The organism is Paenibacillus sp. GXUN7292, from assembly GCF_050864975.1.
GTDB lineage: Bacteria > Bacillota > Bacilli > Paenibacillales > Paenibacillaceae > Pristimantibacillus.
The window spans coordinates 1-169,883 of record NZ_JBOZWO010000011.1 but is presented as its reverse complement, the minus strand read 5'-3'; the positions used below and the strand labels follow the sequence as shown (position 1 = coordinate 169,883).

At 44.1% G+C, this 169,883-nt stretch carries 131 protein-coding genes, 1 pseudogene, 1 riboswitch and 1 other annotated feature; of the genes and pseudogenes, 42 read left to right on the top strand and 90 right to left on the bottom strand.

Annotated elements, in window-relative coordinates; all coding sequences use genetic code 11:
* Window positions 1-168: 168 nt before the first annotated feature.
* Window positions 169-3,624: a methionine synthase gene (gene metH / locus ACRRU2_RS11960; RefSeq protein WP_432501835.1), complete on the bottom strand. Its 3,456-nt coding sequence runs from the start codon at window positions 3,622-3,624 to the stop codon at window positions 169-171.
* 248 nt (window positions 3,625-3,872) lie between these two features.
* A complete protein-coding gene (locus tag ACRRU2_RS11955; RefSeq protein ID WP_432501833.1) occupies window positions 3,873-8,864 on the bottom strand; it encodes a polysaccharide lyase family 8 super-sandwich domain-containing protein in 4,992 nt (1,663 codons plus the stop codon).
* Between the two features lie 234 nt (window positions 8,865-9,098).
* Here ACRRU2_RS11955 and ACRRU2_RS11950 point away from each other — a divergent pair, with 234 nt between their 5' ends.
* Both ACRRU2_RS11950 and ACRRU2_RS11945 read left to right on the top strand, forming a co-directional pair.
* Entirely contained in the window at window positions 9,099-9,587 is a 489-nt protein-coding gene (locus ACRRU2_RS11950) for an RrF2 family transcriptional regulator (protein ID WP_432501831.1), read from the top strand.
* 61 nt (window positions 9,588-9,648) lie between these two features.
* The gene (locus tag ACRRU2_RS11945; protein ID WP_432501848.1) at window positions 9,649-10,092 is read left to right on the top strand and encodes a carboxymuconolactone decarboxylase family protein; all 444 of its coding nucleotides are present in this window, start codon (window positions 9,649-9,651) and stop codon (window positions 10,090-10,092) included.
* A gap of 342 nt (window positions 10,093-10,434) precedes the next feature.
* On the opposite strand, the gene ACRRU2_RS11940 is transcribed toward ACRRU2_RS11945, so the two are convergent.
* Window positions 10,435-11,280 carry a hypothetical protein gene (locus ACRRU2_RS11940; protein ID WP_432501829.1) on the bottom strand — a complete coding sequence of 282 codons (846 nt, stop codon included), beginning with the start codon at window positions 11,278-11,280 and terminating at the stop codon, window positions 10,435-10,437.
* Complete coding sequence (locus ACRRU2_RS11935) at window positions 11,225-11,833, bottom strand: RNA polymerase sigma factor (RefSeq protein ID WP_432501826.1); 609 nt, start codon at window positions 11,831-11,833, stop codon at window positions 11,225-11,227. The genes ACRRU2_RS11940 and ACRRU2_RS11935 overlap by 56 nt, the downstream gene beginning before the upstream one ends.
* A 154-nt stretch (window positions 11,834-11,987) precedes the next feature.
* Here ACRRU2_RS11935 and ACRRU2_RS11930 point away from each other — a divergent pair, with 154 nt between their 5' ends.
* A complete protein-coding gene (locus tag ACRRU2_RS11930; protein ID WP_432501824.1) occupies window positions 11,988-15,149 on the top strand; it encodes an ATP-binding protein in 3,162 nt (1,053 codons plus the stop codon).
* 991 nt (window positions 15,150-16,140) lie between these two features.
* Here the strand turns inward: ACRRU2_RS11930 and ACRRU2_RS11925 are convergent.
* The 6 genes from ACRRU2_RS11925 to ACRRU2_RS11900 all read right to left on the bottom strand — a co-directional run bounded on the left by ACRRU2_RS11925 (window position 16,141) and on the right by ACRRU2_RS11900 (window position 22,422).
* Window positions 16,141-17,553 (bottom strand): hypothetical protein, encoded by a 1,413-nt coding sequence (locus ACRRU2_RS11925; RefSeq protein ID WP_432501822.1) that lies wholly within the window; start codon window positions 17,551-17,553, stop codon window positions 16,141-16,143.
* Window positions 17,554-18,081 carry an RNA polymerase sigma factor gene (locus ACRRU2_RS11920; protein WP_432501820.1) on the bottom strand — a complete coding sequence of 176 codons (528 nt, stop codon included), beginning with the start codon at window positions 18,079-18,081 and terminating at the stop codon, window positions 17,554-17,556.
* A gap of 133 nt (window positions 18,082-18,214) precedes the next feature.
* Window positions 18,215-20,044: a TolB family protein gene (locus ACRRU2_RS11915; protein WP_432501818.1), complete on the bottom strand. Its 1,830-nt coding sequence runs from the start codon at window positions 20,042-20,044 to the stop codon at window positions 18,215-18,217.
* Window positions 20,041-20,544 carry an RNA polymerase sigma factor gene (locus ACRRU2_RS11910; protein WP_432501816.1) on the bottom strand — a complete coding sequence of 168 codons (504 nt, stop codon included), beginning with the start codon at window positions 20,542-20,544 and terminating at the stop codon, window positions 20,041-20,043. The genes ACRRU2_RS11915 and ACRRU2_RS11910 overlap by 4 nt, the downstream gene beginning before the upstream one ends.
* Before the next feature lie 805 nt (window positions 20,545-21,349).
* The gene (locus ACRRU2_RS11905; protein ID WP_432501814.1) at window positions 21,350-21,820 is read right to left on the bottom strand and encodes a DinB family protein; all 471 of its coding nucleotides are present in this window, start codon (window positions 21,818-21,820) and stop codon (window positions 21,350-21,352) included.
* A gap of 74 nt (window positions 21,821-21,894) precedes the next feature.
* Window positions 21,895-22,422 carry a hypothetical protein gene (locus ACRRU2_RS11900; protein WP_432501812.1) on the bottom strand — a complete coding sequence of 176 codons (528 nt, stop codon included), beginning with the start codon at window positions 22,420-22,422 and terminating at the stop codon, window positions 21,895-21,897.
* 245 nt (window positions 22,423-22,667) lie between these two features.
* A riboswitch (cyclic di-AMP (ydaO/yuaA leader) is annotated at window positions 22,668-22,859 on the top strand.
* Window positions 22,860-22,937: 78 nt separating this feature from the next.
* On the opposite strand from ACRRU2_RS11900, the gene ACRRU2_RS11895 reads away from it, so the two are divergent.
* The 5 genes from ACRRU2_RS11895 (at window position 22,938) to ACRRU2_RS11875 (ending at window position 28,056) form a co-directional block, all read left to right on the top strand.
* A complete protein-coding gene (locus tag ACRRU2_RS11895; RefSeq protein WP_432501810.1) occupies window positions 22,938-23,237 on the top strand; it encodes a hypothetical protein in 300 nt (99 codons plus the stop codon).
* A gap of 209 nt (window positions 23,238-23,446) precedes the next feature.
* Entirely contained in the window at window positions 23,447-24,178 is a 732-nt protein-coding gene (locus ACRRU2_RS11890; protein ID WP_432501808.1) for an ankyrin repeat domain-containing protein, read from the top strand.
* Window positions 24,179-24,226: 48 nt separating this feature from the next.
* A complete protein-coding gene (locus tag ACRRU2_RS11885; protein ID WP_432501806.1) occupies window positions 24,227-25,702 on the top strand; it encodes a sensor histidine kinase in 1,476 nt (491 codons plus the stop codon).
* 6 nt (window positions 25,703-25,708) lie between these two features.
* Window positions 25,709-26,401 carry a response regulator transcription factor gene (locus ACRRU2_RS11880; protein ID WP_432501804.1) on the top strand — a complete coding sequence of 231 codons (693 nt, stop codon included), beginning with the start codon at window positions 25,709-25,711 and terminating at the stop codon, window positions 26,399-26,401.
* 155 nt (window positions 26,402-26,556) lie between these two features.
* The gene (locus ACRRU2_RS11875; protein WP_432501802.1) at window positions 26,557-28,056 is read left to right on the top strand and encodes an S-layer homology domain-containing protein; all 1,500 of its coding nucleotides are present in this window, start codon (window positions 26,557-26,559) and stop codon (window positions 28,054-28,056) included.
* Between the two features lie 423 nt (window positions 28,057-28,479).
* Here the strand turns inward: ACRRU2_RS11875 and ACRRU2_RS11870 are convergent, their stop codons facing one another.
* Window positions 28,480-29,442 (bottom strand): proline dehydrogenase family protein, encoded by a 963-nt coding sequence (locus ACRRU2_RS11870; RefSeq protein ID WP_331702501.1) that lies wholly within the window; start codon window positions 29,440-29,442, stop codon window positions 28,480-28,482.
* 122 nt (window positions 29,443-29,564) lie between these two features.
* Between ACRRU2_RS11870 and ACRRU2_RS11865 the strand changes: the two genes are divergently transcribed.
* The gene (locus tag ACRRU2_RS11865) at window positions 29,565-31,004 is read left to right on the top strand and encodes a PLP-dependent aminotransferase family protein (protein ID WP_432501799.1); all 1,440 of its coding nucleotides are present in this window, start codon (window positions 29,565-29,567) and stop codon (window positions 31,002-31,004) included.
* A gap of 1,009 nt (window positions 31,005-32,013) precedes the next feature.
* Here ACRRU2_RS11865 and ACRRU2_RS11860 read toward each other — a convergent pair.
* From ACRRU2_RS11860 to ACRRU2_RS11850, 3 genes are all read right to left on the bottom strand, one after another.
* Window positions 32,014-37,134, bottom strand: a complete 5,121-nt coding sequence (locus ACRRU2_RS11860) for a DUF4132 domain-containing protein (RefSeq protein WP_432501797.1) — start codon at window positions 37,132-37,134, stop codon at window positions 32,014-32,016.
* 14 nt (window positions 37,135-37,148) lie between these two features.
* The gene (locus ACRRU2_RS11855; protein ID WP_432501795.1) at window positions 37,149-37,568 is read right to left on the bottom strand and encodes a hypothetical protein; all 420 of its coding nucleotides are present in this window, start codon (window positions 37,566-37,568) and stop codon (window positions 37,149-37,151) included.
* Between the two features lie 218 nt (window positions 37,569-37,786).
* Window positions 37,787-40,006, bottom strand: a complete 2,220-nt coding sequence (locus tag ACRRU2_RS11850; RefSeq protein ID WP_432501793.1) for an MMPL family transporter — start codon at window positions 40,004-40,006, stop codon at window positions 37,787-37,789.
* Window positions 40,007-40,182: 176 nt separating this feature from the next.
* On the opposite strand from ACRRU2_RS11850, the gene ACRRU2_RS11845 reads away from it, so the two are divergent.
* A complete protein-coding gene (locus tag ACRRU2_RS11845; RefSeq protein ID WP_432501791.1) occupies window positions 40,183-40,797 on the top strand; it encodes a TetR/AcrR family transcriptional regulator in 615 nt (204 codons plus the stop codon).
* A 66-nt stretch (window positions 40,798-40,863) separates the two neighbouring features.
* Here ACRRU2_RS11845 and ACRRU2_RS11840 read toward each other — a convergent pair whose 3' ends face one another.
* From ACRRU2_RS11840 to ACRRU2_RS11750, 19 genes are all read right to left on the bottom strand, one after another.
* Window positions 40,864-41,592 (bottom strand): hypothetical protein, encoded by a 729-nt coding sequence (locus ACRRU2_RS11840; RefSeq protein ID WP_432501789.1) that lies wholly within the window; start codon window positions 41,590-41,592, stop codon window positions 40,864-40,866.
* Between the two features lie 326 nt (window positions 41,593-41,918).
* A complete protein-coding gene (locus tag ACRRU2_RS11835) occupies window positions 41,919-42,377 on the bottom strand; it encodes a VanZ family protein (protein WP_331700605.1) in 459 nt (152 codons plus the stop codon).
* 242 nt (window positions 42,378-42,619) lie between these two features.
* On the bottom strand, window positions 42,620-43,624 hold the full coding sequence (gene galE, locus ACRRU2_RS11830; protein WP_432501787.1) for a UDP-glucose 4-epimerase GalE: 1,005 nt from the start codon (window positions 43,622-43,624) through the stop codon (window positions 42,620-42,622).
* 55 nt (window positions 43,625-43,679) lie between these two features.
* Window positions 43,680-44,129, bottom strand: a complete 450-nt coding sequence (locus tag ACRRU2_RS11825) for an adenylyltransferase/cytidyltransferase family protein (RefSeq protein WP_432501785.1) — start codon at window positions 44,127-44,129, stop codon at window positions 43,680-43,682.
* Window positions 44,130-44,406: 277 nt separating this feature from the next.
* On the bottom strand, window positions 44,407-45,597 hold the full coding sequence (locus ACRRU2_RS11820) for a CDP-glycerol glycerophosphotransferase family protein (RefSeq protein ID WP_432501782.1): 1,191 nt from the start codon (window positions 45,595-45,597) through the stop codon (window positions 44,407-44,409).
* Between the two features lie 708 nt (window positions 45,598-46,305).
* Window positions 46,306-47,592: an oligosaccharide flippase family protein gene (locus ACRRU2_RS11815; RefSeq protein WP_432501780.1), complete on the bottom strand. Its 1,287-nt coding sequence runs from the start codon at window positions 47,590-47,592 to the stop codon at window positions 46,306-46,308.
* A gap of 113 nt (window positions 47,593-47,705) precedes the next feature.
* On the bottom strand, window positions 47,706-48,698 hold the full coding sequence (locus ACRRU2_RS11810; RefSeq protein ID WP_432501778.1) for a glycosyltransferase family 2 protein: 993 nt from the start codon (window positions 48,696-48,698) through the stop codon (window positions 47,706-47,708).
* Window positions 48,695-50,014: a hypothetical protein gene (locus ACRRU2_RS11805; RefSeq protein ID WP_432501776.1), complete on the bottom strand. Its 1,320-nt coding sequence runs from the start codon at window positions 50,012-50,014 to the stop codon at window positions 48,695-48,697. The genes ACRRU2_RS11810 and ACRRU2_RS11805 overlap by 4 nt, the downstream gene beginning before the upstream one ends.
* A complete protein-coding gene (locus ACRRU2_RS11800; protein ID WP_432501774.1) occupies window positions 50,011-51,051 on the bottom strand; it encodes a glycosyltransferase family 2 protein in 1,041 nt (346 codons plus the stop codon). Before ACRRU2_RS11800 ends, ACRRU2_RS11805 begins: the two co-directional genes overlap by 4 nt.
* Window positions 51,052-51,073: 22 nt before the next feature.
* Window positions 51,074-51,892 (bottom strand): glycosyltransferase, encoded by an 819-nt coding sequence (locus ACRRU2_RS11795; protein ID WP_432501772.1) that lies wholly within the window; start codon window positions 51,890-51,892, stop codon window positions 51,074-51,076.
* Between the two features lie 867 nt (window positions 51,893-52,759).
* Complete coding sequence (locus tag ACRRU2_RS11790) at window positions 52,760-53,374, bottom strand: sugar transferase (RefSeq protein WP_432501770.1); 615 nt, start codon at window positions 53,372-53,374, stop codon at window positions 52,760-52,762.
* Window positions 53,375-53,667: 293 nt separating this feature from the next.
* Entirely contained in the window at window positions 53,668-53,841 is a 174-nt protein-coding gene (locus ACRRU2_RS11785) for a hypothetical protein (protein ID WP_432501768.1), read from the bottom strand.
* Window positions 53,842-53,852: 11 nt separating this feature from the next.
* Window positions 53,853-54,716, bottom strand: a complete 864-nt coding sequence (galU, locus tag ACRRU2_RS11780; protein WP_432501766.1) for a UTP--glucose-1-phosphate uridylyltransferase GalU — start codon at window positions 54,714-54,716, stop codon at window positions 53,853-53,855.
* Window positions 54,717-54,801: 85 nt separating this feature from the next.
* Complete coding sequence (locus ACRRU2_RS11775; RefSeq protein ID WP_432501764.1) at window positions 54,802-55,389, bottom strand: hypothetical protein; 588 nt, start codon at window positions 55,387-55,389, stop codon at window positions 54,802-54,804.
* A 58-nt stretch (window positions 55,390-55,447) separates the two neighbouring features.
* The gene (locus ACRRU2_RS11770; protein ID WP_432501761.1) at window positions 55,448-57,271 is read right to left on the bottom strand and encodes a polysaccharide biosynthesis protein; all 1,824 of its coding nucleotides are present in this window, start codon (window positions 57,269-57,271) and stop codon (window positions 55,448-55,450) included.
* Between the two features lie 30 nt (window positions 57,272-57,301).
* A complete protein-coding gene (locus ACRRU2_RS11765; protein ID WP_331700591.1) occupies window positions 57,302-58,000 on the bottom strand; it encodes a CpsD/CapB family tyrosine-protein kinase in 699 nt (232 codons plus the stop codon).
* Window positions 57,981-58,748, bottom strand: a complete 768-nt coding sequence (locus ACRRU2_RS11760) for a YveK family protein (RefSeq protein ID WP_432501757.1) — start codon at window positions 58,746-58,748, stop codon at window positions 57,981-57,983. The genes ACRRU2_RS11765 and ACRRU2_RS11760 overlap by 20 nt, the downstream gene beginning before the upstream one ends.
* Window positions 58,749-58,821: 73 nt before the next feature.
* Window positions 58,822-60,900, bottom strand: coding sequence for an S-layer homology domain-containing protein (locus ACRRU2_RS11755; RefSeq protein ID WP_432501755.1), 2,079 nt, complete (start codon window positions 60,898-60,900; stop codon window positions 58,822-58,824).
* Window positions 60,901-60,972: 72 nt separating this feature from the next.
* The gene (locus tag ACRRU2_RS11750) at window positions 60,973-61,758 is read right to left on the bottom strand and encodes a tyrosine-protein phosphatase (RefSeq protein ID WP_331700588.1); all 786 of its coding nucleotides are present in this window, start codon (window positions 61,756-61,758) and stop codon (window positions 60,973-60,975) included.
* A gap of 556 nt (window positions 61,759-62,314) precedes the next feature.
* Between ACRRU2_RS11750 and ACRRU2_RS11745 the strand changes: the two genes are divergently transcribed.
* A complete protein-coding gene (locus ACRRU2_RS11745; RefSeq protein ID WP_432501753.1) occupies window positions 62,315-62,944 on the top strand; it encodes a hypothetical protein in 630 nt (209 codons plus the stop codon).
* A gap of 659 nt (window positions 62,945-63,603) precedes the next feature.
* Here the strand turns inward: ACRRU2_RS11745 and ACRRU2_RS11740 are convergent.
* The 4 genes from ACRRU2_RS11740 to ACRRU2_RS11725 all read right to left on the bottom strand — a co-directional run bounded on the left by ACRRU2_RS11740 (window position 63,604) and on the right by ACRRU2_RS11725 (window position 70,356).
* Entirely contained in the window at window positions 63,604-65,262 is a 1,659-nt protein-coding gene (locus ACRRU2_RS11740) for a thiamine pyrophosphate-binding protein (RefSeq protein WP_432501751.1), read from the bottom strand.
* A 25-nt stretch (window positions 65,263-65,287) separates the two neighbouring features.
* Window positions 65,288-68,047, bottom strand: coding sequence for an EAL domain-containing protein (locus ACRRU2_RS11735; protein ID WP_331700585.1), 2,760 nt, complete (start codon window positions 68,045-68,047; stop codon window positions 65,288-65,290).
* Window positions 68,048-68,339: 292 nt separating this feature from the next.
* Window positions 68,340-69,566 carry an RtcB family protein gene (locus tag ACRRU2_RS11730; RefSeq protein ID WP_432501748.1) on the bottom strand — a complete coding sequence of 409 codons (1,227 nt, stop codon included), beginning with the start codon at window positions 69,564-69,566 and terminating at the stop codon, window positions 68,340-68,342.
* Window positions 69,567-69,573: 7 nt separating this feature from the next.
* Window positions 69,574-70,356 (bottom strand): nucleotidyltransferase domain-containing protein, encoded by a 783-nt coding sequence (locus tag ACRRU2_RS11725; RefSeq protein ID WP_432501746.1) that lies wholly within the window; start codon window positions 70,354-70,356, stop codon window positions 69,574-69,576.
* Window positions 70,357-70,560: 204 nt separating this feature from the next.
* Here ACRRU2_RS11725 and ACRRU2_RS11720 point away from each other — a divergent pair, with 204 nt between their 5' ends.
* The 4 genes from ACRRU2_RS11720 (at window position 70,561) to ACRRU2_RS11705 (ending at window position 74,536) form a co-directional block, all read left to right on the top strand.
* The gene (locus tag ACRRU2_RS11720) at window positions 70,561-71,028 is read left to right on the top strand and encodes a GNAT family N-acetyltransferase (RefSeq protein ID WP_432501744.1); all 468 of its coding nucleotides are present in this window, start codon (window positions 70,561-70,563) and stop codon (window positions 71,026-71,028) included.
* Window positions 71,009-72,331, top strand: coding sequence for a helix-turn-helix transcriptional regulator (locus tag ACRRU2_RS11715; RefSeq protein ID WP_432501742.1), 1,323 nt, complete (start codon window positions 71,009-71,011; stop codon window positions 72,329-72,331). The genes ACRRU2_RS11720 and ACRRU2_RS11715 overlap by 20 nt, the downstream gene beginning before the upstream one ends.
* Window positions 72,306-73,148, top strand: a complete 843-nt coding sequence (locus ACRRU2_RS11710; protein ID WP_432501740.1) for a WYL domain-containing protein — start codon at window positions 72,306-72,308, stop codon at window positions 73,146-73,148. Before ACRRU2_RS11715 ends, ACRRU2_RS11710 begins: the two co-directional genes overlap by 26 nt.
* Window positions 73,149-73,375: 227 nt before the next feature.
* Window positions 73,376-74,536, top strand: a complete 1,161-nt coding sequence (locus ACRRU2_RS11705) for a benzoate/H(+) symporter BenE family transporter (RefSeq protein ID WP_432501738.1) — start codon at window positions 73,376-73,378, stop codon at window positions 74,534-74,536.
* 127 nt (window positions 74,537-74,663) lie between these two features.
* On the opposite strand, the gene ACRRU2_RS11700 is transcribed toward ACRRU2_RS11705, so the two are convergent.
* Window positions 74,664-75,389, bottom strand: a complete 726-nt coding sequence (locus ACRRU2_RS11700) for a cysteine hydrolase (protein WP_331700579.1) — start codon at window positions 75,387-75,389, stop codon at window positions 74,664-74,666.
* A 175-nt stretch (window positions 75,390-75,564) separates the two neighbouring features.
* On the opposite strand from ACRRU2_RS11700, the gene ACRRU2_RS11695 reads away from it, so the two are divergent.
* Window positions 75,565-76,044 carry a GAF domain-containing protein gene (locus ACRRU2_RS11695; RefSeq protein ID WP_331700578.1) on the top strand — a complete coding sequence of 160 codons (480 nt, stop codon included), beginning with the start codon at window positions 75,565-75,567 and terminating at the stop codon, window positions 76,042-76,044.
* Between the two features lie 100 nt (window positions 76,045-76,144).
* On the opposite strand, the gene ACRRU2_RS11690 is transcribed toward ACRRU2_RS11695, so the two are convergent.
* The gene (locus tag ACRRU2_RS11690) at window positions 76,145-76,768 is read right to left on the bottom strand and encodes an NUDIX hydrolase (RefSeq protein ID WP_432501735.1); all 624 of its coding nucleotides are present in this window, start codon (window positions 76,766-76,768) and stop codon (window positions 76,145-76,147) included.
* A gap of 166 nt (window positions 76,769-76,934) precedes the next feature.
* On the opposite strand from ACRRU2_RS11690, the gene ACRRU2_RS11685 reads away from it, so the two are divergent.
* The 9 genes and pseudogenes from ACRRU2_RS11685 to ACRRU2_RS11645 all read left to right on the top strand — a co-directional run bounded on the left by ACRRU2_RS11685 (window position 76,935) and on the right by ACRRU2_RS11645 (window position 89,138).
* Window positions 76,935-77,693 (top strand): GNAT family N-acetyltransferase, encoded by a 759-nt coding sequence (locus ACRRU2_RS11685; protein ID WP_331700576.1) that lies wholly within the window; start codon window positions 76,935-76,937, stop codon window positions 77,691-77,693.
* A gap of 642 nt (window positions 77,694-78,335) precedes the next feature.
* Complete coding sequence (locus ACRRU2_RS11680) at window positions 78,336-79,241, top strand: carbohydrate ABC transporter permease (RefSeq protein ID WP_331700619.1); 906 nt, start codon at window positions 78,336-78,338, stop codon at window positions 79,239-79,241.
* 22 nt (window positions 79,242-79,263) lie between these two features.
* Window positions 79,264-80,100 (top strand): carbohydrate ABC transporter permease, encoded by an 837-nt coding sequence (locus ACRRU2_RS11675; protein ID WP_331700575.1) that lies wholly within the window; start codon window positions 79,264-79,266, stop codon window positions 80,098-80,100.
* Window positions 80,101-80,238: 138 nt separating this feature from the next.
* Window positions 80,239-81,633 carry an ABC transporter substrate-binding protein gene (locus tag ACRRU2_RS11670; RefSeq protein WP_432501732.1) on the top strand — a complete coding sequence of 465 codons (1,395 nt, stop codon included), beginning with the start codon at window positions 80,239-80,241 and terminating at the stop codon, window positions 81,631-81,633.
* Window positions 81,634-81,718: 85 nt separating this feature from the next.
* The gene (locus ACRRU2_RS11665) at window positions 81,719-82,963 is read left to right on the top strand and encodes an alpha-L-fucosidase (protein ID WP_432501730.1); all 1,245 of its coding nucleotides are present in this window, start codon (window positions 81,719-81,721) and stop codon (window positions 82,961-82,963) included.
* A 401-nt stretch (window positions 82,964-83,364) separates the two neighbouring features.
* Window positions 83,365-85,344: pseudogene (locus ACRRU2_RS11660) on the top strand (glycoside hydrolase family 95 protein); the annotation flags it as partial.
* 6 nt (window positions 85,345-85,350) lie between these two features.
* Window positions 85,351-85,659 (top strand): glycoside hydrolase family 95-like protein, encoded by a 309-nt coding sequence (locus ACRRU2_RS11655; RefSeq protein WP_432501846.1) that lies wholly within the window; start codon window positions 85,351-85,353, stop codon window positions 85,657-85,659.
* 150 nt (window positions 85,660-85,809) lie between these two features.
* Window positions 85,810-87,537, top strand: coding sequence for a sensor histidine kinase (locus tag ACRRU2_RS11650; protein WP_432501727.1), 1,728 nt, complete (start codon window positions 85,810-85,812; stop codon window positions 87,535-87,537).
* A complete protein-coding gene (locus ACRRU2_RS11645) occupies window positions 87,534-89,138 on the top strand; it encodes a response regulator transcription factor (RefSeq protein WP_432501724.1) in 1,605 nt (534 codons plus the stop codon). The genes ACRRU2_RS11650 and ACRRU2_RS11645 overlap by 4 nt, the downstream gene beginning before the upstream one ends.
* A gap of 373 nt (window positions 89,139-89,511) precedes the next feature.
* Here ACRRU2_RS11645 and ACRRU2_RS11640 read toward each other — a convergent pair whose 3' ends face one another.
* Window positions 89,512-92,163, bottom strand: a complete 2,652-nt coding sequence (locus ACRRU2_RS11640) for a family 78 glycoside hydrolase catalytic domain (RefSeq protein ID WP_432501722.1) — start codon at window positions 92,161-92,163, stop codon at window positions 89,512-89,514.
* 136 nt (window positions 92,164-92,299) lie between these two features.
* Between ACRRU2_RS11640 and ACRRU2_RS11635 the strand changes: the two genes are divergently transcribed.
* On the top strand, window positions 92,300-93,169 hold the full coding sequence (locus tag ACRRU2_RS11635; protein ID WP_432501719.1) for a helix-turn-helix domain-containing protein: 870 nt from the start codon (window positions 92,300-92,302) through the stop codon (window positions 93,167-93,169).
* A gap of 13 nt (window positions 93,170-93,182) precedes the next feature.
* Here ACRRU2_RS11635 and ACRRU2_RS11630 read toward each other — a convergent pair whose 3' ends face one another.
* Both ACRRU2_RS11630 and ACRRU2_RS11625 read right to left on the bottom strand, forming a co-directional pair.
* Complete coding sequence (locus ACRRU2_RS11630) at window positions 93,183-94,499, bottom strand: FtsW/RodA/SpoVE family cell cycle protein (protein ID WP_331700567.1); 1,317 nt, start codon at window positions 94,497-94,499, stop codon at window positions 93,183-93,185.
* A complete protein-coding gene (locus tag ACRRU2_RS11625; RefSeq protein WP_331700566.1) occupies window positions 94,486-94,830 on the bottom strand; it encodes a PadR family transcriptional regulator in 345 nt (114 codons plus the stop codon). Before ACRRU2_RS11625 ends, ACRRU2_RS11630 begins: the two co-directional genes overlap by 14 nt.
* 426 nt (window positions 94,831-95,256) lie before the next feature.
* On the opposite strand from ACRRU2_RS11625, the gene ACRRU2_RS11620 reads away from it, so the two are divergent.
* Complete coding sequence (locus ACRRU2_RS11620; protein WP_432501715.1) at window positions 95,257-96,006, top strand: class I SAM-dependent methyltransferase; 750 nt, start codon at window positions 95,257-95,259, stop codon at window positions 96,004-96,006.
* Window positions 96,007-96,392: 386 nt separating this feature from the next.
* Here ACRRU2_RS11620 and ACRRU2_RS11615 read toward each other — a convergent pair whose 3' ends face one another.
* From ACRRU2_RS11615 to ACRRU2_RS11565, 11 genes are all read right to left on the bottom strand, one after another.
* Entirely contained in the window at window positions 96,393-97,244 is an 852-nt protein-coding gene (locus tag ACRRU2_RS11615; protein WP_432501712.1) for an alpha/beta fold hydrolase, read from the bottom strand.
* 257 nt (window positions 97,245-97,501) lie between these two features.
* Entirely contained in the window at window positions 97,502-99,952 is a 2,451-nt protein-coding gene (locus ACRRU2_RS11610) for a lamin tail domain-containing protein (protein WP_331700563.1), read from the bottom strand.
* Between the two features lie 119 nt (window positions 99,953-100,071).
* Window positions 100,072-101,217 (bottom strand): hypothetical protein, encoded by a 1,146-nt coding sequence (locus tag ACRRU2_RS11605; RefSeq protein WP_331700562.1) that lies wholly within the window; start codon window positions 101,215-101,217, stop codon window positions 100,072-100,074.
* Window positions 101,218-101,230: 13 nt separating this feature from the next.
* Entirely contained in the window at window positions 101,231-101,977 is a 747-nt protein-coding gene (locus ACRRU2_RS11600; RefSeq protein WP_331700561.1) for a glycerophosphodiester phosphodiesterase, read from the bottom strand.
* 57 nt (window positions 101,978-102,034) lie between these two features.
* Complete coding sequence (locus ACRRU2_RS11595; protein ID WP_331700618.1) at window positions 102,035-102,805, bottom strand: carbohydrate ABC transporter permease; 771 nt, start codon at window positions 102,803-102,805, stop codon at window positions 102,035-102,037.
* 72 nt (window positions 102,806-102,877) lie between these two features.
* Complete coding sequence (locus tag ACRRU2_RS11590) at window positions 102,878-103,813, bottom strand: carbohydrate ABC transporter permease (protein WP_331700560.1); 936 nt, start codon at window positions 103,811-103,813, stop codon at window positions 102,878-102,880.
* A 130-nt stretch (window positions 103,814-103,943) separates the two neighbouring features.
* Window positions 103,944-105,278 (bottom strand): ABC transporter substrate-binding protein, encoded by a 1,335-nt coding sequence (locus ACRRU2_RS11585; RefSeq protein ID WP_331700559.1) that lies wholly within the window; start codon window positions 105,276-105,278, stop codon window positions 103,944-103,946.
* A gap of 289 nt (window positions 105,279-105,567) precedes the next feature.
* A complete protein-coding gene (locus ACRRU2_RS11580; protein WP_432501707.1) occupies window positions 105,568-106,335 on the bottom strand; it encodes an MgtC/SapB family protein in 768 nt (255 codons plus the stop codon).
* Between the two features lie 15 nt (window positions 106,336-106,350).
* Window positions 106,351-106,920: a glycerol-3-phosphate responsive antiterminator gene (locus tag ACRRU2_RS11575; RefSeq protein ID WP_331700558.1), complete on the bottom strand. Its 570-nt coding sequence runs from the start codon at window positions 106,918-106,920 to the stop codon at window positions 106,351-106,353.
* Window positions 106,921-106,992: 72 nt separating this feature from the next.
* Complete coding sequence (locus ACRRU2_RS11570) at window positions 106,993-107,766, bottom strand: HAD-IIA family hydrolase (RefSeq protein ID WP_432501704.1); 774 nt, start codon at window positions 107,764-107,766, stop codon at window positions 106,993-106,995.
* Between the two features lie 181 nt (window positions 107,767-107,947).
* Window positions 107,948-110,035 carry a HelD family protein gene (locus ACRRU2_RS11565; RefSeq protein WP_432501702.1) on the bottom strand — a complete coding sequence of 696 codons (2,088 nt, stop codon included), beginning with the start codon at window positions 110,033-110,035 and terminating at the stop codon, window positions 107,948-107,950.
* A gap of 171 nt (window positions 110,036-110,206) precedes the next feature.
* Between ACRRU2_RS11565 and ACRRU2_RS11560 the strand changes: the two genes are divergently transcribed.
* From ACRRU2_RS11560 to ACRRU2_RS11535, 6 genes are all read left to right on the top strand, one after another.
* Window positions 110,207-110,371: a DUF1328 domain-containing protein gene (locus tag ACRRU2_RS11560; RefSeq protein WP_331700616.1), complete on the top strand. Its 165-nt coding sequence runs from the start codon at window positions 110,207-110,209 to the stop codon at window positions 110,369-110,371.
* 54 nt (window positions 110,372-110,425) lie between these two features.
* Window positions 110,426-110,824: a general stress protein gene (locus tag ACRRU2_RS11555; RefSeq protein ID WP_331700555.1), complete on the top strand. Its 399-nt coding sequence runs from the start codon at window positions 110,426-110,428 to the stop codon at window positions 110,822-110,824.
* A gap of 109 nt (window positions 110,825-110,933) precedes the next feature.
* Complete coding sequence (locus ACRRU2_RS11550; protein ID WP_432501699.1) at window positions 110,934-112,070, top strand: SpoIIE family protein phosphatase; 1,137 nt, start codon at window positions 110,934-110,936, stop codon at window positions 112,068-112,070.
* A 91-nt stretch (window positions 112,071-112,161) separates the two neighbouring features.
* Entirely contained in the window at window positions 112,162-112,695 is a 534-nt protein-coding gene (locus ACRRU2_RS11545; RefSeq protein ID WP_432501697.1) for a hypothetical protein, read from the top strand.
* A 24-nt stretch (window positions 112,696-112,719) separates the two neighbouring features.
* Complete coding sequence (locus ACRRU2_RS11540; RefSeq protein ID WP_331700552.1) at window positions 112,720-113,046, top strand: STAS domain-containing protein; 327 nt, start codon at window positions 112,720-112,722, stop codon at window positions 113,044-113,046.
* A 2-nt stretch (window positions 113,047-113,048) separates the two neighbouring features.
* Window positions 113,049-113,480, top strand: a complete 432-nt coding sequence (locus ACRRU2_RS11535; protein ID WP_432501695.1) for an ATP-binding protein — start codon at window positions 113,049-113,051, stop codon at window positions 113,478-113,480.
* Window positions 113,481-113,603: 123 nt separating this feature from the next.
* Here the strand turns inward: ACRRU2_RS11535 and ACRRU2_RS11530 are convergent, their stop codons facing one another.
* Complete coding sequence (locus tag ACRRU2_RS11530; protein ID WP_432501693.1) at window positions 113,604-114,419, bottom strand: CheR family methyltransferase; 816 nt, start codon at window positions 114,417-114,419, stop codon at window positions 113,604-113,606.
* A gap of 8 nt (window positions 114,420-114,427) precedes the next feature.
* Window positions 114,428-117,172, bottom strand: coding sequence for a response regulator (locus ACRRU2_RS11525; RefSeq protein ID WP_432501691.1), 2,745 nt, complete (start codon window positions 117,170-117,172; stop codon window positions 114,428-114,430).
* Between the two features lie 127 nt (window positions 117,173-117,299).
* Here ACRRU2_RS11525 and ACRRU2_RS11520 point away from each other — a divergent pair, with 127 nt between their 5' ends.
* From ACRRU2_RS11520 to ACRRU2_RS11510, 3 genes are read left to right on the top strand one after another with little or no spacing between them, the layout of a single operon-like run.
* Window positions 117,300-117,752, top strand: a complete 453-nt coding sequence (locus ACRRU2_RS11520; RefSeq protein WP_432501689.1) for a DUF948 domain-containing protein — start codon at window positions 117,300-117,302, stop codon at window positions 117,750-117,752.
* A gap of 35 nt (window positions 117,753-117,787) precedes the next feature.
* Complete coding sequence (gene rsbW, locus ACRRU2_RS11515; protein WP_432501686.1) at window positions 117,788-118,231, top strand: anti-sigma B factor RsbW; 444 nt, start codon at window positions 117,788-117,790, stop codon at window positions 118,229-118,231.
* Complete coding sequence (locus ACRRU2_RS11510) at window positions 118,228-119,007, top strand: sigma-70 family RNA polymerase sigma factor (RefSeq protein WP_432501684.1); 780 nt, start codon at window positions 118,228-118,230, stop codon at window positions 119,005-119,007. Before rsbW ends, ACRRU2_RS11510 begins: the two co-directional genes overlap by 4 nt.
* A 1,322-nt stretch (window positions 119,008-120,329) precedes the next feature.
* On the opposite strand, the gene ACRRU2_RS11505 is transcribed toward ACRRU2_RS11510, so the two are convergent.
* Window positions 120,330-120,650 carry a YtxH domain-containing protein gene (locus tag ACRRU2_RS11505; protein ID WP_331700545.1) on the bottom strand — a complete coding sequence of 107 codons (321 nt, stop codon included), beginning with the start codon at window positions 120,648-120,650 and terminating at the stop codon, window positions 120,330-120,332.
* A gap of 241 nt (window positions 120,651-120,891) precedes the next feature.
* Between ACRRU2_RS11505 and ACRRU2_RS11500 the strand changes: the two genes are divergently transcribed.
* Window positions 120,892-121,191: a hypothetical protein gene (locus ACRRU2_RS11500; RefSeq protein ID WP_432501681.1), complete on the top strand. Its 300-nt coding sequence runs from the start codon at window positions 120,892-120,894 to the stop codon at window positions 121,189-121,191.
* Between the two features lie 229 nt (window positions 121,192-121,420).
* On the opposite strand, the gene ACRRU2_RS11495 is transcribed toward ACRRU2_RS11500, so the two are convergent.
* The 6 genes from ACRRU2_RS11495 to ACRRU2_RS11470 form a co-directional block, all read right to left on the bottom strand.
* Window positions 121,421-121,768 (bottom strand): hypothetical protein, encoded by a 348-nt coding sequence (locus tag ACRRU2_RS11495; protein ID WP_331700543.1) that lies wholly within the window; start codon window positions 121,766-121,768, stop codon window positions 121,421-121,423.
* Between the two features lie 99 nt (window positions 121,769-121,867).
* Window positions 121,868-123,091 (bottom strand): leucine-rich repeat domain-containing protein, encoded by a 1,224-nt coding sequence (locus tag ACRRU2_RS11490; protein ID WP_432501679.1) that lies wholly within the window; start codon window positions 123,089-123,091, stop codon window positions 121,868-121,870.
* Window positions 123,092-123,228: 137 nt separating this feature from the next.
* Complete coding sequence (locus tag ACRRU2_RS11485) at window positions 123,229-123,861, bottom strand: DNA-3-methyladenine glycosylase family protein (RefSeq protein ID WP_432501677.1); 633 nt, start codon at window positions 123,859-123,861, stop codon at window positions 123,229-123,231.
* Window positions 123,862-124,338: 477 nt separating this feature from the next.
* A complete protein-coding gene (locus ACRRU2_RS11480) occupies window positions 124,339-125,049 on the bottom strand; it encodes an AAA family ATPase (RefSeq protein WP_432501675.1) in 711 nt (236 codons plus the stop codon).
* 79 nt (window positions 125,050-125,128) lie between these two features.
* Entirely contained in the window at window positions 125,129-126,346 is a 1,218-nt protein-coding gene (locus ACRRU2_RS11475) for a CynX/NimT family MFS transporter (protein WP_432501674.1), read from the bottom strand.
* Window positions 126,347-127,036 (bottom strand): FadR/GntR family transcriptional regulator, encoded by a 690-nt coding sequence (locus tag ACRRU2_RS11470; RefSeq protein WP_432501843.1) that lies wholly within the window; start codon window positions 127,034-127,036, stop codon window positions 126,347-126,349.
* Window positions 127,037-127,203: 167 nt separating this feature from the next.
* Here ACRRU2_RS11470 and ACRRU2_RS11465 point away from each other — a divergent pair, with 167 nt between their 5' ends.
* Together ACRRU2_RS11465 and tet are read left to right on the top strand one after the other, a co-directional pair.
* Window positions 127,204-127,266, top strand: coding sequence for a tetracycline resistance efflux system leader peptide (locus ACRRU2_RS11465; RefSeq protein WP_432501841.1), 63 nt, complete (start codon window positions 127,204-127,206; stop codon window positions 127,264-127,266).
* A gap of 32 nt (window positions 127,267-127,298) precedes the next feature.
* Window positions 127,299-128,675 (top strand): Tet(L)/Tet(K)/Tet(45) family tetracycline efflux MFS transporter, encoded by a 1,377-nt coding sequence (gene tet / locus ACRRU2_RS11460; protein WP_432501672.1) that lies wholly within the window; start codon window positions 127,299-127,301, stop codon window positions 128,673-128,675.
* A gap of 255 nt (window positions 128,676-128,930) precedes the next feature.
* On the opposite strand, the gene ACRRU2_RS11455 is transcribed toward tet, so the two are convergent.
* On the bottom strand, window positions 128,931-129,686 hold the full coding sequence (locus tag ACRRU2_RS11455) for a (S)-benzoin forming benzil reductase (protein ID WP_432501670.1): 756 nt from the start codon (window positions 129,684-129,686) through the stop codon (window positions 128,931-128,933).
* Window positions 129,687-129,805: 119 nt separating this feature from the next.
* Between ACRRU2_RS11455 and ACRRU2_RS11450 the strand changes: the two genes are divergently transcribed.
* On the top strand, window positions 129,806-130,438 hold the full coding sequence (locus tag ACRRU2_RS11450; protein WP_432501667.1) for a cupin domain-containing protein: 633 nt from the start codon (window positions 129,806-129,808) through the stop codon (window positions 130,436-130,438).
* Between the two features lie 171 nt (window positions 130,439-130,609).
* Here ACRRU2_RS11450 and ACRRU2_RS11445 read toward each other — a convergent pair whose 3' ends face one another.
* From ACRRU2_RS11445 to ACRRU2_RS11345, 21 genes are all read right to left on the bottom strand, one after another.
* Entirely contained in the window at window positions 130,610-131,689 is a 1,080-nt protein-coding gene (locus ACRRU2_RS11445; RefSeq protein ID WP_331700533.1) for an AI-2E family transporter, read from the bottom strand.
* A 147-nt stretch (window positions 131,690-131,836) separates the two neighbouring features.
* Window positions 131,837-132,022, bottom strand: coding sequence for a DUF3934 family protein (locus ACRRU2_RS11440; RefSeq protein ID WP_432501665.1), 186 nt, complete (start codon window positions 132,020-132,022; stop codon window positions 131,837-131,839).
* Window positions 132,023-132,052: 30 nt separating this feature from the next.
* Entirely contained in the window at window positions 132,053-132,859 is an 807-nt protein-coding gene (locus tag ACRRU2_RS11435; protein WP_432501663.1) for a class I SAM-dependent methyltransferase, read from the bottom strand.
* A gap of 85 nt (window positions 132,860-132,944) precedes the next feature.
* Window positions 132,945-133,172, bottom strand: a binding site (T-box leader).
* Window positions 133,173-133,184: 12 nt separating this feature from the next.
* A complete protein-coding gene (locus tag ACRRU2_RS11430; protein ID WP_432501661.1) occupies window positions 133,185-133,646 on the bottom strand; it encodes a hypothetical protein in 462 nt (153 codons plus the stop codon).
* 126 nt (window positions 133,647-133,772) lie between these two features.
* Window positions 133,773-134,801 carry a hypothetical protein gene (locus ACRRU2_RS11425; protein WP_432501659.1) on the bottom strand — a complete coding sequence of 343 codons (1,029 nt, stop codon included), beginning with the start codon at window positions 134,799-134,801 and terminating at the stop codon, window positions 133,773-133,775.
* A complete protein-coding gene (locus ACRRU2_RS11420) occupies window positions 134,791-135,297 on the bottom strand; it encodes an RNA polymerase sigma factor (protein ID WP_432501657.1) in 507 nt (168 codons plus the stop codon). Before ACRRU2_RS11420 ends, ACRRU2_RS11425 begins: the two co-directional genes overlap by 11 nt.
* A gap of 362 nt (window positions 135,298-135,659) precedes the next feature.
* On the bottom strand, window positions 135,660-137,519 hold the full coding sequence (locus tag ACRRU2_RS11415; protein WP_432501839.1) for a WD40 repeat domain-containing protein: 1,860 nt from the start codon (window positions 137,517-137,519) through the stop codon (window positions 135,660-135,662).
* A 6-nt stretch (window positions 137,520-137,525) separates the two neighbouring features.
* On the bottom strand, window positions 137,526-138,557 hold the full coding sequence (locus ACRRU2_RS11410) for a zinc-dependent alcohol dehydrogenase (RefSeq protein ID WP_432501837.1): 1,032 nt from the start codon (window positions 138,555-138,557) through the stop codon (window positions 137,526-137,528).
* 38 nt (window positions 138,558-138,595) lie between these two features.
* On the bottom strand, window positions 138,596-139,477 hold the full coding sequence (locus ACRRU2_RS11405; RefSeq protein ID WP_331700612.1) for a carbohydrate ABC transporter permease: 882 nt from the start codon (window positions 139,475-139,477) through the stop codon (window positions 138,596-138,598).
* 12 nt (window positions 139,478-139,489) lie between these two features.
* A complete protein-coding gene (locus ACRRU2_RS11400; protein ID WP_432501655.1) occupies window positions 139,490-140,455 on the bottom strand; it encodes an ABC transporter permease in 966 nt (321 codons plus the stop codon).
* A gap of 72 nt (window positions 140,456-140,527) precedes the next feature.
* On the bottom strand, window positions 140,528-142,195 hold the full coding sequence (locus tag ACRRU2_RS11395; protein WP_432501653.1) for an extracellular solute-binding protein: 1,668 nt from the start codon (window positions 142,193-142,195) through the stop codon (window positions 140,528-140,530).
* 311 nt (window positions 142,196-142,506) lie between these two features.
* Window positions 142,507-143,940 carry an extracellular solute-binding protein gene (locus ACRRU2_RS11390; RefSeq protein WP_432501651.1) on the bottom strand — a complete coding sequence of 478 codons (1,434 nt, stop codon included), beginning with the start codon at window positions 143,938-143,940 and terminating at the stop codon, window positions 142,507-142,509.
* Between the two features lie 209 nt (window positions 143,941-144,149).
* The gene (locus ACRRU2_RS11385; protein ID WP_432501649.1) at window positions 144,150-145,877 is read right to left on the bottom strand and encodes an S-layer homology domain-containing protein; all 1,728 of its coding nucleotides are present in this window, start codon (window positions 145,875-145,877) and stop codon (window positions 144,150-144,152) included.
* Between the two features lie 6 nt (window positions 145,878-145,883).
* A complete protein-coding gene (locus ACRRU2_RS11380; RefSeq protein WP_432501647.1) occupies window positions 145,884-146,639 on the bottom strand; it encodes a hypothetical protein in 756 nt (251 codons plus the stop codon).
* A 70-nt stretch (window positions 146,640-146,709) separates the two neighbouring features.
* Entirely contained in the window at window positions 146,710-148,758 is a 2,049-nt protein-coding gene (locus ACRRU2_RS11375; RefSeq protein ID WP_432501645.1) for a LuxR C-terminal-related transcriptional regulator, read from the bottom strand.
* Window positions 148,759-148,949: 191 nt separating this feature from the next.
* A complete protein-coding gene (gene hisD / locus ACRRU2_RS11370) occupies window positions 148,950-150,266 on the bottom strand; it encodes a histidinol dehydrogenase (RefSeq protein ID WP_432501643.1) in 1,317 nt (438 codons plus the stop codon).
* 700 nt (window positions 150,267-150,966) lie between these two features.
* On the bottom strand, window positions 150,967-152,538 hold the full coding sequence (locus ACRRU2_RS11365; protein ID WP_432501641.1) for a response regulator transcription factor: 1,572 nt from the start codon (window positions 152,536-152,538) through the stop codon (window positions 150,967-150,969).
* A 3-nt stretch (window positions 152,539-152,541) separates the two neighbouring features.
* Window positions 152,542-154,380 (bottom strand): sensor histidine kinase, encoded by a 1,839-nt coding sequence (locus ACRRU2_RS11360; RefSeq protein ID WP_331700516.1) that lies wholly within the window; start codon window positions 154,378-154,380, stop codon window positions 152,542-152,544.
* 149 nt (window positions 154,381-154,529) lie between these two features.
* Window positions 154,530-156,200, bottom strand: coding sequence for an extracellular solute-binding protein (locus tag ACRRU2_RS11355; protein ID WP_432501637.1), 1,671 nt, complete (start codon window positions 156,198-156,200; stop codon window positions 154,530-154,532).
* A gap of 79 nt (window positions 156,201-156,279) precedes the next feature.
* Window positions 156,280-157,164 (bottom strand): carbohydrate ABC transporter permease, encoded by an 885-nt coding sequence (locus ACRRU2_RS11350; protein WP_432501635.1) that lies wholly within the window; start codon window positions 157,162-157,164, stop codon window positions 156,280-156,282.
* A 22-nt stretch (window positions 157,165-157,186) separates the two neighbouring features.
* Window positions 157,187-158,107: an ABC transporter permease gene (locus ACRRU2_RS11345; protein ID WP_432501631.1), complete on the bottom strand. Its 921-nt coding sequence runs from the start codon at window positions 158,105-158,107 to the stop codon at window positions 157,187-157,189.
* A gap of 155 nt (window positions 158,108-158,262) precedes the next feature.
* Between ACRRU2_RS11345 and ACRRU2_RS11340 the strand changes: the two genes are divergently transcribed.
* Window positions 158,263-159,006 (top strand): glycoside hydrolase family 16 protein, encoded by a 744-nt coding sequence (locus tag ACRRU2_RS11340; protein WP_432501629.1) that lies wholly within the window; start codon window positions 158,263-158,265, stop codon window positions 159,004-159,006.
* Window positions 159,007-160,277: 1,271 nt separating this feature from the next.
* On the opposite strand, the gene ACRRU2_RS11335 is transcribed toward ACRRU2_RS11340, so the two are convergent.
* The 6 genes from ACRRU2_RS11335 to ACRRU2_RS11310 form a co-directional block, all read right to left on the bottom strand.
* Window positions 160,278-162,059, bottom strand: a complete 1,782-nt coding sequence (locus tag ACRRU2_RS11335) for a hydantoinase B/oxoprolinase family protein (protein WP_432501627.1) — start codon at window positions 162,057-162,059, stop codon at window positions 160,278-160,280.
* Complete coding sequence (locus tag ACRRU2_RS11330; RefSeq protein ID WP_432501625.1) at window positions 162,049-163,659, bottom strand: hydantoinase B/oxoprolinase family protein; 1,611 nt, start codon at window positions 163,657-163,659, stop codon at window positions 162,049-162,051. Before ACRRU2_RS11330 ends, ACRRU2_RS11335 begins: the two co-directional genes overlap by 11 nt.
* Window positions 163,656-165,773, bottom strand: coding sequence for a hydantoinase/oxoprolinase family protein (locus ACRRU2_RS11325; RefSeq protein ID WP_432501622.1), 2,118 nt, complete (start codon window positions 165,771-165,773; stop codon window positions 163,656-163,658). Before ACRRU2_RS11325 ends, ACRRU2_RS11330 begins: the two co-directional genes overlap by 4 nt.
* Before the next feature lie 61 nt (window positions 165,774-165,834).
* Window positions 165,835-167,196, bottom strand: a complete 1,362-nt coding sequence (locus ACRRU2_RS11320; protein ID WP_432501620.1) for a purine-cytosine permease family protein — start codon at window positions 167,194-167,196, stop codon at window positions 165,835-165,837.
* A gap of 23 nt (window positions 167,197-167,219) precedes the next feature.
* A complete protein-coding gene (locus tag ACRRU2_RS11315) occupies window positions 167,220-167,591 on the bottom strand; it encodes an OsmC family protein (protein ID WP_432501618.1) in 372 nt (123 codons plus the stop codon).
* Window positions 167,592-167,634: 43 nt separating this feature from the next.
* Entirely contained in the window at window positions 167,635-168,270 is a 636-nt protein-coding gene (locus tag ACRRU2_RS11310; protein ID WP_432501615.1) for a TetR/AcrR family transcriptional regulator, read from the bottom strand.
* Window positions 168,271-168,479: 209 nt separating this feature from the next.
* Here ACRRU2_RS11310 and ACRRU2_RS11305 point away from each other — a divergent pair, with 209 nt between their 5' ends.
* Window positions 168,480-169,757 carry an IS110 family transposase gene (locus tag ACRRU2_RS11305; RefSeq protein WP_432501613.1) on the top strand — a complete coding sequence of 426 codons (1,278 nt, stop codon included), beginning with the start codon at window positions 168,480-168,482 and terminating at the stop codon, window positions 169,755-169,757.
* Window positions 169,758-169,883: the final 126 nt, after the last annotated feature.

Sequence of the window (169,883 nt, the reverse complement as noted above, 5' to 3'; positions counted from 1 at the left end):
GTGCTTTTGGGGAAATTAAGCGCCATTACAACCGTTAGAAATTTCAAGCAGCCATTTTTGCACGAATAGCGTTTGTGGCAACCATTAGAAATTCATCATTGCTCGGTATACTCCGCGACGAAGGAAATCGAAATTGACTCGAATGGGCGATGCTGCGAAATGGAGTAATTAAGCTTTATCCACATTAAAATATTTCGCCTGCGGATGGGCAAATACCATGGCCGATACGGATGCTTCCGGCTCCATCATAAAGCCTTCAGTCAGCTGAACGCCGATCTGCTCCGGCTTCATCAGGTCAAACAAAATTTCCTGATCCTCTAGATCAGGACAAGCTGGATATCCGAAGGATACCCGGATACCTTGATAACGAGCGCCAAGTCTTTGCTTCATCGTCATTTCGACCGGATCAGGGAAGCCCCACACATCGCGCATCATATGGTGCATGCGCTCTGCAAACGCCTCTGCCATCTCAAGCGCAGCAGATTGCAGCACATGAGAGCGAAGATAATCGCCTTGATCCTTCCATTCATTGGCCAGCTCGCGAATGCCGTTGCCCGCTGTAACGACAAGGAATCCAACATAGTCCATCTCGCCGCTTTCGACTGAGCGAAGGAAATCGGCAAGACACAAGAAAGGTTCAACCTGTTGCCGCGGGAAAGTAAAGGTTTTTAGCACCTTCGTATGATCCTTCGGATCATAGATTAAAATCGAATCGCCGGATGACTGAGCCGGGAAGAAACGGTACATGCCGTTTGCTTGAATAATTTGCCGATCGATCGCTTCTTCTATAACCTCATTAACGGTATCATGCAGTTGAACCGCCTTAGCGTCACCTGCTTCAAGCAATTTCTCTACAGAACCGCGCAAGCCCAGATGATGTCCCATCAGCATCTGCATATTAATATACGGTACAAGATGAGCGATCGAGTAGTTGCGCAAAATATGCGGCTCCAAGTCTGGCGGCGTATAGACAGCCACGTCCTGTGAAATATCTGAACGTGCAGGAACAGCCAGCGTTGGCAGCGCGTCTTTTTTCTTCTCCATTGATTCGGCATCAGCTGTGTTGCGCTCTTGCAGATCCTCAAGCAGCTTCACTCTTTGCTCGGGATCAGACAAACGGTTGGCAATATCCAGTCCGTCCATAGCATCCTTCGCATATAGAACAGGACCATCATATTCGGCTGCGATCCGCGTTCTAGTAAACTTGCGTGTAAGCGCAGCTCCCCCTACAAGAATCGGAACATCAATGCCAGCCGCCTTCAAATCCTGCGCTGTAATAACCATCTGCTGCGCAGATTTTACGAGCAAGCCGGACAAGCCGATTGCATCAGGCTTCTCCGCATGGTAAGCCTCAATCAGCTTCTCAGGCGGAACCTTAATTCCCAGATTCACAATGTGATAACCATTGTTGGACAAAATAATCTCAACTAGATTTTTGCCGATATCATGCACGTCGCCTTTAACAGTCGCCAGCAGCATTTTGCCGCGAACAGCGGATTCGGATTTCTCCATAAACGGCTCCAAATGAGCAACAGCAGCCTTCATCGCTTCAGCACTTTGCAATACCTCGGCAACGATCAATTCGTTGTTGTTGAACAGTCTGCCTACCTCATCCATACCTTTCATTAGAGGTCCGTTAATGATTTCCAACGGCTTATATTTCGTAAGCGCCTCATCCAAATCCGGCACGAGTCCTTCCTTCGTACCTTCTACAATATAGCTGGCTAGGCGCTCCTCCAAAGACAGCAATACTTTGCTAACCTTCTCAACCTGCTTCTTATCACGGAAATAAGCCACAAATTCTGCAAGCGTCTGATCATTCGTATCAAAAATCAAATTCTCAGCCACTCTGCGGTCTTCCTCAGGAATAGAGGCAAAACGCTCCAGCTTCTCCGTATTCACGATCGCAAAATCCAGACCAGCCTTCGTGCAGTGATACAAGTAAACTGCATTAAGCACCTCGCGGCCAGCAGGCGGCAAACCAAAGGATACGTTGCTCAGTCCAAGAACCGTCTGGCAGGCAGGCATCGCTTCTTTAATTTTTTGAATACCGTCAATCGTTTCCTTGGCGGAACCGATATATTGCGTATCACCTGTTCCGACAGGGAAAACAAGCGGGTCAAAAATAATATTTTCAGGTGGAATGCCGTACTTATTTACTAACAAATCATACGAACGCTGCGCAACGGCCAGCTTGTCATCACTTGTAATCGCCTGGCCTTTTTCGTCGATCGTACCTACAACTAGGGATGCGCCATAGCGGTGAACGATTGGAGCGATTTGCTCGAATTTAACTTCGCCGTCCTCAAGATTGACGGAGTTAATTATTGCTTTACCTTGCGAATATTTGAGTGAAAGCTCTATAACTTTAATATCAGTTGTATCAATAACTAAAGGGACTTTTACTTTTTTCGTTACAAATTGCAAGAATTTCTCCATATCGGCAGCTTCATCACGGTCTGGGTCCTGCAAGCACACGTCAATAACGTGAGCTCCGCCCTTCACCTGTGCTCTTGCAACCTCTGATGCTTCTTCATATTTGCCTTCCGCAATAAGCCGCTTGAACTTGCGTGAGCCGAGCACGTTTGTCCGCTCCCCTATAAGATAAGGGCGATTGTCGCTCTCGATATACAGCGTCTCTATGCCTGACAGTGCCGGAGGATGCTCACCTTGCTCAGTCCGCGGCTTGTACTCGCCTAACGTTTTTGCAAGTACTCGAATATGCTCCGGTGTCGTACCGCAGCAGCCGCCTGCAATATTAAGCCAGCCTTGTTCAGCAAAGCCCGCCAGCTTTTTAGCCAAAGATTCCGGCGACTCGTGATAATGGCCGTTCTCATCCGGCAAGCCGGCATTCGGATAGCAGCTGATAGCCGACTGAGCGATATCAGACAGTGAACGGATATGATCGCGCATAAATTCCGGTCCCGTCGCACAGTTAAGACCAACGGAAATCGGCTTAAGATGCTCCAGGGAAATATAAAAAGCATCAATCGCTTGTCCAGCCAGCGTTGTACCCATCGGCTCGATCGTGCCCGAGATCATAATCGGCAATACTTTGCCGGTCGTCTCGAAAGCATTGCGAATCGCAATGCTGCCCGCCTTAACATTAAGCGTATCCTGCGACGTTTCGAGCAAAATAACATCTACTCCGCCTTCAATCAGCGCAACCGTCTGCTCATAATAGCTGTCCAGCAGCTCGTCAAAAGTTACGCCGCCTGTTACAGACAGCGTTTTGGTCGTAGGGCCAAGCGCACCGGCAGCATAACGCGGCCAATCAGAGGTGGAATATTTACGTACTGCATCTACTGCCAGCTTCGCTGCTGCCAGGTTTATCTCTCTTGCATGATCCTGCAGATCATATTCCGCCAATACAATGCTGGCTCCGCCAAACGTATTGGTCGATATAATATCGGCGCCTGCTTCCAAATACGCCTCGTGAATATTAGAAATCACATCCGGACGCGTGATCACAAGATTTTCATTACAGCCATCAAGCTCTTCACCGCCAAAATCAGCCGCAGTCAAATCTGCCTGTTGAATCATCGTGCCCATCGCGCCATCAAGAATTAAAATCTTCTGAGCCATTTGGGATTGAATCGATCTTTTCTGCTCACTAACCGTCATGTTACTGCCTCCCGTTACGAATGAAGCTTAATCACAAGGATGTAGCTGTCAGTTCTATGTGATTTATAGTTTAGCAAACTTATCGATTTAATAATAGTATGAAGAATAAACGGCTGAATAATCAATTTTGGGCACATGATAGTCCAGACAATCCGGCGTCACAAAATAATGCACCTCGGAAGCTAGTTTTCGTACACTAACCTCCAAGATGCATTCACTAAGTGCTCACAATTTGTTTCGTAACAGCATTAAATATTCATTGCTTGAAACAGTTTATAAAATGCTTGTGCAGCTTGTGCTCTAGTAACCCGATCATTCGGACGGTAACTGCCGTCTTCAAATCCATTGATTACACCAAGATCTGTCAATTGTGCAACAGATTGCTTTGCCCATTGCGGAATGGTCGACTCATCTGTAAAGCTCATTTGCTCATCGCGTCCATTCATACCATCTTTATCAAAATTCGCTGCCACTCTAGCCAATATAACGGCCAACTCAGCCCGGGTAATCGTATTTGTCGGTTTAAATGCTACACCTTGCCCCGTTTCATAGCCATAAATAATTCCTGCTGCAGCTGCCGTTTCAATATATGGCTTTGCCCAGCTCGGAAATTGCTCATGATCAGCAAATGAAACTTCTCCATTTACCTTTTGTATACCTAGCCCCGCCACAGCCATTTTCACAAATTCAGCTCTTGTGACGGTCTTTTCCGGCCGCAACGTTTGATCAGTGAACCCGTTTAGTATATTCATGCCAACAAGTCTGTCTATTGCGTCCTGTGCCCAATGATCTGTTGCATCAGCAAAGTGTAGCGGCTCGTATGCAAAAACAGCATATGCTGTCAGATGACTTGCAGCAAATTTGACAACATCGGTGGAGCCATCTGCCATTCCGATATATACCCAACGCTGTAATTGCTTGTTGTAATAATAAATAGCAGGAGCTTCATTCATCGAAAGCTTGCTCTTATCATAATGAAGAGTCATGTCAAGTGCTTGCATAATTTGCACAGGCTGTTCACTGCGCAGCTCAACAATATCGCTTACAGGCTGCATTTCGTCATAGACCGGAGACTCTTCTCTCTTCATAACAGACAGATGGATTGTAGTGTCTTCAGAAAAAGCATTTTTTGGTACGTTTACAGCTGCTTTTTCTGGCAAGACCAGCTCCCCGCCCTCAGCTTTACTAATTGTTCCGGATACACTTTGCTGCGCATTGCCAGTATCTGTGCCATTTTCGCCATTACTGCCGTTGTTGCCGTTGTTCCCGTTGCCATTGCTGCCGCCGTTGCCATTACCATTGCCATTCGATTCAGCAATACGAAGCTCGACGTTGTTGATCTTTTCTTTATTTCCTGCTTTATCTACTGAACGATATTCGATGGTGTACAATCCAGCATTTGTCAGTGTCACGCTTGCCGTATCGTCCGCCTCTGTCCAAAGTCCTCCGTTAATGCGATACTCTGTTTTATTTACTCCCCAGCCAATAGAGCCATTGTCCGCACTATCCGCTGCTTCGAATCGAAGCTTGACAGCACCTGTATAGGATTGGTTTATATTTTCAGAGTCATTTACATACATTTTAGTAACAGGCGCAACTGTATCCTTAGGCCACAGCTCTAGTGTCGCTGCATATAGGCCGCCTTCATTTTTTCTGCTTCTAATATCAGAATAAAGATTGTAATTGACTTGTTTAAGTGCGACGCTCACGATTTGATTATCTGCCAGCTTTTGATTTACAAATGGCGTAACATCGAACTGTCTCCATGCTTCGGGACCTGAAAACGTAATTAAATCGATTTGTTTGCCAATAGCAGGAGCATTGTTATAGTTAAGCTCAAGCTCACTCCAGCTATCATCAGCTACTTCAAATACAGCAATATCAGACACCGTTTGGCCGCCAGAATTTGTTTTGCCGTACACATGCAAGGTGGCTTTTGCTATTTCCCCTTCAAAATCGGATAGATCGAATTTTAAAAATGCTTTTCTGTCCGCTTCTGCACTGCCATTTGTAATACCGAGGTAGTTTTTATCTACTCCGTTTACATTGCCGGCATTTTTTCCGCCTTCAATAAAGCTATCCTCACTAACGATCACTGTTGTAATTGCCTCTGGATCAGGCTTATGCTCACTCATATCTGTATCCACTGCACTAGGGTCGATTTCGAAACTGGCGAAATGACTAGCCCCTTTTGATCCATTCGTATTGACTTCAATCAAGATAAATGGAGACATTTGCACAATCTTCACGCTATCATCCAGCTGCAAGTTTTCCAAACCTTCATAGCCAATGGCAACTCTCAGCTTGGACTGAGTTTGAGTCGGGTCCGATACTGCAATTTGCAATTGATCTCCCACTTGCTTCATCATAATCGAGGCGGGCTGCTGTACCTCAACAGAGTCAAGCTTGCCTGGATTCCAGAAATTAAAGCCTGTCATGTTCAGTCCCGCATGTTTTACAGCTTGCACGTCAGCGGTATTGCTAATCACTTCAACAGCCGGGTTTTCTGCATATGTTTCTGTAGCTGCTGCATCTTGATTAGGCAATAGCACATAGGCATAGGATGAATCTTGCGGCTTTTTGCCATGATTAAAAGCAATACTCAAATAATTTCTTTGCAGCACATCGCTAGAGCCATTGTTATCTATATCTTTCCAAGAGCCGGTACGCGATTCGCGTAACAGATCCAGGCTTGCTCCTCCAGGGAAATAATAACCTATATCAGAGCCAGGAACATTTCCTTCCAAATGAGCCCATTGAACCTGCTCGGCTTGCTGATTCCAGCCTGCAGCTTCTGGCATCGTTTCGCCATTTACAATAAAACGGTTTGTGCCGTCTTCATTAAGCTTACGGTTTTCAGCAATTGTTTCAATCATGCGATCATCCTTGCTTGAAATCCCTGCTCCGAGTGCCACAAGCTCATCATTAAACATAAACCATGATTTTTTACCTGTGAGCGTGCTATTGTCCGGGCTTAAATCCATTCCTGCCGCACCATACAAATTGTCTATAACCGATCCGCCAACCCATGTTTTCCCTGTTGTTTTGGCAGCATTTCGGATGGCGCCATCAGATGTCACTCCCGGCAAGCGATAAGCATTCACTGTTGCCCAGAAAGCATCGTGGAATTGATTCAAGTCATTATTGTACAAATAAGTCATTCCATCGCCTGTATACCAGCCTTTATGATTTTCTGTTCCTTTCTCGTAGTTGGCAATACGTGCTGAAGACATGCTAATTCCATATGCATATCCAGGACGATGATGGACGATTCGATCCATTGCTGATAACTGCTTATGCAAGGTCAAATCATCCTTGCCAGCTATGCTATTGTCCTCCATAAGCTTTTTCAATAAAATGACATCTGCAACTCGCAAACCATTGTAATAGTTAGGTACTTCTGAATCTGCCTCAAACCAATGCTTTACCATTGCTTTAAAATTGTCTGACTGTTCTTTGGAAGGTGCAAATTCAGCCAGTCGCAAAATATGACTCCACGGCACTAACTGACGATTGCCTCTGGCAATAGAACGTCCAAAAACCATATCCATCATCAATTTTCTAAACGTTACCGGTTCAAAAGAATTTGTAACCCAGTCAAACACATGGTTTTGATTTGCGTCTTCTATAGGCCACGGAGAATGATCCAAAAGTGTCATCACTTTCATCATATCGCCCAGCAATACAGCTCCGTAGCTTCCTGTATATGCGATATTGTTATGCTGGATAAAGGAACCATCCAGATAGAAGCCGTCCCCCCTAGTCACATAAGGAAACACTTGGCTAATTGCACTTCTGCCCTCTTTAATTTTGTCCTCATTATGATCATGAATGCCTCGCAATATTGTAATCAGTGCTTTATCCATCCGGTTAGCGCCTGTTTCAGTTACAGAAGGCTGGACAGTTCGCTTAGTGGGATCGGGAACAAATCGATCAATGGCTTTCACATATTTTTTTATTTGCTGTTCACTCAAATCATTGTACATAAGCGCCATTGTATCTCCAAGCGCCAATGGAACGCCTATTTCCCATTCAAACCAGTTGCCCACGATCGGCTTGGATTCGTTGTACCATTTACTGTTAAGCCAGTCTAGCCCCTCTATAATATCTTTTTTCAGCACATCATCTTGGTACAAGGCAGAGCCTTTGGTCGAGTATGCCGTTGCCATATCTCTTAGACGCTTATAAGAGTCGGCTACAGCGTAACCATTTGCAGATGATGCAGGCTTATCACTCCACAATTCCGTCCGCTCACTGTTCTTATTCATAGTCGTCCAAAAGTCCGTTGCTGCGGCAGTAATAGCCGTTATCGACTTGGCGATATCCGGATCAGCCGGATCATAGCTTGTCCCGCCAATCAAATAATCTGTCCATTTTAGACGCATACTCTCAAAAGCCACCAGCTTCTCCGGATCAATAGGCTGCTCTGGATTTTCCGGCTGCTGCGGTCCGTCCCCTACCAAATCCAAAATGTCCTCTTCTGTAAGGACAGCGCGATAAATATGAAGCTCATCCATAAATATATGTAATACATCAGCTGTTTTATTAGCTAACGTGCCATCGCCCATTACTCCGATTTTAGGAGAATAGCTGGTATCTACCGTTCCTGTTACAGCAGAAGTATCCTGGGATTTATCCGCAATTAATTGTCCGTCTACATAAAAAGCGGTTTGACTGTTGCGCTCATTTACAATCGTAATATGATGCCACTGATCATCAGTGAATGGATAAAACTTAATTTCTTCCAATTCATTATTACCGACTGTCATTTGCCAGCGAAGCATTTTATCCTTATCGGATGTCAATTGCCAACCCGTCTCTTTTTTTCCTTTTTTATTACCGATAATGACAGGCCAGCCTTCCACATTGTAATCGGGCATTTGCAGCCAAAAGGCGATCGTAAAATCAGTGTCACTGCCAAACTTCAAATCAGTGCTGTTCCCCAAATCAATATATCCGGCAGACTGGCTTCTGCTTTTATGATTATCGATTTCGATTGCTTGTCCCTTTGCACCGTACACATACCCCTTAAAATGAGTATTAGCAAACGGCTCAATGGTGCCTGTTCCCTCGTTATTCAAGTTTCCATCCAGCGGCAAATACAAAGCAGGCGCTTTGTTTTCCTCCAGTAAATCCGCTTCTGCAGCAGCTTCTTCCTCCGCTGCATATGCCGGAATTGCAAGCGCATTCAAAAAGAGTAGAAACACTAGCAGCCCACTTACATAACTTGACTTTCTCATAAATTCAAACTCCTTCCTCTATCGTTAATCAAAAGTTTTATCCAGCTCACAGTACATATTAATCTTGCTGCCATTAAAAAACGTGTACGATTTCGACCATTCAAGAGGAATATTTTCACCCAAAATTTCTGAAGTCATTTCCTATTGATCGTTGGTAAATGAAAACACTTGTGTTTAATCATTAACTCATCGTATATTATAGATAAGGTTTGTCTATAATTAGAGGTGAGAAAAATGCAATATGGTGTTGGCGTAGAGTATGCTCTTCATTGTCTTATTTACTTTATCGGTAGTAATTCTGCAGAGCCGATAAGGATTAAAGATCTGGCAAAATTTCAGGGGGTTTCAGAAAGCTACCTTTCGAAAATTTTTACCAAACTTGTCAAAGCCAAAATTCTAAATTCGATTCCTGGGGTCAAAGGCGGCTATGAATTAACGAAGTCTCCTCAAAGCATATCTTTTTGGGACGTTATTCAGGCTGTGGAAGGACAAAAGCCTGTATTTGAATGCCGCAATATAATCGGCAATTGCATTATTAACAATGAAGCAGGTTGCGCAACTTCCCTGCCATGCCGGATTAACGTTACCATGCTAGAAGGCGAAAAAATGATGCAGGATTACTTTAAGGGGAAGACTTTGTTGTGGCTTAGAGAAACTTTAGATCATGAGTTGCCAAAAGAAAGATTGGAAAAAACAATCGAATGGTTTAATCAAAGGCAATAATTTTTTGTCTTGATTATAGACAAGGTATATCTACAATTATCTTTTTAAGGAGAGAGTAATGATGAAAACACGATTTTTGATGGGAAAGGTTTATCCGAAAGCATATCAAGCTGTGGTTAATTTGAATGATGTTGTGTCCAATTCCTCTATCGATAAATCTTTACAGGAGTTAATTAAAATAAGGGTTTCCCAAATCAACGGATGTGCGTATTGCATCGATTTACACACCAAAGATGCCAGAAAAAAAGGTGAAACAGAACAACGGATTTACGCACTAAGCGCTTGGAAAGAATCGAACTTTTTTACCGAAAAAGAAAAATCAGTTTTAGCTTTAACCGAAGCTATAACACTTATTAATAAAGAGCAAGTTCCTGATGATATTTACAATGAAGTAGAGAAACATTTTAACAAAGAAGAAATTGCACAGCTTATCATGTCCATCATTACAATAAATGCGTTCAACAGAATTGCTATTTCAACAAGAGTATTACCACGTATCGATTGAACTAACGGATACGTTCGTTAAATAAACCGCCTTATTTACAAGGCGGTTTTCATTTTGTCATATATCAACATTAGGATTTAACATAGCCTCAAGGTGAAACGGTTGTCGACGTCCTTTGGCGATCGCGCGTTTCATTCCGGAGAAGTATAGAGAAAGTATGGCAGAATGATATACTTTACTATATTTCAAGAAGAAACGCTGTGCGTCCCTGCCTAAGAATGTGCCGTTTCTCGGTGAAATATAGGATTAAGTAAAAGATGAAAACATATACTTTCCTATATTAAAAAAAGGCTCTTTCTTCGTTTGAGGAAAGAGCCGCTGCAAATCCGTGTCAAAAGTTACTTATATACCCTCTGCCAATTGTATCAATTGCTCCTTTGTCGCAACATCTGATTGCAAACGATAATAAACGAGTCGGCCATTTGCTTCAGACATCCACACTATGCGCTGTTTGCCTGCAGCATCTTCTATATAAAGTGCTTCTGTTCCATCGGCAAACTGAAGTTTTTCCTTAATGTGATCCATATTATCCGTAAAAATTGTTTTCCAGCGCTCTCCCTCCAAGCTGTCGAGCGTAACGGTCAGTCCTTCAGCATTTTGGTAGGTTGCAAAATAGCCGATCGTACCGCTATGAGCTAATAAATCAAATACGAACTCCTCATTGGATTGGCTCGCTTTTTGCACCAGTTCCTCCATCATTTGCGGCGAAGGCTCTATATTATGAATCAGCTTCCCATTCAAAAATGTATACCCTTGACTCAAGTCGGCACGCGGTTCAGGCACCACACCCGCTGTTACAAGCTCATCAGCCCGGGTGACAACTTTTTCATTAACCTGTGAAATAAAGCTGCCATTATCCTTGAAATAGAATAATGCTGCTTCTCCTTCCGGAATATATTGCAGCAAATCGATCGTTACATCAACTGGCTGATCGTCGGGAGAGAAAGATTGATATTCCAGCACAACAGATCCGTCGCCGCCAAACAGCTTCCAAGAGGAAGCCGCATACCCAAAGCCGCTAGCAAGTATAACAGTCGCGGCCATACTTATTGCCAGCCAGCTCTTATATTTTCTAACCGTTGTCCCCGATATAGCCTGCATCACTTTATCTGTTACATCAATTTGCGGTAAATTACAATCTTGCATGTTTGCATTCAGCTCCTTGATGAAGTTTTTGTTCGTACTCATGATCATTTCCCTCCAGCTCTAGCCATATAGTTCTCAGCTTTTTTTTAGCTCTTTCTACTTTCTTTCGGAGCAATGCCGTTGATATCGGAATTACCTCTTGAATTTCCTCATACGATTTTTCCTGAACGACTCGAAGCACGATTAAAGCGCGATCTTGAGGCGGCAGCCTCAGCAGCGCCTGTTCGCTTAACGTTCGAAGCTCGCTCTGTTTTACTTTTGCATAGCCGTCCTCCACATGCTGCTGATCCTTTAGTGGTGCTGTTAAAATACTGATCCATTTCATGCGCGACTGCCGCTTCAGCATATTCATGCAATGATTGTAAGCTATTCTGTACAACCACGCTGAAAATGATTGCCCGCTAGTGTATTGATGCAGCTTTTCATAGGCTTTAATAAATACGTCTTGAACGGCATCCTCGGCTTCCTCGCGCTGCAGCAGCAGCTGATAGCAATAAACATACAATTGCTGCTGATATTGCTGAATTAGCCTGGCATATAGCGCCCTATTGCCGTCCTGTACACTTTTCACCAGCTGCTCTGTGCTGTATTCCACCGCGCTCTCCTCCTCCCTTCCTATTTCTTACCTATATAACAATCAAAAATCTTTATTGTGACATGTTCACTGCCATTATTTTGGTTATTTCTCTTGAATCTATCATTTATTACTATACAATGAAAATCATCAGGGAAAACTGGAGGACAGTATCATGCCGAGCAACAAGCCACTTTTGCACAAATGGAAAATTCCTATTATTAGCCTTGCATTTATTGCTATGTTAACCGGCTTGCGCATTATATGGATCGATACGTTTAATGGCTCAGACTATCCCGACGCAATAAACGGTGTCTTAGATTTGCGGAATTACAGTGCTGATTCCAAAAGCTCCATCACACTCGATGGACAGTGGGAATTTTATCCGCACAGGTGGCTGGCAGAAGAACAGCTGACGAATGACGTTAAGAGTCCTAGCTCGTCTGGCTACATAAAGGTGCCCAGCGGCTGGAATTCCTCTTTATCCGAGCAGCAACCGACACCGTTCGGCTATGGCTCTTACCGCCTGCAGTTATTAGTTGACCCTGCTAAGGAACAAAATTACAGCATTCGCATACCAAGTGTGCGAAGCTCCTCCGAGCTTTATGTAAACGGCCGATTACTGGGCAGCTCGGGAAAGCCGGCGGAGCATAGCAGTGAATATATTGCCCATAACATACCTTACACGGTTACCTTCAATACGGAAGGCAAGGAAAGTGTAGAAATTATTATACAAGCTGCCAATTATACCGATCCGCGTGACAGCGGCATTATACGTTCTATTCGCCTTGGCAGTGAACTCACGATATATAAAGAGACGCAAATTTCAATAGCCATGCAAGTGCTTGTGGCAGCAGCCTTTCTCATTCATATGATTTATCCTATTATTCTTTATTTTCTTGGCTACAGGGATGTTAAGCTGCTTTATTTTTCCCTGCTTATTTTCGTGATCACCATTGCTATACTAATGAGCAGCGAAGATAAAATATTGCTGCTTGCAGTGCCAATTAAGCTCAATACAGGCTTTGCCATTAATATGCTGGTAACGATATTTGGAACCTATGCACTCTTCCGATGCCTGGACGATTTTATACCCCCGAAAATATTTACTCGCATTCATCCATGGCTGCTATTATTAACCGGCATCAGCACCTGTCTTGTGTTTATTTTGCCAGCTTCAGAATTCAAATTGCTTCAGCCTATATATGTTCCGATTGTATTAACGATTCTATTATCCGTATCCTTTAAACTGATAAAGAGCGCCTTTTCCGGCGTTCAAATTAATATTTGGCTTTTGCTCGCTATCATCTCCGTTACCAATTACATGATATGGTATATGATTATCGTTGCGGAAAAAATAAAAATTTTATATTATCCGCTTGAGTTAATTGCAGCCACGATTTGCTTCGCTACGATATGGCTCAGACGATACTACTTGAAGCTGATCGAAGCAGGCCAATTATCCGAAAAGCTGCGAAAATCAGACAAGCAAAAGGATGAATTTTTAGCCCAAACCTCACATGAGCTTAGAAATCCTTTACACAGCATTCTTAATATTTCGCAGACTGTGCTGGAACGGGAACGGCGCGCATTAAGCCATAAGAGCACGCTTGATATTGAGCTCGTATTGACAATAGGACGCAGAATGTCGCTGCTTTTGGATGATTTGATCGATATGTCCAGGCTGAAGGATTCACATATCAATCTGCAAATGCAAGCCTTCAAAATTCAGTCAGTTGCCAATGGGGTCATTGATATGCTGCAATTTATGGTAGAATCCAGGCCTATTCGACTGGTCAATCAGATTGAGGATAGCTTGCCGCCCGTATTCGGAGACGAGAAAAGGGTTGTGCAAATTTTATTTAATTTACTGCATAATGCCATCAAATTCACGCCTCAAGGAGAAATTTCAATAGGCGCTTTTGTTCAAAATAATCGGGCATATATTACCGTTTTAGACTCTGGGATCGGCATTCATAAAGAAGCAATGGATCGCGTGTTCGAGCCATACGAGCAAGAAGGCAGCACGGCTGCGGCTGACGTCAGCGGCTTTGGCTTAGGCCTTCATATAAGCAAACAGCTGGCCGAGCTGCACGGAGGCAGCCTGCATATCGAAACGGAGCCGGGACAAGGCTCCTGCTTCACTTTTGATTTGCAGCTTGCTGACGAATCGTCTGGCTCCGCCTTTCAGCAACAGGCAGCTGCAGCCTATGACGGCCCGAAAGCGCAACACTATGAGCTGCTAAAGGTTAAAGAAAGCATTCAGCTAAAACAGCAGCATGAGGAACATGAAGAATATGAGGACTATGAGTGGGAATCGAACAGCACGCCAATCTCGGCAGATCGGGGCCGTATTTTAATTATTGATGATGATCCGGTTAACCTCAAAGTGTTGGCCAATATTATTGACGATGAGCATTATGAGCTTACTACTACGACCAGCGCGGCAGAAGCTTTGGACCTGCTTCATATTCAAGAATGGGATTTAATTATTTCTGATGTAATGATGCCGCAAATGTCCGGATATGAGCTGACACGAAAAGTTAGAAAACGCTATTCCGTTTCAGACCTACCGATATTGCTGCTTACAGCCCGGAATCGGTCCGAGGACATCAAAAACGGCTTTCGGGCAGGCGCTAACGATTATGTTACGAAGCCAGTGGACGCTACCGAGCTGCGTTCAAGAGTGCAGGCCTTGACGCAGGTTAGAAAGACGGCGCGCGACCGGTTGCGAGTAGAAGCGGCCTGGCTGCAAGCACAAATTCAGCCGCATTTTTTATTCAATACTTTAAATGCAATCGCTGCGCTTAGCACGATTGATATGGAGCGCATGCGCAAATTAATCGATGCTTTCAGTCAGTTTTTGCGCGACAAATTTTCGTTTCAAAATATGGATGAATGGATTCCTATCGACGATGAGCTGAATATTGTACGTTCTTACCTGTATATTGAGCAGGAGCGCTTTCTTAACAGGCTGCAGGTTGTTTGGGAGGTGGATGTGCATGGTTTGTTTATGGTCCCGCCACTTACTATACAGCCGCTCGTCGAAAATGCAGTCAAGCACGGCATTATGAAGCAGGCGGGTGAAGGCAAAATTTATATTCGCATTAAAAATCGCAACGACGATGTGGAAATCTCGATAAGCGATAACGGTGTCGGCATGAGCGAGGAATTTTTGAACACGCTTTTCCATCCGTCAACAGAGCGCAATAGCGGCATCGGTCTTATAAATACACACTTGCGCCTCAAACGCCACTTTGGCAGCGGACTGCAAATCAGCAGCAAGCTCGGGTATGGCACAACCGTTTCCTTCGTCGTGCGAAAGCAGCGGGCTTAGTGGCGGCAGCTCGCGGAGAGCTTAGTCGCGGCAGCTCGCAGGTGTTGCTTAATCGTGCCAGCTCGCAGGTGAGCTTAGTCGCGGCAGCTCGCAGGTGAGCTTAATCGTGGCAGCTCGCAGGTGAGCTTAGTCGCGGCAGCTCGCAGCAGCTAAGTGTATTTTATGCATCTAGATTCTCTTTTTTTGCCGAATAAAAGATTCTAAATGGATTTCATGCATCTAGTTTCATCGAAATACCCTATATACTGCGAAATGTGCCAAACTAGCTGTAGTTTTTCCCTTTAGATTCGCAAAAAGGGCAAATTCCTTAAAACTAAGTACAGGAAATGCATTTAGCTTAAGCGCGGAGTGCCCGTTCCACTAAACGGAGTTTACCATAGTTGCAAATTACTTGTTGCGGTTTTCCAACAGCCTGATTTCATGCATCTACTTCCATTGAATACCGTATATATTGCGAAATCGCCAAGCTAAAGGTAGTTTTGAGGTGGCGCGGACCGATTCTGTATGATATTTCATATACAATTGTGCTTCTCCGGACATTTCAGCGTATTGTGTATGAAATTTCATATACATTGTGACGTTTTGAGGTAGCACCGACCGATTCTGTATGATATTTCATATACAATTGTGCTTTTCCGGACATTTCAGCGTATTGTGTATGAAATTTCATATACATTGAGACGTTTTGAGGTAGCACCGACCGATTCTGTATGATATTTCATATACAATTGTGCTTTTCCGGACATTTCAGCGTATTGTGTATGAAATTTCATATACATTGAGACGTTTTGAGGTAGCGCCGACCGATTCTGTATGATATTTCATATACAATTGTGCTTTTCCGGACATTTCAGCGTATTGTGTATGAAATTTCATATACATTGTGACGTTTTGAGGTGGCGCGGACCGATTCCGACAACAACTACTTAATCAGCCAAAAGGGGCTCTCCGGCAAATCAGCGCAAACTGATCTCTGGACGCCCCTTTTAGTTTAATCCATTAAATATTCAAAGTAGAGCTCAGCCACTTTATTATTTTTCATTTCGATCAGCAAGCCTCGCGGCAAGCCCTCAGAAATCGAATACGCATAATTCCCTGGCGGTGTTCTCCCATCCAAAGCAACTTCAATAAACGGGTAGGCCGCTTCTACTTGCTCGGCTGTATCGCCGACTTTAATGCCTAATGAAGTTGCATACTTACTGCTGCTTATACGCATGCCAATTATTCTATACTCTTCACCACCTCCGGATGCCAGCTTCAACTCTAATCCATCATAAGTCAGATCCTTTACATAAGTGCCTGCAAAAGGACCCGCATCCTCCCCGTCTTCTCCGAGCCGCTTGACCGCTTCATTGATCGGATCTCCAAGCAGCTTTACAAGGTCCGCCTCATGCTCTTTTACCCAAAGAGGAATTAGCGTATCATCAACACTCATCGCATAGAAGGGGATGGCTCCGGCAGCATCCTCAGTTAGAACAAATGTATTAATAAACTCCATATCCATCTGCTCTCCATTATATTGAAGCATGATATTGAAGTTACCGAAGCTTACCAGGTTAGTCCCATCTCCTATATAAGCATCTGCGCTGACTACCAATTTATCTGGGTCTTTATTCAACACGTAGCGAAGAGCATATTGAATGCTTGAAAGACTAAGCTCATCCTGTACAAATGTTTTGTCCAGCGCCTTATCATATCTTGAGCCGTTTACATCAAGCGACACCCATACATAATCATCGAGCGGAATAAATTGATAATCCACATTATGGTGCAGCAGCATCTGAATCGGTGTCATCGGTATTTCGGACCAATCTGTCGTATTCAGCACATGCGCATCCTGCGTCCATATGCCGTTTGCGAGCGGATAGCCCCAAAGGACAACGAGCTCATCCGAACCATCGCCATTCAAGTCTGCAAGCTGCAAGCTTGGTGCAAAATCTGAATTGCCTGTATACAATGTCCCATCGAATTTATAAACCTGTTCATCACCGCGGGCAATGGCAATTTCAGTGTAGTGACCGTCAGTTTCAGCGCGAGGATCTACATAAAGCCGATATTGTCCATTGTCAGTTTGCGCTAAAGTTTGCTCATTGTCCTGTTCATTCACTGTTGGGGTTGGAGTAACTTCCGGGCTTGTGCTTGGCGGAGCTGTAATCGTTCCCGGCTGCTGCGGGCCTTTGCCGAGATTTAGCGGCGAAGCTAACAGGCCTATACCCGCTACACATATTAAAGCGAGCATGACGGGTGCAAGCCAACCACGAGTCCGCTTTGTTCGCCGCTTTGGCTCTGATATCGCCTGAAGCACCTGCTGCTGCAGCTTTTGATCAAATTGCCGTTTGCGGAAAGGTCTTTCTTTTAGCATTCTATTGATGCGATCCTGCTCTTTGTCTATAATAGTCATCATTTACTCTCCTTTCATCCTTATTCGCAGCTCTTTGCGCGCTCTATGCAGCCTGCTCTTTACGGTATTTACCGAAATTTGCAGCATATCGGCTATTTCCTCCGTTGACATCTCATAATGAGCGCTTAGTACGATAGCTTCGCGGTATTTGCTCGACAGCTTCATTACCTGTGCCCAAACGCTATTCGTAAAATCCTTCTCCATTACGCTTGCTTCCGCCGAAGGGTGCTCGCCAGCAGGCTTAATGAAATGAGTAAGCACATGATATTTGAAATACGCCCGCTTCATAAGTGAAATCGATGTATTTTTCGTTATTTTAAGCAGCCATGTTTTCAGAGAAGATTCGCCACGAAATGCATGAATGGACTGATAAACTTTTATAAATACCTCTTGCGCAATATCATCAGCCATATCCGGCTTTTTAGTAAGAAAATAAGCATACTGCCATACATCATCCCCATATTGCTCCATAATTGCTCTCATATCTTCCGGACTAAGCTGAGATACATATTGATAATGCAAATCGTGCATCTAAATGTCACCTCCTACTCATATAGACTTCGCTCAACCGCTCCCGGTTCCCTACTTTTCAAAATTTATGCAGAAGACCGAAATTCAAAAAAGCGATGCAGAAACTATCCCTGCACCGCTTGAACCTCTTGCCTTACTTCGACATTGGCTTGTATCGGAAAAATACATCTCTGTTGTCCATTGCCGCATAGTAAGTCAATTCGCCTTCCTTCCAGAAACGCGTATGCAGCTCTAGCGGCTGCTCGCCTAATACATGCTCGGACATCGTTGTAAGGCTTCGCTTTTCTGCATCATACACAACGACATCATTGCGTCCATTAACTTCCATCTCAACTGCAATATAGGTTTGACCAGGATCGGCAATCATTAAGCTGGAATGCTGCTCCGCACCCAGTTCAATTAACTCTTCGAACTTGCCGCTGTCCCGCTCATACTTAAACAACATCAACTTATAGCGATCCCCTTGCTTCCGGTCCATGGTAAAATACAGCGTTCTAGTTTCAGTCATATACACCAAACTATGGACTTCGCCATTATTCCACCCCTCCTCAGATGGGATAGAAGGCAAAGCAAACAGATTCTCTCCTGCACCATCATCAGTAATTAGCTCGACTCCTTCTGCTGAAAGCTGAACAACCTGACTGCTTATTTCCACCATCTCATCAATCAAGTAGCCTCTATCCGTTTCAGACAGCAAGTAACGAGTCGTATCAATTTGATAATACGGATCTTGATAAGACAGATAAGTTTCTGCATCCACATAACGTTTGCCGTTTTCCATCCCGCTTCCCAAAATACGATAGCCTACCTGGCGCGGGCTCGTACCCTTCAAATAACCTGGATCATAGCTAAAAAAGCTATGGGCGAAATCCTCATCCCGATAAATCAAAGCTTCGATTGATCCGGCTACAACCTCCTCTGGAGAGGCTGGTTTTTCCGAAACTGAAAATTGCGTAAGCTTCTTCCATACCACATTCGTATGGAACACTTTATAGAGCATCAGCCTGTCGCTGTCGCTGCTCCATACAGGCTCTTCGAACGTATATTTAGGCTGCTGCTTTCCTTCTATCATTTCCCCTGTCTTTCTATCCCAGGCATCCGACATCTGGTTGCGGCTTACCTGCTTTCTCGTCTGCCAATCTGAATCGGCAATCCATACATCCTCCATCTGCGCAGCTTCATCCGTTTGAATAAAAGCAATATACGAGCCGTCAGGCGATACAGCTGGATACTTGCCGCTAGTACGTACCTGCTCGTTGCCGCTGCTTAATACTCTTTCAATGATTTGTCCATCGCGCTCAAAAATAACCTTCTTTCTGCCATCCAAATAAGCAGGATATGCCCCTTCTGCAATCGGGTTAACCGTTTTGGCTTTTAAGCTGATTTCGGCAACTTCTCCAGCACGGGCAAATAGGATATGCGTGCCTGCTTCAGACCATGCCGGAGCACTCAGCGGCTCGTCGGCGCTAGCCTTCTCCAGCAGCAGCTCGCTGCTGTTATTTTTAATATAAAATAAATACAGGCTGCCGTCCTGCACATAAACTAGCTTAGTGCCATCAGGAGAAACACGAGTAAACGTAATATTGCCGTCTATTAGCTTTGAATAGCTTTTATGATCATATTTGTATAATCCCTTCTCCTGCATAGGCACATAAATGACACCTTTATACTCCGCAATGCCTGAGCTTATTTCTTCCCCAAGCTGCTCCAATGAAGAGAAGGATTGATTAAAATGAAGCGAGCTCGCCTCGATTTTTTGTACGGAAGGGCTGCCAAGCCACACCATACTGAATATTACGACGGCAAGCAAAGCTGATACCAGGCTAACAGGCTTCCAATATCGAAAGCCCCGTCTGCCCCGCTGCTTTATAAGCGATTGCCTGAGCTCATCCTTCAGCTGCTGATTTACAGGAAGCTTTGACTTTACTTCCTCCATATACTCCTCCCACTGCTTATCATTCATTGCTGCACCTCCATACATTCCGTGATGAACTTGGCCAGCTTTTGCTTCATCCGATGCATCTTCATTTTGAGCCAGGCCTCCGCCTTTCCCACTATTTCGCCAATCTCCGCATACTTTAAGCCTGTCATATACTTTAAATTAATAATTTCCTGCTCCTCGACAGTAAGCGACTGAAGAGACAGCTTCAGGCAATCCTGCCGCAAATCAATCGAATCCAGCAGCTCCGCCGTTTGCACATATCCGAAAACCTCAGGGTCGTGCCCGTATACAACTTCCTTGCGCCTGCGGTAGTAATCAATAACCGTATTGCGGGCTATCGCAACAAGCCAGCGCTTCTGCTGCTCCTCCTTCAGCCTTACCGTATCAAAGCTTTGCAGAGCTTTTCTGAATATATCTGCGACGAGATCATCCGTATCCCATTTGTTTCCCGTCTTATACCAGACAAAGCGATAAATATCGTCAAAATAACGATCATACATCACTATAAAAGGATCGTTCATCCTCGCTCCTCCTCCCTGCAAATAGTAACGATAAAGTACCGAAAAAGTAACACACCGCTCATTAAAAACAATACTATTCATCATACTAATTTAAATTTTGGCAAAAGCAAAATTATAATTGGACAGTGCAGTAACCATTCACTGAGGATAAACGGCTTAGCCGTCCTTTGCTTAGATGAAGGAGGCGGTTTACCGATGAAATATAGGAAACAGGTTGAAATCAATTTCTTAATAGACAGAGCCAATTGAAAAATTGATTTATAGTTGAAAACTTATACTTTCCTATATTTGAAAAAAGCCAAGCATCTTCATTCTGCAAGGAATCGACAACTTCGCTAGATGGTCAGTCGTTCCGTTATTACGCCTAAAATCGTAGTTTTGAGAAGGTAAGGTGACAGACGTTCCGTTATTGATCCATAAATCGCAAAAAGTGCCCCATCTGGAGCCGTATAGCGGAATGAGTGACCGCGAAATTGAGAAAATAGCGTTTTTTGAGCAAATAACGGAACGTGTGACCATCTGTGAGCAAGATTGGGACTGGCGTACAACAGCGGTCGGAATCCCAATCTTGATCGCAGTGCCCCCTTTCTATTGCTTGTTGCAACTTTCCACAATGAATCGACAGTCTCAATTCTGTCCGCTAGAACGTGGAAGTTGGCAAATAATGAGCGCTCATGGTCATCAGTGTCCGCATCATCAGGATCCATTCAAAAAAAGCAGCCTGTGCGCAGCAATCATCTCGATTGCGGCAAACAGACTGCTTATTATCATTAAACATTGAGCAGATTAAAGATTATTGTAAAGATTATTGCATTTCTTTAGTCGGTCCCATGACACCTGGAACAGGCAAGCCTGCCTGACGCAGCAGCACCGTCATTTGACCTCTGTGGTGTGTCTGGTGATCAACCATAATACGCAAAAACTTGCCGCGCGGAAGAGGGTTGCCAAAGCCATTGATTTCCTCAAGCAATTGCTCATCCGTCAAGCTCTTCACAGCCTCACTGTATGCCGCAATTACTTCATTATACTTGGCGATAACCTCAGTCATCGAAGCCGGTACTGGAGTTCCTTTGCCTAGACCCGGCACATCCAACCCAGATAGTTGGCCAAACACGCCTGCGGAGCCTACCAAATGCCAAGCCAGCCAGCCAAGGGAATTATGTCCTTCCGCTATTGCAACATCCATTTTATCGTCGGAAATTGCTTGAAACACAGAAAGCGTGCCTGCAGCCGAAGCTGACCATTCTTCTATAAAATCTGCCACTGTACGATACATAATTTAAACCTCCATCTTCTATGTTCTATTTCTATATTAACGAACTTATAGGCGAATATCAAATCTATAGCAGCTTATAAATTAATAGTATTAGCATCAAGCTTTTCTAACGATTCAAGCATATATTGCACCAGCTCTGAAATATCGCCCATCTGCTCTTCATTAATCTGTCTAATAAAGTTCAATTCGACAACATTGCTCCAGCCTGCGGTTTGTGTACCGTATGTATAACTTAGCGTTTGCCGCAAAGTTACAGCCGGATCCCAAATTTCCCGCAAAATCTTTTCTATTTGGCTGCACGCTGTCTGTTCATCCATAATCGTCAAATAAAAATAAATCGACAAGGAACAACCAGGATTGGCACCCTCCTGCTCCAATATTTCCGCAGCCAAATTATTCAGAGAAGCATGCAGCCTAACCTCTGCACTAATATTAGGCTGCTTGACCAGATGAAATTTGAGCTTGAACTCGCGTCCCATCACCGACAGCTCGACCGTATCCTTTCGATCGGAAACTAAAATGTACTGATTCAAATTATCCAAATCATACAGTTCGTTTTCGAAAGCTATTTTTAAATTATCAAATACAGTTGGATCAAACATGTTACATCTCCCTTGCAGTTTATCTAAGGTAATTTATCCATCATTTTATAGGCGAAAAAATGAAAATGAAAGCATACGGGACTATTCTTTTAAAAAATTAAGAAAATAGCTTGTCTTTACGGTTACATTACAAGCAAATGCTGCTCCATGCAAAGCTATGACTTTTTTTGTTATTTTACAACTTTTACAAGCAAGCGTATCATACAATTTATCTTCAAAAGCGATTCAAACCATGTTCACAATTTTACTCCTAACCGCTGAATCCTGTACAGGAACGGAGGAACCATCCGATAACAGCTTGCACCATCCGGTGTCCGCCATTATCTACCGGGGTGAATCCTGCATGCTTGCCAGAATCAAGGAAGGCAAGTTATGGGAGGGGCAATCTCACTGCCCTAATCCGTCAGCTAACTCCGTAAGCGTTGCAGAGAGAGGATGATTGTTATGATGAAAACATAGACCTGACTGTTCCTTCAGCTAAAGCTAAAAATCGAGTTGAAAGGCGCGTGATGTCCATGATGCATAACCGAATCGAGCATTTGCAAAGTGAAATTCCTTATAAAAACAAAGATATTGCTCTATATGCCAAGCATGTATATGAATCATTGGAGCAATTCGAGGATCAGCACCGCAAGCTGGTTGCCGTTCAAGCTATTTATGGCAGCAAGCCTGTCGGCGAGCAGGAGATTCTTTTTTACGAAACCATCCGGCATATGAAAGAACAGCTTATTACTACCCTGGAAAATACGATTGATGATTTGAAGCATATTGGCGATAAGAATTACGTCAAGCATTTTCGGGATGGTGTCGAATAACAGCTTTTGAAAAAGAAAAATTTATAAGCATTTATGTTTGCATATCATTTTAAGCAGCAAGGAGCAGGTTGTCCACAGCGGGCAGCATGCTCCTTTTTGTTTATACTTTTTTAATATCATGTTTGCGGACTATTTATTTTTTTTTGCTATGATGAAATAATAACAAAATTTTACCTGCTATAATACGAGGACAGGAGGACGGATAAGCGATGCTGCGAACAACAATAATACTTATTATAGGACTGGTGCTGCTTACGCAATCAGGCTGTCAAACCAACTTCAATCAAAATAATAATAAAAAGAATTCACAAAAAACAGAACAGGCATTGGAGGAGAATATGGATAAATTAAACATTGAATTTTTGCAGGCCGCAGAGCATAACAAAAAAGAAGAAATGGCGGCGCTGCTTGAGCAAGGCGCAAATATCAACGCTGTTGACAACCGCGGCAGAACGGCTGCCATGATCGCTGTCCATACGAACGAGCTAGATTTGTTCCAATGGCTTATCGATAAAGGCGCTGATATTAATATTCGCGATAATCGCTCCGATAATCCGCTTCTTTATGCCGGCGCTGAGGGCTTGCTTGATTTCGTGCGCGCAGCTATTGCCGTAGGAGCAGATACAAAGCTGACAAACCGCTTTGGCGGTACAGCTTTAATCCCTGCCGCTGATCGCGGTCATGTCGATATCGTCAAGGAGCTGCTAAAAACGTCTGATGTCAATATTGATCATATTAACAATCTGGGCTGGACAGCGCTGCTGGAAGCTGTTCTGCTCGGCAATGGCGGAACCAGACATCAGCAAATTGTGAATTTGCTGATCGAGTATGGTGCTGATGTCAATATAGCCGACTCTGAAGGTGTTACTCCGCTGCAGCATGCCAAGCGGTTAGGCTATAGCGAAATGGTGCAGGCATTGGAAGCAGCCGGCGGCGAATAGCATAATGAGGCAACAAGAGCCTATATTAATGAAAGTGGTGGTGACAACTTGTCCATACGCTTTAGACTGCTGCTCTCTTTTACTTCCGTCGTAATCGTATCCGTCATTTTATTCATACTGTCCGCCTATCTGCTCTCTGTTGCCGTAACTGGTGATTTCCGCAGCATTCGCAGCTTTTATACGATTCATTATTCGCTGCATCCTTTGTCGGAGGAAGAAGAGAGCTTATTTCTTGATCTTAAATATTTAGCAAAGCATGACCCCCTTCAATTGAAAAATCAAGTGCTGCTGGAGGAATACAATTTTCAGTTGAAAATGGTGCAGGCCTCGCTCGTAATTCGTGAAAACGACCAGCTTCTTTTTGTCGCTCCAGCGCTTGAAGGGGTTGATCTTTTATCTATTTTGCCAAAGTATGATATGGGCAACAATACGATTCGCAACACGATGAATATCGGCAGCCGCTTTTTCTCCTATTCAAAATTTGATTTTCACTTTTCTCCTGAAACAGGCGATAAAGGCAGCATTTTTGTCATTCGTGAAAGAAGTCCTTTTGCTGAAATGGTGCGTACTCTGCTTCCTTTGCTGATTGGCATATTTATTATTATATTATTGCTTACAGGCTTCCTGCTTTATCGGTATGTTACACGCAAAATTGTTAAGCCGCTCGACGAGCTAAGACAATCGGCTGAGCATATTAAAAGCGGCGATTTGACCTTCCAGCTAAAATCCGGCTCCAAGGATGAGGTTGGGCAATTAGTGCAAACCTTTGATCAAATGCGGCAGAAGCTTTACGACTCGATCCAGCTGCAGCTTCGCTACGAAGAAAACCGCAAGCAGCTGCTCTCCAACATTTCTCATGATTTGCGTACGCCTATAACAACAATCAAAGGCTATTCTGAAGGCATTCGCGATGGCGTGACGAATACGGAGGAAAAGCTGCAGCAATATGTTCGCGCGATTCATACTCGCGCTACCGATATGGAACGGCTAGTCGACGAGCTTCTGTTCTATTCCAAGCTGGACCTCAAGAAAGAGCCTTTTTCTTTTGAGCAGCTGGAGCTTAGCCCTTTCCTGCATCATATCGCGGATGAAATGGCTATTGAATTTGATAACCATCAGGTAGAGCTGCGGTGGGATGAAGCCTTACAAGGGCCGCTATTCGTACTCGCTGACCGTGAGAAGCTGAAGCGCGTTGTTATTAATTTGCTCGATAATAGCATCAAATATATGGTGCAGCCTCCGAAAAAAATTACAATTGGACTAGGACGCCAAGAAGAGCAGGCTATTATATATGTAGAAGACAACGGACCTGGCATTGATCAGCATTCCCTGCCTCATATTTTCGAGCGTTTTTATCGGGCTGAGCCTTCCCGCAATCAAAGCACAGCCAGCGGAAGTGGTCTTGGGCTTGCCATTGCAGAGCAAATTATTGAAGGCCACGGCGGGACGATTTGGGCAAGCAGCCAGCTTGGACGAGGAACACGCATTACCTTTACTTTAAAAATATCAATAGATCGTCGGTGATAGCAGATGAAGCAGATTTTGATAATAGAGGACGACCCTTATATTGCTGAGCTGCAAAAAGACTATTTTGCATTGCATGGCTACGAGGCGGAAATTAGTCTTGACGGCAACACGGGGCTTGAAAGAGCGTTAAGCGGTCAATTCGATTTGATTATTCTCGATCTCCAGCTGCCGGGGATGGATGGTTTTGAAATATGCAAGACGATTAGAGGAAAGCTTGATGTGCCAATTCTTATCGTATCTGCCAAAAAAGAAGAGCTGGACAAAATCCGCGGCTTCGGTCTGGGCGCAGACGATTTTGTAACCAAGCCGTTCAGTCCTAATGAGCTGGTGGCCAGAGCAAAAGCACATCTGGCTCGTTATGAACGATTTATGATTGGCAAGCAGCCCAAAGAATCAGACAGTATACAAATTCGCGAGCTGAACATTCAGCCGTCCTCCCATCGCGTATTCGTGCATGACAAGGAGGTTATGCTTACAGCCAAGGAATTTGAAGTGCTTGTATTTATGGCTACACATCCAAACCGTGTATTCAGCAAGGACCAGCTGTTTGAAAGGCTTTGGGGACTGGAATCCAATGGCGATATCGCTACCGTAACGGTTCATATTTCGCGGATTCGCGAAAAAATTGAAGCCGATCCCTCCAATCCGCAATTTATCGAAACAGTCTGGGGAGCCGGCTACCGCTTTACAGTCTGAATGCGATGGATTGCCGCAAGCTGCAGCGCTCCGCTTTGTACAAAGTTATGCCGCCATTTATAAAATGTTTATACTTTCTTTTCGGCCCGTTTAGAGCTGTCGTTTAAGATTGATTTATGAACGAAACACACTCTAAAAGAAAAGGAAGATGAGCAATGAAGATGATGAATCAAAAAGCAGCTATCGTAGCTCTGTCAGTACTTATAAGCGGAGGCGCATTGCTGCCCATCCAGAACGTCAAGGCGGCATCGCTGTCGACAACCAGCATCACACAGCCGGCGGCTTCATATTTCAACCAGCAGGTTGACCAAGCAATCCAGCAGCTGGTAAGCCAACAAGTGCTTAAAGGCTATGATGACGGAACAATGCGTGCAGAGAAGCACGTTACCAATGCCGAACTGGTTAAAATGATTGTGCTTGCGCTTGAGCTCGACAAGGATGGCGCTGCGAAACAAAATGAAGGCAAGAAGGAAAAATGGTATACCTCTTATGTAGAAACAGCGGCAGCCGCTGGACTGATAGAAAATACGAAGGATTTTCAGCCTAACAAGCCTGCTGAAATTGCAGATGCCGCATCCTTCGTCGCCAAAGCGCTGCAGCGAGATGTAAAATCGGTCCAATATTGGATGGATGGTCTTCAAATAAACGACAAAAAGCTTACGCGCGGCCAAACAGCGCAGCTTCTCGTATTGTCGCAAAAAGCGATCCGATCAGCTGATGCTGAGATCGTATCGATCAAGGCGCTTAATAAAGTAGCTTTTGAGGTCGTATTCACTGCGCCGCTAACGATAGCGGATGAAACGACAGATGCTGCAAATGCGAACTTTTCATTTGATCATAATTTGAAGCTTGTCAATCAGCCACGTCTAAAAACGGGTGCAATCTCTACTTATATTGTACCGGTTCAGACTATGACACCAGGCACGACTTATACAACCAACTATAAAGGGAACGGCGAGCATTCCGCTAAAGCAAGTGATGAGCTGATTCAGCTTAGCGGCGTTCGTCAGGTTACTGCGGACACTTTCGAGGTTGACTCCTTCCGCGCAGACGGCGTTATCGATTATGGTTATTTGATTTCAGCCTATGCAGGCGGACGGGGCGCTAATGCAGTTGTACTCGATGAGAACAATAAATGGAATGGGCAGGAAATGCAAATTATCCCTTCCCTTGCTACAAGACAAGCGACTCTGACACCTGAAGGCGGCGAGCCGATCACCGTCAGCTATGTTGGGTTCACACAATCGACAGATGGCAAGCAGGAGCCAAAATTCCGCCTGCCTGCAGGTACAACTTTGCAACCGGGTGTGAAATATACCGTAACGTCCGATTGGTTCGAGCTGGAGAACAATACGTTCACCGCACAAACGATAGCTCCACTTGAAATTGCTTCCGTAACGAAAGTTGATGCCGCTACCCTGAACGTGGCGTTGACTGCCGATCCTGGAGACGAGCTATTCGCTTATCGTTCCATTCAGTTGAAGGGCTCTGACGGCACCACATTAACTGCGCAATACAAAGTACAAACCCGCAAAGGCGCCGTTGGCGTATTCGAACTTCAAAACGATGGCAAGCTTGCCGATGGCGTCAACTATGAGATTACGCCTGTAGGCAGCTGGGCAACTGCTAATGAAGTAGTGCTAAGCGTGAAATAATAGGCTAAAGGAGCAGTCTTTTATGAGGCTGCTCCTTTTTAATAGCCAGTTAACAGGCTTAGGCGGAGAGATCGGTAAACCGTTCCTTCTGTAACGAAGCCTGGGGGCGCTATTTCGCATAAAATGCTCCTTTTGTAATTGTAACGCATCGTATGAGACTGTCGATTAATTGTGGATAGAGCAACAAGCAATAGAAAGGGGGCCACTGCGATCAAGGTTGGGATTCCGACCGCTGTTGTAGTCCAATTTTTGCAATTAAATAACCCCTGTAGAGGATAAAATTGGCCTACAAAGGCGGACGCTGCCGCTTCTCCATTCCCAATCTTGCTCTTGTTGCTCACAATTAATCGACAGTCTCTGTTTATTAGCATTCGTTAGAGTTTCAAACGTCTAATACGAAGCTGCTCCTTTTCTCGCCTTAACTTAATAATCAGACTCCTTCGCCTTTTGCAGCTCAGCCATATCAGCTATTGCCTTATAAATATTCGGCGGGTATTCCGCTAATCGATGACAAAAATATAAGTGCCACTCCCGTCCATACGGAACATACACCTGCGTCTTGTATCCGACTTTTTTAAGCTGTTTTAGCTTCTCTGGCCGAATGCCATACAGCATTTCCATTTGCACATTTGACCTGTCCAAGTAACCGCGCTTCTGGACTTCCTCAATAATGGATTCGTCATGCGTTGCGATGGACAAGGAACGCCCGGCAGAAAGAATCGTTTCCGTCAAATGAAGATACCTGTTATTCAGTTCCTCTGATCTGGGCAATGCCATTTGTTCCGGTTCTTTAAACGCCCCTTTCACGATTCTGACAGGTCCAGTGCATTCTGCTATTTCATTGAAATCTTGCAAGGTACGATGCAAATGCGCCTGCAAGGTAATGCCAATGTTGGAGCAGGCTTCGCTGCTTCGTCTATATAATTGAAGAATTCTATCCGTTTTCGCCGACTCCTCTGCGCTTATCATAATGTTCATTCGATACTGCGCCGCCTCTTTTGCCAGTTCAATAAGCTGCCCGTAAGCAAATTCTGAATCTACCTCCAAACCGATATGCGACAGATCCAAAGAGATCGTTGTTTGTATACCAGCAGCACCAGCTGATCGAATTAAGTGTATAAACTCCGCTTTGGCAAGCTCGCACTCTTGCATGGTACGCGTATTTTCCCCAATATACTCCAAAGACACCGCATATCCCTTCGAGATCAGCTCCTCAGCTTCCGCTACCGCAGTTTCCTTGCTTTCTCCTGCTATAAACCTCTGAGCTGCTCGAAATAAAATCGGATAAAGCTCCTTCGATTGCTCCACATATGCTCTGATGTCTTCCCTTCTAGCTATCCTCTTAAGCATATTGGAAGCCAAAGCGGCCCACTCAAGCTCTTTCATCCAGCATCCCTCCACGACTACGTAAACTTACAGTTTCTAATGTATCGTGTTAATATGGTTTATAATAGGACCACTAATTGATAAATTTAGGGGTACCACTTTTATAAGGGACGGAATAAAGGATGACATGGGTACAAATCAATCGGGCATCAGGCGTGCCGCTTTATAGGCAAATTTATGAGCATTTTCGGAGTAAAATACTGCAGGGCGAGCTGCGCAGCGGCGAACAAATTCCGAGCACTCGAGAACTGGCGGCCAGCTTGTCTGTATCGCGTAATATCGTTGTCGAAGCTTATGAACAGCTGTTTGCGGAAGGATTTATTGAAGGCAGGCAAGGTTCGGGAACCTTTATCGCAGAGGGAACCTATTTGGAAGGTTTAGTGGATTTAGAAGTGTTGAACAGCATCAGGCAGACTGAATTTGACGTTTCTGCTTTAATGGAATCGCCTCCTTCAGAATGGATTGATTTTCGCCCCGGCATTCCAGCCCTGGACCTTTTCCCGCGAAAAATATGGAGCAAGCTTGCTGAGCAAGTATATTTGCATGGACCCGATTCGGCTGTCGGGTATGGCAGGCCTGAAGGCCGGGCAGAGCTTAGAGCCGTTCTGGCACGGTATTTGCGCCGAACTAGAGGGGTGATATGCCATCCCGAACAGTTATTGATTACGACCGGAGCTACACAAGCGCTATCGCTTATTGCAAAGCTATTTTTGTCAGAGGACACGAAAGCCATAATTGAAGATCCCATTACTCATGAAATCCAAACGATGTTTTCCGTACCAGGCACAACGCTGCTTCCTATTCCTGTCGACGAGCACGGCATGATGACCAGCCTGCTTCCCTATGATAAACAGCCAAGCTATGTCTATGTGACTCCTTCTCATCAGTATCCGCTGGGAGGCATTCTGCCCATTCAACGCCGCGTTCAATTAATTCAGTATGCAAGAACGACAGGCTGCTATATTGTTGAGGATGACTACGACAGTGAATTCCGTTATGAAAGTCCGCCTGTAAGCTCAATGCAAGGCTTGGAACCGGATAAGGTCATCTATATCGGAACATTTAGCAAAATTTTATCACCGTCATTACGGATGGGTTATTTAATACTGCCGCAAAGCTTGATCTCAAAAGCTCGCAAACTGAAGTGGCTAACCGACCTGCACACCCCTTCCTTCGAACAATTAATACTTGCCCGCTTCATAGATGAAGGCCATTTGGACCGCCATGTTGCAAAAATGAAAAAGCTCTATCGCAGAAGAAGAGATTGCTTGATGAAGTCGCTCGTGAGCCACTTCAGTCCATCTGTTCATCTATCGGGCTATTCGACGGGGCTTCATTTCATTGCTGAATTTCCTGACATTGCATTCAACAGCGGCTTATGTGAAACCTTAGAGAAGAACGGCGTCAAAGTATATCCCGTTGAACTCCACGCCATTAACAAGGACGCACAGCGTAATCGGATTGTATTGGGCTTTGGTAACTTGTCGGAGGATAAGATTGAAGAAGGCGTTCAAAGGCTGGCTTCAGCTTTATTGCCCCTATTGGAGAAAGAGAAGGGCTGATCTAGCAGGGGGAGACTCATACTAATTGCTAAATGCATTAAGCGGGACTACTGCTAATCGCATCGAGCAAGACTCGCTGCTAATTGCTAAATGCTAAGCGCACCTGGCACGACTCGTACATAATCGCACCAAACAGGACTCGAACATTTGCTAATCGCACCGATTGCACCACGACTCCATTTGTATGCTAAGCGCACCTACACGACTCACACTACTTGCTAATCGTACCAGGCACGACTCGTACCAACTGCTGAATCAAGCTAAACTCATATAAATGATGCTGAAGTACATCATTTTTTTCAGTTCCGGAGTGTCTATTGAAAAATGATGCGGTTGTACAGGATATTTGTGCACTAAGTTACTTTTTAACCGAAATTAGTGGAAAATGCTGCAGAATCGCAGGACTTTCACTAAAATAGCCCTCTATCCCGAAAAAATCCTGCACTTTCGCAGGCTGTTGAAAAACTCGTTTGGAAACCCTAACGAATCCTGGGAGGGTGTCGATTAACAAGATTTGGGGTTCCGACCGCTGTTGTAGTCTAATTTTCATGAATAAATAATGCCTGTAAAGGAAAAAATTAGCCTACAAATGCGGACGCTACCGCTTCTCCATTCCCATTCTTGCTCTCCGTTTCCCCTTTCTCATTGCTTATCAATAGTTGCTCACAATGAATCGACAGTCTCCCTGGTAACGTTATTACACCAAAAAAGCTTGTTTTAAAAATGTAACGAATCGTAGCATGCTTATTGGCTGTAAAACGCTGCCTAAATGAGCATTTGTTCACAGATAGCGCCTCTACGATTCGTAAGAATTTCAAAAGGCACATTTTATGTGAAATAGCGTCTTGAAGATTCGTTACATAATGGACAGCTTCTCGAGCGCTCCGCTTTAGGTCTATTGGTGCAATAACTAACTATAAAAAAGAACCTGCAGCATTCGCTGCAAGTTCTTTTTATATACGTGCACATCGGCTCTGCCATGCGTTCTCCAGGATTCATACAACTCGACTTAAAGCTTCGCCAGTATACTCGGATCTTTAATCTTGTTATCCTCAGCCAAGAGCAGCAGCTTGGACATAATTTCCGCGGTGCGCGGATCGCTGTCCACGAACGGCAGGAACAGTCTGCCCCGGCTTTGCGAATGAACAGGCACAATATTCAGCGCTCCTGTTCCTTTCTTATGAACAACACCCGATCCCATATGCACGGAGTACTCGCCAAGCGTGCCTGTAATATGCGCATGCGAGCCTTCAATCCGCACATTGCCTACATCCAGCAGCATAAGCAGCTCACGAGCTATGGCGGCTCGCATCTCAACAGTAGAATGGCTAGCCTCCGGATCAACGCCGCCTGCATGCGCAACACTGACGACAAGATCGATATCCCGCATCACTTCGGAAAAGATAATCGCAGGAACTTGATCCAGCTTCACCGGCTTAAAGGTAGCCCGATCAAAAAACTGCACCGTCTCCAGTGTCGGCGGCTCAATGTCTGACGGAGAGAACCAATCAGCCATCGCATACATGCGGGCAATCAGGTTTTCTTTGTAATAAACCTTTTGCAGCCCTTCCTCATAATCTACGGTCCACGTCCGTCCGCGCAGCAGCGCCACGGTTCGCTGCGGCTGCACCTGATGACCCGCGTAACGGCGGGATACCGTACCCGCTGCCGCTTCATCCGCATCCATGCGATAGTATTCACGGAATACCTGCTTAAACGGCTGCTTGATTTGCCGCTCGAACAAGTCCTTTTGGAAGTCGCTCCACAAACCGGATTCATATAGGTCCACTGGGTGAGCGAGGTACAGAACAGCTTCTGCGGCAAGCTCTTTCAACGTGCCATCCGGCTGACGAAGCGAGAATTCGCCACTGGCTTGACGCAAATTTCCGCCACTGGCTTGACGCATATATCCGCCATTGGCTTGATGCAAATTTCCACCACTGGATTGATGCAAATATTCCCCATCGGCTTGATACAAGTATCCAAGCTGACGCTCAGCTGGCAGCACCCACACTAATGACTGGACCAGCGGCGCTACAATTGGATTTCGGGTAATGTTGATCAATTCTTCAAGCGTGAAAGCCGTTTGGTGCTCCATCGCCTGCTCCAGGCTTTTCCGCGCCCTGGCGTATTGATCTTTAAGCGACTTTTGCAGCTCTTTGAGCTGAAGCACCTGCTCATGCTTAGTTATCGCAGACGGTATACTCTTCAAAGCTTTTCCTGCTTTTTCTACATGTATAGTTACTTCGCTTTCCTCTTCAATGGCAAGCCAAAGCTCTACACCGTTAATAGTTTGCGGGCTAAAATACTTTTTAATCTCCTCAAATTTATCTGCTTCAAGCGTCCACATCATTCGATTGACATCGCTGTAGCCCAAATTACGCGCCAGGTTTTCTAAAGCGATTGCGCTGGCAACCCCTTCACTCTCACGCCGCTGAGCGCCGAACTGCTTGCTTTCCTTCAGAAACCGCTGAATAAACTCGTAACGCCCCAGTGCATCCTGCTTATCGTTTTCTTTAATCGGAATAAGCGTAAAGCTGAGCAGCTTGTCTTTGTTGCGCGACTTGGCGATTTCCTCCGCCAGCTGCCCCTTATCCAGCCTGCCAAGCGTCGCATCGGCGAACAGCTGGGCGCGGCGATGGCTGCTGCCGCCGTCCGAAATATACTTGGCACAGCTGTAAAGCATTTGGAATCGCTCATCTCCTAGCTCTGCATATGCGCTTTTAAACCACGCACTGTCAAATGCGCCGTCGTTAAAGCTTTGCGGAGAAATTGGCGAGAAGATCGCTACCTCCGTTTCCTTCTGGGCCGAGAAGGTCGCATTGATATGAGCATGAAAGTACCAGGCTGCACTCTTTAAGCCCGGCCAGCCCAAATATTGCTGTACAATATTTACCCACTGCGGTGCATACATTGCCGCTTCAAGCAAACGCTGCTCCGAAATATCCGTATCCGTGAGCAGCTTGCCAAGCAAAGCAGCATCTTCCCCTTCAGCCGGATAACAGCTTTGCAGCAAGGAGCTGAGTATCTCCTTCTTCGTCTCTCTGCTGCCATAGCTGTAGCCGCGTTGAAACGTCTCTTTGCCCAAGCCGGTCAGAAGGCTCGTAAAATGCCTCATCCCTTCAAACCTGTAAATAAATCTGACCAATGATGAAACCTCAGTCGGCATATCACCGCGCAGCGCTTCGATTTCTACCATCCGGTCCACCGCTTGCTTCGTCAGATCAGCCAAACGGGGACTATAGGTTAATGCGGTCTTGCTCCATTTCGGGTGTGTAAGCAAACGGATCAAATCGTCTGCAAACAAGCCCGTCATCATTTCCTTTAGCATTTGCTGCTCTGTCAACAAACCGAGCTGCAAAGCGCGGGCAAATAAATCAAGCTGAAGCAGCGAGCCGTACTTTTTCTCTGTTAATTGATAGCTGGAATAAGCGGTATAAAACCATTCCGTAAACTGCTCGTCGTTTACAATCACGGAGTTAGCTTCATTCAGCCAGAAGGTTACGAGCCAGGATTCGAGCGGCGGTTCGTGTCTGTCCCTATAATAGTAATCCTCGTTATACGCATAACTGTTCAGGCTGCACTGCTCCACGGTCATCCTGGAACGCAAATGCTTATACGTATCCATGCATAGGCGGAATACCTCCTGCTGATTTTGCTCAGCAAGCAGCAAACGAATCAATTGAACGATAAACTTAAAATAAGGCAGATCCCAGACTCCATCATACATATGCTCGATGACATCACTGTAAATCTCTTTAAACCAAGTTTCTCTATGATTAAATTCTTCCCTGGTTCCGATTGTCGCCGATAATAGCTGCAGCATATCTGATGCTGTCAGCTTCAAATCCCGGGCTGCTTGTCTCCACAGCTCAGGAAGCGGATAATGATCAAGCTTATCTTTGGCGTCATTCCCTTTTTCTTGCCCATTGTACATTTTGCTGAGGCTATAGTATTGATTGCCAAGCAATACTTTTTCAATTCTGCCGTCATAATATTCCGTTTCATATTCGTAATCCTTGTTCGCTTCAAATATGGCTGCAAAATGCGCGGCAATTTGCTTCAAACGCTCGCTATTGATGTACAATACCCCTTCAATCTGCGGCGTAAGCGGAAGCGGCATGGAATCAGCTTTTTGCAGTGCAGGATGATGATATTCATCCGGAATATGGATAGCAGCGTCAGGATCATACAAGCCAAAGCCATTGCTTGCACTGTACTGCGGCTGCACAGTATTCAGCAGCTTATCAATGAGCACCTGCTCCTGCGCCGTGGCGCGGCCAGCGGCATGAAGCTGCTCGACCTTTTGCAGCATTGCAGAATACAAAGCCTGCCGCTCATCGCTTTGCTGCAATTGGTTTACAAGCTCCAGCCCTGCAAGCCGCTGCTGCACGCTGGATGCTGCCAGCAGCTCAGTCAACGCTGCGCTTAGCGGTTCATCATTTTGCTTGATTAACAATTCAATCGCGCCCTGTCTGACCGCACCCGATTTTTGCTTTAACAGCGCAGTAACTCTGTCCTGTTCGGGGGCAGTAAGCTCCAGCTCACCCATTATTTTTAATATAGCCTCACGGTTGCTTGAGCTCTTATCGCCCAATGCTGTCAATAAAAATGCCCGCTGCTTCTCGCTTTGCAGCCTGCGTATATAATAAACAATGAAAGCAAGTCTATTTTGGGTACCCATATGGTCATAGGACTCTATTAAACGATCAATCATACTGGAATTAAAATCATAGGATACAATCGTCAGCAGCCTGCCCGTCACTTCATCAGGGTCAAGCTGAATGGCGCCCCATGAAAATACACTTTCATTGAAAACCTTTGTCGAGCCTTTCAGCTGCTGGAACAGCTGCAGCAAAACATCAAACTGCTCCTTCCGCTTATCGAAATCAGGATCAAGAGGCGAAGTCGGCCCGTTCGGCTCCATCTTGCGGCGTTCCCAACTATAGGTGCTTATGCTGCTATATTCATAATGATAATTTCTAAGCAGCCATGCCAGCAATTCCATATCATCTGCCGCTGCAGCGAGATGCCTTGCCGCTACCTCATGCTGCACCTTGCCCAGATCAGAGTGCGACAGAAAATACAAGGCAGCCAGCTTCTTATATCTGGCGCCGCTTTGCAAAGTACGATCTATAAGCTCCTTCGTATCCTCTATTTCTCTGTAAGCCGCCCCCCACAGCATAAAATAATAAACTAAAGCATCACTGCTTTGCTCCGCTTCAGCCGCATAAGAAGAATCCGTTAAAGAGCGCAGCGCAAGCTCCAGACATTTGCGGATGACTGCAGGCTTTTGATCCGAAAACCCAAGGCCCGTCCACGTATCAAGTGCTCGTATTACAGCGCTGAATCTTTCTAATTTATTATCTATAATAAATTTAACCAGATAAATAACTGCCTCTATCGTCCCTTCATCCAGGCTTTCAACGATATGCTGGCGCAAGCCCTCCTGCAATCTGGCAGCAAGAAGAAGCTTACCGAGCATCTCGTAGCATTCTACATTATGGCTTCGGACAATTCCGCGAATCATATTACGGGATAGAAGCGCCGTCTGATTTTCACCAAATAAAACATCGCTTAATGCTTCAACAACTGCCTTATTGCCGTTATCAATTTCCCTTGCAATCAGATAAGACATAATATAGTCATCTGACAACTGTTTATCTGGCGAGGTCAAATATTCAAGCACCGTGAAATCATAAGCTTGGTAAAAATAATAACAAGACACAAGCTCTAATATTCCATCTAAATAATAACTGCAATTTTGCGATCGGTAGCCTTTTCGATAAGAATATTGACCCGAATACGTATACTCCAGCCGTCTGCGCAGCAAATCAAACAAATCCTCCGTACGCGCTGCACCAAATAGAAGGCTGCAAGCCTCGCGCAATGCCCCATCCAATAACGTCTCTGCATCTTTTATTTTCTTTACAGAACAGCCATAAGCCTCATCCAACTGATCAAACAGCTGTTTTGTACGTTCTTCTCGATTATTATAGTCTTTGTTTATGTACAAAAATAAACCGTTAGCCAAATCATAATACTGATGATGACTGGACTTGTGCAGCTGCTTTTCTATCTCATCCAAGCGCTCTTGTTTTATGTCGATCTCCACTCTTTGACCCATCATAATTCCTCCCAGCGTTAATACATCGTTCCTGACAGCAAAGTAAGACGTATAAAAGTAAACACGGCACCTTCTTTCAGCTCAAGCGGTTGATCCAAACGCTCTATTACTTTTTCATCTACAAGCACTTTATATATGCCATCTTCAAAAGCTTGCCATGCATGGGCAACAGCCAGCTCTTCATCAGCCTGCCGTTCATCATAAGCAGCACCGAAGCCGACTTTTCCGGATTGTGCCTGATTCTCCAGCTGCTCATGAGTTAAATAAGGAAAGATCGCTTGTTCAATACTACGATCATTATAGCGGCGCACCTGCTCTGTCACAATTTCTTGAATGACCTCCCTTAAGCTGGAGGCATATTCCGATATTGAAGCTTCAACCAGCTCCAAAACAGGCCTGCGCTTGCCGGCAGCCTTCACTCTAAAATAAATTTGCATCACGAATCCTCCTGCCCTAACCGGATTACTCTCTTTTCGGATAAATAATGAAACCTATCTTCCAACATCTAGTATATTATTTAATATTAAAATGTTGAAGTCACTCTATCGATTAAATGGCTGCCGCCTGTGACATCTGCATATTTGCACAAGTTATATATACGAAAAAATCCCCAGAGATAAACGATACACTCCAGGGATTTTTATTTATTTATTTATTAATGTCCGCGCACACGAGCCTTTTTAGCCGGCCAAAACACACGCTCACCGACCAGCTTCGTAATGGCAGGGACTAAGAACGGTCTTACAATAAACGTATCCAGCAGGACGCCTATCGCAGTAATTAATCCAAACTGCATCAGAACCTGCAGCGGCAAGGAGGCTAATACTGCAAACGTTGCTGCCAATATTAATCCCGCAGAAGTAATAACACTGCCTGTTTGGCTGACACCTTCTTTAATCGCTTGGGAAAGCGGCATTTCCCTGCTCTTTTTCCATATGCTCGATACCATAAATATATTATAATCTTCACCTAGCGCGATCAGGAATACGAATGCGTATAGCGGAATCGCCCCTTGAATCGCTTCAACCCCAAGGCCGTAATGCAGAATGATCCACCCAAGTCCTAAAGCCGCCAGGAAAGACAGTAACACCGTAGCAATCAAATAAAGCGTCGCCCACACCGAGCGTAAATAGACAAACAGCAATATCATAATTAGCAAAATAACTAGCGGCATAATGATGGAGCTGTCTCTTTGATTCGTTTTCATATTGTCATATTGCTCGGCGGTCTGCCCGCCAATCCATATTTGATCAGCAGCATTCTCAACTCCATGAGCCAGCAGCACTTCTTCTACCGTCTTCCTTAACTGAGGAACAGCCTCCATCGCTTCCAGCTCGTAAGGATTCGTATGCAGCACAATCGTATAGGCAGCATAATCGGCAGAAGCCTTGCTTTCCTGCGGCTCACTCACAGAGCCCGTCTGCGGGAATTTTTCAATCGCCTGCGCAACATCGCTTCTTAGCTTCTCACGGTCGGCCACATTGTTATCTCCAATAACAAGCGTCAAAGGCGCAAGCTCGCCGGGCTCGAATGCTTCCGCTATTTGGCTAAAGCCTTCCCTGGACGGCATATCATCCGGGAAAGAGGATAACAAATCATATTTATACGGAATACCGTACGAGAAAATCGCCAACACACCCAACAGCAAGGTGCTGACAATAACAACCGTCCAAGGCTTCGTAATAACAAGCTTGCCGATCCGGTTGCCAAACTGCTTCTCAGGATCTTTCTTTTTATGCTTTTTACCTGTTTTCGCCTCATGCTTGCGCTCCATTTGCTCCGTTCTTGGAATAAACGGTACAAAAGCTTTACGGCCTATAATCGCAAGAATTGCCGGAACAAGCGTCAAGCTCGCTATACACATAATGAGAATCGACAAGCTGAATGGAATTGCAAAACGCTGGTACGCGCCGTAATGCGCGGCCAATAAAGCAAGAAGCGCAAGCACAACCGTAAAACCACTCATCGCAATAGCGCCAGATGCACCCGAGAAAGTCTTTTTAATCGCCGTTTTATGCTCCTCCGTATGCAGCAATTCATGTCTGAATCTTGTAATAAAAAATAGGCAGTAATCTGTTCCTGCACCAAACAGCAGCACCGTCATAATAGCTATCGCTTGCGAATCAACGACAATCCAGCCCTTGGAAGCCATCCAGCCAAGTATCGGGCTCGTCACAACATAGGCAAAGCCGACACCAACAAGCGGAATAATTGCAAGAATAGGCGAGCGGTAAATTAATAATAATAGTACGAGTACTAAAATAACTGTAGCCATCAGCAATACAAAATCGGCATTTTTGAATAAATCTGTAGCGTCCACCAAAATGCCAGCAGGTCCGCTTATTCTAGCCGTTAACGTATTGTTTTCATTCACGCCGGCTTCAAAAGGATTGCTCTCTGTCCATTGCTTCGTTTTATCCTGAATCGCAAGCAAATTTTCCTTCAGCGTTTCAGTTTGCGTATCCTCTTCAAATAATAAAGGCTGAATAAATACCGTGCCGTCCTCTGACGTCATTTGCTGCAGCGCCTGCACCGGCATCATATGGAGCGGAATGCCATCATGGAGTGCTGTTAGCGGTTGTGCCGCCAACTCTCCTGCCAGCTTCTGAATGACAGTATAATCCGCTTCCGTAAGCCCGCTGTCCCTTTGCCATACAATAAGCGCAGGTATGCCGGCTTCGCCAGGAAATTGCTCAGCAATCAGCTTGCTCGCTTCGACAGAAGGAGCATTATCCTTAAGATTAGGTGCGTTGTTGCGCTCATACTCCTTCACATTCGGCAGTGCTATCGTTAATACAACGGCAACGATCAACCACACTGCAACAGTCACCCATTTGCTGCGTGGCCCAGCTGTAGCAGCCGTTAATTTACCCATCTTCTCTTCCTCCGTTTCCCTAACTCCCGATATGGATTACAATATAAACTAACAGATGCATTTAATTATATATACTGTTCGGTTAATTAATCAACTACTTTCTTGACCGATGCTTATTTTTCATATTTGGTTTATTATATGACTAGAGCAAAGAACTATGCTGGAGGATAAATACGATGGCTAATCAACCAAAGAAAAGAAAACCTGGAAGACCAAAACTAGACGACTCCAAACACACGATGCAGCTTATATTGCAAACTGCTGCACAGCTATTTATGACCCAGGGCTATGAAAAAGTCTCTTTGGATTCCGTAGCTAGCGCATGCCAGCTTACAAAAGCTAGTTTATATTATTACTTTCAAAATAAATCTGAGTTATTTACACAATGCGTCGTAAACGTATTAGCATTTGCCAATGCGCAAACTCAAAAAATATTGAACGGCGAAGGAACCATTCAGCAGAAGCTGAAACTAGCGGCTATCGGGAGAATGCGCAATGCTGAAGTCGAATTTGAAACGATGATGCGGGAAGTAGCCCCCCATTTGTCCGAGGAACAAATCAAGCGTATACGCAGCACCGAAGAAACGATCTACGAATCGATTGCCGATGCGCTGAGCAAAGCGATCGAGAATGGCGAGATCCGCCCTTGTAACCCCGTCCTCGTCACTCATCTGTACACAAGCATGCTTATGATCCGCAATCGCAAGCATTTTATGGACATTGTACAAACAGTCGAAGAAGCTGCAAATGAATTAGTAGAACTGATATTTGAGGGGTTAAAGCCAGAGTAATTGGGAAAAACGTATAAGAAAAAGCGAGCCCTTGTCGATAACGACAAGGGCTTTTGTTCAACCTTATTATTCCGAACCAGTGATCGCTTGAAGCGCTTTTTCCCTAGCCTTCTCTTTTGCCGAGTCAAATTGCTGCTTCCAATTAGGCATAGAATCTGTGACAAGCTGAGCATCTTCATATTCAGCAGTTGCTTGGTTCAGTAACTGCTGAAAGCTGCTGTCGCATTGACTTTCGGCTTCTACAATTGCACCTAAATATTTTTCCCCGATAGTAGCAAGGGAAGCATCTTTATCAGCCTGTATCTCTTTTGAAATCTTGGCGGCTAAATTCATACTTGCCGATTGACAGGAGGCTTTCAATTTCTCCATTTCAGCAGTTATTTTCGTATCAATCTCTTTTTTCAACTTTTCTTTTTCATCATCCACTGGTGCTGAAGCCTGTTCCTTGGATGACTGATCTGGCGACGTCGTTGGAGACACTGTAGCAGAAGGAACAGCAGTCCCATTACTCTGACCTTCAGTTTGCTTATTTCCACCCTGCCCTGTTCCAGCGCTTTCTACAGGTAATGCCGAGCTGGGAGGTGTCGCAGAGGGGCTGGGCTTTATTTCATGATCAGTGTTAAAACCCGGTTGCTCGCTCTCTTCTACTTCCGTAGACGTATGTTCTGCTATCTGACCCTTCAAATCAGAAGCCTTTGACAACTTATTGTATAAATTCACACTTCCATAAACAATCAGAGCGACAACGATTAACGAGCCTGCTCCAATCATTATCTTCAAAAACAACTTATTCATTTCTGCTGCAACTCTCCTCATTTGCTGCTAATAATACGAAAGAAGCTGCCGCATTTACGATCTTGCGTCAGCTTTTTCAAGCAATCTTTTATAGTGGTAATCGATTCTACAATATAATTCAGATCGTTTCCTATAACAAATGCAGCCATCTAATAATAATTCATGGTAAGCCAAGCTTATTCGATGCCAGGAACGTATAGTCAAAAGGCTAATCCACAAGTTAATCCCCTCACATGGCAGATTGAATTAATCGTAGATTACCATATTAAGTACCAATTACACAGAGACTTAAAGACTATTTATACAGCATTCCGAGGCATTCCAGTTCATTTCCGCCTAATCCGCAGCATCTTGTACAGTCCTGCAAATAGCAATATGCCCAAAGCTGCTCCTGCAGAATCAATCAGCACATCTCGCACCTGTCCGCCACGCCCATCTACAAACAGCTGATGCACTTCATCTGATATGGCATAAAGAACAGATATTCCAAACGCGTACAGACTCGCCCGGCGCAATCTGACCCGAAATGCAGTTAACCCGGACATTAAAAAAATCCCTAATATAAAGTACAGAAAGAAATGAGCATTCTTTCTAATCCAGTGGTTCCACTGATTCAAGTCCAGCTGTTGATTAGTTACCTTCTCAATAGCTCTGACAACCTTCTCCGTTATTCCTTGACTCAAGTCGTTAGAATGCGAAGCAGGCTGACTTGATAATAAAAATATAACGATGAGCCAAAATAAAACGATACAAACGAGCAGTAGCCTTTTCAGTCTTTTACTCATTACTCACTTCATAACCACGTACATCCATAATTTTTCCTCCACTTACTAAGACAGCTTATAGTAATTGACGTACCAATTGGCAAAATGTTGCAAACCCTCTTCGATAGAGGTTTGAGGTTTAAAGCCAATCGCTGCTTGCAACGAAAATAACCTAGAAAGACAACAGCTGCTTTTAAGGTTTTGTAGGATTGCCAAAAATGCTACCTACCAAGCTGCCAATTAGAACAGCCTAACGGGTACTGCTATACTAACTGTTTATTATAATTTTTCTCAAACCGCCAAGCATCCCTGCACATAGCAATAAGATCTCGCTTTGCTGTCCAACCTAGTTCTTTCTTTGCTTTTGAAGCATCTGCATAGCATAAAGCAATGTCCCCAGGTCTACGATTCACGATTTCATAAGGGACCTCAATATCATTAGCTTCTTCAAAAGCTTTCACTAATTCAAGTACACTAGTGCCTTTTCCAGTTCCCAAGTTATAAATATGAACACCTTCAGTTAGATTTTCCAATGCAGCAACATGGCCCTCAGCAAGATCCATTACATGAATGTAATCGCGAACCCCGGTACCATCCACTGTAGGATAGTCATTTCCAAAAACTCTTAATTTCTTAAGTTTGCCTTTTGCTACCTGAGTGCAATATGGCATTAGGTTATTTGGAATTCCAGTAGGGGCTTCACCAATTAATCCGCTCTCATGAGCTCCTACTGGGTTAAAATATCGAAGGATCGATATCGAGAGAGCAGGATTCGCTTTTGCTATATCAGTTAAAATTCGTTCACTCATAGCTTTTGTTTCACCGTAAGGGTTAGTTGTAGGAAGGAGACCCATCGTCTCTACAAAAGGCACTTTATTATCTCCATACACTGTTGCTGATGAGCTAAATACAAACCTATTTACACTATACTTCTGACAAGCTTTTGCAAGTACTATAGTGCTCACTATGTTAGTGTAATAATATTCAAGTGGTTTTTCTACTGATTCGCCAACTGCCTTAAGGCCGGCGAAATGAACAACCCCTTCAAATTTATGATTCCTAAAAATAATATCAACTGCTTCTACATCCGTTACATCTATTTCGTAAAAAGTAACTTCCTTATTTGTAATATCCATAATCTTTTCAACAGTTTCTCTCTTACTATTTGAAAGGTTATCAGCAATAATTACTGACTGCCCTGCTTCTAATAAAGCAACAACAGTGTGGGATCCTATATATCCAGCACCGCCAGTTACTAGTATATTCATTACGGGCCCCCTATCTTACGATTAACTACAAAAATAAATGATTCATGAAAAGATACTATTCTTTAGTAGCTGCTACTTCATTATTCATTATCTTCTGTAATACTTCTCTTAACTGTGTTGATGAAGTACCTTCTGTGTATGGAAAATACTCAATCCCAACCCCTACATCTTTAAATTGCCTTTCATACTCAATCCAGTTTGCGGTACCCTTCCAATCACTTCCTACAAACATAACATCGAACTTATATTTTTCCCAAGCTTGCATTTTGTTCATATTTTCTTGGGGTACCACTTTGTCCACATATTTAATACCTTCGACTATCGCCATTCTTTCACTGTGTGGTATAATAGCTTTTTTATTTTTATACGATACTAATTTATCGGTTGTAACACCAACTATTAAAAAGTCACAGTGCTCTTTTGCTCTTTTCAAGATATTTAAATGACCAATATGAAACATATCAAAAACACCTGTTGTATAACCAATTTTATATTTTTCCAACATAATTTCCCCCTCTTATGAGTTATAAGCATTGGACATCTGACAAGTTACTAGTTTAGAAAGACTTTTTATTCAGTAAGAGACAATTAATTCCCCACTTATTAGGGTGTAATGTAGCTACAGCCGACTGAAACCTATTTCTGTTGTAATGGTGGTCTTCAATATACTGAAACAGCTGTAATTTCGCCTCATCAATATCGCCCGATAACCAGCATTTTCTTTGAATAATGTAAACTTTCAATTGGAGTGTTATCATAGGGCAACCCTTAACTGAAAAAACTCACAACTCTAATACAACAGTTCTTTTAATCTTTTCAACTATTTCTTTTGATGCTGTGCCATTTTCGTAGAGGCGTATTTTCTTAAAAAAATGCTGTAGACTATCGCTATATTGCTCTTCGTTAAACTCTAATATATTATTTATAAGTTCTTCAATTGTTTTCGAAAAATAAAAAGGCAATTCATAGAGGTTGAAATATAATTGCCTCTCTTTAGCTAAATATTCATCCAAATCGTGTGCATGTAAAAAACATATTTTATTTGCAATAGCCATATCAAACATACACGAAGAGTAATCTGTTATAAGTATATCAGCGGCGCATAATAACTCTTGCATATCATCATAATCAGTGGCATCAATTATTATATCATCATAGTTAATTAATGAAGATAATTCAGATACATTGGGATGTAGCCTGATTAGCAGCCTCCAATCTCCACCAAATCTTTCTTGCGAAGATTTCAGTATTTGATTAAACTCTAAAATGTACGCGTCTATATTGGAATTACTTCTAAACGTTGGAGCAAATATAATTAAATTAACCCCTAAAGATATTTTAAAATGTTCATACACTTTATTTTTCACTTTTAAACTATCATTAAAAAAAACATCACATCTAGGTGTACCACATTTTAAAATTTCTTTATCATACCAAAAAGAATTTCGATATACATCCCAACTAAAATCACATCCTGCGATCATTAAATCACAATTTTCCGAGTCCTTTTTTGCCATTCTTATGTATGATTCAGGTAAATACTCCTCTACATCCTTTTCTATTTTCTTAAGTCTTAATGGACTATGCCAAGTCTGGATATAAAATTGATTTTTTCTTTTAGGTGGATAGAACGTTTTTCTACTATTATCTATCCAAACCTTTGCCGTTGCCAGTTCATATAATGCTCTCATAGATCCATATTCTACGATCTTAACTGTATTCGGAAACCGTGCTGCTACCATTAATTCTTTTTTTACTAACCAAATTATCTCAACTTTTATTTTCTCTTCAATTATCTTATTAATAATATATTTCCCATTGTCTCCGTAGCCTTTACCATAATAATTACAAATCACAATTTTATTTTTTTTTACCGGAAATAGCCAAAAATAGTAATTATAATTTCCATTTTTGACTTGGCTAAGAAAACCTATAACTTTTTTTGGTAGTATCTTTTTTAATATACTTTTCAAGATCCTTCCCCCTGTTTGAACTTTCATTAAGTGGTCTTCTTAAAATGTAACCCTCCCTTTTCCATAAGACATTACTTAATCAACTCCAGTAGATTAGGTAAGAATCCGAGAACTAAGAGTGAATACTTCCTCCGGCCTACTTGAATAGGCGGGGAGCGATGGTGATGTGTGTTACGTCCGAACAAATTTACTTTAGTGAAGAACAAAAATTAGTCTTAGACCCAAGAATTAATTGACTTTCTGTGCGTGATCAAAGGGTGCAAAGAAGAACATCTAGAGGCAGGTTACACGACGAATGAATTCACAAGAGTGCGCGATATTAAAAGGCTGGCATCGGACACTGATGAGGGCTGTACTGTCGGAGGACCCGTCGCCCCCATATGCAACAAACGAGAACGAACTAAAAGACAAAAGCGCGAAACTTACAGTGACTCTTGGATGTGAAGCATGATACGGTGCTTCCCGTTCTTCCGGGTGCTATTTACCAATAATGAAGCTTAAACTAATCCATCCAGGTGATCAAGGTCCAGCAGAAGATAACCCGTTCATTCTGTGGCCTTTAGGTTGCGCACTTTTTCTAGCCGTATTCTAGGTTTCGTTCCTACATTAAGGTAGGAGCATTCTAATTTACCACACTATTACAAATTGATTCCCACAATTCCATATGGGTTGTCTTTTTAAGGGCTGAATAGTTACCTTAAAATAACATCAGCGAGAATTCCCACTAGATATTTGGCCACTACGGTTTATAAAGGAACTCTTATTAGCCCAAACTACTATTACTCTATAAAGAAGAACGATAAATTGGGTTGCAACTGTAATTAAACATAAAGTAAAAACGCTAAAGTTACCTGATATCAAGAGTATACCTAGTGCCGCTATATGAAAAACTGAAGCTACAATAACAGATAAATTAGCATGCTTTGACTGACCCATTGGGGTCAAAACAGGAAATCCTAATATATAAACAAGTGGAGCCATAACAACAATCGGCATCAGTAATCGCAATATTCTACCCGCTTCCCTAAATTCTCCTCCTAAGAGAAGAGCGCAAAAATCATCAGCGTATATTCCTACTAGAATAGAACCAATTATCACAGGTGGCATTAATACCAAAAGTAATTTTTTAACTAGTTTAAAATCTCTATTCTTGACCATGTATGGATACAAACTATCCGCTATTGGGGAGAATCCGCTTTTGGCCGTATTTATCAACTTGTCTGCTGAAGTGTATAAACCTACTACATTACTACCTAACGAACTCATTAAACCTAGGGCAAACGTATTCGTTGCAGTATATGCTGTTGAGGCCATGCGAGAATAAAAAAAGTAACTCGACTTCTTGAAAGTTTGCCATAGATAATTAAAGTTAACTTGAACAAGTTTGATTTTCACGGTTTTGATTGCATGTAAATAAACACCTACTATTGCACCTATATTCCCTAACATCGTAAATAAGGGTATTAGGTGATAGTCACCTTTATCTTTTAAAAAGATAAATATCATTAAAACAAAGAATAATCTAATTAAAATAGTCCGGACCGTTATTATTTTCATGCTCTCCAAACCCCTATAAAGAAAGTCTGGAAGTAGTGAGGCAGTTGCAACTGACAGAAAGGTGAGTATATATAAAGAACTTTCTTCTTGGAATCTAGGTATAGTGGCGCACAATATAATTATTATAAAGAGTGAAAGCACAGACAATAATATCTTAATAATGTTAACCGAAGTTACTATTTTTGATAGTTCCTTCTTGTTATCACGATTTTTTGCTACATCCTCAGTCGCGGACAAAAGAAAACCAAAATCGATTATTAATTGAAAATAGGTCATAAATGCTAAAGCAAAACCAACCCTACCATAATAATCAGGTCCTAGTATCCTTGTTTGATATGGGACAGTAATAAAACTTAAAAAATATGAAGAAAAAACAAGAATATATAACATTAGAGTATTTTGTAGTAATACCTTTTTTTTTGACTGCCCTTTAGACATGGATTTATACTTCCTTCCACAACAACTGATTCACTAAAGAATTTTTTGATATAAAGAATCAATTGACCATCCAAAACTCAATATATATTAATAAATTCGATCAGGGGAATTGGTTATTCTTTCAACATTACAATCTTATTAAGAATAAAACTAGTAATCTTAATGCCAAATATTCTTAAAACTACATTACATAGAACATACTTTTTATTATTACTCAACTTAAAAATATTCCTTTTAGAATTCAATTCATCTAATAGTTTGTTATATTCAGTAAGATTTCTTGCATACTGTTTTGATCGAACTAAAACCCCCCAATATAAATCTGATGATCTTTCCAATAAAGCGATACTACTATTTGGAGTATATTCAGTACTTTTGCTTTCTTTATATAAGCTTTGAACAGTCCATAGCTTATCCATTTCACGTTTTACATTTTTTATTTGTGTTATCGACCCATTACGTCCTTGCCTATATAAATACAAGCAATTATTGTTAAAGGCTAAGGAACTAGCTTTTAGAATCGTCCTAGGGGTCCATTGCTCATCTTCATGAAGTAGGCCTTTCACAAAGTACAAATCATTATCAATTATATGGCTTCTCTTTGTGACGAGTGTCCATGCACCCGGGACATAATCATCTAGTTTAATAAGATGTTGGAAGGTTTCAGCTATAGACAATTCCTTTAAGTCTTCAGAAAACATATACTTGCATTCTTCACTACTTTTAGGATCATCCGAAAAAAACTTTATTCGATTTACAACAACGTCAGGATTTTTGTTAGAAACAATTAATTCATATAAAGTTTCTAGAGCCTTTGAGTTTAGCAGATCGTCAGAATCTAACAAAATAATATACTCACCACGGGCCGCAGTTATGCCAACATTACGTGCATCTGATAACCCACCATTGGTTTTATGTAAAGTAATGGCATTCCCAACTTTTCTACATACATTATCACATAATTCTCCAGAAGAATCAGTTGAACCATCGTTAATAAATAAAATTTCGTAATCATCGAATCTTTGATCTATAATACTTTGAAAACAATCTTCTAAATACTTTTCTACATTGTACACAGGAACAACTATACTAAAAAAAGGTTTCATATTCTCCCCTCTTTATACGAATTATTTAACTTCTTTTCACTAAAATAAACAGCCGAAAAAGCGACCAATAATGTGACTGCCATCCCAACATTATAATTAATCATATAGGCCTTCACATTTGTAGCAAGGAAAGCAAAGAATAAGAAACATAACAAATACTTTATTTCTCTTTGTTCCTGTTTTAAAGCGGTTTTCAATAAAAGAATAAATAAGGGTGAATATAAAAGGATCATGCCTAAAATTCCGCCTAACCACAAGTCATTAATATATCCTACATCTGAGTGATTAAAACCATTTGCCTCATATACATTATGTCCGGTGCCAAATAGAAGGCCAATAGGACCTGGTACATACCATTTTCTATCTGAAAACAGATTAGTAGTTGATTCAGTATAACCTATGTTCCCAATTTCACTACTTATGTTTAGTAGAGTAAGAAAACTTGTAATCCCATTTTCAACCCAAGACGTAGTCATTGGATTAACATTTTGCATTATCTTATAGCCGAAACTTAAACAAATTAATATCATTAGCACACTAATACTCGTTTTCAATAGCTTTTTTATATTAGCCTTTATTAAATACAATGGAATAACACTGATAATACCTAATAGAAAAACAATTAATCCCGTTCTAGAATTTAAAAAGGGAACAACTAATAATACTGGAATATACAATAAATACTTTGTCTTTCTTTTTTTCGCTAAAAATAGTGGTAAGGCAGCAATAATACCCGTTCCATAACCGAAAGAATCCAATACACTATTGGAAAAGGCATACAACCGCCTCTGATAAACCCATAAATTCTGTGTTAAACTATCGCCCGTATTAGCAAACATTATATTAACTAACAGTTGTTTTATACTTGGGTCCAAAAACATTAATATTGCTATTATAGCTTGGATTGTCCCTGCCTTGATAATTGCATGTAATATGTCATAAAAGTTATAATTCATTTCTTTAGATCTAACAATAATATATAAGACGCAAGTTACGGTAATTGGAATTAGAAGACCAAACCGATAAAAGGTTTTGATATAGTTTGATGCACCAACATCTTGAAAAAGTATTCCAACTAACATTACAAGTCCAATATATACATATGCCAAAAACATTAAATAGCAAAACTGTTTAATCCCACTTTGGGTAAATACGCTATTTACTAATCTATTCTTACGTCTAAACAATTGTAAAACTGAGAAGGCAAAAACCAAAAAAATAAAATTTATTTTTGGAACAAGTGGCGGTGCAAATATGAAACAGAAAAGGTAAAGTACAAAGCCAGTCTCGTCTATAGTAGATTTTCTGATTTTCAAAATTTTAAACCCTTTCGCGAAAAAGTTTTATAAGCAAATCTAATTTTTGTAAAAAGGGAAACTATAAAATAGGACCTAGTCTTTAAAACCAAAGCATAAATCAAGCTTTCAAAACTTTTATACACATTAGTTTGGATAGCATCTAATGTCTCCTTACAACAAACAATACTTTTTACACATTCTTTCTTTTCCTTGGAAGTCAATCTATTTTCAATAAATAAGGTTTGCTCGAAAGTCCTGAAACAGCTACGCATATAAATCTGAGCAACACTGTGGTTACATAAACTTAGCATATTCATCTTTTTTAAATAATCTAATGTAATATTGTATAAGAATCTATCATTAATTTTTTTCTCAGCATCAAATTTCGTAGTTAATGATTCTTTTTCAGTGCACTCGTAAATATAGAGTGGCTCATTGACTACCGCAATCTTATATATATGACTAAACACCTCTAAATTAAATAGCAAGTCTTCTCCACAATGTATGCTTTCGTTAAAAAAAATACTATTTTCCTTTATATAATCCATCTTGTATAATTTTCCCCATGGTGCATTGAATAAAGATTTTTTAAATAATTCAACCCAGTTCTTTTTATATTGTTCAATGGATTTAATTGCTTGCAATTCTGGTAGTATTAGAACCGATTTTGTAGTATAACCGTTGAAAACAAAACTTCTTTCATAACCGCACATTACAACTTCGTAATTTGTGTGTTCTATTGCATTAAATAAAACTTCACACATATTATCTTTAATATAATCGTCACTATCCACAAATAAAATGTAATCTGAAGTTGCCCTTTCAATTCCTGTGTTTCTTGCTTTTGAAACCCCTTCATTTATTTTATGGATAACAAAAATACGGCTATCTTTCTTTGCATACGTATCACATATTTCCCCACTGTTATCCTTCGAACCATCATCTATCAAAATTATTTCAATATCATTAAAGGTTTGACTTAGTAAACTATCTATACAACGCCCTAGTGTCTCTTCAGCATTATAAACAGGAACAACTATACTGATTCGACTCATTAAATACCACCTCGTAATCCTACTATTTCCTTAACAACCTTTTATATGCTAATTCTTTAATTCCTGCGGGCATATAAATAAAACCTATAATTGTAGCCATGTTATATACAACATTTATACTATTCACATTTCCCATTTCTTTCATCTTCTTCTGCAATGTGTACCATCCACGAATATACTCCTTATTCCCCCTACGTTTATACATCGCTGCTCCTGTTCGAACATATACCAAAGTATCATCTATATTAGCCATCAAACAATTTGACTCTACCATTCGGATCCATAAATAGTAATCCTCTAAATAGGGCAAGTGCTGATACCCCCCTGCATTAATTACCGCACTTTTTTTAAACATTACCGAGACATGGTTCATCGGATTCCTTCGCTTCATCATTTTAATTATATCCTGCATTTTCAGTGGTACTTTTCTCTCAGATATAGGACTCAACGGTGTATCATAAAATTCAATAATGTTTCCACCGACAATATCCAAACTTTTATTCTGTTCAAACAATTTAATCTGAGTTTCAAACCTATGCTCTGCGCTAATATCATCTGAGTCCATTCTTGCAACCAGTTCACAATTACAATAAGCAAGTCCAATATTAAGTGCTTTTCCCAAACCCTGATTTTCTGCCAATCCAATAACATTGAGACGATCCGGAAATTGAAGTTTATATTTAGCTATAACCGATTCTAGCCCATCTGTTAAGGGACCGTCTTTTACCAAAACTATATCTGTAGGTAGTAAAGTCTGATTAATTAATAGACTTTCAAGCGACTGTTCAAGAAACTTTGGTGATTCTTTTATATATACTGACATCAAAACGGAGAAATCCATAAATAAACCCCTCTACTTATTTATCTAATATCCTCAGAAACAAAAAATTCTCATAGTATCCCTAACCCGATGGTCAGGGTCCTTTATTGTTTCCCCAAATACAGGGTAGGAACTTTCCCTTTTGATAATTCTCGTAGTTCGTTAGCACAATGCGTCCCATCGGTTTGTTGAGAAGCAATTGAACCTAAACTTTCTTATCGTCCCTTGTGTAAGAGTTCTGTGCCAAACAAATTTTCAGATCATCTTTCATCAAACTCTCGCTGACATCCTCATTAATTAAACCTCGATATTCCCCTAAGAAGCTGAGAAGTGACCTTGATCCCACTGATCTCCTCCGTAGTCTTTTACCCATGGTCGAGTAGCACATCACTAGTATTAACTATTGGGCAAAGCAACTTCGTACAATCCTATTTACGCCATAAATTAGCTTCTTCGCTTCAAAAGCAAATCAGAAGCAGGTACATTCTATGACTTCTTCAAAAAATTTTGGTTAGTTTTTTTCTAGCTATTTGACTGAACGTAACAAATGAAAGCTCAATAAACTACGGTGTCCCCATCCATAGCCCGAAAGATGCTCAATTGGGGGAAGAACCTACTTGCCTCCTCTTATGGGCGAAGCTTCTAAACCCCAATGTCCGACAATTACGGATATTTTCACGTATTCGTCGTCGTAACAACAAGGGTGAGGATACAGATACGAGCTTCACACCGTGAGCCAATTGCTCAACCTTGTTTTCGATTACTTTTTTGAGAAAAACTGTTTTAGGTTAATTGCTGTAACCATTTTCGAAGAAAGCTTTCTAAAATGTTCCTGGTACTTAAAGAAACCACATTTGTCATAAAGCTAGCTCGAAAAACGTCACTTAATTACGAGCCATTATTTATCTTGTTTAACTCTCCAGTCCCACCTTCAACAACCCCGTCACTCTTTACAACACTAATGATGGTTCCAAAAAAGCACTTTACATCCATCCAGAGACTAATCTTCTCAACATACTCCCCATCCAGCTTAGCCTTAACCTTAATGGGGAGTTCATCTCTACCATTGATTTGAGCCCAACCTGTTAGTCCAGGTGGTATGTCATTAGCACCATACTTATCCCGTTCCGCAATCAAATCATACTGATTCCAAAGTGCTGGTCTTGGTCCAATTATACTCATCTGTCCCACAAAAATATTCCAAATCTGTGGTAGCTCGTCAAGTGAAGTTTTTCTTAAGAATTTACCCATCTTTGTGATATACTGTTCTGGGTTACCTAATAAATGAGTAGGGGTTTCTTTCGGCGTATTTATTCTCATGGTACGAAACTTTAAGATATTAAAATGTGTCTTGTTGATACCGATACGTTTTTGTTTAAACAGTACCGGACCTTTTGAATCAAGTTTAATAGCAAAAATTATAATTAAAAAAATAGGTGATAAGACAATAAGTCCTATTAAAGAGAAAATAATATCTATCAATCTTTTAACCAACGTATACATCCAGCTACACTCCTTGAATTTTTTTCTTTAGTAGATTAGGACTTAATTGAAACTTTTCAGCTTTTCCAACTAACTACTAAACCACTAAAATCGTTATCTGGATAAAGTTATCTTATTTCAATTGCATTATTCAATCTTTCAATGACTCCCCCTTAAGCCTATGTTTTTTTGATTTCGTTTTGTTTGGGGGAAATAATCGATATTTCCCCACCTAATATACTTCTAATTTAAGAAAATGCATCTACTATTCCCCAACTATTCCAGCCATGATTATATGTTTTATGTTTGCAGGATTAAGGAGCATTTGAATCGGTATTTCGATAGATGATCTCAATGCTCCTATATACCACTGTGAATCGATAACAAATACGGACAAACCCTTCAACCACATACATGCCGACTTGTGCAAATGAATAACCAGATGGGGCAATAGCAATATAATGAATAAAAGCTGAAACCTTATCCAACCACAAAACTCCTACCCAACCAAATCCCTAAGATATTCCAACAAATCCTCTCTTAACTCATCACGCTGTAATGCAAACTCCAAGGTTGTTTTTATAAATCCTAACTTCTCCCCAACGTCATATCTAGTTCCCTCGAAATCATATGCATAGATTGCTTCACTTCGATTCAGCTCCGCTATAGCATCCGTTAATTGAATCTCGCCGCCTGCACCAGGCTTTTGATTCCCTAGAATGTCAAATATCTTCTGGCTTAGAATATATCGTCCCATAATGGCTATATTGGTAGGAGCTTCTTCTTTCTTTGGTTTTTCCACCAAGTTACTTACGCTATACAAGCGCTCATGAATTTCTTTGCCAGCTACAATACCGTATCTGGAAACTTCATCATACGGTACACTTTGAACACCAATAATTGACGATCGATATCGATCGTATTGATCGATCATTTGTTTTAAACAAGGTTTCTCTGCCTGGACAATATCATCACCTAGCAAGACCGCAAATGGTTCATTTCCAATAAATTTCCGAGCACACCAAACCGCATGCCCTAATCCCTTGGCTTCCTTTTGACGAATATAATGGATATCTACCATTTTGGAAGATTTCTGTACTTCATTTAATAGTTCTAATTTTCCTTTTTCCAACAGGTTTTGTTCTAGTTCGAAGGAATTGTCAAAGTGATCTTCAATTGCCCGCTTTCCCTTTCCTGTTACGATAATAATATCTTCTATTCCAGATTCAATCGCTTCTTCAACTATATATTGAATTGTTGGCTTATCTACGATTGGCAGCATTTCCTTCGGCATAGCTTTCGTTGCAGGTAAAAATCTAGTCCCTAAACCTGCTGCTGGAATTATCGCTTTGCGTACTTTCAATCTTTACATCCCCTTAATCAACACTAAGCACTACTTATTCAGTAGTGCCTAGTATTACTAGTATTTTTCTAAATTTCATTACAATTTACTTTTCCTTATTAACTTCTTCATATGACTTCCCTTGACTCATTCCGTACTTCTTGGCTATTTCAATTAATTCATCATATTGCTCTGGTGTTAATTTTTCCAAAATAAGCGATCTAGCTTTCTTTTTTTCTTCAACGGATAATCCCCCGCTAGCGAGCTTTTGCAGTTCCTTCATATCCTCGATACTAAGCTGTTTCAAAAAAACAGAGGTTAGTTTAGCTTTTTCACCTAATGTAATGTTTTCTTGTACTTCTTTTGCTTTTTCTACAGATACTTCTGCCTTGTAATCGGTATTAGGAGTATTATTGTCTGACTTTTGTGAACCTTCACTTGATTTTTCGCCGGTTGGTGTTTGATTTGTTTCGGTTGAGGATGCTGGTGACGACGGTTCATGTGTTCCTGATACTTCTGGAGTGCTGCTTCCACTGTTATCATTTAAATCATCCAATATCAACTCTGCCTCTAGACTAGCCGCGAGTGAAGCAATAAGCCGGTCAGCAGCATAATTAGCTGCAAATAATCCGCCAATGCCAAGTAACACTATAATAGAAGCTACCCATATCACAATTTTTTTCCAACGCTTCATATTCCCATCTCCTAATTGGCAGTGTATAGCAGTTTAGTCTATCTTATGTAACACTTATCTAAGAAACATTCGAATATAGCGGAACTAAGCTTTCAATAATTTCTCTTATATCGCCTTGACCTTCATCCATTACCCGCTCGAATCGCTCGATATGGCTCGCTAGCTCTGCACGATCCATATCCATTGGCTTGCCAATAAAGATTCGTTTATGGTGAGTAGCGGTGACAGATTCTTCATCCGTCAGCAATTCCTCGAACAATTTTTCCCCTTCACGTAATCCAGTAAAGGCGATTTTAATATCAACGCCCGGTTCATATCCAGATAAGCGAATAAGATCGGTTGCCAAATCTACTATTCGTACTGGCTCTCCCATATCCAGAATAAATATCTCTCCGCCATTTGCAAAAGCACCTGCTTGAATAACTAAAGAGACTGCTTCAGGTATCGTCATAAAATAACGAACCATATCTGGATGAGTCACCGTTACAGGACCGCCAGCCTCGATTTGTTCTTTGAATCTTGGAATTACACTTCCTCGACTGCCAAGCACATTCCCAAATCGTACAGCAACAAATTGAGTTTTACTGCTCTGATCCAAGCTCTGTATATACATTTCAGCAATGCGTTTGGTAGCGCCCATGATGCTTGAAGGATTCACTGCTTTATCCGATGAAATCATCACGAAGCGTTCTGCACCATAACGGTCTGCACAATTTGCGACATTCATTGTTCCAAATACATTATTTTTCACTGCTTCTGAAGGATTTCTTTCCATTAAAGGCACATGCTTGTGAGCAGCAGCATGAAAAATAACTTGTGGATAAAACGTACTAAAAATATTTTCCAAACGGTTCATATCCTGTATATCTGCAATAATGGTTTCTAATTTTAAATTGGGATACTTATTGCGCAGCTCCATTTCAATCGTATAAATACTGTTTTCACCGTGTCCCAACAACATTAAACACTCTGGATTAAACATTGCAATCTGACGGCAAAGCTCTGAACCAATTGACCCTCCAGCGCCAGTCACAAGAACGGTTTTTCCTGAAACATATCCAGCAATCCCTGCCAAATCAGTCGCAACCGGATCGCGGCCAAGCAAATCCTCTACTTCTACATTACGCATCGATTGTACTGCTATAGAGCCATGGATAAGATCATTAATGGAAGGTATAATCTTTACACTTGCTCCAGTTTCTTTACATATATTAATGATTTCCTGTTGTATAGATCTGCCGACGGAAGGCATCGCGATAATAATGTCTTGCACTTGATTATCTTCAACGGCTTTTAAGATCATCTGACGGCTGCCCAATACAGGAATATCGAAAATTTTCATTTTGTGTTTGTTCGCATCATCATCAATAAAACCAACGATTCTTGAATTATCAAATAGTGTACTCGTCATCATATCTTTGGCAACTAATACACCGCAATCACCAGCACCTACAATAAGTACATTATGATGCTTTTTCTTAAACTTGGATCGGCTTATGCGGATCATTCTCCATGTAAATCTTGCTCCAACCATTAATAAAATCATAAGCTCAACAGTACGTAGAGCAACAGAGAAAGGAATTCGACTTCCTGAAACAAAATAAGTTAAAGCATAGGATATTACTATTCCAACCGTAATGGCCTTTAATAATTCAATAACTTCCCCAATACTTGCGTATTGCCAAATATGGCGATATAAACGAAAAAAAGTAAATGTAACTGCACAAACTACAATTAAAATAATTGCAAACTGTATCATTTGTTTTCCATATATACTGCTTAGTTCCCCATCAAAACGAAGAAGATAAGATGCGAGCACAGCTACCCAAATGATACACATATCCACAATAGTTACTATGAATGTTTTACTAGTCCGACTCACATCTTATCTCCCTTATTCCATCGTTTTAAACTACTTGCCTGCTTCGCCATTGCCATAATAATAATAGTAGGATTGCTCCTTTGCATTCCGTTTCACATTATTAAGAACAACGCCAAGTATGCGTGCTTTTACGAGCTCCAAGTTTTTTACAGCTCTTGCTGCAGCGTCTTTTTTTACTTTCCCTTGATCCACAACCAAAATGACCCCATCGCTTTTTGTAGCGGCAATCTGAGCATCCGTTACGGCTAACAATGGAGGCGTATCGACCAAAATAATATCGTACATCTGTCTTAACTCATCCAGCATGGCCGTCATGCGATTTGAAGCAATCATTTCTGCAGGGTTAGGCGGTATTGTACCGGATGTAATAATATCTAAATTAGGAATCGAGGTAGATTGTATAACATCCTCCAAATTAAGCTGCGAAGAAAGAACAGATGATGCTCCCCTACGATTAGAAAGAGTAAAAGTATGATGGGTAGTAGGCTTGCGCATATCACAATCAATGAGAACAACCTTCCGGTCGGACTGCGCAAAGGTTACGGCAAGATTCGTTATAGTTGTAGACTTCCCTTCGCCTGGTCCTGCGGAAGTCACCATCAATACTTGCAGCTTTTCATCGATGGATGAAAAATCCAAATTAGTGCGCAAAGTTCGATAGGACTCAGAGACTGGTGAACGCGGGTCAATCACTGTAATCAGCTTACGTTTATTTATCAATCGTGACACGCTCTAATTCCCCCACTTTGTAACTGGATTTTTTGGCTGGTTGTTTTTTCCCCATTCCTTCCGTATCTACTTTTATAATGGAGGCTAATGTAGGCAGACCAAGATGCTCCATGACATCCTCTTCTGTTTTAATCGTGTCATCCAACATCTCAAGTAAAAAGGCGAGACCTACCATAAGCATTAACGATACTACAAATGCTATCGCAGTGTTTAGTTTAACATTAGGTGAAACTGGTGATGCTGAGCTTTCATTTTCATCCGCATAATTGAGGATAGATACGTTTTCTACTTGGAAGATATGGATAATTTCAGTACTAAACACATCAGAAACCGCATTAACAATCTGTGCGGCTTTCTTATAACTCGTATCTTGTACATTTAGAGTCATTACTTGCGTGTTATTTACTGAACTTACCTTCACCTTTTTCACCAGCTGCTGCAAAGTTAAATCCAGATGAGGATACTGCTCTACAACCTTGCCCATAATAGCAGGAGTTCTAATAATCTCCTTATATGTATCTATCATTCTAATGCTAGAATTAATCTGGTTAAGATCGATTTGTCCTGTTGCAACTTGATTGGCTGTTTGATTTACAATGATTTTAGTAGATGCCTCATACTTGGGCTGAATATAAAACTTGCTAAAAAGTGCAACTGCAACTGTTGCAACTGCTACCGTTAACACAATCAACATAAATCTTTTCTTGATGATATGAAAAAGTTGCTTTAAATCCAGTTCGTTCGACACTCTAATATCCTCCAATAGCTGATAAAAATCTTCCTCCCATCAATGAGAGGAAGATTTTTCTTGATGCTTCTAATTAATTCACATTCAAAGTTCTATGAATCATAACGGCTGCTTGAGCACGAGTGGACTTATCGTTAGGCGCAAATTTACCATCAAATCCAACTACAATACCATGCTCAACCGCAAAAGAAACACCGGCTTTCAAGGAAGACTGGATCGCAGCAGCATCTTTAAATACGGACAATACAGCATCTTGATCTTTTACATCTTCCATCTTCTCCGTTACTTTAAGTGCACGAGCGATCATTGTTGCCATTTCAGCACGAGTGATTGTCGCCTTAGGATCAAAGCGATCTGCAGAACGACCGTTGATAATGCCTAGCTTAACGGCAGAAGCTACATACGGCTTAAACCAGTCTGAATCATTCACGTCATTAAAGCTTTCAGTCGCTGATTGGTCAAGCAAGTTCATAGCATGTACAAGCATTTTTGCAAATTCAGCACGAGTTACACTATCTCTTGGTGCAAATACTCCTTCTTGCTTGCCAACAATAGCACCTTTAGCTGCTACAACTTCAATTGCTCGTCCAGCCCATTCTTGTACTGAAGCAATATCGTTAAAGCTTACTTTATTCTCTAGTACTACATACTTGGAGAAAGAATCGCGAGCTGCTACAATAATGTCACCTTTTACACGACCACCAAAGAACTCCAGACGATCGCCATTTAATTTAGCCAAGGAAAGCAATTCTTTATCAAGTCCAGTAATATCACCTAGCGGGATTGATACAATCAATGGATGTGAGAAAGTTTCTACTTTCTTCTCACCAACGTAAAGATTCAGTTCATATAGCTGGGAAGCTGCTTTCAAGTCACTAACACTTTCAGCATCTACATCTAGTTTATTAACTTCAAGACGAATTCCAGCAGTAAATGTACCTTGAAGTGGAATTTCAACTGCAAACTTGCCGCTTTCTAATACGAGATTAGGAAGGTTTGCTGCAGCTGCAGCCTTAATAACCGCATCTTGAATGTTGTAAACAATTGAATCTTCAGCAATTTCGCCTGTTTGAATTGTAAGTGTAGGCAAAATTGTAGCATCAGCATCCAGTTCATTTACTTTTTCTTCAAGGGCTTTAATACCCGCAATAGCTTTCAACAGCTCTTTTTCATCCAAAGAAATGGAAGCTTGGCCGTCTTCTGTTTTAATAGCGTTCTTTGCATCAATTGCAGCTAGCTTAGCTGCTTCTTTGGCTGCATCTGCAATAAAGGAATCAACCAATTTTTGTTTCTCTTCATCTGTTGCTTTTTCCAATGCTTTTTCTAGATTATCTAGCAGATTTTGTACTGGCGCTGGCAACTCACTTGGAAGAACTGGGAAGCCACCACCTGTTCCAGGATTCCCTGTTTCTGGATTTTTGATTTTATTGTAGGCCTTATTAAGGGCAGCAGCTGCATCTTTAACAGTGCTTAAACCTGCTTCCATAGTAAAAGTAAATAGTGCATCTACAATTTCTTGATTAGAAACATTGTATCCTTCTGGAGCAAACATCTTTTCAAATTTCGGATTATTATTGAAATAATTATCAAGTACACCATTTAACTCACTGAAAGATAGTGTATCTAATTTACTAAACACGTCACTTTGGAAGGTTTGGAATAGCTTCACAAAATCGTCAAGCTCCAATGTACCTACACTATTATTTGCGCGATCAGCTATATCTTGAAGCAAATCTTTGTTAGGCAGACGAAGCTCTTCCAGTTTAGTGATTCCGTAATCAGATGATGGGTTGTAATCAATCGTAATTAGATCTAGAAGAAAGCTTTCAAATTGTGTCTTTTCAGAAGCGCTTAACGAGAATTTCGAAGTAATTGGATCTAAAATATCACTCCATTTACTATCTGCCTCTAGCGACTTCGTTTTGTTTTGAAGTGCTTTAACTTTGTTAACACCATCTGTTCCCAAAGCATCATACAATTCCTTTAAATCTGCTTTAAATTGGGCATGTGGAAAATCACCCGCAGCAGAAGCCACCTGGCTCGAAACAAACTTGGCCATTAATCCTTCTGTGCTTAGTGGAATGCCTGCAAAAGCAGACATTGTCAAACTGACTGCAATAGTTGTTGCTGCAACTTTTCTTTTAAACGTCATAATCTTTCACCTCAAAAATATATTTTTTAATTTCTACTCATTCAACAGAATGTCTGTCACTAGCATTGGTGACTATCTTTTGAAAAAGTATGAAGTAAAACTACGAAATAAATTAGAAGACTTTGCGGTAATAACTGGCTGCACAGCAAATTCTTTATCTTCAAGAATACAAAGTGCGTTATTCTCAAAGTAGCTTCTCCACTCTTCCCCAAGCTTTTCTTGAACAAGGTGGTAAGTTTTATCTAAGCAAAATCCGCGTCTTTCACAATTGTGAGCATCATTTGCAATAAGATGAATAAGTCCTTTTTGACATAGTGACCAGGCATGTTGTTCCACTTTGCTTCCAAAGTTGCCTAACAAAGAGTGAGAGGTCATTTGCGCATACGCCCCAAGGTCAATTAACTCTTCGAGCCGCTTGTAATCGTCTACTACTCCCTTATTACGCTCTGGATGTGCAATAATTGGTTTAATTCCCAGCACCTTCAGCTCATGGATTAATTCCTCCATGAAAGAAGGGATATGAGAGCTTGGCATCTCAATTAATATGTAAGATGATCCGGCAAGGGTTAAAATTTCTCCCTTATGGTAATCATCGATTAGAGATTCATACGCCCGTATTTCTTGCCCGGGAAAAACAATAACTGGGATTTGTCTGGATGTCAAAACTTCATTAATATGTATCGTTTGCTCGATTACTTTTGACGCTTTATTAGTATGTACGCCATTGGCGTGGTGGGGAGTTGCTACAATAAAAGATGTTCCTGTTGCTTCTGCTTGCAAAGCCATCTGGACGGCTTCTTCAATAGAGGACGCACCATCATCCATTCCCGCTAAAATATGAGAGTGTAAGTCTAGCAAGGCAGATCCTCCCTACTAATTCGATTCATTTTTACCATTTCCAAGGATAAACGGCTCCGCCGTCCTTTGGACAGGCACGTTTACCGGCGAATTATAAGAACAAGTTTATAGTGAAAACTTATAAAGTCTTATAATTTTAAAGATGCTATAAAACAAAAAAAGACCCTCGTCGCATCAAAAAAATAATTCTTAAGGTCTACTATTTAAACTTTTAAATGTCTATAAAAGTCAAATCTTAGCCCCTAGTAACTATTAAATTTCGACACTTATAGCTATCTTTTGTTTTCCACCTTTACAATTTTACCTAAAGTTTCTAATCTAAATATAATTGTACTACAGTATTTACGTTATAGCTATAGCTTTTCTTGTAAGAGTTTGTCGTCATTTGTCGAAAATTATCATACCGTGAAATCGACATCTATACTTTATCTTTACTGGAAAATTAGACCATGAATATAATTAGTTACAGGCAGCTAATATCGATTCATACTATAAATAAAGTATAATTATTTCATGAACTATTGCGAATATTATTTATAATGGGGGTTTTATACATATGTCAAATGATGTAAATGAATTGGCTGAAACAAAAATAGAGGCTATGGACAAGCTCATCGCTTCCTGTGCGGCGCTTAATAGTCATGACATTATGAATATAGTTAATGGTGTGTTCTCTATTAATTTGGAAGAAATGGCTATGCTGCCTGACGATCAAATAGCATCGAAAAGTTTACACTCCCTAACACCACAAGCTGCTATCGAAGCCTCACTAGCGCATTCCAGCAACGGTATGACTGGCACTCAGGTTCGCCAGCTTATTAATCAGCTTTTTGGGATTAATCTGGATGCCCTTTCCGCCTTGGAGAAAGCGGGAATCTCTTTGTATTCTAAAGGACAATGGATGCTTCAGCATCACGAGGATCTTTTTGTTGTTTATACGGGGGTAGGAGATGTGGATGTGAAAATTTATCATACTGACTACTTTACTGAGCAAACAGGCTTGCATGAGCTTCCGAAAAGTTTAATAGACCAATTACTCCCGCTGGGATATCGCGAAGATCCGGCAGGCAAGGGCTATTATTTTTTCAGCCCTTCTGGAGAAGCTGTACCCGACGCATTTAAAGGACAAACTATTCAAGCTATTTTGACTGTCATTAGTCAGGCTTATTCACATATACAAGGATAAACGGCTTCGCCGTCCTTTAACAGGCGCGTTTACCGATGAAGGACAAGGGGCATGCAGATTGTTGCGGTCATAAATGACCGTTAAAGCCCTATTTTCTGCTTTTTGAATTTGTAACGGTCAAAAATGTCCTTTATAGTATAATTTCTCGCTTATATTGCCATTTTGGCCGTGTAACGGACACTAGTGTCCGTTACTAATTTTTTCTCCCCATTTTCACCGGCTAAGGGACATTTATGTCCGGATTCATTGCGGGCAACTACTGATAAGCAATAAGAAAGGGGAACGAAGAGCAAGATTGGGAATGGAGAAGCGGCAGCGTCCACCTTAGTAGGCCCATTTTATCCTTTACAGGGGTTATTTCATCAAAAAAATTGGACTACCACAGGAATCCCAATCTTGATCGCAGTGCCCCCCCTTTCGATTGCTTATTGCCCTATTCACATTTAATCGACACCCTGCCAGCCAGCGCTATCTGTGAACAATACACTGATTTAGGTACCTTTAGACACAGATAACCACGTATAGATTCATTAGATTTTCAAAAGTGGCTTTTTCGGCTAAATAAGGCTTCCTGGATGCGTTACAATCCGCGCAGCTCCATCGCTCCATGACATGGCTAAACGGCGGCACCCGCCGTTCCATCCTCAGGACATGCGCGTTTACTTCCCGAAGGAAGACAAAAACTTGACCCGGTCTCCCATTGGCGGCGTGTTATTATCGACCAAAGCGATTTCCAGAACTGCCGGGCCATCTGCAGCCAGCAGCTCACTTAATGCAGCCTCACTCAAGTCCTCCAGCTTATTCACTCTATAGCTCGGGATGCCCATCGCTTCCGCCATTTCGGCAATATGGACCGGCTCCTGCTCGAATGAAGGATGGGTGCGCTTGAACTGCAGCGAATGGCCGTGATAAACCATCCCTAGCCGCGCGTTATTCATGACAACGAATAATATGGGCAGTCCGTATTCCTTGGCTGTAAGGATTTCCATACCGTGCATAAAGAAGCAGCCATCCCCCGTAATGCTGACAACTGGACGGCCAGGCTCGGCCAGCTTGGAGCCGATCGCTGAGCCTATACCGCTGCCCATGGCGCCAAAGTGAACATTGATGCTGTAGGAATCGTGGCTTTTCACTTTCATATATTGAATGACATAGGACATAAACTCTCCTATATCAACTGTATATCTCGTCTCGGCCGGCAGCATTTGCTGAAGGCGCAGCAGTACGTTTTGTGTATTGTATTCGCCTGCTTCCACACCGGTCTCGGCCACAGCACTGGCCGCTGCTGTTTCCTGGCAGGCTTCCAAGGAGCTGCGCGACAACCCCAGTGCCGCCAATTGCTCAATGAGCAAGGACAGGCTTATATGAATATCGCCTAAAACCGGAATATCGATTTCATATTTGCGATGAAATACGGTAGGGTCAAAGTCCAGCTGGATCGTTACACGATTCTTCGTAAGGCTGACGTTATAATTGTTCGTTGCAGTCTCTCCGAGGCTTGAGCCAACGATAAGAAGTGTTCCCCTTTGTTCGTCAGCGATAATATCCGCCGCCGACTTATGGCCCGCAAAGCCGAATACGCCGGCCAGCAGCGGATGCTGGTCAGGGATATAGCCTTTGGCCTGCGGTGTCGTCACAATCGGCCAGTTGAGCATTTCTGCCAGCTGCAGCAGCAAATCGACCGAGCCGCGCACGCCTTGGCCAACAAGTATACAGCCGTTTCCTTGTGCGCCAAGTCTCTTAGCCGCTGCCGCAATCGTATCCGCATCAGGTGTAACAGGCTGACTTCCCGATAGAACAGGAATAGCCAGCTCGCCAACCTCGGCATGCTGAACATCGATCGGCACCGCCACATGGACGGGGCCAGGCACTCCCGACAGCGCAATTTCGCAAGCCTTTGCAACCTCTTCCAGCAAATTCTTGGCATCCTTGACGATAACGCTGTATTTCGTCACCGGCTTGAAGATTGGAGCCGCATCAAGCTCCTGGGAAGCATTCAGCCCCATCGTTTGAACGGGCACAGCTCCCGTCAAAAACAAGATAGGCAAATGCTCGCGCATCGCATTGGCCGCACCCGTTACCAAATTCGTGCCGCCCGGACCGCTGCAGCCGATGCTTACACTAAGCCCGCCGGAATATTTGGCATAGGCGGCAGACATATATGTAGCTGCCCCTTCATGCTTCGTAACAACCGGCTCAATGTCCGGCATATCATACAGCTCATCGAAAAATGCATTTACAGACCCTGCTGGAATGCCAAAAATATACTTTACCCCATTAGTTTTGAGGAACTCCAATACCGTACGTGCTGCTTTCACACTCAACACTCCCATCTTTTGACCATTATTTTTGAAAGTACTTCTCAGCTATTTCTTCCGCCTTCATTGGACGGCTAAAGTAATAGCCCTGCATCAAATAACAGTTTCTTGAAGATAGGAATTCTGCATGTTGTTTCGTTTCAACACCTTCGGCAATTACACTAAGATTCAAATTTTGAGCCAATGTAATAATAATATTTGCAATTGCTGCATTATCGTCATCTGTTGTTATATCCTGCAAAAATGATTTATCGATCTTCAAAGTATCGATTGGCATATTTCTTAGATAGCCCAGTGATGAATAACCCGTTCCAAAGTCGTCAATTGCAATTTGAATTCCTAAATTCTTCAGTTCCTTCATCGTCTTCAGAGTCGCTTCGGTATTTTTAATAATTAAATTTTCCGTCAGCTCCAAATGAAGGTATTCCGGTGACAAATCGACAGCTTCCAGCGCGCTTTTGATCATGGCAAACAAGTTGTTCTGCTCAAATTGGCGCACCGACAAATTAACGGACATGCTGATCTGGTCATAGCCTTTATTCTGCCATTCCTTGAGCTGCCTGCATGCTTCCTGCAGCACCCACTCGCCTATAGGAACGATCAGCGCAGTCTCTTCTGCAATTGAAATAAACTGGTCTGGCGCGATCATGCCCCTTTGCGGATGGTTCCAGCGCAGCAGCGCCTCTACGCCAACGATCTGATTGTTGGCATAATCGATTTGCGGCTGATAGTGCAGCACGAGCTCGTTTCTGTCCAAGGCTTTGTACAGCGCATTCTCAAGCTTGACCGTCTCGAACGTTCTCGTGTCCATTCCTTCGCTAAAGAAATGATAGCTGTTGCCCGTGATTTCCTTGGATTTATACATCGCTGTATCCGCATTTTTAATAAGCATTTCGCTCGTATCGCCATTTTCCGGGTATATGCTGATGCCGATACTCGTCTTCACATAAATCTCATTGTCCAGCAGCTGAAAAGGCTCTGAGAAGGAATCAATGACTAGCTGGACTACCTTCAAAACTTCAATTTCATTTCTAATATTAGGCAAAACAATTGTAAACTCATCTCCGCCCTGACGCGATACGGTTGCTCCCTTCGGCACACAAAGGCTTAGGCGCGCCGCTACATCCCGAAGCAGTTTATCGCCGACGCTATGTCCTAGCGAGTCATTGATGAGCTTAAAGCGATCCAAATCTAAATACAGTACGGCAAGCTTCTCCTCGTTAATTTGCGCCTGGGTCAAGCTTTGGTTCAATCTGTCCTTCAATAATACCCGGTTTGGCAGATCGGTTAAGCTGTCATAATATGCGTGATACTTAATTTCCTCCTCCATCTGTTTTCTTTGTGTAATATCTTTGAATGTAACTACCTCACCTACTATCTCTTGTCCTTCATTTATTAAAGAAATAACGAATTCTACTGGGAAGCTAGTCTTATCCTTGCGATAAAATCTCTCTTCCTTATAATAGTTTTCCTGTCTTTCCACTTCCATCGCATTAAAAATAATGCTGGACGATTGCCCGATCAGCTCGCTCTTGGTCTCATAGCCCAGCATGGCGGCACCCGCCGGATTGCAAAATGTAATATTGCGATTCAAATCCAGGCCAAAAATCCCTTCGCCCGCCGAGTTAAGAATAAGCTCCTTCTCGCGGCTTAGCTGCTGCAATTCTGTAATGACCCATTCCAGCTCATTATTTTTAACCATAATTTCCGATGTTCTTTCTTGAATGATGCTTTCCTGCTTTTCCAAATAGAGCAAATTCGATAATGTGGATGCCGTAGCGTCTACAATAGACTGTGCAAGCTGGATAACGGCCGGCGAATATACGAAATCTCCTTCTTCAAAATTGGCGACTGCAATTACGCCAAGCGGATCCCCCATTGAAAGCAGCGGCAGCATTAAAATCCCTTTAATGCCAAAGTTGCGGCAAAGCTCATGATTCGGCCTGTTATCCTTAAACACATCCGGAATAAGCACCGCCTTCTTTGTTCTAACGACCTCCCGCAAGACGTGATCATTGCTTTCATCAATAGTGTTCATGCTATGCGTCTTGATCCAGTCTTCCTCTGTCCAGTCGCTGTCTTTGCTCAATTTTGCAGGTTTAATCTTCTTTTCGGCAATAGGATCAAGCAGATGAATGCCGATATTGCTGTTATTCAGCACCTTCCCCAAATAAAAGAAGCACTTGTCTATCCCCTCCTGCATCGTAGAGCATCTTGCCAAATCACCGATGACGTCTAGAAGAAGCTGCTTTTCTGCTAGCAAATTTTCTTTATGCGTCAAAATATTAGCGTTATGAATCGCCACCGCCGCCATGTTGACATAAGCCTCAACAGTCTGGATTTCAGACTCTGTCAGATTCATAGGGATGCCGTAATCAAATAAAAATACAAGGCCAAAAAATTCCTGATCAATGGAAATGGGAAGAGCAAGCAGCGATTTGATTTTGAAGCCTTCGATGGCGCGCGGGTCAGGTCGACTATCTCTGGAGGTGTCTGGTATGTAGATCGTTTTTTTTGTCTCGATCACTTCTTTTGCCAGCAAATCTACATCTGTATCTACAATATGCATGTCCAGCGTCCAGCCATTAATGGTTTCCGGCTTACCAACATAGCCTCTTAACGTGCCATCCTCCTGGGGCAAGTAAATACCGACCGAATCGCACTGCACAATCTCTTCTGAAATGGCAGCAGTAACATGCTCCAACACTTCTCTCAGCTCCAGCCTCGAGTTTATTAACTTTGTCAAATTCGCAAGCCGAGAATATCTCATCTGTTCTTTTAACATTATCACCCCTCCAATTTTAAACCGACAGGGATATCGGCTTCCGCTGCCCTTCAAGAATAATTACAAGAGTAAGCGCTTAAAAGCTTGTCCGCCCTTGTAATCTGCAAACATCCTGCTGTCAATGTGATAACGATATTCTACAAATTTCTACGCCTTGATTAAATTTCCTCTTACTCTGGCAAGTTTTTTATTCCCTACTATTATTCTGTGAAAAGAATGACAAAAAAACAAGCCTAAAATAGGCTTGTGAGCAGTTTTTAATAAAAAAAATGCTAGAAATGGCTGAAACCGCCTAATCTTTATAAGGATCGAACTCATCAGCGCCTGCCATGCATACGCCGATCGGCCTCAGCACATGCAATACCTCGATCGTTTCGGCATGCGCATCCAGCACCTGCTGCAGCTTGCGATAGACAAAAGGGCTTTCATCGGTTCCCGCTCCGCGCAGCTCTACGCCAAAATTCCGCACAGCCTCCAGCATTTGCGCTGTAGAAATTTGTCCGCCGCTGCGTGTCCGCTTTTTCCAATTCATTTTGCCCGCTGCCTGGGTCCGGCTCATAATGCGTCCAGCCCCGTGAACGGTACTGTAATAGGCTTCACGATTTTCCGCTGTGTCCTTCCCTTTTACAATGACAGAAATATCCCCCATGCTGCCCCCAATAAACCCAAGCTGGCCTGGTGCTGATGGAGTTGCTCCTTTGCGGACGACTACCGTTTCTATTCCGTTATGCGTCTCCTTCCAGGCATAGTTGTGATGATTATGCACCTCCATGTCTGCTTCAGCGCCAAGAATAGCTAACACTTCTTCGATGACATAGTCGCGTCCTGCATAAGCGTACCGTCCTGCCAGCTTCATGGCGCGATAATACATATCGCCAAGCTCACTGTCTATATTCAGCAAAACAGGCGGCTGATCCATTTTCTCTCCAGGCGCGTTTGCAAGAAACGCCCTGCCAGCAGCCAAATTAATAAATCCGCTTGCCGTTTTATGACCGAAGCCGCGGCTGCCAAAATGATTGCCGATCCAAATCCGTCCCGTAGCAGCCTCCTCAAATATATCAACGTAATGATTACCGCTGCCGACTGTGCCCAGCTGGTCCCGTGCCAGGCTTTTCAGTTTGTCATGCTCCTGCGTGCCGATAGCCGCGTAAACGGACCAGTCCGGATCATCGAACAACGCATGATCTACCTTTTTACTATTGACACGTCCTACGCCAAAGGAAATATTTCGTGCAATTTTATCCATAATTTTAGACAGGCCTGGCTTTACATCCTTGGCATACAAATTCGTTCGCACCGCTTTATTGCCGCAGGCAATATCATAGCCGACCCCGGAAGGCGATATTTGCCCCTCATATACAACTACGCCGCCAATCGGTTGACTGTACCCTTTATGGTGATCTGCCATAAGCAGCGTCTGCATAACCTTGCCTGTGTTTGAACACGTAATCGCTTGGGAAAGCGCTCCTTCATCCGGATTCCCCCATACGCGAACACCATTTATCGTTTGATAAGCCATTACTCCTTCAACTCCCTAATTCCCTTTTATCATATAAAGCATACTGAAACAATTCATCCAGTTGTTTGTCCACTACGCCCTCTGAGCTCTCCATGCTAGAAGCCAGCTGTTCATAATAATCAATTTGTTTATCCAAATAAGTATTAATGACGTTAATCCTTGGCGCAACATCCAATTCCTCGCCTGCCCGCTTGCGGGCCAGCAAATCAATAATAACCGCTTTAAGCTCGCTGCTCTGCGGTACGATGGAATCAACCAGCTCCTCAAATGCTATAGGAGGCATCGAATGATAGCGTTCAATCCATGCGCAAGCCAATATAGGACGCAGCACGTAAAAATACTTTTTGATTTTAACCTGCTCACCCTGCAAATACTCGCGGTAATTCCCTTTTGCCATATGCAAATAATGATACATGCAAGCTTTTGGCGAAAATGCTTTTGCTGTCAGCTCGCGAATTTTCTCCGTGACCGGCGTATGCTCCATGTAGCAGATAGGAGACTGCAGCCATTCCAACAGCGGCGGATTCGACTTGCGGAACAAGCGCAGCGCTTTTTTTAAATCCCAGCCGTTGATATCCAGCCTATCACTGATCGGTCTTTCGATGACATCCCGCTTGTCAAAAACAGATAAATACCACTCTGCTGGACGCACGTATATGAATCTTACATCGTAATCGCTATCCTGAGACGGGAAACCCCACGCCCTGCTGCCAGATTCGCATGCATAGACGATCTGAACCTGCTCCTGCCGTTCAATCCTTTTCAGCTCTTCTACTATAGTCTGTTTCATCTTGATGCCCCCTTCCCAACTAAACCTATCTTCGCTTATTATTCCCCATAAGAACATGGTAAAAGTATGGCGACGAATAATTTACAGCTGTCCTATTAGCCGCATTGCAGAAGATCATACCAATTGGTTGCCATAGCGCGATTATGTTACAATTTCAGAAATAGATAGAATAGAAGGTTATCGGCATTAAGGAGTGGTTGACCTATGCATATACAAGAAATTATAGTAACGTCCGATGAGCAGCTTAAGCAGTGCCTTGCAGTTAGAATGGAAGTATTCGTCAAAGAGCAGCAGGTTCCTGTGGAGCTTGAGGTCGATGAATTTGATTCAACCTGGGATGCCTGCAGGCATTTTCTATTGCTCGACGGCAGCAAGCCAGTCGCAGCAGGGCGCTATCGCATGTACGATGAGCATACGGCCAAGCTGCAAAGAATTGCCGTGCTGTCCTCTTATCGCGGACATGGCTTAGGGCGGCAGCTGATTGAGCTGATGGAAAAGGATATTAGCGAGCAGAACTTTAGTGCTATCATCCTGGATGCGCAGCTATCGGCCGAGTCATTTTACCGTAAGCTGGGTTATGCCGCCGTGTCGGAGGAAACCTTCCTCGACGCCGGCATTTTGCATGTCAGGATGAAGAAAATGAGGGATGCAAGTGGCGAAGGAAGGTTTTGATAAAGAAATTCAATTTCTGCGCATGCTCGTTCTGACAAGCGGCGCATTCAACAGGCAGCAGTTTGCCGAGCGTCTTGGCATATCTGTTCATACCTTCGATAAGACGCAGCGCCGGCTAAAAGAAATTTTGAATGGCGTGTATCAGCATCTGCCTGAGGAGCAGCGCAAGCAGCTGTCTGACGCTATCCAATTCAGCTACTATGAGTCCAGCGATCCGATTCTGTTGTTTTTATTTCGCGCCAAATCTGTCAAGGAAACGGAGAGCGAGCGTATTTCCTTGCTGCTCGAAGCGATGGACGGACAGGCGCTGACTGCCAAAGAGCTGCTGGAAATATGCAGTGCAAGCCTGCCCTCCTATCTTCCCATGCCGGATGAGAAAACGATTCGCGCCGATCTGAAATATTTGGAGGAGGTAGGCGTTATAAAAAAGGAACATACTGCGCGCCCTTTCCGTTACCGATTGCAGAACGACCTCGCTGCTGGCTTGTCTGACGAGGAGCTGGTCGAGCTGTTCGATTTCGTAGACATCATGGCCAATACGCAGGTTCCTTCTGTGCAAGGCTATTTGCTGCGCGACAGTCTCAAAAAACAGCTTCTGCGCAGGCAGTCCGGCAGTGCGGCTGCAGAGCCATTTTTATATAAATATCACTACAATTCCCGCATATTGGACGAAGCACATTTATTCACGCTCATTAGCGCCATCGAACAGCGCTGCAAAGTGAGCTTTTTATACTTTTCGCCAAAGTCTGAAAAAAGCTACTCCTCTAAAAATACGAATCCCCTCTTTGAACGCGAGCATGCAGGGCAGCACGTCACGACGCTTCCGCTTAAGGTTGTCTATGACCACCAGTATGGCCGCTGGTATTTGTTGTCCAACAGCAAAATTGGGATTCGCAAATATCGTTTGGAAGGCATTACGCAGCTGGAGGTAGAGGACGCGGTTGGGCAGTTGCCATTTGAACAAAAATCGATAGAGCTGGAGCAGCGTATGACAAACAGCTGGCTGATTGATACTGGCCGCCCAGTTACAGTACGCGCGCGTTTTTTTCATCCGAAAGGCTCTGGTAATAATTTCATAAAGGAACGGGTCCTGCTCCAGGGACAATGGGGACATATTCATTCCGAGGATGAGAGCTCCTTTATTTATGAGATCACGGTGAATGGCACGACTGAGATCAAGCCGTGGCTGCGCAGCTTCGGATCAAGCTGCGAGGTGCTGGAGCCGCTCTTTTTGCGTCAGGAACTGATTGCTGAATGGAAGGAGATCGCGTCATATTATGAATCTGTTCGAGAAGATCTTTAACTATCAAATTATTTCGCGCTTGGACGATTCAGGCACGTTCATGACGACCTCGCAAGAAAGAGCATGGCTCAAAACGATGCTGGACCACCCTTCCGCTGTCGCTGCTTTTACGGAAGATACCCTGGCAAAGCTGCGCACAATTGTCGAGCAGGACACTGCTCTGAACCTCTCTTCCCACTTGATCGAGAAAGCGCGCAGCAAAGAAAAACAGCTTTATCATCCGCTTATCCGCGAGCTGCGGCGGCATATTATGCAGCATAACAAAATACGTCTAACGTTCACAGGCAACGTTCGCGATCACGCGGCTCCTGTTAATCCAGCCGAGGAGCATCCGGCCCTGCCCTACAAGCTGGAATATTCCATGGTGAAGAAGGAGTGGTACTTGCTTTGGTACCATTTGAAACGAAAAACGATGATGAGCACTAGGCTGAGTAAATTAGCCGCCATCGAAGAAGAGCAGCTGGAGCCGTCCGAGGCACAACGTATTCTGGCAAAAATAGAAAGATTGCTAGATTCACGAAAAAGAGAAGTGCGCATCGAAGTGCTGCCCATGTATAATAGAGAGCTGTCGCGCATTCTCTATGCCCTGTCCAGCTTCGAAAAAACCGTAGATTATAACGAAGAAACTGACGTCTACAGCGTTACCATATGCTTGATGGAAAGAGAGCAGGAATACTTGCTGTCCAAGCTGCGTTTTCTGGGCAAGCGTGTGCGGGTTATCAACGGCGGTTATTTGAAACGGCGGATGCTAGAGACGACAAGCAAAGCTTTGGAGCGATACGGCGTAATATCGGAGCCGGGCGACTTTCAAGAATGAGCAGAGATTGGCAACTGGACACTCATTCCGTTATTCGCTGAAAAATGTCCTTATTTTAATCTTAGAGGACACACGTTCCGCTAACTCGCTTGATTCTCCTTGTTTTCGGGGTATTTCGGGGTAATAGCGGAACGTGTGTCAACTTCCATGCCCAAAATCGCCGTTTTTGACGAAATAACGGAACCTCTGTCATCTTTAAGTACCTAAAGAATAGAAGGAATGCACAAATGAACGCACAAAACACTTCCGCTGGAATCTTATCTGCACTTATGGCATGTACAGGCGGAGCGATGATGGTAATTACAGCTGCGCAGCGATTAGAGTTAACGACTGCAGCACTCGTTTCTTGGCTGTTTATTGTTTATGTTTTTGGAGGAGGGCTGAATTTATGGCTCACTCTGCACTTTAAAATCCCATTTGCCGGAGCACACTCTATAACGGCTGCTGCATTTTTGAGTACGAGCGCTATGCAGGTAAGCTTACCCGAGCTAGTCGGCAGCTATCTGATGGCAGGCGCTATCATTGCCGTGCTGGGCTTGACCGGTATATTCAATAAGCTGCTCGAGCTTATTCCAAGACCGCTGATCGATGCTATGCTTGCCGGCTTAATCCTGCATTACGTCGTTGATATTGTACCGGTATTTCAGCAATCGCCATTGGTGGCAGGACTCGCAATTCTCGGTTTCTTCCTTACTCCTAGACTATCCAAAGCGCTGCCGCCGCTGCTCGGTGTGCTCGTATTTGGTCTGATTGGCTTATTTATTGTGTACAGGTTTCCTGAAGCCGTACCTATTCCGTTCAGCTTGCCGCAATTTGTAGTGCCGCAGTTTTCCGCTGCGAATCTTCTTTCGCTGGCACTGCCGCTCGCTATACTGGTCATCAGCAATGATCTAGCTGTAGCCCTGGCAGCGCTAAAGAAGAACGGTTTTGATCCGCCAGCTAATAAAACAATAGTTGCTTCTGGAATCGGAACGGTAATGGCAAGTTTTTTTGGGGGACAAGCGCTAAATATTGGAGGAATGATGACTGCTCTTTGCAGCAGTGAGGAAGCTGGAGAAAAGTCGCAGCGCTATAAAGCCGCTATCGTTTCGAGTGTCCTCGTTATTTTATTTGGCTTATTCTCATGGAAACTAATCGTTCTTATCCAGATGCTCCCTGGCTATTTCATCGCCTTATTGACCGGCTTTTCACTTGTTGGCGTCTTGCTGGGCAGCCTGCAGTCGGCATTCAAGGAGACGCAATTCAAATACTCCGTCTTGTTTGCCTTTGTCATTTCTATTGCGAATGTTTCCTTCTTTGGCATTTCATCCGCTGTATGGTCCTTGCTGATCGGGGCATTGGCAGCCAAGCTGCTGAAAGAAGGCAATGAAAAGGTAAGGTCTGTGTAATATTGTAAGTTTAAATAAAATCCCGAGAGAAACACTGTATAGCAAAAATAATCCTGTTAATTGCTCATTTTGCGTATAGAAAAACAGCCCTCCTTCAAAAAAGGCAGGGCTGTTTTTCCTTATCTATCTACCTCGCTCCAACCGCCGCTGGAGCTCCAAGCAGCTGAACAAAGGTGTCCGCTGAAATAACCGGTGCAAAGAAATTGTTAATGCGTTCCATAGCCGCCGCCTCCTGCTCCGGCTTCACGCAGCCTGTGGCGTCGCCAATGACAATTGGCAAATACCCATTGTCACGCGCTGAGCGCACATTTCCCTCGATGCACCAGTCAAGGTGAATGCCAGTAAACACAATTACTTCTACCCGTTTTCTAGCCAGCTCAAGCGGAAGCTGAGTACCGACAAAAGCGGTTTGCAGGGCAAGCTCATTAAACTCCAAATCACCTGGCCGCACCAATGCGCGCAGCTCATCCACCAGCTCGGCATCCTCCTTCTTCTGCTCCTCTGTGAAATTCACTTTCTCCACCCATGTCTCATACTGCACTTTATCAAAAATAGATTGCGGATAATCCTCGCGAAATACACAATAGCCAATCCAGTTAAACGATACGAAGTTGTCAAATTGGCGGGCAGCCTCAACAACTTTAATGGTTGCTGGCAAGCTCCCTCTCTCACGGTGATTTTCATGCCCCTGCACGCCCCAAGGCTCATAGAGCGACTTGTTCTGGCTAACGGATACAAATGCTGCAGGCCGCTTCAATATTTCAGCGAGATCAAGCTTTTTCCATTGCGGCGCCAGCTCAGGAATAGCGTGTATTCCTCCAATATTCCTTACATCCAAATGGTTGTTTGCCAATTTAACTCCTCCTTCAAAGTGATTTCCAGTAATTATGTTTTATAATAAACATATAATTCCTATAAGTAAAGTATGAATTATAAACAAAAATATTTTATTCGCACGGACTTGCGATTGACTAAATCATAGTAATCAAGTAGGATTAGTTTAGTAGAAAAGTATGGGGGAATCGCCAATGTTCCAAACGACTGCTTATGAAGGTACACGCGAAGAAAAATACAGTCTTTTGATTAAGCAATTAGCTGCACTTCTCGAGGGAGAAACGAACCAAGTTGCGAATTTGGCAAACGCTTCAGCATTGCTGGGCCAATTCCTGCAGGATATTAACTGGGTCGGGTTTTATTTGCTGGATGAGGAAGGTTTAGTGCTCGGCCCATTCCAGGGCTTGCCGGCATGTGTAAGAATTCCGATTGGAAGAGGCGTATGCGGTACATCGGCACAAAAAAGAGTAACGGTGCGCGTCGAGGATGTTCACCAATTTCCAGGCCATATCGCATGCGATGCTGCATCCAACTCTGAAATCGTTATTCCTCTTCTAAAAGAAGGTGAGCTGCTTGGCGTGCTTGATATTGACAGCCCAAGCTTAAACCGGTTCGACGAAGTGGATCAGCTTTATTTGGAAAAATTCGTTGAAGCTCTGGTTCGCTTCTTGTAATTGCACTCGGCAAAGCGAAAGCGACACTACTCACTCCCGTTTACGGACAGTTTAGAAAGATTGGGCACGTGGCTCCGATCTTTCTTTCTGTCTCAGCAATCTAATCTAAATAACGATAGATAGCTTCAATCACGTCCATATAATACTGCTCGCTATGGGGCACAAAGTGCTCTCTGCTTACTATTTTGCGAAAAAATTGTTTCTTCCCGCTTTCATTCAGCTCATAGCCTTCGATCTCAATGTTGGCCCTATTCTTTCTCCACAGCCCGCTAAAATCACTTAGCTTTGCCTTCAGCATACCTGCAACTTCTTCTGTTTGCAGAGTAAAATCCTCAAAACTGCGATTGGATTGATACAAGAAAACATGGGCAAATTCCCTGTCGATTATTTTATTATTTTCAATCGCATATTTCATAATGCCTAAAGACTTGAGCTCATCAAACTTGACATCGATTCCGATCTCTTCCTTTATTTCTCTTATTCCGTCCTCCACGGTTTCATCGGATAATAGATGTCCAGCTGCCGTAATATCATAAAGCGAAGGGTAATCCTTTTTATCAGCACTGCGAATTTGCAGGTATATATAATGTTCATCTTCCTCACGCGAGACGAACCAGCATTGAAACGTTTCATGCCAATAGCCCTGCTTGTGCACCTCGCTTCTGGCTGCGACTCCAATCGGCTTCATTTCATGATCAAAAATTGTAAATTGCTCTTCCTCCACTTTGCTTCCTCCCACCCGTATGTGCTGCCTTTTCTAAGTATGATTCACAATCAGTATAATACATTTGGGCAAATGTTGTTCAAGCTGCCGGTTCACCTATTGAATATTTATTAATTATTTTGTATATTTATTCAGTATAACTTATATCTATGCAAGGAGAAGAACGATGCACAACAAATTTATTGAAGAGCTATCGTTAAATAACTGGCCGCCCCTATCTACCTTACTGTATGACGGCTGGATACTGCGTTTTGCAGACGGCTATACGAAGCGAGCCAATTCCATTAATCCCATTTACCATTCAAGCCTGGATATACAACAAAAAATAGCCTGCTGCGAGCAGATATACAAGGAAAATCAGCTGCAGACTACTTATAAAATTACACCTTTTGTGCAACCCGGCAGCTTAGACTGTCTGCTTGAACAGGCGGGCTATTTACGCATCGATACGACTAGTGTACAAACGATGAAGCTGGACAGCATCATTCAGCCGCAAATGCATACCATGAAAATAGATGAGCAGCTTGGTCTGGAGTGGCTCGATTCCTTCTGTCTATTCAATCAAATCAACCCTGACAAAAAAACGACGATGACACGCATGCTGTCCAATATTAAAACGAAAAAAGCATTTATTACATTCTTTCACGAGGGGCAAACAGCCGCTTGCGGTCTTGGGATTATCGAAAGAAACTATATAGGCTTATACGATATTGTTACAAATGTAGCGTTTCGAAATAGAGGCTTTGCCGAACAAATGATTCTTCATCTGCTGCATTGGGGAATAAAAAACGGTGCTACAGACAGCTACCTTGCGGTCGTTGCCAATAATGCACCTGCGCTTAGATTGTACGCCAAGCTTGGCTACAAAGAAATATATCAGTATTGGTATCGGGTGAAGGACACTTCAAACGATTTTGAGGCTTAGCCCAAACTTATTCAAAGACAATTTCATTATCCTCACACCATTGAATCGTAAACTCTCGATAACATTCTTCACGTTATAGTTTAGAATTGTAACGGAACTGAGAAGCTCTATTTAGGCAATAAAAAGGGGTGCCACTGCGATCAAGATTGGGATTCCGACCGCTGTTGTAGTCCAATTTTTTTAATAAATAAACCCTGTTAAGGATAAAATTGGCCTACAAAGGCGGACGCTGACGCTTCTCCATTCCCATTCTTGCTCTCCGTTTCCCCTTTCTTTATTGCTTTTTAATAGTTGCCCACAATTAATCGACTCCCTCCTAAGTTCCGTTAGCGTTTTTCAACGGCCTGAGGAGATACAGTTAGCTCAGCGCGCGTGAGTAATGTGTATGATATTCCATACAAAAACGGTCGGCTCCACCTGGTGCTACCACAGTTTCCATACGAGGGATGACGAGTATTCCACACCAACGCTTGTATAGTAAACATCTCCAATAAATGTAAATGACCATCAAAAAAAGGTCAAAATTTTACACGCCTCTAGTCAGAATCAAGCCTTCGAAAGAAGGCTTTTTTTATTATGATTATGAAAAATAAATGGATACCGAGGTGATACAAAGTGAATTCTGCTAAGCAACTATCTACTATGGACGGACAAAGAGCTAAAAAATTTTGGACACCAAAGCGGAAGGAAGCTTTGATTGGCTGGCTGTTTTTGGCGCCTGAAATTATCGGCATGCTATTGCTGAATGTCTTTGCTCTGCTGTTCTCATTGTACTTGAGTTTTTCATCCTGGGATTTGCTGTCCGGCATATCCGGCATTAAATTCAACGGCTTTGCCAACTATGTGAAAATGTTTACAGATGATCCGACGATTATGACGGCTCTGAAAAACAATTTACTCTATACGTTTCTAACTGTACCTATTCCGATTGCAATCGCGCTAGTGCTTGCAGTTGTTATTCACAGCAAGGTTCATTTTAAGGATTACTTTAAGGTGACTTTCTTTATTCCTTATATTTCTTCCATTATAGCGGTAGCTGCAGTGTGGAGCGCATTGTTCCATCCTTCGCTTGGGCCGATTAACCAGTTTTTGATGGACATCGGCATATCTTCTCCGCCGAAATGGCTTGTTGATCCGAAAACCTCCCTGCTGTCGATTGCGATTATTACTTCATGGGCAGGGCTTGGCTACACCATTATTATCTTCTTGGCCGGTCTTACTAATATTTCTGAAGAGCTGTACGAAGCTGCGGAAATTGACGGTGCTACCACTTTGCAAAAGTTTTTTAAAATTACAGTGCCGCTATTGCGTCCGACTATTTTCTTCCTCTTTATTACGATGCTGATCGGTTCCTTCAAAGTGTTCGATATCATTGCATTTTTAACAGAGGGCGGACCGAACAACTCTTCCTCTGTGCTGGTATACCGGATTTATGAAGAAGGCTTTAAAAATTACAATATGGGCTATGCTTCGGCTATTTCCTGGCTGTTGTTTGCCATTATCGGTTTAGTTACGGCACTGACCTGGAAAATGAACAAAGAAAACTAGACATAAGAAGGGAGAGACTACCATGCAGCTTGTGCGGAAAAATTTTAGTAAAATTGTTGTAACGGTCATTATGGGCGCACTATCCATCGTATTCCTTATTCCGCTCATTTGGATGATTTCGGCAGCATTCAAGTTTGAAAAAGACGTTATGCGTTTCCCGATTCAATGGATACCGGAAGCAACGAACTTTATGTACAATTTCAAGGCGGTATGGATGGGCAGAGTACCATTCTACACGTTCTACTGGAACTCGATTCAGATTGCTATTATTACAACTGTGATTACACTGATTATTTCTTCAATGGCAGCTTACGCATTTACAAAATTGCAATTTAAAGGAAGAAATCTCATATTTCTAGGATTGATTTCTTTCATGATTATTCCTGACCAAGCGACTCTAATTCCACGCTTCTTGCTTATTAGATGGATGGGATTGTATGATACGCATGCTGCAATTATTATCATGAGCATGTTTTCCATCTATTTCACATTCTTGCTTCGCCAGTTCATGGCAGGAGTCAGTGACGACTTTATGGAAGCGGCGCGAATAGACGGAGCTGGACAGCTAAGAATTTTCACTTCCATTATGCTGCCGCTGTGTAAGCCGGTTCTGGCTACAGTTGCTATCATCAAATTTATTTGGACTTGGAACGATTATCAAAATCCGCTTATTTTCTTGCTAAGCAAAAAGCTCTATACGATTCCTCTTGGTATAACGCTCTTTAGAGATGATTATACGAATAACTATGCCATTATGATGATGGCAGCCTTGTCCGCGATTATTCCGCTAATCATTGTGTTTATCGTCTTGCAAAAGCAAGTTATTAACGGAATTGCGCTTGGCGGGGTTAAAGGCTAAACGGGTTTAATTTTGCTCTAAAGGTAAAAATAACAATCGTACATGCTCAAAATTTTACTCTTGCGATTTGTGCTTTATCGTTATACTTAGGGCGAAACAGAATATATTACGAAAATTTTTAGGGGGTAAGTGAAGATCATGCAAAATAAAAAACGTAGTTTTCTAGCTATGCTTGCTCTTGTTTTTGTATTGGCGACTGTGCTTAGCGCATGCGGCGGCAAAAACGAAAACAATGGCACGGATGGCGGCACCTCAAGCTCTAAACCAGGAAACGGTGATGGCAAGCAAGTAACCATCAAGTATTATAACTGGGATAACGAAGCGACTGAGGCTAATACAAAAGCTATGCTTCAAGAGTTCATGGACCAAAATCCGGATATTAAAGTAGAGCATGTTGTATTGGTGCCAGGTGACTCTGTGGAAATGCTTAAAAAGCTTGACTTTTTGATCTCTTCTGGAGAAGCTGTAGACGTTGTACAAATTCCAAGCTTGGGCGCAGTGCTTGAAAGAGCAACAAGAAACGCTCTTGCTCCTTTGAACGAGTTCTATGAAAAAGAAGGACTAGTTGCTGAAGATGAGTATTATGTAAATCCTAAAGTTGAAGGCAAGTACTATGGTATGCAATATACGAAAAGCGTAAACTATGTCATGCTGAACAAAGACGCTCTTGACGAGGCGGGCTTGGAAGTTCCTAAATTCGGCTGGACATGGGATGACTACCGCGATTATGCGAAAAAGCTTACTAAAGGTGAAGGTGTAGACAAACGTTACGGATCTTACTTCCACACTTGGGAGCTTTATATGAACGCTCCTGCGCAAACCGTTATGAAAGACCCGTTTGTATATGACGACGGTACAAGCATTTTGGCTGACCCGAGCTACAAATACTTCTTCCAGCTTCGCAAAGACATGGAAGATATCGACAAATCCGCTAAGCCTTACGCTGACGTTTTGGCAGCAAAATTGAACTACCGTACAGAGTTTTTCAACAATGAAGCGGCAATGATTCTTACAGGTAACTTTACAATTCCTGACCCAGGTAACCAAGATCAGTATCCGCATGATTTCAAAACAGCATTTGCACCGGTTCCGCTTCCTCCAAAAGGCGCTGAGCCAAAAGAGTATGATAACGGCAAATACTTTACAAGCGGCAGCCAATTGGTAATGGGTAATACATCCAAAAATAAAGAAGCTTCCTTCAAATTGATGCGCTTTATGACAACAGTCGATTCTAAATCAAGAGTTGAATTCTCCGGCTGGAAAAAAGCTGACAACAATGCGATCCTTGAACGTTTGATCGAAGGTAAAGAAGAATGGTACGATGTAGACTCCCTTCGTTACTCTGTAGCTAGCGAAGACATTCAGTTCCTGGATGCTCCAAAAGTGATGACTACTGGTACTTCCGAAATTACTAAAGTAATCGGCGACGGCTTCAGCAAATTTATGTTGAGCAACGAGCCGATCGATGAAGTGCAAGCATGGATGGTAAAAGAAGCTAACAAAATTATTGAAGAAAAAGGCTTAGTTAAGTAATAAGCTAAAAAATAGATAGAGCTTTGAAGGACGCTAACAGCAGCTAATTCAAAGCTCTTCTTGCATAAGCAAAGGAGTTATTGGGATGGAGAAGCAGGTACAGCAATTGCCTCGTCCAAGCGAGGCGCAATTGGCATGGCAGGATATGGAGATGGGCATGTTCTGCCATTTCGGGATGAATACGTTTTGCGATCAGGAATGGGGAGATGGAACGGACTCGCCAGAGAAGTTCAATCCTGCAAGCCTTGATGCCAGACAATGGGTAAAAACGGCGAAAGAAGCCGGCTTTAAATATTTTGTACTTACGGCGAAGCATCATGACGGCTTCTGTCTGTGGCCTACGGCAACGACAGACTATTCTGTCGCATCCAGCCCGTGGAAAAACGGAAAAGGCGATGTTGTGCGCGAGTGCGAAGAAGCTTGCCGTGCAGAAGGCATCGGCTTTGGCTTGTATTTGTCGCCTTGGGATCGTCATGAGCCCTGCTACTCGGATGCCGCAGCATATGATGAGTTTTATGCAAAACAATTAGAGGAGCTAATTACCGGCTATGGACCGCTTACCGAAATATGGTTTGATGGCGCCGGTTCAGAAGGAAGAGAATACAACTGGCAGCGCATCATGGACTTGATTAATCAGCATCAGCCGAATGCGATGGTATTTAATATGGGTGCGCCAACGATTCGCTGGGTGGGCAATGAGGACGGCCTTGCTCCATATCCTTGCTGGAATACTGCAGAATCAGCTCGAGTGAGCATGTTTAGCGATGCTTCATTAAAATGGCTGCCGCAAACGCCGCGCTGGGTGCCGGCAGAATGCGACGTGCCGATCCGCAAGGACCGCTGGTTTTGGCATCCGGATGAAGAGCATACGCTTTTGTCATTGGAGCAATTAATGGATATTTATTATCGTTCAGTTGGTCATGGGGCCGTATTGCTGCTTAATATTGCACCTGATTCCAGCGGGCTGTTCCCGGATGCAGATGTGGAAAGAGTACTTGAGCTTGGTGAAGAAATTAGAAGACGCTTTGCCGCACCTCTATATGAGACTGCCGCTGAAGGTAACGTGACGGAGCTCGTTCTCGACGAACAAAATGTTATCGATCACATTGTGACCATGGAGCATATTGCATACGGTGAGCGCGTTCGAGCCTACAAGCTGGAAGTATTCTCTGATGGCGCATGGAAAACGGTAGCAGAAGGAAGCGCCATTGGTCATAAAAAAATTGACCGCTTTGAGCCGATTGCAGCTACTAAAGTAAGATTAACCGTAACGGAGCATGAGGACACCCCACTCATTCGCAAATTGGCTGTCTACAATTGCACAGTTTAAATGATAAGAGAATAGAGGAAGGTGTCGATTAATTGTGGGCAACTTTGATAAGCAATAAGAAAGAGGCACGGAGAGCAAGATTGGGAATGGAGAAGCGTCAGCGTCCGCCTTTGTAGGCCAATTTTATCCTTTACAGGGGTTATTTATTCAAGAAAATTGGACTACAACAGCGTCGGAATCCCAAACTGGATCGCAGTAGCATTTCTTTCTATTGCTTGTTGCCCTATCCACAATTAATCGACACCCTCAAGTGAGTCTCTTTCCTTAGTTAATCCTTTAAATTAGTAAAGGTAAAAAAATTCACGATTGAATAGAAAGAATGCCTGTACTTCACCGTTATTACGGATAGACTAGAATTGATACATGTTTATTTTTATCTGAAAAGGTGGTGAGGAGCTGCAATGAAATATGACAGCCGGTTGCTTGAACTGCAGCCTGCAGCGGCTTGGACTGACGCGTTCCCTATAGGGAACGGGCGCCTGGGAGCTATGGTGTTTGGCGGCACAGGCACTGAACGGATACAACTGAATGAAGATTCTGTATGGTATGGCGGCAAAAAAGGAAGCAGCCGCACATTGTCCAGGGAGAAGCTGACAGAAATAAGAAGCTTGCTGCAAGCAGGCCATTTGCGCGAGGCGGAAAAGCAGGCGCTGCTTCATATGACCAATACGCCGCATTACTTTTCCCCCTATCAGCCGCTTGGCGATCTTCTGCTGCAGTTTGAAAACATGGATGCTGTAGAGCAATATAAACGCAGCCTGGATTTGAATGAGGCGGTCGCTTCCGTTGAGTACAATGCTGCAGGTGTACAGTATAAAAGAGAACTATTTGCAAGCGCGGTTCATCAGGCGATCATTATTAAATTAACAGCATCAGCAGAACAAAAGCTTAGTCTAACGGCCAGATTTAGCCGCAGACCCTTCGAAGGAACAATTGCTAATGAGGATGAGCATACGCTCATCATGAAAGGTCAGTGCGGACCGGATGGGATCGAGTATGCAGCTGTGCTAAAGGCTATTGTGGAAGGCGGAACCTGTCAAACATCGGGCAATTATGTGGATATTCAAGGGGCAAGCAGCGTTATGCTTGTCGTAACGGCACAAACATCATTTCGCCAATTAGATCCGCAAAAGCATGCATTGGAAGAAGCCGCCCTCTGCGCCTCTGCTCCCTTCGAACAACTGAAAGCGGCGCACCAGCAAGATTACAAAGCTTTATACGATCGTGTTTCACTGGAAATACCGTATGCCCATAGAGATGAGCTGCAGCAAGCAGCGACCTCTCAGCGGCTTAAAAAATATCAAGCTGGCCATGAAGATAATGGCTTGGAGCTGTTATTTTATCAGTATGGACGGTATTTGCTCATTTCCAGCTCGCGTGATGGCAGCTTGCCGGCAAACCTGCAAGGCATCTGGAATGAAAGCTTTACGCCACCGTGGGAATCAGATTTTCACCTTAACATTAATTTGCAGATGAACTATTGGATTGCAGAAACCGGCAATCTGGCCGAGTGTCATACTCCTTTATTTGATTTAATTGAAAGAATGGCCGCAAACGGAAAAGAAACAGCACGCCATTTGTATGGTGCAAACGGATTTGTTGCCCATTCGGTAACGAATATTTGGGCGGAGACAGATATATTTACGGCCTGGACGCCTGCAATCTTTTGGCCAACGGGCGGCGCGTGGCTGGCGCTTCATATGTGGGAGCATTATCGCTATAACGAAGATATAATGTTCTTGCAAGAGCGTGCTTATCCCGTCTTGAAGGAATCGGCATTATTTTTTGCAGACTTTCTTGTAGAGGACGAGCAAGGCAAGCTTGTTTCGGGACCGTCGGTGTCTCCGGAAAATACTTATATAGCTTCCAGCGGACAGAAAGGCTCGCTTTGTATGGGCCCTTCTATGGACTCGCAAGTCATTTACTGCTTGCTTGATGCAGCAGCTAATGCGGCAGAAAAATTAGATACTGACAGCAGGCTTATTGCACAATGGCGCAATATTCAGTCGCGGCTTCCTAAGCCGCAAATCGGCAAGCATGGTCAGATTATGTAGTGGTCGGAGGACTATGATGAGGCAGAGCCGGGACATCGCCACATTTCTCATCTGTTTGCCTTGCATCCAGGTGAACAAATTATACCTCGGCATATGCCTGAATTGGCCGCTGCTGCTCGAACGACGCTGGAACGCAGATTGTCGTATGGCGGAGGGCATACGGGCTGGAGCCAGGCATGGATTGCTAATTTCTGGGCCAGACTGGGCGATGCGGAAAAAGCCTATTCCAGCATTAGACAATTGCTTGAAAAGGCTGTCCACCCCAACTTATTCGGCGACCACCCTCCTTTCCAGATCGATGCCAATTTTGGAGGAGCCAGCGCCATTCAAGAAATGCTCCTGCAATCCCATGGCGGAGAGCTGCAATTTCTGCCTGCCCTGCCGCAGGCATGGCCTTCAGGGAAAGTGAACGGGCTCCGTGCAAGAGGCGGATTTACGATAGATTTGGAATGGAAGCAAGCAAAATTGCTGCAGGCGCGAATTACAGCTACAGCGACTGGAATTATCTCTATTTTTAGCCTTGAGCGTTTAAAAATCAATAAACCTGAAGCAGCGGTTCAGCTTCATGTTGATGAAAAAAACAATATTTATAGCTTTCAAATGGAGCAAGGCGAGTCTTGCACGATTTCACTTATTTCATAATGATTGTCCGCAAGGATCAACCGCTTCCGCCGTCCTTTGGAGGAGCACGTTGGCCGATTTAGAAAAAGCTTGTCTGCAATTGCACGGTTCTAAAGGTTGTATGTTACAATAATTTTGTTTATTCCGATATAAAGCGAGGAGCGATTAGCCATGTCAAAATTATCCTATCATCGAAGAATACAGCTGTCGTTTCTCGTTTTTATTTTTTTGCCGATTATTGCAGTATCTGTTGGATCTTATATTTTAATTAAGGATTCGATGATCGAAAAGGTCCAGCTTAGCAATGACAACTTTTTGAACGTAATTAATGATGAAATTGCGCGGACCATCGATGATATTTCATTCTCTTCTTTTTATATCGTAAATGATACCCGGTTTAAGGAGTATTTGAGCGATTTTGCCAATACCGAGCGTTTGAACAGTTATAACGACTATCAGATGTATAAACAGATAGAAGATGATTTATCGCTTATTACTTCAAAAACGTTGAACTACAACATTCGTATGTTCCTCGTAAATCGTAAAGACTTTATTATTTCTTCTAATAGCGAAGGCATGAAAAGTGTACAGCTCAATTTGAAAGCCCTGCTCCAAAAGGTGGATACAAAGCAGCTGGAGTCGTTGCAGTGGCTTGGCTTGTTTACAGACGCCACATCCGGGAAGAGCGATTATTTCATTGCAAGAGTGATCCCTTATTTGAACCAAAAAGATCCTGCATCTATTTTATTAATTAGTATTTCTGACAGTTATTTTGAAGGCTTACTAAAGCCTGTGCAGTTCGGACAGGCCGCATTATTTGATTCTGAAGGCAAAATTATACTAAATAAAAGTGATATTAATTTCGAAAAAACGGATAAGAAAAATGACAATCTGCGCTCTGAAATCATTTTGGACAAAACTGGCTGGAAGCTTGTTTACGAAACGACACAAGAAGCATTAACTGGTCAAATTTCCCGTACTTTCTATACGGCGATTGCAGGTATAATCGGATTGTTTTTTGTATTCTCCGTCTTCTCCATGTATATTGCCAAGAAGCTGTATACTCCGATTCAAAAGCTGCAGCGGGTTGTGCGGCAATTCGGTATGGGGAATTTAGATATGCGCCTGGATGTAAAAGGTGAGGATGATATTGCGGAGACGAGCAAATCAATAAATACGATGCTGGATCAGCTGCAAAAGCTAATCGCAGATATTGAACAGGAACAAGAACAGAAAAAAGTAATGGAGCTGGAAGCACTATTTATGCAAATCCGGCCTCATTTTCTTATAAATACGCTTAATTCAATTAAATTCAGTCTTATGCTGCAAAAGGATCAGCTGCACTCAGGCGTTATTGACTCCTTAATGAATTTGCTTCGCGCATACTTGAAAGTCAGCGAGCCTGTTACGCTGCAGGAAGAGTGCAGATTGCTTCGCCACTATGCCGATATTATGCAAATTCGCAATGAAATGCAAATTGATTTGCAATTTCAGCTGGATCGTTCCACCGAGCGGCTAATTATTCCAAAGCTTGTTCTTCAGCCCGTTGTAGAAAATGCAATCGTGCACGGTTTGGTTGATGTGCCTGATCCAAAAATTATTGTTCGCGCCAGCTGGGACAAGCAGGATGTTGTCATCGTGATTGAGGATAATGGCGAAGGGATGGAACAAGAGCAGCTCGATTCACTTAATCACCTTTTGCAGAATGATGATCCGGAGAAATACTCATCCTATGAAAGAGTTGGGCTTATTAATGTCGTGCGAAGGTTAAGGCTTACATTCGATCAATCCGTTTCATTAACCTTGCAGTCGCTTGATACAGGCGGAACTGCAGCTATTATTCGCATACCGATTCAAGAAAGTGAATTACTTGTATCAGGGGAGGCAGCTAAGTTATGATGCATAAAGTGATGATTATTGACGATGATGTGCCTGTGCTAAAGGTGCTGGAGCAAATGATTAACTGGGAAGAATTGAATTTGCAACTAATCGGAACAAGCTACTCCAGTACAAAGGCTATGCATTTGTTTCAAGAGATGTCACCGGACATTATCATTACGGACATTGGCTTGCCGAAGAAAAACGGAATTGAGCTTGCCGAAATGTTTATTAAGCAGAAGCCGGGTGTCCGAATTATTTTCCTAACCTGTCACGAGGATTTTCATTACGCCCAGCAAGCAGTTAAGCTTGATGCCGATGATTATTTAATTAAAGATCAATTGACGGAAGAACAGCTCAAGGAAAGTTTGCTGAAGTCGATACGATTTTTAGCCCCTAAAGATCAAACCGGGCTGGAGAAAATGTCGAATTATAATAATGATTTGTATAAGCAAGGGCTGTTCCAACGAATAATAGATGGAGTGCGCACTGAAGAAATTTTGGTGCATGCCAAACAATTGGGCATCAAATGGGAATACCCCGACTTTATGATTGCTGAGGCGAATATGGTTTACGCTACTTTTGATGAATTTTACGAAAAAAAGGACATCCTTTCCATTTTATATGCTGTATATAATATTGCAGTAGAGCTTTCTGATTCCTATGAAGGAATTACTGTTTTTTTGGAGCAGGAGAATAAGAATATTGTTATTATTTATAACTTCCGCCCAAATTTAGCGCATAATACGGAGCAGCATCTACAGTACTTTATGAAAAATCTGTATGATCGCTGCGTCCAGTTTTTGAAAATCCGGTTGCGTATCCTCATCTTTACAGATCGGACAGATCTTCAAACTCTGCGGGCTATTTATTTGCAGACTGATAAGGAGCTGAATCTGTTTTACGAGCCGGAGGATGTTATTGTTACAAGCCGAAAGCAGTTTAGCCGGATCGTTTTTTCATCGAGGACCGAACAGTTTCTTGACAACTATAAAGCGCAAATTGAACGCACATTGGTAAAAAGCGATAAGGAAGGCATTGCTTCGGTACTGCAAGAAATATTGAGCACAGCGAAGGACAGAATCGAGCCGCATGCTTTTATAAGCAGCGCTGCTTTTTTACTAAGGGAGCTTGAAATGGCATTTGCCGGACGAAGCGACGAGGATTGCTACTATTATATGGGCATCGCAAAAAACGCAGATGATGTGTTAGATCTGATGAAGCGGCGTTTGAATGAGCTTTTGTTGAATCGGGGCGAGCGTACAGCCTCCGTGATTCAAGAGCCGAAACTGCAAGTGATTCAAAATTATATCGATGAGCATTTGTCTGAAAATATTACTTCCATAGATATGGCGTATTATCTATATTTGAATCCAAGCTACTTTTCCCGTTATTTTAAAAGATTGACCGGCATTAATTTTACTGACTATGTCCACCAATACAAAATGGAGATCGCTTCAAAAATATTAAAAACCTCAAATCAGACTTTAGAATCGGTGTCCATGATGCTTGGTTATTCGGATAGACCATACTTTTCTAAAGTGTTCAAAAAATATGTCGGCATGACGCCCAGCGATTACAAGCTGAAGCATGGCCTTGGCAATAGCGGCAGTAAAAAATGATTGCTGCAAACGTCTACCGTAAAGCATCAATATAAGGAAAAGAGATCTAGCAGATCAGCTGCTAAACCACGAAGGTGTCTTTTATATGGGCCATCAACACGTATTCTATAATTAACTGACAAAATTGCTCTAACGGATGTCAGCGATGCTATTTCGATTATTTTAGCTCATTTGAGCTTTTAACGGTTGCCACGAGCGCTATTGTGCCATTTCCCGAGAAAAATCAGTGTTTTTTTGGAATTAAGCACAATAGCAACCGTTAAAAAATTCAAGCTGTCATTTTTGCACGAATAGCGTTTGTGGCAACCCTTAGAAGTTAATCATTGCTCGGTAGCCGATTACATCCAGCAAAATTCCTCGCGAATTCGTTCCTTTACCAAGTAAAACGATATTCCCCTGAGCCTGCCAGCATGGAAACCCCATTCTCCACTTGTTCAACTGAACTTATTCCTTCGGTCTGCTGCAGCGGAATTTCCGATTCCATCGTTTTATCGCTATCGGCTCCCGGAAGAACAATTGTGGCAGTCGTGTTAGGCGGGATCACAACGAGCAGCTCCATAGCACCGTCCTCTGCTCTGCTCCACTTGGAGCGTATGCTTCCGTACATCGTATTCAGGCTGCCGTCAGCCCAGCTTAATTGATCTCCTGGCTGCGGACGGACAAAAATATGCTTGTAGCCTGCTTTCTCCTCATCCGTATCTATTCCTGCAACGCAGCGATACATCCAATCCCCAATAGCGCCATATGCATAGTGATTGTAGGAATTCATATCTTTGCTCCAGAAGCTGCCATCCTCTCTGATGCCGTCCCAGTGCTCCCAAATCGTTGTAGCACCTTTGGTCACCTGATACAGCCACGATGGATAATCCTGTTGGAATAGCAGCCGATACGCTGTGTTCAGCTGGCCATGATCGCTTAGCACATGATTCAAATAAGGTGTTCCTACAAAGCCGGTTGTAAGATGGAACTTGCTTTCCTCCATCAGCTCCATCAGCTTAGCGACTGCCCGCTCCTTCGCTTTCCCTTGCAGCAAGCCGAACATGAGCGCCAGTACTTGTGCAGTCTGCGTAGATACAGATAAACGCCCGGCAGGTGTTACGAATTCCTCCGTATATGCCGCCACAATGTCAGCATACAGCTTGGCATAATACTCGGCATCCTCTGTTTTGCCAAGCACAGCCGCTGTTTTTTGCAGCAATGAAGTGGAGTAAGCATAAAAAGCTGTTGCTATATAATCCCTGTCTGTCGCGCCAACATAAGAATCCGGCTTGGCATCGAGCCCTAGCCAATCACCAAAGTGAAAGCCTGTATTCCACAAAAATGGATTGTCCCCCTGCTGTTGAATATAGGAGACCCAAGCTTTCATACTGCTGTACTGCTCCTCTAAAATTCTTTGGTCGCCATATGCCATGTACAGCGTCCATGGAACAATAACAGCTGCATCCCCCCAAGCCGATGAAGAGTGCGACTCCTTGCTGAGCACATTCGGAATTACAAACGGGACTCCTCCATTTTCTAGCTGGTCGGCCGCAAGATCCCGGCTCCATTTTGTAAAGAAAGGCGCTACATTGTACAGATAGGTTGCCGTCCGAATGAACATCTGAGCATCGCCTGTCCAGCCTAACCGTTCGTCGCGCTGCGGACAATCCGTCGGCACATCGAGAAAATTGCCCTTCAGCCCCCACTCAATATTATGCTGCAGCTGATTAATGAGCGGATCTGAGCACTCAAATGTTCCTATAGCAGGCATATCAGAATGCAGAACGATTCCCGTGAAATCACCAAGTTGCACACCAGCATCGAAACCGATTAGTCTAATATACCGAAAACCTTGAAATGTAAAGCGCGGCTCATAGGTTTCCACATCTGCACCCTTTAATGTATAACAAATCGTTACCTTGGCACTGCGCATATTTTCCATATAGAAGTTTCCATCGTTGTCCAGTACCTCCGCATGATGGATTTCTATTGTCGAACCAGCATCTCCGCGAACCCTAAACCGCACCCAGCCTACCATATTTTGACCAAAGTCTATAACTGTCTCGCCTTTAGGCGTTTGAATAAGCGCGATCGGCTTAATCTCCCCGGTTTTGCGAACCGGCTCATTCTCCTGCGCCACAAGCTGGCTAAGCCCGCGTTCAACACGGACAGCCTGCTGCCAAGCACTGTCATGGAAGCCAGCCTCGCTCCAGCCAGGCTGCTCCAATCTTGCATCATACGTTTCGCCATGGTAAATCTCTGACATTAATACCGGACTTGCGGAAGCCAACCATTGCTCATCCGTTGCTATTGTTTCGACACTGCCGTCTTCATACCAAATATGCATTTGTAGCAGCAATGCGATTTGGCTGCCGTAAATATCTTTCTGATCCTGCCAGCCCAAATTGCCGCTGTACCAGCCTTTCCCCAGCATGGCGCCAATAGCATTTTCTCCTTCTTGCAGCATGCTCGTCACATCATAGGTCTGCACCTGCAAACGGTGATTATAACTCGTCCAGCCTGGCGTAAAATAACTGTCTCCTACACGAGCGCCATTAAGCTCTAGCTCATACAACCCTAGCGCAGTGGTATAAATACGCGCCTGGCGAATGTCAGCCTTCAGTTCGAAGCTTTTGCGCAGCAACGGCGATTGCTCAGCATCTTCAGCAATTACTTCTGCGGGAGCGCCAATCCAATGCGCTGACCAATCGGAGGTATGAAGCAGCCCTGTTTCCCAGAAAGCAGCCGCCGACCAATCCGAGCTATCTCCTTTATTGCTCCAGCTTTTTACCCTGTAGTAGTACCGCGTGCTCGAAGCAATTTGCACATCAACAATTTCTACATGGGTCGATTGATCGGACTCCACTTTTCCAGAGCTCCAAATAATCCGGCTAAACTCCGCGTCCGCAGCGACTTCGATTTCGTAGGCGGTTTGCAGCACTGCTCTCTCATCCGTTTTCAGCTTCCAGCTAATTCGCGGGCGGCGTACGTCTATCCCTATCGGATTGACCTTATATTCACAGCGTAAATCTACCACTTCAAGCATTGATTAGCACTCCTCTCTATTGCCAACATTTAGTTCTATAATAAGGGAGCAGCTGTTATAATATATTAGATAAATCAGACATTTTAGTATGGCAATTACGACATTATTCATCATGTAAATATAGAGGTGAATCGGTATGAGTCATTCCATTACTACTTTAAAGAGCCAGCCGATGTTTCGGAATGGGCCACAAATATATATCAATCGCGCTATTGAAGATTTTAACCTTCCTTTACACGATCATGAGTTTATCGAGTTTGCCTATGTTGCAGAAGGCGGCGGTTTCCATCATATTAATAACGAGGTTTACCGTGTTCACAAAGGCGATCTTTGTTACATCCCAATAGGTGTGCCCCATGTATTTCGGCCTGCAACTACCAACATAAGCAAACACCCTCTAATTGTGTACAATTGCGTGCTCAGCTTGGATCTTTTGTTTAAACTAGCTTCAGCCTGTTCAAATAACAGCACCCGTTCATTTATTGAATCTTTATCAAGCAGCGGCACCCTTCCTTTCTCTATTTCGGATCAAAATGAAGCCATTGAAAAAATATTTTTTGCGCTGCACAGAGAATACTCCATACAGCAGGAGGATTCTGATGATTTCTTACAGGCTCTAGTACTCCAGCTGCTCCTTGTTATAAAACGGATAAAAGAAAAGAAAAATTATCGCCCTCCTAGTGATAAGCTTACTCTGTTCGATCAGCTGCTAAGCTATGTCGATCAGCATTTTCATGAAGATTTAAAGCTCTCTGAGCTTGCCAAAATAAGCATGTGGAGCGAGCGTCATCTTCAAAGATTATTTCAGCGGCATACAGAGCAGAACTTCAGCCGTTATTTGCAGTCGTTGCGCATACAAAAAAGCCAAGAGCTTCTTAGAAGCACTCAGCTTAAAGTTTCAGCTATTGCAGAAATGGTCGGCTACAAAGATTTCGGCTACTTTTTAACTGTATTTAAACGCATCGTTGGAACGACGCCTAGTCAATATCGGCAATCACTAGATTAAGCCTTCAATACAGCTAAGACGACAAACTGCCGCTGACTAGGTTCGTTCTCCTATGTACGGAGAGCAGCAAGCCCAGCAATGCCATATTAGCCACAAACCCGGCAGCGCCAAAAGAAATTAGCGGAAGAGGCAAGGACATGGCCTGCATAACACCGATATTCGACAATACGTAAATGATAATCTGCCCTGCGAGGGCAAGACAAACTGCGAAAGATACAAGAAAACCGTATGCGTGCTTCTGCTTCAATACCGAAATTAGCAATCTAGCTATGAAGATAAGCAGAATCGATACTAACGCTATCCCTGGAATAAGTCCCAGCTTCGCAATGATATACGTTAGCGATAAATCCGTGGACCAAGCCGGCAATATACGATCAAGCGTTAAATGATCAGCATAACCGCTAAGCGCCGCCTCCCCCATTGGCTGTGAAGAAGCAAACAACTTCCTAACTGTCGCAAGTTGATACCCAGATCCAGCTGTGTCGCTGCTGTCAAAAAATGATTGGATTCTTGCAAAATGATAGGCTGACATGTTAAAGAATGAAAGCAGCAGTACAAGCGATGCCGGAGCATAGGCGATAAGAAGGCTTGGCAGCCGCTTGCCTCCAAAATACCCTTTTGTGATCGCAACAGTCATTATTATTAAACAACAGCTCGTGAACAGCGCAAAGGAAGAAAAGGATGGCGCCATTAAAAACATAACCCCTGCTGCGGCATAGCACAAGCTGCTGTACAAAATGCCGGCATAACCTTTATTTCTAAAGCTGTAGACTAAACCGGCAAATGCGGGAATCAACACTAAGGAAGCGTAAGTGATGAAGGTGTATGAACCATTAATTTTCGTTGTTGAAACGAGCCAGCCGGCAATCGTCATGGCAAATAAAATAAAGAAGACAAGCCTTGCATGGCGCCCAAGCCACGTATAATCAAAAAAATACAAAAGCGCAAAGGCAGCTATACCAATCGGCGCGTACATAAGAAAATGCAAAAACATACCCTCACTGTAAGGCTCGCTGATTTGCGAAAAAAAGTATTGAATCACACCGCTAACTACGACGAATAATGCGGCAATAATTAGAATCGACCATTCCGTCTTAGGCCGATGCGTCTTATCAAGCTGCCTGCCGACCACGTATGGATCGCCCATTTGCTGAACAGCCTTTAAGGTTGCCGCTTCCTCCTCCATCCCTTGCGATATGTATTCACTCTTTTGATCCTCAATATGATCCGTCAATTCCCTTCGTATACTTCTATGAATGCCCTTATAGCGTATCTCCTTGCACACCTCTTCTAAAAAAGAAGCAACGTAGTTCCTGCTAGATGATTGCACAATTCGCCCCTCCCAGCACTTGATTTACAATTGAAGTATACGTCGTCCATTGCGCCTTTTGCTCTGCAAACAATTGCTTGCCCTGCTTAGTAATGCGATAGTATTTGCGCGGTCTGGCGCTGTCTTCCGCCTGCTCATATGACTCTATCATCCCTTGCTGCTCCAAATTATGAAGTATCGGATACAGCGTCCCTGCTTTTAGCGTAAAAGCACTTTCTGAGCGGCGCTCCAATTCGCTGATCATTTGATAGCCATACATATCGCTGCTGTCAAGAAGCTTTAAAATAAGCAATGTTGTGCTTCCGCTCATCAAACTTTTATCAATTTTCATTTCATCCCGTCCTCCTTATATATCGATCATCTATATAACATTGTATATAGATGATCGATATATGTCAATAAATAATATATAGTTCGTCGATATATGTCCGCATGGCATTCGCTTGCCTGCCAAGCTTTCGTCCAACTATAATGAAAATAATCTTTCTATAATGAAACTATCTTTCCATGATGGAATTACTTTCCTTGATGGAACTAACTTTCCATGATGGAATTATCTTTGCATGATGGAATTATCTTTCAATTGGGGTGAATGGGATGTCTTTCCGTATCATTCGAGGTATTTAGTTTTCGGGCTGGAAAAAACGCGTACCAGCTATCAAGGGGGAAGTCTGCCCTTTGATCCATAGAAGCTATGCTTTGAATGTAAATAGAATGGCTATTTCAATCTTTACTCAATGAAAGGTGGAGCATAACTATGCAAACATTCGATTACAAGCTGTTTTATGATCAAGTTGGACAAAGGAACGGATGGGATTTCAGCAAGGTGAAATGTCAATCTGAAGGAAAGCAGTGGGACCTATATCATGAAGTAGTGAAAATTTGCAAAAAATCAGATGTGCTGCTCGATATCGGAACCGGCGGTGGGGAAGCTATTTTAAAAATATCCGATTCGGCGCTGCTTTTGGTAGGTATTGATCAATCGTCAAGCATGATAGAAACAGCCATTAACAATGGTGCCGCAGCGGATAAGCCTAATGTGCGTTTTGTGCAAATGGATGCAGAAAAGCTGGATTTCCCTAACCGCTTCTTCCAGATCGCTTCCTGCAGACATTCGCCATTTTGTGCGAGAGAGGTAGCCAGAGTGTTAGGCGATGGCGGGATATTTCTTACTCAACAGGTTAACGAAAACGACAAGCAAAATATAAAAGAAGCATTCGGGAGAGGACAAACGTATGGCACACCGGCAGGTACATTAAAACAGCAATACATTTCAGAATTACGTGACGCAGGCTTTGCCGATATCCGATCATTTGAATATCAGGTGACCGAGTACTATCAAACAGCGGAAGATTTGATCTTTCTGTTAAAGCACACACCTATTATTCCCGACTTTGGACATCAGGCATCCGATTTTAATATACTGCAGCAATTTATTGACGAAAACCAATGCGAGAAAGGCATCAAAACAAACACTGCTCGTTTTGGAATTATCGCGAAATTATAGAATTGTCCATCCGTCAGCGCGGTCACTCGTTCCGCTATTTGCCTTAAAACTACCATTTTTTTATTTTCGCGGTCACACGTTCCGCTATTCGGCTCTAAATGATGCTTTTTCTGCGATTGATGGGTCAATAGCGGAACGTCTGTCACTTTGCTGCCTCAAAACAGCGATTTTGGACGTAATAGCGGAACGTCTGACCAGCTAGGCTAGTGAAACTGGAGATTCATCGCGGATTAGGTCTGTTGAAGCTCAACAGACTTAGCGGGGGAGCATGCGCTCCCCCGCTTTTTCCATTACGCTCACAGCTCTGCTTTTCCGCTACGCTCGCGGCCCTGCTTTCCATTACACTCGCATCTCCGCTTCGTTACACGCACAGCTCTGCTTTTCCATTACGCCCGCAGCTCTGCTTTCTCGTACACAATCTTCAAGTAGTTAGCGATTACGCGAGAGAGCTGATTCGGCACTTCTACCAGGCTCATATGCGACACGTCTTCAAACGTGTTCTCCAGTATATGCGGATAGCCGAAGGTGGAGTCTGCCACGCCTTTGCAAGTAATAGTGAAGGAGTCGAGCGGCGATATGACATCATCCTCAGCACCGGCTACGAGCAGAATCGGATAATCCGCTTCAGCCAGCACATGGCTGCGGTCCGGCCGATTCATCATCGCTTGCAGTGCCCCAATGGCTCCTTCCTGATTCATATGAAGGCCAATATGAACGATATGCTGGATGTCCTCCTGCATGTTCTGCTTCTTAGACTCTGTAAACAGCTTCGGAACAAGCTTCTCCACATAGCTGTTAATACCGTTAGCTGAAATATCGTCAATATCATGGCGTCTTTTTTCCTTCGTCTCCTCTGTATCCGGCAAAGCGGTTGAATGAATAAGGCCTAGACCCAGCAGTCTCTCCTTATACTTCTCTGCAAATGCGAGCGAAACATATCCCCCCAGCGAATGGCCGAACATAACGACTTTATCCAATTCCAGCTTTACCATCAGTTTATATATATCATCTGCCATTGCTTCAATAGAATAATCGCCATCAGGTGCATATGAGCCCCCATGTCCGCGCAATTGTGGCATAATAATGCGATACTTATCGCTTAGCAGCGGACAAACCTTGTGCCAGTAATGAGATGAGCCGCAGAAGCCATGAAGCAAAATGATAACGCGCCTGCTGCTCTCTCCGCATTCTTCATAGACCAAATCATTTCCGTTGACACTTGCTATATGCTTTTTCATTGTGAAACACCTGCCTTAATTAGTTTGAATTGCGGCTTTCTATTTTGTAAACTATATTTTCGCCTTTGAAACATAAGTTCTGATGAATCGACCGTTTCGAGCCTGCAACAGATGCCACAAGTAGTGACGCTGCATGTCCCCGGCTAAGGATGTACCATTGCTCAAAAAAAAGACCGATCCCCCCCCATAAATGAGGGCAATCGGTCATTATCACTGCTATAGAAATCGGTCATTATCACTGCTATAGTTGTCAATATTTATTGCAAACCTTCCCACAATGGCAGGCTTACTTTTCGAATATGATCACTTACAAATGTAGTCGTATAGCGATAGCGGGTCGCACCTGATTCAAACAATACATACACATCATCGCCAACCGCAATGACACCTTCGGACATGGCAGGCAAATGAAGCAAGCTGTTGCCCGATGCCCGCTCCTGGTTATCGAGGAACCATACCGGCACAGAGACGCCATTATACATAACTGTCGTATGCGGCGCAGTCGCAAGCGGATTATTATACCGCGTCAGATGGCTATCCGCGTAACGGTTATAGGACTGGCTTGTAATGACATAATCATCCGTAAAAGTTGCTCCCTGTACACTATCCGCAATACTCAAAATGTAGCTTGGCACGGCAGTGTTGACAGGCAGGTCGGTAATAGGGTCAAGCTCATAGCCTGCCAGCCAGGCATTATACGTATTGCCATCCCGATTCACCATCGCATGGCTCGGATCAGTCGGGCTGCTGCTGGCATAAAACTCACCGGCCCACAAAACGCCATTATGATAGGTCGCAGAAGAGCCGCGTGTAGGCGTTAAAAACTTATCGCTGAATGCAAGCTCATCATTATCGGCAGCCTGCTCCAGCGCATCCTTCGGCAAGCGGTGCAAATATTCGCCCGATGACACCCAAATATTATGCTTGGATACCGTAACGCCGCCCGCATGGCCAACATACGGCGTGCCATCATCATTATTAAGCAGAACTGATTTAATCAGCTGGCCATTGCTTGCATCGATAACAGATAAGCTGCTCGGTCGCTTGTCGCGCATATAGGCGGACATGATAAACCAGTCATTGTCCGCATCATAGGCAATGCCTTGCGGTACAATATCCTGATGGAGGCCTGGAATTAAAGCCCCCTCCTCGCTCACTTGCCAGAACTGGTCAAACATGGCACCCGGCACGCTGGAGCCAACCGTTTGCTGTGTCAAAATCTGATGGCCCGGTGTTGCGGAGATTACAGACTGCTGGGACTCATTGCCTGACGTATCCACTGCCGTGACCGCAAGGCTGACGCTGACATTGCCCCATAGCTGAGATATAACGGCCTCCTGCTGTGCGGCCGGCACACTCCATTCCAGCGCACCGTCTTTGTAAATGCGGTAGCTGTCCAGATCAGACTCCGCGTTAGGCAGCCAATTCAGCTGTACAAAGCCGTCACCCGCTATCGCCTGCAGGCCTTGCGGCATAGCTGGAGGAATTGCGTCCTGCTTCGGTTTCGCAGGCACCTGCCCAGCATGAATCCAGCCCGGCGTAGGTGTTTGTGCCACGCCTGTTTTGCGCATCAGCTTCGACCCGTCGACAGGATAGCTGTACGAGGTCGATGTTCCTAGTGCAACATCCTTTACGGTGTCATTATAGGATGCGCGGACAACCTCCCCGCCCTGTGGATCGGCAAGCGTCACAATATGCTTGCTCGTATTGACTAAGCCGCCGACTCCCCCCATGCGGTACAGCTCACTGCCGCTCAGCCACTTAAGCTGATAAGAGTCATAATAATAGCTATTAAATCCTTCTACTATAATGGGATCAATCTCTACTACATGCGTCCATATAACAAATGTGCTGTAAGGCTCGATTACTGCGCCGGCACCGATTGCCTGCTCCCACTTCAGCGCATTGCTGCCGCTTAGCAGGCTGAGCTTGTAATTTTCCAAGGAAATAGGCAAAGCCGTCGTATTATACAGCTCGACATATTCAAAAGCATCAAAGCCCGCATAATTATCAGTATCCTGAACCAGCTCCGTAATAAGCAATTTCGGCAATGCTGACGGGATAGGCGATGTGCTGTCAAATTGTCCAGGCACGATGCTGCCAGGAGTCGCTTCCTGATCATTGGCAATTCGTACAGCATCCACTCCACTTGCAGGAGGACCATATATAACGCTGCGATCGGTAATGCCGTCTACGCCTGCATCATTGAAATAAGCTGCTGCTACGAGACTGCCAGCTGCATTTTCTATGCCCACTCTCCGCTTGGATGTATCATGCAGCCCTTGCGCTGCTGTTGTAAGCGATACTTCGACCACTTGCGAAGCAGACAGGCTGACGCCATAATTTTGGTTAAACATAGCAAGCGTAGGTTTAGGGGAAACATTATATTTTTGCAGCCACAGCACAAGCGTGCTGTTAGGGGCAATCGTTTTACCTATAGGCCAGCGATTGGCAGCGCTATCAAAATTCGATGTGTAATAAAGCAGATGATAACCTGAAAGATCAATTGGCGCATCCGACATGTTATAGATTTCGACGTATTCATACAGCTGTCCACTGCCGCTTGATTTAGCGACAATTTCACTAATAACTATTCCTGGATTGGATGAATTAGCTTCAGCCCTCGCAGCTGCCGCTCCTTGAAAATAAATCGAACATAAACAGACCATCAGTACAGCAGCGACCATTTTTCTCAAGGTTTTTCTCATAACATCCTCCTTATTTGCACTTATTATTTTTACCGCCTGATCATAGAGCCCGGCATCCCCCCTCTCTATTGAAATGAGGGAACGCTAATGAAATCAGCCATTCCCTCACACTAGCCGCCCTACTTGGCTGGCAGCTTGTCAAGCTCCACATATTGAATGCGGTCGAGCGGATAACTTCCCGAGTCGCGGTAATTATCTGCTGCAGATTCAAACAGGACATACAGCGTTTGATCCTTCACAATGGCGCTTTCTGACATCGGCGGCCCTTCCAGCTTCTGGATCATATTTTCCTTATCCAAAAACCACACCGGAACCTCCACGCCGTCTATCGTGACGTGCTGATGCGGTTTTTCCAGCAGCACATTTTCGTGAAAATGCAATTCACTGCTATTGTTTCTGCCAAACGATTGGCTTAAAATAATTTGATCCTCAAGCAGCTCGACACCCTGCATGCGATCAGCTACGGATAAAATATAATCCGGCCGCGCCGGGCGCTGGTCAAGCCGCTCCTGAGGTAGGGTATCCGTCTCTTCATCCAGCTTGTAACCCATAATCCAGGCATTATACTCCTCACCGGCCCGATTCATTAGACGATGCTCTATATTTGTAGGATAATCTAGGCCATGGGCAAATTCCCCAACCCACAACACGCCATCCGCATAGGCATTAAAGGAAGCGCGAGTGTCCGTTTCGATACGATCGGAAAATTTCAGCTTGGCATTGGAATCACCATTATAAATATCTTCAAGCTTAATTTGATAAAGATGCTTGTCCGACGAAACCCACGCATGCTGCTTGCTGACAGCTACTCCGCCCGCATGGCCTGCATAGACGCTTCCATCTTCCTTATTCAAATGAAAGTACTTCACCATATCGCCAGAATCAGCATCGAGCAACGATAATACGGAAGCTCCGCCAGCCGCACGATAATGCGATACGATGAACCAATCCTTTTCCTTTATATAATCCAGCCCTTGCGGCACAAGATCCAGCTCCAGACCGGGAATAACCGGTCCCGGCTGCATAATATCAAGAAGCTGCTTAAACTCCGGCTTATCGAGCTGGAACTTAATGTTAGCCTCCACCTGAGTAATATTTTTACTCGTTTTATCCACTTTCGGCTGTTCTGTACTCGGATTGCTTTCCTCAGCTGCCGGCACTGTTGCGCTCGGCTCCGCTTCTTCACCAGTAGTCGATGAGCCGCAGGCAGCTGCAACGAGCAGAAACAAAGCTGTGCCTGAAGCCATCATAAGTTTACGCAGCAATGGCTGTAACCTCCTATTGCAGTTGCTTTTCTTCCTCCAGCACCTTTCTAAGTACGGCAGGGTAATCTGTAATGATGCCTGAAACTTTGCAGTTGATCGCCTTTCTCATATCCTTTTCCGTATTAATCGTATACGGATAGACATGCAGTCCATGGCTTTTGGCGTCAGCAACGTCCTCCTTGCTGATCCGTTTCATATTCGGATGCAAGGAATACACCGGAACCTGCATAATAACAGCCGCATCGCGGTGTCTGACAAAATTCACGTTATAGAGCAGGCCAATCTTCACTTCCGGCTCCAGCCCTTTAAGCACTAGCAGGCTCTTGAAATCAAAGGAGGATACAACAACATTGTCAACACGGTTTTTCTCGCGCATCAATTGGATCAGCTTCGCTTCAATTTCATGGCCGTACGGGTACTTGACTTCGACGTTGATCATAATGTGAGGAGGAACCAGATCAAACACTTCCTCCAGCAATGGAATTTGCTCGCCTGCGTACTTCGCGTCAAACCAGCTGCCAGCATCCAGCGCTTTAATTTGGTCTACCGTCATTTCATGAATATGCCCTTTGCCATTCGTCGTACGGTCAACCGTCGCATCGTGGCACACAATAATTTTTCCATCCTTGGATAAGTGAACATCTAGCTCGATGGCATCGCATTGCTGCTCAAGCGCAAGCTTAAAAGCGGCCATTGTATTTTCTGGCGCCTCGCCAGCGCTGCCTCGATGTGCAATAATTAGCGGTTTCGTAAGTTCCATCCTCAATCCTCCTAAGTACTTGTATATTGGAGCTGCTCTCTCTATAGTTGAATAGCTCTATTTGAAAGTGGAATTCGACATGGCGGATACAATATGCTTCTGTGCAAAGAAAAATACCAGTATGATTGGGATAATGACCATAATACTCGCCGCGCTAAGCAGATGGAATGTAAGTGCTTCGTCACCTGCAATGGCATCGCGCATAGAGGCAATTCCCAAAGTTAATACACGCATTTTCTCTGTATTCGTCATAACAAGCGGCCAGAAGTATTCATTCCAGCTGCTAATGAAGGTTAATACCGTAAGTGTTGCAATAGTCGGGTAAGCCATCGGTGACAGAATACGGTACAAAATTGTAAACCGTCCTGCGCCGTCCACTCGTGCAGCTTCAAGAACATTATCATTAATCGACTTAAAGGACTGTCTTAGCAAAAAGATAGCGTAAGCCGAAGCGCCATGCGGAATAATTAAAGCATAAAAGGTATCAATCCAATTCAGCTTTGAAAGCATGACATAGATCGGTACGAACGTAACCTGGGTCGGAACGATAAGCGCCGCCAGTACGAATAAGAAAAACTTATCTCTTCCCCAAAAATTTCCTTTAGCAAACGCGAATGCTCCCCAAAGCGTAATGTTCATTTGAAGAATAAGTATGCCTGACGTCTTTATAATCGTATTAAGCAAATAGCGATCGAATCTCGCTGAATTCCAAGCCTCTATATAGTTTCTCCACAAAAATTTCTCCGGCCAAAAGGAAGGCGAAGCCAGCCTTAGCTCAAATGATGATTTGAACGAGGTAATTAATAGCCAATAGACAGGGAAAAACATAATCGCGGTTACTGCTATTGCAGCTATGATACGTGAACCTTTAAAAAATGATTTCGCCACTTTCTGTTCCCCCTATCCTTCGTAATGAACTTTCTTCTTTGATACGGCAAACTGCAACGCTGTAAGCGCAATAATGATTATAAAGAAAATAACAATAAGGGCGGAGGCTCTTCCTGTTCTGTAATCCTGGAAGGCCATCTCGTAAATCCAATAAACAACTGCTTTGGTAGAGTTCAGCGGTCCTCCGGCTGTCATAATCTTGATCGATTGGAACACCTGCATAGATGAAATAAAGTTAGTTACGACTAGGAACAGCGTAATAGGAGACAGCAGCGGCAATGTAATATAACGGAATTGCTTGAACTTGCCTGCACCGTCAATATTGGATGCTTCATAGTAATCTTTTGGAATACCGCGCAAGCCGCCAATAAAGATGATCATCGCAAAGCCGACGCCCTTCCATAAAGAGACTGTGACTACGGCCCCGAGCGCTGTACTCGTATTCGTCAGCCAATTGACAGGGTCCAGGCCGATCCAATTCATAAATGCATTTGCCAGACCAAAACGCTCGTTGTAGATCCATAGAAATACCATCGATGCGATAACCATGGAAATATAATATGGCATGAAAACGATCATACGCAGAAAGTTGAAAAATCTAGTAGATACGTTAAACAGCAATGCCAAGCCTAACCCAATAAGCAAGGTGAAAAATACATCAATAAGGGTAAAGCTGACGGTTACCTTCATTACCTTTGCAAACATTTCGCCCGTTAATATTTTTGTATAGTTATCAACGCCGACATAATCCTTGTTCGGCTTGATCATATTCCAATTCGTAAAACTCAAATATACAGAATAAACTAGAGGATAAAATACGAATGTCGTTAACAAAAAAATGGCTGGTGCGGCAAATCCGAAATCTTTCCATTTTTCTTTTAATCTAGAATAAGTACGCTTGGTTTTTGTAACCGGTACTACTTGTGGAGGGCTGCTCTCTGCTTTCATACAAAAACCTCATCTCTATTAAAATAATCCGCTAGCTAGCAAAGCTTGCTATATTTTAAAGCCTTATATTTCAAAAAAACGGTTGTAGGTGTGAATGATCTCACACCTACAACATGAAGCAGCTGCATTATTATTGATCAGCCAAAATTTCATCAATTTCTTTGGCGGCTTTTTGCATTGCGGATACCGCATCTGCGCCATTCAATACCATTTCTCCAACGGCATCCTTATATTTATTTCTAAATTCAGGGTATACTGGATGCTGCAAACGCGGCGTAACGTTATCAAAGTTTTCTAGCACCGCTTTGTACTGTGGCCATCTTTCTTGATAAGCGCGGCCTTCTTCTGTATCGATGACTGATTTGTGAGTCGGCAGGTAGCCTACTTTTTCAGCCCATTGCAGATTGTGCTCTGCACCCGTAATAAACTTCATAAATTTCCATGCTGCTTCTTTTTCCTCTTTTTTAGCTTGTGCCATCATAACGATACCTGCTCCGCCGATATTCGAAATGCGCTTCTTATCGCCTGGCACGAAAGATACGCCTACCTCAAAGTCTGCATTTTCTACATAAGTTTTAATAATAGCAGAGGAGTGCTGAACCATAGCTACTTGTCCTTGCAGGAATAGCTGACGCATCGTATCGGAAGCGCCTTTGCCGTAGCCGATTTGCATTACGCCGTCTTTGAACCATTTTTCAAAGTTTTTAATATAACGAAGGCTGTCTTCTGTATCAATCGTTGCCTTTGTCATATCCTCATTCAGAATAGAACCGCCGCCGTTAATCATCCAAGGATCGTAATACCATACATCCCAGCCTGGAACGGAGAATGCATAGCGCTCCGTTTTGCCATCTTTAACGATTGCTGTCTTGCTAATATAGTCATCCATCTCATCCCATGTTTGAGGCGGCTGTACATTAAGGGAATCCAGCAACGTTTTGTTGTAAATCATTACGCTTGTACTTACGATTAGCGGGAAGCCAAATTGTGTGCCTTCGTAAGCGTAGGCCTTCAGCATACCTTCGGAGAAATCAGCTACGTCCAGCTTATCGCGCTCAATGTAGGACGTAAGATCTTCAAAAATACCGTCTCTGGCAAAAACAGGTACTGATGCAACCTCAACATTTGTTACCGCAGGAACTTGTTTAGCAGATACTGCAGCAAGCAGCTTTTGAGCTAGATCGTCGTATGAGCCCTGGTAGACAGGCTCGATCGTAATGTTTGGCTCTACCTTCTTGAATTCCTCGATTATATAATCCAGGCCTTCTGTCTGTGTATCGGGATGAGCATGCCAGTACTGAATCGTGATCGGCTTTTGCTCCTCCGGCGGCGTGCTTGCATTATTGCCGCCAGACCCGGTATTAGGCGTGTTGCCGCCTGAGCCTGAATTGGAACCGCAGCCTGCAACTAAAGCTAGAATCATGGTCGATGCCGTTAATGTTTTAACCCACTTATTTAATTTCACTTACTAGTTCCCCCTCGTTTGAATAAATTGATAAAGCATATCCCTTAATTGAATGTGACAGTTTGCACAGATTTCCGTGCCTTTTCCGAAAAAAGGCAATAAAAAAACCGAGAATACGCAAAGCTCATGGCACTATGTACATAGTCCATCAGCATAAGCGGTACTCTCGGGTTATCTCGTCATCTCCACCCAAAACCACTATTCAATTAAAGGAAAAACCTAAAACGCTTTCATGTTAAGTAAATCACACCGACAATTTGTTGTCAAGCAATAAACTTTATTTTGGTGCTTAGACAGATAGGCGATCACTTGATTTCTTCATTTTTTTAGCAAGCTGATCCATATGATCCGTTTCAACCGATATAACGCCTTTCATTGAAAAAATGCTGTTAAGCGAACGCTTTAACCGTTCAGGATGAGCTGACTTTAATGTGCAATGCAGCTCCATAATCGGGCTTTCCCCTTCTTCTCCGCCTTCCACCGCATGCATTCTAAGATTTTGAATTTGCACGCCCTGATCGGCAAAAACAGCTGTAATTTGCGCGAGGTTACCCGGCTCATCTACAATTTTCATAGATATTTCATGACGGCGACGATGGCGCATCAAATAATTTTCCCATTTATGAAGAACAACCAGGCTTATAAGCACAGCGATCGTAGCCATAACTGCCACATAAAAAAAGCCTGCTCCCACACATAGGCCGATAGCCGCTACAACCCAGATCGAGGCTGCAGTTGTCAAGCCTGATACGGTAAGCCCCGAACGCATAATGGCGCCTGCGCCCAAGAAGCCGATACCGCTAATCACTTGCGCAGCTAGACGCGCAGGGTCAACACGAACATTCACTTCATCAACAAACTCTGAGAATCCATAAATAGATAAAAGCATAATAGCAGTAGACCCGACACATACAAGTATATGTGTTCGAAGACCTGCCGGATGATTTCTCCACTCCCGTTCAAATCCAATAAAACCGCCTAAAACAGCGGAAACAATAAAGCGTAACGTTAAATCAAGATATGAGATATGCCAAACATCCATCGGTATTAATTTCAAGAAGCTTCACTACCTTTATTTGAGATCTGCTCCCCAAAACTTACTGTTGCCTACAGAAACCGCGAGAGCTCCTGCTTTCAGCGCATTATCAATTTCCTGTTGGTTGTCGATTAGACCGCCGGCTATAATAGGCAGCGGTGTGAGATTAGTTACTTCGCTAATAATACGCGGCATCACGCCGGGCATAATTTCAACAGCATCCGGCTGTGTCTGCTCGACAACTTTGATCCCTTTCGCCACTGCGTTGCGGTCAATAAGAAAAATACGCTGAATCGTCATGAGATCCATCTCTTTCGCGACACGGATTAAATTGCTTCTGGTCGATATAATTCCTGTAGGACGTATGTTTTGGGCAACATAGGCAACGCCGCTGCGATCCGCGGCAATGCCTTCTATAAATTCCATATGCAAAAATGCATGCTTACCAGCATCTTTTATGCGATCTATAATCGATTTGACATTAAATATTGACCCCATTAATAAAAATATAATGTTCACTTTCCCATTAAGTGCAATCTCCAGGTCTTCCTCTGCTTGAACTGCGCCAATCGTTTGATGCTCAACTAAATCTACAATTGGATACATTACAAATCTCCCTCCTAGCTCTTACAGCTAACATCTTTATGTCATACTTAAACAGTATAACATGCTCTCGATTTATAAGGAGACAACATCCACTATTGAACTTATGATGTATTTGGGACTATGTATAGATGTATTTGCCATCTCTCTTGTAGCCACTCCTGTCAATACTAGAACAGAATTCATGCCAGCATCATTGCCCATTTTCACATCTGTTTCCAGGCGATCGCCCACCATGTAGCAATCCTCTGCCTTCAGCCCCAAATAGTTCATGGCGATCTCAGCAGCGATAGCTGACGGCTTGCCGACAACAAGATCAACCGGCTTGCCTGTTGCCGCTTCCAGTGCTGCAATAAGCGTGCCTGTATCCGGAATTTGCCCATCCTCCATAGGACAGGTGCAATCAGGATTGGAGGCAAGCACCTTGGCCCCTCGGACAACTGCCTGGTACATCACATTCAAATCGTCATAATGGAACTGGCGATCCCACGACAGCACCACATAATCCACGTCGCAGCTGTTATCATCGACTATTGCAATGCCATGCTCATGAAGCTCCTTTCTTATCGGCTCCTCGCCTATGACTAGAACCTTCTCTCCCTCCTTCAAATGCTCTTTCAAATAAAGCGCTACCAGCTGAGAGGAATTAAGCACCTCGCTTAATGTCGCCGGCACTCCCATGCCTACCAGCTTATCAACATAGGATTGCCGCGTAGCGATTGGCTTATTGGTCAAAAACAGCACCTTATCTCCTCTATCCCGCAAAGCCTGGATCGTTTCAGCTGCTCCTGAGATCATCCTATCCCCCAAGTACACTGTTCCATCAAGATCAAAGATAAATCCTTTCATATGTCTCTCCCCTTCTCGCTTTCTATTCTCGCTGTCTGAAACATAAAAAACCTCACCAGCAAACACACCTCTCCTAATGGAAAAAGGACATGTTCGCGGGTAAGGTTCTCCTTTGACTCTGCCTAACCGCTAATTGGTATTAGGTTTTCTTAGTTGAGTATAGGTGTCGTGGCATCAATTGTCAATGCTTGGCTAGCTGTATTAATTGTGTTTTTTCACCATTATAGAGCAGCTTCAGCCGATGCAGCGCCCTTGTACAGCCGACATAAAGCAGCTTGGCATCGTCCGCCGTATATTGCAGATGATCAGCCCCATCAATGACGACCGCATCGAATTCAAGCCCTTTTGCCAAATAAACAGGCACGATTGTAAGCCCTCCGCTATACGCTTCTTGCTTACTGCGTATTAAGGAAGCTTCTATTCCGGCCGCTGCCAGCGTCTTGGCAATGTTTTCGCACGCCCGCTCTGTACGGCCAAGTATAGCAATCGTCCGATATATATTTTGCGCCTGCCATTGCTTAATTGTGTCTGACAGTCTTGCCAAGCGCTCGTCGCTTGAAGCGCAGGCTTCCACCTCTACTTCCTCCCCGCTGCGGAATACAGGCACTGCAGGCTTTACTCCATCGCCCATGCCTCTTAATATGCTGTTGGCGAATTCGATAATTTCCATAGTCGAGCGATAGCTGCGATTCAGCTCAAAAAAGCCGAAATCATCCTCCGCGAACAACGCTTGCAGCTCCGACCAGCTATGAATGCCTGTATAACCGTGTATACCCTGCTGCAAGTCGCCAAGAATAGTCATGGAAGGACGGCGCTGCACCAGCTTTAAAGTTTCTAATTGAAAAGGCGAGTAATCCTGAGCCTCATCAATAACGATATGATCATAGGCCGGCTGATCTGAACCGGCAACGCGAAGCTTAATATAAACAAGCGGCGCCAGATCATCGGCTGAAGCTTTCCCCTGCTTCAATCTTTTTTTAACGGCTGCGCGCTCTTCCCCCGGCAAAAAGCCGATTACAGCTTGCTCATCCATTAAGCCCGAATAGATTTGCACCGCGGTTAGCGCCGGGATTTTTTTCGTATACGCTCTAAGCCGCGTCATCGCTTTTGTTTTCAACTTGCTGTCGGCAATGCCCTTCAGCTTCCACTCCGATTCAAACCAGCGCTTGATTCTGCTAATTATTCTTTCACGCCTGCGCAGCAGCGGATCGCCGCTAATGTCCGTTACAAACCATTCACGAATCGTTTCTGCACGCAGCAGCATCCCATCGATCGGCTCAAAATGCTGATTAGGCAATAGCTGTTTTTCCAGCTCCATAAGCTTATCATCAATCATTTGCCTAAACGCTGCGCTGCCCTTTAACCGTCCCGAGGCCTGCAGCATTTCATCCTTCGTGCGGGGCTGCTCGAACCAATAAGCGAAGGCATCAGCCGATTCATCGATGCGGACTGCCTTCTCCAGTTGACCAATTGCCCATTCCGCATACGTCGTCTGTGCAATATCGCCTACGCCAAGCTCTGGCAAAACGCCGGAAATATAATCGAGAAACATTTGGTTGGGCGCAAAAATAACCATGCGCTCCGCTTTGATTCTGCCGGCATATTGATACAAAAGAAAGGCCAGTCTATGAAGCGCCACCGTCGTTTTTCCGCTTCCCGCTACCCCTTGTATAAATACGGCTTTATTTTTTTCCGATCGTATAATGCGATCCTGCTCTTGCTGAATAGTAGATACAATATCACGCAACCGGTTATCTTTGTTTTCACCAAGGCGATACAAAAGAAACTCATCGGTTACCGTTTCTTCATCCTGTCCTCTTACATAGCTGTCGACAATACGTTCCAAATTGCTGTCTCGCACAAGCAGATTGCGTTTTAAATGAACATTTCCTTCTACGAGGCCATCCGGCGATTCATAATGGACAGCTGCCTCGCCCCCGCTGAAGGAGTAAAACAAGCTTGCCACCGGCGCCCGCCAGTCAATGACCAGCAGCTCCTTCGTTGCTTCATCCGCAACTCCCGCTTTCCCAATATATAACGGCTTCGGATTTCCCTTGGGCAATTGTTCAAAATCCAATCGGCCGAAATAAGGCTCCTTGCGGGATACTTCCAGTCGTTCTCTGCGCTGCTCGCGCTGCAAATCGAGCATTTGCTCTGTAAAGTCATCGCCCTTGTAACGGGGACCAATCGCACGAAGCTGCGTATCGATATGCTTCAGCACCTGCTGCACACGCTCTGCTTCGTATTGAAAGGCACTTTGATCATTCATGTCAGTTACCCTCCATCTCTTATTTTAAACGGAAAGATACTATATCACAGCGCTTGCAAAACTGCAATATCAAGCTGTTTTTTTATTTATTTCCAAATGCAGCTGTTTCAACATAAATGAAATGGGTTATTACATATTCAAGCCAGTCAACAAGAAAGAAAGGTGATTACGATGCTAGGTTGGGCGTTTTTATTCTTCTTATTAGCCATCTTTGCCGGTATCTTCGGATTTCTGGGCATTGCATCGGCTCTGGCAGGGATAGCAAAGGTATTATTTGTTATTTTTGTCATCTTATTTATCGCTTCCCTTATTCTTGGCAGAAGACGAGCCACATAACAATGCTGCAATGGCCCTATCAAATAGGCTTATTACATTTAAGGAGGAATTATCATGGAAAAATTAGATCTTTCAACGACTAAGGTACGTATTGTGGACAGCATTACAGAGGTGCAAAATCAAGTAAGGCATTTTCAAAATGAAGGGTATCCCGATGACAATATTTTTATACTAACCCATGACAAAGACAGAACCTCCCGCATTGTGGATAAGACGGATGCTTCCAAAATCGGGGTAGCCGAGGAAGGCTTCGGCACAGCTATCGCTAATATCTTCCGCTCTACCGGCGATGAGCTGCGCGCCAAAATGAGGTCGCTGGGCATTTCCAAGTACGACGCTGAAAGGCTGGAGTCGGAAATGGACCGGGACAAGGTGCTTGTGATTGCCTGGAGCGGTAAAGAATACTACGGCGAGGACTTTGATCCGGCGATATACTATTACACCTACTATTAAAATCAGATTGCAGATTTTATAGTTTGGAAAAGCCTATCCCTAGGGATAGGTTTTTCCAGTATGCTATAGTAAAGGTATATATAACTTCGCCAAGGAGGCTGCCTAACGAATGAGCATCATAGTTGTTGATGATAATGCAACCAATCAGCTTATTATAAAAACGATTCTTACAAAAGCCGGCTATTCGGATTTAAAGTTCGCCTCCTCTGCCCAAGAGCTGTTTGATTTGCTAGGCTTGCATTGCACCTTGGTCAAGGAGCCAAATGCCGAGCTGATTTTAATGGATATGATGATGCCGGTTATGGACGGCCTGGAAACTTGCAAAGTACTGCAGGCTGACAGCCGCTTCAAGGATATCCCTATCATCTTTGTCACTGCTGTCGGCGACTCTAACAAAATGGCGGAAGCTCTCGATGCTGGAGCAAGCGATTATGTAATGAAGCCTATTAATCGTATGGAGCTGTTAGCGAGAATCCGCTCCTCCTTGCGGCTTAAGAAGGAAATTGATTGGCACAAGGAACGCGATCAGCGCATGAAAAACAAGCTTGAGCTGGCCAAGCAGGTTCAGCGCAGCGTGCTTAGCAAGGTGATTGACGATGACAATATTTCAATCCGTGCAGTATACCAGCCTTCCTCTGAGCTTGCTGGCGATTTCTATGCCTGGTATCGTATTGACCAGCACCGTTATGGCGTTATTTTGCTGGATATGATGGGCCACGGCATATCCGCTTCTCTGGTCTGCATGTACATATCGTCCATGCTCCGCGATACGATTACTCGCGTATCAGATATTGAGCAGGCCATACACGAGCTGAATCATTCTATGAACCAGCTGCATATGGAGGATGAGCTCATTAATTATTATTTTACTGCCATCTATATGGTTATCGATACGAAAGAGAAAAAGATCGAATACGTCAATGCGGGCCATCCTTCAGGCATCGCCTATGTCGACCAGCAAGCGGCATTGCTGGAGCATGGCTGCGGAGCTATCGGCTTATTTCAAACTTTGACCGTTGAAAAACAAACGCTTCATTATCAAGATGATCTTACTATTATTTTATACACTGACGGATTAACCGATTACATGAATCATCGCGAGGATATGCCTGCTGCAAAACTGGCCGAGCTGCTGAATGACAAGTACAAATTAGAGCCATCAGCCATCGTCGGGCTGCTTTTGCCCCAAGACAGCGATGCGATTCAAAAGGATGATATTTGTTTAGTAAAAATAGAAACGAAATAATGCCGTCTATTCTGGCCCAAGCTGTTTCAAACCGTTCTATTTGGTTTAAATATAACTAATAAACGGATATTGTAACAGGAGGTAGGATGACATGGAGATTATTGTAATAATCGGTTATCTGTTAAATGCTATATTCATGCCGAGCCCATCATACAGCATGTCTCCCGGAGCGGCCGATCAGGCTGCAAGCAGTACCGCCATGCTGGCATCAATGCCTGTCAATCAGACAGAAATGCAGCCAATAACGTTAAGCACAATTAATGATATTTCACTATACGACGACGTTTTTAGCTTATTGGAAAAAAAGGGCATTCCGGATCGAATAGCCTCCGATCCTTACTTACAGGAGTACACGAGCTATGAATATGCGGATATGACCGTTATTTTTAATGAGGATGCTATTGAGTATATTGAAATAAATACAGAAGCAGCAGGCACTGTATACTTGGATCAATTGGAAGTGCCGGTCACCATAAAAGACCTTACAAACGTTTTAGGCAAGCCAGACTTCGAAGCGGAGGACGGGCTCGTATTTCAGCGGAAGGATGCTCTGCTAAAGCTATTTATTAATCCGAACACCAAAGAGCTAGAATCTATAGCCTATTATCATATTGCATCAACGTAAATTATAAAGACCGGAGTGAAGCGAATGTCAGTTTATCCATTTCAAATCAGACAAGAAGAAACAGACACAGCCTACGTTTTGCATGTCAGCGGCGATCTGGACCTTGCAGTTGTGCAGCAATTCCGGGCCGCATTAGGGCCGATCGTCAAGCAGGAGGACAAAGCTTTAATATTGAACCTGAAAAATCTAACCTATATTGACAGTACCGGGATTGGCATTATCGTGTCCATTCTCAAAATTCGCGACGGCTTGCATGCCCCTTTTATCGTGCAGGACATCCCGCCATCGATTAAGCGGCTATTCCATTTAACAGGCATATCTGGATATTTAACAGAAAGGACCGAAGCTTAAATATGAAAGATATTCGTCTGCAAATTCCTTGCCGCGCTGATTATATTGATATTGTTCGAGTATGCTTATACAGCATCGCTTCCAAGCTAAGCTTCACCTATGAGGAAATCGAGGATATGAAGGTGGCCGTCTCGGAGGCATGCAACAATGCTGTTCTTCATGGCTCGCCAGAGCTCGCTGACAACAGCATTGATATTCGCTTTCAGCCCTCCGATACAAGCTTAACTATTAAGGTGACTAACAAAGGACCGGCATTTCCGCATGATGAAGCGCTAGTCAAGGCGGCTCCGCTGCAGGAAGGAAGCATCCGCGACTTGCCAGTAGGCGGATTGGGCATCTTTCTTATGCAGGCTTTAATGGATGAGGTTGCTGTTGAAACGAAGGACCAAACGACCGTAGTTACTTTAATGAAAACAAAAAAGCAGACTGAATAGCCACTTTCGCAAGCTGCACAAGGATAACGGCTCCGCCGTCCTTCGCTTAAACGAAGGACGTACAATATAGGGTGCTCTCCAGCCATCGACTGATGGCAGGAGAGCACCCTTTTCCTGCTGCGCTTAGGAGCGCTTGCAAAATATTTTTTGACAAGGATCGGCTTCCTCATATTTTACTTTAAGAGAACCATTCATCGCTTCCATTTGACCTAACGCCAGAAAACCTGCAGGCGCCAGACTGGCATACAATAACTGATGCACGCGCTGCTGCAAAGTGGCATTAAAATAAATTAATACATTTCTGCACAAAATGATGTGAAATTCGTTAAAGGTGCTGTCCGTCGCCAAATTATGCTGGGCAAAAACGATTCTGTTAATGATTTCCGGATGAATAATTGCATACTTCTGATCGGTTTTGTAATAGGAGGAAAACTCCTCTTTTCCCCCTGCCTGCAAATAATTTTTTGTAAAAGCCTGCATCCGCTTTAACGAAATCGAGCCTGACTTGGCATAATCAATGACCTGCTCATTCATATCCGTTGCATAAATTTTAGCTTTATGCAGCAGGCCCTCCTCATGCAGCAAAATCGCCATTGAATAGGCTTCCTCGCCAGTGGAGCACCCGGCATGCCAAATTCTTATTTCGGGCAAGTCGCAAATGTTTGGAATAACCTTTTCCCTTATAGCCTTAAAGAAGAAAGGATCACGGAACATCTCTGTTACACAGATGGACAAGTCATTCACAAGCGTCGCAATAAAGCCGGGCTCATGAAGCACTTTTTCAAGCAGCTGCGTCACGGTCGTCAGTTCTTCCTTCTGCATGCGGTAATGAATTCTTCTCGTTAAAGAAGAGCGTAAATAATTGCGAAAGTCATAGCCGTACGCCTGATAAATGCCTTCAAGCAGCAGATCGATTTCGATATTTTCCAGATTGGTCATTGTATCACCTACTTTGTCAGCCAGACACGCATTAGGGACAGCAGCCGATCCATCTGTATAGGCTTGCTTATATAATCGGATGCGCCTGCCTCCAAGCATCGGTCGCGGTCGCTTTTCATTGCTTTTGCAGTCAATGCTATAATTGGAATCGCTTGAAGCTCCTCATCCTTGCGAATCGCTTTGATCGTTTCAAAGCCATCCATAATCGGCATCATAATATCCATTAAAATAAGGTCAAACTCGCCATTATCCCGCAAAATTTCCATGCATTCATTTCCGTTGCCCGCTACGGTTACCTGCAGCCCTTCCTTCTCAAGCGCTTTAACCAGAGCAAATACATTGCGTTCATCATCTTCCGCGATTAAAATTCTTTTGTTTGCAAACTCTGACATTTCAGCAGCATCGCCGGCTGCTTGATGCTCATCAGAAACCGGAGGCTTGCTGGCGACAATAACCTCGGCTGTATCCGTAAATGCCGCCGCTGCCGCTTCTTCTCTGCTTTTTGTCAAATGCTCTAAAAGGCTTGTGTCCAAGCTTGGCAAAAACAAAGTAAAGGTGCTGCCTTCGTCAGGCTTGCTTTCCAGTACAATCTTACCGCCTAACAGCTTCGAAAATTCGCTGCATATCGATAACCCGAGCCCGGTTCCGCCATATTGCCGGTTCGTCTCACCGTCCACCTGCTGGAACGCTTCAAAGATGAGCTGCTGCTTATCAAGCGGTATGCCGATACCTGTATCGCGCACGGATATCTTAAGCACCTGCTCACCGCTGAACATCGGCAATTGCTGCTCCACAGCAGCTTGATCTGCTAGCTCAATAGAAAGTTCTACTGAGCCCTGTTTAATAAATTTAAAGGCGTTGGATAGCAGATTTTTCAATATTTGCTCGAGCCTTTGCCCATCGGTCTGCCACGTTTGAGGAAGCTTATCGCTGCTTATAATATTGAATTCGATCCCTTTGCTTTCGGCAACAGGCTGAAAGGTATACTTAATGACTTCAGGCAGCTCTGTCAAATTGACTTCATCTATCGTAACGATAAGCTTGCCCGCTTCAATCTTGGATAAATCTAAAATTTCGTCAATCAGCTTCAGCAAATCCTGGCCCGAAGAATGAATGACTGAAGCATAACCGACCTCATCCGGGTTTAAGGTGCTGTTCTCATTATCAGCCAGCAATTGCGACAATATTAAAATGCTGTTGAGAGGCGTGCGCAGCTCATGCGACATATTGGCCAAAAAGTTCGTTTTATATTGGGAGCTTTGCTTCAGCTTCGCGGAATACTCTACCAGCTCCTCTTTTACCCTTTCCAGCTCTCTCGTCTTCTGTTCGGCAAATAAATTTTGCTGCTCCAGATGCTCGGTCGTCATTCTCATTTCCTCTTGCTGCATTTGCAGCTCTTCGGATTGGGATTGCAGCTCTTCCGTTTGTGACTGCAGCTCCTGGGTAAGCACCTGCGACTCCCGCAGCAGACGCTCCACTTCCATACGGCCAACGACATTGTTGATCGCAATGCCAAAATCAACCTCGATTTCTTCCAGCAGCTTCAAATGCTGTGAGGTAAAGGGCTGCAGAGAAGCGAATTCCACCACGGCTTCAATTTTATTTTCATACTGGATCGGAATAATCAGAATGCTCTGAGGCTCAATTTTTCCAAGCGCTGTTGTAATAACAGCTGGATGCTCCTGCGGCCCATTCAATAAAAACACGCGATTTTCCTGCGCGCTTTGCCCGATTAAGCCTTCCCCCATATTGAAAGCTTGCTTGCCGATATTGTCGTCATCACCGGCATAAGAAGCGATATTGACTAATTTAAGCCCTTTATTGGACTCTTTTCGAATGTAAAAAACACCGTATGAAGCTTGAACCATTGGCGCTACCTTGGACAAAAATGTTTTAGCCAATGCTGTTACATCGTTAATGCCTTGGCTCATTGTCGCAATTTCTGCCACCTTCGTTTGAATCCAGTTTTTCGACTCCAAGCTCGTTAGGAGCTCATTGGTGGCTTCGCCCAAATCTCTTATTTCATCCTTCGAATTCACTTTAATTCTTGTCTTCACATCTCCCTTGACCGATGCGATATCTGTAATCGTTTTAGCAACCTGTTTAATCGTTTTAACGATTGATCCTGATACAATTGTAACAATAGAGAAGCCAATAATAGTAATAGCCAGCAGCATGGCATAAATACCGATTGTAATTAAACGGTTGCGGTTGGCAAGATCGTTGACATGAGACTTCGTGGATTGCATTTCCTTGGCATGCAGCGCTTCAAACTTGCCTTTCAAATCATCCATATTGCCGACATCCATTTTATAAAATTGACTAAGCTCGTCCAGCTTATTGTTCTGTTTTAGCAAAATGGCCGGCTCTGCGGTCTTTTCCACCCAGGACTGAATAAACAGCTTGATTTCTTCCAGCTCGCTCTTCGTCGCCAAATCCTTGGACACAAACGGGGATAAACTGTTATATTTGGCTTCCCATTGCGATTTCCCGCTTTCGTATGAGTCCAAATACGCTTCATCACCTGTTAAAAGATAACCTCTAAGGCCCGTTTCCATACTTAAAGTAGAATTTCGAATAGAAGCCAGCAAGTTATGAATCTCAATATCGCTAGTTGTAATGTCCTGTACTTCATGCTGCAGGGCCGTAATTCTGTCCGTTACAATAACGATAGAAACGCTCAAACAGCAAATGACTAAAATATAGCCAATGGCAATTTTCATTCGAATATTAAATCGCATATCTTTCAGCATTCGAATCTCCTTTCCTACTTGTTCTATGAAATCGAATAGACTAATTATAACATTAACGAAAACAATGTGCGTGTTGTTTCAAGTCCGCCGAAGCAGGGTAAGTATTCTAAAAAGAGGAAGTGACGTTATGGATTTGCTCATGCAGATTGGTATATTAGTGATCGCTATAGCTTTTATTATTCTTATGTACTCCATTATACAAACGATGAAGGTGTTGAAATCAGCAATAGAAGAAATGCGGCTGACGATCGGAGAGGTGCGCAGCGATGTGTCTCGAATCTCTGATGATATGAAAGAAACGATTCAGCATACGAATGAAATGGCTATCGACATAAAGCATAAATTAAGCTCCTTAAATATTGTATTTACAGCAGTTAATGATATTGGGCAAGCCGTGCAAACCTTTACGAGCATCGCCAAAACCTCTGCTGCCCAGCTTGCCGCGGCTATTGAACGTAAACCAGCTCCAACCAAAAGAAGCAGCGAGCCTAATACTGAGAAACAGCAGCCTGTTTCCAACATGGTTATCGATGGAATTATTTCGGGCCTGCAGCTTTGGAAAAAAATGAAGCGAATTTAGCTTATAATAGTATTACATAAGGAGGAATACGCCAAATGACAAAGCCTCATATTCATTTGACTATACCCGCACAAGCAGAATATATCGATACGGTCAGACTAGCTGTATACAGCATTGCCAGCAAAGCCGGCTTCTCCTATGAGGATATTGAGGATATGAAAGTAGCTGTATCCGAGGCTTGCACGAATGTTGTGCTGCATGCTTACGAGCATCAGCACGACGGGATAATCGAGATAACATTTGAACTGGACATAGACAGCATATATATCAAAATCAGAGATTACGGAAGCAGCTTTGAGTATGACAAGCAGATGAAGCCTCCCGTTCCACTGCATAATCATAAGCTTGAAAATATTTCTCCAGGAGGACTTGGCATTTATATGATGCAAGCTTTAATGGATCATGTAGAAATTCACACAGGCCCAGGGACAGAAATTGTACTAGCAAAAAGATTGGGTGGAAATGAGGAACTCGCATGAATAATAACTCCTCTTCCCTGAGTCAAGAACAAGTATTGAATATGATCGCTCTTTATAAACAAAAAGAATGCAATGAGATTGCAACTGAACTGCTGCTGCATTATAAGCCGCTAATCCGGATGGCCGCGGTCAATATGTCCCGTAATCGGCCCGATTTATATGAAGATCTGTATCAGGTTGCCCAGCTGTCCATGCTGAAGCTATTTATGCAATATGATCTGGATCGTGAAACACCCTTTGAGGGCTACGCGATGAAGAGTCTTATCGGCTATCTGAAAAACTACCTGCGCGATAAATCATGGTATATTCAAGTGCCGCGCCGCATGAAGGAAAAAGGTCTGCTTATTCAAAAAGCAATTGACCATCTCACTATGATCCTTCAGCGTTCCCCAAGCATGGAGGAAATTGCCCAGTACATGGAGCTTTCTGTTGAAGAAACGATTGAGATTTTATCCTCGCGCGATTCCTATCAATATGTATCACTGGACACACCATTGTCCACCGACAATGACAGTGCTACTATTGGCGATTTAATCGATTCGCAGGCCGATGATTACAAGGCATTAGAAAATCGCCTCGATCTGGAAGAAGCGATGAAGCAGCTTAAGGAAGAAGAACGACAGGTGCTTACACTTGTTTATCATAATGATCAGCCTCAGCGCAGCATTGCCGAGCTGCTCGGCATTTCTCAAATGAGCGTATCGCGTATTCAAAAGCGCGCCATCGAGAAGCTGAAGCGAATATTGACCGCGAACTCATCCGATCCTAAGCCTTGATCAATTGTGGATAGGGCAATAAGCAAACGAAAGGGATGTTACTACGATCAAGATTGGAATTCCGACCGCTGTTGTAGTCCCATTTTTTTGATGAAATAACCCCTGTAAAGGGTTAAATTGGCCTACAAAGGCGGACGCTGCTGCTTCCCCATTCCCAATCTTGCTCTTCCCACAATTAATCGACACCCTCGTCAGAGTTGCTAAGTTGATGTAGTTACTATAATTACTATGTTTGATATAATTGATAGAGTTGCTGTAGTTGCTAATAAAGCTTGGACACTCACCCACACTAGATTATCCACTTTTTGCATATATTCACACAAACATAAAAAGGACAGCGCATGCTCTTTAGAGAGTATCGTTGTCCTTTTTATCATCCAATTGCGACTGTCCGTCCGGCATCCTTCGTTCTAACGAATCCTCATGACGTTATTTGGCCTAAATTGGCTGTTTTTATTTTCTAACGAAGATTAGGAGACTGTCGATTAATTGTGGATAGTTGCAACAAGCAATAGAAAGGGGTATCACTGCGATCAAGATTGGGATTCCGACCGCTGTTGTAGTCTAATTTTTATGAATAAATAACCCCTGTAAAGGTAAAAATTAGCCTACAAAGGCGGACGCTGCCGCTTCTCCATTCCCATTCTTGCTCTCCGTTTCCCCTTTCTCATTGCTTATCAATAGTTGCCCACAATTAATCGACAGTCTCATTAGATGCGCTATGTGTAAATAAACACCGGTTTAGTTGCTCCTTTTGACCAAATAAGGCTTTGTAGCTTCGTTAGATTTTTGAAACAAGCTTTTTGAGCCTTTTAGCGCACTCAGCATTCGTTAGAACTGGGAGCTGCGTAATGGTGGGTGGTGGTTTGTAACAGAGGTAGCTACATTTAGGTGGTGGTGGTCTGTAACAGCGATAGCAACATTCTGGCGGGTGGTGGTTTGTAACAGAGGTAGCTACATTTAGGTGGTGGTGGTCTGTAACAGCGATAGCAACATTCTGGCGTGTGGTGGTTTGGAACAGCAGGGTAACATTTGGGCGACTGATGGGGCAAACTACAATTTTCATTTCATACTAAATGCATTTCATGCACCTAGATTTGCCTTTTTGGTCGAATCATTTAATCTAAATGCATTTCATGTATCTAGATTTACGGAATAAGGCGATATCGCTCAAATGCATGAAATCTAAGTGCAGTTTTTCCCTTTAGATTGGGAAAAAAGCAAAATTCCTTAGATCTAGATGCATAAAATACAGTTAAAAGAGCTGCCCATTGGGCAGCTCCCCTACTAACCTTTTTATACTCTATCTAATTAATGACTTGTTATTTGTCCGACGATGCCAGCCTGTCCTTCATCTCATCCGTCGAGCTGCTAATCGATTCTTTAATGTTCTGGTTCGACTCCTTCGCATGCTTCGCAAGGCTGACTGCTTCTTCCTTTACGCTTCCAGCAATATTTTTAGTAGTGTCGCCTACAGAGGATACTATATCCTTGGCCTTGCTGCAAAGCGTTTGATACTTATTAGAGAGGTCCTCGCGCATCTTGGCTCCCGATTTGGGTGCTAGCAATAATGTGGCTATTACGCCAACTGTTCCTCCAATAACGGTTCCTAACAAAAGTCCACTGCTTTTTTCATTTGGCATATGAATTCTCTCCTTTACCTTCAATAGATTACAATCTGCTTACTTTGAAACAAGCTCCGTATCTACTAATAACCACATGCAGCAGATTTGAAACATCAACGATGGTCTTTAAAACGATGGTCTTTAATTTGAAAGGCAACCTATCCTGTTTCAACTAAGAACCAGCCGGGTATATATAAGCAAGTGGCTATTCAGCTTACAGAACAGCTCACTAATCTAAGACAGAAAGGATTGACTGCACGTGAGAACAACAGCAACGGATTTGCACCGAACGAATGAAGAGGTAATGGAAAGCGGCAGCTACGTATGCGAAGCTGGCGTGAAGCGCGAGCTGCAGAGAGGCGATAAATTTCCCGTATGTCCAAGGACAGGGAATGAAACTTCCTGGCGACATTCCGACCATCAGCACAAAACAGGTGATAGAGTAACGGAAGCCGGTCAATATACTGATCCTGATGGTGAGAAAATAAACCTGAGCATTGGAGAGACTTTCCCCGCCTGCTCAAAATCAGGAAAAAGCACAAACTGGAAACATGCTTAATCCCTTTCATAACGACACTCTCCCGACAGTTTTATAATGACGACAGACTCTTATATGGACAAGAAGAAACGCTGCGCGTTCTTGGCTAAGGATGTGCCGTTTCTCGGTGAAATATAGGAATAGGTATAAGGTGAAAACTTATACTTTCCTATATTTTAAATAAGAAGCATTGCAAGCAGATTAATCCGCTCGCAATGCTTCTTTGTTTTTAACGCCCAGTTAGCGGCATTTATTTTTTATCGACTTGCAGCAATGTAATATTTTTGATGGCGTATGTATCTTTAATCGCTTGCTCCGAAATGACATTCAGCTTAATAAGACTCGCGACCTTGGAAGAATCCGCTTTTGACAGCAGCCGCCAGACACTTGGCTCAGGCAGTGCCTCATAAAGCTTATTATCATCATACTCCTTGCGCTCCTGATGAACGAGCTTGGCCTTGTAGCTGCCAGCCTCCAGCTGGGATACATTTTGCTGCGTACAATAGTCCAAAATTTCATTGCGCAGTCCCAGCAGCTCCTGCTCTATTTCTTTTTGCTTTTGCTTCAATTGATAATACTGCTTTAAAGTCTTGTCCACCCATCTCACGCTCCTTTCTACAGCATATGCCGCAGAAACCGGATTAGGACAGCTTTGTAGGACAACTTTGTAAAACATCACGTCAAAATCTGTTCAATGCTAATAGGTTTCATAAACCAGATTTTTGTTCAGCTCAAGTTTTTTATTAAATCCTGCATAGATATACAGATGTCCGGCTGGAGTATCGCCCGCATCATAGCCTAATTGAAAGGTACCATCTTGTGCAAATTGAAGCTCTGTCATAGTAAGCTCCGACACATCCTCGTCTGGATGGATTTCGGCAATCAAATCGAGTGCTCTTTGTTGTAATTCTTCCAAGCGGTCCCACGCTTTTTTAATAGTTGAAGATAATTGCTTGATCGCTGATTGGCTGGGAACATCCACTGTTACAGAAATCTCATGCTCTTTAAAATGGAGAGTTAATTGATAGTACGTTAGCGAAACATCATACTGAAACGTACCTACTCCCTTTATCGTATAATCCGGCTCAACGATAAGATTATTAGCATAGTCCAGACGTTCCAGCTTGCGATTGTTAGTGATGTCCAGCTTGGAGATTTTATTTTCAGAGCAGTACAGCTCGTCCAAATCCGCATTACGGCTTATATCCAGAGCTTTAATATGATTGTTGAAGCATCGCAAGCTTTCCAGAACGGGATTGCCGGTAACATCCAAGCGTGTAAGATGGTTATTATTGCAGCGTAATTCGACCAGGTTTGTGCAGCCTTTTATATCAAGGTTAATCAAATAGTTACTCCCGCAATCAAGACGGGTCAACTTTTTGTTCGGGCTCAATTGCAAATCGAAAATGGCGTTATAGCCGCAATTCAGCTCTGCTAATTCCAAATTATGTTCAAGCTGCAAAGTGGAGATCAGGTTCCAGCAGCATTCCAGCTTAGTAAGCCTTGCATTGCGGCTGATATCCAAATCCCGAATTCGATTAAAACCGCAATCCAGAGCTTTTAGCTTTACATGATTGGACACATCCAAATGAGTCAGCTCGTTATTTCCGCAGCTCAAATATTCCAATTGCAGATTATGACTCGTATTTAACGCAGTTAATTTATTGCGCGTACAATTTAACAATTTCAGATTCGGATTGTTGCTGAAATCGAGCTCTGCTAAATGATTACAGGAGCAATCCAACTCCTCAAGAGCTGTGAAATACTCAATTCCTTTTAGACTGGAAAACTTATGATATGCGAGCTGCAGGGATACTACTTGTTCTACATCACTCTTTTGAATGGATTCACGATTTCCACAAAATTTTTCTAATACATATGCTTTAAACTGCTCATCAGCAAAAGCCTCCGTAATATTCATAAAATTCTCCTTCGGGCAGTATTAACGAGGTTAACTTTTCTTTATTATAAATATTAACGCTATAGATGTGCAGTGGTCTTATGACCTGCTTGTATGGGTGTTTTTGGGAAAATGGACTCAAATTGTATCTCTGGAGCTTACGTTTCAAACGAAATCGCCCACAAATAAATAGAAGCGACCGATCCGTAAGGCGAATATTTCTGTCGGTAATATTCAAACTGTTCTTTATCAAGAGTGCTTAGGCCATACAGCTTCATCATACCTCTCCGAATTGCGATATCTCCCCAGCTGACAACATCCGGCCGCTCCATCCCGTTCATCAATAGCATCTCGGCTGTCCATTTACCAACCCCGCTTAAAGCCGTAAGCTTCTTAATGACTTCTTCATCCGGCAATTCATGCAGCTCTTCTAGCTGAAAACCGTCGTGAGCAACAGTTTGGGCGATATTTTTAATATAAATAGCCTTTTTCATCGTCATACCGCATGCTTGGATATCTACTTCATTTTTCCTTAGGATATTGCTCGGTGTAATTTCACCTAATCTGGCCTGCATTCTCTCCCATATCGTATCCACAGCCTTAACCGAAATAAGCTGGCCCACAATCGCGTATACGATTGCCGTGAATAAATCTGGCATGACGACGCGCTCTATTTTGCCCATCCGCCGCATCGCTTCTCCCAGCGTCTCATCCGCGCTGCTCAAGTAATCAATTTCTGTTTGCCCATAGTCAAACCATTTCGTATTAACGGTGCCCCGGTATGCCTCCATTTGATACCCTCCCAACAAGCAAGCTAATCTTCTTATCGTTACTATAACTCATAACCCAACGTAAGTAGTAATCCCGAATTAAGATAGCAAGATTGCGAAAGTGAAAGGTCAAGAAGGCAGACAAGGCAGTCAGTCGCAAAATAAAAACACCTGTCGGCGACCTAACTTGCGTCATCATATGTAAAGAACAAACGATGCACCGCTATTTTGCATTGCGGTCATAAATGGCCGTTAGAACCAAAAAACAATCTTTTTGTTGCATATGCGGACACTTATGACCATTAGAAGAAAATTTCGTCGAATTCTCTAGCTTTTTTCCCGCTAACGGACATTTCTGTCCGCTAGAAAGTGGAAGTTGGCGAAAATAAGCGCTAACGGTCATCAATGACCGCAACATTGGAAACAAATAAACGGCTCCGCCGTCCTATTATAAAAAGAGACCTCATTCAGAAACGAATTCTGAACAAAGTCTCTTCACTAATCATTAAACAGCTCTTCCAATACCTTTTCCCTATTTTCAAGAAAACGTCTGGTTACGATATAATGCAAGGTTTCCTCATATTTAATTTCCTGCACGTGCTGCGCGTCAAAATTCAATATTTGCGCCTTTGGATAGCCGAGCAATATCGGAGAATGCGTCGCAATAATAAACTGTGCTTCATCCTCCAAATCCTTAATAATCCGCAATAATGCCAACTGTCTGGCTGGCGATAAAGCCGCTTCGGGCTCGTCCAGCAAATAAATTGCTCTATTTCCAAAACGATGATTGAAAAGTGAAAGAAAAGCTTCACCATGCGACTGCTTATGCAAGGATCGTCCACCGTAATAATGTAAGCTTTCCCCAGGTGGCAAAGAGTCCACATGAGAGGCAAATTGATAAAAGGTTTCAGCTCTCATAAAAAAACCGTTCGTAATTTTGGGCAGCCAAGAAAGCCGCATATATTCTCCCAATATAGAATGAGAAGCATCCACCTCATATTGATTATGTCTACTGCCTCCTGCCGTATTAAATCCGCATTGATAAGCGATAGCCTCAAGAATCGTCGATTTGCCTGAGCCGTTCTCGCCAACAAAGAACGTAACATTCGTCTTAAACGCAAGAGATGTCATATTTTTTAGAGCTGGAATGCTAAATGGATAATCGTTAGAGCCCGTTTTATTGAAAATTTCAAGGCTGCGCAAATACATATAAGCACCTCCACTAAAGACTTTCTCTTCTATAAGGATAGGACATATCTCTATACAATGGAAGCTGATCGTGCAGTTATTATGCGTTTTCTACTCCGATCAATCGATTACGGCCTGCTGCAACACCTGTAATCAGCATAAAAATGACTATGACAAGCAATGCGATAAGCGGTACATTCCATCCATTAGTCAAATCGTGCAAATAACCGAATAATATAGGTCCTAATGCAGCCAAAAGATAACCTACTGATTGAGCCATCCCAGATAACTCGGCGGCGTCTTGTGCATTTCTAGTTCGCAGACCAAATAAAATCATCGCAAGACTAAATGAGCAGCCTGAGCCAATCCCTATTAAAATGACCCACAAAAGAACCATATCATTTCCAGAAAGCAATCCCCCAATGCCAATGAGGAAAAAAAGAGACGTCAGGAGCATAAGCGGAATTTGATTTTTCATTCGCCCAGCCAATATCGGCACTATAAAGGTAACTGGAAGTAATGCGAGCTGCATAATAGACAGCAGCCAGCCTGCGAAATCCGTACTTAATCCTTGTATTTTAAGAATATCCGGAAGCCAAGAAACTACAACATAAAACAGCATGGATTGCAGGCCCATAAATATAGTCACCTGCCAGGCTAATGAGGACTTCCATAAATTTGTGCGCTTATTGTTATGCCCGGCTGTCTGCAATTTTTGCGGCTGTCGTCTTAGCTGGGGAATCCAAAAAAGAAGAGCAACAAAAGCTAAAAGACCCCATAGACCAAGAGCTCCCTTCCAGCCAAATCCTGCTTGATTGGCAAGCGGAGCACTGATGCCAGATGCAATAGCGCCGCTAAGATTCATGGCAACCGAATATACGCCGATCATTATTCCTATTTTCAAAGGATACTTTTCTTTAATCAGACTTGGCATCAATACATTGCAGATCGATATAGCAAGACCTAAAATGACCGTACCGATCATCAATGCGCCGATACTCCATGCTGAACGAATTGCAATTCCGATGACCAGCAGAAGCAGCGATCCAAATAGAACAGAGGACATTCCGAATCTGCGAGCCATTCTTGGCGCAAGCGGCGACAGCACAGCAAATGCAATTAAAGGAAGGGTCGTAATTAATCCGATTAATGTATTCGATATACCCAAATCATCTCTTATCATTCCTATTAAAGGTCCAACGGAAGTTAAAGGAGCCCGTAAATTCGCCGCAATTAATATCACTCCTAAAATCAGCAAAGCACCTGCAGCTTGTGAGCCCTTCATTTTTGAGTTGGATTTCTGTTGTTCGAGCTCCATTTACACTTCCTCCATCTCTATTACTCGTTTTATTTCATTTATGGATTGATCTACAATTTTGGCTGCCAACTCTGTATCCTGCGAAATAATTGCATTTATTAGCTGTCCGTGCATATTTTTCGGCAGACCTGCAGCAAATTGTTCTATTAGTATCACTTTAATCGAATGCTGAATAGCTTCTGTAATATGTGTGTATAAATCAATTAATATCCGGTTGCCTGTCGATTCCACTATAGCCTGATGCAGCTTGAAATCTGCATCCACATATTTTTCTAAATCCCCGCTTGAGCTAAACGAGTTACACGCATCCAGATAAAATTGCATTTTTTCCACATCATCATTTGTTCTTCTTGCAGCCGACAGCTTGGCAGCCTCTTGTTCGAGAGCATTTCTTACTTCCAGTGTTTCCAGCAAGCTGGATTTTTGAACACGTCGTTGAATAGCAGCTCCCAAAGTGCTGTTCGAAATAACATAAGTGCCATCACCCTGCTTGGTCGACAATACTCCTGCATGACATAATGCTCTAATTCCTTCACGCAATGTATTGCGGCTTACCTCCAAATCTTGGACCAAATCAGGCTCCGGCGGAATTTTCTTTCCTACTGGCCATTTTCCCGATTCGATCAATGATTCAATTTGTATAATGACTTGATCCACAAGGGATAGATTTCTAATTTTTTGAAGCATTATATAAACCTCCAAACATAGGATGATTTGATGAAAGTAATTATAGCACACTATAAAAATATTGAAAACCCTAAGTAATGACGCTACGGGTGAATCATAACGGTTTTATTCCTTGGAGAACATGGTATAAAATGTTAAACTAAATTAATCATACTTAGGAGGAGTTAATGATGAAGTGCATTACTTTTAACAGGGTACAATTAAAAGAGGGAAGCGTATCAATGACCCTATAAACTACGTTACCTTCATAATTGGAGGGTAATTTGTGAATACATCTTATTCACAATCAACTTTGCGGCACAACCAAATTTTAATTTGGCTTTGTGTTCTATCTTTTTTCAGTGTACTAAATGAGATGGTTTTAAACGTCTCATTACCTGATATCGCCAATGATTTTGATAAACTGCCCGCAAGTACAAACTGGGTGAACACAGCTTTTATGTTATCCTTTTCCGTTGGAACAGCTGTATATGGAAAGTTGTCAGATCATATGGGCATCAAAAAGCTGCTCCTATTCGGGATTATAGTAAATTGCCTTGGATCGATAATTGGGTTTGTAGGACACTCTTTCTTTTCCTTACTTATTCTGGCACGGTTTATTCAAGGGATTGGTGCAGCCGCATTTCCAGCACTCGTGATGGTTGTTGTTGCCCGCTATATTCCAAAAGAAAACAGGGGTAGAGCATTTGGTCTCATTGGATCGATAATAGCTATGGGAGAAGGCGTTGGACCAGCTATCGGCGGAGCAGTTGCCCATTATATCCATTGGTCGTACTTGCTGCTAATTCCAACTGTAACCATTATCACTGTACCATTTCTTACAAAACTGTTGGAAAAGGAAGAAGGAAAAAGAGCTCACTTTGATATTGCAGGTATTATTTTCATGTCAGCTGGCATTGTATTTTTTATGCTGTTTTCAACATCGTATAGCATATCTTTTCTTGTCATTAGTATTTTATCTTTCCTGATATTTGTAAAACATATTAGGAAAGCAGCAGATCCTTTTGTAGATCCTGCGCTAGGTAAAAACATTTCATTTATGATTGGAATCATTTGTGGAGGACTTATATTCGGTACTGTAGCAGGATTTATCTCCATGGTCCCTTATATGATGAAAGATATTTATCAATTTAGCACTGCAGCAATTGGAATTGGAATTATTTTTCCGGGAACAATGAGTGTCATCATCTTTGGTTACATTGGAGGAATACTTGTTGATAAGAAAGGTTCTTCGTATGTACTAACCATGGGGGCTGCATTTCTTTTTATCAGCTTTATTATCGCTGCCTTTTTTGTGGAAGAGACACCCTGGCTCATGACGATTATATTAGTTTTTGTTTTTGGAGGGCTTTCATTTACAAAAACAGTTATATCTACAATAGTGTCAGCCAGTTTGAAACAAAATGAAGCTGGTGCTGGCATGAGCTTGCTTAATTTTACAAGCTTTTTATCAGAGGGAGCAGGTATTGCGATTGTCAGTGGACTAATATCTGTACGTTTATTCGATAGCAGGCTGTTACCTACATTAACGGAACCACGCACTTATTTATATAGTAATATGCTTTTGCTTTTTTCGGGAATCATTATCGTTAGCTGGTTAGTCACCTTGAAGCTATATAAGCGTACTCAGAGAAATGTCTAAAAAACTCACCTAATACGCTAAGTAACCACGTTCTTTTCTATTTTGGAAAACAATGCGAGTTCTTGTCCTCAGCTCTGGTCAAGAACTTGTATCGTTAAACAAAAAAGGTTCGATGCCAGCGACTTCGTATTCGTTATGTTCCGATATCGTTGAGAGCCTTATAAACTAAATAGAAACAAAGCAAATAGGCATCATGAACCAATAGCTGTATTTATTCAGTATATTGCTCATGGTGCCTCTTTTACGCATTATTTCTTACTGCAGCTCTTCAATAAGTGCGGTTTGACCAAACTGTTGATCTAGTAAAATATCAATTAATTTTTTTGCTGTATATTCAGGTGTTTGCAGCTTTCCTTCTTTCGCGATCTGAATAAATTGTTCTACATGCGGGAAATGATCACTGTCCGTGGAACGAATCTCTGCTTGCATCTGTGTATCTATCATTCCAGGGTATACAGAAACAATCCGAACAGGGTATGCCTTGTTCATTTGTTCTAACTTCACACTCTTGGAGAATGAATCCAAACCTGCCTTTGATGTACTGTAACAGCTTTGCGATGGCAGTAAATATTTTGCTGAGGCTGATGATATATTCATGATGCGTTTGTCGATGTTCATCTCTTGCGTACGCTTTATAAAATTGGAGGTCATAATCATTGGAGCCAGCAAATTAATTTGTACATTTTCAATAATGAGATCTGCATGATTGCGCTCAATTGGTGCGACCGGAGATAGCATTCCAGCATTATTTATCAAATAAATTGCCTCAACTTGGGATGACTGATGTTTTATAGTTTTAAAAATCTCTTCAAATAGCTGCTCTATTCTATTTAAATGATTTAAATCGAACGGGAGGTAGCTCAATTTATTATTTTTTTCAGTAGCTAGATCAATTAGCTCTTGATTAATTGTTCTTGAAATGCAAAATATATGATGTGATTCACTTAGTAATTGTGTGGCTAGCGCTTCCCCAATTCCTCTCGATGTGCCTGTAATGATGTAGAATTTCATTTAATCACCTCTAATATACGATTTTAACTAGCTTGATTCCCCTTGCCGAGAACACCAAACGACTTATACATGCATATAAATGCCTATAAACGTTCCTATGCAAAGAGGAGAATTCATTTATGACTTTGTATCTTGATTACACATCTCCATCAACCCAATACGCTTTCGACTTAAATACAAGCCCCTTGTTCAAAAAAGATAACCAAAACTACATTAATGTTTTAGGTGTTGAACAATTAAATACATTAGATAATGTTTCGCTGCTGGATATATTTCTTAGCACGAACAATATTGTAGAGCCGCACTATCACCAAAATGCTGCTGAGCTTGTTTATTGTATTTCTGGGGCGGCAACGGTATCCATGCTGAACCCTTTTACGAAAAAAATTATGAGTTATTCTATTACCCCAGGCCAAGTGGCTAATGTACCCCAAGGCTGGTGGCATTATGAAATAGCTACTGCTGATAACACTCATCTGCTTGCTATTTTTAATGCGCCTACACCTGAGGTGGTTTTGGGCTCGGACATTTTATATTTTACCCCTGCAAATATTATGGCACATACCTACTGCATGGATGAAAATAAATGGAAAGAAGCTATTGCACCGGTTCAACCAACCACGTATATCGGTCCTTATGCAAACTGCGATCAAAACCCTTCTACACAGCATATGCAATACCAGCATCCATACATTCAACACTATCAAATGCCTTATACGGCGCAGTATCGACCCTACTGGGGTTATAGATAAATTCGACAACTGCCTTAGATGGGGCGAATAACAAAAGGCGACAATCTTGATTTCAAACGACTACTTGAAATCAGATTTATCGCCTTTGCTGCCCTGCTTGCGAACGGCTTCAATTGCACTTTTCGCCCATCCGGGTATTACTGCGAAGTCAAACGCTCAATGGATAATTCCTCAAGCCTCCTCCCACTTCTGCTTAAAGAAGAGATCGTATAGCTTTACAACTACAATTTTGATCATCATATATACAGGTATGATGATAATTACACCTACGATGCCAAATACGTCATTGCCGACCAAGACCAATAAAATGGTGGTGAGGGGGTGGATATCCAACTGTTTTCCAAAAATCCACGGCGAGATAATATTATCCTGAATCTGCTGTGCAGCCAAAATAACAACTAACGACCAAATGGCAACTGAGGGAGATTCAATCAAGCCAATGATCACAATCGGTATAGCGGACAAAATAGCTCCAATAAAAGGGACAAAGTTCATAATGACAGCTACCACTGTAAGTAATAGAGCGTAAGGCAATCCAATAATTAGGAATCCCAAATACATTAAAACGCCGAGTGCAAGATTGACAACAACTCTCCCTACAATGAATCCACTAAACGATGAATCGATATCTTGAACGACTTTCTTGCCGTCCTCATGAAATCTTTTGGGCATAAAGCTAACAATTTTATCACCAAATTTATTGCCTTCCTTTAACATGTAAAAAAGAATAATAGGGAAGGTAAATAGAACGAGCGCAAAATCCGAAAGGAATGAAAACACTCCTGCTAAATATGAAGAAACAACTGAAAATCCTTGTTTCAAATAATCAGTCAAATTAGATAACGGATTGATATCATCAGGAAAAATATCAGATATAAATTTGTTCTGTTCCAAACTCTGCAACTGCTTATTCAATGTATCTAGCAATTGAGGCACGCTATTGATAAAGCTGAGAAACTGAGTTCGCAAAGATGGGTAAACTCCAATAATAAAAATGCTGCAAATAATAGCTGCGGCTAAATAAATAATAAGTACAGCCAACGTTCTATTTAATTTCTTCCGCTCCATCCAGTTCACAAGTGGGCGTAATAAATAATAGAAAAATGAGGCTAGCATCAACGGAATCATAACAATACTGAACAATGAAATGATTGGCTTAAAAATAAAATCAACAAGCGTTCCCAAATAAATAATACCTAGCATTAGGAGCACTACAATACATATTTTGATTAATTTGTTTAATGAGATCAAGAGGCACACTCCAATTTACACAACTTTATTAGCTCACATTCTATACTAACAAATATTCCTCAAAAAATGAAATAAGGGACTACCCGCAATCATTATTAATGACTTATGGAATACCCCCCCTTATTTACTACACGACTTTACAATATGCTAGTTTCCTTTGCTTCTGGATCTAGCCGGTTTTTGACTACCAATTGGATCTGTGCCATCCGGCTTCTTCGTACCTTTACTTTTATAAGGTTTTGGCGAATTTTTCGCTCTATTCTCGGCTGCCTGCCATCTATTCCAGCCCTTTTTCCCTGTGCCTCTGCCTGTACCGCCTTTTGCTTTACTCATAATGATCACTCCATTATATAGTCTTCTTTACTATTTCCTTCTTCCGATATACAACAAATGAGAGGAGATGCCCAAAATCGACGGGTCCTTAGCTAATTCAATGAGTAAATTCAACATCATCTGAGACTCGCCTTTTTCTTCCCAATACTGTCTTTGTTCATTATTTATTAATCCGCCAATACTAGAAGATCCAATTAAATCAATCGTCTCGAAACCATGTTTCTCCATGAAAGGCTTAATATCATTAATGTTAAAATAATAAGCGCCTGTAAACCGCCCAGCATCCGCGTGATTAAAATTACCCGTATTGCGAAACTCATGGATTGCACCCATATTATCATTTGGCTTCCAGTGCTGTGGATATTGCAGAGAAGTAATGGTCATTTTCATCCTAGTTTGAAATGCTGCAAAAATAATGCCTTCTTGCTTTGTAACGCGGAACAATTCTTTAACCGCACGAATCCGCTGGGCTTCCTCTTGCAAATGATATAATGGCCCTAACATAAGCGAGGCATCAAATGCTTCATCTGGTATTCCTTCTAAATTTGCGGCATTCAATACATGAAAACCGTTAAATTGTTCGGTTAAGCCCAGTTCGCTTGCCTTCTCTCTAGCCACTTCAACTAATCGAGGAGTTAAATCAGAAAGGGTAACTTGATATCCTTGTTTCGCTATTTCCATTGCATATTTTCCGGGACCTGCGCCATTATCGAATACATGACCCTGTTGAGGCAAATATTGCTGGATGTAATGCCAATTAATGAGAAACTCCAGCGGCTCCCTGTCCAGTCTTCCCCACTCGTCGAACTTTGAATAATAGTCGATAATATTTTCCATCTGATTACTCCTCCTCAATTGTTTATTATTTTAGTGTAAAACCAAGGATAACGGCTCCTTATAATTAAAAAAAACCTATCGCCTACAAAGAGGCGATAGGTTATCCTTCGCGGTACCACTCTTATTAACCCGTTGATTTGGATAAATGAACGAATTATCTTTAGACCTAATTACGGCGATCAACCGTTAAGACCTACTACATTTCAGTCTTATCGCTCACGGGTAAGTTAGGGAAGCTACCCGCTGTCTCGCATCGAAACGACAGCTCTCTGAACTATAGTAAATCCTTAATAGTCCCAATCATTGCGTTTAAGCGTATTGAATTTTATTCCAGAACAAATCGCTTTTCCGAATAATCTTTTACAAAGTACCGCTTGCCCTTTTGGATAACGTTATGGCCTTCTGCCTCCAGACGCAGCTTCTGCCCATCGATTCCGCTAGGATATTTCTCACTAAGCTCGCCGTCTTTTTTCAAGCTTCTCCAGTAAGGCGTTTCATCCGTCCCGCGCTCTTCGGACGCTTTTGCAGCGATATTCATGAAGATACCCGCAGTAAGAGGACACGTATAATCCGCTTCATGTTTCCTCGCCAAATAATCCCGGATATCTACCGAGGTCAATACCTGCCCTTCCGGCACCCTTCTCATAATTTCGTCATAGGCTAGAGGGGGAGCAATCAGCATCTTTGTGCCGCCATACCTTGCAATGGCTTTCATGTCGGCAACCTCAATAATCTCCGGCATATTTTTGCTATCATGCAGTTTCTCGTTAAATGATTTTTTTGCCAAATGGATGTACCCCCAAAAGTTTGATTGTTTTAAAAAACGCTTCTTAAAGTTATTATCTATTCTATTATTCAAAGTGACTGCCAAAGAATCCTGCCTAGTCGTGTAAGAAGGCAACATCCTATACATTCAGTTATGAATCGGAATCTCTTTATCAAAAAAGACGATAGATGCGATTTCTTTATCATTGATCACATTTTCAAACGTTTTGATCGTTAACATATGACTATTCCCATACTCGATCAAATGCATTCCGTTAAAAATTGTAGTCGTTTCCGATGATCCATCCTTATACTTAATTGTAATGGGGTAGTTATCTAAATGTTCATTTTCTCTAACCTCTACAAACTCGCCGGCGGCTTCGTTAATTTCTTTAAATGTTTCACTCTCTACCTTTAATGATATTGAAATCGGTGAGACAGAGATCGATTTTAAAACAGCATCATAACCAAACATATTAATTTTTTGATTGACCTGGTGCAAAGTAGAGTACTCCTTGAAATCCATCTTAAAAGCAGTTTCCCATGTATCCGGTATAATGGTTTTAAACTCTCCAGGGAGTGGATCCGCTGCTTGTAAATCCGTAAATTGAAAACGGGCCATCTGACCAGCCATTGACTTTTTGGTCATTATTGACATAACCAGGCTAATGGAATTGTCATTAGGATTTCCATCATCCAGCACCATAAAGCCAGAGCTGTGAAAATCTAGAGCATCGATAGAGGGATATTGAAAACGGTAGCGTGCAGCATCTAAGACAGTACCCTTTGGAGCCGTAAAGTCCATTAAAATATAAGTTAAATTACTATCGCCGATAACTTGCTTAATTGTAAGCACACCATTTTTGTTTGCCACTTTTTTGTTCACGACATATGCGCCATTTGCCAAGTGTTCCTCCTGCTCATGATTGACAGGGTTAAGAAACTTTTTAAAAGCTTCATCTAATCCCATAGTTACTGCCGCAAAAGCCGTTGAAGTTAAACAAACCATCAGCACAACAGCGAGCAGCGAAAATCTTAAACGCCTTACAGGGGTAAACCCTCTGTGCCTTGAACTTTCTTTAGTGCTTTGCTCCAAAATGTGATGCAGCATTTTTTCTTTTTGTTCGTTTTTAGGCGTAATAGCTTCAAAAAGCTGATTAATATTTTTATCGCTCAAGAAGATTCCCTCCCAAATCCATTTTGAGGCGTTTGCGGCCTCTGAATAGCTGTGTTTGAATTGTACTTTCCTTCAGTCCTAACATGTCTGATATTTCTTTTACCGAATATTCTTCGAAATAATAAAGATACAGCACCGTTTTGTATTTTTCAGGGAGTGACAATAGTCTGGAAAGCACCTTCCCCGAAGACGCATTGCCAATCCAAGCAGAAACTTCAGGTATAGCCTCTATATCTACCCTGCGCGTTTTCCACCAGTTTTTAAGGATATCTTTACAATAATTTCGAGTGGTAACGATGAGCCAAGCTTTTTCATGCTCGGTGTCATTAAAGATCATTTGAGATTTTACTAGTTTTAGAAATACAGATTGAACAGCGTCTTCTGCATCAACGGTATTTTTTAAATAGAGATAGCACTGCCTGTACACTAAGTCCACATGCCGTTGATATAGTTCTGCCAACTCTTTATCCGTACGCAATAAAGAATTGTTATCCATTTTTTCGCCTCCTGCATATAACACGACCGACGATTTAAAAATATCTCATATAAGATTAAATTATAAAATTTATTATAATTAATAGGGTATATCACCTTACTAACTAATTTCCAAAGTTTGATGGTCAGACGATCCGCTATTTGCCTTAAAATCACCTTTTTTATAATTTTGCGGTCACTCGTTCTGTTATTCACCTTTAACATGAGGTTTTTCAGCGTCTTTTTAATGAATAACGGAACGTCTGTCAATCTTCCCCCTCAAATCGAGCACTTTATGCAAAATAGCGGAACGACTGACCAGCATAATGGCGCGCTAAAAAAAATCGCCCTTAGTCTATTGTAGACTCAAGGACGATTCTAGCATTATTCATATTTATACAACTTCGTATCCCGGGCAAAATAAATATCCCCGTTCCCGTCTTCTGCAAGAAATAAAGCGTCGGAATCCAGTATATCCAATCGATCTTCTGCGATATCGTACGTGAACAATTTCTGCAACGTGGAGCCGATCAGCTTTCCATCGCCCCGGTATCGTAAATAACCGCCGCGCCAATAATGACTAATGCTTCCCCAATCGAATGGGAACAAAGGGATGGTGCGGCAAACCTCACGCTTCATCGGGTCGAACTGAAACAAACTGCCTGCGGTTAATCCCCATAACATTCCATTGTCATCAAAGGTTAATGCAGAAATTGCCTTTTCTCCTGCAATCGGAACTCCTTGCCAGAGGATCTTCGCCTGGCGGACATCCCACAGCATCAGGACGGCCTCGTCCTGCTCCGGCGCTATACCCAGCCCGCCCCAGATTGAGCTGCCGGCGTAAATAATTCCATCGCGATAAGCAAGAGACACGATGCTTTGCCGGTCAATCACATTTGGATAGACTGCATATTGCCCGCCCTTCGGGTCATATAAGGTTAATGCGCCTCCCAGGCGTCCATAATCGGGAACCGTTCCGATGGCTAGCCGGTCGCCGGCTGCCGCGAACGCAAAAGGACGATCTTGACGGTGCGGGCTCAGTGAAAACAGCAGCTCCGGGTTGCTGCCTTTATCCCAAGGCATGGAGGGATCATAACAAAAGATGTTCGCTTTCGGATAAACACCCATATACTGCTTGCCTTGATAGGCGATCATATTCTCTATTTGCCCGATTTGCCGGAACATGCGCAAATGCTCAGTAACAGGATTATAAATGGCAAGCCCGCCAGCAAAATAACCGCCGGCATAAATGCTGCCGTCAGGCCCCTGAGCAAGCGATTGAATCGCCACGGGAAGTCCCGCCGGTTTGGGATCTACTGTCACCATCTGTTCCGTATCCGGATGGTACATATAAAAGCTTCCGTCCCGGTTTATACAAATGAGAGTGGCGCCCGGCCAAAGCGGGTCGTCTCTTTCGATCCAGCCGAAATCTGCGGCCGGCTCCGATAACGGAACTGTTGTCCGCTCAAGACAGCGTGTATCCGGATGATAGGAATGAAGATAGCCGTCTTTGACGAAATAGATACGGCCGCGAGCATCAGGGGGCGATACAGCGAGCCCTGACGAACCTTCAATGCAATCGCCCCATGCTTGCTCCTCCAAATCATAAACGTGCAAATTGTTGGAGGGTGTAAGCCGGATAATCACCTTGGGATAAACGATATCCAGATCGTACACGAGCTGCTCTCCAGCCGCTGCTGGAGGTAGAGGAATTTCCTGCTTTTCTCCGGTTGCAGTATCCATCTCAATTAGATAAGGTCTGCGCGTGCCAATGCCCATATACAGCTTGCCGCCCCAAGCTTTCATACAGCGCACGTATTGTTCACCTTCAACCACCGCTCCGTAATCGCGGAATTGTCCCGTAACAGGATTATATTGAAACGCCTTTCCGCCGGGATAGCAGCCGCCATACACGTTGCCATCGCAGTCGGCAGCCATTCTCCACGTATAATATTCGCCGCTTATTATCGTGCCCAGACATACTACGCCTTGCTCTGGCACATAACGGTATAGATTACCGTCGCCTGTTATATAGACGCCGCTGGCGGTTGCAACTACACCCCAGCTATGGCTTGCGCTGTCAAGCGGCCACCGCTCCAGACAAGCACCGCGATGAGGATCAATAACAAGCAAAACACACGGCTTGCTGGATGAGACCGCATAGATCCTCTCTTGCCCGCGTTCCCCACCGTAAGCTGCCGCCCAGACGCAAACAGCTTCAATGGGTTCTCCGATATAACGCACACTCAATTAACCCAGCCCCTTTTCCAAACTGGCAGGAATGCCATAGTCCAGTACGATGCCAAGTGTATCTTTCAGATTCGCACGGTAATAGGCATAAGCATGCTCCGCTTGGCGAAATGGCCAAATTTTCGAAATAAGCGGCTTGATCCTGATATGCCCCCCAGCAATGAGACGCATGTATTCAGCCATATTCTTCCCTTCCGTCCAGCGCACATAACCGATAGGATAATCGATTCCGCCTCTTTCATAAGTAAAATCATACCGCCCGGGACCCCCAGCTCTTGAAATAAGCAGCTCCGCCTCCTTGGCGAACATTAAATCCCGCGAGAAATCCATCTTCAAATCGCCTACGATGACGACTTTGCCGCGATCCCGAATCCAATGCAGCGCCTGATCGACCAGATTGCTCTGCTTGCCTCCGGCACACAGGATTACGCAATCTGCACCAAGCCGATTCGTTTCCTTCGCAATTCTCTCGCCCACCTCCTCGGCTGAACGGCAGACGCCTACTATGCCAAGCTGTTCCGCTGCCGCACACCGCTCCTCCATAATATCGAAGGCAGTTACTTGATAGCTGGCTGCTGCGGCAATTTGAGCAATCATTTGTCCCAGTATACCGAGGCCAGCAATAACAACACTTTCACCAAACTGCAATCCTGCCTGACGCAGCGCATGAACAGCAATCGCCCCAAGACCAACCGTCGAAGCTTCAGCCGCAGATACGCAATCAGGTACAGGAACCGCCAAGTTTCTGGGAACGGCCAGTGATTCCGCATGCTTCACATACGGCGCCCCATAACAAGCAACACGCTGGCCGACCTTGATATGACTAACCTCTTTCCCGATCTGCTGGACGATACCCGCTGCACTGTAACCGAGAATAACGGGCGAGGTACGGTTGATGCCCTGCATCATAAGCTCAGTACCTGGACTAATAGCAGAATACTCCGTTTGTACCAAAATAGAATGGTCATCAAGCCGCGGCGCCGGGACATCAGCAATTTGAATTTGTCCATCTAAAGTGACGACTGCTTTCATTTTCACTATCACTTCCTACAGTTTATTCTCGCTGACCTTTATTCTTTGACTGCACCAATCATAACGCCTTTGACAAAATATTTTTGCAGAAACGGATATACGATCAGAATCGGAACAGTAGCCACGACAATAGTAGCGTATTTGATCGCCTCACTTACCCGGCTGAGCTCATCTTGAGCAACTGATGATGTTAAATTCTGCGCAGTGGATTGAATCAATATTTCTCTCAAAATCAATTGCAGCGGATACAAGGTCCGATCTTGCAAATAAATCATTGCCGTAAACCAGCTGTTCCAGTGAGATACAGCATAAAACAGCGTCATAACAGCAATAACGGGCATAGATAGCGGCAGCACAAGCGACCACAAGATGCGGAAATCATGGGCTCCATCAATCTTGCCTGACTCAACCAGACTTTCCGGTATCGTGTTCTGGAAAAATGTGCGCATTACAATCAGGTTGAATGCACTCACCGCGCCAGGGAGCAGCAGCGCCCAGACCGTATCGTACAGACCAAGATCGCGAATGTTCAGGTAGCCCGGAATCAGTCCACCGCTAAAAAACATAGTAAAGACGATGAATGCCATAATGAATCGTTTTCCTTGCAAATTGGGTCTGGATAGCGGATAAGCACCCAATGTCGTCAAAATCAAATTAATTAATGTGCCGGCAACAACATAAAACAAGGTATTGCCATAGGCGTCCAGTATCATACTGTCAGAAAAAACGAGCTGATATGCCCTTAAATTGAAATCGATCGGAATAAATGTTACCTTGCCTGCGGCAATGGCATGTGCATCACTGAAGGATGATACGATGACATACCATACCGGATACAAGAAAACAAAAGAACAACAAGCAAGAAACAATATATTAAAGACGTCGAATATTCTCTCCCCGATAGTCGGTTTGGCGACCACTTGATTCACCCCTTACCATAAGCTGCTTTCTGTCGTTTTTCTGCTGATTCGGTTGGCGATAATAAGAAGTGTAAAGTTGATCGCCGAATTGAAAAGGCCCACGGCCGCGGAGAAGCTGTAATCCGCTTCCATAATTCCTCGCCGGTATACGAAGGTGGAGATAACGTCAGCTGTTTCGTATGTGGCAGAATTGTAGAGCAAAATGATTTTGTCCCAGCCTACGCTCATCAACGATCCGATATTCAGAATAAGCAGGATGAGAATCGTCGGTAAAATGCTCGGTATCGTTATATTCCACAGCTGCCTCCAACGCCCTGCCCCATCGACAACAGCCGCTTCATAAAGACTCGGGCTAATGCCTGCCAAAGCAGCCAGATAAATAATGGAGTTCCAACCAATGCTCTGCCATAAGCCGGAGCCGATATAGAGGGAGCGAAACCATTCCGGCAAGATAAGAAAGTTGACCGGCTCTTGCACAAGCCCAAGCCCCATAATCAAACGGTTAATTATGCCATTCGGGCTTGTAAAATCAATAATCATGCCGCAGATCACGATAAGGGATATAAAATGCGGTAAGTACGACATCGTTTGCGCGATCGTTTTATACCATTTGCTTCGCACTTCATTCAGCATCAAAGCAAAGATGATCGATGCCGGAAAAATGATGAGCAAGGAATACACACTGATTAATACAGTGTTCTTGAGCAGTCTCCAAAAATAATAGCTATCGAAAAAGTGATTAAAATGTTTAAACCCCACCCAAGGACTATCCCATATGCCCTGGTAGGGATTGAAGTTTTTGAAGGCGATAATAGCTCCGTACATCGGCTTGTATTCGAACAGGAGGAAGTATGCGATTACGGGAGCCAGCATCATATATAAATATTTGTTCGCCATAATCCGCTTCAGCGCACTGGACGACTTTCTGTTCGCCGCCTTCACCTGTTGAGATCGAGCTGTATTTGCAGGCGTCCTCATTAAATAATCTCCTTTCGGGAAGACCTCCCCGAACCAAAAGGGTTCGGGGAATATCTGCCGCGGCCGTCGTAATTATTTTCCTTTGAAACGGTCGTAAGCTTTTTGATACTGCTCAAGCACCAAGTCGAACTTCATGTTTTTCAGCTGCTCAATGAATTTGTCGTAGTCTGAAATCGGCTTTTTCCCCATAATGAACGCATTGATCGTTTCAGTTACGTAAGTAGTGACGTCCGCCATAATCGGAACGACGATATCATTCTCCTCTGGCAGCAACTGAAGAGGCGGCATTTTATAGTCGAAATTATTGTATGGACCGAATAATTCTGCCGGATTGTCCATCTGCCCGCTCGCCTCACGTATTTGCTGTGAATAGCGCGGATCTTCAACCGTTGCCCAGCTGCCTCCGCCCACTGTATGGTTGAGAAGCTCTTCTGTATTGGACACACCGTTCTCCGGATGTGTAACTTCCCTCTTAAATTTCGGCTGCCCGTCCACGATGTCATATGATTTGCCTTCTACACCAAAATTGTTCAACGTTATACCTTCTTCGGAATACTGATAATCAAGCCATTGGATAATTTCGTCTGCATTTTTCGTTTGCGATGATACAGCTATACCTTGTGGTCCCGCCGGCCAGCGGAACGACACATGACGTTGATCACCGTTCGGTCCTTTAGGCGGCAGCACCGGTGCGATGGAGAACGTCGGATGCTTGCCCTCCATCAATTGAGTAAAGTTACCCATATAAGAACCGGCCCACCCGAACCAGGCGCCAGCCACGTCAGTCGTCACTTTCTCCGTCAATGTTTTAAAAGTAGTATCGACCAGGTAGTTCGGATCGAGCAATTTTTCGTTATACAATTTGTTCAAATATTCAACTACATCCTTGAATCTTGGATCGTATGGGCCGTATTTTACCATACCGTTCTCAACAAAGAATTCGTAGTCAACGCCGAATGCTGGCGCGAACAGGAACATGATATTGTTCAGGTTAACCGTAACGAGAGGAATTTCATCTGCCTTCCCATTGTTGTTCGGGTCCTTTTCCCTAAACGCTTTCAAAACGTTATACCAGTCGTCAGTAGTCTCCGGCATAGGCAAGCCAACCTTTTCCAGCCAGTCTTGGCGAATTTGCGGGAACATTTGCGTTAAATATCTGGAATCCAGCATCAGGTTCGGCAAGTAATAAATATGGCCATCCGGCGAAGTGATTAGCCCTCTAATATCCGGGTTTTCCTCTAAGATCTTTTTAATATTAGGTGCCTTCTCTTCAATCAGCTTTTCAAGCGGGAGAAGAGCTCCTTTTGAACCGTATTTGGACGCTTCCTTATCCCACATGGATGTATAAATCATATCTGGCAGCTTGCCGGAAGACATCAGCAAACTGAATGCCTCCTCACTGGCTTCGGTCGCATGTTGGAAATTGATATGGACACCAGTGTTTTCTTCCATTTTCTGAAATGAAAATTTATCATTGAAATCTTTTCCCTTAAAGTTACCGCCACTTGGCGCCCAAAGAGAAAGGTTGATTACTTTGTCTGCGATCGGCATCATCAGCCCGTTGCCCGCATCCCTTTTTTCAGATTTTGGGCTGTCTGTTGCTTCAGCTGCAGGCTTGGAACTGTTACCACCAGACTCAGGTGTTTTCTCTGATGTATTTTTGGAACAGGCAGATAGTGCTAGTGAGGCCATAAGTGTAAGAACAATAAGAACAACGCCAAACTTATTTACTTTTTTCAATAGTCTTACCTCCATTATTAAAGTAATGATATCCCCTATCACCTTCGTAACTACCTCTTTAATCGTTCCGATACTGGCAGACGCCCCCTTTTTGATTCCCTTCTAATTTACTTTTTAATTTAATTTTATGTTACGTAAATCAGATGTATGTCTGATGGTTTTTATTATAGTCAGCTAATGTAAGCGTTGTCAACAATTAAAATAGCTTATTCTCACTCTTTTTTGTATTGTTTCCATAAAAAATCCCTCAGCTCCAATTGTTTTAAAAGGAACCAAGGGATTATTTTGATAAATTATTAATCAGTGGTACATCAGTTGATGATATGCGCCCCGCTGTCACTTCTAACAGGTACATCAGTTTTTCCAGTCAAAAGATGCTCAAGCCTTTCTTGCAGCATCGCTTCATCAATCATTCCCGACCAATACGCCTTCAAGCTTTTACTGAATGAATTCAGCGAACGAATCGTTAATCCAAGCTCTTTATGATACTTGAAAGACGGAAGCAGCTCCCGATACATCAAATTCCGCGAAGGGCGATTCAATTCCGTATCCGACGGCAATTGCGCCGAAGGTCCCCTCGCTGGTATGCTCACGGTTTTCTCCCTAATGATGCGCTGCGCATCTTCCGATGCGAGAAAATCTACAAATGTACGAGCCGCTTCCTTCTCCCGGGAATTGTGAATGACGGCGGCTCCAATCGTGATAAGCAGCGATTTTTGAGGATCACCGCGGCGTATTCCCGGTATCGGACAAATATCATAGGATAGCGGCGAATGCTTGAAGGCATTCATATTAAAATACGTTGTCATGATGATCGAAACCCGCTCCTGGGCAAACAACTGAATCGTCTCGTCATCGTCCCTGCCAGCGAAGTATTTCGGAAATATCTCATGATTGTTTACGAGCTCGCTATAAAATCGTAAGCTTTCGGCCAGTTTATCACTGATTCGACTCCGTCCGTTCTCATCCATGACCGTTTCCATACCGCCCTGAAGTAAAAATACCGGGTAGCGGTTTTCCGAAGCCGGCACGAAATAAATCGAATGCTTGCCCCGCACTTCGGAGATTCGCGCAGCTGCCGCAATAAGATCATCCCACGTCCAATAGCTGTCCGGCTCCGGCACTCCCGCCTCTGCAAAATGTTCTTTGTTATAGCAAAGCACAACCGGCGAGAAAGAAATCGGCCGGGCATACAACTGCTCTTCGTATTGAAATGCTTCAGCAGCGATGGGATATAGCCCTTCATCCTCCTTTAAAGGCTCGAGCAGCGGAACAATACCGCTTTCAACCATATCTTGAAACTGTGCGCTGTTAAAGGAAATGACGTCGAGCAAGCCACCTGAAATCATCTCTCTGGCCGTTTGGACATGCTCAAAGTTTTGCAGCGGAATAAGACGTACATAAATATATGGATGAAGACGTTGAAACTCAGCAAGCAATTCGTTCAGCAGAAAATCTTCAGTCAGAGTCGTGTTGTAGCCGAAATGAAGGGTAATCATTTGATGCGAGGCTTCAGTCACCATACTGCCAACCCGGTCGATCTTAACAATCAACCCTTCTGCCACAAGCTGTTCCAGCCCTTTGCGGACTGACTTGTTGCTTAATTGAAATTGTTTGGAGAGAGCGCTCTCTGATGGCAAATAAGTACCCGCCTTACGCATACCGCCGACAATTTCCGTACGAATTGTACCAACAAATTGATCAAGCCGTTCCTGAAATGTCATTCGTTCTAATTTACCGCTCATGTATAATTCTCCTCAAAGGTTTAAGCTGAACATTAATTTCTATCACCATTTTGGATGAATCAATGTGAGTTGTCAACCAGCGTTAACACTTGATCACGTTGTGGAAAAACCAGAATATTTGACTACCAGCCATTTATCTCTCCGCAATGCCTTCATTAATTTGGGGCTGGCATTCAAGTCTTCGTTGCCGGTATTCTGAATATAGTATGCTAGTTTGTGTTTTTCAGCTTCAGCATCCTTACAATTGCCGACGCAGCTTCTGCGCGGTTAGCAAGCACCTGCGGCTCAAATGCGGCGTTTATGCCGCCAACGATAATGATGCCTGTTTCCTGCGCCTTCGATACGGACGGCTTAGCCCAGGCCGGAATAGCCTTGTCATCGGTAAATCCAGTTAGCTGCGGCGCTTTGTTTGTATCAACCCCCGACGCGCGCATGACCATAGTGATCATTTCTGCCCGCGTAATTTTGGCATTTGGCCGAAAAGTGTTGTCTCCGTATCCATTAATGATGCCAAGCTGTACAGACTGAGCAACAGGAGCGATCGCCCAATCGCCTATTACCGCCTTATCCTTGAAGGTCAGAGCCGCTCCTTCGACCTGCGGTTTCAACCCCCGCATCAGCATAGCCGCAAATTCGGCTCTCGTTACGCTGGCTTCAGGCCGGAAAGTGCTGTCCGGATACCCATTCACAATTCCCAGCCCAACCGCCTCAGCAATTTCCCTGCTGGCGGGATGCCCGTCAAGATCTGTAATCGTCTGCTTATTCGATTGCTCATTATCAGCTGGATCAGCTACAGTTACAACACATATGTCGCTAAAGCCGCCTTCCTCGGTTTTCACTCTAACATTCGCCGTTCCTGCGGAAACGCCGGTTAACTGTCCTGCTGAATTGACACTGACGATTGCGGGATTGTCACTGCTCCAAACCAGCTTTTTATTTGTTGCCTCTTCAGGCTGCACGGACGCGATGAGCGCTATGCTTGCTTCGGGCTGAAGCGATACAGCTTTTGAGCCTAACTGAACTCCGCTGACAGGATAAGCCGGCAGCGTTTGGCCGTCTTTGTTCAACTTCTCCCAAAGAGAGCTTGCGATCGTGTAGTCAATCTGATTAGTAATGATTACGTCCGTCGGTTTCGGTGTAAAAGGTTTGAGCTCCGGTGTCGAAATCAGCTTTGGATCTATATGGATATCGATATATTTACTCCAATCCTGAATCGGCGCTTTCGTCTTGACGGATACGTTGACTGAACCAGGATCGAGCTCCGCCGGAAGCTGATGCTCCTCCTGAAAATCCATCGATAGCGAATAGACGTAAATCGTATCCTTGGCCTTGTTCGTGCTTTTATCGGTATATACGAGCGGACCGACATGATCCGTCGAATCACTGACCAAAAATGTTTTCGTACCATCGGGACCGTAGCGCGTAATCCGATAAGCCTGTTCCATATTGGAATTGTCATCCCAAGCCAGCGTTACCGTGCCATCTTCATTTGCCGTCGACTTCACATTCGAAGGTGGTGCCGGCTGTAATATTTTGAAAGGACCTGCAATGCTTTCTGAATAGCTATCGGAACCCACAAGCGGTATAAATTTCACTCCGACCCGGAACATAGCCGATGTCAGCTCTGGATCAATTGGCACTCGGAATTCTAGAGAGCCTTCCACAAACAATTGATCCAATGAAGTGAAATAGGGCGGAAGCGAGCTCCATGTCCTGCCATTATCTACAGAATAAGAAAAATATATAACGGAACGTGTGTAGAATGCCCTATCGCTTTCATATACGGCGCGATATGGTTTCCCAGCGATTAGATAGTTATTGGCCAAAATTTCAAATTGAAAAATACGAGCAGCGGATACCCCTGCTGAAGGCCAAGCAGCGTATACCATCAGTAAAATTGCAATTAGAGAAAAAACGTATTTGCGCAATAGCTTCATACTGAATTAATCACCTGCCCCAGGAGCAGGTTTTTCATTGTCAAAATAAGAGGTATCCATTATTCTCGCGTAAATATACGGGTTCAAATTAGGGCTCTGCACATGGATTTTTATTTTTTCCAAGCCTTCCACATTAAAGACAAGCCGTTTAGTTTGGTCCTCAGGATTTATGGAATGAGTCTCCAAAACAGTCTCCGCAGCATTACCAGCGCTCTTTCCCGCATTGTAAAGCGAAAATTCTACCTCATGCTCTCCGGAGTTAACGATGGCGGTATCGAGCACAAGCCATTTATATTTACGGTCGACCGTAAATTCGATGTCGCCATATTGGTCGATTTTCAGCACTTCCGCGTATTGTTCATTATGAATAAGTGTATCCTTGGCGCTTCTGCTTGATTTGACATAAATTTGATCAATTTCAAACGGGACCGCTAAGATCGGCGTTTTACCTCCCGGAAGGCTGCCTATATATATTTTTTGCGTTGCGGAATCGAATTCGATTGGAACCTTTAAAGCCTCCGCTACAGCGCGCACAGGCAAGTAGTTTCGCCCTTCATAATGGATCGGTGTCAGTGCTTTGCCTGCATCATCTTTAGGACTCCACAATTCCCCATTCAGCACAAAGGAGATTTTATGATTAAAAAACGCTTTGATCGGCTCCATATTTGCCGCTGCATAAGCAGAACCTAGTGAGCTAAAGCATAAAGCTGCAATAAACAATAAAACAATAACCGGCTTCTTCTTCCAAAAAGCAGTTTTCAAGTATGATACCCCCCGTATTCATATTTTGCTTGAATACGTTAAGGATAACACTGTGAAGCTGCAGCGGATATTATCCGAAAGTTGTATTAAAGTAGCGGTTAATCAATTGGACGCGGCTAGTGACCTGCATCTTTCTAAAAATATTAGAGACATGCTTTTTAACCGTAGCCTCGCTTAGGCATAACGATACCGCGATCTCCATATTGGTTCGCCCTTCAATCAGCTGCCTGAACACTTCCCTCTCTCTAATCGATAGCAGCTCAGTCAACACTCCGTCATTTTTTTCAGATTTTTGCTCGATGCCGATTGGTGCGGTCATCCTGCCCAAGTATTCTTTCAGCTTCTTCCCTCTTGTGTCCAGTACAAAGTATGGGGTAGGGATCTGGCTGTCATAAGCAAAATGTACGGAATCTTTGACACGTTCAAAGCCGAAGCTGCGGAAAATAGTGTGAAAAAATGGGATAGCCGGCGCTGTGGTAACAATTAAACCGGCAGAGAGCATACAGTGGATAAATGTTAATCCCGCGGCATGCCGCATTGCCGGGTTAGAATAATCATATACATCGATCAACTCGATAAAATAACCGGAGACCGCATCATTAGAAGACTTTAGCTTATTTATTTCTGCGCCAGACAAGCCGGAAAAATAATCAGAAAATGGCGGATTGCTCTGTAGAAAACCCAATGTATGTGTATGAATCGGTATCATGGAAGCCAGGCCGCATAGCTCGCCCTGCATATTCCGAATTAGCTTAACGCTTCTTGAATCGATATCATACCGCTGCTGCAGCTGAAAATGCTTAAACCCGAAAAGGCCTTCTGCTGCTGTTATACTATATTCATAACGCTCTCCAGACTCCAGATCCTTCTGTATAATTTTCACATCGCGCGCGTTTGTGTAACGGTTTTTAACATATTGCTCCGTTTCCATCCAGTTCGAAGAATGGAGAGGCTCCAACTGGTAAAATGTATCATGCTGATAAAACAGCGTTCGGATCAAACGGTCTCCGATATAATAAACCCAATCCGCTCTTGCCCATTCCGCCGATTTCCCCAGCGTGGCATTCGTCATATGCCCATAATAGAGTCTCGCACACCGTTTCCATAAGCGGTCATAATTTTCCGGCGCCCTCAGGCGCAGCTCATAACCGATGGCATCCCTTAGCATATCGTGCAGGATCCAACCGTACTCCGTTTTGCGAATAAATGAATGGCCGATCAATTTCTGGAACTGTTCAGCGGGCACCTCTCTGTCCACTACAAAGCTGAGCAGCTCCTGGTTAAAATGGCGCAGCACAGCCGCAGCTTCGATCAAATCCCGATTTTCAAGATTCGTCACTTCCTTGAGCCAGACGCGCGCGACATAGTTGAAGATGCTATCCTGTCCCGAATCTGATTGCGGACTCAGCGATTGAACAAGTGATGTGGATACAAGCAGCGACAACGTTAAAGGATGTCCTTTCGTCCTTGTCCATATGTATTGAATATTCTCTTCATCCTTGATGCCTGAACGGGATAAGTATAATTGGACTGCTTCATAATCAAGATCGGAAAGAGGCATGCGAAACAACAAATACCGCCATGCTGGCGATGATAGCCACAGCCCTTGCAGAGGAAGCCTGCCAGCAATGACGATCTGGATGCCCGAGCTTAATTGCAATAGAAAATGCTCCCTCAGCCACAGCTCTAATTCTCCAATTTCCTCAAAGGTATCAAGCGCTAATACTAGCTTTCCTTGTTCAGCAAAGGTATGGATTTCACGCAGGCATAACGCCGTCAAGGCAGCAATATCAAAATCAATGGTGTCGGCCTGAGCTGAAGTATAATCCAGCAAATGCAGGAGCTGCTTGCAGAACTCGTAAGGGCTGCCTGTAAAGAGACGGCAATCCATATATATAAACCGCGCTGCCGCCTTCTCCGTTAGCCGGCGAAATTCGTCCAGCAAATAACTTTTGCCTACTCCGCCAGTACCGTATAGATTGATAATGCTGCAATCCAAGGAGTTTGAGGCTAATCGCTCCTGAAAAAAACGGATTTCCCGATCTCGGCCAACAAGAAATTGCTGCTTCAAACGCTCGATCTCGCTAGCGAATCTGCTTTTTGGATTTTCGCCTGACATAACGCTCTGCCCACCTCACCTTACCGAATCCATTTAAATCTTTGTCAATTATCATATTCGTGTCCCCTGGAAAAAATCCTTTACTATGCTCTCCTATTGCAACTGGTCACTCGACCGCTTGGTTCATTCACACGAGATAGTCGGTTCAGCCTACCGTACACATAAGTAGCTGTACCACGGGACACGCCGCCTTACTCACCCAGCCTAATCTCAGCAGCTTTGACGTGGCATGGCAATTGCTCGTAACTCCCTATCTCTTTAATAACCGGGTATATTTCCAGTAACGCCTCCTTGCTCAGTCTTCCAATCGTTGAGTACTTCACCATATCCTTGGATGTCACTCCAGAAAAAGCTCTGGCAAAATGGTTTGTCGGCAATACTGCAGTAATGCCAATCCCGTAATTAGCCGCTGAAAAAGGCGTATCGTCTCCTATAAGAATTTCACCTGCATGTTTGATTCGGGCTAATACTTGCCTCTCGATTTCATCATCACAAACAATCATTAAATGTTCTGATGCAAACCAATTAATAAAATCACAAGCTGCACCAATATCAGAAGCAACAACGATTGCCCCCTTCCCGTTCATGCCAAAAACATGCTGCAAATATTGTCTGCGTTTTTCTTCCGTCTCCTCTATAAATTGCCAAAGCAGAGCTTCTACTTTTTGAGCAAAGCTTGCAGAAGTTGTTACTAGAATAGAGGATGAATCCGGACCATGCTCCCCTTCATTCATTAAATCATAGGCAATTGTTAACGGATTTGCCGTTTCGTCCGCAAAAATCACACTTTCTGTCGGGCCTATTCCTAGCACACTCTTCTTCCCATATGTCATGGCTACGCTCATCGCCGCTGCAATACCGCCTGGCCCAGGGCCATAGATTCCATCAACTTCAGGAATCGAAGCTGTCCCTTGAGCAAATCCTGCAATTATAGCCACACCGTTGCCAACCACAAATTGATCTGCCCCCGCAAGCTTTGCCGCCGCTACTGTTCCTTGATCTCCCAAACCGTTATGCAATGGCGGCATCCCTACTACGATTTTGCTAACTCCAGCTGTTTTGGCTGCCGCTACGAGCATAATCGCAGTTGAAATTAATGGACCTTTTCTGGCAGGTATCCATATGCCAACCGAATCTAGCGGAACTACATTTTCACCGATAACTGTCCCAGGCCTGATTTGCCTCTCCCACGATTTTGGCAACATAGCCAGATTAGCTTCCTGTACATTTTTTATTGCTTGTTCTATTGCCGAACGCAAAGCTGGCGTTAATGATGATACGCAATCCTCGACATAATCTTTAGATAAAATCAACTCTTCCAAATCGACCGCATCAAATTTCTTTGTTAAACTTCTGATTCCTGCATCGCCCTGATCTGCCACTTCATCAAAAATCGACAGGACCCCATGAAGGATTTCTCTGTTGAATAGCGTTTTATGTGTTTTAAAACGTTCCATAAGCTGCTCATTTTGTTCTGGAATTTTAAAAATAACATTTTGATTTCCCATCTTTTCTTCCTCCTTTTATAAAAACAAAAAGAGCCACGCGGGATTAAAAAATACCCACATGACTCTTATCATTCAAGTCCGCAGGTACAACGCCAATAAGCGTTTGCACCTACGGAAAAAATCCGTAATACAAACGCTTAACTATGATGATGGCTATAGGATTTTAAAGACTTAAATATTATAAAATTCATTTATATATCCCCCTACACCACTTTGGACTTATTATAATCAGTGCATCACCATCTGTAAAGGTCTTCCAACGCCTCTTATATTTATTACTGCAGGTTGTTACTTAACTAATAACTAGACCAATAGTACATGGGGTACCTGGAGTGGACAATAACACTTGGGCAGCCAAATGGACAAGGCAACAAACAAAAGTGCAAATCGTTAATAGTGTCTTCCTTGATGCGGAATTTCGAATGCATTTGGCTGTTTTTAGGCAACCTCTTACTACTCTGTATGGTTTTTCATATACATTTGTGTTTTTCGGGTCATTCCTGCTCATTGTGTATGGTTTTTCATATACATTTGTGTTTTTTAGGTCATTTCTGCTGATTGTGTATGGTTTTTCATATACATTTGTGTTTTTTAGGTCATTCCTGCTGATTGTGTATGGTTTTTCATATACATTCAGCCATTTTCACTCAGCGCCTGACCATTTTATATGATATTTCGGACACATGTGACATCCCCTACTTCACAGCGCTTTGTCCTGAGCTTTCCCCTCGCCTTCAAACTTCCGCCGCATTGTCTGCCGATATTCTGTCGGCTGCATGCCCATCGCATCACGAAACGCGCGGGTAAAGCTTTTATAGCTTTCGTACCCCACCATGGCAGCTACTTCGACGATTTTATGCTCGGTTTCGGCGAGCAGCCGCCGGGCTTTATCCATACGCACATCGCGCAAGTATTCTGCAAAGCCTTTGCCAACGTTTTTCTTAAACAGGTTTGAAAAATACGCGTAATTCAGCGACACATGATTCGACACCATCGCGAGATCCAGCGGCTTATAGTAATTTTCATGTATAAAGCGGATCGCTTCGTTCAAGTCCTGCGTGTTCCGGTAGCTGCACTTAAATTCATAATAAAATTGGTTCAGCCGCAGCAGCTGCTGCTGCAGGGCTTGAATATAATCACGGATGCCCGGATGATCGAAAAGGTTATGCAAGCATGCAATATCCAGCGCTTCTTCGCCCATGTATGGACGGATAACACGTACATATTCCTCCAACATCTGCACAGTCGCACGACATAGCTGCTGCGTGTAGCGAATGTGATAGCGCCTCAATACATCCTTATGAAACAGATTAGAAATTCCTTCGGCGATTTTACCGCTGTTTTTGGTGCCGATTAAATGAAATAAATCATATAACTCCTCATAGGGCAGCTGCCACTGCTGTTCTAGCCCTTCTATATGAACGGGCAGAATACAGTGCTTTTCCGGAAAAAGGTAGCTATGGCGATATAACTCCAACACTTGTGAATAACTGTCCGGCAGCCCTATTAATCCTTGCTGCGCAGCTGTCATGGCAGTGACAGCGCGAATCTGCTCTGCCTTAAGTGCGGCAGGCAAAGCATTCTCATCTACGGACGCATCGACTGCGAGAATCAGGTGAGGGCGATGCTGCAGGCATATACACCCGCGCTTGCCGTATATACGGTAAGCAATAGACTCTATGCTATAGCTGCTGCCGGCTCCCGGCTGATTTATCCATACTTCCTCCCGCAGCAGGCACAAGCGGTAATTGCGCCATAGCGCTGGATTTTGCTGCTCGGTCTGATAGACCCAAGCCTTGTCGCTTACCGCGCCCTGCATAAACATACGCAATTCCTTGCGGTCCGTCTCCTTGACGCGGCGGGACAAATGCTCCATATTGCGTGAGATCGCCTGCTGTGTTTGTACCTCCTGCCATACATGCTCTACCGCTGTTTGCAGATCATCCCGCTTCACCGGCTTGAGCAGATAGCCCTTTGCCCCAAGGCCAATCGCTTTTTGGGCATAGGCAAAATCGCTATAACCGCTAATTATTAAAAAGTCTACCGTGATTCCTTCTTCTTTGGTGCGAGCCATTAGCTCCAATCCATCCATATCCGGCATTTTGATATCGGTAATAACTAGCTGGATGCTTTGCTGGTGTAATATATCCAGCGCTTCAATCCCGTTTACTGCGCTGTAAATGCTGTCTAGCTTCAGGGGAAACTGGTGCAGCATCGCCTGAAGGCCATCACGTATGTGCTTTTGATCGTCCACAATCAGAATACTGATCATACCCTACCATCCCCCAAGATTCACATTTTCCCAAGGCAAGCGTATGGTTACACAAGTATAACTGCCCTTCAAACTGTCAATCCAAAGGCCGCTGTCTTTGCCATAGTGAAGCTGCAGGCGCTTATGCACATTTTCCAGGCCCAGCCCGTTTTTACTTGCAACAATCGGCGTATCCGAGCCTCCCTGCAAAACAGCCTGCAAACTGCTTAGCGTTTGCGGGTCAACACCCGCGCCGTCATCACGAATCTCAATTTGCAGCTGGCTGTCATTCTCCACCCGCACAGTAATTTGAATGTGCACATTGCCGCCCAAGGGCGCTGCGTGATGAACGGCATTTTCAACGATAGGCTGCATGCACATTTTGGGAATAGCATAACGCAGCACCTCATCGGGAAGGTCCGCCGTCAATTCAAAGCCGCGGCCCTCCATGAAATTAATAAATTGGATATAGCTTTGTATATTGGCAAGCTCCTCGCTAAGGGCGACGGTATCGCTGCGCCACTGCATGCTGTACCGCAGCAGCGAGCCTAACGACACCAGCGCATCAGCAATTGCAGGCCGCCGTTCCACCTCTGCCAGCATACGGATCGATTCCAGCGCGTTATATAAAAAGTGTGAATTGATCTGCGAATGAAGCGAGTGCAGCTGCGCGTTTTTGGCAATCAGCTGCTTATCCACCACTTGTGTCATCAGGCCTTTAATTTCATCCAGCATTTTATTGTAGCTGACCGCAACTTCATCAATTTCATCACCGGTTTCACTTTCACTAAGACCAGTATCAATCTTCGCATCCAGCTGCCCTTTGCGAACCTTGCGCATCGATAACAGCACGCTGTCCAGCCGGCGAAAAATACGCCGGGTAGTATGCGATACGAGCAGCAGCATTAGCAGCAGCACGCATAATGTAATCGCTACCACCATTGCGTACCAGCTGCGCGGGCCTTTCATCAGCGCCTGATGGGAGGCTATATCCATCACATAGGCGTTCAACGGGGCGATGTAACGATACAGCGCGTAATAGGTTTGCCCTTCCACATTAACTTTAATAGGACTATTCTGCTGCAGCACATCCAGCCCGCGATAAATCGTATTAAGGATTTCGCCCAACCCCTCCTCCACATTGCGGGAAAACATATGTTGGGGATTGTATACATATCGGGAAGGATTCGTTCCATCGATGACAACTGAAAAGAAATCGCCCCCGGTGTCTTCCAGCATTTCCTTGAAAAACACGCTATGCTCCATACGGACTTCCATAATACTGGGCCGTTTTTGCTGCTGGCCTTGAAGACGCACAAGCCGGTAGTAAGATAGTGTATGCTCCCCGTCCTTAAAAGCAAACATGCGGTAAGCCGCACCGCCTTCTTCCCGAAGTGTCACCCAATAGTCCTGCGGCCAAAACTTGTCATAATGATAAATTTCCGGCCATATTTCATACAATTCCGGGTTATCGACATAAAAGCTGAGCTCGCTGATCATCTCATTGCTTTGGATAATGTTATGCATCTGCTCGAATTGATTTTGCTTAAATTTAACTAGCCGCAGGCCGTCCTCGCGCATATTGGAATGAATAAAATCCACAAACGCCTTTTGCGTCAGCACCGTTGAGGAAACGTTTTCAAGCATTTCCATTTTGCTGCGCAGCTGCTCGTTCAACCTCGAGACATGGCTGCCGCCGGCAGCCATAGCGTCCTTGTACAGCTGAGTTTCCTGCGTGCGAATAAATAAAAAGGATACCACAATAGCAGGGACGGCAATCAACATGCTAAAGGCCAGAAATAACTTTTGAGATATGCGGGAATTGCGATAAATCCTTCTCATTTTATTCAACAGAACCTTCATTTCAATGCCCTCCCCACCTCAGTAATATACCATATATTACAACTCGGACGGTAGGTAATCCGGGGCTTTATCAAGTTGCTTGAGCCGCAAAAGCAGGCAATACCGACCACCATTCCGGCGGCCGGCAGTCATTCATGATATAAGCATCGTTACTCCGCCATTTTCGCTTTTCTTGCGTCCAGCTCAGCTTGGCGATATTCCATTACTTTGTCAAATCCGTATTCTGTACGGCGTGACAGGAAACTTTCAAAAATTTTATCAAAGGCAGCCTCATCCTTGGCGGTAATCAGCTCCGGCAGCACTTCGTCCCAATTTTGAGAAATACGTGACCAGGCTACAGCCACATCAGAGTCTCCCAGCGGATCAAGACCTTTGTAAATGCCGCCGTCAATGTCGGCCTGCTTGTTGGAGAAGTCCTCCATTTGCTTAATAACAGGCGCTTTCTCCGGTCTCCACTGGTTAACGATTACAGGGTTTCGCATCATCCAGTAAGTATCCGCGACACCGTATTCCTTCTCCATCTTTTCAATATCATTTTCTAGCAGCTGCACCATTTCAGCCTTCAACTGCGGCTTGCCATTTACCATTTCCCAAGTTTCGCCTTCCTTGCCAAGGAATAAATCCCGCTGCCCTTCTTCACTTGCCAAATAAGTTAAAAAGCGGATAGCGCGTTCAGGGTTTTTGGTCGATTTGCTAATCATAGTAACCATCCAGCCGTCCATGTTGCCAGGGAACAGCTTGGCATCCTCGCCCTTACTGTTTTTTGGACCATCTACTGCGATATAGTAAGAATCCGGATTTTCACTTGCAGCCAGCATCGGGTTTACAGCGGTCATGCCCATCCACTCGCGAATCATCATAAAATAACGGGCATTGTTCGTTTTTTCTTCTACCTGTGTATCGGAATCGACTAGAAAATCTACATTGATTAGTTTGCGCTCATAAGCGGTACGGAATGTTTTCAACCAAGTTATATAATCTGGATCCGTGATGCGGTCGTATACTTTTCCGTCTTTCTCATGCGGAACGGCCAGCAGGTTTTGTAAATACTCAGTCATTCCGTAAGGTACATTCCCCTGTGCGAAGAATGGGCTGATCGACTGGCCTTTATACTTCGAATAATTATCTTTTAACAATTGCAGGGCGCCAAGGAAGCCGTCCGGAGTAGTCAAATCTGGTTTACCCATCTCTTCGTACAAATCTTTTCGTACCAAAAAGGTTTGGTTAGCAGCTGTCATTCCCGTTTCATGCATCAGATTAGGACTGTATGAATCATTCGGAACGCCATACGTATTGCCGTTTTCTTGACGATACCACTTTAGGGTTCCGTCGCCCGCTACCTTGAAGAAGTAAGGATCATACTGCTCTGCCAGTTCGTTCAAAGCATATACATGATCGCCTTCCCACAGCTTTTTGACAGCATTTTCCCATGAGCCCATACTGATCAAATCTGGCAGCTTGCCTGAGGTCATCATCAAAGTAATATGCTCGTTAGCCTCGCCGGATGGCACTTCAATCTTAACATTAACGCCTGTTTTTTCCGTTACGTACTTGGAGGTCAAGCTTTCTCCCCAGGAATGCCCATACCAGGAGGCACCTACAAACCAGGTCAAATCAACAGGGCTGGTATCCAGCTTCCACGCAGCTTCATCAGGGTTCAGCGTCACCTCAGCCGGGGTGGCTTCAGGCTGCTTGCTAGACTCGGGCTTTGCGGATGGTGCCGTCTCCGGGTTTTTAGCCCCTGTACATGCTGCCAAACCCAGCACCAGAATTACAGCTAAAATTATGGCCATGCCTTGCTTCATGTGCTTGTGCTTCATTACATGATCATCCTTTCTTTACTCCCTTTTTTACGATCACATATCTATCCAGCCATCGGCTTAGACCGATGGATGATGCTTACCCTTTAATCGCGCCGATCATAACTCCTTTGACCAAGTAACGCTGAATAAAGGGATAGACCATTAAAATAGGCAAAGTCGCTACCATCATAGATGCAAACTTGATAGAGTTACCGGGCAACTTTGCGCCAAACTGTGCCATAGCTTGCTGCTGCATAAATGACATAGAGTTCTCTGCGATGATTTTATAAAGAATCGTTTGCAGCGGCAGCTTATCCTGCGAGTGAATGTATATTACGCCCTGATAATAGTCATTCCAATGATATACAGCTGAAAAGAGCGATATAGTGGCTATAACCGCCATACTATTAGGCAGAACAATTCTGAATAAAACGCCATAATCGGATGCTCCGTCTACCTTCGCGGATTCCTCCAGACCTTCAGGGATCGTGCGATAGAAGCTCATGAATATAACCATATTGAAAAAAGAATACATAGCCGGAATGACAAATACAAAAAAGTTATCGTAAAGCCCCAGCTTCGTCATTAGAATAAATGTGGGAATCAGCCCGCCTGAAAACAGCATCGTAATTAATGCGATTTTCATATAAACCTTACGGCCAATCAAATTAGACCTGCTCATTCCGTATGCCACAATAGCGGTAAACAGCACATGCGCCGCTGTCCCTGCCGCCGTCCGCATAGTAGTAATCAAAAAACCGTTCATCATATGTCTATCGTTAAATACTACACTGTAGCTATCCAGCGATAAAGCCTTGGGAAACCAGTTGACTGTCCCCAGCAACGCCTGCTGCGGCGCATTAAGCGAGTTGACAAACACAAACCACATCGGATAAAGCGTTAAAAAGCAAACTGCCAGCATGATAAGGGTATTAAAGACATCAAATACACCGATGCGCCGAATACGTATGCGTCTTTCCATCGTTTTGCCTCCCCCTTATATTTTAAAAGATGCCTTCGCCGCTTAATTTTTTGGATGTGTAATTGGCCAGAAACAACAGCGCTAATGCCACAATAGAGCGGGCAAACAAGACAGCTGTGGAGAAGGAGTGACGCCCGGATACCAGACCCATGTTATAAATATACAGGTCCAGACTTTCTGCCATCTTCATGTTCATATTGTTTTTCAGCATAAAGATTTGTTCAAAGTTGCTGCCCAGCATCCCGCTTACAGCGAGAATAAACAAAATAGCAATGGTAGGACGTATGCACTGGACCGTAATATGCCACATCCGCTGCCAGCGGTTTGCGCCATCCAGCTCCGCCGCTTCGTATAGTCCCGGATCAATGCCAGATATGGCAGCTATATAAATGATGGCACTCCAGCCCGTTTCCTTGAGCGTATCGGAGAAGTAAGTAATCCACCAAAAATATTTAGGATCGCTGTTAAACAAAATTTCACGGTCCTGGATGCCCAGTGCTATCATCACCTGGTTAATAACACCGCCCTCGCCAAGCCAATTGAGCATAATACCGCCAAAAATCGTCCAGGCAATAAAGTGCGGCAGGTACGAAATAGTTTGTACAGTGCGCTTAAAGCGAATATTCCGGATTTCATTAAGCAGCAAGGCGAACAGTATAGGGATCGGAAAGCCCAGCATCAGCTTGATGCTGCTCATCCCCAAGGTATTGCGTATGGAGCGCCAAAAACGGTCATCCGATATAAATTCCTGAAAGTGCTTTAGCCCTACAAAAGGAGATTCCAGCATAGGCTTTGCAATACTGTAGTCCATAAATCCAATAATGAGCCAAAACATAGGGATATAACAAAAAAGGAACATCCAGACAATGCCCGGGACGACCATGCTTTGCAGTTGCCACTGCCTAAAAAACGTTTTCATTCGTTCTGACCTCGATTGGAACATACTCCCTGCCCCCTTCTTCTCCATCGTATGAAAATGAGCGACTAAAAAAAAGGTCACGATTTTTGACCGTATCCCATTTTTTTGGATTTGATTGAATAGGCGCGAAATATAAGTATGCTGAGAATAGGTGAAAGAGGATGAAGGGGATGAAGGGGATGAACAAGCTTGTATGGCAGCAGGATTTTTTAAATGGTAATACTGATTTGCGCACTTGGAACATTCGCATTGGCAACGACCTGGTTGATGACCTAGGCAATGTCATATGCCCGGGCTGGGGCAATAACGAGCAGCAGTTTTATACAGGTCATTCTAACAATCTGTATATCGATGAATCTGGATTAAACCTGTGCGCGCGCAACGAGACCATCGAAGCGGATGAACGGAGCTTTTCTTATACTTCCGCGCGTTTGGATACAAAGAATCATTTTTCTTTTTGCTACGGCAAGTTAATCATACGTGCAAAGCTGCCGGTCGGGCAGGGTCTATGGCCCGCCATCTGGCTGCTTCCCCAAGATCAGGCTTACGGTCCTTGGCCCGCTTCCGGCGAGATCGATATTATGGAAGCCAAAGGCCGGCTGCCCAAGGAGATATTCGGCACTCTGCACTACGGAAAAGACTGGGAACATAAAAGGATAGATGAGTTTTCTTACCAGTTTGACCATGCAACAATTAACGAATTTCATGACTACGAGCTAGAGTGGAATGAAAGCTCCATCAGGTGGCTGATCGATGGGCATTGTTATGCCGAGCGCTCCTTGCAGGCGGGCATTATGCCATTTGACAAGCCTTTTTATTTGGTACTCAACCTTGCAGTCGGCGGCTGGTTTGACAATGTACAAGTGGATGAAGCTTCGCTGCCGGCGGTCATGACCGTTTCAGGCATATGGCTGTATCAATAAATAAATGTTTAATTCGGGGATAGTGAAAATACCATAACAAAAAGCGTAAGCTCCAGGCTGGCTTTGCCTCGGAGCTTACGCTTTTTTATTCTAACAAAATCTACTTAGAGAGCACAGGCTGCGAAAAGCCCCATAAAGCACTTTGCAACAATGGCAAACTCTGTTTGTGGTACGAGCACTCACCACTAATGCTAACTTTTGCGAAACGAGCACTCACCGCTACTGCTAACTGTATTTCCTGTGCTTAGTTTTAAGAAATTTGGCTTTTTTGTGATTCTAAGCGGAAACAATCAGGCTGTTTAGAAACTCGTTTGAAAACTCTAACGAATCCTATTAGCGTTATTACACCGAAAAAGCTTGTATTTAAAATGTAACGAATCGTAGCATGCTTATTGGCTGTAAAACGCTGCCCAAATGAGCATTTGTTCACAGATAGAGCTTCTACGATTCGTAAGAATTTAAAAAGGGACATTTTAAGTGAAATAGCGTATTGAAGATTCGTTACAAAATGGACAGCCTCGCAAGCACTCCGCTTTGGCAAACCCTGTTTTGTGGTACGAGCATTCACGCGCTAAGGCTATCTTTTGCGAAACGAGCACTCACCGCTAATGCTAACTGTATTTCCTGTGCTTAGTTTTAAGAAATTTGGCTTTTTGTGATTCTAAGCGAAAAACTCAGGCCGTTGAAAAACGCTAACGGAACTGAGGAGGGTGTCGATTAATTGTGGGCAACGAAGGTGTGAAAAAGAAAGGGGAACGAAGAGCAAGATTGGGAATGGAGAAGCGGCAGCGTCCGCCTTTGTAGGCCAATTTTATCCTTTACAGAGGTTATTTTATCAAAAAAATTGGACTACAACAGCGGTCGGAATCCCAAACTTGATCGTAGTAAAATCCCTTTCGATTGCTTATTGACCTATCCGCAATAATCGACACCCTACTAAGACACGCTATTGTACGGAAATCAGCTTATTCTAAAATCTAAAGGAACTGAGGAACCTTGTTTACTCAAAATCACTACTTAAACGGGGAAAAGTCACCTATAGCGTTCCACAGTTCCGTTACAGTTTTAAAACACCTTTTTATTGCTAAATAGAGCCTCTCAGTTCCGTTACAGAAAATGTACTTAGCTGCCACGAGCACTTGTCCATTCATTGTATACTTTTTCGCCAGACTGCAAAAAACAATTAGCCGCACATCTGGATGGTGTCATGTAGTACTTTCCTGCTAGTGCTTTCCTGCTAGTGCTTTCCTGCTAGAAATAACCTCTACAGCTCAAGCCTTGCGCCCAGCCTCCCCGCGGCGGCGGAGGCGCTCACGTTCTGTAGCTTCGGCGTCAAGCTGCAGCCGCCGAACAATTGAACCTTCGCCGACGCAAATAACGACGCCGTAATCGCGCAGCGCTCCCGGTACGGTAACATACTCATTGCGGACATCGTCGAGCACTTCTTCCGCCGGACGGTCCAGCGGATTACCCCAACCGCCGCCGCCTGCGCGATCAAAGTGCAAAATTCCGCCGGGGGGCATCGGAACATCAAAAGCTGTTTCCGGCACGAGCAATGCCTGTTCGCTTCCCGCATCTACGATGACCCGGTTGGCGGGACCATCTTCGGCTCCGCACAGCCCTTTAATCGTATTGCGCACACCCGCCATCATGACGCTAGTGCGGCTTTCCTCCAAATGCTGGATTTGCACCTCCAGCCCCGGCGCACCTCTCCAGCGGCCTGCTCCAGTATAGTCCGCCCTGTACTCATGCTTAAGAACTCTGCTCGGGTATTGCAGCTCCGTCATTTCGATCGAAGGCAATATAACGCCGGTCATAACTGGCGGATAAAGCCCCCAGCCGTCCGTTCCATAGGCAGCCCCCGCTCCGCCGGTGTAGCCATAGAAATTCAAATTGACCCATGGCCGTCCGTCCTCGTACTTGCCGTGGGAATAAGCCAGTGGAAGCTTGTGCGCATTGACTCCAACACGCTCGGGTGCGCAGTTTGACAAGGCCAGCAGCACCGCTTCTGCTATTTCTGCACCGACGCATGCCGTAGCGTGGCCGCAAGGAGCCGGCGGCAGCGGATTAACGACGGTGCCGGGCGGGGCGGTTATTTTTACCGGATTCATATAGCCCTCATTGATTGGAATATCCTCGTCGCAGCAGGTTGAGATCGCGACGAAAGCAAACGAAGCCGTATTCGACAGCGGACTGTTGACGAATCCCGCAACCTGAGGGGAGGAGCCTGTAAAATCGATATCGAGCTCGTCTCCGCGAACGGTAACCGTCGCTTTGACGCAAATATCCTGCCCGCCCTGAAAATCATGGTCGGCCAGTGTCTCGGCCGTATATACGCCGTCCGGCCATTCACTGATTTCCGCCCGCACGCGCCGCTCCGTGTAGTTGATCCGCTGCTCGATCGCCGAGGCGACCGAATCCGCGCCATAAGAATCCAGCAAATCCTGAATCCGGGCGGCAGCTACCTGGCAAGCGCCAATCATCGCAGCCAAATCGCCCTCCAGCCAATGGGCCAGACGATTATTGCCAAGAATCATTTCGAACACATCGCGGCGCTTCTCGCCGCGTTCATAAAGCTTGATTGGCGGAATACGCAAGCCATCCTGCCAAATATCCCGAGATCGAGGATTGTAGCCGCCAGCGACCGGGCCGCCGTTGTCCCCCATATGACTGCGCACGGCTGGCAGCAGCAGCGGCTTGCGGCCATGGAAAACTGGCGTTACGATTGTCCAGTCCAAGCTGTGCGATCCGCCGTAGTAAGGGTCATTAACCAGTAGCACATCGCCGGGATGCAGATCATAGCGGAAGGCTTCCATCAGCCGATCAACGGCGCTCACAACGGCATACAAGTGCAGCGTACAGCCGGGCGCCTGGGCGACAAGCCGAGAGCTGCTTCCCGGAAGATCAAAGATGCCAGTCGTAAAATCATGCGCCTCATTGAACAGCGGCGACCGGGACGTCCGAGTAACGACGGCGCTCATTTCCTGTGCGATCGCATCCAGTGTGCCGCCTACGACCTGCGTCAAAATTGCGTTGCCCGCATCAGTTGCCATATTCCTTCTCCTCCCTTACTGCAGTTCCGCCCGCATAACTCATTCGGATAACATCGCCGCTCGTTAATACAGGACCGCCAAACGAGATGGCTTGCTCTATCCTGCCAGTTTCATCCGACTCTCCAGCATCCCCTACTGCGGCAACTCCTGCATCGTTTTCCAGAACTCCCCCCGTATTTCCACCTGTTCCTTGCGAGTGCCATCGGTCAATATGAATACTTTCCTCGCCATACGAAAAAGCCTGATACTCCCATTTTCCATTCAAAATATGCAATTCAACCTGCATTGATCCGTCCGACTGACGCTCTCTCTTCTCCAGTCGAAATCCGTAGCCGGATTCCAACTCCTCCGCAGACAGCAGTCGTCCCGAGCCAAATAGCGCGGAAGGCCCCCAGCCTTCCGTCACTTCCGCGAACCCCGGCTCGAATAAAAAAGGCGTCACCTTGGCTGATCCGACGGGATGATACAGCATAGCCCATGTGCTGCCTCCGTGTATTGTCGGATATGAATCACCGGACGCGCCTGTCGCCTGTCGCAGCGCTGCAGTTACCGCCGCTGCGATGGCGTGCGCCGTCACATGACCGCTTAGCGCTGTAGCTGCGGGGAATCGCGGCGCTACGAGCGAGCCTTCCGGCAGCTTGAACTCAAGCGCGGCAAGCAGGCCATCATTGATCGGCAGCTCGTCCAGGCAGCCAGCGAGTGCGGCCGCGGCGGCAACAGACTTGGTCATCGCTTCCGTGCTGTTGTACGGCGCGGCCAATTGCCCGGCCGTTCCGGAGAAATCCAGCACAAGCTGATCACCGGACCAGAACGCGGTCACCAAGACGCGTCCGCTGCCGCATTCAGCCGGCAGCTCGGCGGCGCTTTGTCCGCTCGCGGCTGATCCATGCTGTATCAGGAAGCGTCTTGCTTGCGCTTCCGTGTGCGCGATCATCGCGGCGGCTGCCTGCGAGACTGCAACCGCTCCGTATTGGCCGAGCAGCTCCAGCAGCGCGCGCTGCATTTCCTGGCAGCAGGCATACAGCGCTCCAAGATCAGCGCCCAGCCACTCTGCCGTCCGGCTATTGGTCATAAGGAAGCGGAACACGTCCCGCTGCAATTTGCCGCCAACGTACAGCTTGACCGGCGTCAACCGCATGCTTTCCTGCCATTGCTCATGGGCAAGCGGATGGAAGCCGCCAGGAATTTCACCGCCCAAATCGCTCATTTGCGCGCGGATCGCCGGGAAAAGTACAAGCTCTCCTTCCACGAAGAGCGGCATTATCATCGTCAGCGTTTGTCCGCGCGTTCCGCCTCCATAAGCATCCGCCGTTACGATGACATCGCCTTCGGCGATGTCATAAGCAAAGAAGTCAAGCGCACTCCGCACACTCTCGCACAAGGCATACATATGCTCTACTTCAAATTGAATTTGATGGGCAAGCTGCACATCCGGAGTGAGTATAGCTACAGCCAAGCGGCGGCTCTCCGCAATGAGCGGCGATCTTGCGATGCGCTGAATCCGCTCGCTAGCATGCAAGTTGATGGCGGCGAGCTTGCCGTATATAATTTGCTCGCGGATGCGACCAGCCGCACCGGCTGATTCAATTCGGCCGCTCATAGGCTTCCCTCCGTCCTGCCCGGCCGGTCTCTGCGCACCTCGATCGTGCAATTGCCCAGCGCGTCAATCAGCGCCTCATGACCGGGATAAATAATAATCGTCGTGCCCCACTGTTCAATAATTGCCGGGCCGACAATCATATTGCCGGGCTTCAACCGGTCTCCGTCATAGATTGCCACCTGCTCGGCCGCCGATTCAAAATGCACCGTACGCGTTCCGGTATACGCCTCAGATGGGTCTTCTTCAGCAAACGGCTCCTCATTGAGCGCGATCCGCTCACGCAGACCGAGCAAGTCGAGCCTGAGGTTCAATATTTCAACATGCTGTGCCGTATCCTTATGGGCAAACAGCCGTTCATGCAGCTCATGGAACTGGCTGACAGCCGCCTCCAGATTCAGCGCTGTAATGCGCTTCGTCCGCGTCCGCAGCGGCACTGTCACTTCATGCACTTCCCCTTCATAGCGCATATCGACATAACGCTTGCTTTCCAATTGTCGAACAGCTTTGCCGCCGCCCAGCTTCTCCTTGGCCGCTTGCTCCATCTCGTCGAACCTTGCATTAACCAGCTCTAGATCAAGCTGATCAGCCCGTTCGAAACGGGTGCGCATCTCCGTCACTTTCAGGTTGGCCGATACATCGCCGAGCGCGCAAAGCACCGGAGCAAACTTCGGCACAATGATCGTCTCAATGCCAAGATCCTCCGCCTGGCGTCCGGCATGGATAGCTCCAGCGCCGCCGGCAGCCAGCAAAGCAAATTTCCGCGGATCGTATCCACGCTGGGTCGTCACGAACCTGATCGCATTGGAAAGATTATTGTTGACGATTTCCGATATCGCGAGCGCCGCCTCGATCGGCGTAATGCCGAGCGGTTCGGCCACATGTACCGCAATCGCCTGCTCCGCCGCTGCACGGTCAAGCTTCATCTCCCCGCCCAAGAAATGGTCGGGGTTCAAGTAGCCGAGCAGCAGGTTGGCGTCCGTAACCGTCGGTTCGGTGCCGCCGCGGCCGTAGCAAGCCGGACCCGGATTGGAGCCGGCGCTGCGGGGTCCAACCTGCAGCAGACCGCCTTTGTCTACCCAGGCAATACTGCCTCCGCCGGCTCCGATCGTATGAATATCCATTGTCGGCAGCGCCACGCGGTAACGGCTGATCCAGCTTTCTGTCGTGAGCGGTGACTGCAGATCTTCAACTACAGACACATCGTAGCTTGTACCGCCCATATCGACGACAATCAAATCTTTGTAGCCTACACGCTCGCCAATGTACGCCGCTGCCGTAACGCCGCCGGCAGGACCTGACAGCAAGCAGCCAGCTGCCAGCTTTCCGCTTTGGACAATATTTTGCACACCGCCGTTGGATTGCATGACATAGAGTTCTCCCACAAAGCCCTCTTCATTAAGAGAGCGGCTCAACCTGGCCAAGTAACGCTGCAGCGCCGGACCTGTATAGGCATTGACTACTGTCGTACTGACCCGCTCGAACTCGCGGATTTGCGGCAAAACTTCGCTGGAAAGCGATACGAACAACTGCGGCGCTTCCTCAGCAATCAGCTCGCGAACACGCAGCTCATGCGCCGGATTCAAGAAGCTGAACAGGAAGCAGACAGCAACTGCTTCGACACCTTCGGCAACAAGCTGACGGACTGCTTGGCGAACAGCTTCTTCATCCAGCGTGCGTATAACCTTTCCGGAAGCGTCAAGCCGCTCCGGAACTCCGAGACGCAGATGACGCGGAACGATCGGATGAGGCGGCTGCAGCCTTGGCGAAAAAACACTTTCCTTATAGGCGCGGCGAAACTCAATCTCATCGCGAAAGCCTTCCGTTGTAATAAGTCCGGTTTTTGCGCCAGAATATTGGAGCAATGTATTCGTCGCCACGGTCGTTCCATGGACGATAATCGGACATTGCAGGAGCAGTTGCTCCCGCGACAAGCCGAGCTGGCCCGCCAGCTTGGCAATGCCGTTCATTACCCCTTCCGAAGGGTCAGGCGTAGACGGCGTTTTGGTCGATACCAATTGCCCATGGTCGCCAAGCGCAACCAAATCCGTAAACGTGCCGCCGACATCGATACCGAGCCTCCATGCTTGCGTCTCATCTCTAGTTTGTAGATTCATTTTGTGTACTCCCTTCCAATCAGGCGAACATCAATAATTCGCGCATCCGGTCTATTTTATATTAGAATCCGTTCTCGTCTTCCTTGCTTTTACCAAAACCGACAGGCCAATCAAACCTGTTGAAAATCCATGAAATGATAAAATATCCTGCGAATGCAATAAGCGTCGCATTAATAGCTCCTATCCCCCAATTCAGCTTGGAAGCCGTAAAGCCGGCTCCCACAACCACCGCAATTGCTGCGACATTAAGCTTGATGTATTCCGTTCCAGGGCCGAACTGGTAAGAGCTCTTGCGGATGAAAGGACCAACGAGAAAATGGTCAGCAATCATAACGCCGGCAATCGGAGGCACGTAAGTGCCAAGAATATTCAAAAACGGTACGAACTTATCTTGTATTCCGGCTACTGCAATAATAATGCCGAGTACGCCCATAACGAGCACAATCACAAATTTGGGCAGTTTGATGACATTGCGCAGCCCAAGCGCGCCTGTATACAGATTGCTGTCATTGGTCGTCCATTGAGCGAATACCAAAATAAGAAATGCTAGAAAACCAAGACCGATCTGCGCCATCGCAGCAGGAATGTTAGGTGTTGAACCCATGCCCGGCACTTGTGCGGCAAACGACATTGCCGCGCCTCCGACAATCGCGAACACTCCGCCCAGAAAATAACCAGACGAAGCGCCGAATCCACCTTTAAAGGGCGTTTTTCCGTAACGGGTTACATCGGGGAATACCACTGCGCCAAGCGCGGCATTGCCCACAACCAGCGTAATGCCCGCGAACAATGTCATACTGCCTCCAAGCGGCTGTGAATGAACAAGCGCCTCAAAGCTGCCTGCATAATTAACCGAAGCAATAAATCCCCATACGGACAGCAAGACAATAAGCGGAACCGCCACATAACTTATAGCGGCCAGTCCCCGGTAGCCGATAAATGCCGTCGAGATCATTAGCAAGCCGCCCCAGATCATAGCTACGGTCTGATCAGCGAACCATTGTCCGGGAAACATCTGCTCGATCGTCAATCCGAAGAACGCGATTTGCCAAGCAAACCAGCCGATGCCGAGCGTCAAGGAGAGCAAGAGACCGAACAAGCTAGCGCCGCTGCGACCGAAGGCAACTCTTGCCAGCACCGTAGTAGATACGCCGTATTTTGCGCCCATCCAACCTTGGAAAAATCCGTAAACAGCCAATATAAGCATTCCGGATACTGCGGCCAGAACCGCTTGTCCAAAGCTTAATCCCGCTGCCAGCGCGCCGCCGGTGAACAGGGTCGAAAGCGAGATAATCCATGCGCAGCTAGTAATAGAAACATTTAAAAAAGACTTGCGTTGATCAGAGGGCACCGCCACAATGGAATAGTCCTCCACTCCTGCCTGCTTCGGCAGACCCGATACCGCCCGAGAAGAAGTTGACATATATAACACACTCCCTGTTCTAATTAAACAATATGATAAGTGATTTCACTGCCGCGTTTATAAGTATTGCCAATGGTGCAAATCATGGAAGCATGTTTCAGCAGCTTCTCTTGATAGTCGCTGCTCAAGTAAGGCGGCAACGATACCTCCACCTGAAAATGCTCCACTCGGGAAGCGCCCGCTTCAGCCTTTCTTGATTGCAGCAGCACCTCCATCCACTCCGCCTCGATATCATCGCGCTTCATTACCGCTTGAAGCGACTTCGCCACGCACAGCGCAAGCGCTCCTTCCATCATCTCCAGCGGCGACCAGCCTGCAGCCGCTTGGGAGGCCCATTCCTCTTCGCGGCCGTTCCATGCCCGGAACGTGCCATTACTCAAACTCACTTTTATCATTCCTAATTCCTCCTATATGTTAAGTCGGAAATGTCAAAAAAAATTACATGCCGAGCAAGCCGAAAAATTCAAACCGGGCTGTTTCCTCCGCCAATTGCTCTGGCGACTTGTGCTGAATAGCAGACTCGGGGTGAACCGGACCGAACAGCCAGCGTGAAATGACACCTTCGACCAAACTCATCAGCAGGGCGGACCTTGCGTCAAGATCCATTGATTCCGGCAGCATGCCAAGCTCGATCGCCCGCTTCATGTTTTGACGAAACGCATCCTCCATGGCAATACGAGTTTCATACGCGGCCTGTCTGATCATGTCATCGCCGCCGCCTCCTGTAAACAGAATTTGCATTAAATACGGATGCTCCAGGGAAAACCTGAAAATTCCCTCCAGCAATTTAGCGGAGGCCTGAACCATGTCAGATACCGAGCCTTCCTGCTTGCGATATCCTTGCTGGATAACGGTCAGCAGCCTTCTCTTGCCCGACTCAATAATTTCCAGCGCTATGGCCTCTTTACTCTTAAAATGCCAGTAGAACGTTCCTTGCGATACCTCGGCCTTGCTCACAATATCGGAAATTTTTGTCTGCCGATATCCGTGGCAAGCAAAATATTCAGCTGCGATTTCCAGCAGCATATCTTTCGTTTCCTGTGCTCCAGATCCGCCTGAAGTCTCCTCATTCATTACCGTAATCCGACTCCCTCCCAAACTGACTGATCAGTCAGTTTATTTTAAATCATATAGGTTAACTTGGTATTTGTCAATTAGCAAGTTATCCGTCAATAAACATTCCTGTAGGTGCTAAGTTTTAGACTTGGACAAAAAAAGGGGCGCCTCGTATGATAGGGGTGTGACGGGTCGATGCCCTAAAAACCTATCAGGAGGCGCTTATTATGAAGTTTACTGGAAAAGCTGCAATAAATCAACGGATTGAACGAATTACCAATCAACATGCTGTAGTCGGGATCGATATTGCCAAGGACGTACACGCGGCTCAAATGATAGATTTTCGCGGGCGGGAATTGGCACGTCGCCATCTTAGTTTTACGAACACGCGAGAAGGATTTGAGAAGCTGGTTAAATGGATGCATGAAGTGGGCTCTTCTCATAACAAATCCTCGTTCCTTATCGGTATGGAGCCCACGGGCCATTACTGGCACAACCTTGCAGACTGGCTGCTGGAGCAGGATCTCGAAGTGGTATTAGTGAACCCGGTGACCACACATCGCAACAAGGAAAACCGCGATAATAGCCCATCAAAGAACGATCCAAAAGATGCACTTGTGATCGCCGATGTGGTCAGTCGCGGCTACTACACCGATTATGCGCCGCAAGCGCCTGTATTTGAGCGAATTAAAGCTGTCATGAGCTCGCGCGAATATTGGTCTGGGCAGTCCATCAGTCTAGGCAACCGCATTGTGCGTTGGATTGATCTGTACTTCCCAGAGTTTCGAAGCGTCTTTTCTGAATGGAATGGTGTTCGTTCTCTCGCCACGCTAAAGGCCTTTGCGTTGCCTGACGATTTGCAGCAACTGGATGTGGACAGCGTATTAGAAGGTTGGCGTGAACAAGGGATGCGGCGTGTAGCTGGTGCTAGTGGTAGAGCAAAAGCAGCTCAGCTTCTAGCTGCTGCGGCACGTAGTATCGGAAAGTCGGGCACCAATGATGCCGCGCGTCAAGACATCCTGCGACTGCTACAATTTTACGAAGAGACGCAACGCGTACTGAGCGAGATGCAACTAGAGGTTGAAGCCCTTTTGGAGCAAGTCCCTTTCATTGAACAACTCCGTAGTGTGCACGGCCTAGGCACGATTACGCTAGCTTGTCTGCTGGGGTGTGCAGGCGATTTACGCCATTACGCACACGGCAGGCAACTGCTGCGCCGAGCTGGCCTTAATCTGGCAGAGCGAACATCGGGGAAACACAAGGGGCAAATTAAACTTTCCAAGCGAGGCGACAGCATGCTGCGCAAATACTTGTACCTGGCCATGTTAAATCTGGTCAACCAAAATGTGGACTTCAAGTACTGGCATATACGAAACCAACTCAAAGGAATGACGAAGATGGGCTCTATCTTTAAGCTCATTGGCAAGCTGGCTCGAATCCTCGTAGGGATGGTTCAACGTGGAGAGCATTACCAAAGCCCGCACGAGACAACGAAAGCTGCATAATCGCAAAAAACATCGTATTTAACAAGTAAAATCGACTCTCACGAATGTTCATTCGTTCGCAGGATTTTTAACAAAGAACGCACAGAGGACCGAGTATGGCAACCAAAAGGGCTTTGACCCGTCATC

Coding starts and splice junctions, on each gene's coding strand:
- metH (WP_432501835.1), bottom strand. CDS start 3,624: ATGACGGTTAGTGAGCAGAAAAGATCGATTCAATCCCAAATGGCTCAG.
- ACRRU2_RS11955 (WP_432501833.1), bottom strand. CDS start 8,864: ATGAGAAAGTCAAGTTATGTAAGTGGGCTGCTAGTGTTTCTACTCTTT.
- ACRRU2_RS11950 (WP_432501831.1), top strand. CDS start 9,099: ATGCAATATGGTGTTGGCGTAGAGTATGCTCTTCATTGTCTTATTTAC.
- ACRRU2_RS11945 (WP_432501848.1), top strand. CDS start 9,649: ATGAAAACACGATTTTTGATGGGAAAGGTTTATCCGAAAGCATATCAA.
- ACRRU2_RS11940 (WP_432501829.1), bottom strand. CDS start 11,280: ATGAGTACGAACAAAAACTTCATCAAGGAGCTGAATGCAAACATGCAA.
- ACRRU2_RS11930 (WP_432501824.1), top strand. CDS start 11,988: ATGCCGAGCAACAAGCCACTTTTGCACAAATGGAAAATTCCTATTATT.
- ACRRU2_RS11925 (WP_432501822.1), bottom strand. CDS start 17,553: ATGATGACTATTATAGACAAAGAGCAGGATCGCATCAATAGAATGCTA.
- ACRRU2_RS11920 (WP_432501820.1), bottom strand. CDS start 18,081: ATGCACGATTTGCATTATCAATATGTATCTCAGCTTAGTCCGGAAGAT.
- ACRRU2_RS11915 (WP_432501818.1), bottom strand. CDS start 20,044: ATGAATGATAAGCAGTGGGAGGAGTATATGGAGGAAGTAAAGTCAAAG.
- ACRRU2_RS11910 (WP_432501816.1), bottom strand. CDS start 20,544: ATGAACGATCCTTTTATAGTGATGTATGATCGTTATTTTGACGATATT.
- ACRRU2_RS11905 (WP_432501814.1), bottom strand. CDS start 21,820: ATGTATCGTACAGTGGCAGATTTTATAGAAGAATGGTCAGCTTCGGCT.
- ACRRU2_RS11900 (WP_432501812.1), bottom strand. CDS start 22,422: ATGTTTGATCCAACTGTATTTGATAATTTAAAAATAGCTTTCGAAAAC.
- ACRRU2_RS11895 (WP_432501810.1), top strand. CDS start 22,938: ATGATGCATAACCGAATCGAGCATTTGCAAAGTGAAATTCCTTATAAA.
- ACRRU2_RS11890 (WP_432501808.1), top strand. CDS start 23,447: ATGCTGCGAACAACAATAATACTTATTATAGGACTGGTGCTGCTTACG.
- ACRRU2_RS11880 (WP_432501804.1), top strand. CDS start 25,709: ATGAAGCAGATTTTGATAATAGAGGACGACCCTTATATTGCTGAGCTG.
- ACRRU2_RS11875 (WP_432501802.1), top strand. CDS start 26,557: ATGAAGATGATGAATCAAAAAGCAGCTATCGTAGCTCTGTCAGTACTT.
- ACRRU2_RS11870 (WP_331702501.1), bottom strand. CDS start 29,442: ATGAAAGAGCTTGAGTGGGCCGCTTTGGCTTCCAATATGCTTAAGAGG.
- ACRRU2_RS11865 (WP_432501799.1), top strand. CDS start 29,565: ATGACATGGGTACAAATCAATCGGGCATCAGGCGTGCCGCTTTATAGG.
- ACRRU2_RS11860 (WP_432501797.1), bottom strand. CDS start 37,134: ATGATGGGTCAAAGAGTGGAGATCGACATAAAACAAGAGCGCTTGGAT.
- ACRRU2_RS11855 (WP_432501795.1), bottom strand. CDS start 37,568: ATGCAAATTTATTTTAGAGTGAAGGCTGCCGGCAAGCGCAGGCCTGTT.
- ACRRU2_RS11850 (WP_432501793.1), bottom strand. CDS start 40,006: ATGGGTAAATTAACGGCTGCTACAGCTGGGCCACGCAGCAAATGGGTG.
- ACRRU2_RS11845 (WP_432501791.1), top strand. CDS start 40,183: ATGGCTAATCAACCAAAGAAAAGAAAACCTGGAAGACCAAAACTAGAC.
- ACRRU2_RS11840 (WP_432501789.1), bottom strand. CDS start 41,592: ATGAATAAGTTGTTTTTGAAGATAATGATTGGAGCAGGCTCGTTAATC.
- ACRRU2_RS11835 (WP_331700605.1), bottom strand. CDS start 42,377: ATGAGTAAAAGACTGAAAAGGCTACTGCTCGTTTGTATCGTTTTATTT.
- galE (WP_432501787.1), bottom strand. CDS start 43,624: ATGAATATACTAGTAACTGGCGGTGCTGGATATATAGGATCCCACACT.
- ACRRU2_RS11825 (WP_432501785.1), bottom strand. CDS start 44,129: ATGTTGGAAAAATATAAAATTGGTTATACAACAGGTGTTTTTGATATG.
- ACRRU2_RS11815 (WP_432501780.1), bottom strand. CDS start 47,592: ATGTCTAAAGGGCAGTCAAAAAAAAAGGTATTACTACAAAATACTCTA.
- ACRRU2_RS11810 (WP_432501778.1), bottom strand. CDS start 48,698: ATGAAACCTTTTTTTAGTATAGTTGTTCCTGTGTACAATGTAGAAAAG.
- ACRRU2_RS11800 (WP_432501774.1), bottom strand. CDS start 51,051: ATGAGTCGAATCAGTATAGTTGTTCCTGTTTATAATGCTGAAGAGACA.
- ACRRU2_RS11795 (WP_432501772.1), bottom strand. CDS start 51,892: ATGGATTTCTCCGTTTTGATGTCAGTATATATAAAAGAATCACCAAAG.
- ACRRU2_RS11790 (WP_432501770.1), bottom strand. CDS start 53,374: ATGTATACGTTGGTTAAAAGATTGATAGATATTATTTTCTCTTTAATA.
- ACRRU2_RS11775 (WP_432501764.1), bottom strand. CDS start 55,389: ATGAAGCGTTGGAAAAAAATTGTGATATGGGTAGCTTCTATTATAGTG.
- ACRRU2_RS11755 (WP_432501755.1), bottom strand. CDS start 60,900: ATGACGTTTAAAAGAAAAGTTGCAGCAACAACTATTGCAGTCAGTTTG.
- ACRRU2_RS11745 (WP_432501753.1), top strand. CDS start 62,315: ATGTCAAATGATGTAAATGAATTGGCTGAAACAAAAATAGAGGCTATG.
- ACRRU2_RS11735 (WP_331700585.1), bottom strand. CDS start 68,047: ATGTTAAAAGAACAGATGAGATATTCTCGGCTTGCGAATTTGACAAAG.
- ACRRU2_RS11730 (WP_432501748.1), bottom strand. CDS start 69,566: ATGGCTTATCAAACGATAAATGGTGTTCGCGTATGGGGGAATCCGGAT.
- ACRRU2_RS11725 (WP_432501746.1), bottom strand. CDS start 70,356: ATGAAACAGACTATAGTAGAAGAGCTGAAAAGGATTGAACGGCAGGAG.
- ACRRU2_RS11720 (WP_432501744.1), top strand. CDS start 70,561: ATGCATATACAAGAAATTATAGTAACGTCCGATGAGCAGCTTAAGCAG.
- ACRRU2_RS11710 (WP_432501740.1), top strand. CDS start 72,306: ATGAATCTGTTCGAGAAGATCTTTAACTATCAAATTATTTCGCGCTTG.
- ACRRU2_RS11705 (WP_432501738.1), top strand. CDS start 73,376: ATGAACGCACAAAACACTTCCGCTGGAATCTTATCTGCACTTATGGCA.
- ACRRU2_RS11695 (WP_331700578.1), top strand. CDS start 75,565: ATGTTCCAAACGACTGCTTATGAAGGTACACGCGAAGAAAAATACAGT.
- ACRRU2_RS11685 (WP_331700576.1), top strand. CDS start 76,935: ATGCACAACAAATTTATTGAAGAGCTATCGTTAAATAACTGGCCGCCC.
- ACRRU2_RS11680 (WP_331700619.1), top strand. CDS start 78,336: ATGGACGGACAAAGAGCTAAAAAATTTTGGACACCAAAGCGGAAGGAA.
- ACRRU2_RS11675 (WP_331700575.1), top strand. CDS start 79,264: ATGCAGCTTGTGCGGAAAAATTTTAGTAAAATTGTTGTAACGGTCATT.
- ACRRU2_RS11670 (WP_432501732.1), top strand. CDS start 80,239: ATGCAAAATAAAAAACGTAGTTTTCTAGCTATGCTTGCTCTTGTTTTT.
- ACRRU2_RS11665 (WP_432501730.1), top strand. CDS start 81,719: ATGGAGAAGCAGGTACAGCAATTGCCTCGTCCAAGCGAGGCGCAATTG.
- ACRRU2_RS11655 (WP_432501846.1), top strand. CDS start 85,351: ATGCTCCTGCAATCCCATGGCGGAGAGCTGCAATTTCTGCCTGCCCTG.
- ACRRU2_RS11650 (WP_432501727.1), top strand. CDS start 85,810: ATGTCAAAATTATCCTATCATCGAAGAATACAGCTGTCGTTTCTCGTT.
- ACRRU2_RS11645 (WP_432501724.1), top strand. CDS start 87,534: ATGATGCATAAAGTGATGATTATTGACGATGATGTGCCTGTGCTAAAG.
- ACRRU2_RS11640 (WP_432501722.1), bottom strand. CDS start 92,163: ATGCTTGAAGTGGTAGATTTACGCTGTGAATATAAGGTCAATCCGATA.
- ACRRU2_RS11635 (WP_432501719.1), top strand. CDS start 92,300: ATGAGTCATTCCATTACTACTTTAAAGAGCCAGCCGATGTTTCGGAAT.
- ACRRU2_RS11625 (WP_331700566.1), bottom strand. CDS start 94,830: ATGAAAATTGATAAAAGTTTGATGAGCGGAAGCACAACATTGCTTATT.
- ACRRU2_RS11620 (WP_432501715.1), top strand. CDS start 95,257: ATGCAAACATTCGATTACAAGCTGTTTTATGATCAAGTTGGACAAAGG.
- ACRRU2_RS11615 (WP_432501712.1), bottom strand. CDS start 97,244: ATGAAAAAGCATATAGCAAGTGTCAACGGAAATGATTTGGTCTATGAA.
- ACRRU2_RS11610 (WP_331700563.1), bottom strand. CDS start 99,952: ATGAGAAAAACCTTGAGAAAAATGGTCGCTGCTGTACTGATGGTCTGT.
- ACRRU2_RS11600 (WP_331700561.1), bottom strand. CDS start 101,977: ATGGAACTTACGAAACCGCTAATTATTGCACATCGAGGCAGCGCTGGC.
- ACRRU2_RS11595 (WP_331700618.1), bottom strand. CDS start 102,805: ATGTTTTTCCCTGTCTATTGGCTATTAATTACCTCGTTCAAATCATCA.
- ACRRU2_RS11590 (WP_331700560.1), bottom strand. CDS start 103,813: ATGAAAGCAGAGAGCAGCCCTCCACAAGTAGTACCGGTTACAAAAACC.
- ACRRU2_RS11575 (WP_331700558.1), bottom strand. CDS start 106,920: ATGTATCCAATTGTAGATTTAGTTGAGCATCAAACGATTGGCGCAGTT.
- ACRRU2_RS11570 (WP_432501704.1), bottom strand. CDS start 107,766: ATGAAAGGATTTATCTTTGATCTTGATGGAACAGTGTACTTGGGGGAT.
- ACRRU2_RS11565 (WP_432501702.1), bottom strand. CDS start 110,035: ATGAATGATCAAAGTGCCTTTCAATACGAAGCAGAGCGTGTGCAGCAG.
- ACRRU2_RS11560 (WP_331700616.1), top strand. CDS start 110,207: ATGCTAGGTTGGGCGTTTTTATTCTTCTTATTAGCCATCTTTGCCGGT.
- ACRRU2_RS11555 (WP_331700555.1), top strand. CDS start 110,426: ATGGAAAAATTAGATCTTTCAACGACTAAGGTACGTATTGTGGACAGC.
- ACRRU2_RS11550 (WP_432501699.1), top strand. CDS start 110,934: ATGAGCATCATAGTTGTTGATGATAATGCAACCAATCAGCTTATTATA.
- ACRRU2_RS11545 (WP_432501697.1), top strand. CDS start 112,162: ATGGAGATTATTGTAATAATCGGTTATCTGTTAAATGCTATATTCATG.
- ACRRU2_RS11540 (WP_331700552.1), top strand. CDS start 112,720: ATGTCAGTTTATCCATTTCAAATCAGACAAGAAGAAACAGACACAGCC.
- ACRRU2_RS11535 (WP_432501695.1), top strand. CDS start 113,049: ATGAAAGATATTCGTCTGCAAATTCCTTGCCGCGCTGATTATATTGAT.
- ACRRU2_RS11530 (WP_432501693.1), bottom strand. CDS start 114,419: ATGACCAATCTGGAAAATATCGAAATCGATCTGCTGCTTGAAGGCATT.
- ACRRU2_RS11525 (WP_432501691.1), bottom strand. CDS start 117,172: ATGCTGAAAGATATGCGATTTAATATTCGAATGAAAATTGCCATTGGC.
- ACRRU2_RS11520 (WP_432501689.1), top strand. CDS start 117,300: ATGGATTTGCTCATGCAGATTGGTATATTAGTGATCGCTATAGCTTTT.
- rsbW (WP_432501686.1), top strand. CDS start 117,788: ATGACAAAGCCTCATATTCATTTGACTATACCCGCACAAGCAGAATAT.
- ACRRU2_RS11510 (WP_432501684.1), top strand. CDS start 118,228: ATGAATAATAACTCCTCTTCCCTGAGTCAAGAACAAGTATTGAATATG.
- ACRRU2_RS11505 (WP_331700545.1), bottom strand. CDS start 120,650: ATGCCAAATGAAAAAAGCAGTGGACTTTTGTTAGGAACCGTTATTGGA.
- ACRRU2_RS11490 (WP_432501679.1), bottom strand. CDS start 123,091: ATGAATATTACGGAGGCTTTTGCTGATGAGCAGTTTAAAGCATATGTA.
- ACRRU2_RS11485 (WP_432501677.1), bottom strand. CDS start 123,861: ATGGAGGCATACCGGGGCACCGTTAATACGAAATGGTTTGACTATGGG.
- ACRRU2_RS11480 (WP_432501675.1), bottom strand. CDS start 125,049: ATGTATTTGCGCAGCCTTGAAATTTTCAATAAAACGGGCTCTAACGAT.
- ACRRU2_RS11475 (WP_432501674.1), bottom strand. CDS start 126,346: ATGGAGCTCGAACAACAGAAATCCAACTCAAAAATGAAGGGCTCACAA.
- ACRRU2_RS11455 (WP_432501670.1), bottom strand. CDS start 129,686: ATGAAATTCTACATCATTACAGGCACATCGAGAGGAATTGGGGAAGCG.
- ACRRU2_RS11450 (WP_432501667.1), top strand. CDS start 129,806: ATGACTTTGTATCTTGATTACACATCTCCATCAACCCAATACGCTTTC.
- ACRRU2_RS11440 (WP_432501665.1), bottom strand. CDS start 132,022: ATGAGTAAAGCAAAAGGCGGTACAGGCAGAGGCACAGGGAAAAAGGGC.
- ACRRU2_RS11435 (WP_432501663.1), bottom strand. CDS start 132,859: ATGGAAAATATTATCGACTATTATTCAAAGTTCGACGAGTGGGGAAGA.
- ACRRU2_RS11420 (WP_432501657.1), bottom strand. CDS start 135,297: ATGGATAACAATTCTTTATTGCGTACGGATAAAGAGTTGGCAGAACTA.
- ACRRU2_RS11410 (WP_432501837.1), bottom strand. CDS start 138,557: ATGAAAGCAGTCGTCACTTTAGATGGACAAATTCAAATTGCTGATGTC.
- ACRRU2_RS11400 (WP_432501655.1), bottom strand. CDS start 140,455: ATGAGGACGCCTGCAAATACAGCTCGATCTCAACAGGTGAAGGCGGCG.
- ACRRU2_RS11390 (WP_432501651.1), bottom strand. CDS start 143,940: ATGAGCGGTAAATTAGAACGAATGACATTTCAGGAACGGCTTGATCAA.
- ACRRU2_RS11385 (WP_432501649.1), bottom strand. CDS start 145,877: ATGAAGCTATTGCGCAAATACGTTTTTTCTCTAATTGCAATTTTACTG.
- ACRRU2_RS11375 (WP_432501645.1), bottom strand. CDS start 148,758: ATGTCAGGCGAAAATCCAAAAAGCAGATTCGCTAGCGAGATCGAGCGT.
- hisD (WP_432501643.1), bottom strand. CDS start 150,266: ATGGGAAATCAAAATGTTATTTTTAAAATTCCAGAACAAAATGAGCAG.
- ACRRU2_RS11365 (WP_432501641.1), bottom strand. CDS start 152,538: ATGATCAGTATTCTGATTGTGGACGATCAAAAGCACATACGTGATGGC.
- ACRRU2_RS11360 (WP_331700516.1), bottom strand. CDS start 154,380: ATGAAGGTTCTGTTGAATAAAATGAGAAGGATTTATCGCAATTCCCGC.
- ACRRU2_RS11355 (WP_432501637.1), bottom strand. CDS start 156,200: ATGAAGCACAAGCACATGAAGCAAGGCATGGCCATAATTTTAGCTGTA.
- ACRRU2_RS11350 (WP_432501635.1), bottom strand. CDS start 157,164: ATGGAAAGACGCATACGTATTCGGCGCATCGGTGTATTTGATGTCTTT.
- ACRRU2_RS11345 (WP_432501631.1), bottom strand. CDS start 158,107: ATGTTCCAATCGAGGTCAGAACGAATGAAAACGTTTTTTAGGCAGTGG.
- ACRRU2_RS11340 (WP_432501629.1), top strand. CDS start 158,263: ATGAACAAGCTTGTATGGCAGCAGGATTTTTTAAATGGTAATACTGAT.
- ACRRU2_RS11335 (WP_432501627.1), bottom strand. CDS start 162,059: ATGGCAACTGATGCGGGCAACGCAATTTTGACGCAGGTCGTAGGCGGC.
- ACRRU2_RS11330 (WP_432501625.1), bottom strand. CDS start 163,659: ATGAGCGGCCGAATTGAATCAGCCGGTGCGGCTGGTCGCATCCGCGAG.
- ACRRU2_RS11325 (WP_432501622.1), bottom strand. CDS start 165,773: ATGAATCTACAAACTAGAGATGAGACGCAAGCATGGAGGCTCGGTATC.
- ACRRU2_RS11320 (WP_432501620.1), bottom strand. CDS start 167,196: ATGTCAACTTCTTCTCGGGCGGTATCGGGTCTGCCGAAGCAGGCAGGA.
- ACRRU2_RS11315 (WP_432501618.1), bottom strand. CDS start 167,591: ATGATAAAAGTGAGTTTGAGTAATGGCACGTTCCGGGCATGGAACGGC.
- ACRRU2_RS11310 (WP_432501615.1), bottom strand. CDS start 168,270: ATGAATGAGGAGACTTCAGGCGGATCTGGAGCACAGGAAACGAAAGAT.
- ACRRU2_RS11305 (WP_432501613.1), top strand. CDS start 168,480: ATGAAGTTTACTGGAAAAGCTGCAATAAATCAACGGATTGAACGAATT.